This is a genomic window from Bradyrhizobium sp. CCGUVB23 (assembly GCF_024199885.1).
In the GTDB taxonomy this organism is placed as follows: Bacteria; Pseudomonadota; Alphaproteobacteria; order Rhizobiales; family Xanthobacteraceae; genus Bradyrhizobium.
Map to the genome: position 1 here is coordinate 9,690,668 of NZ_JANADQ010000001.1, position 226,504 is coordinate 9,917,171.

The window sequence follows — 226,504 nt, forward strand, 5'->3', positions numbered from 1 at the left end:
CGGTGCCCCACGACCGGCAACAGCATCGCCGAACAAGCGCACCGCCCGCAGATAGAGATCCTCGTGCGCAATCGAGAGCGGCTTCTCGCCGTCCTTGCTCCGCAGCAGAACCTCGCCTTTGGGCTGCTGGGTCATGCAGTCGGTCCCGATCAGCGATCCGTCTTCGCCATGGACCTCGAAGCCGGTCACCGCGTATCTGGTCGTGAAGGCGTCGTGGAACTGGGCAATCAGCCCGCTTTCGAAGCGGACAACCCCCATGACGCCGTCTTCGAGCCCTGCCTGGCCCATGCCGGCCCGCGACGTCATCGCGGTTACGGCGACAGGATCGTCGTCGAGCACGAAACGCATGGTGTCGGCGTCATGAACGGTGATGTCGAGCACCACGCCGCCACCCGCCTGAGGCCGCTCGATCCGCCAGCCCTGCAGGTGCGGCGGAAGATAGACCGCATGAAACACGCGGGCGAACAGGGGCTTGCCGATGTGGCCCGCCTTGATCGCAGCATGCATTGCGCGATGGGTGGCCGCGTTGCGCAAATGGTGGTTCGTCCCCATTTGCACCCCTGCCGCCTTGCAGGCCGCGACCATTCGCCTTGCATCCGCCAGGTTCAATGCGAGCGGCTTCTCGCACAGCACGTGCTTGCCGGCCGCAGCTGCGGCCAGCGTTTGCGAACAATGATGCTCGTTCGTTGTCGAGATGTAGACCGCATCGATACCGCTTCCGAGCAACGCGTCGAGGTCTGTTGTTGCAGTCGCGATCCCGTTCTCGCCGGCAAATCGCTGCGCGCGCTCCGGATCGCTGCTCATCACAGCCACCACCTCGCCGCCCGCTCCACGGATGGACCCGATCATCCACTCGCGCGCGATCGTACTTGCACCGATCAATCCCCAACGCAGGCCACTCAAGATGCGATCCTCCGTTTGAATGTCGCCCCACAACTCTCCCGAACGACCAACCGCGCTTCGCCCACGTAACTCTCGAGACGACGCTCGCCCTCGTTGATCTGCCTCAGCAGCATCTGCGCGGCGCGTTCTCCGAGACTGCCGGCGTCAACCGACACGGTGGTCAGAGCGGGAGAGACATGACGGGCCTCGGCGGTATCATCGAAACCGACGATGGCAACATCCCGCCCGACGGTCAGCCCCTGTCGTGCGATCGCCAGCATCGCGCCGATGGCCACGACGTCGTTGAAGCAAACCACTGCCGTTGGTCGCCTTTCCGACGACAGCAGGCGCTTCATGGCATCGAAGCCGCCATCCTTCGTCGGCATGCTCTCGATGATCCGTGCGGGCTCGACAGCAAGTCGCGCCTGCTCCATAGCGCGCGCAAACCCGGCGACACGGTCCTGGAAAACGACCATCCGGCCAACGCCGCCGACGAAGGCGATATCGCGATGGCCGAGCTCGATCAGATGCTCGGTCGCCCGCGCTGCACCGGCCAGATTGTCGGAAACCACCAGCGAGGCCCGGGTTCCGATGATCCGCCGGATCGCAAGCACGATGGGCAGACGCGCCTCGAGCCGCGAAATTTCCGCCACGTCGGTGTCGAGCGCCGGACAAAGGATCAGGCCGGCTGCGCCATGCTCCCGCATCGAGCGGACCACCTCGGCCTGCCGGACGACGCTCTCGGCGGTATTGGCGATGAATGGAACAAAGCCGGAGTTTTGCAGGGCGCGCTCGATGCCAATGGCAAGCTCCGCGAAAAACGGGTTCGACAGATCATTGATGACCATTCCGACGATGTCGGCCCTCGCGCGGCGCAAGCTCGCGGCACCGCGGTTGTAGACATAGCCGAGAGCGTCCATCGCCCCCGCCACGCGCTGGCGCGTCTCCTCTCTGACGAGAGGACTTCTCTTGAGCACGAGCGACACCGTCGACTTCGACACGCCCGCCGACTTGGCAATGTCGAGGATCGTCACTGCACGAGATTTACGCCCCGCACGCGCCATGCCCTCTGCGAACCTCCGCATCTTTTGGAACGTTCCAATACTCCTATTCCAACTAGGACACAAGACCTCAAAAATGCGGCAAATGCGGAAAATTGGCCTCGAACGCCAGAACCTTCATATTATAGAACGTTCCAAATTCAGGAGATGCCCGTTTGCTTGGGCTCGAGCGCATGGAGGGAAACCGATATGAACGATCAGCGACGACCTGGCGCCCTGGTGACGGGAGCGGGGCGCGGCATCGGCCGCGCAATCGCGCTCGCGCTATCGAGAGCCGGCTTCTCGATCATCGTGAATGATCTTCCCGGCTCGGAAGATGTTGACGAGACGGTAGCAGCCATCCGCGAAATAGGCGGGGATGCAAAGGCCATCAGCCTCGATATTTCGCAGGTCGAGCAGCACCATCAATTCGTGGACGAAGCCTGGAATGCCTTTGGCGGCATCGAATGCCTCGTCAACAATGCCGGTGTTTCCGTGAGCGTCCGCGATGATCTCTTGAAGATGACGCAGGAGAGCTATGACCGCGTCATGAGGATCAACCTGCGCGGTCCCCTCTTCCTGACCCAGGAGGTCGCACGGCGAATGATCGGCGCGCAATCACAGCACTTTCGCAGCATCATTACGATTTCGTCGATCAATGCCGAATTCGCCTCGACTGACCGCGGCGAGTACTGCGTCTCCAAGACGGGACTGTCCATGATGGCCCGGCTTTTCGCTATCCGGCTCGCCGATCATGGCATCGGGTCCTACGAGCTTCGGCCAGGGATCATCCGAACGCAAATGACTGCCGTCGCGAAGGACAAGTACGACCGGCTCATTGGCGAGGGCCTCACGCCCATCAAGCGCTGGGGAGAGCCGGAGGATATCGGAAAAGCCGTTGCCACCCTGGCGACAGGCCAACTCGGCTATTCGACGGGAGACGTCATCCACGTCGATGGCGGTCTGGCGCTGCGGAAGCTCTGACGGCGAAAGCAAGGCCCCTCGCCTACACAATTCCCGCCGACGTCCCGGCGATGGCGGGACGCTCCATTGCCTTTTGCGCCCGATAACCGGATGCGCGATAGGTCGCGATCGGCGCGATCGCGCCGCCGGCGCGCAGGCGGGCGATGGCGAGCAGCGGCGAGACGTCGGTCGTGAAAGCGCGCTTCAATTCGAGATGCGCGCCGAGCGCGTCATTCGCCTCTTGCGCCGCTTCGAGCGCCGCGCGATCGACGATGAGGGCCTGCGCATAGGCGCGCTGCAACTCGGTCGCCGATTGCATCAGGCTCTCGATAGGATCGGTCACGTTATGCGACTGGTCGATCATATACTCTGGCGCGAAGCCGTCCGCCTTGCGGCGCTCGGCGTCGATCAGCTCGTTGAAGACGAGAAACAGCCTGAACGGCTCGACCGAGCCGGTGTCGAGATCGTCGTCGCCATATTTTGAATCGTTGAAATGGAAGCCTGCGAGCTTCCCGAAGCGAACGAGCCGGGCGACGATCTGCTCGATATTCACGTTCGGCGCATGATGGCCGAGGTCGACGAGACAATGGGCCTTGGGGCCGAGCTCCTGCGCGACTGCAAAACTCGTGCCCCAATCCGAGATCACGGTCGAGTAGAACGCCGGCTCGTAAAGCTTGTGCTCGAGGAACACCCGCCAGTCGGCGGGCAGCGCCGCGACGACCTCGCGCATCGCATCAACATAGCGGTCGAGCGCCTTGGTCAGATTCGATTGGCCGGCAAAGTTCGAGCCATCAGCGATCCAGACGGTCAGCGCATTCGAGCCGAGCTTGCGGCCGATCTCGATGCATTCGATGTTGTGTGCGACCGCCTGAGCGCGCACGCGCGCATCGGTATGCGACAACGAACCGAACTTGTATGAAAGCTCCTGCCCCGGCTGATCCTGGAACGTGTTGGAATTGACCGCATCGAAGGCAAGGCCGCGCGTCGCAGCCTTCTCGCGCAAGGCGACATAGTCATCGACCTTGTCCCACGAAATGTGCGGCGAGATGGTCGGAGTGGCCCGCGTCAATCGCTGGATCACGGCGCAATCGTCGATCTTCTCGAAGACGTTGCGTGGCTCACCCGGCCCCGGAAAGCGAGCGAAACGCGTGCCACCTGTGCCGACGCCCCAGGTCGGAATGGCGACGCCGAAGGCCATGACCTTCTGCACCAGGGCCTCCGCGTCGATCCCCTGCCGCGCCAGTGCACGCTTCAGGGCGTCGTAGTCTTCAGTGGTGGCGTCTTCGAGCCGCGCGTTGTGGTCGGCGATGAAATCCGCGCTGATCGAGAACGGCGTGCTCATCGCGTGAAGGCCTGCGCGTTGCCGGCGTCGACATTGAGGATGTTGCCGGTTGATTTGGCCGAAAGGTCGGACGCGAAGAAGTAGACACCCTCGGCGATATCCTCGGGGAAAACCGACAGTTTGAGCATCGAGCGCTGGCGGTAGACTTCCTCGAGCTGATCTTCGGTGACCTTGTTGGACGCCGCACGCTGCTGACGCCACTCGCCTTCCCAGATCTTCGAGCCGCGCAGCACCGCGTCCGGATTGACCGTATTGACCCGGATGCCATGTGCCGCGCCTTCCAGCGCCAGGCAGCGGGCGAGATGGATCTCCGACGCCTTGGCTGCGCAATAGGCCGAAGCGCCTGCCGAAGCGGCAAGGCCGTTCTTCGATGCGACGAAGATGATGGCGCCGCCGATGTTCTGACGCTGCATCAGCCGGAACGCCTCACGCGAGACGAGGAAATAACCCGTGGCGAGAATGTCCATGTTCTTCTGCCAGAGCCCAAGACTCGTGTCCTCGACAGGCGAAGCCGAAGCGATCCCCGCGTTCGAGACGACGATGTCGACACCGCCAAAGGCGCGCGCGGTCTCTTCGAACGAGGCGACCACCGCCGCCTCGTCGGTTACATCGAGCTTGACACCGATCGCCGCGTCGCGACCATGGCGTTTCGTGATCGCCGCAACGCGCTCGTTCAGCGCCTTCTCGTCGATATCGGCAATGACAAGGCACGCGCCTTCGCCGAGCAGCCGCTGCGCGGTCGCCCCGCCAATGCCGCCGGCGCCGCCAGTCACATAGGCGATCCGCCCGGCGAGCGATTTCGGCTTTGGCATGCGCTGGAGCTTGGCCTCTTCCAGCAGCCAATATTCGATGTTGAAGGCCTCCTGTTCGGCAAGGCCGACATAGGCACTGACGCCCGAGGCGCCACGCATGACGTTTATCGCGTTGACATAGAACTCGGCCGCAACGCGCGCCGTTGCCTTGTCCTTGGCAAACGTGAACATACCGATGCCCGGAATGAGATACACAATCGCGTTGGGATCGCGCATGGCCGGCGAATCCGAACGTTTGCAGCGCCCGTAATAGGCGGCGTAGTCGTGCCGGTAAGCGGCGAGAACGTCGTCGAGGCCGGCGATCACCTCGTCGAGATTGTCGCGCACGGAATCGTAGGGCAGCAACAGCGGTCGGATCTTGGTGCGAAGAAAGTGATCCGGACAGGAGGTGCCGAGCGGCGCCAGCTTCGTCAGCGCGCTCGAGTTGACGAACTCCAGCACCTCCGGAGCATCGGTGAAATGGCCGATCTTGCGCTCGTCGGTGGAGATCTTGCCGCGGATCAGCGGCATCAGCCTGGCCGCGATCGCGCGGCGCTTCTCCGGCGAGGCCGTTTGGACCTTGGCGCCGCCGAAAGCCGGCTTCTGCTCATGCGCAGCAAGCCAATCGGCAGCCTGCTGAATCACGCGCAAGGTCATCTCGTAACAGGCTTTCGACGTCTCGGCCCAGGTGAACAGCCCGTGCCCGCCGAGGACCACGCCGACATAGTCGGGATGGCGCGCAGCCATCTCGCCGAGTTTCAGGCCGAGATCGAAGCCGGGCCGCTGCCACGGCAGGAACCCGAGTTTGCCGCCGAAAACCTCGCGGGTCAGACGCTCGGCGTCGACTGAGGCGGCAATGGCGATGACCGCGTCGGCATGGACATGATCGACATGCCGGTGCGGCACGAAGGCGTGCAAGGGCGTATCGATCGAGCTCGCACGCGGATTGAGATCGAAGGTGCAGTGATTGAACAAGGCGACCATCTCGTCCTCATGGGCGAGGCCGCGATAGATACCTTTCAGGCTCTCGAGCTTGTCGAGGTACAGCGTCGAAAAGCCGTCGCGCTTCATCGAGCCGATGTCGCCGCCTGAGCCTTTGACCCAGAGCACCCGTACGCTCTCGCGCGTCAGCGGATCTTTCATCTCGATCTTGGCTGAGGTGTTGCCGCCGCCGAAATTGGTGATGCGCAGATCGGCCCCGAGCAGGTTCGAGCGGTACAGCAACTGACCTGCCTCATCGAGCCCGGCGGCGAGCGCGTCGTCCCATAGGTTTGGCAGGGGCGTGGCCGCGACCTCGCTCATTAGGCGTTCTCCCTGTGCTTTACCTTGATGCAGCTTATGTCAGCCATTCAATCACGGTCAATCATCCACGCTCACCATCGCGACGCAATATGATTGATGCAGCGCGATATTGAGCGAACTTGACGGTTCGCAGTTGACCAATGGTCGAGAGCATGACCTATTTGCGGGCAAAAGGGAGGGCGACGTGCACGAGCGGGAACGCTGGCAGGTCATCAAGGCACTCTTGCGTGAGCGGTCGCTGGTGCGCATCGCCGACGCTTGTCGCGCGACCGGCGTCTCCGAAGCTTCCATACGGCGCGATTTCGCCCGACTCGCTGAGCAAGGTGTCGCGATCAGGGTGCACGGCGGACTAGAAGCCCTGCCGGAAACCGCCAGCGCACCGGGCGACGTCCTCTCCCTTGCCACCCGCTCCTTCGACGTCAGCCAGACGCTCAATATTGACGCCAAGCGCGCCATTGCGAAGGCGGCAGTCGCACTCTGCGCCGACGGCGAGACGATCATCATCAATGGCGGCACGACCACGTACCAGATGGGCGAGTATCTGCGCGAGCGCCGCCTGAAGGTGTTGACCAATTCCTATCTGCTCGCCGACGCGCTGATCCACACGTCGAAATGCCGCGTCGCCTTGCCGGGTGGCGAGGTCTATCGTGAGCAGGGCATGATCGTCTCGCCCTTTGAAGAGGATGCGATCCAGCACTATTCGGCGACGCGGATGTTCATGAGCGCGATTTCAATCGGCCCGCTCGGGGTGATCGAGGGTGATCCCCTGCTCGCCCGCGCCGAGTCGAAACTGCTGAAGCGTGCCGACAAGCTGATCGTGCTGGCCGATTCCTCGAAATTCGTCTCGCGCGGCAGCCTAGTCGTCTGCCCGCTCTCGCGCATCGATACGCTGATCACCGATTCCGGCGCGCCAGACGACGCACTCGACATGCTGCGCGGGCACGGTGTCCGCGTCGTTGCCGTCGATGCAGGCGCTCAAACCAATGCGGCGGCGTGACCATGACAACGGACGCGCATAGTGAAACTCCCGGAACGCCGCTTCTGTCGGTACGCTCGATCGAGAAATCCTTTCCAGGCGTGCGGGCGCTGTCCGGCGTCTCGTTCGACGCCGCCAGGGGAGAAGTCCACGCCTTGCTCGGTGAGAACGGCGCCGGCAAGTCGACGCTGATCAAGATCGTTTCCGGCGTGTTCCCGCCCGATCGCGGCGAGGTACTCGTGGACGGCAAGCCGGTCGACCTAGCGCGTCCGGACGATGCAAGGCGCGCCGGCATCGCCACGATCTATCAAGAGCTGCTGCTGTTTCCGGAGCTTACCGTCGCCGAGAATATCTTCATGGGGCATGCGCCGCGCGCCGGCCTCGGCCGGATCGACTGGCGGGCGATGCACGAGAAGACGAATGCGCTGCTCGCTTCGCTCGAGATTCATGACCTGCAGGCCGACCGAGTCGTCGGTTCCCTCAGCGTCGGCAATCGCCAGCGCGTCGAAATCCTGCGCGCGCTGTCGCAGGACGCGCGCATACTGATCATGGACGAGCCGACCGCGGCCCTGACCGAGTACGACGTGACGCGGCTGTTCGATATCGTGCGCAAGCTGAAAGCCCGCGGCGTCGCCGTGATCTATATCAGCCACCGGCTCGACGAGATCTTCGCCATCGCCGATCGTGTCACCGTGCTGCGCGATGGCGCACATGTCGCGACCAAGCGCGTCGCCGACACGGACGCGGCCGAGCTCGTGCAATTGATGGTCGGCCGCAGGATCGAAAGCCTGTTCCCGAAGATCACGGTTCCGATCGGCAAGCCGGTGCTGGAGGTGAAAGACCTCGAACGACGGCCGCTGACGAGGAGCGTATCGCTCACGGTGCGCGCCGGCGAGATCGTCGGCCTTGCCGGCCTCGTCGGCTCTGGTCGCAGCGAACTGGCGCAAACCATTTTCGGCGTCACGCCGGCCGATAGCGGCGAAATCCGGATCGCCGGACGGAAGGTCGATATCCGCTCGCCGGCACAGGCGCGGTCCCTGGGCCTCGCCTATGTCCCCGAGGATCGCGGCACACAGGGCCTGGTGCGGCCGATGAGTGTGCGCGAGAACTTCAGCCTCGCCGCGCTTGGCAAGGTCGCATTCGGCGGCTTCATCGATCGCGGCGCCGAGCGTAAGCTTGCCGACGACGGCGTCAAGCGCTTTGCGGTCAAGACGAGCTCGCTCGAGCAGATCGCGGGCAAGCTCTCCGGCGGCAATCAGCAGAAGATCGTGCTGGGCAAATGGCTCGCCAATGAGCCGAAGCTATTGATCCTCGATGAGCCGACGCGCGGCATCGATGTGGGCGCCAAGGCGGAAATCCATCGGCTGATGGGCGAGCTTGCGGCCCAGGGGCTCGCCATCCTGATGATTTCGAGCGAGCTGCCAGAAGTGCTCGGCATGAGCGACCGCGTGCTCGTGATGCGCGAAGGCCGTATCGTTGCCGAATTTTCGCGCGAAGAAGCAACCCAGGAAACGATCGGCGCAGCGATGATGGGCAGTCATGACAACGCGGAGAAAGCGGCATGACGACGTTGACCTTGGCCGGAACCGAGGCTGATCCGCGGCGGCGGCTGAAGGTGCTTGCCTCGCAGGAGGCTTTGCTCGCGATCGCGGTGATCGGCCTCGCCATCGCCGTTGGCCTTTACAATCCGCGCTTTCTGGCGGCGCGCAATCTTTCCGACGTGCTGCTCGGCAACGCCTATATCGCAGTCGCAGCAGTCGGCATGTCGATGGTGATCGTCTCCGGCAACATCGATATTTCCGTCGGCGCGCTGATCGGCGTCCTGGCGACGATCAGCGGCACTCTGGCGGTGAACGGCGCGCCGATCGTGGTCGCCTGGCTGGCGGCGCTCGTTGCCGGCGTCCTCGTAATGGCCTTGCAGGGGGCCATCATCGCCTACCTGCGCATTCCGGCGATCGTGGTTACGCTCGGCATGCTGTCGATCCTCAAAGGCGGCCTGATCAGCGTCACCGGGGGCAAATGGATCACCGACCTGCCCGACAGTTTCCATCTCGCCGATATCGAACTCTTCGGTGTGCTGCCGTTCCCGGTTTTTCTCATGATCCTGGTGACGATCCTGGCGGCCTTATGGATGCGCTATTCGGCCTCAGGCCGCGCCATCTACGCCGTGGGCGGCAACGCCGAAGCGGCGCGGCTCTGCGGCATTTCGCAGCCGCGCACGATCGTCATGGTCTTCGCGCTGCACGGATTCTTTGCCGGGGCGGCCGCCCTGCTCTATGCGACGCAGCTGCGCGTCATCCAGTCGACCGTGCCGCCCAATCTCGAGCTGACGATCATCACCGCGTCGGTCGTCGGAGGCGTCAGCATCCTCGGCGGCGTCGGCACGGTGATCGGCTCGACCCTTGCCGCCGTACTGATCGCCGAGATCGCGAGCGCGCTGGTCTTCATCGACGTCTCGCCCTACTGGATCCGCGCGGTCCAGGGCGTGCTCATCCTCGTGACCGTGATCGCCGACATTCTGCGGCGCCGGCGCATGGCCGGAGCATGAGCGCCATGAGCGAAATCCCCCTTCCCCAGACCGCCAAGCGCGTCGTCCCCTGGTGGCTGCTGCGCCACGAGACCATGCTCGCGGTGATCCTTCTCATTGCGTTGATCGTGCTCGGCGGCTTGAACAGCCGCTTCCTCACGCTCGACAATCTGCTCAATCAAGGCAGGCTGACGACCGAGGTCGGGTTGATTGCGCTGCCGATGACCTTCATCATCATCACCGGGGGCATCGATCTCTCGGTCGGCTCGATCGTCGGGCTCTGCGCCATCTTGCTCGGCTATTCCTGGAAGAATTTCGGCTTTCCCTTGCCGCTGGCGATCTGCTTGTCGTTGCTCGTCGGTGCCGCGGCAGGTCTTCTCAACGGGATCGTCATCACCAGGGTGAAAGTACCGCCACTGATCATGACGATCGCGACGCTCGCGCTCTATCGCGGCCTCGCCGAGGGGATCAGCCAGGCGCGTTCGGTGCGCGGCTACCCGGAATGGTTCTACTTCATCGGACAGGAAAACCTTTTCGGCGTGCCGGCGCAGCTCTGGCTCCTGCTGATCGCGATCGTGGTCTCGGCAATCGTTCTTGACCGCACCACTTTCGGCCGGACTCTCTATGCGATCGGCAACAACGAGACCGCCGCGCGCTTTTCCGGTTTGCCGGTCGATCGCGTCAAGCTGATCATCTACACGCTATCGGGCCTCATGGCCGGCCTTTCCGCTTGTGTTCTCGTCTCACGCGTGACCACGACCCGCTCGGACATGGGGATCGGCTATGAGCTCGACGTGATCGCGGCGGTGGTGCTCGGCGGCACCAGCATATTCGGAGGCGTCGGCACGATCTGGGGCACGGTCGTTGGCCTGGCGATGATCCAGCTCTTGAAGAACGGACTGGCCCTGACCGGCGTCAAGGGCGATGCGACGATCGTGGTCATCGGCGCAGTTCTCATCCTTTCAACTCTTGTGGCGAGTTCGCTCCAACGGCGCCGCGACGGCGTTTGATGGAGTGTCTGACCGCGAAAACAGCGGCTTAAACATGGGAGGACAACAAGATGAAGCTCGGATTAGCCTTTGCATTTCTCAGCGCGACGCTTCTGGCCGGAACGGCCTCGGCAGCGGACAAGAGATGGGACGGCGCGGACGACCTGCCGGTCAATCCGCTTGCCTGTGCGGCTGGCGAGGCCAACGCCGCGCCAGCGGCCAAGCCTTATGACGGCGGCCGGCCAACCAATGCGGCCGACAAGGCCGGCAAACCGATCACGCTGGTTGACGTGCCGAAGCTGATCGGCATCGGCTATTTCAACGCGACGTCGAAAGGCATGCAGGAGGCCGCCAAGGCGCTCGGCAATGTCACGGTGAAGACCGACGGCCCGACCGAAGCCAAGATCGACGAACAGATCAAGTTCATCGACAATTACATCACCAGCGGCGTCGACGGCATTCTCTTCGCTGCCAACGATCCGGTGGCGATCGCGCCGGTGCTTAAGAAGGCCCTGTCGAAAGGCATCCATGTCGTCGGTTACGACGCCAACTCGACGCCGGACGCGCGCGAATGGTTCGTCAACCAGGCCGAGTTCAACGGCATCGCCAAGTCGATGATCGACTCGATGGCCAACGAGGCCGGCGAAGACAAGAGCTTCGCGATCGTCACCTCGACGTTCACGACGCCGAACCAGGCACGCTGGATCGCCGAGATGTGGGCCTATGCGCAGAAGTGTCACCCCAAGCTGAAATGGCTGGAGACAGTCGAAGCGCAGGAGGACAACAACCTGTCCTTCAACCAGGCCACGACGCTGATCAACAAGCATGGCGACAAGCTTGCTGGCCTGTTCGGCATGACTTCGGTCGCGACGCCGGCTTCGGCGGAGGCCGTGACCAAGGCCAAGCTCTGCGGCAAGGTGGCGGTGGTCGGCCTTGCCACGCCGAATGCGATGAAGCCTTATGTCAACGCGGACTGCGTCAAGTCGGTCGTGCTGTGGAACCCGGTCGATCTCGGCTATGCCGCGACCTACGTGATGCGTGCCGTCGTCGACGGTACCCTGAAGCCCGGCGCGACCTCGGTGGACGCGGGCAAGCTCGGCAAGCTGAACGTGGTCAATGGCAGTGAGATCCTGCTTGGCTCGCCCTTCATCTTCACGAAGCAGAACATCAAGGACTTCGATTTCTGACTTAGGCTCGTCGCCTGGCCGCCGCAGAACGCGGCCGGGCGACGCACTTTCGGCCCTCGTTGTCATCGCCGTGACAAGCCGGCCATGACACGCGTGACGTTGCTTGTTGAGATGTAGCTTGACGATGAGCCAGACGGTCGCAGTCCTCGACATCGGCAAGACCAATGTAAAGCTTGCCTTGTTCGATGACGGCCGACTTCTCTGGGAAAAGTCGGCGCCCAACTGCATCCGGCCGGGCCCGCCCTATCCGCACGAAGATGTTGAGAACGCGTGGAACTTCTTTCTCGATGCGCTTCGTGAGGCCGCACGCTCGCATCAGATCAGTGCGATCGTTCCGACCGCGCATGGCGCTGCCGGCGCCTTGATCGGCGAGAGCGCGCTCGCCGCTCCGGTCATGGACTACGAATTCACGGGCGTAGAAGTGATCGAGCCCGACTATGCCAGCCTGCGGCCGCCCTTTTCGGAGAGCCTGTCGCCGAGACTGCCAGCCGGTCTCAATCTCGGCCGGCAGCTCGCCTATCAGAAGTGGCGCTGTCCGGACCTCTTTGCCGATGCGAGGTATTTCGTTGGCTACCCGCAATATTGGACCTGGCGCCTGAGCGGCATCGCTGTCTCTGAAATCACGACCCTCGGCGCCCATACCGACCTCTGGGCGCCGCGGCAGGGACAGATCTCGAGCCTCGTCAAAGCTCTCAGCGTCGACCACTTGCTGCCGCCGCTCCGCCGCGCCTTCGATCCGCTCGGTCCGATTCAGCCTGAAATCGCCGCCCTGACCGGGCTCGCGCCTGAAACGCGAGTCTTTTGCGGTATCCACGATTCCAACGCTTCACTTCTGCCCTACCTCGTCTCGCGCCAGGCGCCGTTCACCGTGTTGTCGACCGGGACCTGGGTGATCCTGATGAGCGTGGGCCTTTCACTCGATCAGCTCGATCCTCGCGACGACACGCTCGCCAACGTCGACGCGCTCGGCCGCCCCATCGCCTGCGGGCGCTTCATGGGCGGGCGTGAATACGCCGTCATCGCGGGCGGCGGCAATCCTGACCTTGACGCGATCGAACGCGTCGTCGCCTCGGGCGCGATGGCTCTGCCCTGCTTTTCCGGCCATGGCGGACCTTATGCGACGACCAAAGGCGTGATCCGCGGCGAAGTCGCAGCGCGCGATCGAACCGCGCTTGCGACGCTCTATTGCGCCCTGGTCAGCGATCTGATGCTGACGCGCATGGGAGCAACCAGCGGCGATCTCATCGTCGAAGGGACCTTCGCCGGCAATCTTCCCTTCTGTCAGACCGTCGGCGCGTTACGACCGACGCAGCGCGTCTTTGCAGCGGAAGACGCCGCAGGCACGGCGCGCGGTGCCGCAATGCTTGCGCAATGGCCGCCTTCCTACCCCATCGCGGCGCCGATGCCCGTCCCCGCAGCTCCGATCACCGGGCTTGACGCCTATCGTGGCGTTTGGACGGCGCAGATCGGCCTGATCGATCGCTAACCCCGATCGCTGCATTTGGCCTCTCGTGCCTTGATCTTCGCCTGGCGTAGCAGTTGGAATCGGTCGATGGGTCAATTGGCGGCCGCGCCGAAACCGGCCAAGCACTTGTCGCCGCCTCGAGAAGGCCGGCGTCGAGTTCATTCCGGAGAACGGGAGCGGTGCTGGCGTGCGATTGGCGAGGCGCAGCAGGCGATCGAAGTAAATTTCTTCTCCAGGTCGGGCAAATCAGTGATTTGTCAGGTGCTAGCCCGATCGTCGAAAGGGGAACCGGCCTCGCCCGCTTCCACCGCGCCCCGAAAATGTCGCGAAATACTGGATGTGTTGCATAGCATTCAGGCGGACCAATGGGACAGGCACCGGGTTACCGGCCGGAGATCGACGGGCTGCGCGCCGTTGCCGTATCGGCCGTTGTCTTCTTTCACGCCTATCCAGAGTACGTCCCCGGTGGGTTCATCGGAGTTGACGTCTTCTTTGTGATCTCTGGATATCTCATCTCCGGAATTATCTTCGATGAAGTCGCGCAAGGGTCATTCACGGTCACGCAGTTCTACACGCGGCGCATACGACGGCTTTTCCCCGCCCTTATCCTTGTTATGTCGACGGTTCTGTTGGCATCATGGTTTATATTGTTGCCGGATTCCTTTGTTCGCCTTGGAGCGCAAGTTGCCGCGAGCTCAGTATTCGCCGCGAACTTCTATTTTTGGTTTCAGTCAGGATATTTCAGCCCGGACACGCATACATTCCCGCTGCTCCACCTTTGGTCGCTTGGGGTAGAGGAGCAGTTCTACATCCTGTGGCCCCTCGCTGTATCGCTCCTTGCGGCCCCACGTCGATGGTGGACCGCGATATTGCTCGTCGGTGCGCTATCCTTCGGGGTTTCGGTCCTCCTCGATCACCATCGCGATCTGGATTTTTACTCTCCGATCACTAGAGCGTGGGAATTGATGGCCGGGGCAATCCTTGCGTGGCGCGAACGGCACGCGCCCCTCGCGCGCGTTGCCAATCCAGATGCTGTGGTTGCAATTGGGCTGGCCTTAGTGGTGGCGAGTTCTCTCTTGATCGATCAGAAGGCGGACTATCCGAGTTGGCGCGCAGCTTTGCCGGTCGCTGGGTCGATGCTGGTCATCGCGGGTGGCGCAAGAAGTCGTTTGGCTGCTCTCATGCTCTCTAATCGTGCCACGGTGCTTACCGGCAAGATAAGCTATCCGTTGTACCTGTGGCATTGGCCCGTCTTGGTGCTGTCTGCTGCCGTGAAGTTCCTGCCACTGACCTTGCTAGAGCGCGGCTTGGCCGTTGTTGCTTCCTATGCCCTCGCTTGGGCTACATTTGCCCTCATTGAGACGCCAATCCGTTTCGGAGCGTTGAGCAGCAAGAGAATTGGTCTGCTGGCCGGCGGCATGCTGGCGACAGCAATTGCCGGATTCGTGGTAGTCCAATCCGACGGTTTCTCCGGCCGCTTTCCACCTGAGTTGAGAGCGGCTGCAGCGGAGCGGCCAATCGCATGGCGATTCGGCCGATGTCTGCTGGACTTGGGATCTCAAACAGAGTTCGCCGATGAATGCTTCGAGCACGTTCGCCCGCTCTTATCCGTATGGGGTGATTCCACAGCTGGATCGCTGATGCCCGGGCTCCGAGTTCTCCAGTCGCGTCAGCCGTCCGGACTTGTTCAAGTTACCGCCAGCTCTTGTATGCCGCTCCTGAGCGGTCCGATTTCTGTCGCCTGCGCGGAAAACAATGGGCGTGTGAGACAAATCCTCAGCTCTATTCGACCCGACGTCGTCCTGCTGCACGCAAATGGCCCTCTCGACGTAAGCACGAGGACAGGCTGGAGCAACACGCTGGCTGCATTGAAACTGATCGGTCCAAGAATAATTGTATTAGGCCCGGTACCATCGTGGAAGCGCGGTTTACCGGAGCAGGCCCTAAGCTACTACATCACGCGCAGACAGTTACTGCCCGCACGATCTAGCAGTTTTGTGAACAACCTTTGGGATGACGAACAGGCCCGCATGTTCTTCACACAACAAGGTGCCGAATACATTTCGGCTTGGCAGGTATTTTGCAATGCCGATGGATGTCTCACACGTTTAAACGACCATTCTCCTGCGGCCATAGACAGCGTGCACCTCACTGAGGACGGCTCGATATTCCTCATCGATTCAATCGAGGGCAAGCTCCTCAAGGCCTTGCGACCAAGAGACAAGTGATGTCGCTCCTTCAAGGCTCAATGCGACGCTCCGCATGTCTCGCATCTCCTTATCCCCTCCCCAACTCCCCAAAATCCAGGCCGGATCGAACCGATGTAAGGACAATCGGGTGGGCGAAGCCAAGATCAAGAAGGCCCCACACTGCCCATTCTGGCTGATGATGCAGCAGCCGCGCTGAGCCCCTTTCGCCGCCTGCGCAGGGCCTCGAATACCCCCAGCAAAACACCCCTTTAGTCGAGGTCGAACAGTTGCGTCGCCTGATTTCCACCGGCTCCTCCTTCGAGAAGACCGCCGGCTACAGCGGCGCCGTGATCGACAGCGACTTCGCCGCCAGCACCACCGGTTACGACTACCCGACCATGACGAGATGCCAGTAACGACCGCAGACCAAGGCGGCCGGCTCGTCGCTTACGGCGAGCCAGGTCTGGCGCGGTTGTCCGGTATCGAGATCTACCGGCGCCCCTGGGCGCCTATGGCCGCGCATCAGACTCCGGCCGATTCTGCACACCAAGGGCAGCTTTGATCTGGCTCAATGGTCTGCTCCCGCTCAGGCGCCTGCTTCGAGATGGGCGGGAGCCGGAGGCGCAACATGACGCGCGACCGAACACGGATGATCCATTTGCTGTCCTGGATACTGGCCGCGGGCGGCTTGGTGGTCCTCATATCTGTTTTGTGGTGAGCCGGGGCAGCCCTTCGATGGTCTGATCATGGTTGGCCGAGGCACAAACGAACCTACAAGTCGGTCCTGCCAGATCTTCATGGGCCTGATACTCGCCCTGATATGGGCGCCCATACTCTGGTTCATGGTGAACCTGTTTCTAGCATTCCCTAAAGGATAGCCCGCCAGCGGCTGGCGGTTTCGCTTCCTGCGCGATCGGTGCGGGCTCGCAACGGTGCATTGTTTGCGCTCGGCCGCCGCGGCAGTGGCCTCGCGTGCTTGGACCAAAGGGCCCCGAAAGGACACGCTCCCAGGCTGGAATGCGAGGCTCCCCGCAAGGGACACAGCCGACAGATGCTCCCGGTGACCGGCCGGACACGGCGACGACCTGACCGCCACCCATGACACCTTCACGCAGTGGATTTTGTGTTTCTCGGATATGGACTGCCCCGGAACGAATGTTCACTTTTGGACTTAAGCCCTCAGTTGAAGGCGTTGAGCAATGGCCGAAAAGGACCAGAACCAGTTGCCTCTCAGCAGACACAGGATCAGAAGCGCAAGGATCGTCTCAGATTGCGATTCTTTGAGCTTAGAAGGAACGAGACCTTCGGAAGCAGATTGTAAATACGTTACCTGATCCCCGAGTGTCAGGGACCCGCGTGAATGGCCCCAGCTTTCCCCCCTGAGCTGGGGCCTGTTCTTTACTGTCCACCATGCCCGCAATTGAGAAGCGAAACTTCTGTAACGGTGAGGCTCTCAACAAATTCTGCTGCGTTATTACAATTCCCTCGTGCACCGGGGATCTAATTTTGATGCTCCCTCCGTGCAGTCACATAGCCGTTTTCGCGATGTTCGATCTCACGCACCTTGCGGGCATATGTCAGGTATTTGTTGATTAGATCATAGTCGTTGGGATTAAAACGGATTTGCTTTTCCATTGCGGCGAGATCTTCGCGCAGCGCGGCAGCGTCCAACATCGTAGTCCCTCCTTCGCAATGTACAAACGACGCCAATGGGAGCGGAGCTCTTGCTGCTAACTTGCCTAAGGAAGCGCTTCACCGCGAGTGACAAGCTCTGTCCTATGTCACCTGCACGTTTTAAGGAAGCCCGCCATTCGCGACGGGCTCAAGGCTAAGGGAGAAAGCGCCATGAAGGACGCCACAAGAGCCTACGACGAGTCGCGCGAATGCGGTGTGTCGCGATCGACACTGTGGACAACAAAGCACTGCTGTCATCTACCGACATACGGCGCAGACACACGCGGCCGTGCGCGTCCTTAACCTTCATCACTTACGGATTCGTGTTGTCGCGCAACTGCAGTTCCAGGAACGTCTCTCGTAGCCGAGCGGGATGGTCTGATGCTCGACCTGCGTACCCGCGCGGTTAGGGGCCGATAGAGGTTGGCGGCGGAAGCTCGTCACGCTACGCGATGCAGGCGAGTACATCGCCGCGCTGCCGAAGGCGGTGCATGATCGGCCAGAATGGCAGGCCGCCATGGAGGCGCTGATCCTGGTCGCAGAGCGAGGCAGCCCGACGATGTTCGCCCGCATCGGCATCATGCGCGCCTTGAACCGTGGGAGGTTGGCTCGATGTCGCGCCCGACATCGCAGCTACGAACCCTTGGACCGTCGTCGACGCGAAGCGATTTCCGTTTGGGAGCAGCGAACGCCCATAAGATGTTGAGCTAACTGTGTTGCGCAGCAACGTCGCCGTTCATGTCACAATTCCCGCATTGATTTATGTCAAAAGTGGTGCACGCATCACAAGTAAGAAGGGGCTAAAATACAACCCCCATTTGGGTGTCGCCGCGATCACCCTGCTCTGCTTTTGCGATCCGAAGCCAATTCCACGGATGCTGGCGCACTTATTGTCCGACAGGTAACGGCCTCTGTTTTTTTCAGGGGAGGATAGCAGTGGCGTGGAGTAGAGTATTTGATTTTACCGAACCGTCGGCGTGCTCCGCAGTCATTCGGTCTGCACAACTCGAACTGATCCCGACCGTGAGGGGACGTTTCCATGCCGAGATCACACAGATCGGCATGAACAGGCTCCTGGTTCATCGGTTCCATGTGTCCCTTCCTCAGGTCAACACTGTCGCGGTCAAGCCCGGGCGTAGATCGATCGGCTTTCTTTCCGAACCCGGTTCGTCACGATTCCTGCACTGTGGCGTCGAGATTTTGCCTGGCGACATCATAGTGAACCGGTCCGATGTCGTACATCAACGATCCGACGCCAACCTTCACTACGGAACAATGTCTCTTCCGATTGATGATCTGGATGCTGCTGCTGAGACAATAATCGGCCGTGAGTTTCCGAAAACGCGGCAAACGCAAATCGTTCGCCCACAGTCTGCACTGACGGTTCGACTGTTAAAGTTGCACAAGAGCGTCGGGCAGCTTGCCCATGATAATCCGCATATTCTTGAGTTGCCGCAAGTGCTTCGGTCGTTAGAGCATGAGCTCATTCATCTCATGGTGAGGTGCCTCGCCGAAGGCGCTGCCGTCGAGCCAAGCGCCGGGGGCCGTCGCCACGAGATCATCGTGGCACAGTTTGAAGAGTTCTTGGAAGCAAATCCCAGCCGGCCGCTTTATCTCGTCGAAATTTGCGCGGCGATCGGTGTTGCCGAGCGATCGCTTCGCGCCTCCTGCAAAGAGCATCTCGGCATGGGCCCAATCCGCTATCTCACCTTGCGCCGAATGCACCTCGTGCGGCGGGCGCTCCTGAGTTCAGATCCGTGGAAGGCGACTGTTACGCAGATCGTTACGGACCATGGCTTTTGGGAACTCGGGCGTTTCTCGGTTGCCTACAATCTGCTGTTCGGAGAGACACCCTCGTATACGCTGCGCCGTCCTGCGGAGCAGCCGGAAGTCCATCACGATCGTCCCTCATCGCTGGCAGTCACACACTTGCCGGTCGCTTGAGCCAGATACAGGGACCCCGGAAATGCCGTAGCCGGACCGGACTGCGATCGGCCTCAATCGTCCGCCTTCCCTTGCGGCGGAACAAGCGTCGGAGCGGCTAGAGCAGCCTCATCGAGCGCCTGGACGGGCACAGAAACGACGTTGGGCATTCCCCATGCCGTAGAGATTCGTATTTGGCGGGAAGCCCACACCAAAGTTTGCGTGAACACATTGCTGATGACCGCAGCGACGCGGCCGTCGCAATCGACCACCGGCGCTCCTGAAGCGCCGTGATCGATGACGAAGCGATTCTCGCCTTCATAGATTTCCAGGAGCGCCATGCTGTCGAGCTTCCCGCCATCTCCCAATCGAACGAACCGCCCTTCTACGAGGTGCGGGCGGCCGGCCGGATAGGCGAACGTCATGACCTGCTCCTCCGGCACGAGCGGCTTGCTCCGGATCGCAAAGCTCCGCGCGGTGGAAACGGGCTGTTGGAGTTCGATCACGGCCAGTTTTTCTGCGGCGTCTCCCGCCAGGCGCTGGATGCGCGCCCCGATCAACTGGGCGCCATCTTCGTCCCTGATCTCGAGCGGCCTCCACTCCTCTGTCGAGAGCTTCATCGCTCCGGCGACATGTTCGGCGGTGACGATCGTCGCCGGGGACAGGAACCAACCAGTGCCCCGGATGCCGACCACGTTGGGATGCGCGTCGCGCTCCGCGTCATCCCAATACCGCATGATGCTGACGGTCGAGTGTGCAAGCTGCGCGGGATCAATGCACGCTGCACTGACCCGAGTGCTTGCAAGAACAATGAAAAGAAAAAGCAACCGCCAAGCGGTATGTCGATGCATCGCAATGTCCCCTGTTCCCCAGACTGAGGGGAAGATGAACTCTGCGACGGGGCAATAGGAAAGATCGACTTATCCAGAAGGGCTCTCCGGAATCCGGGACGTTTCGCGCCGCACTGTCACGCATTTGTCACAGATGCTCCTGCTGGAATACAACCAGGAAGAATGGATTTTGGGGCCGCCTATGCGGAGAGCTTAGCCGGGCCAATGCCGCGGCAAACCGAACGTGACGCTGGCGGAGAGCGCGGTATCTCCATAAACCCGGCACATAGCTGCAACTCTAGCTTTAATCTCCGTTCAGTTTCGCGCTTTCTTTCTTGCTTGCTCCCTTCAAATTTGTCACGGGCGTTGTGCTTGCGCCTCATCTGAAGACAAACGGCGCGCAGCCTGACGAGATCACAGCTTGCCGGAATTGCATATTCGTCACATTCCACCCGCCGGACCGAACTTCCGAACCTGCATAGCCGAAGGCGGTCAGTTGCCTGATACTCCTGCGTGCGGTGAGACCCGTAATTCAACTGGTCGCAAGAACTGTCCGCCGGTCCAACGGGACGGGACACATGGCAGAGACTTGCATACTTACCTTTGGCGATCCCGATAGTTACTCAGCCGGATTCGCCGATGCATGTATCAATCTCACGATAACAGGTGCCGGCGATTTCAAGGCACGGCTGACACGGCTGAAATTGAAGGATCTGGAAGTCTCTCTGTGTTGCGAGAACCTTCCGCGCTTTGCCTGTGTCTCGCTACCCACGGAGCGAACGTTCCTGTCGTTTCCAGTGGATGCGGACTCTCTCATATCCGACGGATTTACTTTGCGTAGCGGCGACGTCGTTTTGCACGGTCGTGGCCGCCCCACGCATCAACAAACCAACGGCGCATGCCAATGGGGTTTGATCGCGCTATCTCCTGGGGTACTTGGGAGTTGCAGCAAGGCATTGACGGGTCGGACGATTACGCCGCCGCACACAAGCAAGATACTCCGCCCGGCGCCGGCGGAGGCATTGAGATTCCAGCGTCTTTTTGCGAAAGCCTGCCGCCTTGCGGAAAGGCAAAAACTGGCTCCCGAGGCGGCAAGAGCGCTGGAGCGGGAACTACTTCACGCGACGATCAATTGCCTGGCCGCCAACGAGACGGGCGACAATCCCAAGACTAGACTCCATCACGGCGCAGTGATCGCTCGTTTCGAAGAAGCGATAAGCAAACGCTTCGACCAAAAGCTAAGCATGTCCGCGCTTTGTGCAGAGATCGGCGTGCCAGAGCGAACACTGCGCATGTGCTGCACTGAATTTTTTGGCGTAAGCCCCACGCGATATCTCTTATTGCGACGATTGAACAAGGCTCGCGCCGCGTTGCGACGTGCCGATCCTTCGACAACGAGCGTGTCGGAAGTCGCCCGAAATCATCAGTTCCTCGAACTTGGGCGGTTCGCGGTGACGTATCGCATCACCTTCGGTGAATCGCCTTCGGTCACACTGCAGCAGGCTCCGCAAAGTTAGGAGCAAGCTGCCGAAATCGCATAGCGCACCCACGGCGCTTCGGCGAATTTTCCAGTCGCGAGAGCGTCGACCGAATGCGCGGGGCACGATCCCGCATGGATAAAGAGCAAAGGCGCGGTCGGCGGGTGGAGGTGGGCGAAGGCTGCGGCCCGCGCTTCAGCTTCAGCAGCCCGACATCAAGGGAAGCAACCATGAGCATGTTCAGAACAATCTGGGGCGCTCTTGTCGTGTTGTGTACCACCACGACAATGGCGAGCATTCCTGCCTCCGCCCAGCAGGGACAAAAGCCCAACATCCTCTTCATCATGGGCGACGACATCGGATGGATGCAGCCGAGCATCTATCATCGCGGGTTGATGGTTGGCGAGACGCCGAACATCGATCGCATCGGTAACGAAGGTGCGATGTTCGTGGACTACGTCGCCATGCAGAGCTGCACCTCCGGTCGCAACGCGTTCTTCACCGGCATGTATCCGCTGCGCACCGGCATGATCCCGCCGCAGCTCCCGGGGAGCCCGTCTTACCTGCGGCCCGGCACGCCTGCGCTCGCCCAGTTCCTGCTCGATCTCGGCTACAACACGGGCGAGTTCGGCAAGAACCATCTCGGCGACCACACCGAGGCCCTGCCGACCGCTCACGGCTTCCAGGAATACTGGGGCTATCTGTACCACCTCGATGCGATGCAGCAGGTCAGTTTCCCTGACATCAACAAGACTCCGCTCCAACAGACGGTTGCGCCGCCGTGCAAGAACACGCCGATTCCCGGCGTGCCGGAAGTGCCCGGCGCAGTCGATCCCAAGACCACGCTGTGTCTGACGCCCCCGCGCAACGTCCTCTGGTGCAAATCTCCGGACGGCACGGCCAAGAGCCAGATGTGCAGCGATGAGGGCCCGTTGACGCTCGACCGCTCGAGGACGGTGGACGAGGAGATCTCGGAGAAGGTCGTCGACTTCCTCGACCGCAACGATCCGAAGAAGACCAATAAGCCCTTCTTCGTCTGGTACAACCCGGCGCGCATGCACGTCGTCACCGTACTGCCGCCGAAGTACGAGGCCATGGTGGGCGAGCGCGGCGGTAAGGACTGGGGCGTCAACGAAGCCGGCATGAAGCAGATGGACGACAACATCGGTGTCGTGCTCAAGAAACTGGACGACATGGGCCAGGCCGACAATACCATCGTTGTGTTCACCACCGACAACGGCGCCGAGGCGATCTCCTTCCCGGACGGCGGCGTGACACCGTTCAAGGGCCAGAAGGGCGAAGCCTGGGAAGGCGGCTACCGCGCACCGATGGTGATCAAGTGGCCAGGCGTCATCAAGCCGGGCACGGTGAAGAACCAGCTCTTCGCGGCGCTCGACTGGGTGCCCACCTTGGTCAATATTGCCGGTGGACCCAAGGGCGACGAGTTGAAGCAGCAGATCGAGGCAGGGAAGTACCCCGGCATCGTCAAGACGACCCTCGACGGCTTCGACCAGCGCGACTACCTCGAAGGCAAGTCGGACAAGTCGGCTCGAGACCACTTCTTCTATTTCTCGGGCGCGACGCCGTCCGCGGTGCGCTACAAGAACTGGAAGATGTACTACACCATGTCGCAGCCGGGGCCGGCTGGCTGGATCATGCCGCTGATCCCGTTCCACTTCACGCTCGTCCAGAACATCAAGCGCGATCCGTTCGAGCAGGCGGTCGGCATCGACCAGAAGACGGCGATGAGCTTGGGCGGGGCGCTCGGCTCCCCGGCGACCGCCTTCCAGTACGATTGGAACATGCTGCCAATCGGTCAGCGGCTGTGGCTGGCGCACCTGACGAGTTACGAGAAGTTCCCGCCGCTGCAGGCGCCGGAGAGCTACAACCTCAGCCAGGTGCTGGACGAGGTCAAGAAGGCCAATGCCAGTGGAGCGAGCGACTAGCTGCGCAAAGCGCCATGATGTGATCGGGCGCGCCCCGACCGAGCCCGATCACGACCACTGAAGTGATGAAGCTTTCCAGCACGAGTGACGCGAGCTCTATTGGATCAAGAATCCAATAGAGCTCGCAGATCTGTTGAGCCGGCTCCGAGCCGGGTTTGGAGGATTGATCATGTGCAATCCGAAAAACACATTCCTCAGGTTGCTCGCGGTTCTTGTAGCTGCAACCGCAATCCTTGCACCGGCATCTGCACAGCAGCCGCAGAAACCTAATATCCTCGTCATCATGGCCGATGACATCGGGTACTGGAACATCAGCGCCTATAACCGGGGACAGATGGGCTATCGCACGCCCAACATCGATCGTATCGCCAACGAGGGCGCGATCTTCACCGACTATTATGGTCAGCAATCCTGCACTGCCGGGCGCGCCGCATTCATTACCGGACAAAGCCCGCTGCGCACGGGACTTTTAAAGGTTGGCCTGCCCGGGGCGAAAGAGGGATTATCCGACAAGGATCCGACGATTGCCGAATTGCTCAAGCCACAGGGCTATGCGACGGGACAATTTGGCAAGAACCATCTTGGCGATCGCAACGAATTCCTGCCGACCGTACATGGCTTCGATGAGTTTTTCGGCAACCTCTATCATCTCAATGCCGAGGATGAACCGGAGCACGCAGACTATCCGAAGAACCCGGCGTTCAGGGCGCAGTTCGGTCCGCGCGGCGTCCTAAAATGCATTGCAACGACCACCGACACGCCGGGTGACGATCCACGCTTTGGTCCCTGGGGCAAACAAAAATGCGAAGATACCGGGCCGCTCACCAAGAAGCGCATGGAAACAGTCGACGAGGAGTTCATCAAGGCCTCCACTGATTTCATCGAACGCGCCAACCGCGACGGAAAGCCGTTCTTCGTCTGGTTCAATCCGACCCGGATGCACATCTGGACCCGGCTAAAGCCGGAGTCACAAGGCAAGACCGGCTTGGGCCTCTATCCGGACGGCATGGTCGAGCATGACGGGCAGGTCGGACAGCTATTGAAGAAGCTCGACGACCTCGGCATCGCCAACAACACGATCGTGATCTACACCACCGATAACGGCGCCGAAACATTCTCCTGGCCCGACGGCGGCGCAACCCCCTTCCGGGGCGAGAAGAACACCAATTGGGAAGGCGGCTATCGTGTGCCTGCGATGGTGCGATGGCCTGGACTGGTCCCTCCCCGCAGCGAGATCAACGATATCTTCTCTGCCGAGGATTGGGCGACCACGCTGGTCGCCGCGGCCGGCGAACCCGATATCCAAAACAAGCTGTTGCAGGGCTATGACGCGGCGGGCAGAAATTTCAAGGTTCACCTCGATGGATACGACCAGCGCGATCTGCTCGCAGGCAAGGGCGCGGACAAGCGCCGCGAGTTCTTCTACTGGACCGACGACGGCAACTTGGCCGGCTTGCGCTACGATCAGTGGAAGGCGGTGTTTTTAGAGCAGCGTGCCCACGGTCTCGATGTCTGGGCGGAGCCTCTGCAGCAGCTGCGGTTACCCAGATTGCTTAACCTGCGATCCGATCCTTTCGAGCGGTCGCAGCACGAATCGGGCGACTACGTGCGATGGTTCATTGAACACGCCTTCCTGCTTGTGCCGGCGCAGGCGATCGTGGCGCAACATATCGCAAGCTTCCGCGAATTCCCCCCGCGCCAGCGGCCCGGCAGCTTCTCGGTCGAGCAGGCGATGGAAAAGCTGAGGCTCCCCCCATCGACGAATTAGGAGGTGACTTTGCTCTCTCTCCTGCACTATCGCACGAACCGTCGCCTTCTGGTTTCGATCTTGACGATGTTGCCCGCCTTATCCGGACCGCTCCCGACGGAGCCGGCATTGGCGCAGACAAACCCATCCGGGAGCCCATTGCCTGGAAATACAGTCAAGGACATGCTGGCAGCACAGATCCGGACTCAAGGCGTTGCGTGCGAACAACCCAAGCGCGCGATACGAGACGCGAAGCGATCAAGACCGGACTACGAGGTTTGGGTTTTGCAATGCAGCAACGCCACGTACAGGATCAGTCGCTACCCCGACATGGCAGCGAAGGTGGAGCAACTGAGATAGCGCTCCCCGCATGGCGCCGGGGCCGCGCTCGCAAACCGTATGCGGATTATGACCAATGTCTAGTTTGGGACGGCTACGGCTGGGTGAACGGCTGCTATCAAGGCTATGGCTACGGGTGGTGAGAAAAGGGATCGCTTGGCACGCGTCATATTCACCTTGGCACCGCGGAACATGGAGCCTTCTGACCGGAATGCTCTGAATTGCCGAATTTGCATAGCCCGCACCGAATCCTTTGATCAATCTACCCTTCTAAAGGGTCGGCGAGGTCTAGCGAGTAGGGCCAGTGGCGCGCAAGAAGGGACGAACCGGCAACCGCGACGAGCCGTCAGAGCGCGCCGCCCCATCGAGGCCAGCCGCGGACGCTCGGAACGAAGCTGTCAGCGCCCAACCCCATCGCTCTCGGACATCGAAGCTGCGGATTGCAGTGTTTGCGTCAATTGCAGCGATCGCGATAGGTAGCCTGGGCGTCTTCCTCCTCGGCGAGGAAAGAGCCGGCTTGCCCGAGACGCTACATCGCACGAGTGCGGCCACTGCTCCCGCCTTCGTCGGCAGCGAAGCCTGCGGCGAATGTCACAAGACTGAAGCAGCGTTGTGGGCCGGGTCCCAGCACCGGCACGCCATGCAGCACGCCAGTGCCGCCTCCGTGCTCGGTGACTTCAACGATGCGAGCTTTGATTACTACGGCGTCCATTCCCGCTTCTTCAAAACAGGGAACAAATTTTTCGTCGAGACCGACGGCGCCGACGGCAAGCTTGCGACCTTCGAGGCGAAATATACCTTCGGAATCGCCCCCCTCCAGCAATATCTGGTCGAATTTCCGGATGGCCGCATACAGGCACTTTCAATCGCCTGGGACAACCGGCCGAAGGACCAGGGCGGCCAACGCTGGTTTCATCTCTATCCAAATGAAGCGATCAAACACGACGACGTGTTGCATTGGACCAAGCTCAATCAAAACTGGAATTTCATGTGCGCCGAGTGCCATTCGACCGGCGTGCAAAAGAACTACGACACGGCCAACGACCGGTTCCACACCAACTGGGCGGAGATCAGCGTCGGCTGCGAGGCGTGCCACGGCAAGGGCTCACGACACGTCAACTGGGCATACAGTCAGCGGAGCTGGTGGCCATTCGGGCGGGATAAAGACCCTCTGAAGGGCCTTGCCGTGTTTCTCGACGAGCGGGACGGCGTGATTTGGAACCGCGATCCCAAGACCGGCAATCCGCAACGCAACGTCTCCCCTGCTGCGATACGCCGGGAAGTCGAGACCTGCGGCTTGTGTCATGCGCGACGGGCACAATTTTCCGAGGACTGGATACCAGGGCGGCCATTATCCGACACGCACCAGGTCTCCAATCTGGCCCGCGGCCTCTATCACGCCGACGGGCAGATGCTCGACGAAGTCTACAACTACGGCTCGTTCAAGCAGAGCAAGATGTTTGCAGCTGGCGTCACCTGCAGCGATTGCCACGAGCCGCACGCCGCCAAATTGCGCGCGTCCGACGATGGCGTGTGCTTGCAGTGCCACGCTTCAGACAGCTATGAGGTTGCATCCCATACCCACCACAGTGACGTGACACCAAAAGTCACCTGTGCGTCCTGCCATATGCCGGTCAGCACCTATATGGTGGTTGACAAGCGGCATGATCACAGCCTTCGAATTCCCAGGCCGGATCTTTCCGTGAAACTTGGCACGCCGAACGCCTGCAACAATTGTCACGTCGACAAATCCGCACAATGGGCGACCGATGCAGTCGAGCGCTGGCATGGGCCGGGTCGAAAAGGTTTCCAGAATTACGCTGAGGCCTTCCAGGCTTCTTGGACTGATCGTAGCGACGCGGCCGCTCTGCTGGCGTTCGTTGCAGCTAGCCCCACAATGCCGGCGATCGCGCGAGCAAGCGCTTTGAGCGAACTTCGATCCCGGGTCTCGCCCGCTAATATCGAGCTTGCCCGCAAGGGCTTGGCCGATCCTGATCCGATGGTTCGGATTGGTGCCCTCGAGATGCTCGACGGCCTTCCAGGCGACCGGCTCTGGCCCCTGGTCTCACCCCTGCTCTCCGATTCAAGCCGTGGCGTTCGTATCAGGGCAGTGTCGGTGCTGGCTGCGGTGCCCGCTGCCAACCAGCCCGTCTCCGATCGTGCGGCTTACGAGACGGCAACAGCCGAGTTCATCGCCGCGCAACGTTTCAACGCTGATCGACCTGAAGCTCGCTCAGCGCTCGGAAACTTCTTCGTCAGTCGCGGACTCACCACCGACGCAGAGAGCGAATACAAGAGCGCACTGCGCCTTAGCGCGCAATATGCGCCTGCCGCGATCAATCTCGCAGATTTGTACCGACGACTTGGCCGTGAGGGTGACGGAGCGAGCGTGCTGAGGACAGCCATCGTATCGTCCCCCCGGGACGCAGGACTGCACCATGCGCTCGGGCTCACCCTGACGCGACAGAAGTTGCCGGATGATGCACTCAGCGAGTTCCGCGAAGCGACCGAGCTGGAACCTGAGCGGGCGCGCTACGCCTATGTATACGCCGTGGCGCTGCATTCATCGGGCCGCATCAATGAGTCGATGACGGTTCTGAAGGAAAACCTGGCCCGGCATCCCGAAGATCGCGATACCCTGTTGGCCCTGGCGACCTTCAGCCGTGACTCCGGAGATCTAGGTACCGCACTCGACTATCTCGAGCGACTCTCCCGTCTCGCGCCAAACGACCGCAACCTGACTCGTCTAATCGACGACCTCCGCGCACGTTTGAAACAATAGCCATCGATACGTGACTATGGGCTGAATGCACTGCTGATGCCGTGCCAGTCTGGTCCTTTGGGGCTATCATCGTGGGAGGCGGCATCGTGAGTGGCGGTTCTGTACGCCTAGGCGGGCAGCAGAACTAGGCCAGCACCACCTAGGCGGTGGCGCGCCCACCAGAATGATCCACCATTTTCGCCCACTGATTTCGTCGGCAGTACGCTTGGCAGCTGCCTTGCTCAGCCCTCATTCAACAACACTTCGCACCATGGCCTCTCGACCTTTTCGACGGTCGAGCGACGCTGTGGGAAAATGGCAGGGTTGTGCGCGGCAACTGTGACACCCGAGACACAGTCTCGAACAAACAGCAGGAGGCCGGGAGGCTTGCCGATTTGGCATAGACGCAGACCCCCGGTACCGGACTATGTTGACGCCGTGGGCATATTCTTGGGGACTTGGGAGAATTAGGGCTTAGAAGAATTAGGGGACTGACACATGCGGGATCTTGGATCGAGGTCAGCACTGCGTCTTTTTTGCATTGGATTACTTGCCGCTCTATTCGCGCTTCCAGTTCGAAGCGCTCTTGCCGATGAAGGCGGCGTCAGTTTTTGGATACCGGGATTCTTTGGCAGCCTCGCGGCCGTTCCCGCCCAGGCGCCCGGATGGTCCGTGACTTCGATCTATTATCATGACTCGGTTTCCGCCGGCGGTAACGTCGCTCTGGCGAGGGAGTTCCAGATTCGCAACGTTCCCGCGAATCTGACGGCCAGCTTCACCGGCAACGTCAATGCAAGCGTGAATGTTGACTTGATGGTCCCGACCTACACCTTCGCGACACCGGTCTTGGGTGCTCAGGTCTCTGTTGCTCTCTTAGGGCTCTACGGGGCCAATTCGACCTCGCTCGCGGGAACGCTCGCAGGAACATTGGCGGGGCCGCTCGGCGGCACTGTTCCATTCTCGCGCTCCGATGCCATCAACAGCACGGTCGTGGGATTTGGCGACCTGATCCCATTCTATGAAATGAAATGGAATGCCGGCGTCAACAACTACATGGTTTACGCCACCGGCGACATCCCGGTCGGCAGGTACGACTCGATGCGTCTTGCGAACCTAGGGATCGGGCACTGGGCTGCCGACGTCGGCGGCGGCTACACCTATTTCGACCAAAAGACCGGGCGGGAAGCTTCGGCGGTGCTCGGATTCACGTACAACTTCAAAAACCCTTCCACCCAATATCAAAACGGGGTGGACATGCATCTCGACTGGGGTGTGTCGCAATTCCTGACCAAGCAGTGGCAGGTCGGCCTTGTCGGTTACCTCTATCAGGAGTTGGGCTGCGACAGCGGCTCCGGTGATCGCGTCGGCTGCTTCCGCTCGCGGGTCGCCGGCGTCGGCCCGCAGCTCGGCTACATTTTTCCGCTCGGAGACAAGCTGCAGGGCTATCTCAACCTGAAGGCCTACGGCGAATTCGCCAATGAAAATCGGCCGGCGGGCTGGAACCTCTGGCTGACGTTCAATCTTTCGCCTGCGGCAGCAACGCCGCCGACGACGCCCTCGAGGCCAATTTTCACGAAATAGAATGGTCGGCTAGGCCGTCTCGGAGGTGAGCCAAAAAGAGTGCCCGATTGTCCCTGAGGGCACGGCGACCGAAATTTAGCACACGGGAGATCATGTCGTGAGAACGATGTTTTTCGGAAGCGTCGCACTCATTGCGATCGGCGTCAGCCTTGCCGCCAACGCCGCGGACATGGCGGTGAAGGCTCCACCCATCCCCGAACTACCCTACAATTGGTCAGGAACCTACGTTGGCGCGAATGTCGGTGGCGCGTGGACCAGCGGCAACCTGAACATTCCCAGCAACAATTTTTACGGCGGCCTCACTGAGTTTATTGCTGGCATTCAAGCGGGCTACAATTTTCAGGCGGGACACTTCTTGTTCGGCGTCGAAGGTGATTTCGACGGCGCGACGTTTGGCCACCCAGCACTGCCGACCCCAACACTCGGCTCGGTGAGCCAGAATTGGATCGGGACAATAGCTGGCCGCGCAGGCATCGTGGAGGATCGTTGGCTTGTCTTTGCAAAGGCGGGCGGCGGCTGGGTGCACAGCAATGCAGTATTGAACTTTCCCGGTGTCAGTTGGACCGGATCAACCACAAGTTCGGGTTGGCTTGCAGGGGCGGGCGTGGAATACGGCTTCAAATCGCATTGGACGATCAAGCTCGAGTACGACTATCTTGCACTGTCAAACTGGACGTCGCCCACTTTGCCGCCTATCCGGTTGAACCGTGACCTTCAGATGGTCAAGTTCGGGGCGAACTACAAGTTCGACAGCGGCCTTCCCGATACGGTCGCGCCGACAAGAACCGGCCATTCTGGCGAACCTTCCGAAGACGAAAGCCTGGCCCAAAAATCACAAAACCCGATCGCCGACATGGTCAGCGTTCCGTTCCAAAGCAACACGAACTTTAACGCGGGGCCATTCAACCGCACCCAGGAAGTGCTTAACATCCAGCCCGTCGTGCCGCTGCGCGTCAACGCAGACTGGAACGTGATCTCGCGCACCATCATGCCGGTGATCAGTCAGCCCAACCCGATATTTGACAGCAACACGAATGGAATTGGCGACATTACTCAGGAGTTCTTTTTGACACCCACCCATCCGGGCGCTCTTATCTGGGGTGTCGGTCCAGTCTTCACCGTTCCGTCAGCGACTGATCCGATCCTCGGCACCGGACGCGTATTGGCTGGCCCTACGGCCGTCTTCCTGACGACCCCGGGCCATTGGGTGATCGGCGTGCTGCTCAACAATCAGTGGTCGGTCGGCGGCAATCCGTTGCGGCCGAATGTGAATGAATTTCTTGCGCAGCCGTTTATCAACTACAACATGGCCCACGGGTGGTACTTGACAAGTTCACCGGTTATCACCGCAGACTGGCTGGCGGCACCGGATCAGCGGTGGATCGTCCCGATCGGGGGCGGCTTCGGCCGGATATTCAAAATTGGCGACCAACCGGTGAGCGCAAACATAGCCGGTTACTACAACGTCGTTCGTCCGACCAATTCGCCAAGCTGGCAACTGCGCGCTCAGCTCTCGCTGCTATTTCCGGAAAGATAGCGAACGCGAGCTATTCGCATCGCGACCCGCGGCAGGCTACGCCACCGCCATCTTCGGCAAGTGGCACCTCGGTATCGATCCACAGCGATTGCGGAGCACAACAAACTCGCGAACAGCCGGTCGATTCGGAGTTTTCACGGCCGGTGGCCGACGAGTGATCCGAGGGATCGCAGGCAAGCGACAGGGATGAGACCGCCATACTCCCGCTCTTAATGGGGTGATGATCGACAGGGTGGAAACGCCGCAGCGCGCCTCGGAGGCAGCAACAAGAGCCTCGATCAATCTCAACCCGTTGATCTTGGCCCGCGACAGACTCGACAACGAACGAGCGCGCGGCACGTTTGAGGGAGACGATATGCGGCGAACACCGGCTTGGTTCGGCTTGTTGGTTTGCGCCGGATTGCTGGCCACCATCGCGGATGCAGCTGACCCAACCGGGCGTCTGGTCTTTCTGTCGACCCAACTGCGGCCGATAGGCGAGGCGCAGAAGATGCGCAACCTGGTCCTCAAGGAGTTCTCCCCTGAGGTCGACTACATCACCGATCTGCCGCAGCGACTTCTGACGCGCATAGAGACGGAACGACAGGTCGGTATGCATAACATAGATGTCGTGGGAGCGCTCCATGGAGAGTTGCAGCCGCTCGCGACCCTCGGCGCGTTGGTCCCGCTCGATGACCTCGCTGGCAAGCTGGCTGGCCGCGGCATCCCCAATCGACTGTTGGCACTTGGCAAATTTGGCTCCCCACACCAGCTCTATATACCCTGGATGCAGGCTGGCTACATCATGGTCGCCAACAAACAGGCGCTACCCTATTTGCCGAGTGGAGCGGACATCAATGCCCTCACCTACGATCAACTCGGGACGTGGGCCATAACGCTCCAGCAGAAGACGGGCAAGCGCCTGCTCGGTTTTCCAGCAGGCCCGCATGGGTTGATGCATCGCTTTTTCGAGGGCTTCCTTTACCCGTCGTATACTGGCGGGGTGGTGGTTCCGTTCCGCTCGGAGGCGGCGGAAGCGATGTGGACGCAGTTCGCGTCGTTATGGAGGAGTGTCAACCCGAACTCGACCGGCTACAATTTTATGGATCAGCCCTTGCTTTCCGGCGACGTCTGGATCGGCTTCGATCACATCGCCCGCGTGCTCGGGGCGCTGCGTCAGAAACCGAACGAATTTGTCGCCTTCCCCGCGCCCGCCGGACCCAAGGGGCGCGGCTACATGCCGCTTCTGGTCGGCCTGGCGGTGGTGAGGGGCGCGCCCGACATCGCTGAATCGATGGCGCTGATCGACTATCTGACCCAACCTGCAACGCAGATCACCTTGGCCCGTACCGTCGGCTTCTTCCCGGTGGTGAGTGCGAAGTTGCCGCCGGATCTTGATCTCGGCCTGAAGATGGGCGCCGGTGCAATTGCAGAGATGCAGTCGGCGAAGGATGCGCTGCCGGCGCTGCCGCCGGTCGGCTTCGGCGAGCGCGACGCCGAGTTCGACAGCGTGTTCATGGAGACGTTCCAGCTGATCGTCTTGCGGGGGCAGAAGACGCGCCCAGTTCTCGATCGCGAGGCAGAGACGCTGAAGCGCCTGATCAGCGAGACCGGTGCGTCGTGCTGGCAACCCGATCCTCCCAGTACTGGCGCGTGCCTGGTCCAATAACAGAGGGCTCGGTCCCTCGCTGCCGGCGGGACAGCGGCGGCCAACGGACGTCATTTACGCAACGGCTTCGATCAACTCATAGACGCGGGTTTCCGCCTTCATCCCCTTGGCGGTTACCGAACCGATGGCGTTGAATCGAAAGCGATGCTCGACGCGGTTGTGCACAGCCTCACTGACAAGGATCCTCGTCCCATACGCCTTGTTGAGTCCTTCGAGACGAGCAGCAAGATTCACGCTGTTACCCAGAACCGTATAGTTCATGCGTTCTGTCGAACCGACATTTCCCACCACGGCATCGCCGACATGGATGCCAATGCGAGCGACGAACGGTGGCAGCCCCTCGGCTTCAAACTGAGCATTCAGCACGTCGCTCGCCGCCTTTGCCGAAAGGGCGGCCCGACAGGCCCGCTCGACATGATCGGCCTGCAAATGGGGAGCGTTCCAAAACACCATCACCGAGTCTCCGATGAACTTGTCCACGGTTCCGCCCTCGGCAAGAAGCGCTTCCGTCAGCGCCGCGAAATGGCGCGAGGTCTGGCGCATCAGACTGTCAGGGTCGGCGGCTTCGGAAATGCCGGTAAAATTCGTCACGTCGGTAAACAGGATGGAGACCTCCCTCCTCGTTCCCCCAAGCTCGGTGGAGATCGAGCCATCGACGATTCCTCTCACGATGTCCTTCGGGACAAAGCGTGCGAACGACCAGATGCTGCGCTGGGCAACCGCCATCGTCCTGCCGAGTTCGTTGACCTCCGCGATATTCGATGTGACCGGAGCATCGCCCGGCGCCGCTAAAGCCTGGAGTCCCCTCGCTTGGGTAGTTATCCGTTTCAGCGAGGTCGACATCCGGCTGCCAAAGACCCAGGCCGCGGGCACAAAGCAGCTGCCGACGATCAGGGCAATGACTAGCCCCCTGAACTGCAATTTCCTGACGTTCTGTGAGAAATCATCTTCAGCCGCAAACAACATGGAATAGCCGCTGTATTGCTCTCCTTGAGAAAATTTTTGCACGCGAAAAAGGTAGTCTCGTCCATCTTCGCCGCGCACGCTCCCCTCAAAGCGATCGCGGCCGTCCCACCTTTGCATGACGGCGCCGACCAGCCCGGTCCGGATTTCCCAAATCTCGGGGAGCTGCGGACGCGAGGGATGAGCCCTGGCTTCATCCACGAGCCGCTTGAAGTCGGGGTGAGCGATGAGTACGCCGAACGAATCGAAGATGACGGCTGTTCCGTGCTCCCCCGGGCGTTGCGCGTTGACCAGCTCGCTGAACTTATCAAGCTTGAGGTCAGCGGCGATGACGCCGCGGACATGCCCGTGCAGAGGTGCACTCAGGGTGATCATCGGCGTGCCGATGCTGAATGAAGCATATGGCGGCGAAACGAGAGCCCTTCCTGCATGCAACGTATCGCGGTACCAGACTCGTTTTCTTGGGTCATAATTGTAGTCCGGCAGATCGACCTGGTCAGTCTTGTTGCCTTCGGCGTCTTCGAATATCCGCCGCATCGGCAATGCTCCGCCGGCAGTCGGGTGGACCAAATTGACGTTGTAAACGGCACCGGGTGGGGCACCCAGCTTTTGGCGCTCCGCCGGCTCGAGGACATCGAGGCGCCGGACCTGAAGCCAACAACCGTTTTCGTACCCGATATAGAAGCTATCCACCTGCTGCAGTTTCTGGAGCGCAGCTTTGAAGAGGACGATTGCGCTATCCTCCTCGTTCCTGTCGTCGGAGTCTGCGAGAGACGGATTCGATGACAGCACTTCAACGACGGAGCTCAGTCCGGAAACCTCAGCCTCGAGCCGACTAAGGGTGTTCGCACTGGCAGCATCCATGGCGGTAGAGGCCGCTGCTCTCGCGACCGCATGAAAAGTCTGGAGCTGGACAAGAATAAGACATGCCGTCAGGGTTGCAATGAAGGCGATCACAGCCGCCGTTATCGCGATCCTGAACGTAAGCATCTCGATTTGTCCCCTTGCTTCTTGACTGAGACCAGAGCTTCGAGGGGGACATTCCTTGATCTAGATCAAGATGAACCAACGCGATGCAGCTGTTTCTGCGTGCCCGAGGATCACTGCCTGTCTGCTGCGGAGCAATGAGTCCGGTATGGGCCCGTAGCTGACCTTTGCCAAGACCGCCGCAATGTGTACTTCCGGGAGATGAGCGGACCAAAGGTCGAGCAGCCGCCGACGTCCGCTTGTGCCCCCTTAACCGACTGCCGGTCCAACCACCAACCGAGAACACTTGCGTTGGCGTGTCAGCCTTTACCAGCCAATCGTGGCTCGGCTCACTGTGCCTGCTTCAAATAGGCTTCGACCTGACGTGTCGTGTTGCGCAAGGATGAGCGTGCTGACCAGCGGCCTCCGAGATCGCATCTGCAACAAAGTTTCGGCGCTCTATATCGACTGTCATCCCGCTCTCCGCGATTGAATGCCCCCCGGCCTCGAAATCTCGCCAGCACTTGCCTGCTCGATCGACATTTCAACTTCCTCGGGCGGTTTGATGTGACGGAACGACAGGAGCAGTGTGATATCGTAGGCGATCTTGAGAGCGCCGCAGATAACGAGCGGAAGCCCCGAAAATGCCGTACCGAGCATCGCGCCGGCCAAGCTCGGACTGACTGCGGAGGCGAGACTGCGCGGGACGGCAGTCACGCTGGCCGCCGCCGGGCGTTCCTCAGGCGTGACCACTGCCATCACGTAGGAGGTTCGTGTCGGCACATCCATCTGCGAGAGCGCTGCTCGGATCGAAAGCAGGACCAGTACGACCGTCAGATTCGGAAAGAGAGCGGCCGCGATCAGGCAGATGCTCGAGGGGATGTGTGTGAAGACCATTGTGTTGATCAGTCCGAACCGCTGCGACAGCCTTGCGGCGAGCGGATAAGAAAAGGCCGAAAGCGTGTTGGACCAGAAGAAGAAGAGGCTTGCGCTCGAAAGCGAAAGGTCGAAGCGCTCAAATAGCCACAAAGCAACAAGCGACTGGACGGCAAATCCGCCGGCAAATGCATCAACGCTGAAGAGTGCTGCAAGCCGATAGACAATTCGCCGCGAGGGACCAAGGACCGAAGCCTTCGGTCGTGCATCAATCGCGGGTGATGTTTGCGGCAGCAGTCGATAGAGGACTGCGCCAATGAGACCAAGGGCGGTATAGACGAAGAACATGGACTTCAGGGCGGTGAGCCTTGGCATGTCAAACGAGACAAGAAAGTCGGGCACAGTGGCTATCAAGGCGCCCGCCGCGGTCGACAGCCCTCCCATCAGACTATAGCGGGCAAAGACCTGCGTACGCTTCTGGTCGCTCGCATCGCTTGCCAGCAGCGCATGCTCGAGCGGCACGAAGATGCCAATATCTCCTGGCGAGGGATTGATGGTGCCGACAAAGGCCAGAACCAGAATGATCGGAAACGCCTCTGCGAACGGAAACGCCAGACCGGTCAGCATCATCGTGAGCGCGCTCAGCAGTAGGAGCGTCCGCAAGTCGCGATGACCTCCCAGCCAACCGACGCCCAGCGTGAGGACCGCGGTCCCCAGCAGGGCGCCGGTGGCAACCACGCCGATCTGGAAAGGGGAGTAACCAAGCTCGACGAGGTACGCCGGCAAAATGATCGTGGCAAAGCCGTCACCAAGCCCGCGCGCGGCGCGTGCTCCAAACAGGAGCGCGATTGCCGGCCGGGCCTTTAGCCGCGGTTCCGCGTTCTGGCTTGTGTCTGGCGGAACATTCATCCGCGCCACGCCTCCAACACGCCGGTTGTTGGCAGCCACGCAGTCGTACGCTCGCAGCGAGAGAGCGGGACAAACCCCTCCGGGGAAACGGCGGAACACAAAAAGGCTGTGGGAATGAGCTTAAGGGCAGGCATGCAGCGTCCTTCTCGGAAAACCGGACGCGATTCATGGGCATGTCGCCTCGTGGGGAGATCGCTTCCCCATGGGTGGAAGTAAGGCGCGCCCCACATGTTTGTCAAGGCGCCCTACGCTTCTCGCCGAAGCCTCGTTCAATTGCCGGCAGCTACGGTGTAGTCCGCGAAGTGCATGTGGCTGTCGGCCTTCGACCAAAGTCCGATCCGGCCGGAGAGCGGTTGCGACAGCGTGTGCTCCAAATAGAGCTTGCCATCGAGATAACCTTCTACCTTCGTGCCGTTCACGCGGACCTTGAGGTCGTGCCACTGCCGTGTCGCGGTCGGGGTGAAGAGCGCTTGCCGTTCTCGAACTTCCACAGCACGATGTTGTTCTCCAGACAGTTCGCCCGGACTGTCAGGTAGTCCCCGTTGGGCTTGAGGTTGCCGAGACGTTCAACGAAGCCCGCACGAGTTTCCAAGTAGCGTGGCAGGAGCTGGCCGCCTCGCGCACGGAGGCAGACTTTGAGACGTGGCGTCGCCAGCGTGACTGGACCGCCTGGAAGGACCGGATGCACCAGCTAACACTCCCGCTGCCGACACTGCGTCCGGAAGGGATTGCACGTTGCTTCTGGGGCGAGTTAATCACGAACCCGACGCTCGATGCCCATACCCACACCGCACACCGCCAGACCGCCGCATGAAACTCACCGCCGAACGTCCCTTCGCCAACCCAGACGCCGCAGCGCGCAAGCTGGTCGAGATCGCCACTAGCATCGAGCCCGTGCAAGACGGTCGCATCCATATCGAGAAGATCAACGCGCCGTTCCTCTATACGCTCAAGGCCAGCGGCCCGGAGTTCGGTGAGGGCATCAAGCATGCTGTCGAACGCGGCTGGCTCGAGCTACACGAGAGCGGGACTTTCGTGAGGATCTTAAAGACAGAGGCCGCCAACTGAGGCGGCTTCACTCTTCGCGGCAATCCATCCCGTCCGCAGCACGTTGCAGGCTTTATTCTTCCGCATGGCGCGGACGGGATCGTCCCGGTTCGCCGCAACAGGCCTAATTTTCGCGCGCCGATCGGCAACCTCACCAATGAACCGCAAGGCTCCTCCTCGCGACAGAACTAAGGGGCGAGTGGTCAAGTGAGCAGTATCATGCGTATGAAGACACTCGCGTCACATTTCCTTACCTGTATCGTGAGCTTCGCCGGTCTAATTGGGGCGCAGCAAGCATTTTCCCTTCAGGTGGATGTCAGCGCGAAGGCCGACATATTTGTTGATCAGTAGCCAATCGGGCGGTTAAGGGTGACAGGCTGTCCACTACGCGAGCACTGCCCAACGCTCAAAATGGATTGCTAGCGCCAAAATCGCGCTTTGACGCTCGTTGCAAGCCGCCGATTGATGTCGTGGGACGTTGTTTCGCCGACGCGGGATTGAGCCAGAGAATAGCCTGAGCCGAGCATTCCCCACCTGCTACGCTTTGGCCCCGCCGACTCGTATTGCGCGATCTGCCATTGCACCAGCGCAAAACGAATTTGGAACGGCTGCTGGCGCGCCGTCCGGATGGCATCACCGTCGCGCCCTTCGAGCGCGGCGAGATCGGCCTCGATCTATTCCGCGCCGCGTGCCGCATGGGTTTCGAAGGTCTCGTTTCCAGGCATCGTGACAGGCCTTACCGGGGCGGCCGACAGAAACACTGGACCAAGGTGAAGAACCGCAGCCATCCGGCGGTGGAGCGAGAACTGTGATCGTCTTCGTCTTCGTCTTCGTCAACACCGCCAAGCAGGTCGGCGACAAGGACCACAACGTGTTCGCCGATGTGGAAGCCGCCGAGAAATGGTTCGAAGAGAACGACCCCGAGGGCGTGGCGTTCGAGTATGAGGTTCTGGAGTGAGAGCTGCCGTTATCGCGGAGCTGGTTCGCGCTATTCGTTCCGCTCTCCAGCTGAGGAAAAACACCGGCTGTTAGGCCATGATAGCCTAATCATCTCGATGGGCACCAAGTCGCAAAGCCCGACACCTTCAGCGCGCCCTCACCTCGTGGCTCCGACCGCCTTCGTTGGCAACGATCCGTAGGATTCGCCCGCGCGGGCCACCGAGTCGCTGTGGGTTGTCCTGATCGCCGGATCGACCGGCGCGCTCGATGAAGCATCAGGCCGCTCTGTTGCTCGACCGTCTTGGTCGGCACGAACCGCATGTTGGGTCTCGTTACCGCCTCGCAAATCGCCTCCGTGTCGGTGGTGTCGTTCTTCTGCCGCTTGACGTAGGGCTTCACATAGGCGGGAGGCATCAACCGCACGGTATGCCCCAACGCCTGCAGTTCGCGGGACCAATAATGGGATGACGCGCAAGCCTCGATTCCTACCAGGCACGGCGACAACTTCTCAAAGAAGGACAGCACGAAACGGCGCTTGAGCTGGCGGCGGATCACCACCTGACCGGTTCCATCGACGCCATGCACTTGAAAGACCGACTTCGCGATATCCAGACCAATCGTCGAAATTGACTGCATAGGCTGCTCCTCCGAATCGTGGGAGCCTCAAACGGCGCCCACTCCTTGGCACTCTCGTGCCCGTGGAGGAGCCGTCCACAGCATCAAAAGTGGACCCAAAGGGCAATTTTCCGCGCTGCCAGCAGCGAAAATCCGTCGCCTGAAATCTATGTACCATCCTGAATTTGCTTGTATTTTACTGGCGCGCTCGGAGAGATTCGAACTCCCGACCCTCGGAATCGAAATCCGATGCTCTATCCAGCTGAGCTACGAGCGCATCCTGCCCGGGACCGGGCGGGTTCCGAGTTTCGTCGGGCTGGGGCGCCCGACCGTTCGGATGCATTGGGATTAGCAGAGAGGCTTGGCGAGCAAAAGCCCCACCTGCCCCATCCGGGCAGGTCGAAGGACATTCACCAGGTCGTGTTGAAGAGGCCGAAATGGGGCTGCTGCGCCACGCGCATCGGCCTGCCAAATGTCGGCTGGCCAAAACCATAATAAGTCGGCTGCCCATAGTAGTAGGGCTGCGGAGACCGCCTGGCGACCTTGCGCTTCGGCTGGACCGGCTTCTTGACCGACGCCGCATCGCCCTTCGGTTCCGTCGGGACGAATTGGGCGAAGGATTCGCGAACCCTTGCCTTGGCTGACATTTCGCCTGCCGGGGAGACGTTCGGCTGGGCGGGCGGCTGCGGAGCAACGCTCGCAGTATTCACCGGCGCGGTCGATGCAATCCTCGGCTGGCTGGTATCGAGCACCACACGTTCCGGCAGCTTACGATCCGAGCGTATCCGGATCAGCGGCGCCTCGTTGCTGGATGTCACGATGCTCTGGCCGACCGGCCCTTCGGGCAGCGCGAGATTCACGACCAATAGCAGCGCAAGCAATGCGCCGCCGACGAACACAAAATACCGAAGGATGGGCATCTGGCAGCGCTCCACCCGCACAACAGCACACGGGCCCTTCGCCTCAACCGGCGATCCTTTAATTGGTTCCTGTGCCGCCCGTCCGGTTCAACGACAACGCGAACTTTTTTCGTGATCGGCGGCGTGACGGTAACTTTTCCGCTACCGCGACAAACCGCCTTTAGACACGTCGCGCCGCGGCGAGCGAACACTTGGCCTGACTGGCGTTCACGTTAACGAAGCCGATTGGCACATGCGCAAAAGTCTTGCGGCTTTTCATGTTTACGGTTTCGGCAAGCACGCGCCTGCGATCGGTGAGATGGCTGCCGTCACGGCGGGTGAAGGCGCAGACGATCTCCAAATCCTTCACGGCGTAGTCGTTGTCATTTCGCAGCGTGAAGGTGACCAGCGCCCGCGATCCGAGCCCGCCACGGCGCCAGGATTGCGACGAAATCCGCAGGCGATCGAGCCCGGCCGGCACTGATGCCTCGGTCGTTGCTGCTGCCGGTGGCACAGACTGCGCAGGCTCCGGCTGGACGGTTGCCAACTCGATCCTGTCGCTCTCATTGCCTTCGGACGCGGACATCAGCCCCCAGGCGCCTCCGCCGACCAGCACCGCTGCCGCAAGCCACAACGGGCTTCTTCGCCTCACTGAGAACGCCGGTCTCAGCAACGCACCGAGTTTGACGAGACCGTTGAGATCGACGCGATAGAGCCTTGCGAGCATGGATGCGTCACCCGATATGCGACGACGCGCGTCTCGCGCCTGCCGTCTTCCTCCCTGGCGCGCCAATACGGTCGTCCCGCGGCGCTTGCCTAGACCAATCCTTCAACCCACAAGCCAGATTTGGGTTCCCGTGGGCAGCCGAATCTCGGGTAACAGGAATGCGCAAGTGGCGATCGACCGAGGGGACCGCTAACATGACCACGACGCCGCAAAGCCCGACGGGAGGAATGAAATGCCTGTAGTCACCTGGGATCATGTCCATCTGCGCAGCCCCGATCCGGAGGCGGCGGCGGCTTGGCTGCGGGACGTGCTGGGTGGCGAAATCGTGCGCGGCCCGGCGCGCATCGACGTCAAGCTCGGCGGCGCCAACATCTTCATTGCACCGCTCGAGCCCGGCAAGCCCATGAACCCGCCCCCGCCTCATCCCCATCAGGGCCTCGACCATTTCGGCGTCACGGTGAAGGACATCGATGCCGTCGCCGCCGAGATGAAGGCGAAGGGCGTTGAGTTCACGCGCGAACCGACGACGATCCGGCCCGGTGTTCGCGTCTGCTTCATCCGCGGCCCCGAAGGTATTTCAGTCGAGCTACTCGAGCGCGACAAGAAATACACCTGATCCTGCGGCGTGCAACATCACCCAATCCATCCACCGTAGCTCCTCCGAGCTACGCTGGATCGGACATCGTCAGGTCATGCTGCCCGGCATGAAGCAGCGGATCGTGACACCCATGTAGCCGTAGATCGGCCATACCATGGTGCGCCCGACCCGGTTCGGCTCCGAAATCACGGCTTCTTCCGGGACATCGACCCACACCAACTCCTGCTGCTGGCCGTAGATCATGAAGCCATAGCGCGGCACGCGGACACGGTAGTGCCCGTCCTTGCTTTCCCAGTCGGAATCCGAGATCGCCGACCCGTCGGCGTCGGAGCAACACGGCCCCTTGCCACTGCGCAAGCCGTCAAACCAGGCCTTCAATTCGGCATTGGTGTTGACGAATTGGCCGCGGTCGCGTGCGTGCCCGAAGGGGGCCGCAAGCGCCACCAGGAGTATGGCACAACCGAGTTTCGCCGCGCGTCTCCAGCGCGTTGAACGGCCGATCTGCCCATGACCTGGTTCACAACGGCTTGCTTCACAACTGACATTGTCTAGATGCGCACTGCATAGACGCGGCTCATCGCCGCCGGAATTGATCCAGTTGATCACGTTCGTCTTGCTCCAGCACCCCGCGGCCGGTGCAACTAGGGTTTATGCATTTCGCGGGCCAACTTGATTCGCTTCACATGGCCTCGCTGCTTTATGAGGCCGTCATACCCCTGTCATGCGCAAGCCGGGACAACTACGGCTTGGCGCCCGGGCCGCGGGCGAACTCCCGCGTTGCACGAAGGATGGCGCTTTGGCATAAACATCGGACCGGCGCGCCACGGGGCGAAGGCAGCCGGCCGCGGGACGTCATGAAGAATGGTCTTTATTCGATTCACGTGACGCTGCTCGATGGACGCGTCGGCAAGGGCAGCGGCGTAATCCTGTTTCGCGACGGTCAAATTCTCGGCGGCGATGCCTATCTCTATTACACCGGCAGCTACACGGTGAGGGACAACACCTTCAAGGGCGAGGTGCTGGTACAGCGGCACACCTCTCCGCGCGGCGACGACAATCCCCTGTTCGGCGGTCCAGCGCCGGTCGGCATCGGCGTCAGCGGCATCTTCACCGATTTGCGCGCGGAGATGACGGGAACCGCGCTCGTCGGCAAGGCGAGCCTGATCTTTGGCGCCACGCTGCGCAAGCTCGCAGACATCGATTAAGGACGCGCTATTCCGCGGCCTGCTCCAGCGGCGCGACGCGCGGCAGGATCATCTGGATGCGCGTACCACCGCCCGGCTCGGAGTCGAGATCAAGGCGCCCGCCAAGCCGGTTGGTGACGATACTGTAGACGATGTGCAGGCCGAGGCCGGTGCCGCCCTGGTCGCGTCGCGTCGTGAAGAACGGATCGAAGGCACGGCGGCGGACGTCGAGCGACATGCCGCAGCCATTGTCGGAGAAGATGATCTCGACATTGTCCTTGCCGGATTCGCGTACCTGGATGTCGATGAGGCCTGGCCGCCCGTCCGGAAAGGCGTGCGCGACGGAATTGAGGAACAGGTTGGTCAGCACCTGGCCGTACGGGCCGGGATAGCTGTTCATGATCAGGTTGGGCTGGCACTCGACATTGAGCGTCAGGTTGTGCTTACGCAGGCCCGGTCGCAGACTCAGCACCACCTGCTCTGTGAGATCGGCAAGATCAAAGCTGCGCTGATCCGAATAGTTCCGGTCGGCGGCCACCTGCTTGAACGACTGGATCAGCTCGGCGGCACGGTTGAGATTGGCGACGAGCTGCGAAGACGCATCGCGGCTGGTGTTGAGATAGTCGTTGAGTGTCGAGCGGCGCAGCTCGCCGCGCTCGACCTCGGCCGAGAACACCGCCGTCTTGCGCTCCAGCGCGGACGCCACCGTCAGGCTGATTCCGACGGGATTGTTGACCTCATGCGCGACGCCCGCGACCAGGCGCCCGAGTGCGGCAAGCTTCTCCGCCTCGATCAGCGAGGCCTGGGTCTCGCGCAGATTACGCAGCGCAGTTTCGGCGGCCTCCTTCGCTTTGCGCATCTCCTGCTCGCCGCGCTTGCGCTCGCCGATGTCGAGCGCCACGGTGACGATCCGCTCGATCTCGCCATCGGCATCGAGCAGCGGCAATTTGTTGACCAGCCACTGCCGCATGTTGCCGGAGGAATCCTCGTACTCCTCCTCGTAGAAGCCGAGACCCTTGCGGAACTTCAGCACCCGCTTGTCGTTCTCGTCGGTCTTGGCCGCGCCATAGCGCGACATCAGGTCGGCGGTGGTACGACCAAGCGCGTCACCGGGCTCGATGCCGAAGATGCCCGCCATATAGCGGTTCATCAGCACGTAGCAGAGATCGCGGTCCTTCACGTTGATGACAGCCGGCACGGTGTCGATGACCTGCTGCAGCAGCCGCCGGCCTTCGGCGATGGCGTCTTCCGCGCGCTTCTGGTCGGTGATGTCGCGCAGCGTACCCTCGTAGCGCACGATCCTGCCCTCCTCGTCGCGGACGCCGGTCGCGCTGTCGGATAGCCACAGAATGTTGCCGTTGCGCTGGCGCACCTGGTACTCGAACTCGCGCACCATGCCGTCGCGCTCCATCAGGCGCTGATATTCTTCGCGCGCCTCGGCATGGACGTAGATGGTGTGCGCGATGTCGTTGATGCTGTCGATGAGGTGCTGAGGGCTGTCATAGCCCATCATCCGCGCCAGCGCCGGATTGGCATTGAGGAGATCGCCGGCCGGCGTGGTAACGTAAATGCCGTCGACCGAGCCCTCGAACAGCTTGCGATAGCTTTCTTCCGCGAGGCGCTGCTCGGTGAGCGCGCGAACCGCCGCCTCGCGCGCGGTGTCTGCCTCTTCCAGCGCACGGCGGAACACCTCCGCGGCGCGCGCAATGTCGCCAATCTCGTTGTCGAGATCGGCGGACGGGATGGACGTGTTCTTCTCGCCCGCCGCAAGCGCGCGGATCGAGCGCGCGATCTGGGCCAGTGGACGCACCGTCCGGCGCACCACGAAACCGGCGGCAATGATGCCGATCAGCACGCCGATGGTGCCGAGCACGATGCTCTGCCACCTCGCCTCCGCGAGCGTCCGGGCGAAATCGCGCGACAGCACGTGCCCGCGTCGCGCGCTGACCTCGCGCAGCAACTCGGTGACGCGCCCGATCAGCCGTCCCTCGGTCCCCAGCACTTCGCTGTCGATATCGGCGATCTGACGTTCGCGGACCGCGACGGCGATGATGGCTTCGGAATAGTTGTTGACCGCCGATCTCAGCCTTGCATCGGCGATGGTCAAGGTCCGCATGCCTTGCGCCGCCTGCTCGGCGGCCGACGGATTGCGCGCCAGCAAGCCGAGCGCGATCCGGCTCTGAGCTTCCGACAACCGGGACGCGAGCTCCCGATCGCCGGTTTCGGCAACGGCCGTGTCGAACGCCTCGCGCAGCGGCGGCAGACCGGCGAGCAGCTGGGCACGGCGATCGATCAGGGTCGAGATCCGGTCCAGCCCGCTCCGATAGGTCGCAAGGCGCTCGGTGACCCCATCGATCATGTCCTGCTGCTCGGGAGCGAGCTCGATACGGGTCTTCTTCAGGATGTCGCTCAGGGTGGAGGCGGCTTCCCCGACCTGCTTGAACTGGATGCCGGCGCCGGGGTCCGTGACGAAATCACGTGCGGCCAGCCGCAATTCGTTCATGCGGCGGTCGATATCCTCGGCAAGGTCGCCGACGCTCTGCAGGCGCTGGAGCTCGGCGAAGGTCGAATCGATGTGGCGGATCGCGATCACGCTCGCGGTCGAGGTGACGATGATCACGGCCAGCACCAGAATGAAGCTGCCGAATGTCAGTTGGCCGATCGAGAGCGAAAACGCTCGCTTCGGGTGCGAATTCGGCATCAGTTCGGCAGGCATTTGGTCAGGACCGGACTCCATACGGCCCCAATATACGACGTATTCCACCCCCGGGGGAACATGCCTCGACCGGCCGGCGGGGCCGGTTTTTACGATACCTTAGCCATCCGCGCAGCGCTTCCCGGGATGGTCATGGCGGCGACGCCGATGACGACTGAGGCGAGCCCGATCCACGCCGTCCGGCTCAGGCTCTCGCCGAGGAACGCCACGCTGATGGCAACACCGATCGGCACGCGCAGATAGGCCTGCGCCGTGGTGCCGACCGAGCCGAGGGTCTGGATCAGGCGGAAATAGATTACGAAGGCCGCCGCGGTCGAAAACACGGCGAGCGCCAGCAGCGCGAGGACGGAACCTGCCGAGGGCGACAGCGTCCAGGGCTGCTCGATGGCGAGCGAGGCGGGCATCAGCACCGCGGCGCCCGCAAGCAGCGAGCCTGCGGCGGGCGCCATCGGATCGAGCCCCTTGAAGCCGCGGCCGAAGATGGCCGCGCAAGCGTAGCAGAGCGTTGCCGCAACGATCGCAGTCTCGGCGGCGAGGCCGCGGCCGATGTCATGGAATGCATCGACGCCGACGATCAGGCAGATGCCGGCCATCCCGGCGACGACGCCGAACAGTTTTCGCGCCGTGGTGGTTTCGTGCTGGGTCACAAGGGCCGTGAACAGGAAGGTGAAGATCGGCGCGGCCGAGTTGAGGATGGTGGCGAGCGCCGCATCGACATAGCGCTCGCCCCAGGCGATCAGGGTCCACGGAACGACGCTGTTGAGGCAGGCCTGGAAGGCGAAGCGGCGCCAGGTCGCAAGATCAGTCGGCATGGCGATGCCGCGCAGGCGCATGACCATCAGCAGCAGCGTGCCCGCGATCGCGGTGCGCGCCGCGATCAGCGTGATCGGCGCAATGGTGGCGACGCCGAGCTTGATGAAGGTGTAGGAGCCGCCCCAGAGCGTCGCAAGCAGGAGCAGCAATGCGAGCTCGAAGGTGATCGTCGATTGCCGCTGTGAGGCGTCCATGGCGCGCGTTCCGTCCGGATATGACCGGAGCGGACTCTACAGCGCCGCCAGCAAAAATAGTTCGTCGCCTATCGAAGTGTATCAGCCGAGGGCGCCGACCTCGAACACCTCCCCGTCATAGCCGGCCTCGCGGGGGATGCGGAGCTGGCGGCCCGTTTCAGTCTTCGTCATCACCGGCATCACCGTGACGATGGACATGCCGCGGGCATGCTCGAGAGCGGACGTCACCGTCGGCTGCTTGGCGAGCCGGATCAGATTGCGTGTCGTCGGGAACGGCAACTTGAACCGGCCGCTATCGCCGCCCGCCACGGCTTCGCGCGGGGAGACCCAGATCGAATCCGTCGACTCCCTTCCGTCATGGGCGCCGAGCTGATCGGGCGGCGCGGCGGCGAGGAAGAACCAGGTGTCGAAGCGCTTTGGCATGCCCTCCGGCGTGATCCAGTGCGCATAGGGCACCAGAGCATCGAGCACAAGCTGGAGGCCGTTGTCAGAGAGGATGCTGAGGAAGCTGATTTTGTGCTCGTTGAGCGCAACGCGATGAGCGTCCGAGATCGCGCCGGCACGCTTGGCGTCGACCGGCGCGGAGGAGCCCTTGTCCCGCGCCAGCAGGATGCCGCTCTCCTCGAACGTCTCGCGGATCGCGGCGATCCGGAAGCCGAGATCGTCTTCCGAAAGCCCCTCGCCGCCCGCGTAAAGCGCAGGCCGCGCGATGATCTCCTTGTCGCCGGCATCGACGCTGCCGCCGGGAAACACCAGCGCGCCCGAGTTGAACTCGATCTGATGGTGACGCACCATCATGAAGACTTCGACCTCCTTGGCTGCGCCGTCGCGCAGCAGGAGGATCGTGGACGCAGGGCGTGATGCAGCGGCTTCAAGCATGCAACTAACCTGCTGCGCTCGATTGCGGCTGGAGATTGGCGCGCTTGTCGATGCGGGCCACGCGCGACAGCAGATACTCGACCTCCGCTTTCGCCGCCGGCGTGATGGTCGCGCCGGGCTTGCGCTGCGCGCTGGAGGCGATGATGCCGCGCTTCTGGAGCACGTATTTGCGCACCGCAAGGCCGGCGCCCGGCTGCTGCTCGTAACGGATCAGCGGCAGATGGGCGTCGAACAGATCATGCGCGGCATCGCGCTTGCCTTCCTTGGAGAGGCGCACGACGTCGATCAGGAGCTCGGGGAAGGCATAGCCGGTCATTGCACCGTCGGCGCCGCGCTCCATCTCGAAGTCCAGGAACATGCCGCCATTGCCGCAGAGGATCGAGAGCGGCCGCAGCGAGCCGTCCTTTTGGAAGTTGCGCAAGGTCGAAATCTTCTCTAGCCCCGGCCAGTCCTCGTGCTTGAGCATCACGCAGTTCGGATTGTCCATGACGATCTTGCGGATCACTGCGGGGGTGAACACAACGGAGAGCGTCAGCGGATAATCCTGAAGCACCCACGGCACGTCGGGCCCGATCGCTTCGGCCGCCTGCTTGAAATAGCCGGTGATCTGATCGTCGGTGCGCAAGGACGGCGGCGGCGCAATCATCACGCCGGCGGCCCCCGCATCCATCGAGGCACGCGCCAGCGAGCGCATGGTGGCAAAGCCCGGCGCGGAGACGCCGACGATCACCTGCATCTTCTTCGCCCGCTTGACGAAGCGCACCGCCACCTGCTCGGCCTCGACGGCATCGAGCTTCGGCGCCTCACCGAGAATGCCGAGCACGGTGACGCCCTCGCAGCCGACCTGCTCGTAGAAATCGGTCAGGCGGTCGATCGAGCGCTCGTCGATCCGGCCGTCATCATGGAACGGCGTCGGCGCGATCGCGAAGGTGCCCTTGGCTTCGGCGGTCAGTTTCATAAGTCCTTATCCTCTGTTCGTCAGTCCGGGGCGACTCGCAGAGCCGAACCCGGAATCTCTAGGTTCCGGGTTCGATGCTTCGCATCGCCACGGAACGACCATGGCCTAAAACCGCCGCGCCGACTTCTTGATCTCCTCCTCGGAGAAGAAGATCTCCGTGGCGTGATCGACGACGTCCTGGGCCTTCCAGCCCGTGTGCGGCGGTTTCCAGCCTTCCATCTCCATCATCCGCATTTCGCGCACGCCGCGCGGCCCGGACACGCCCAGCACCTTGCCGGTCTGGTCGCCCGACAAATCGCTGACCATGTATAACACGGCCGGCGCGATGCCGTCCGGCCCGAGCGCCGCCGAGGGGTTCTCCTTATAGCGGGGCAGGTCTGCGGTCATGCGGGTCAGCGCGCCCGGCGCCAGCGTCCAGATCCGGATGTTGTATTTGCGGCCCTCGATCGCCAGCACGTTGGACAGGCCCCAGATGCCGCCCTTGGCCGCGCCGTAATTGGTCTGGCCGAAATTGCCGATCAGGCCGGAGGTCGAGGAGGTGTTGACGATGACGCCTCCGCCATTTTCCCGCATCCAGCGAAACACCGGCAGAGTGCAACAAAAGGTGCCCTTCAGATGCACCTTGATCACCGTATCCCAGTCGGCTTCCGCAGCCTTGGCAAACGTCTGGTCGCGCAAAATGCCGGCATTGTTGACGAGAATGTCGGCGCGGCCAAAGTGCTTGATGGCGTCGTCGAACACGGACTGACCGCCTTCCATGGTGGAGATGTCGGCGCCGTTGGCGACCGCACGTCCGCCTTCGGCCTTGATCGCGTCGACCACCTGCTGCGCCATCGACTTGTCGGCGCCGGAGCCGTCACGGGGACCACCGAGGTCGTTGACGACGACCGCCGCCCCTTCCCGCGCGAACAGCTTTGCGTAGGCCTCACCGAGCCCGCCGCCCGCGCCGGTGATCAGCGCAACCTTGCCGTCGAGTAGTCCCATGGTGGCTTCTCCCTGTTTTTTGTTGCCATTCCGGGGCAGCGCGCAGCGCTGAACCCGGAATCCAGAGGTGTGGCGCGAGATTCCGGGTTCGCGCTTCGCGCGCCCCGGAATGACGGAGATCAGCTAACCCAGCACCGTCTTGCCGTTCTTGATCACGGTGACGCCGCGCGACTTCACCTTGGCTTCGAACGAGATCACGTTGCCGTCCCTCCACATGTCCATGGTCACGGTCTCGCCGGGATAGACGGGTGACGAAAACCGCGCGATGTGCTGGCGGAAGGCACCCGGATCGTAGTCGGCATAGGTCTGGAGCACGCCGCGGCAGGTGATGCCGTAAGTGCACATGCCGTGCAGGATCGGCCGAGGGAAGCCGGCCTTCCTGGCGAACTCGGGATCGCTGTGCAACGGGTTGCGGTCGCCGCAGAGGCGATAGACCAGCGCCTGGTCGGGGCGCGTGGAGATGTCGACAGTTCTATCCGGCGCGCGCGACGGGATCTTGTGCGGATCGGGCTGGGTCAGGTTCGGCCCGCCAAAGCCGCCGTCGCCGCGGGCAAAGCGCGAAGCGACGAGGGTCGCGAGCTTCTCGCCCTTCTCGTTCTTCAGCACGGTCTGGTGACTGATCACCACGCCCTTGTCCTTGCCCTTGTCGTAGACCTCGAGCACCGAGGAGTCGGCGGTGATGTGAGCCGCAGGCGGCAGCGGCTGGTGGAAGGTAATGTCACGCTCACCATCGACCACCATGACGCGGTTTAGATTCATCTCGCCCGGCCCCGAGCCCCATGCCGCGACGGACGCAAACGTCGGCACCACCTTGAGCGGCCGCGGCGTCAGCGTGCCCTCGTTGACGAACGCGAGCTCATTCTCGTCCATGGGATCAGCACCGAGCCCGATGCCATAGGCGTACAGCATCACCTCGCGATCGCTGTAGGCGTATTTCTGGCCGAGGTTTTTGAGGTTCTTCAGCTCTTCATATCTGGCGGGCATGTTTTTCGATTTCCTCCGGCTCCGCGAACGGCGGCGCCCGTCGATGTACCCTCTCCCCTTGTGGGAGAGGGCTGCGAGAACAGTATCGCGAACTCTTTTGGGTGAGGGGTTTGCCTCCACACAGAAACTCTCCCCGCGGAGAGATACCCCTCATCCGGCGCTGCGCGCCACCTACTCCCACAAGGGGAGAAGGGAAGAAGCTAGACCGGCGTGAAGAACGGCAGCGGTGCGCCGTCGGTGGACTTCCACACCACCTTCACCTTCTGCCCGATCTTCAGCGTCGTCAGATCACAATCGACGAAGTTGGTCTGGAGCGACGGGCCCTCCTTCAGCGTGACATAGCCGATCGCATAGGGCCCGGTCGGCGACTTCCGCATCAGGCTGTAGGTGTAGATCGTACCCTCACCCGAACTCTCCTCCCAATCCGTCTTGTCGGAGAAGCAGAACGGGCAGATCGCGCGCGGGAAGTAGTGCGCTTCGCCGCAAGACGTGCAGCGCTTGATCATGAACTTGCCTTGGCGAGCCGCTTCCCAGAACGGCGCGGTCTCCGCGTTTGTCACCGGGGCTGGATACTTCTTCGCTTCGCTCATCACACGCGCTCCAGAATGGCCGTCGAGGCGGCATGGCGGACGCCCAACAATCCGCCGGTGCCGTGGGCGATGGCGAGATCGCAATTGGGCACCTGCACCTTCGGATGCGCCTCGCCGCGCAGCTGCCTGACGGCCTCGATGATCTTGGTCATGCCGCCGCGGTTGACGGGATGATTGCTGCAGAGGCCGCCGCCATCGGTGTTGAACGGCAGCTTGCCGACGCCCGAGATCAGATTGCCGTCGGCGACGAATTTTCCGCCCTCGCCCTTCTTGCAGAAGCCGAGGTCCTCGAGCTGCATGAGCACCGTGATGGTGAAGCTGTCGTAGATCGAGGCGTATTTGATGTCCTTCGGCGTGATGCCCGCTTCCTCGAAGGCTCGCGGGCCGGACCACACGCCGGCGGAGTAAGTGAGATCGAGATCCTTGCCGCCGCGTGGCCCCTTCATCGCTTCGCCATGGCCGATCAGGCGCACCTGCGGCTTCTTCAGGCTCTTGGCAATCTCCGGCGTCGTCACGATCAGCGCGCCGCCGCCGTCGGAGACGACGCAGCAATCCATCCGGTGCAGCGGATCGGAGATCATCGGCGAGTTCAGCACGTCCTCGACGGTGACGACGTCCTTCAGCATCGCATGCGGATTGTATTGCGCGTGATGGGAGGCTGCGACCTTGATCCAGGCGAGCTGCTCTGAGGTGGTGCCATAGTCGTGCATGTGGCGCATGGCACACATGCCATAGGCATTGTGGGTGGTCGCGCCATAAGCGGACTCGAAATCGAGCTCGGCGCCGGCCGCGCGCGGCGGCATCGGGCCGGTGCGCGGCTTGCCGGCGAGCGTGATCAGCGCGACCGAGCATTTTCCCGCAGCGATCGCCTCGGCCGCGTGACCGAGATGAATGATGTAGGAACAGCCGCCGGTTTCGGTGGAATCGACATGGCGCAGCTTCTTGGTGTTCAGGCCGAGATAATCGACCATCGGCCAGGCGCCGCCGGGCGCATCGCCGGCGCAGAAATAGCCGTCAACGTCGTCCTTGCTGAGCCCGGCATCCTCGATCGCGCCCTTGGCGACCTCGGCGTGGAGCTGCGCGGTGGATTTGTCCGGCGCATGCCGGGTCGGGTGCTCAAAAATCCCGGCAATGTAGGTCTTGCCCTTGATGGTCAAGTCGAGTCTCCGCTGGCGTTTCTTCTTGCAAGGTTTTTCTGACGCGCTGCGGCGGCCTTGGCAAGCGCGGAAATATTCCGTGTCGCGAGAGCGCAGCGGGTGGGCGCAAGTGCACCGAACTCCCGTGTCCCGGACGCGCTGCAACGCGCCAGCGTTGCTGCGCTGCGTCCGGGGCACGAGAGCTTCGTGCCAAGTCGTACAGGTGATTTGTCCGACGGCACAAGTGATTTCTTTTTTATCGAAATGAAGCCCGTTTTATCGAAATCAACCCCATGCAAAGTAGCGGTGGTGTGTGTTGCCGGCCTGGGCAGCACAACGAATAGTACCCCTCCCGGTGAACCGGCTCGCACGTGGCGACCACAAATGGCACCGGCCGACGCCGTCACCGCGCGAGGGAGGCTGCACTGACCAAGGCTTCGATCGGCATTTTCTGCATCGGCGTGATCCTGCTGTTGGCCTCACGCGGCCAGGCGATCGCCGAGGACGTTCGCGTGAAGGGCTGCTTCGATCGCAGGTCGAACGCCGAGCAGCGCGACTGCCTCCACGATCTCTATCGCGCAGCGCAGGCCGAGCTCGACCAACTTTATCGGCAAACGATCGAGGACAAGACCGTTCGGGAAGCCGAAGCGCGGGCGCAAAATCCGTTGCCGCCGGGCTCCAGCTGGGCCGAGCGGATTGCCGCGAGTCAGAAGGCTTGGGAAGGCTATCGCGAAGCCGAGTGTTGGGGCGTCGTGGGACAGCCCGGCGGCTCGGGAAGCCGAACCTGGGCGTATGGTTGCCTCGCGGAGAAGACGTTCGAGCGGATCAGCGAACTGAAGGTGCCGTTCGATCAGCGATAATATCCAAGCTTCAAAGTTACTGGCAGGGCTCTGGCTCAAGCTTCGTAGGGTGGGCAAAGCGAAGCGTGCCCACCTCTTATGCCGAGATCGCGGCGAGATGGTGGGCACGGCGCTTTGCGCCTTTGCCCACCCTACGAGACCACCCTACTCCGCCGCGATCTGCCTTGGGGCCGGCGGCGGGCTCGCGAGGTCGGCGGCGAGCTGGGCGTAGCGGGCTTTGGCGGCTTGCACCGCCTTTTCCTTCACCGGGCCGTAGCCGCGGATGCGGTCGGGCAGCGACAGCAGTTCGACTGCGGTGTCGTGGGTGATCGGCGACAACAGGCCGAGCACGGTGGCGACGTCCTTCTGGTAGCCGTTGATCAGGTCGCGCTCGAGCTTGCGGTCGGCCGAGTAGCCGAAAATGTCGAGCGGGGTACCGCGCAGGAAACGGAATTTTGCGAGCCACCGGAACGCGCCCAGCATCCACGGCCCGAAGGCGCGCTTCTTCGGGCGGCCCTGTGCATCGACGCCGGACGCCAGGATCGGCGGGGCGAGGTTGAAGCTGAACTTGAAATCGCCTTCGAACTGGTCGCGGAGCTGCTGCTCGAACTGGCCGTCGGTGAAGAGCCGCGCAACCTCATACTCGTCCTTGTAGGCGAGCAGCTTGGCGTAGTTGATCGCCACCGCGCGCGGCAGCGCATCGCCATAGCCGCCTTTGACCGCGGCGTCACGGACCTGGTCGACCAGCTTCCGATAGCGCTTGGCAAGGCGTCCGTTCTGGTAGGCGGTGAGATGCTTGGCGCGATGCTCGATGATCTCGTCGAGGCTCATTGCCTCAAGGCTCTTCGGCGCGATCACCTCGTCCGTTCCCTTCAGCATGTCGGCGAGCCGCTTGGGATCAGCCGCCGCAAGACGGCCGAGGCGGAAGGCTTCCTTGTTCATCTTGATCGAGACGCCGTTGACCTCGATCGCCTGCTCGATCGCCTCGGCGCCGACCGGCAAGAGCCCTTTCTGATAGGCGTAGCCCATCATCATCATGTTGGTGGCGATGGCATCGCCAAGGAGCTGCTCGGCAGGCTTGGTGAAGTCGAAGAAGGTGGAGTCCTTGTGCAGCGCGGTTTCCAGCACCGCATTCAGCTTGCGAGTCTGGAAGTTGAAATCGCGGTTGAGGATGAAATCGGCGGTGGGGATGAGGTGGCTGTTGATGATGCCGCGGGTGCGGCTGCTATCGCAGAGCGAGATCGTGTCCTTGGCAACCGCGACGACCTCGTCGGCGGCGAGCACGAGATCGGCCGTGCCCGTGACGATGCGCGAGCACGTCACCTCCGCCGGATGATCCGACAGGCGGACGTGGCTCAGCACCGCACCGCCCTTTTGTGCGAGGCCGGACATGTCGAGGATCATCGAGGCCTTGCCCTCGATATGGGCGGCCATGCCGAGCAGTGCGCCGATGGTCAGGACACCCGTGCCGCCGACGCCACCGACGGCGACATTGTAGGGCTTGTCCAGCGCCGGACGCGAAGCGGGCTCCGGCAGCTCGCCGATGTCAGCAAGCTCGGCCGGGGCGCGATGGCGCGGCGCACCGCCGTCGATCGTTACGAAGGACGGGCAAAAACCTTTCAGGCACGAATAGTCCTTGTTGCAGGAGGACTGGTTGATGGCGCGCTTGCGGCCGAACTCGGTCTCCAGCGGCTCGACCGAGATGCAGTTCGACTGCACCGAGCAGTCGCCGCAACCTTCGCAGACCGCTGGGTTGATCATCACGCGACGCGGCGGATCCTCCATCAGGCCGCGCTTGCGACGGCGGCGCTTCTCGGCGGCGCAGGTCTGCACGAAGACGATCGCGGACGTGCCCTTGTACTCCCGGCACATCTTCATGACGTTCTCGAGCTCGTCGCGATGATACTTCTTCACGCCGGGCGCGATGGAATCGGGCGGATATGCGTCGGGATTTTCCGAGACCAGGTAGATCTCGCTGATGCCCTCGGCGTGAAGCTGGGCCATGATCTTCTGCGGCGAGAGATCGCCGTCATGGCGCTGGCCGCCGGTCATGGCCACCGCGTCGTTGTAGAGGATCTTGTAGGTGATGTTGGCTTTGGAGGCGATCGCCTGGCGGATGGCGAGAATTCCCGAGTGGAAGTAAGTGCCGTCGCCAAGGTTCGCAAAAATGTGGTTCTCGTTGGTGAAGGGGGCGATGCCGACCCACGGCACGCCCTCACCGCCCATATGCGTAAACGTCTCGGTCGAGCGGTCCATCCACAGCGCCATGAAATGGCAGCCGATGCCGGCGAGCGCGCGGCTGCCTTCGGGGACCTTGGTCGAGGTGTTGTGGGGGCAGCCTGAGCAGAAGTATGGGGTTCGAGAGACTGGCGCGGTGGCCTGCATCTGGGTCGCCTGGCGGCCGTTGAACCAGTCGGCCTTGGCGCGGAGCATCTCGGCGATTTCAGGATTGAGATTAAGTCGAAGCAGCCGTTCGGTGATCGAGCTTGCAAGCGAGGCGACGCTGAGCTCGGCAGCGAAGGTGAGGAAGCGCTTGTCGTGATCGTCCATCTTGCCGACGATGCGCGGGCGGACGTCGTCGCGCCAGTTGAACAGCTCCTGCTTAACCTGGTTCTCGACGATCTCGCGGCGTTCCTCGACGATGAATATCTCCTCGAGGCCGATGGCAAACTGCCGCACGCCCTCCGGCTCCAGCGGCCAGGGCATGCCGATCTTGTAGAGGCGCAGGCCGATCTTCGCGGCGACTTCCTCGGTAACGCCGAGCTCGCGCAGCGCTTGGCGCACGTCCTCATAGCTCTTGCCCGACGCCATGATGCCGTAGCGGGCGTTCGGGCTATCCATCGTGACGCGGTTGACCTTGTTGGCGCGCGCAAAGGCGATCGCCGCATAGCCCTTGTAGTCCTGGAGGCGCCGGTCCTGCTCGAAGCGATCGTCGGGCCAGCGCAGATTGAGGCCGCCGGGCGGCAGCTCGAAATCTGAGGGGATAATGAAGGGCTTCATCTCGTCGGTGAGATCGATCTCGGCGGTGGTCTCCACCGTCTCCGTGATCACCTTCATGCCGACCCAGCAGCCCGAGTAGCGCGACATCGCGATACCCAGCAGGCCCATCTCGATCATCTCGTGGATGCTGGAGGGATAGAGATACGGCATCAGCGCCGAGATGAAGGCATGGTCGGACTGATGCGGAACGGTCGAGGACTTTGCGCCGTGGTCGTCGCCGGCAAGACACAGCACGCCGCCATTCTTGGCCGAGCCCGCGGCATTGCCGTGGCGGAAGACGTCGCCACAGCGGTCGACGCCGGGGCCCTTGCCGTACCAGATGCCGACCACGCCGTCGTACTTGGCACCGGGCGAGAGGTTGAGCTGCTGTGAGCCCCAGATCGCGGTCGCGGCGAGATCCTCGTTCACGCCGGGCTGGAACTTGATGTTGTACTGCTCGAGATGCTTTCGGGCGGCGAAGAGCTGCTGGTCATAGCCGCCGAGCGGCGAGCCGCGATAGCCGGAGATGAAGCCCGCGGTGTTCAGCCCTGCGGCGCGGTCGCGCCGGATCTGGGCCATGGGCAGGCGGACCAGCGCCTGGATTCCCGTGGTGAAGACATGTCCGGTGGATTGGGTGTATTTCTGATCGAGACTGATCGGACCCTGGTTGATGCCCATTTTTGTCCTCTTCGCCCTCTTAAGTCGTTGGCGTGCCCGTTGTTTTTAGCTAGGGCGCCCCTGATGCCCGCGCCACTCTATGTCGGAATTTTAAGCCTCCGCATCACAAATCTGGACCAAAGCGGGGCGCTGGCGAAAATCGCAATTTCGTGGCGGCAAGTCCGCCCGCCCTTTTCAATTTGTGTCAGCATACCCGGGGCGTCGCGAAACGACGTAACGCGTCTATAATGCGTCCCATGGCGATTGGTCGCAGGGGGAGGCCGGGAATGCGGACGATTCTGGCGTCTCTGGTATCGGGGTTGGTCTTGTGCAGTGCAGTCGAAGCGACCGCCAGCGAGCCCTCGCCGGAGGCGATCGCCCACGGCAAGGCGCTGGTGGAAGCCGGCGACTGCGCAAGTTGCCACACTGCCGATCCCGCAAAACCGTTCGCGGGCGGCAAGCGCATCGACACGCCCTTTGGCGGGATCTATGCGCCGAACCTGACGCCGGACCGCGACACCGGAATCGGCGCTTGGACGGATGCCGACTTCACCCGCGCGCTACGCTTCGGCATCGCGCCGGATGGCTCCTATTATTATCCGGCGTTCCCCTACCCCTACTTCACCAAGATGACCAAAGACGACACGCTGTCGATCCGCGCGTATCTTTCGACACAGGCGCCCGTCAGCAATCGCGTCAAGGCGCCGGAGCTACGCTGGCCGTTTGGCTATCGATCCCTGATGCGCGCCTGGAACTGGCTGTTCTTCAAGCCCGGCCTGTTCGAGCCCGACCAGTTCAAGACCACCGCGTGGAATCGCGGCGGCTATCTCGTCACAGGGCTCGGCCATTGCGGCGCCTGCCACACGCCGAAAAACTATTTTGGCGCCGACAAGCTCGAGCTGGCGTTTTCCGGCAACGAGGTGAATGGCTGGTTCGCACCGCGGCTCGATAGCGCCTCGCGAAGCGGACTGAAATCGTGGAGCGTCGACGACATCGCCGAATATCTGCAAAGCGGCCGCAATGCCAAGAGCCATGCCGACGGGCTGATGGCCGAGGTCATCGTCAACTCGACCTCGAAGATGAGCGATGCCGATGTGCGCGCGATGGCGATCTACCTGAAGGGGCTGCCGCCGGGTCCGAGCGAGCCCGCGGCAACGCCGCCATCAGAAAGCGAGATGAAAGCGGGCCAAACCGTCTATGCGAAGTTCTGCATCGCCTGCCATGAAGCCGACGGCTCCGGCGCGCCGCACATCTATCCGCCGCTGCCCGGCAACGCGCTGCTGCAATCCGAAAATCCCTCCTCGACGCTCCGCGTCATCCTCGACGGCGCCCACACCGTGACGACGCCGCGCGCACCCAACTCCGGCGAGATGCCGGGCTATGCGAAGCAATTGCCGGACGAGCAGATCGCAGCGGTGACGAACTACATCCGCAACTCCTGGGGCAATGCCGCACCGCCGGTGACGGCGGCGCAGGTCGGGAAGGCGCGGAAGGAGGATTAGTCCCAACACCGTCATTGCGAGGAGCGCAGCGACGAAGCAATCCAGACTGTCTCCGCGGACGCATCTCTGGATTGCTTCGCTCCGCTCGCAATGACGACATGGATAGAGCGAGGCAATGTAAGCCCTACTTCTCCTCTTCGCCCGTGAACACGAACTTCGGCATCTCCCATTTGTAACGGACAGCGAGCAAGCGGAAGCTGATGCCGAGCACGAAGGTAAGAATCGTCCAGAGCTCCGCGTTGAGCTGAAGGCCGAACGCCGTGGCGTAGAACAGGCCCGTGACCACCGAGACGCTGGCGTAGAGCTCGGAGCGAAACAGCAGCGGCACATCGTTGCAGAGAACATCGCGGAGCACGCCGCCGGCACAGCCCGTCACCATGCCGGAGACGATCACGATGGGGAGCGATGCATCCATCTGCCAGGCGACGTCGCAGCCCGCCATGGTGAAGACCACCAAGCCGATCGCGTCGAGCACGATGAAGGCCAGCTTGAGTCGATGCACGAGGCGCGCGAACAGAATCGTGATGAAGGCCGCCCCGCCGCTCAGCGCGAGATAGACGGGGTTTTGCACCCAGGCGAGCGGATAATGACCGAGGAAGAGATCGCGCAGCGTGCCGCCGCCGAGCGCAGTGATACAGCCGAGGAAGCAGACGCCAAGCCAATCCATGTTGCGCCGGCCCGCGGCAAGCGCCGCGGTCATCCCCTGCGCCGCGACCGCGACCAAAGAGAGGAATTGCAGCACGCTGTCGCTCGGTGGCAGACTCCACATCGCATGTCATCCCGTTTCGAGGTGGAACTTACGTCTCCAGTTCCGCAAAGAACAGGTTCCCGATTCCCGCGCACGCGGCAACATGCGACGAAAGCATGAGATCCACCGGAACTGAACTTCGCATCCCCGGGTTGTCTGGTCAGTCAATTCGAGGAGATCAAGCGATGGCCGATGACCGTTTTCCGAATGACCCCTATCGCCCCATCGGCGAGGATGAGTATCTTCGCGCCGCGCGGCGGGATGCCGACCTCCAGGCTGATCCCGAACTCGGCGAAGGCCCCGCCTCCAGCGGCAAGATCGCGCTGTTTGCGGTCGCGATCGCGCTGGTGCTTGGCGCAGTGTTTTACGGCTTGAACAATACCAGCGTGAACCAGGCCTCGACCGAGCCACCGGCGAAGACCGCGCAGACGGCACCTGCAAATCCGGCCGCGCCTCCGGGCATGCGCGACGTGACGCCGAACGGCAACGCTTCGCCGGGCGTGACCACCGGTGCGGCACCGAGCCAGCCGGCTTCGCCAGCCCCGTCTCCGAACGCGCCGTCTGACGCCGGCAAGGCGCAGTAACGCTGCCGAAACACGAAAGCGGCGGGACGCTAACGTCCCGCCGCTTTTTGTCATGCGTCAGCCGAACATCTTGTTCAGCTCGCCGCCAGGATAGCCGCTCCCGAGTTCGGTGAAGGTGCCCTTCTCCGACATCTCTTTTGCCGCACGCATGAAGCCACCCCATGCGGCGCGGGCTAGCGAGCCGCCGACGCTGATCCGGCGCACGCCGAGATCCGCGGCCTCTTGCAGCGACAGGCCAGAGGCGCCGATCAGGAGATTGAACGGCCTTGGATGCACCGCCTTCACGACGGCAGCGATGTCCTCGCGCGTCTTCAGGCCGGGCGCATAGAGGCAATCGGCACCGGCATCGGCATAAGCCGTGAGCCGGTCGATGACGAGATTGAGGTCGCTGACGCCCCACAGATAGGCCTCGCAGCGACCGACCAGCAGCGTGCCGCTGTCACCGATTGCCTTGCGCGCGGCCTTGATGCGCTCGACCGCGAGTACGCGATCATAGAGCGGCTTGTCCTTGTCGCCGGTGGAATCCTCGATCGAAAGCCCGGCAACGCCGGTCCGCACACCGCGTTCGACATTTTCCGCGACCTTGTCCGGCTCGACGGCGAAGCCACCCTCGAAATCCGCATTCACGGGGATGTCGACGGCCGAGCACAATGCTGCCAGATGCTGACAGACATCGTCTACGGTGACGCGGTTGTCGGCGCGCCCGATCGTCCAGGCAAAGCCGGCGCTCGATGAGGCGATCGCCTTGAAGCCGAGATGCTGCAAGGCCTTGGCACTACCGACGTCGAACGGATTGGGCAGGATGAAGCAGCCGCTCTCGTGCATCTTCCGAAATGTCGCGCGCTTGTCCGCGGTCGTGACGTGCATGTTTCTCTCCCTTGTTGGCCGCGCAGACATAGGCACGCGCCCGGGGCGGCGCCAGTAGCGCGCCCGGGCACGCGCTAGTTCGCGTCGTGCACGACGCGGCTGTCTTTCGGCGCCTCGTCGCGATTCTGCATGCCGTAGTCGCGGACGACGCTGGCAATGCGCAGGCGATAATCGGCAAAAAAGCTTCCGCGGCCTTTGGCCTGCGCGTGGCGATGCTCCATCGTCTTGCGCCAGGCCTCCACGGCCGCCTCGTCCCACCAGAACGAGACCGACAGCACCTTGCCCTTCTCGGTCAGGCTTTCGAAGCGTTCGACCGAGATGAAGCCGTCGATGGTCTGGAGGATCGGCTTCAGATCGGCCGCGAGATCGAAATAATGCTGCCGGTGCTCCGGCTTAGGCCAGACCTCGAAGATCACGGCGATCATGGGCGCCTCCCTGGTGGTTTGCGCCTACAATACCAGCTTGCGCAGGAACGTCCGCTCCTCGGCGAGAATAAACCTGTTCTCCTCGGCGAAGTGGAAGTTCGCCATCCCCTCGGCGTCCTGGCGCAGCCGCGCGCGATAGGCCTCGTAGGCAGCCAGGCTTTCGAACGAGATCAGCGCGAAGGCGATGTTGTTGGTTCCCTCGTGCGGCATGAAGTAGCCGATCGGATCGCCTCCGCATTTCGGGATGATGGTGAGCCAGCGCTTCGCGTACTCCTCGAACTGCGCGCGCTTGAAGGGATCGAGCTGGTAGCGGATGAAGACGGTGATGGACATGATGGTTTCTCCCACTCTCCGTCATTGCGAGGAGCCACCCGGTCCCGCCTCTCGGCGGGCCGGATGACAGGCTCCGCGACGAAGCAATCCAGACTGTCGTCGCGGAAGCAATCTGGATTGCTTCGCTGTGCTCGCAATGACGTGTTTGCGGCAAGAGCCTACACCCTTGCCTCACCACAATGCTTCGGTTATCATCGAAGCATGAAAGCAGGACCTGACATCGCCATGGTCGCTTCGCTCGTCGGCGACCCCGCCCGCGCCAATATGCTGACAGCGCTGATGAACGGCCGCGCGCTCACAGCAAGCGAGCTTGCCCAGGAGGCCGGGATCACGCCGCAGACCGCGAGCTCACATCTTTCAAAGCTCGAAGCCGGCGGGCTGATCGAGCCGGAGAAGCAGGGCCGGCACCGGTACTACCGCCTCACCGACCCCGATGTCGCCGGCGTGCTCGAAGACCTCGCGGGGCTTGCCGCCCGCGCGGGCCACATGCGCGTGCGCACCGGGCCGAAGGATCCGGCGCTGCGGCGGGCGCGGATCTGCTACGACCATCTCGCCGGCGATCTCGGCGTGCAGATGCTCGACTCCTTACGCGAGCGGCGCCTGGTGAGGCAGAAGAAGCAGGACATCGAGCTCACGGCCGAGGGCGAACGCTTCCTCGCAAGGCATTTGCAGATCTCGCCCGACATGCTCGCCCATCCGCGCCGGCCGGTCTGCAAGGCGTGCCTGGACTGGAGCGAGCGGCGGCATCATCTCGCCGGCACGCTTGGCGCGGCCATGATGAAGCGCTTCACCGAATTGAAATGGGCGGCGCGCGATGCGACCCCCGGCAGCCGCGTGGTGAATTTCACCCGCACCGGCGAGAAGCAGTTTGCCGCGCTGTTCGGCAACGGGCACGAGTAGTTGCACAATCGTGCGTGAACGAAGGCTCGCGTCATGGCCGGGCTTGACCCGGCCATCCACGCGTTTGTTGCGGCTCGCACGTGGATGCCCGGGACATCTGCACGAAGAGGTTGCTTCGTGCTTGCGGCCAGGCGCAACGGTCCTCGGCCGCTAGCCCTTATGTCGCTTCAAGCAGCATGAACGGGGGCGTTCATGCCGCATTCAGGTCATGATTGCCAATTTGGATCGCGCCGCTTCGGCATGTCGCCAGAATTTAACATGCCGAATCGTACCTTTTGATTCATTGTGCGCCGCAAGCGCGTGACCCAAGGACCAGAGAGGGAGCTCATATGAAATATCTTTTTGCCGCCGTCTTGCTCGCCGGCGCCGTTGCAGGTTTCAGCGAAGCAGCCAGCGCTGCCGGCGGTTGCGGACCGGGCTGGTATCGCGGCCCCTATGGCGGCTGCCGCCCGATGGGTGGTGCGGTCGTGGTGGCGCCGGCGCCAGTCGTGGTCGCTCCGGTCGTCGTCGCCCGCCCGCGCGTCTGTCCGTGGGGCTTCCGCTGGTGGGCCGGCCGCTGCCGCCCGGTCTGAGTTCCTGCATCGCAATGTGGCCGCGCGTCATTCGTGCGGCCATTTCTTTTTTGAACGCTTGCCGTATTCGTGGGCACAAAAAAGGGGATCGCCACCGCGATCCCCTTTTCTGTTTCGACTGGCAGCTTGCACTACGCCCTACCAGTGACGCCAGTGCCGGCGGTGCCAGCGATGCCGCCACCCCCAGTGACGGTGACGCCAACCCCAGTGCCGCCGGCGCCAGCCCCAATGGCGGTGATGGTGCCAGCCCCAGTGATGGCCGCCGCCGTGCCAACGCACCTGCTCCGGCTTGAGCTGCGCGGCCTCCTCGCTGCTGGTGACTGCGGGATGGACCTCCGGATTGCCTGGCAGGCTGGCCGGGCCTTCGATGGGCTGTGGCGCCAGCGGCGCGGCTTGCGCGGTCGCCGTCAATGCAGCGGCACCGGCCGCAACACCGAATGCGAGTTTCAAAAAGTCCCGGCGCTCCATGATGTCTTCCTCTTCAGTCAGCGTTGAATCATGCGAAGGAAGTTTCGCGCCGAGGAAATGAACTCAGGCTGAACCTTGCATTCAGGTAGATTGCGCGAAGCTGACACGCGGGGTGCGCATCCGGGATGGCACAACGGCCGTCATACTTTGTTCAAGGAAAGGGGCGAGCATTCCGGACAGAACGAGGGGTGCGTGGGGCCGTCCTGCATGGATCAATTGGACCAGAGGAGACAGCCATGGCAACACAGGTGAAGCCGGTTCCCGAAGGATACCACACCGTCACGCCCTATCTCGTCGTCGACGGCGCGGAGAAGGTCATCCACTTCATGAAAGACGCCTTCGGCGCCCAGCCCGTATTCGAGCCGATGATGCGGCCCGACGGCAAGGTCATGCATGCGGAGTACAAGATCGGAAGTTCCATCGTGATGATTGCCGACGCCTCGGAGCGTGCACGGGCAACGTCCACGATGCTGTATCTCTACGTGCCCAACGTCGATGCGGTCTATCAGAAGGCGATCAAGGCTGGCGGCACGGCATTGATGGAGCCAACGGACCAATTCTATGGCGACCGCAGCGGCGGCGTGAAGGATCCGGCCGGCAACCACTGGCACATCGGCACCCACATCGAGGACGTATCGCCGGCCGAGCTGAAGAAGCGCGCGGCGGAATTCATGAAGCGGCAGAGCAAGGCCGCCTAAGCAGCCGCGGGCTTCGTGGGGCGGATTGGCGAAGCACCGCCAGTGTGCTTGCAATAAAAGGGGCGGGTTAGGCTTCGCCAACCCGCCCTACGCACTCCAAGGGCCTTGAACAGGAGTGTCGCCGCTGAGCGCAGATACTTCGCTATGCGCAAGACCCCTCGCCCCGCCCTCCGAGGTTTGCCTGAGCTCAGTTGCCCTCGAACTTGAACGACACGTTGAGTTTGGCCCGATAGGCCTCTACCTTTCCCTTCGCGTCCAGCTGCATATCGAGTTTGACGACCTCGGCGACGCGAAGGTCCCTCAGAGATTTTGCGGCCTGCTCGACGGCGTTGCTGGCGGCCTTTTCCCAGGAGTCGGTGCTGGTACCGATCAGCTCTATGACCTTGTAGATGCTCTCAGGCATGTCGTTCTCCCGTTCGGTATGAAGCAGGAAGCAGGTGCTCCCTGCTGCTTTCGAACCTAGCACGGGATCGGCGCTCAGAGGACGCGCATGTCGCAGGGCTGGCAGGCCCAGGCCGCTTGGCGGTGTGGTGGTGCCCGCTATCGAGGGGAAGGCCGCAGCGGCCGACCGTGAGCCGCTAGCCGGTATTCCTGACGGCTTCAGCCAGCATGGCGTAGAGCTGGCGCTTGCTGAATTCCTTGGGCTGCTTGTCGGTCGTCCTCCGCGACACCTTTTTTGCTGCCGGCTGGGCGCAGGCAACCAGCAACACCGGCTCTTGCTTCCGGACCGGCCTTATCTTGGGTTTTGCCGTTGGCGGCTTGTGACCACGCTTCAGGCCCAAACGGGTCAGCATGCCGCAGACAGCGTTACGGCTACACCCGAGACGGCGCGCGATCTGCGCGGCACTCTGTCCTTGGACCCAGAGCTTCTTGAGCAGCGCTACGTCTTTCGCATCCCAACTCATGGGAGACATTGTACGCCAACTGCCATCCACTTTTCTAGTCTTCGTCCGGCTCGCGTACGACCGCCGGTTCGTCGTCATCGTCCTCCTCTCCCTCATCGTCCTCGTCGTCCTCTTCATCGTCATTGGGATCCCGGGGCGGCATCGTGCTGCCCTTGATCACAAGGCGACGCCAATCCATCCAGCTGGTGGAAATTTCTTCGGGGATGTTTTGCTTCATGTTGTTGCTCCTCGGGTCTGGAGCTCGATAGCGCCGGTGGTTAACGTGCCGGGCGTCTCGCGATCGTGGATCGACGGATTGTCGATGCAGGCCTCTTTAGCCTCTACGATTATAGCCGATCTTTCGCAGAAGGTCTTTCCGCCGCCGCGGAGAGACGGCGGGTTACACTTCGCTAATCCGCCCTGCGGCCTTCGCAAAAATCTCTCTCCCCATGTCGGAACGCCAGCCCTTCCTCCGTCCTATGCCTGGACAGCACGGAGACATCGCATGCCCGATCTCACCCTCACCACCTTCGACTGGGTTCCCGAAATGCCCCGCGGCTACGTCCGCGACCTCCGTGTCCGCTGGGCCCTGGAAGAGGCCGGCCTGCCTTATCGCATCGCGAGCGTGCCGTTCGGCGACCGGACCGCGGCACATTTCGCGCACCAGCCTTTCGGCCAGGTGCCGTGGCTGACCGACGGCGACGTCTCGATCTTCGAGAGCGGCGCGATCCTGCTGCATCTCGGCCAGCGCAGCGCGGCGCTGATGCCATCAGACCAGCGCGGCCGCGGCGCGGCGATGGAATGGGTGTTCGCCGCGCTCAATTCTGTGGAGATGGCAAGCCTGCCCTGGTCGATCCTGAAGTTCACCGGCAATGCCGGCGACACGCCGGCATGGAAGTTTCTGGACGACTTCCTCAAGCTCCGCCTCAAGCACATGGAGCCGGTGTTGGCCGACCGCGAATGGCTGGCCGGCTCCTTCTCCGTCGCCGACATCCTGATGTCGGACGTGCTGCGCGTCGTCGATCATTTCGACGGGCTCGCGAACAGCCCGGCCTGCCGCGCCTACGTCGCCCGCGCCACCGCCCGCCCCGCCTTCGCCAAGGCCCATGCCGACCAGTTGGCGCATTTCGCAGCAGCGGACCGGGTTCGTAGGGTGGGTGGAGCGTAGCGATACCCACCATCTAGTCGCGCGGATATCATTGATGGGTATCGCTTCGCTCCACCCATCCTACGCACCGTGCACGTGGCAGCGCCTCACATCAACTTCATCGGCGTATCCTGCACCACGCGGAGATCGATCCGGCTGATCAACTCCGCCCGTAGCGCCTCGGCAGCACCGATGGCGTCATCGGTCTGGCGCAATGTGCTGATATTCGATCCGAGCGACACGATCCCGCCCAAGACCAAGGCAATCGATCCGAGTGCAACCTGACTCGATCCGATCAGACCGAGGATCGTGACGAGCAACAATGCGGCGCCGCCTGCGATCGCTATCTTCGAAGCCAGAATGAATTTGCGGCATCGTTCGGCGATCTCGGCAAGCGCCTCGATCCGTGCTTCGATGTCTGAAATCTCGTCGGTTGGATCGTCTTCGGTCATCGGATTCAGGATCGAGTCCGTAGAGTGGGTTAGCGAAGCGTAACCCACCGACGCTTTGCCACGCGGTCGATTCAGCTGGTGGGTTACGCTTCGCTAACCCACCCTACGCTTCCCGCTCACAACGGCAAATTGTCGTGCTTCTTCGCGGGGATTTCGACCTTCTTGTCCTTCAGCATCGCCAGCGCCCGCGCGATCCGGCGACGGGTCGAGTGCGGCATGATGACGTCGTCGATGTAGCCACGCTCCGCCGCGATGAACGGCGAGAGGAAGCGGTCTTCATATTCCTTGGTGCGCGCGGCGATCTTGTCGGGGTCGCCAATGTCGCTGCGGAAGATGATCTCGACTGCGCCCTTGGCGCCCATGACGGCGATCTGGGCGGTCGGCCAGGCGTAGTTCATGTCGGCGCCGATCTCCTTGGACGCCATGACGTCGAAGGCGCCGCCATAGGCCTTGCGGGTGATGATCGTCACCAGCGGCACGGTGCACTGCGAATAGGCGAACAGCAGCTTTGCGCCGTGCTTGATCAGGCCGCCATATTCCTGCGCGGTGCCCGGCAAAAAGCCGGGGACGTCGACGAAGGTCACGATCGGGATGTTGAAGGCGTCGCAGAAGCGGACAAAGCGTGCCGCTTTGCGCGAGGCGTCCGAGTCGAGCACGCCGGCGAGCACCATCGGCTGGTTGGCGACGAAGCCAACGGTGCGGCCCGCGATGCGGCCAAAGCCGGTGATGATGTTCTTCGCAAAGGCCTCCGATATCTCGAAGAAGTCGCCCTCGTCCACGACCTTCAGCACCAGCTCCTTCATGTCGTAGGGCTTGTTCGGATTGTCGGGGATCAGCGTGTCCAGCGACATGTCGATGCGCTCGATGGAATCGAAGCTCGGCCATTCCGGCACGCCGTCGCTGTTGTTCGACGGCAGGAAGTCGATCAGGCGGCGCATCTGGAGAATCGCCTCGACGTCGTTCTCGAAGGCGCCGTCGGAGATCGAGGAGCGCGTGGTGTGCACGGAGGCGCCGCCGAGCTCTTCGGCGGTGACCACCTCGTTGGTCACGGTCTTCACGACGTCGGGGCCGGTGACGAACATGTAGCTGGTGTTCTTCACCATGAAGATGAAGTCGGTCATCGCCGGCGAATAGACGTCGCCGCCCGCGCAGGGGCCCATGATGACGGAGATCTGCGGGATCACGCCGGAGGCGATGACGTTGCGGCGGAAGACGTAGGAATAGCCCGCGAGCGCCGCGACGCCCTCCTGGATGCGCGCCCCGCCGGCGTCATAGAGGCCGATAATCGGCGCCCTCGCCTTCATCGCCATGTCCTGGAGCTTCGTGATCTTCAGCGCGTGCGTCTCCGACAGCGAGCCGCCGAACACGGTGAAATCCTTGGCGAACACGAAGGTCTTGCGGCCGTTGACGGTGCCCCAGCCGGTGACGACGCCATCGCCCGGCACCTTGCTCTTCTCCATGCCGAACTCGATGGAGCGGTGCTCGACGAACATGTCAAATTCCTCGAACGATCCCTTGTCGAGCAGGAGCTCGATGCGCTCGCGCGCCGTCAGCTTGCCGCGGGCGTGCTGCGCCTCGATGCGCTTCTCCCCGCCGCCGAGCTTGGCGCCGGCGCGACGTTCTTCAAGGGCGTCCAGGATATGTTTCATTTGCTCCCGCCAGTTCCTAAGGTGCGATTGGCTGCGGGTTCTAACACGGCATTTTGCGCGCCGGAAAGCCGCTTTGCGCATGCCCGCCGCGCCCGGACGGGCTAAAAAGCCCAAGGAATTACAGGGGCCTACCCCAGGAGATTCAGATGGACGATGCAGTCACAGCAACCGGCGAGGTGACCGGCGGCGTCAAGGTCCTGCTCCGGCTGGAGGGGCTGACGCTGTTTGCTGGCATGGTGCTGCTCTATGCGGTCTGGGGCGGGTCGTGGCTGGTGTTCGCCCTGCTCATCCTGGCGCCGGATCTGAGCTTCCTGGCATACCTCGCCGACAGCCGGTCGGGCGCAATCGTCTACAATGCCGCGCACAGCTACATGATCCCGGTGGCGCTGCTGACGGCGGGTTTTGCGCTGGAATGGCCGCTCCTGCTCTCCATCGCGATGATCTGGCTCGCCCATATCGGCATCGACCGGGCGCTGGGCTACGGACTGAAATATCAGGCAGGCTTCGGCTTCACCCATCTGGGGCGGATCGGACGGATGGGGAAAGGGTGAATGGCCGGCCCGGGCTGCGCGTTTCCCCGCGATTTGAGCCTCGGGGCGGATTGACCGATTCAGCCGATTCAGGCTTGTTTCTGACGACGATCAGCGCCGATGGGTTCGCGTGAGCTTTCAGTCGGTACGGCGGCGGTCAGTAGGCTCGATGTTTTCTTCGGCTGTTTTTTTGACCCCGCTCCCAGGCATCACGGATGTCCGCCACGGTCGTATCCCTGCCGCCCCAAACCGGTGACGAAACCGTCGATTTCCTGCGGCGGATGGCCAGCATGGTCTCGGGCCGCAACGGCGAGATGCTGATGCGCGCCGCGGCCACGATCGAAGAGCTGTCGCAGCGGGCAATGTCGGCCGAACAGCTCTATCGCCGCCAGCTCGACGCGAGCACGCGCAATGCCGAGCTGCGCGAGGTCGCCGAGGTCACCTCCGACGGCCTGTTGCGGGAGGTCGAGGCGTTGCGCGCGCAGCTTGCGGAGATCACTGCGACCAGCACGAGTGAGCGCGCGCAATTCGAGGCGGAGCGCGCGCGGATGCTGAAGCTGATGCAGAACGCCGAAGCCCATGTCGCCGATGTGACCGCCGAGCTCGACGCGCTCCGCAAGTCCGTCGACGCCTTCAACGAGACCGCGGTCACTGTCCCGATCGCGATGCTTCGGCTTGCCCGCTCGCAGTTCGACATCCTGTCCGACGGCTTTGCCAAGAACGGTGACGTGATCTCGCGTGCGATCAGCGAGATCGGCGGCTGCGCGATCGACCAGGCGCTGGCGGCGAAGAAGACGGCTGATATCTAGGGCACGCGCCGCCCGCGCATATCCTTGCCGTTCTGGTGCAGCGTCAGCATCGGCGCGGCGCCGTCCTCGGGCCTTGCGAAAGTGAGCTGGGCATCGACGACCCGGTAGAAGAAATCCGTCTCGCTCTCGGCGAACACCTCGTATTCGGCCTGCCCGGTCGCCTGCACGTAGAGATGAGCGCCGTCGGCACGCACCGTCAGCACGAAGGTCGGCACGATCTGGTAGCGGCCCACATAGGCCGCGAGCAGCGCGGGATCGACGGAGACCTCGCGCCTGATCTTCGGCGGCGGATAGGCCGTGTTGATCATGTTCAGCGCGAACGAGGTATTGGCGGCATAGTCGCTCGCATTGGAGAGCAGGATGGATGCCTTCCCGGTCCTGGTCGAATAGCCGATGAAGGTCGCGTAACCGCCGGTGCCGCCATCCTTCCAGATCACCTCGTCGTCGAAGCGCTGGCTGGTGAACCAGCCCATGGCGACGTCGCGCTGAGTTTCTCTTGGACGCCGCACCGACAGCGTCATCTTCATGGCGGCCGAGAGCGGCGTGTCGCGCGCGCCCTGGTAGGCTTCGAGGAACTTGAAGAGGTCGTTCAAGGTCGAGCGCAGCGCGCCGGCGCCTGCGAGCACATCGAGGTCCCAATTCGCCACGGGCGCCAACGCCGTATTGTGGCCCTGCGCCAAGCGCTCGCGCATTGCGGCCGAGAGCGTGATCCGCGTGTCGTCCATGCCGAGTGGCGCGCAGATGCGCGAAGTGACGAGCTCCTCGTAGCTCTTGCCGGCACGCAGGCTCAGCACGTGGCCGAGCAGGCCGAAGCCGAGATTGGCGTATTCGTAGTGCTTGCCGGGCGTGTAGGCGAGCTTGTGGCCCGACAGGAAATCGTAGAGCCGATCGGCGGTGTAGTCGGCGTAGGGATTGGTGGGGTCTTTCGGCGCAAAATTGTCGGGCATGCGCGGCAGGCCGGAGGTGTAGGTCGCAAGATCGAGAAGCGTGATCTGCACGCCCTGGTACTCCGGCATCCTGACCCGCTCGGGCAGAAACTTTGCTGGGGGATCATCCAGCGCCACCTCGCCCCGCCCCACCATCTCGGCCAGCAGCAAAGCGGTGAAGACCTTCGTGATCGAGCCGATCTCGAAGACGGTGTCGGCATCAAGCGGGCGATCGTTGGCGGCACCGGAGCGCCCATAGGCCGCAGCGATGCGGCGGCCGCCGTCGATGCGGCCGGCGACGAGTCCCATGGTCTCGTGGCCGGCCTCGATATGGTCCTTGAGCAAGGCCGCGAGCTCCTGCTCAGGCGACGACTGCGCATGCAGCCGCGCACCGCCAAGGAGAAGTGCGGAGCCTCCGAGCAGAAGCGAGCGGCGATGCAACATGCCCCGTCTCCGCTCTACGGCTCGCCGGGCTTGAACGGCTCTTCCCTGCCCGGCGGCACCGTCTCCTCGGCCATGGCAAGCAGCATCGCGACCATCACGTAGTTGCCGGCGACCGCTGTGAGATCGACGATCTGCTGATCGTTGAAGACCTTCTTGGCCCGCACGTAAGTCTCGTCCGCGACCGTCTTCGTCGTGGTGAGCTCTGTGACGAAATCGTAGACCACCGCCTCCTCCTCGCTCATCGTCGCCGGCCGCTTGTTGGTCTTGAGCTCGGCGATCAGCGCGGGCGAAAGCCCCGCCTTGGCCGCGATCGGCGCATGCGCGAACCATTCCACCTGCGAGCGCCACTGCCGCGCGATGACGAGGATGGCAAACTCGTTCAGCCTGGCCGGGACCGAGGTCTCCCAACGCAAATAGTAGAACAGGTCGAACAGGCGCTGGCCAAGCACGGGGCTGCGGATCATCGGATTGTAGGGACCGCCGATGCCCACGCTCGAGACCTTCATGATCTGCTCGCCCAGCGGCCTCTGCTTCTCATCGAGCTGATCCATGGTGAGCTGCGGGAAGCGCGGCTCCCTGCTGGTGGCAGGGCCTGCGAACATCGTGGCTGCGCACCAGCCGCCGGCCGCGGCGAGCGTCAGCGACGACAACCAGAGCGGCGTTGAATTCATGCTGTCCTCCCGGCCTGTTTTTCTTGTGTGGCCGAGAGGATGCTAGTCGAGCGGCGCGAGGTACGCCAGCGGCGCGACGTTAGATTGCGCCGATATCGGCAAGGCAGGCTTGCGTGAGCGTCATGCGGTCGGCGATGTGGCGCGGCTCGCGGCAATCCATGTTGAGCGCGAACACGGTGCGCGCGTCGTCCTTCTCGGCCCAGCCGACCATCCAGCCGAGCGAGCCCTGCTCCTTGCCCGTGAGGCCGGATTTGGCACGGATGATGGAGGCGCCGACTTTCGTCTCCGGCAGGATATCGCAGACGAGGTCCTGGCTACGTTTCGAGATCGGTAGTGCGCGGCGACGCAGCCGGTCGACGAAGTCGATCTGGTCCATGGGATCGATGCGCAGGTTTCCGGTCAGCCAGAACTGATCGATGCCGCCGCCGATGTCGCGATTGCCGTATTCGAAGAGGTCGACATATTGCTGCATCCGCTCCTGGCCGATGCGGCGCGCGATCTCCTGATAGACCGGCACGGCACTGACCGCGATGGCGCTGCGCAGCGTGTGATCCTTGTTCCAGGCCTCGATGTCGCGCTTCACGCCGTCCCAGGCAAAGACGTCCTTGTCCACGTCGTGCACCACGCCGGTTTCGAGTGCGATCAGCGAGTTCGGGATCTTGAAGGTCGAGGCCGGCAACCGTGGCTCGGCGGAGCGCTCCTTGTCGCTCAGGATGATCATGTAGTCGTCGGTCTTGTAGCCGACGAAGGTCCCGGCCGTGCCGGCATCCGTAAAACGCTTCGCAAGACTGTCGCGGACTTCGCTGAGCGGCGGCGCGACATTGGCGAGCGCCCGCGACGGCAGGATGGCGCTAGCTGCTAGAAGGCCGAGGGTGGAGCGACGGGTCAGCAAAGCGGTATCCGTTCAATGATCTGATGCGACAGTGCAGCCGATTTCGTGGTGAAACGATGACAGCGTTTCAGCGCACCCGGCCTGACAGCCGCAGCACGAACACCAGCACCTCGGCGACGGCCTTGTAGAGATCCGGCGGAATCTCGTCGCCGAGCTCGACCTTGGACAACGCGCCCGCCAGCACCTCGTTCTCCTCGATCGGGATGTCGTGGGCCTTTGCCAGTTCCACGATCTTGGCGCCGATCGTGCCCTTGCCCTTGGCGACGACCCGCGGCGCACCGCTGCCCTTCTCGTAATGCAGGGCGATGGCGAGCTTGCTCTCCTCGCTCATGTCGCACGATCCAGAAAGTGCCCGGCGCGGGCCGGTTGAGGCTGCGGCGGCGTGCCGTCGCGGATCACGATGTCGCCGGGCTTGAGATCGGCCTTGGCCAGCGCCTGGCTGAGCTCGCCGGCGCCGTCGCGCAATTGCTGCGCAGTGGCGGGGCGCTCCGCCCACATCCGCACAAAAGTCTTGTCGCCATTGAGCGTGATCAGCGCATGCACGGGGCCGGCCGGCTCGACGTTGAGCGAGAAGCGCGCGCGCCAGGCTTTCTTGGCGGGATCGGACTCGCTGCCGCCGCCGTCGCGCGAGATCTCGAACTGCGCCATTGCGGTGCCCTGCGGGGTCGCGAAGGGAATTTCGAAACTCCACTGCGGCACCGAGGGATCGACACGGTGGCCGCTGGCATCGACGCGATCCGGAAGCGACGCGACCTGCAACAGGGTCTGCCGGGCGATCGCGGCATCGGTATCGTCCAGCAGCCGGTGCACGGTCTGACTCAGTGGAGCATCCGATACGAGCGCGGCCGTTGCGATCGCCTGTGGCGACGGCAGCGCACCGCGGAATGGCGGCGGCGCGGTCACCGCACGCGGCGTGACGTCGAGGCTGTGAGCGTCCGGCAACGCGGCTTTGGGCGTCGCGAATGCGGTGCCCATCGCATGCGGCAACTCCTGCACGACTTCCTGGAGCAGGCTCAACGCGACACTGGGTGACACTGCACGCGGCAGCGCGCCTTCGGTCAGGGCCTCGGCGAGCGCGGCGGCTGCGATATTGGCGCCGCGCGGCGCTTGCGGCGCCTGGCCCGAACCGGCTTCGGGTGACAGCGGGGGCGCCTGCGAAATCTCGCCCGCGATGTGCTCGAGCGACGTCACGGCCCGCGCGACGGCCGCAGGCGCGGCGGGAAGCGCGGTTGCCGGTGCCGCCGCTTGCGGCACGGAGGTTTCAAGCGCGCCCGACGTTGCCGCCAGCGTCTGGCGCAGCACCAGCAGTGCCGCCTTCAGATCAGGAACGCTGCCGCTTGCTGGCGTCAGCCCTGATGCCAACGAGACCTCGAGGAAGAGCCCGGATTTCTGGAACGCGGACTCGATGTCGCCACCGTCGAGCTGCGGGCTGAGCGGTGTCTGCTGCGCCAGCACGTCCAGCACGGCCTGCTTCAGCCCGGCCGGCAGATCGCTGCCGGTGACGACCGAGGCGAGATTGGCAAATAGCGGCGCCTGACTGCCCTGCCTGGTCACGGCCTCAGTGGAGGCCACCGAGACGGCGATCTGCTCGAGCGGCGTAAGGAGATTGCGCGCAGCGTTCGCGGACGGCGCGAGCGTGGGCGCGTCGGTGAGCGTGACCGCACCTGGCGTCAGCGTGACCTGATCGGTCACCACCCCGCCTGCCCCCTTGACGATGGCAAGCCGCACGGTGCCGTCATTCTGCGACACCGCGAGCTGGAGGTTCTGGCCCGGCGACAGCGCCACCTCCGACATCACGTCGATCGAGAGGTTGGCGATCGCGATGCGCACGAGATTGTCGGCCATCACGCTGACGACCTTGGCATCGACGACGGAGCCCGCCTGGAGCACGAGCTCGGGCGTTGCCGCATCGGCCACGGAGGTGGCGGCACTGACTGATACGATCGAGCTTATCGGCGTCGGCATGTTTTCAGGGCCCGCGGAACGCGAGCAACCCTAGCCGTCCGTCGTAAACCTCTCGTTAAGGACCTTGCGTCGGGAGCCCGTTCACGGCCTCGAGGACCGTCACCGCCGCGGCAAAATCCTTCAGCCGGGCGGCCCGTCGGTCGGCCGCCTCCTCGTCCACCCCCCAATGGTCGGCGTTCCAGTCCTCGTCGACATGGGCGGCGGCCCAGACCTGGTCGGCGTCGCGCGCCCGGTGCGCCAGGGCGAGGGCCAGCAGCGCCGAGCCCGTCAGCGTCGTGATCACGTGCAGCGCCGCGACCGACCAGGGATCCCCGGGCAGGGCCGCCCGCGCGGCTGCGATCGCCTGCTCCGGCTGGCTCACATGCATGATGCCTTCGGACAGGATGAAATGCGCGCCAAGCGTCTCAGCCGCCCAGAACAGCACGGGGTCCCAATGCGCGGCCTCGCGCGCCACCAGGCCCTCGGGATGGCCGGCGCGATAGAACAACAGATCGGACTGGAAGTATCTTGCGAGGTCGTCGGTGACGAGATCGACGCGGTCGACCACGCCCTCGACCACGCTGTTGGCGAGCCGCGTCAGCGGCATGGTCATGGGGTCGATCGTCTCCGCCTGGCCCGCCCATTCCGCGGCAACCGCGTCGGCAAGCAGCTTTGCGGGGATGACGACCTGGCGGCCGGACGGCGTCTTGATCGGCCTGCCGTCGAGCGTGATGGCAAAGCCGCCCTCGGCTTCCGCGACGCCCGCCTCCGCATAGAAGCGCTTGCGCAAGGGTGCACGGGAGGCAGCCCGCACGGCTTCCTGCGGATCGACCGGAGACTGGCCCGCAACCTCGTCAAACAATTCACGCATTCGGTTTTCGCCCAAGTTCCCTGGATGGTAGGCTTCTAAAATAAGTCCGGCGGCCGATAAAGCGAGCGGCAGGCATGAAGGAAATCACGGGCATTCTGGCCCTGTTCGCCGGGTTCTGGCCGGCCATCGCCGAGGCTGGTTTCCGCTCGCCGGAATCGCTGGTGCGCAACGTCTATGCCCATTACGGCCGGGGTGCGCCGGAGCTCTCGAAGGGCCTGCCGCGGGATGCCCCGACAGCGCGCCAGTTCTTCGACCCCAGCCTGCGCAAGGCCTGGAGCAGCCCGCGGAGCGAGCCGTACGATTTCCTGGTGCAGAGCCCGACCTGGACGCTCGGCCCGGTCGCGATCTCGGTGCTCCGTAAGCAATATGACAAGACCTATGTCGCAGCGCTGTTCGACAATAATGGCCGCCGGGTGACGCTGAACTTCATCCTGGTCAACGGGCCGGAGGGCTGGCTGATCACCGACGTCGAGAGCCCGCATGACAGCCTGCGGATGTTTCTGGAGCAGTTTCGGAACTGATGGCATCGCGAGTGACGCAGTCTGCCTCGTAGTCGGTGTCGTCCTGGCGAAAGCCAGGACCCATACCGCGTGATCCATCGAGAGGACTTCGCGGCCAGTACCGACCACCTTACTAAGTCCTGGGGTAATGGGTCCTGGCCTTCGCCAGAACGACATTGAGGAAGCAACTATCTACTGGTTCGCGCACATGCGCGAATATGTGCCACGATCGGCGGGGGTTAGGCCTGCACCGGCGGCATCATCGAGGCATTTGCTGATGCGGTCGCCGAACGAGGGCCGCGGCGGCTGCCTGTAATCGTAGCTCGGCCGCGCATTGATCTGCGGGACTTTCGGTATCTCGATCTTCGGCGGTGGTGGCGGAGGGGGCGGCGGCGGCAGCAACCGCGGCGTGGCGCCCGGCATCAGCGTCTGCGCGAAGCTGCCCGGCCCCGCCGAGAGCGCGGCTAGAACCACCAGGACGGATAGCGTGGCCTTCATGGAGGACATGTCGTGCTCCTCCCGTAGTCCCGCAACCGGATTACTCTTCCGGCGCGTTCTCGATCGGATCAAATCTTGTTGCGTCGAGGCCAAGCAGGTTCCACGACTGCTGCATGTGCGGCGGCAGCGGGGCGCTCGCGTCGATCACCCCGCCGCGCGGGTGCGGAATGACGATCCGGCGCGCGAGCAGATGCAGCCGGTTTTGCAGGCCGCCCGGCAATTCCCAGTTCTCGATGTTGAAATATTTGGGATCGCCGATGATGGGATGGCCGATATGGGCCATGTGGGCGCGAAGCTGGTGAGTGCGCCCCGTCACCGGCTTCAACGACACCCAGGTCAGCTTGTTGCCGGCGGTCTCGACCACCGCATAGTAAGTCACCGCGTGGCTCGCGCCCTCGTCGCCATGTTGGGCGATGCGCATGATGGTGTCGTCCTCGCTCTCCTCTTTCGCGAGGAAGGTCGAGATGCGGCCCTGCTTCGGCTTCGGCAGACCCGGCACCAGCGCCCAATAGATCTTGCGCGCCGAACGCGAGCGGAAGGCGCCGGTGAGATGGGTCGCGGCAAAGCGTGTCTTCGCGATCAACAGGCAGCCCGACGTGTCCTTGTCGATGCGATGCACCAGGCGCGGCTTCTGCCCCTTGGCGTCGCGCATCACCTCCAGCATCTGGTCGATGTGCCGCGTGGTGCCGGAGCCGCCCTGCACCGCGAGCCCGGCCGGCTTGTTGAGCACGAGGACGTCGTCGTCCTCAAAGAGCGTCATCTCCTTGAGCGCGGCAAGCGTTTTTTGCGCGGCTTCGGAGAGCGCGCCGGGAGCTTTCGGCGTGTCCAGCTTCAACGGCGGAATGCGGATGCTTTGCCCCTCCTCCAGCCGGTCCTTGCTATCGACGCGCTTGCCGTCGACGCGCAGCTCGCCTTTGCGCACGACGCGCTGGATGTGAGAGAACGACAGCCCCGGGAAACGCGCTTCCAGAAAGCGGTCGACGCGCATGTTGTTCTCGTCGGCCGTCACGGTGACGGTCTGCACCTTGGTCGGCAGCAGCGTCTCGACGGGTTTTGCCGGCGCCGGTTCAGGCGCGCGCCGCTCCGCGCGCTCGGACGCGAACCGCGGCTTTGAGCCCGGCTTGCCGCCGGGCCGTGGTCCCGCCTTGTGCGCGCTGCGCGCCTTGAACGGACGCGCCTCCTTGCGCTCGTCGCGCGAACGGGGCTTCGGGTTGGTTCTCTTGATGCGGCGGCTCATGCTTGCCTGCGTAGCCTAAAAGCGGCTTCTCGTCACGACGAAATGGCCGTTATCAACGCGAGCCCCGCTCCTTCCGCAGCTTCGCCCAGTACTCGAGCCGCTTCCTGATCTCGCGCTCAAAGCCGCGCTCGGGCGGGTCGTAGAAGGTCTGGCGTCCCAGGGCTTCCGGAAAGTAGTCCTGGCCGGAGAAGGCGTCGGGCGCGTCGTGGTCGTACTCGTAAGTCGCGCCGTAGCCTTCTGACTTCATCAGGCCGGTCGGGGCGTTGAGAATGTGCTTCGGCGGCAGCAGCGAGCCGGCCTGCCTTGCGGTCTGCATCGCGGCGCCGAAGGCGGTGTAGACCGCGTTCGATTTCGGCGCGGTGGCGAGATAGACCACCGCCTGCGCGATCGCGAGTTCGCCTTCGGGATGGCCGAGAAAATCGAAGGCGTCCTTCGCGGCATTCGCAATGACGAGCGCCTGCGGATCGGCAAGCCCGATGTCCTCGACCGCCATGCGCACCACGCGCCGCGCCAGGAACAGCGGGTCCTCGCCGGCGTCCAGCATGCGCGCGAGATAATAGAGCGCTGCGTCCGGATCGGAGCCGCGCACGGATTTGTGCAAGGCCGAGATCAAATTGTAGTGGCCATCGGCGGACTTGTCGTAGATCGGCGCGCGGCGCTGCAAAATGTCCTGCAACTGCGCGGCGGTGAAGATCTCGCCGGCGCGCGCCGAGCGCCAGACTTCCTCGACCAGCGTCAGTGCGGCGCGGCCATCGCCATCAGCCATGCGCGCCAGCGCGGCACGCGCCTCCGCATCCAGCGGCAGCTTCTTGCCCTCGACCGCCTCGGCATGCGTGAACAGCTTTTCGATCGCGGCCGCGTCGAGTGAATGAAACACCAGCACGCGGGCGCGTGAGAGCAACGCCGCGTTGAGCTCGAAGGACGGATTTTCGGTGGTGGCGCCGACCATCACCACCGTGCCGTCTTCCATCACCGGCAGGAAGGAATCCTGCTGCGCGCGGTTGAAGCGATGCACCTCGTCGACGAACAGCAGCGTGCCCCTGCCCATCTCGCGGCGGGCGCGCGCGGCGTCAAAGGCCTTCTTCAGGTCAGCGACGCCGGAGAACACCGCGGAGATCTGCTCGAAATGCAGGTCGGTCGCGTCCGCGAGCAGCCGCGCCACGGTGGTCTTGCCGGTGCCGGGCGGTCCCCAGAACACCAGCGAGCCGAGCGTGCGCGTCTCCAGCATGCGCGTCAGCGCGCCGTCGGGGCCGAGAATGTGGTCCTGGCCGACCACCTCCGACAGCGCGCGCGGGCGCAGGCGGTCCGGCAGCGGATGCGGGGCATCTTGATCGAGCCCCGCCGCGGCAAAGAGCGTTGGCGTCTCCTGTGGTCGCTTCGCGCTCATCCGCCGAGCGTGACGTTGATCTGCTGGCCGCCGCGCACCAGCGTGATGCGCCAGAGCCGCGCGGACGCGCCCGCCAGCTTCTCCAGATCGCTGGTCTGGCCGATCTTCTGGTTGTTGACCGAGAGGATGATGTCGCCCTTCTGGAAGCCGACGCCGGCGGCCGTGGTGCTGTCGCCGATGTCGGTGATCACGACGCCTTCGGTGTCGCCATCAAGATGCAATTCGTCGGCGACCGCCGGCGTGATGGACGAGATCTTCGCGCCCTGGAACGGCGAGCGCGCGGTGATCACGAGCTCATTTCGGCCGGTGTCAGGAGCGGTCTCAAGCTGCACGGTGAGCTTGACCGGCTTGCCGGCGCGCTGCACGTCGAGCTGCGCAGTACCGCCGAGCGGACGGGTGGCGAGGCGGTAGTCGAACGCATTGAGATCGTCGATCGCCTGCCCATCGATCGCGACGATCAGGTCGGAGGATTTCAGGCCGGCCTTCGCCGCAGGCCCGTTCGGCACGACGCTTGCGACCAGCGCGCCGGTCGGCGAGCGCAGGCCCAGGCTCTCCGCGATGTCGGGCGTCACCGTCTGGAGTCGTGCGCCGAGCCACGGCCGCTTCACCGCCTTGCCGCCGCCCTTGGCGGTAGCAACGACGACGCGAACCATGTTGGCGGGGATCGCAAAGCCGATGCCCTGCGAGCCGCCGGAGCGCGAATAGATCGCGGTGTTGATGCCGGCGAGCTTGCCGCTCACGTCGACCAGCGCGCCGCCGGAATTGCCGGGATTGATCGCGGCATCGGTCTGGATGAAGAACTGGTAGTCGGTGATGCCGACCTGCGTGCGCGCGAGCGCCGAGATGATGCCGTGGGTCACGGTCTGGCCGACGCCGAAGGGGTTGCCGATGGCGAGCACGACGTCGCCGACCATCAATTCATCCGAATTGGTGAAGTCGAGCGTGGGAAATTTCTCCTTGGTATCCTTCAGCCGCAGCACCGCCAGATCGGTGCGGGAATCCTTCAGCAGGATCTCGGCCTCGAACTCCCGCTTGTCCGAGAGCGACACCTTCACCTGGTCGGCGCCCTCGATGACGTGGACGTTGGTGACGACGAGGCCCGAGGGATCGACGATGACGCCGGAGCCGAGCGAGCGCTGCATCTGCTCGGGCTGCTGGCCCGGCACGCCGAAAAAGCGGCGGAAAATCGGGTCATCCAGCAGCGGGTTGCGGTTCTGCACCATCTTGGCGGCATAGACGTTAACCACCGCCGGCTGCACCCGCTGCACGATCGGCGCATAGGACAGCTTGAGTTCCGCCGGAGACGAGGGGACGCGACGATCCTGCGCGACGGCGGGATTGAGACTGCCCAGAAGGGTCATGCAGCTTGCGGCAATAACAGTGGCACGGATCAATCGAAACATTCCTACCTCTCGGAAAAGACGCCGGAATATAGGCATGTTCGACCGTCAATAGAAGGGCGCGAGCCGCCAATATTCGCCCCCTTTTCTCTCCCGCCCGGGCATGCAAGCCCCGCGCGAAGGGCGGCCATTTTGCGGCTGCCGCGGGATTGGCATGACGCCCATCATCCCCCAAAGTGGATGGAGGCACGATTCGGTTGATGCGAATCTGCATCAGTGGGAACCGGCAACCGTGGCACGTTTCGTCGCGGAGTAGTCATCAAGCGCTCGTACGACTCTCCGTGATGGTGGGGACGTTGATCAATAAGGGAGTGGATGACGTGAGCAGAAGAAGATTTGCAAGCGTCGCGCTCGGCCTCGCCGGCGCGCTCGCGGTCTCGCAAAGCCATGCGCAATCGGCAAACAGCAGCGAACAGGAGATCGCGCTTCTGAAGCAGCAATTGAAGCTGCTCGAGCAGAAGCTCGACAAGCTGCAAAGTCAGACCGCGGCGAACACGGCGGCCACGGCGAGAGCCAAGGCCGAAGCGAAGGCCGAGGCCAAGGCCGAAGCGAGGTCGGAGGCGAAGGCCGTTGTCGCCAATGCCAATGCCGCCATTCCGGTCAAGGGCCCGGTGGCTCCGTCCGGTGTCGTCGTCACCATGCCGAACAACCGGCCGACGATATGCACTGCGGACGAACAGAACTGCGTTGCGATCACGAGCCGCGTGCACTGGGATGTCGGCGGATACAACTACCGCCCGAACACGGCGGCGACGGTGCCGCAGGTGCTCGATAGCGGCGAAAATCTCCGCCGCGCGCGCATCGGCGTCGTCGGCAAGTTCTTCGGTGATTGGAATTATGCGCTCGTCTACGACTTCGGCGGCACCTCCGACGGCTTCGGCGGCGCGGCTGCTGGATCACTTCCGGGGGGCGCCGTCTCCGGCGTCGAGAACGCCTATCTGAGCTACACGGGATTGAAGCCGTTCGGCGGCAAGATGGCGATCGAGGCGGGCATCATGGATCTGCCCTACACGCTCGATGAGGCCACCAGTTCCAATGACATCTTGTTCATGGAGCGCGCCTCGGCCGGGGTGATCGCGACCAATATTGCTGCCGGCGACTTCCGCTCCGCCATCGGCGCGCGTTGGTGGAACGACGTGCTCTGGGCGGGAGCTTACGTCACCGGTCCGGCAACGGGCGCCATCCATTCGGCGTCCAGCGTCTCGCCGAACGGCACGACCGAACAATATGGCGCGGTCGCGCGTGTCGCTGGTCAGGTCGTCAGCGGAAGGGATTACTCGCTGCATCTCGGTGCCGACGCCGAATGGCTGATCCAGCCGCCGCGCAATCTGGTGACGAGCGCGCAGACGCTCACGCTCAGCGATCGTCCGGAGCTGCGCATCGATCCGACGGTGCTGGCGACGACCGGCGCGATCGCCAACGCTTCCGGCGCACAGGTCTACAGCGTCGAAGCAGCGGCGACCTATGGACCACTGATCCTCCAGGGCGAGTACTTCTGGTTCAATGTCGATCGCAGCGCCAATACAGGCCTGCCGCCCTTCGGTGCACCCAGCGTGAAATTCCAGGGCGGCTATGCCCAGGCCGGCTACGTGTTGACCGGCGAGACCCACAACTACAATCCGGCCAGCGCCTCCTACGGCGGCATCAAGCCGGCGCATCCGTTCTCGCTCGACGGCGGCGGCTGGGGTGCGTGGGAGATCGCCGGCCGTTACTCGACGATCGACCTCAACGACCAGTTGGGCACGGCGACCGGCATCGCCGGCGGACGGCAGACCGTCTACACGCTTGCGCTCAACTGGTACGTCAATGGCAACGTCCGCTTCATGTTAGACTACCTGCATGGCAACGTGCCCAAGCAGGCCTCACCTGTGTCCACGGCGGATGTCGGCTCGAAGTTCGACGCGATCGCCATGCGCACGCAGGTCGCGTTCTGACGCAATACATTCCAGGAGCGGCACTGCCGCTCCCGGAAACGCTAAGCCGCGCGTTTCGGCTTCTTCACGACCACCGGCGGCGGCGCGCAGGACAGCCGCGCCTGGTGGCTTTCACCCCAGGCTTTCAGGATATCGATCACCGGCCGCAGGCTCTCGCCGAGCTCGGAGAGACAATATTCCACCCGCGGCGGCACTTCCGCGTAGACCTTGCGGATGACGAGCTTGTCTTCCTCCAGCGCGCGAAGCTGTTTCGTCAGCATGCGCTGGGTGATGCCGGGCATCAGGCGGCGCAATTCGCCGAAGCGCTGCGTGCCGCCCTGGAGGTGATAGAGGATCACGCCCTTCCATTTGCCGTCGATCAGGTCCAGCGTCGCCTCGACCGAGCAGCCGGGGCGCCGGGCGAAATTGCGTCGTTTCATGCGTGTTTTCCCCAATAGTATCCAAACAGGGACTATATCCCCGTTTTTACAGTACTTGCAAAATCGGAACATCCCGGACACTTAACCCGGCAGGCGATCTCACCATCTGATGGAGACCGGAGACATGAAGGCCGTCGGCTACAAAAAATCGCTTCCGATCGAGGATCAGGAGTCCCTGATCGATTTCGAAACCGCAAAGCCGGAGCCGACGGGGCGCGATATCCGCGTCGCGGTGCAGGCGATTTCGGCCAATCCGGTCGATTACAAGGTGCGCAAGCGCGCCGCCCCGCCCGAGGGCGAGGTCAAGATTTTGGGCTATGACGCGGCCGGCGTGGTCGATGCGGTCGGGCCTGATGTCACGCTGTTCAAGCCGGGCGATGAGGTGTTCTACGCTGGTTCGATCCTGCGCCAGGGAACGAACGCGGAATTCCATCTGGTCGACGAGCGCATCGTCGGCCGCAAGCCGAAATCGCTCTCATTCGCGCAGGCGGCGGCCCTTCCCCTCACCTCCATCACCGCGTGGGAATTGCTGTTCGATCGGCTCGGCGCCGTGCCCGGCAAGAGCGTCGATCCGCGCACGCTCCTGATCACGGGCGGCGCAGGTGGCGTCGGTTCGATCCTGATCCAGCTTGCGCGCCGCCTCACCGGCCTCACGGTGCTGGCGACCGCGACGCGGCCGGAATCGCAGAAATGGTGCCTCGATCTCGGCGCGCATGCGGTGATCGATCACGGCAAGCCGATGAAGGAGCAGATCGAGAAACTCAAGCTGCCGCCGGTCGCGCTGGTGGCGAGCCTCACCTTCACCGACCAGCACTACAAGGCGATCGCGGAATTCATGGCGCCGCAGGGCAGGTTCGGCCTGATCGACGATCCCCCCGAATTCACCATGGGCGTGTTCAAGGGCAAGGCGATCTCGGTGCACTGGGAATCGATGTTCACGCGCTCCTCGTTCCAGACCGCTGACATGATCGCGCAGCATCACCTGCTCAATGACGTCAGCGATCTCATCGACAAGGGCGTACTTCGCACCACGCTCGATCAGACCTTTGGCACGATCAACGCGGCCAACCTCAAGCGCGCGCATGCGCTGCTGGAGAGCGGCAAGTCACGCGGCAAGATCGTGCTCGAGGGGTGGTAATCGCTGTGTAGGGTGGGTTAGGCGAAGCCGTAACCCACCTCTTCTGGCACCGCGTCGACACAAGTGGCGGGTTACGCTACGCTAACTGTTGGTGACTTTCTAAATCCGCACAAAAATGACGACAAGAATGGGCGGTAGGATGGTGAGGGAACTAAAAAGGCGGCCCGCAAAGGCCGCCGCCGAGTGTCGCAGTGGTGTGTGTTTCAGAAGGAGTGTGGTTGCTCTTCGTCGTCGCGGTGATCGGCCGGCGCTTGTTGCTCCTGGATGAGTTCCTGGATCTTGAGGCAGTAGTGCGACCAGATGCTGTCGGATAGATCCTTGAGGAGCTCGTGGACAGCGAGCGCCTGCTCCGGGGTCCATTCGGGATTGATGAGGAAGCTGATCCCGAAGTTGAGGCCGGATGGTTGATGGTGGTTTCTGGTCATGCAACGTGCTCCTTCTCGTTGGTACTGGCGGGCCGGCTTCGATGCTGTGTGCTCTGGGCCTCGGCGCGTTCCAGAGCTTCCTTGAGGCGGTAGGATTCGCCGTCGATGGAGATCACCTCGGATCGGTGCACGAGGCGGTCGACGAGGCTGACGACGCATGCGGCATTTGGGAAGACCTCCGTCCATGCGGCGAAGGGCTTGTTGGTGGTCACGATTGTGGAGCGGGCCTGATAGCGCCGGCTGACGAGTTCGAACAGCAGGTCTGCGTGACGGTTCGAGTAGGATAGATATCCCACCTCGTCGATCGCCAGAACGTCGGCGGCGGCGTAGTGATGGAGCCTTCGGCGCAAAGCGGTATCGCTGTCGAGGGCGGCAAGCTCGCCGAGCATTTCGCTGGCCGATCGGAACAAGACCGAGTGACCGGCGATGAGCGCCTGGTAGGCGATATTCTGCGCGAGGGTCGATTTGCCGACGCCGTTTGGTCCGACGAAGACGATGTTGGTTGCGTCGTTCATGAAGGACAGCGACATCAATTGCTCCACTGCGGCGCGGTCGAGGCGCCTGGGCCAGAGCCAGTCGTAATCGGCCATCGGTTTGAAGTGACCGATCCTGGCGTCGCGCAGGCGTCGCTGCAGCGAGCGCCGGGCACGTTCCTCCTCCTCCCATTGCAGCATGGGGGCCAGCCATGGGGCGCCGGCGATTTCGTCCCAGTGTTCGACCAGGCCGTTGAGGCGCAGCGCCTTGGCGCGGTTCAGCAGGGCATCATCAGTGCTCATCGTCGTTATCTCCAGAAGGGGTCAGTTGGTCGTAGCTGTCGAGGCGGTGCGGCCGGACCGTTGTATCCTTGCGCCGCACATGTTCGGGCAGGCTGGTTTCGACGGGCGGCGGTTCACCACGCTCAAGGCGCCGACGTTCGAGTGCGGCGCGGACCGTCGCCGCATGGACGGAGCCCGCACGCAAAGCGTCCTCGACGGCGGCCTGCAATTCCGTTGCGCCGTAGCGATCGAGCAGCCGCAGCAGCGCGGTCGTGAGCGCACCGATGTTGGCGCCACGTTCGGCGGCCCTGATCATCAGGGTCTGACAGACCGGCACGGTTCGGGTGAGGCTGTTGAGGCCGCGATGCTGGCGCGCCTCACGCTTGATCTCGGCGAGATCCTTCAGGTGTCGTCGGTCTTCGATCTCTTGGCCACGATCATAGCTGCGACGGTGACTGGCGATCATTTGCGCGCCGTCGAAGATCCGGACCTGGCTGAGATCGGCCCGCACGCTCAGCATGCGCCGAACATGGGTATGGGGAACCGTGTAGTCGTTCAGGTCGAACCGCACATAGGGCGTTTTGCCGACCTTCACGGCGACCTGCTCCTCAACGGGATACGGGTTGGCGGGCAGCGGCAGAAGCAGTGGTTGCTCCTTTGCGAACGCCTGGCGTACTGTCATCTCGCGATCCTCCGGACATGGTCGGTCCGCCGCTTCGGATCGGCACCATTGTTCGGCCTGGGCATTCAGCTCGTCGAGATCGGTGAACTTGCGGGCGATGAAGAATGCCTCCCGGATATGCCGTATAGCGCGCTCGACACGGCCTTTTTCGTTGCCCCGGGCAACCGCGACAGGACGCGGCTCGAACCGATAATGGCCGGCGAAGGCAAGCAGCGTGGGATGGAATCGGATCGCATCGCCCTGGCGCTCGAGCACCGCGCTCTTAAGATTGTCGTAGAGCAGGACCCGGGGCAGCCCACACCATGTGTTGAACGCGCCGATGTGGCCGCGCAGGAAGTTTTCCATGCGCGCATCGAGGAAGAAGCGCAGGTAGATGTCGCGCGAGTACGACAGCACCATGACGAACGCCATCAGCGGACGGCGGGCGCGACCGATCTCGATGTGACCGAAGTGCCCCCAATCCACCTGCCCTTGTTCAGACGGCAACGTGCGCAGCCGCAGGAACGCCTCGGCTGGCTTGCGTGGACGGTGCAGAGCGATCAGGTGCCGGAAGTAGCTGGGCGACCCGCGGTAGCCGCGCTCACGCATCATCGCATACAGGCGGCTGGCCGTGAGTGCGGGGAACTGCTCCAGCGTCTTCAGGACGATCGGCAGATAGGGCTCGATCTTCGTGGGGCGCAATATCGGCCTATTCCTGGGCAGTCCGGCCTGGGTCAGGACGCGATGCACGGTCGTGTGATGAACGTGCAACTGCTTCGCAATGGTGCCGCAGCGCCATTTCTCGACGTGATACAGACGCAGGATCTGCGCTTCCAATTCAGGGGTAACGGTCATCGGTCGGGTCTCGGCCTCCATAGGGGTGAGCATGACGAGGCCCCCGGCGACGCACGAAGCCGGTACGAAGGAACAGCGACAACCGACAGCCGCAGAACCGACAGCTCGGCATGGGCATGATCGATGTCGTCGCTCGCTCGCCGACGTCAGTAGGTGCAACAACGACATCGTCCGCAGGCCGGCGCAGTAGTGAACCGACAGGCCATGCGGGTGGAGAGTGATGCGTCACGTTATTGTGCCGCGCCCGGTATCGTCGGGCGCGGGTCGCATGCGCCAGGCGTCCGCGGCGGCTGCGCTGATAACGCCGTCCCGCCTCGCGCAGGCTCTCGCGGCGGGCAGCACGGGCGCAGTCATGGCCGCAATAGCGTTGTCCCCGGTCGCAGTTGCGGCAGATCGTTACCTGCGAACGGCAGCGGCCGCACAGAAAGAAGCGGCCCGTGAGCATCCGCGGCGGTCCTTTCGGAGCGCCGCCGGAGGTTGGTGGAAAAGGTCGACGGAATGCGCTGACAGTGCGATAGTGCAGGCCGCGCACCGTCCGTGGGGCGTGACATCGAGCCCCACTTGCCAGTTGAGATCGGTGTTACGCCGGCTTTGTTTCTGCGGCGCTGATTACCCGCAGATCTACCATAAGGCAGGCGCAAAGCGGGGTACGTCGAAAGGAGCCTCAGGGCGCCCGGAGACGTGCCCCGCGTCTTTTATTCCTCAACTCAGACGCTGGTCGTCGCCGCAAAGGCGTCCGCCCGCTTCGGCGCGATTGGTGAGCGCGCGTGCGGACGCCTTCGCTCTACCGCCGTCGACCTCGTCGTCATTCTTGCGCGGTTTTCGACAGTCAACGACACTAACCCACCCTACGCCTCTACTTCGCTTGGGCGGCCGTCTGGAGCGCCTTCCAGTCGAATTTTTCGGCGAGCGCAAGCCCTTCCTCCTCGGTGAGGCCGTCAAAGGAAAGGTTGAACAGCGCGTCCTTGCCCAGCGCCACGATGAGCGTGCCTGATTTCTGCGGGTTGTTGTAGTTCTTGAGCACCTGCATGCCATGCATGGTTGCGGACATGACGTGGCCGTCGGGCGTCTGAATGTTCATTCCGCTCTGGATCGGCGCCATGGCTCCGGTGGCCGCCTGCCCGACCATGACCGCAGCTTGCAGACGCGCCGAGCCGCGCGTGTATTCGCGCGTTGCCGTGGTCATGCTCGTGTCGGACATCTGCATCGACATGCCGTCCGGCTTCTTGCCGTCCCATCCGGCAAGGTCGACCAGGAGCGGCAGCAGCCGCTGAAATGGCTGGTCGGCGCGTGACGGCGAAAGCGGCCACAGGATCACTAGAGCAACGAAGAAACAAAGAATCTTGAATCGTGACTGAAACATTCTCTTCTCCCGATTGGGCTACCGGGCGAGCATAGCAACCCTTCGTTGCGCCAGAAAGGCCTCACACAGGCAGCACGCCCTCGACAAATATCAGCCGCCGCTCCAGCGCGGTCCTCCGCAACTTCAGCGCTTCGGCATATTCGGCCGAGGCGTACCATTCGCGCGCACGCGCCATCGACGGAAATTCGACGATGATGATGGTCTCGGCCGGTGGACCGCCCTCCACCACGTCCGCGGCGCCGCCACGCGCGAGGTAGCGGCCGCCATACTGCGCGATCGTTTGTGCGGCGAGTGTGCGATAGGCTTCCATCGAGGCGGCATCGCGGACCTCGACCTCGGAGATGACATAGGCGGCCATGCAGAACCTCATCCGCTGGTCTTGATGACCGGAGATATCAGGCGCGATTAATGGCACCGCAATTGGCGCTCACTCACGCGTGAGAAGGGCATGCCCCACATAGCTTCGTAGGGTGGGCAAAGGCGCTCTTGCGCCGTGCCCACCACTTCTCTTGTGGCACGCGAAGCGGTGGGCACGCTTCGCTTTGCCCACCCTACAATTCAAAACAAAAGCGGCGCCCGAGGGCGCCGCTTTCTCAATCTCTAAAATGCCGGCCGGCTTACGCCGCTTCGGCTTCCTTCGCCTGGGACGGACCGGAGTCCTGGCCCTTGGCGTCGACGTCGCGATCGACGAATTCGATCACGGCCATCGCGGCGTTGTCGCCGTAACGGAAGCCGGCCTTGATGATGCGGGTGTAGCCGCCCTGACGGTCCTTGTAGCGGGTCGCGAGCGTGTCGAAGAGCTTCTTGACCATGTCGACGTCGCGCAGCTCCGCGATCGCCTGACGACGGAGCGAGAGGCCGCCCTTCTTGCCGAGGGTGACGAGCTTCTCGACGATCGGACGGAGCTCCTTGGCCTTGGGCAGCGTGGTGACGATCTGCTCGTGCTTGATGAGCGAAGCCGCCATGTTGGCGAACATCGCCTTGCGATGCTCGGCCGTGCGGTTGAGCTTCCGATGAACCTTGCCATGACGCATGTGTTTGTTCCTTACGTTTTGAACTGCCGCGACGGTTCGTCGGACATGTTGCTCAGGTGGGCTTCCTGCGTTCGCCCATTAAAAAATCGTGGCCGGAAGGCTCCGGCCACGACGGTGAAATGGATCAGTAGTGATCCTCGAAGCGCTTAGCGAGCTCGTCGATGTTCTCCGGCGGCCAGCCCGGCACTTCCATGCCGAGGTGCAGACCCATCTGGGCCAGCACTTCCTTGATCTCGTTCAGCGACTTGCGGCCGAAGTTCGGGGTGCGGAGCATTTCCGCTTCGCTCTTCTGCACGAGGTCGCCGATATAGACGATGTTGTCGTTCTTCAGGCAGTTGGCCGAACGCACCGACAGCTCGAGCTCGTCCACCTTCTTGAGGAAAGCCGGGTTGAAGGCGAGGTCCGGGATGATCTCCTGGGCGACTTCCTTGCGCGGCTCTTCGAAGTTGACGAACACGTTGAGCTGGTCCTGAAGGATGCGCGCAGCGTAGGCCACCGAGTCATCCGGCGTGATCGCGCCGTTGGTCTCGATCGTCATGGTCAGCTTGTCGTAGTCGAGGATCTGGCCCTCGCGGGTGTTCTCGACCTTGTAGGAGACCTTGCGGACCGGCGAGTAGAGGCTGTCGACCGGGATCAGGCCGATCGGCGCGTCCTCGGGACGGTTGCGCTCGGCGGGCACGTAGCCCTTGCCGGTCGAAACCGTGAACTCCATGCGGATCTCGGCGCCCTCGTCGAGGGTGCAGATCTGCAGGTCCGGGTTGAGCACGGTGACGTCGCCCACGGTCTGGATGTCGCCGGCGGTGACGACGCCCGGGCCCTGCTTCTTCACGACCATGCGCTTGGGGCCTTCGCCCTGCATCTTGATCGAGATGTCCTTGATGTTCAGCACGATGTCGGTGACGTCTTCACGGACGCCCGCGATCGAGGAGAACTCGTGCAGCACGCCGTCGATGTGCACCGACTGCACGGCAGCGCCCTGAAGCGAAGACAACAGGATGCGGCGCAGCGCGTTACCGAGCGTCTGGCCGAAGCCACGCTCGAGCGGCTCGGCGACGATGGTCGCAAAGCGGGCCGGATCGCTACCCGGGGTTACCTGGAGCTTGTTCGGCCGAATCAGTTCTTGCCAATTTTTCTGGATCGTCACTGTTTCACCCATACAGGCCAGTCAGTCTGCCATTGCGGACACTGGCGTTGGAGAAAGGCCGCAAGTCGCGCTTGCGGCTTCGCAAAACAAAGTCATCGCGGACGACGACGGCGCCCGCGACCTCGTATCAAACGCGCCGACGCTTGCGCGGGCGGCAACCATTGTGCGGGATCGTGGTCACGTCGCGGATCGAGGTGACGGTGAAGCCCGCAGCCTGCAACGCGCGGAGCGCCGACTCGCGGCCCGAACCGGGACCGGCGACCTCGACTTCCAGCGTGCGCATGCCGTGCTCCTGCGCCTTCTTGGAAACGTCCTCCGCAGCGACCTGCGCTGCATACGGGGTCGACTTGCGCGATCCCTTGAAACCCATGGTGCCCGCCGACGACCAGGCAATCGTGTTGCCCTGTGCATCGGTGATGGTGATCGTCGTGTTGTTGAACGACGAGTTCACGTGCGCGACGCCGGAGGCGATGTTCTTGCGCTCACGACGGCGAACGCGGGTGGCTTCCTTGCCCATTGAGTACCTTTCCTGGAGATCTCAAACGCCGCCGTAATGCCAGCGGCTACACCTGTGGAACGAAAAGCGCGTGGCGAACCGAGGATCCCTCTTCGCCACACGCCATATTTGAATTGCAGAACTTACTTCTTCTTGCCGGCGATCGCCTTGGCCGGACCCTTGCGCGTGCGCGCATTGGTGTGGGTACGCTGACCGCGCACCGGCAGACCACGACGATGACGCAGGCCGCGATAGCAGCCGAGGTCCATCAGACGCTTGATGTTGATGCCGACCTCGCGACGCAGATCGCCCTCGACGAGAAAGTCGCGGTCGATCACTTCGCGGATCTGGAGCACTTCCTGGTCGGTCAGCTGATTGACGCGACGATCCTCGGGGATCTTCACCTTCTCCATGATGTCACCGGCGATCTTGGGGCCGATGCCATGGATGTACTGCAGCGCGATCAGCACGCGCTTGTTGGTGGGAATGTTTACGCCGGCAATACGGGCCACGGCTTTCTCTCCTGTTGCCGATCCCTCGTCAGGAATCGGGCTTTAAGTGCTTGCGTTCTCGGGCAGGTGTTCACAAACGCGAACACGACGCCCACCCCCGGTCTTCCTGGGGCCCGGCATCGTCTGAAACTATCCGACTTGGATGCGGGGCTTATTAAGGGATTCCCGGGGGTTTCGTCAACCGCTGCTAGCGCTTAGCTCGCTTTTTCGTGACCTTTTTTGGGGCCTTCTTCGGACCTTTTTTGGCGGTCTTTTTAGCGGTCTTTTTAACGGTCCTCTTGGCGGTCTTTTTTGCGGCTTTCTTGGTGCCTTTGGGGGCCTTCTTGGCGGTCTTGCTGGCCTTTTTGGCCGCTTTCGCGGGTTTCTTGGCCTTTTTGGGTGCCTTTTCGCCAGCTCGCCTGGCTGGAGCCGCCTTGGCCGCGGGCTTAGCCGAGGTCTTGGCCTGGGCTGCCTTGGCGTGGGTTTTGGGCTCGATCGCCCCCAGCGCGAGGAGAAGGCGATGGATGGCGCGGGTGACCTCCTCGATGGTCATCATGCCATCGACGGTCGAGAGCTTGCGCCGCTCGGAATAGTAGTGAATCAGCGGTTCCGTCTGGCTGCGGTAGCTGGCGAGCCGCTTGGTCAGGACCTCCGGGGTGTCGTCGACCCGGACCTCTTCGCCGCGTTCGCGCATCTGGGCGACGCGGGTCTCCACGCGATCGAGCAGCGCGCTCTCATTGACCCTGAGCTCGATCACGCCATCGAGCTTGAGGTGCCTGTGCTTCAATAGCTCGTCCAGCGCCTCGGCCTGCGGGACCGTGCGCGGGAAGCCATCGAGGATGAAACCCTTCTTGGCATCGGGCTGCTCGATCCGGTCGGCGATGATTCCCACCACGACATCGTCGGGCACGAGGCCGCCGCTCGCCATGATCTCCTTCGCCCTCAGGCCGACCGGTGTTCCCGCTGCAACCGCAGCGCGAAGCATCTCACCGGTTGAGAGCTGCACGATGCCATAGCGCTCGATCAGCCGTTGCGCCTGGGTCCCCTTGCCTGACCCCGGCGGTCCCAGAAGGATAATTCTCATCGGCGTTCGCCCCCCGGATCGGTGAGCGATAGCTCGCGCACCTGTGTTTGAAGATCGAGAATAGTGCAAACCACAATCAGCGCCGCACCACCATTGATAATCATACTATAAGGCAGCCCGATCCCGTAAGGCTCGAAGATCTCCGGAATCAACTGCAACGCCGTCAGGTAGACGGCTCCGGCCACCGTCGTCAATGACACCACGCGATCAAGGTAATCCGCTGTGGGCTCGCCCGCCGCAACGCCGGGAATCGCGCCGCCCTGCTTCACAAGAGAATCGGCGACGTGCTCGGGATCGACGACGTAGGCTGTGTAGATGAAGGCGAGCACGAATACCGCGACGGATCCGAGGATCAGGTGACCCGGCGCACCAAGCTGAAGCTGCTTGTAGGCGGCGGCGATCCACGGCGCATCGGCACCAAAGACGTAAGTCAGGAAAGCCAGCGGCAGAAACAAGAACCAGGGCGCCACGGTGGTCGGCACTAGATAGCCGGCGCTGTTGACCTTGATCGGCAGAACCGCCGATCGAGCGGGCATCACGCGTTCCCCGATCTTGCGTTCGGCAAAGTCGACGCGGACATTGCGTCGCGCGCTTTCGACGAAGACGATCAGGGCGACGAGCACGATCCAGAAGACGGCATGGGTCAGCGCAAGATTGACGGATATTTGGCCGCTCTGGACGAGGTCGAGGATACCTGCAACGTCCCCCGGAACGTGGACGAGAATGCTGACGCTCAGCACCAGTGCAAGACCATTGCCGATTCCATGGCGGGTGATCTGCTCGCTCAGCCAGACAAGCAAGAACACGCCGCCGACCATTGACGCGGTCGCCGACACTACGAACCAGTCGCCGGGATCGGGCACGATGTTGGGGATCGTCGTCAGCGTCGAAGCGATGCCCCAGGCCTGGAAAGACGCGATCACCAGCGTCAGGGTCAGGGTGTAACGGGCGATCCTGCGCCGGCCACGCTCGCCCGACCTCTCGAGCGAGCTCAGCCGTCCCCATACCATCGCGACCAGTTGGACGATGATCGCTGCGCTCAGATAGGGAACGAGATGGAGGGCAACGATGGACAGGCGGGCTATCGCGTCAACCGCCAATGGACCGCCCGTCAGCCAATCGCCCGGGCGAAGCCCCGGGAGCAGAATGTGAGCGCCGAGCCTGAAAAGGAGCAGCGCGCCAATCGTGAAAGCGATCCGGCGCGCGAGCTCCTTGGTCATCTACGGCGGCCCCTCAGCTTCGACTTCCTGATCAGCCCTTCATACTGATGGGCGAGCAGATAACCCTGAACCTGCGCTACCGTGTCCATGGTGACACTGACCACGATCAACAGCGACGTGCCGCCAAAGTAGAAGGGCACCGAGGCGTAGGAAATCAGAATTTCCGGGATCAAACAGACAATCGCGAGGTAAATCGCGCCGATCACCGTGATGCGCGACAGCACGTAGTCGATGTATTCGGCGGTGCGCTCGCCGGGACGGATGCCCGGGATGAAGCCGCCGTGCTTCTTCAGGTTGTCCGCGGTCTCGGTCGGGTTGAACACGATCGCGGTGTAGAAGAACGCGAAGAACACGATCAGCGCGAGATACATGATCAGGAACAGCGGCCGGCCGTGTCCGAGCTGCGTCGTCAGCCACTGGAACCATTCCGGTCCCTTGCCCGCGTTGAAGTTCGCAACCGTCGTCGGCAGCAGGAGCAGCGAGGACGCGAAGATCGGCGGGATGACGCCCGAGGTGTTGAGCTTGAGCGGCAGATGCGAGGACTGGCCCTCGAACATCTTGTTGCCGACCTGGCGCTTCGGATACTGGATCAGAAGCCGGCGCTGCGCGCGTTCCATGAACACGATGAAGGCGATCACGGCGACCGCCATGATGATGACGATCAGGATCAGCCCGGTGGACATCGCGCCCTGGCGGCCGAGCTCTAGCATGTTGGCGAGCGCAGAGGGCAGCTCGGCGACGATGCCGGAGAGAATGATCAGCGAGATACCGTTGCCGATGCCGCGCGAGGTCACCTGCTCGCCCAGCCACATCAGGAACATGGTGCCGCCGGTGAGCGTGATGGCGGTGGAGAGACGGAAGAACAGGCCGGGATCGCTGACGACGTTGCCGGCGCCTTCCAGGCCTACCGCAATGCCGTAGGACTGGAACGCGGCCAAGATCACGGTGAGGTAGCGGGTGTACTGGTTCAGCGTCTTGCGGCCCGCCTCGCCTTCCTTCTTCAGCGCCTCGAGCTGCGGCGAGACGGTGGTGAGGAGCTGGATGATGATCGATGCCGAGATGTACGGCATGATGTTCAGCGCGAAGATCGCCATGCGGTGGATGCCGCCGCCGGCGAACATGTTGAACATGCCGAGGATGCCGCCCGCCTGCGAGCGGAACACCTGCTCCCAGATGTTGGGATCGATGCCGGGCAGCGGGATGTAGGTGCCGAGCCGATAAACGAGCAGCGCACCCAGGGTGAACCAGATGCGCTTTTTCAGTTCGTCGGCCTTGGCAAGCGCGCCGAAATTGAGATTGGCTGCCAGTTGTTCCGCTGCTGAGACCATGTTGGGCTTTCTCCCGCCGCCTACTGCGCCGTCATGCCCGCGGCCGGGCTACTGGGCGGACGCCGGACATTATCTGGTGCACGGCTTCGATAAGTCCATCGTCCAGCACGCGTAAAGGCCCGCGAGCCGCGGGCCAATGACGCAGATGTTACGCCGCCTCGCCTTCTTCGGGGGCAGGCGCGAGGATCTTCACCGAGCCGCCGGCCTTCTCGACCGCCGCAATGGCGGACTTCGAGGCGCCGTGCACTTCGATGTTGAGCTTGGCCTTGAGCTCGCCGCGGCCGAGCAGCCGGACGCCGGCCTTGGAACGACGCAGCACGCCGGCCTTCACCAGCGCTTCGGCGTTCACGACGCTGCCCGTGTCGAGCTTCTTGGCATCGACGGCGTCCTGGAGCCGGTCGAGATTAATCTCGGCGAACTCGACGCGGAAGATGTTGTTGAAGCCGCGCTTGGGCAGACGGCGATGCATCGGCATCTGGCCGCCTTCAAAACCCTTGATGCGCACGCCCGAACGCGCGGTCTGGCCCTTGCCGCCGCGGCCGGACTGCTTGCCCTTGCCCGAACCGATGCCGCGACCGACGCGCATGCGCTTCTTGCGCGAGCCGGGGTTGTCGGCGATATCGCTGAGCTTCATCGCCCTTCTCCTTGTTTCTTGCGCATGATCTAGCCCGAAAACCGGTATCCAGCTTCCGGGATCATGCGCCCTTGCTTACTTCCCGTCGACGATGCGGACGAGATGGTGAACCTTCTCGATCATGCCGCGAACCGCCGGGGTGTCCGGCAGTTCGGCGACGCGGCCGATCTTGTTGAGCTTGAGCCCGATCAGCGTCGAGCGCTGCGAGTGATGGCGGCGGATCGCGCTGCCGATCTGCTCGATCTTGATCGTCTTGGCGGCCTTGGCCATTTTTTAAAACTCCGAAAAGCTTCCGTTAGTCGGCAGCCGCCTCGGCATCGCCGCCGATACGACGGGACTGCAGGGTGGACACCTTGATGTTGCGGCGGGCCGCGACCGAGCGCGGCGAATCCTGGTGCTTCAGCGCGTCGAAGGTCGCGCGCACCATGTTGTAGGGGTTGGACGAGCCGATCGACTTGGCCACCACGTCCTGGACGCCGAGCGTCTCGAACACGGCGCGCATCGGACCGCCGGCGATGATGCCGGTACCGGCCGGGGCGGCACGCAGGTAGACACGGCCTGCACCGTGACGGCCGGCGATGTCGTGATGGAGCGTGCGGCCCTCGCGCAGCGACACGCGGGTCAGGTTGCGCTTGGCGGATTCGGTCGCCTTCCGGATCGCCTCAGGCACTTCGCGCGCCTTGCCGTGACCGAAGCCGGCACGGCCCTTCTGGTCGCCAATCACGACCAGCGCTGCGAAGCCGAAGCGCTTGCCGCCCTTGACCACCTTGGCGACGCGGTTGATGTGGACGAGCTTGTCGACGAACTCGCTGTCGCGCTCCTCGCGCTCCTTGCGTTCACGTCCGCCGCGGTGTTCGCGTTCACCTGCCATGGTTTTTCCAATCCTTCAGAGGCTTACGCCTCAATCCTCAAATTCTGTTAGAAGTTCAGCCCGCTCTCACGCGCAGCGTCGGCAAGAGCCTTGACGCGCCCGTGATAGAGATAGCTGCCGCGATCGAACACGACTTCCTTGACGCCCTTCTCTGCGGCGCGCTCGGCCAGCAGCTTGCCGACCGCCTTCGCCGCATCGATGTCGGCGCCGGTCTTGCCGCCGTCGCGCATCGACTTCTCGAGCGAGGAGGCAGACGCCAGCGTCTCGCCCTTCAGGTCGTCGATGACCTGGGCGTAGATGTGCTTGGACGAGCGGAACACCGACAGGCGCGGACGGCCGCCACCGGAGCGGCGCAGCTTGAGCCGCACACTCCGCTTGCGCCGGGCATTCGTAACCTTGGCTTTCGACATGACCGGCTCCGTTACTTCTTCTTGCCTTCCTTGCGGAAGATGAATTCGCCAACATACTTCACGCCCTTGCCCTTGTAGGGCTCCGGCGGGCGATAGGCGCGAATTTCGGCTGCGACCTGGCCGACGCGCTGGATGTCGCTGCCCGTCACCGTAATTTCGGTCGGCTTCGGCACGGCGATCGTGATCCCTTCCGGGATCGGATAGATCACGTCGTGGCTGTAGCCGAGCGCGAGCTGCAGGTTCTTGCCCTGCATCGCGGCGCGGTAACCGACGCCGGTGATCTCGAGCTTCTTCTCGAAGCCCTTGGTGACGCCTTCCACCAGATTCGCGACCTGGGCGCGAGCGGTGCCGTACAGCGCCCGCGCGCGGTTGGTCTCGGCCCGCGGCTTGACCTTGACCTGGCCGTTCTCGAGCTTCACCTCGACGTCGTCATGGACGATAAACTGAAGCTGGCCCTTCGGCCCCTTCATCTTGACGGTCTGCCCATCGACGGTCGCGGTAACGCCCGACGGCACCGTCACAGGCTTTTTGCCAACACGTGACATGGATCAAAAATCCTTCTCAGAACACCGTGAAGAGGACTTCACCGCCCACATTCGCGTCGCGCGCGCTGTGGTCGGCCATGATCCCCTTCGGCGTCGACAACACCGAAATACCGAGCCCATTGTTGACGCGCGGCAGAGCCTTCACCGAGGCGTAGACGCGACGTCCGGGCTTGGAGACCCGCTCGATCTCGCGGATGACGGGCTCGCCGTCGAAATACTTCAGCTCGATCTCGATCTCGCTGCGGCCCGAGGAGTGCTCGACCGTGGCGTAACCACGGATATAGCCCTCGCTCTTCAGCACCTCGAGCACGTTCTCGCGCATCTTCGAGCCAGGCGTGGAGACCTTGGTCTTGGAGCGCATCTGCGCGTTGCGGATGCGGGTGATCAGATCGCTGATTGGATCGTGCGTAGACATCTAAACGATCCTCCTTACCAGCTCGACTTCACGAGGCCCGGGACCATGCCCTTGGAGCCAAGTTCACGAAGCGCGATACGGGACAGCTTGTTCTTGCGATAGTTCGAGCGCGGGCGGCCCGACAGCTCGCAACGCAGACGGATGCGGGTCGCCGACGAGTTGCGCGGCATTTCCGCCAACTTCAACGTCGCAGCGAAGCGCTCCTCCATCGGCAGCTTCTTGTCGGCGATGATCGCCTTCAACCGCTCGCGCTTGGCGGCGGCGTTCTTCACCATCCGCTTGCGCCGGTTGTTCTTCTCGATTGAACTCTTCTTTGCCATGCTTGGCTCCTGGGTATCCGCGTTTGAGAGGCTTTACGTCAGCGTCTCACTGCCGGAACGGGAAATTGAAAGCGGTCAACAAGGCCCTCGCCTCTTCGTCGGTCTTGGCCGTGGTGCAGACGGTGATATCCATACCGCGGGCTTCCGTGACCTTGTCGAAGTCGATCTCGGGGAAAATGATGTGCTCCTTGATGCCGAGCGAGTAGTTGCCACGGCCGTCGAAGCTCTTCGGGTTCAGGCCGCGGAAGTCGCGGACGCGCGGCAGCGCGACCGTCACCAGGCGATCGATGAACTCGTACATGCGGGCCTTGCGCAGCGTGACCTTGCAGCCGATCGGCTGGTTCTCACGCAGCTTGAAGGTCGCGATCGCGATGCGCGAATAGGTCACGATCGCCTTCTGGCCGGCGATCTGCGTCAATTCGGCAGCGGCGTTCTCAGCCTTCTTGCGATCGTTCACGGAATCGCCAACGCCCATGTTCAGCACGACCTTGTCCAGCCGCGGAACCTGCATGACGTTCTCGTAACCGAACTTCTCGGTCATCGCGACGCGGATCTTCGCGTCGTATTCCGCGCGCAGGCGCGGCACGTAAGCTGTGTCAGCCATCGATCTCAGCTCCCGAGCTCTTGGCGATGCGGACCTTCTTGCCGTCCGCCTGAATCTTGAATCCGATGCGCGTCGGCTTTCCGTCCTTGCCGAGATACGCGATATTGGACAGTTGGATCGGCGCCTCTTTCGAGATGATGCCGCCCTCCTGGTTCTGGGTCTGCTTCTGGTGGCGCTTCACCATGTTGATGCCACGCACCAGAGCCGTGCCGGCGTCCGGGCGCACCTCGAACACCTCGCCGGTGCGGCCCTTGTCACGGCCGGTCAGCACGACGACCTTGTCGCCCTTGCGGATCTTCGCAGCCATCACAGCACCTCCGGCGCGAGCGAAATGATCTTCATGTGGTTCTTGGCGCGCAGCTCGCGCGGCACGGGCCCGAAGATACGGGTACCGACCGGCTCGGCCTGGTTGTTGATCAGGACGGCGGCGTTGCGGTCGAAGCGGATGACCGAACCGTCGGGGCGGCGGATGTCCTTGCGGACACGCACCACGACGGCCTTCATCACGTCGCCCTTCTTCACCTTGCCACGCGGAATCGCTTCCTTGATCGACACGACGATGATGTCGCCGATGGTGGCGTAGCGGCGCTTGGAGCCTCCGAGCACCTTGATACACATGACACGGCGTGCGCCAGAATTGTCGGCCACGTCGAGGTTGGTCTGCATCTGAATCATTGATGCACCTCGTCCTCTTTCTCTTTTGCGCCAGCCTGGCCAGCGCTCAACATTTCCCTGAAGTCAGTCGGCTAAGTGCCGACAACTCAGGCGCTTTTCTTGTGTTCGCCCCGGATCACGACCCAGCGCTTCAACTTCGAAATCGGCTTCGATTCCTCGATCCACACCACGTCGCCCGGCTTGAACTGGTTGTTCTCGTCGTGCGCGTGATAGTTCTTCGAACGGCGGATCGTCTTCTTGTAGATCGGGTGCGTGAAGCGGCGATCGACGCGCACCACGATGGTCTTGGCTTGCTTGTCGCTGACGACCACGCCCTGCAAAGTACGTTTCGGCATCTTCGTAAGCCTCTTACTTCTTCTTCACGCGCTGCTGCGCGGCGACGGTCTTGATCCGGGCGATGTCACGGCGGGCCTCGCGCAAGCGCGAGGTGTTCTCGAGCTGCCCGGTGGCACGCTGGAAGCGCAGATTGAAGCGCTCCTTCTTCAGGTTCAGGACGGCGTCGTCCTGCTGGTCGGGGCTCATCGCGCGGATGTCTTCGATCTTCATCTGGGCCATGGCCATTACTCCGCAATGCGCTCGACGAAGCGCGTCTTGATCGGCAGCTTGGCAGCAGCCAAGGTCAGCGCCTCGCGCGCAGTCTGGTTGTTGACGCCGTCGATCTCGAACAGCACCCGGCCCGGCTTGACGCGCACGACCCACAATTCCGGCGAGCCCTTGCCGGAGCCCATGCGGACTTCGGCCGGCTTCTTCGACACCGGAACGTCGGGGAATACGCGGATCCAGACGCGGCCGGCGCGCTTCATGTGGCGGGTCAGCGCGCGGCGGGCGGCCTCGATCTGGCGCGCGGTGACGCGCTCAGGCTCGGTCGCTTTCAGGCCGAACTGGCCGAACGCCAACGTCGCGCCCGAAGACGCAACGCCGTGGATGCGGCCCTTATGCGCCTTCCGGAACTTCGTTTTCTTAGGTTGCATCATGGCTTCAAGCCCTCAAATTCCTGTGCTGGCTCAGGCCGCAGCGTCGCGACGCTGCCGGCCGCCACCGCTGCCACCACCCTCGCCTTCGGCCATTCTCTTGTCCTGGGCCATCGGATCGTGCTCGAGGATCTCGCCCTTGAAGATCCAGACCTTGACACCGCAGGTGCCGAAGGTCGTGAACGCGGTCGCGACGCCGTAGTCAATGTCGGCGCGCAGCGTGTGCAGCGGCACGCGACCTTCGCGGTACCACTCCATGCGCGCGATTTCCGCACCGCCCAGACGACCCGAGCAGTTGATGCGGATGCCTTCCGCGCCGAGACGCATCGCCGACTGCACGGCGCGCTTCATGGCGCGGCGGAACGCAACGCGGCGCTCGAGCTGCTGCGCGATCGATTCGGCGACCAGCGTCGCATCGAGCTCCGGCTTGCGGATCTCGACGATGTTGATCACGACGTCCGACGAGGTGATGTCGGCCACCTTCTTGCGCAGCTTGTCGATGTCGGCGCCCTTCTTGCCGATCACCACGCCCGGACGGGCCGAGTGGATGGTGACGCGGCACTTCTTGTGCGGACGCTCGATCACGATGCGGGCGACGGCCGCCTGCTTGAGCTCCTTGTGCAGGATCTCGCGGATCTTGACGTCCTCATGCAGCAGCTTGCCGTATTCCTGCTTGCCGGCGAACCAGCGGGAATCCCAGGTCCGGTTGATGCCGAGACGCAGACCGATCGGATTGATCTTTTGACCCATCGTGTTCTCCTGCGCCCCTTAAGCGGCTGCTTCGGCTTCGACCTGACGAACGATGATCGTCAGCTGCGAAAATGGTTTGTAGACACGGCCCGAGCGACCACGGCCGCGGGCGGCAAAGCGCTTCATCACCAGCCCGTTGCCGACGAAGGCCTGCGCCACGACGAGATCGTCGACGTCGAGGTCGTGATTGTTCTCGGCGTTGGCGATAGCCGATTCCAGGCACTTCTTCACGTCCACCGCGATCCGCTTGCGCGAAAACTGCAAATCGGCGAGCGCAGCAGACGCCTTGCGGCCGCGAATGAGCTGGGCCACCAGGTTGAGCTTCTGCGGGCTCACCCGCAGCATCCGGGCGACCGCCTTGGCCTCGTTGTCGGCGAGGCTCCGTTCGCGCTTAGGTTTGCTCATGACTTAATCCTCAAGCCTTCTTGGCTTTCTTGTCGCCGGAGTGGCCATGGAAGGTCCGGGTCGGCGAGAACTCACCGAACTTGTGACCGACCATTTCCTCGTTGACCGCCACCGGCACGTGCTTCTGACCGTTGTAGACGCCGAAGGTCAGGCCGACGAACTGCGGCAGGATGGTCGAGCGACGGCTCCAGATCTTGATGACGTCGTGACGGCCGGACGCACGCGCCGCATCTGCCTTCTTGAGCAGCGACGCTTCGACGAACGGGCCTTTCCAGACTGAACGAACCATGTCCGGCGTTCCTTACTTCTTCCGCTTGTGGCGGCTTAGGAGAATGAATTTGTTGGTCGACTTGTTGGTGCGGGTCTTCTTGCCCTTGGTCGGCTTGCCCCACGGGGTGACCGGGTGGCGACCGCCCGAGGTACGACCTTCACCACCGCCGTGCGGATGGTCGATCGGGTTCATGGCAACACCGCGGTTGTGCGGGCGACGGCCCATCCAGCGCTTGCGACCGGCCTTGCCGATCGAGGTGTTCATGTGATCCGGGTTCGACACCGCGCCGATCGTGCCGCGGCAACGGCCGTGCACCAGGCGCTGCTCGCCCGAGTTCAGGCGGATGATCACGTAGTCCTGGTCGCGACCGACGAGCTGGGCGTAGGTGCCGGCCGAACGTGCGAGCTGGCCACCCTTGCCGATCTTGGTCTCGATGTTGTGGATGATCGTGCCGACCGGCATGTTGCCGAGCGGCATGACGTTGCCCGGCTTCACGTCGACATAGTTGCCGGCGATGATGGTGTCACCCACCGCCAGGCGCTGCGGCGCCAGGATGTAGGCCTGCTCGCCGTCCTGGTACTTAATCAGCGCGATGAAGCCGGTGCGGTTCGGGTCATACTCCAGCCGCTCGACGGTGGCGGGGACGTCGATCTTCTCTCGCTTGAAGTCGACGGTGCGCAGCGTCTGCTTGTGACCGCCGCCGCGGAAGCGCACGGTGATGCGACCGGTGTTGTTGCGACCGCCCGAGGACTTCTTGCCTTCGGTGAGCGCCTTGACCGGCTTGCCCTTGTAGAGGGCCGAACGATCGACCATGACCAGCTGGCGCTGGCCCGGCGTCGTGGGGTTGAATGTCTTCAGTGCCATCGTCGTAGGACCTTACAGACCGGTGGTCACGTCGATCCGATGACCCTCTTCGAGGGTCACGATCGCGCGCTTGGTGTTCGACTGCGAGCCGAGATTGCCGCGGAAGGCCTTGACCTTGCCCTTGCGGACCAGCGTGTTGACGCTCTTGACCTTGACGTCGAACAGCTTCTCGATCGCTTCCTTGATCTGCGGCTTGGTCGCCTTCGCGGCCACCTTGAACAGAACCTTGTTGTGCTCCGAGGCGATCGTCGCCTTTTCGGTCACGACCGGCGACAGGATCACGTCGTAGTGGCGAGCCTCGATGTTCTTCGTCATTTGAAGCGCGCCTCCAGCGCATCGATGGCGGCCTTGGTCAGAACGAGCTTCTGACGGCGCAGGATGTCGTAGACGTTGATGCCCTGGATCGGCAGCACGTCCATGTTCGGGATGTTGCGGGCCGCCGCGGCAAAGCCCTGGTTCAGCTCGGCGCCGTCGATGATCAGCGCGTTCGTCAGGCCCAGCCCCGAGAAGTGGCCGAGCAGCGCCTTGGTCTTGGCGGCCTCGAGCGCGGCCTTCTCGATCACGACGAGATCACCGTCCTTGGCCTTGGCCGACAGCGCATGCTTCAGCGCGAGCGCGCGGACCTTCTTCGGCAGGTCGGAGGCGTGCGAACGCACCACCGGGCCGAAGGCACGGCCGCCGCCACGGAACTGCGGCACGCGGGCCGAGCCGTGACGAGCACCGCCGGTGCCCTTCTGCTTGTACATCTTCTTGCCGGTGCGCCAGATCTCGGCGCGGCCCTTGGCCTTGTGGGTGCCAGCCTGACGCTTGTCGAGCTGCCACTTCACGCAGCGCGCGATGATGTCCTCGCGCGGCTCGAGGCCGAAAATGGCGTCGGAGAGCTGGACGGAGCCGGCTTCCTTGCCCTCAAGGGTCGTGACTTTCAGTTCCATCTCACGCACCCTCCTGCTGGGCCGCAGCCTCGGCTTCGCCGCCGGCAACCTTGAACTTGCCGGGCTTCGGAGCTTCCTTCGGCAGCGGCTTCTTGACGGCGTCGCGCACGCGGATCCAGCCGCCCTTGGAGCCGGGAACGGCGCCTTCGACGAGGATCAGGCCGCGCTCGACATCGGTCTGGACGACGCGAAGATTGAGCGTGGTGATGCGGTCGACACCCATGTGGCCGGGCATCTTCTTGTTCTTCCAGGTCTTGCCGGGATCCTGACGGCCGCCGGTCGAACCGATCGATCGGTGCGAGATCGACACACCGTGCGTGGCGCGCAGACCGCCGAAGTTCCAGCGCTTCATACCGCCGGCAAAGCCCTTACCGACCGAGGTGCCGGTGACGTCGACGAACTGGCCGACGACGAAGTGATCGGCCAGGATCTCGGCGCCGACCGGGATCATGGCATCCGCGGAGACGCGGAATTCCTCGACCTGCCGCTTCGGCTCGACCTTGGCGACCGCGAACTGGCCGCGCTCAGCCTTGGGCATGTACACGGTCTTACGGGTGCCGGCGCCAAGCTGGAGCGCGACATAACCGTTCTTCTCTTCGGTGCGGTGGCCTACGACCTGGCAATTGCCGAGCTTCAGCACGGTCACGGGGATATGTTCACCGGTCTCCGTGAAGACCCGCGTCATCCCGACCTTTTGTGCGATCACTCCGGAGCGCATCGGCTTGCTTCCTGTTCTTTCTGTCCGCTTTCGCGAACGGGATCCAAAAATCTTAGAGCTTGATCTCGACGTCGACACCGGCGGCCAGGTCGAGCTTCATCAAAGCATCGACGGTCTGCGGGGTCGGATCGACGATGTCGAGCAGACGCTTGTGGGTGCGCATCTCGAACTGTTCGCGGCTCTTCTTGTCGACGTGCGGCGAACGGTTGACGGTGAACTTCTCGATGCGGGTCGGCAGCGGAATGGGTCCGCGAACCTGCGCGCCGGTGCGCTTCGCCGTATTCACGATCTCACGCGTCGACGTATCGAGGATACGATGGTCGAACGCCTTGAGACGGATGCGAATATTTTGGCCGTTCATTGCCGTGGTCTTTCTTCAAACAGAGTGGCGAATAGCGAATAGCGAATGCTGCCATCCGCTACTCGCCAATCTCTAGTCTCGTAATTACTCGATGATCGAGGCGACGACGCCGGCGCCGACGGTACGGCCGCCTTCGCGGATCGCGAAGCGGAGCTTCTCTTCCATCGCGATCGGCACGATCAGGTGCACTTCCATCGCGATGTTGTCGCCCGGCATCACCATCTCGGTGCCTTCCGGCAGGTGCACCACACCGGTCACGTCGGTGGTGCGGAAGTAGAACTGCGGACGGTAGTTGGTGAAGAACGGGGTGTGACGGCCGCCCTCGTCCTTGGTGAGGATGTAGGCCTCTGCCTTGAACTTGGTGTGCGGCTTGACCGAACCGGGCTTGCAGAGCACCTGGCCGCGCTCGACTTCCTCGCGCTTGGTGCCGCGGAGCAGCGCGCCGATGTTGTCGCCGGCCTGGCCCTGGTCGAGCAGCTTGCGGAACATTTCGACGCCGGTGACGGTGGTCTTGGTCGTCGCACGCAGGCCGACGATCTCGATTTCGTCGCCGACCTTGACGATGCCGCGCTCGACACGGCCGGTCACCACGGTGCCGCGGCCCGAGATCGAGAACACGTCTTCGACCGGCATCAGGAACGGCTGGTCGATCGGACGCTCCGGCTGCGGGATGTACTCGTCGACGTTGCGCATCAGCTCGAGGATGGCGTCGTGGCCGAGCTTCTTGTCGGAGTCTTCGAGAGCGGCCAGCGCCGAGCCCTTGATGATCGGGATCTTGTCGCCGGGGAATTCATACTTCGAGAGCAGCTCGCGGACTTCGAGCTCGACGAGCTCGAGCAGCTCCGGATCGTCGACCATGTCGCACTTGTTGAGGAACACGACGAGTGCGGGCACGCCGACCTGGCGGGCGAGCAGGATGTGCTCGCGGGTCTGCGGCATCGGGCCGTCAGCGGCCGACACGACCAGGATCGCGCCGTCCATCTGGGCAGCGCCGGTGATCATGTTCTTCACGTAGTCGGCGTGGCCGGGGCAGTCGACGTGCGCGTAGTGGCGGTTCTTGGTCTCGTACTCGACGTGCGCGGTCGAGATGGTGATGCCGCGCGCCTTCTCTTCCGGCGCCTTGTCGATCTGGTCGTACGCCGTGAACGTCGCGCCACCGGTTTCAGCGAGGATCTTGGTGATCGCCGCGGTCAGCGACGTCTTGCCATGGTCGACGTGACCGATGGTGCCGATGTTGCAGTGGGGCTTGTTACGTTCAAACTTTGCTTTGGCCATTTGACTCTCCGTTCAATCGTCAGCTCGAGACCGACGACAATCAGGCAAACTTCTTCTGGACTTCTGCCGACACGTTAGCCGGCGCTTCTGCGTAGTGGTCGAACTGCATGGTGAAGGTTGCGCGCCCCTGGCTCATCGAGCGCAGGTTATTCACGTAACCGAACATGTTCATGAGCGGCACCATCGCGTTGATGACGTTGGCGTTGCCGCGCATGTCTTGACCCTGGATCTGACCGCGCCGGGAGTTCAGGTCGCCGATGACCGAGCCGGTGTAGTCTTCCGGGGTCACCACTTCGACCTTCATGATCGGCTCGAGCAGGACGGACTTGCCCTTCTGCAAGGCCTCGCGGAATGCAGCACGCGACGCGATTTCGAAGGCGAGCGCCGACGAGTCGACGTCGTGATACTTTCCGTCGACGAGCTGCACCTTGACGTCGACCACGGGGAAGCCCGCGACCACGCCGGAGCTCATGACGCTGTTGAGGCCCTTTTCGACGCCGGGGATGTATTCCTTCGGCACCGCGCCGCCGACGATCTTGGACTCGAACTCGTAGCCCTTGCCGGGCTCATTCGGCTCGACCACGATCGATACTTCGGCGAACTGACCGGTACCACCGGTCTGCTTCTTGTGGGTGTACTTGACTTCGGCCTTCTTGGTCACGCGCTCGCGGAACGCCACTTGCGGCGCGCCGATGTTGGCGTCGACCTTGTAGGTCCGCTTGAGAATATCGACCTTGATGTCGAGATGGAGTTCGCCCATGCCCTTGAGGATGGTCTGGCCGGACTCCTGGTCGGTCGACACGCGGAAGGACGGATCCTCCGCGGCGAGCTTCGCCAGCGCCACGCCCAGCTTTTCCTGGTCGGCCTTCGACTTCGGCTCGATCGCGATCTCGATGACCGGCTCGGGGAATTCCATCTTTTCGAGGATCACCTGCTTCTCGGAATCGCACAGCGTGTCACCGGTGCGCGCTTCCTTCAGGCCGGCCAGCGCGACGATGTCGCCGGCATAGGCTTCCTTGATGTCCTCGCGGTTGTTCGCATGCATCAGCAGCATGCGCCCGATGCGCTCCTTCTTCTCGCGCGTCGAGTTCACGACGCCGGTGCCGCTCTGCAGGATGCCCGAGTAGATGCGGCAGAAGGTGATGGTGCCGACGAACGGGTCGTCCATGATCTTGAACGCGAGCAGCGCGAGCGGCTCCTTGTCGTCAGCCTTGCGCACGACCTCGTTGCCACGGTCGTCCGTGCCCTTGATCGCAGGCACGTCGATCGGCGACGGCAGATAGTCGACGACGGCGTCGAGCAGCGGCTGCACGCCCTTGTTCTTGAAGGCCGAGCCGCACAGCACGGGATAGAACGCGCCGGTCAGCACCGCCTTGCGGATCAGCCGCTTCAGCGTCGCCTCGTCCGGCTCGTTGCCGTCGAGGAAGGCGGCCAATGCATCGTCGTCGAGCTCGACGGCGGCTTCCACCATCTTCTCGCGGTATTCCTTGGCCTGGTCGACGAGATCTTCCGGGATGTCGACATAGTCGAACTTCGCGCCGAGCGATTCATCGTTCCAGACGATGCCCTTCATCTTCACGAGGTCGACGAGACCCTTGAAGTTGTTCTCGGCGCCGATCGGAAGCTGGATCGCAATCGGCTTGGCACCGAGGCGATCGACGATGTCGGACAGACACTTGAAGAAGTCCGCACCGGTCTTGTCCATCTTGTTGGCGAAGACGATGCGCGGAACCTTGTACTTGTCGCCCTGGCGCCAAACGGTCTCGGTCTGGGGCTCGACGCCCTGGTTCGAGTCGAGCACGCAGACGGCGCCGTCGAGCACGCGCAACGAACGCTCGACTTCGATGGTGAAGTCGACGTGGCCGGGGGTGTCGATGATGTTCAGACGCTTGCCGGCCCAGAACGCAGTGGTCGCAGCCGAGGTGATCGTGATGCCACGCTCCTGCTCCTGCTCCATCCAGTCCATCGTCGCGGCACCTTCGTGCACTTCGCCGATCTTGTGGCTCTTGCCGGTGTAATAGAGGATGCGCTCGGTCGTCGTAGTCTTGCCGGCGTCGATATGCGCCATGATACCGAAGTTACGGTAGTCCTCGATGGCATGTTGGCGGGGCATGGGTCGTTCCTTGCGAGTCCGTTAGGTGTCGCCGTTACCAGCGATAATGCGAGAAGGCGCGGTTGGCTTCGGCCATCCGGTGCACGTCTTCACGCTTCTTGACGGCGTTCCCCCGGTTATTCGATGCGTCCAAGAGCTCCGCCGAGAGCCGCTCGGTCATCGTCTTCTCGTTGCGCTCGCGGGCAGCGGCGATCAGCCAGCGAATGCCCAGTGCCTGCCGGCGGGTCGAGCGGACCTCGACCGGGACCTGATAGGTCGCGCCGCCGACGCGGCGGGAGCGCACCTCGATCGTCGGCATCACGTTCTCGAGCGCCTGCTCGAACACGCCGAGCGGGTTCTGCTTGGTCTTGGTTTCGATGATGCCGAACGCACCGTAGACGATGCCTTCCGCGACCGACTTCTTGCCGGCGTACATCACCGAGTTCATGAACTTGGTGACGATGATGTTCCCGAACTTCGGATCGGGAAGGACTTCGCGCTTTTCAGCAGAGTGGCGACGAGACATGGACGAGGTTCCCGCTTACTTCGGACGCTTGGCGCCGTACTTCGAACGACGCTGCTTACGGTTCTTGACGCCCTGGGTATCCAGCACGCCGCGGAGGATGTGGTAGCGCACGCCAGGCAAGTCCTTGACGCGGCCGCCGCGGATCATGACCACCGAGTGCTCCTGGAGGTTATGGCCCTCGCCGGGGATGTAGCCGATCACCTCGAAGCCATTGGTCAGGCGCACCTTGGCAACCTTACGAAGCGCCGAGTTCGGCTTCTTCGGGGTCGTCGTGTAGACGCGGGTGCAAACCCCACGCTTCTGCGGCGACTGCTGCAGCGCCGGCACCTTCTTGCGCGACTTCTGCACTTCACGCGGTTGAGCGATCAGCTGGTTGATCGTCGGCATCCTGGCCTTACCCTTTGTTCTGCCGCGGTCCCTTTCGGGCCCGCAAATTCTTCTTCCGGACTACCCGCCCGATGGGGCCGCCTGGCGCGGAAGAACCCGCGCAAAGCGAAATTGCGCCAACCGCTCCATTACCGAGCGGAAAGCGCTTCGACGCCACAGAGGACCGCAGTCTTAGGACCGATCAGCGTTGAGCCGAAGGCCGTGTACCGAGGTCATGCATCCGAGTTTGATCTCAAGAGAACGAGCTCTAGAGAACTAAAATCGCACTGGCATTGCCTAGCTATGATCGACAGCGTTTGAGCGGCATTCGTCGAGGTTGGTGCCCGCTTTATGATCCCAAAAGGATCAGGCGGGTGGCCCGTTCCGACGTTGGCGATGCTCACCGCCTGTCGTTAAGTGACGCGCTTTCTATAAGTGGGAATCACCTGAGTCAAGGCGAAACCACAGCAAGCGAAGGGCTTCTCGCGCTTAAAGAATTAGCTCGTTCGGCGCCCTCGCCGCTTCGCTGGTTTAGGTTCCCGCACCTCGTTCCGCCAGCCCCAAAGCTAATTTATACCCGGGCAAAATATACTTTTATGGCGCCCGCTAAGGTTTTCTTTCCTGTTCGTGCGGCAGAGTGCCGCGCCGGAGCGGAGAAATACCGATGCGGTATATCGATATTGCGATCATCGGCGGGGGGATGGCCGGCTCCGCCGCCGCCGCAATGCTGGGTCGCGCCGGCGTCCAGGCCGTCCTCATCGACCCCCACACCGAGTATCCGCCCGACTTCCGGGTCGAGAAAATCAGCGGTGACGCCCAGCTCGAGCGATTCTGGCGGACCGGAATCGCAGAATCAGTGCTGCGCCGTGCCACGTTTTGCGGTGAGAACTGGATCGCGCGATTCGGCCACCTGCTCGACAAGGCGCCGAGCCGGCAGTTCGGCTTCCGCTACGAGTCCTTCGTCAACGCGATCCGCGCGGAAATCCCCGAAACGATCGAGCAGGTCTGCGCCAAGGCGCTGTCGATCGCGACGAGCCCCGACCGGCAGAGGATCACGCTCTCCAATGACGAGGTCGTCTCCGCCCGCCTCGTCGTCCTCGCCAATGGCTTGAACGTCGGCCTGCGCCACCAGCTCGGCATCGAACGCGAGATCGTCAGCGCCTGCCATTCGATCTCGGTCGGATTCGACATCGTGCCGGTCGGGCGCACCTCGTTCGATTTTCCGGCAATGACGTATTTCTCCGAGCGGCCGAGCGACCGCATCCCCTACGTCTCACTGTTTCCGATCGGCACGCGGATGCGGGCAAACCTGTTCGTGTACCGCGCCTTCGACGATCCCTGGCTGCGCGATCTGCGGCAGGCACCGATCGCCACCCTGAACGCCGCCCTGCCGCGCCTGTCGCGCATCACCGGCGCTTTCGACATCGCAAGCGAGATCAGGATTCGTCCGGTTGATCTTTATGTGCACCGGGCCTGCCGCCAGGCCGGCATCGTGCTGGTTGGCGATGCCTTCGCGACCTCCTGCCCCGTCGCTGGCACCGGCGCCGACAAGGTGTTCACCGACGTCGAACGGCTCTGCGGGGTGCACATCCCGGCCTGGCTTGCGACCGAGGGCATGGATGAGGACAAGATAGCCGCCTTCTACGACGACCCGATCAAGCGGGCCTGCGATGCCTGGTCGGCGGCCAAGGCATTCGACTTCCGTGAAGTGTCGCTCGCAACGAGCCCCTACTGGACGGCGCAGCGCTGGGCGCGCTTCGTGGCCTGGTTTGCCCAAGGTGCGGTCCGGCGGGCAACGCGACTGATTGACCTCGAGCCGAACTTCCTCGGTCACTCCTCGTCGCCATCCTCCTCGTCGTCCTCGTCATCATCATCGTCGTCGCTGTCGTCGTCATCGACCTGAGCCGCGCCGCCATGCGGCTGGTGGATCTGGTCGTCCCACAGCTTGCGATAGGTGCCGTTCCTGGCGAGCAACTCGGCGTGCGAGCCGCGCTCGATGGCGCGGCCGCCAGAAATCACGATGATCTCGTCCATCTCGACGACCGAGGTCAGACGGTGAGTCGACCAGATCATGGTGCGGCCCTTGGCGACCTTCAGCAGCGTGCGGTTGATCGCAGCCTCGGTCGTCTGGTCGAGCGCCGAGGTCGCTTCGTCCAAGAGCAGCACGGATGGATTGCGGATGATCGCGCGCGCGATCGCGAGGCGCTGGCGCTGGCCGCCCGACAGCGTATCGCCGCGCTCGCCGACCGGCGTGTCGTATTTCTGCGGCAGGCTCATGATGTAGCGGTGGATCTCGGCCTTCTTCGCAGCCTCGGCCACCTCCTCGTCGGTCGCGCCCTCCTTGCCGAGCCGGATGTTCTCGCGGATCGACATGTTGAACAGCATGTTCTCCTGGAACACCACCGCCATGCTCCGGCGCAGCGAATCCAGCGTCACTTTCCGCACATCGACGCCGTCGATGGTGACGCGGCCTTCGTCGGGCACGTAGAGGCGCAGGATCAGATTGAGCAGCGTGCTCTTGCCCGAGCCGCTGGGCCCGACGATCGCGATGCTCTTGCCGACCTTGAGCTTGAGGCTGAGATTGTCCAGCACCGGCGTCTGGCTGCCTTCGTACTGGAAGGTGACATGATCGAAGGTGATGTCGTTGGTGATGCGCGGCAGATCCGGCGCGCCGGGACGATCGGCGCCCCGCGTCGGCTCATCCAGCAGTTCCTGGATATGGCGCACGGCGGCGGCCGAGGAGATCGACACCGGAATGAAGTGCATCACATGGGCGATGTTGTAGGAGACCTCCCAGAACGCGCTCTCGAAGGTGACGAAGGTGCCGATGGTGATCTGCCCCTTGGTCGCAAGATAGGCGCCGATTGCGAGCACCACGAGGTGCAGCAGCAGGACCGAGATCGTGACCGTTCGTTCCACCATAGTCGAGAGGAATGCGGCCGAGGCGATCCGGTTGCGGGTCTCGTCGTTGCGGAAGGCGAAGAAGCCGAACATCTTGCGCTGGAGGCTGAACGCCTTGATCACGGCCTGCGCCGCCACGTTCTCCTGCACCATGCCGAGCAGCCCGCTTTCGTTGAGCTTCTGCTCGTAATTCGCCTGCACCGCCTTCGGGGTGAGGATGCGCGGCCCGATCAGCGTGATCGGAAACACCAGGAGCGCAACCACGGCGAGCTGCCAGTTCAGGAACAGCAACAGGATGATGCCGGCGATCAGCTCCATGAACGGCAGTGCGGCGCTGTTGACGAATGTCTTGACCGAGCCTTCGAAGGCAGAGAGGTCGACGGAGAAGCGCGACAGGATCTCGCCGCGCTTGGTGCGGCCGAAATAGGCGGCCGGCAGGTCCTGCACATGCTCGAACAGCCGCTTGCGCACGTCGGAGATGATGCAGGCCGCGAGCCGCGCGTCCCAGCGCTCGTACCAGACCGCGACGATCGAGGTGAAGATGCCGGCGACCGCGAGCACGCCGAGGATTTTGTAGAGCGCCTGAAAATCCTCCTCGCCGAGCGCATCGTCGATCAGGAATTTCAGGCTGAGCGGCATGATGACGTTGAACAGCGTCTCGATCAGGACGCCGAACGACACGAAGGCCAGGATCCGCTTGTAGTTGGAGAGGTAGGGCTTGACGAAGCCCAAGATGGTCGCGAGCGCGCCGGCGGCTTCGCGCGCGGTAAAGACAACGAGATCCTCGTCCTCATCGTCATCGTCGAGGTCGAGCAGTTCGTCCTCGCCCTCCTCGTCGTCTTCATCGACAGCCGCGTCCGACTTGCCGGCAGGCGCGAGCTTGTCCTTCAGCTCACCCACGTCACCGGCGGTCGCGAGCTTGGGTTTGTCCGACGAGAGAGGCCTTTGCGCCATGAAACCAACCGATGCTGACGGCCGGCATGACCGCAGAAAAATCGAGGGGAATAGCGGGGACCCGCTATGCCGTCGATTCTATGCGATCAGAATGAATTCGGCAAAACAATTGGCAAATTCGTCTGTCCTGGTTCTTCCGCGTCACAAGCACTCCCTCCCTCATCCGGAGGAGCCCGCGCAGCGGGCGTCTCGAAGGATGGTTACGGGCGAGATACGGGCCTTCATGGTTCGCCCGGCGATGCGCAGCATCGTCCGGAGATGCGCGTTCCGCGCTCCTCACCATGAGGGGCCTGTAACACAACAAGACTAGTCGTCGTCCTCGACCTTGTCGAAGAAGGAATAGCGCAAGCTGTCGGCGTCAGCGTACCACTGCCCCGGCCCCTTGTTGGCGGCGAGCGTCGTCGCCCACAGCGCATCGGTGCAGTCGTTGCGATGCATCGACAGGTCGAACCCGTTGCCGAAGAACAATTCCGACCATTCCCACCAGGTACCGAGCTTCTTGACCCCGCGCAGGAGGTCGTAGCGGTCGATCAGGCCAGGCGCCATGTCGGAGGTGATCGAGCCGAACACGAGGCCCGTCTTGACCACGCGGTTCAATTCCCTGATCGCGCGGACGACCTGCTTCTCGGAGACGTGGCAGAGGCTGGTCTCGAACACGAAATCGAACGCGCCGTCCTTGAACGGCAGGTCCGCGATCGATCCGAGCTTGTTGTACTTCTTGAGCGCCTTCGGCGTCCTGGCGTGGATGGTGCGGTTGTTCTCGATGCCGAAGGCGTCGATCCCGCGCTCGCGCAGCGCGCCGACGAGTTCGCCGCTGGCAGAGCCGGCCACCAGCAGCTTGGCGCCCTTCGCCTTGCCCCAGACGATGCCGATGAGCTTCGTCAGATAGTCTGGGTCGGTGAACTGGCGCCACGCTTCGCCATAGGGGCCCCGACCGCGATAATTGTCGAAATAGTCGCGGTCGATCTTGTCGGACAGCGGTGTCTCGCTCTGGCTGCGCGCGCGGCGCAGGCGCATCATCTCGGTCAGGATGATGTCGGTCGCAGCGTCCGAGGAGTCGAACAGACCGTTCAGCGTCGAATCGAACAGATAGTCGCCGACCACGACGATGCCGGGATGCTCCTTCGGTTCCGGCCGGTGATTGGTCATGACGTCGCGCACGGGCAAACCGCCCGGCAACGCGTTCACCGAAGACAGCCAGCGGTGGATCTTGCCCTCCATGAAATGCGCACGCGCATCGCCGAGCGCAGCCGGCAGCGATTTCAGCGCGGCGTCGATCAACTCCTGATCGGAGAGATTGGCAAAGGCCAGCGCATCGGAGCCCGGAATGAGCCAGTTCAACACGCCGTGCTTGCCGACGTCGTGGCGGGCGCCCTCATTGTAGACGCAGCAGCCGCCGAAGGCTTCGGACATGAACCAGGCGCCGGGGATCTTGTCGCCCCAGAACGGGGTATCGAACAGGATCGAGACGCGCAGGTAATGCGCGGGACGGTCGAAATAGGAGACGTGCTTGACCATCGACTTGCGGAGCTGCTCGCCTTCCCAGCCGAGCGTGGCGAGCCAGGAATGCGGCAGGCAGACCAGCACGAGGTCGAAGTCGCGCGTCTCCGGCCCCTTGCCGTTCATCATCTTGAGTTGGTAGCGCCCGGTCGGCGCCTTGCCGACGGCGAGCACGCGATGATTGAGCTGGATGTCGGCGTTGACCTCCGACTGGAGACACTCGACGAGCTGCTCGTTGCCGTTCTGGATGGAATAGAGGCCGATATAGCCGTCGATATCCATCAGGTAATTCTTGAGTGCGTTGAGGCCGTTGGTGTTGTGGCTCTCGGTCGCGATGTCGGAGCGCGCCATCACCTTGAAGAAGCGTTTTGCCGTTTCGTCCTCGACCTCCTCGTCGAGTACCTGTTCGGCGGTCTTGTAGGCCCAGGGGTTCTCGTTGTCGTGCGCGCCGACGCCTTCGTAATACTCGATCGGCGACATCGCCTCTGCGCAGCGCTCGCGGAACGCCTCGATCGCGGCCGCGGTCTTGGCGCCGTACTTGCGGCGCATGCCGGTCACGTCGTTCAGGAGTTCGCCGCCGAACTGGACCTGCTCGGCGTCCATCGGAATGGTCTGAAGCCCGAAATGCTGGATCAGTTCCCGCAATGGATCCGGGCCGGTCATCGAGTAATCGTAGATCTCGGCAACGCCCGCCTCGTACATCGCAGGCGCCGAATCGAATTTGCGCGTGACGATCTTGCCGCCGAGCCGATCGGAGGCCTCATAGATGGTGACGCGGCAGAGATCGCCGAGTTTGCGCTTCAGATACCAGGCGCTCATCAGCCCGCCGGGGCCGCCGCCTACGATTGCGAGGTCAAGCATGTCAGTTCCGTGGTCTCCGGCCGCCCCCCGTGTCGGGACCACCGGTCTAAGCTCTCTTAACAGAAGCGCTTTTTTGGCTGAAGGAAAGATGAACAAACGTCGTCCCTGCACCGCAGCAAGGAAACAAAGCAGCAAAAAGGCCGGCAAAAGCCGGCCTTTTCATTGTCACCAGTAATCGTACGGATGAACCATCATTCCGCAGGGGGCAGCGCCACCGGCTCCGCTTCCGGCGCCGGCGAGACGACCGAGGTCTGCTTCTCGCGCTCGTCGAGGATCAGCTTGTCGCGCTTCATGGCGACTTCGCGGATCTTGGCCATGGAGGCGCCGGTGCCCGCCGGGATCAGCCGGCCGACGATGACGTTCTCCTTGAGACCCTCGAGCGGGTCGACCTTGCCGTTGACCGCCGCCTCCGTGAGGACGCGGGTGGTCTCCTGGAACGAGGCCGCCGAGAAGAACGAGCGGGTCTGGAGGCTCGCCTTGGTGATGCCGAGCAGAACCGGCGTTCCCGTGGCGGGCTTCTTGCCCTCTTCCTTGGCCTTCTCGTTGAGCGCGTCGAACTCGATCTTGTCGACCTGCTCGCCGGAGATCATGTCGGTCTCGCCCTGATCGGTGACTTCCACCTTCTGGAGCATCTGACGGACAATCACCTCGATGTGCTTGTCGTTGATGAGCACGCCCTGGAGCCGGTAGACCTCCTGGATCTCGTTGACCAGATAGGCCGCGAGCTCCTCGATGCCCTTGACCGCCAGGATGTCGTGCGGCGCCGGGTTGCCTTCCACGATGAAGTCGCCCTTTTCGACGACGTCACCGTCCTGAAGGTGGATGTGCTTGCCCTTCGGGATCAGGTACTCGCGCGGCTCGTCGGTCTTGTCCATCGGCTCGATCGAGATGCGACGCTTGTTTTTGTAGTCGCGACCGAACCGAATGGTGCCCGCGATTTCGGCGATGATCGCCGCATCCTTCGGACGCCGTGCCTCGAACAGTTCCGCCACCCGCGGCAGACCGCCGGTGATGTCACGCGTCTTGGCACTTTCGGTCGAGACACGGGCGAGGATGTCGCCCGGCGCAACCTTGGCTCCGATATCGACCGAGAGAATGGCGTCGACCGACAGCATGTAGCGGGCATCGCCGCCACGGGCGAGCTTGAGCACCTTGCCGTCCTTGCCCTTGATCACGATGGCCGGACGCAGGTCCGAACCGCCGCGCGTCGAGCGCCAGTCGATGACCACACGCTTGGCGATACCGGTGGCCTCGTCCAGCGTTTCCGAGATCGACTGACCCTCGACCAGATCCTCGAAACCGATGGTGCCTTCCACCTCGGTGAGGAGCGGACGGGTGTAGGGATCCCACTCGACGATGCGCTGGCCGCGCTTGACGTTATCGCCCTCGTCGACGTGCAGACGCGAGCCGTACTGAATACGGTGCGTCGCACGCTCGGTGCCGTCGGCATCGACGATCGCCACCACCATGTTGCGGACCATTGCGATCAGGTGACCTTCGCTGTTGCGGGCGATGGCCTTGTTCCTGATCACGATCTTGCCGTCGAAGTTGGATTCGACGAACGACTGCTCGTTGAGCTGCGCCGCACCACCGATGTGGAAGGTGCGCATGGTGAGCTGGGTGCCCGGTTCACCGATCGACTGCGCCGCGATGACGCCGACCGCTTCGCCGTGGTTGACCGGCGTGCCGCGGGCGAGGTCGCGGCCGTAGCACTTGCCGCAGATGCCGTTGACGAGTTCGCAGGTCAGTGCCGAGCGGATCTTCACCTCCTGCACACCACCCTGCTGGATGGCATCCAGATGGCTCTCTTCCATCAGCGTACCGCGCTTGATGATCACCTTGCCCGAGCCGTCACGCACGTCTTCGCAGGCCACGCGGCCCAGGATGCGCGAGCCGAGCGAAGCCACCACCGTGCCGGCGTCGACGATGGCGCGCATCTTGATGCCGAGCTTGGTGCCGCAGTCGTCCTGCGTGATGATGCAGTCCTGCGCGACGTCGACCAGACGGCGGGTCAGGTAGCCGGAGTTCGCGGTCTTCAACGCGGTGTCCGCGAGGCCCTTGCGGGCGCCGTGGGTCGAGTTGAAGTACTCGAGCACCGAGAGGCCTTCCTTGAAGTTCGAGATGATCGGCGTCTCGATGATCTCGCCCGACGGCTTGGCCATCAGGCCGCGCATGCCGGCGAGCTGGCGCATCTGGGCCGGCGAACCACGCGCACCGGAGTGGGCCATCATGTAGATCGAGTTGATGTCAGCATCCGCTCCGCTGGCCGTCTTCTTGGTCGCGGAGATCTCCTTCATCATCGCCTTGGCGATTTCTTCGGTCGCCTTCGACCAGGCGTCGACGACCTTGTTGTACTTCTCGCCATGGGTGATCAGACCGTCATTGTACTGCTGCTCGAAATCCTTCGCCAGCGTACGGGTAGTGTCGACGATCTTCCACTTGCCGTGCGGCACGACCATGTCGTCCTTGCCGAACGAGATGCCGGCCTTGAACGCGTTGTAGAAGCCGAGCGCCATGATGCGGTCGCAGAAGATCACCGTCTCCTTCTGGCCGCAGTGGCGATAGACCTGGTCGATGACGCCGGAGATCTCGCGCTTGGTCATCAGCTTGTTGATGATGTCGTACGAGATCTTCGAGCTCTTCGGCAGCACGTTGCCGAGCATGATGCGGCCGGGCGTGGTCTCGATCCAGCGGCGGGCCGGCTTGCCGTCCTCGCCGATGCCTTCCCACCGGTACTTGATCTTGGTGTGGAGGTGGATGACCTTCGAATGCAGCGCGTGCTCGAGCTCGGCCATCTCGCCGAACACCTTGCCCTCGCCGGGCATGCCTTCGCGCAGGATCGAGAGGTAATAGAGACCGAGCACGATATCCTGCGACGGCACGATGATCGGCTGGCCGTTCGCCGGATGCAGGATGTTGTTGGTCGACATCATCAGGACGCGCGCTTCGAGCTGCGCTTCCAGCGACAGCGGAACGTGCACGGCCATCTGGTCGCCGTCGAAGTCGGCGTTGAACGCGGCGCAGACCAGCGGGTGGAGCTGGATCGCCTTACCCTCGATCAGCACGGGCTCGAACGCCTGAATGCCGAGGCGGTGCAGCGTCGGCGCGCGGTTGAGCAGCACCGGATGCTCGCGGATCACCTCGTCCAGGATGTCCCAGACCTCGGGCCGCTCCTTCTCGACCAGCTTCTTCGCCTGCTTGACGGTGGTGGACAGGCCCTTGGCGTCAAGCCGCGAATAGATGAACGGCTTGAACAGCTCGAGCGCCATCTTCTTCGGCAGACCGCACTGATGCAGGCGCAGCTCGGGACCGACCACGATCACCGAACGGCCCGAATAGTCGACGCGCTTGCCGAGCAGGTTCTGGCGGAAGCGGCCCTGCTTGCCCTTGAGCATGTCGGCGAGCGACTTCAGCGGACGCTTGTTGGCGCCGGTGATGACGCGGCCGCGGCGGCCGTTGTCGAACAGCGCGTCGACGGCCTCCTGAAGCATGCGCTTTTCGTTGCGGATGATGATGTCAGGCGCGCGCAGCTCCATCAGCCGCTTCAGGCGGTTGTTGCGGTTGATGACGCGGCGGTAGAGGTCGTTGAGGTCCGAGGTCGCGAAGCGGCCGCCGTCGAGCGGCACCAGCGGGCGCAGGTCCGGTGGGATCACCGGAACGACCGTGAGGATCATCCATTCCGGCTTGTTGCCGGAGTGACGGAACGCTTCGACGATCTTCAGGCGCTTGGCGAGCTTCTTGTGCTTGATGTCGGAGTCGGTCTCGGCCATCTCGGCACGCAAGCTGACCTCGAGCTTCTCGAGCTCCATCCCCTTGAGCAGCTCGCGGATCGCCTCGGCGCCGATCATGGCGGTGAAGGAGTCCTGGCCGTACTCGTCCTGCGCCTTCAGATACTCGTCTTCCGACAGCAGCTGACGGTCCTTCAGGGCGGTGAGGCCGGGTTCCAGCACGACGTAATATTCGAAGTAGAGGATCCGCTCGAGATCCTTCAGCGTCATGTCGAGCAGGAGGCCGATGCGCGAGGGCAGCGACTTCAGGAACCAGATGTGGGCGACGGGCGCGGCGAGCTCGATGTGGCCCATGCGCTCGCGCCGGACGCGCGACAGCGTGACCTCGACCGAGCACTTCTCGCAGATGATGCCCTTGTACTTCATGCGCTTGTACTTGCCGCACAAGCACTCGTAATCCTTGATCGGCCCGAAGATGCGCGCGCAGAACAGGCCGTCGCGCTCGGGCTTGAAGGTCCGGTAGTTGATGGTCTCCGGCTTCTTGATCTCGCCGTAGGACCAGGACAGAATCTTCTCTGGAGACGCGATCGAGATCCGGATCTGGTCGAAGACCTGAGCCGGCGTCGTCGGGTTAAAAAGATTCATAATCTCTTGGTTCATCGTCTTCTCCTCGCGTGCCGGTCGAGGCCGGCAGCAAATTCGAAAATCTCAATTCGCGGAGCGCCCTGCCCTCACCGCGCGGGACAAGACGCCGATGCCCGGCCTTTTCGGCCGGGCATGAAGAGTCGCGTTACTCGGCCGCCTCGGAGGTCGGCGCCGGTCCCATCTTGGAATTGTGCAGGTCGACGTTGAGGCCGAGCGAGCGCATTTCTTTGACCAGGACGTTGAAGGACTCCGGAATACCGGCCTCGAACGTGTCGTCGCCGCGCACGATCGCCTCGTACACCTTGGTACGGCCGGCGACGTCGTCCGACTTCACGGTCAGCATTTCCTGGAGCGTGTAGGCCGCGCCGTAAGCTTCGAGCGCCCACACCTCCATTTCGCCGAAACGCTGGCCGCCGAACTGCGCCTTGCCGCCCAGCGGCTGCTGGGTGACGAGCGAGTACGGACCGATCGAACGCGCGTGGATCTTGTCGTCGACGAGGTGGTGCAGCTTGAGCATGTAAATGTAGCCCACCGTCACCTTGCGATCGAAGGGATCGCCGGTACGGCCGTCATAGACGGTCGACTGGCCCGAAGCGTCCAGACCGGCGAGCTTCAGCATCTCCTCGATGTCGGCTTCCTTGGCACCGTCGAACACCGGCGTCGCGATCGGCACGCCGTGGCTCAGGTTGCGGCCGAGTTCGATCAGCTCATTGTCGTTGAGCGTCTTGATCGTCTCGTCCTCGCCGTAGATCTTCTTCAGCGTCTCCTTCAGCGGCTTCATGTCCTGCTTCGACAGATAGGCATCGACCGTCTGGCCAATGCGCTTGCCGAGGCCGGCGCAAGCCCAGCCGAGATGCGTCTCGAGGATCTGCCCGACGTTCATGCGCGAGGGCACGCCGAGCGGATTGAGCACGATGTCGGCATGGGTGCCGTCCTCGAGGAACGGCATGTCCTCGATCGGCACGATCTTCGACACCACGCCCTTGTTGCCGTGGCGGCCGGCCATCTTGTCGCCGGGCTGGATCTTGCGCTTCACCGCGACGAAGACCTTGACCATCTTCATCACGCCGGGCGGCAGCTCGTCGCCGCGCTGCAGCTTCTCGACCTTGTCGAGGAAGCGCTGTTCAAGCCCCCTCTTCGACTCGTCGTACTGCTTCCGCATGGCCTCGATCTCGGCCATCAGCTTGTCGTTGGGCGAGGCGAACAGCCACCACTGCGACTTCGGATACTCCTCGAGCACCGCACGGGTGATCTTGGTGTCCTTCTTGAAGCCCTTGGGGCCCGCGATGCCCTGCCGTCCTTCGAGAAGGTCGGCGAGACGGCTGTAGACGTTGCGGTCGAGGATCGCCTGCTCGTCGTCACGGTCCTTGGCGAGACGCTCGATCTCTTCCCGCTCGATCGCCAGCGCACGCTCGTCCTTGTCGACGCCGTGGCGGTTGAACACGCGCACTTCCACGATCGTGCCCTGCACGCCCGGGGGCACGCGGAGCGAGGTATCGCGGACGTCGGAGGCCTTCTCGCCGAAGATGGCGCGCAGAAGCTTTTCCTCCGGCGTCATCGGGCTCTCGCCCTTCGGAGTGATCTTGCCGACCAGGATGTCGCCGGCGCGCACTTCCGCGCCGATGTAGACGATACCGGCTTCGTCGAGGTTCTTCAGCGCTTCTTCCGAGACGTTCGGAATGTCGCGGGTGATTTCCTCAGGTCCGAGCTTGGTGTCGCGGGCCATCACCTCGAACTCCTCGATGTGGATCGAGGTGAAGACGTCGTCCTTCACGATCCGCTCGGAGAGCAGGATCGAGTCTTCGAAGTTGTAGCCGTTCCACGGCATGAACGCGACCAGCACGTTGCGGCCCAGCGCGAGCTCGCCGAGATCGGTCGACGGACCGTCGGCGATGATGTCGCCCTTCTTGACGATGTCGCCGACCTTCACCAGCGGACGCTGGTTGATGCAGGTCGACTGGTTGGAGCGCTGGTACTTCATCAGACGGTAGATATCGACGCCCGACTTGGTCGGATCGAGATCTTCCGTCGCGCGGATGACGACGCGGGTCGCGTCGATCTGGTCAATCACGCCCGAGCGGCGCGCCGCGATCGCAGCACCCGAGTCACGCGCAACCACGCCTTCCATGCCGGTGCCGACGAACGGCGCCTCGGCACGAACCAGCGGCACCGCCTGGCGCTGCATGTTCGAGCCCATCAGCGCGCGGTTGGCGTCGTCGTTCTCGAGGAACGGGATCAGGGCAGCTGCGACCGAAACGAGCTGCTTCGGCGACACGTCCATGTAGTCGACCTTGTCCGGCGTCACCGGCAGAACTTCGCCGGCGTGACGGCAGACCACGAGGTCCTCGGTGAAGCGGCCCTTGGCGTCGAGCGGCACGTTGGCCTGCGCGACGGTGTAGCGACCCTCCTCCATCGCCGAGAGGTATACCACCTCGTCGGTGACACGGCCGTCCTTCACCTTGCGATAAGGCGTCTCGACGAAGCCGTACTTGTTCACGCGCGCGAAGGTCGCGAGCGAGTTGATCAGGCCGATGTTCGGACCTTCCGGCGTCTCGATCGGGCAGATGCGGCCGTAATGCGTCGGATGCACGTCGCGCACCTCGAAGCCGGCGCGCTCGCGGGTCAGACCGCCCGGTCCAAGCGCCGAGAGACGGCGCTTGTGGGTGATCTCCGACAGCGGGTTGGTCTGGTCCATGAACTGCGAGAGCTGCGAGGAGCCGAAGAACTCGCGCACGGCGGCGGCCGCCGGCTTGGCGTTAATCAGGTCCTGCGGCATGACCGTGTCGATGTCGACCGAGGACATGCGCTCCTTGATCGCGCGCTCCATGCGGAGCAGACCGATGCGGTACTGGTTCTCCATGAGCTCGCCGACCGAGCGCACACGGCGGTTGCCGAGGTGGTCGATGTCGTCGATCTCGCCCTTGCCGTCGCGCAGGTCCACCAGCGTCTTGATGACGGAGAGGATGTCTTCCTTGCGCAGCGTGCGCTGGGTGTCGGGCGCATCGAGGTCGAGGCGCATGTTCATCTTGACGCGGCCGACCGCCGAGAGGTCGTAACGCTCGGCGTCGAAGAACAGCGACTGGAACATGGCCTGCGCCGATTCCAGCGTCGGCGGCTCGCCCGGACGCATCACGCGGTAGATGTCGAACAGCGCGTCCTCGCGCGTCATGTTCTTGTCGGCCGAGAGCGTGTTGCGGATGTAGGCACCGACATTGACGTGGTCGATGTCGAGCAGCGGCAGCTCCTTGTAGCCGTGCTCGTTGAGGGCCTTCATCAGCTTGTCGGTGATTTCCTCACCGGCCTCCGCATGGATCTCGCCGGTCTTCGGATTGACGAGGTCCTCGGCGACGTAGTTGCCGACCAGCTCCTCATCGGCCATGCGCAGCGCCTTCAGCCCCTTCTCCTGGAGCTGGCGGGCGGCGCGCACGGTGAGCTTCTTGCCCGCCTCGAGCACGACCTTGCCGGTGTCGGCGTCGATCAGGTCCGAGGTCGTGGAATAGCCGCGGAAACGGTTGGCGTCGAACGGAACGCGCCAGCCTTCCTTGGTCCGCTTGTAGAGGATGCGCTTGTAGAAGGTGTTGAGGATCTCCTCGCCGTCGAGTCCGAGCGCGAACATCAGCGACGTCACCGGAATCTTGCGGCGACGGTCGATACGCGCATAGACGATGTCCTTGGCGTCGAACTCGATGTCGAGCCAGGAGCCGCGATACGGGATCACGCGGGCGGCGAACAGCAGCTTGCCCGAGGAGTGGGTCTTGCCCTTGTCGTGATCGAAGAACACGCCGGGCGAACGATGCATCTGGGAGACGATGACGCGCTCGGTGCCGTTGACAATGAAGGTGCCGTTCATCGTCATGAGCGGGATGTCGCCCATGTAGACGTCCTGCTCCTTGATGTCCTTGACCGACTTCGCGCCGGTTTCCTCGTCGATATCGAACACGATGAGTCGCAGCGTCACCTTGAGGGGCGCAGCGAAGGTCATGCCGCGCTGGCGGCACTCGTCGACGTCGTATTTCGGCGGCTCGAACTCGTAGCGAACGAATTCGAGCATCGAGGTGCCGGAGAAGTCCGAGATCGGGAACACCGAGCGGAACACCGCCTGCAAGCCCTCATCCGGCCGCCCGCCCGTGGGTTCGTCGACCATCAGGAACTGGTCATAGGACGCCTTCTGAACCTCGATGAGGTTCGGCATCTCGGCGACTTCCTTGATGTGTCCGAAAAACTTGCGAACGCGTTTGCGACCGGTGAATGTCTGCTGCGCCATCGTGGCCTCTCATTTCGGCGCCCGCTCTGGGCGCGCCTTCCGGGACACGGCTGCCACCGCTCCCCGGGTTGAATTTTTCGAACCCGTTTTGAGGATCGGAAACCCAATCTCGGACCGTCAAAGTCCTGAACCGTTCTTCAGATCTTCAAAACGCAAAACGACGCGCGGGGCGCAAAGGCGCACCCGCCCGTCACAACGATTGTCTTCACGGACTGCAAAAGCCCGAAATAGCCTGCTCTCCCAACGGCTTGCGGGAAACTCCGCCTTCCACGCCCACCGTGCTTTCGTGCTGTCGACCCGATATGGGGCGACAATAGTGGAGATTCGAGGGGTAAGCCCTCAAATCCCCACACTTTTTCGTGTTCAGCCCGCGTCGGGATGTCCCGTCGCACGCCTTTTGCATTCGACCCGCCTGCCGTGACCGGAACCGGCCATCGGCCTCGCGGGCCAAGATCCCGGGCTCGCCCGGGATCCCGCTCCAGCAAGCTGCGCTTACTTGAGCTCGACCTTCGCGCCCGCCTTTTCGAGCTGGGCCTTGATCTTGTCGGCTTCTTCCTTGTTCACGCCTTCCTTGACCGGCTTCGGCGCGCCCTCGACGAGGTCCTTCGCCTCCTTCAGGCCCAGGCCGGTGATGGCGCGGACTTCCTTGATGACCTCGATCTTCTTGTCGCCGGAAGCAGCGAGAACGACCGTGAACTCGGTCTTCTCTTCGGCCGGAGCGGCGGCAGCGCCACCGGCAGCCGGGCCGGCCACCGCGACGGCGGCAGCGGCGGACACGCCCCACTTCTCTTCGAGGAGCTTGGCGAGCTCAGCGGCTTCGAGCACGGTGAGGCTCGAGAGGTCGTCAACGATCTTCTGCAAGTCAGCCATTGTTCTGTTTCCTTAAGTGTAAGTCTGGTTCGGGTTTGAGTTTTGCGAAGGGCGTCAGGCCGCTTCGCCCTTTGAGGCATGAGCCTGAATGACGCGTGCGAGCTTGCCCGCCGGCGCATTCGCGAGCTGGGCGAGCTTGGTCGCCGGAGCCACGATGAGGCCGACGATCTTGCCGCGCAGTTCGTCAAGCGACGGCAGCGAGGCAAGTGCCTTCACGCCGTCGACATTCAGGACGGTCTTGCCCATCGAGCCGCCGATGATGACGAACTTTTCGTTCGCCTTGGCGAAGTCGATGGCGACCTTCGGCGCCGCTACCGGATCGTTCGAAGTCGCGATCACGGTCGGCCCCTTCAGCATGGGGCCGATGGCAACGACGTCAGTGCCTTCAAGAGCAATTTTGGCGAGACGGTTCTTCGAGACCTTCACCGAGGCGCCAGCCTGCTTCATCTGCATGCGCAGCTTCTGCATCTGGGCGACAGTGAGGCCGGAATATTGAGCAACGACCGCGACGCTCGTGGTCTTGAAGACCTCATTGAGCTGTTCGACCGCTTCCTTTTTTGCCGCTCGTTCCACAGCAAGCTCTCTCCGGTTGGCGGTCGTCGCGCGAAAGGCGGGACCGCCGGGTTGCACCCATCGTCCCACCCAAACCTGAACCTCTGGGCCAAAACCCTTCGGACACGCCGGGCAAGACGACAATTCAAAGCCTGCCCTCCCGGAACCCTTGTGAGGCCCACGGGGTGTCGAGGTCCGAACCAAACCCATTCCGAGCCGCCCGAGGGTGGCTGCGAAGTGAAATCCGGTCTTCACCCGTCTATGCAGGCCATGCGATTAAGCCGTTGGGAAATCGGGATTTCCCGCGGGCGCCTGCAGTCTTGGACAGGACAAGGCCAGCCGGCATGCCGGTTGACCTCTGCCCGCATTCCACCAACGTGATGAGGTCTCTTTCCTTTTCGGGCAAATCCTTGCGGACGTCCTGAGAAGGAATGATCTCCTATCGTGCCGGGTTTTCGGAATGCGTGCACGGACGCGCCAGCTACGGCCAGCACGTCCGGAGGCGGTTCTTTAACCGCTCTTGACGGCCTTGCCAAGAGCAAAATTCACACCAGTTCCAATTGATTGCCCGGGAGCCTTGACGCGGCGGCGAAAGGGCTGACTCAGGCCGTTTTGACAGCGTAAGGCAGCGGCCGCCCTTCAAAGAACGCGGTCAGGTTCGCCAGCGCGCAGTCCTGCATCGCGACGTGCGATTCCAGGGTGTGGCCACCGATATGCGGGGCGAGCACCACGTTGGGCAGCGCGGTCAGCGCACCCGGCGCGTGCGGCTCCTTCGCATAGACGTCGAGGCCGGCGCCGGCGATCAGCTTGTCGGTCAGCGCTGCAACGAGGGCCTTCTCGTCGATCACCGAGCCGCGCGAGATATTGACGACATATCCATCCTCGCCCAACCGCTTGAGGATGTCGGCGTTGACGGCGTGATGGGTCTCGGCGCCGGCGCGGACCGCAACCATGAGCACGCTGCACCAGTCGGCGAGCGCCTCCAGCGTGGGGAAATATTGATAGGGCACGTCGTGGCGCGAGCGGCTGAAATAACCGACCTCGCTCTCGAACGCCGCACAGCGCGCGGCTATCTTGCGGCCGATCTCGCCCATGCCGAAGACGCCGATGCGGCGGCCGGGCATGCCCGCCTGCGGCCGCATCATCGGCGAAGGTTTTGACGCGGCCCAATCGCCGCTGCGGACGTATTGATCCGCAACCAGGATCCGGCGGGTGGCGGCGAGCATCAAGGTCATCGCGATATCGGCGACCGAGGCCGCATTGGCTCCCGGGCTATGGCCGACCGCGATGTTGCGCGCAGCGGCAGTCTTCAGGTCGACGCCGTCATAGCCGGTGCCGTAGCAGACGATTGCCCCGAGCTTCGGGAAGAGATCCATTGCGCCTGCGCCGAGCGGTGTGCCGCCGCCCGTGAGCAGCGCGCGGACGTCACCTAACTTGTCGCTTGAAAACACCTCCTGCGCCGGCTTGCCGGCGGTGTCGAGCAATTCAAACCGCTCGGCGAAGCGCGCCATCATCGTCTTCGGGAAGCGCGAGTAGATCAGGACCTTGTCCGCCATTGTTATTGTTTCCCGTGAACGACCTCACAAACGGAAGGGGCGGAATCGGTTGCCCAATTCCGCCCCTGTCCGCATCTGTTGATCTATTGCCTTAGCCGAGGATCGTGCCCGGCTCGACCTTCACGCCCGGGCCCATGGTCGAGGACACCGCGACGCGCTGGATGTAGGTGCCCTTGGAGCCTGCCGGCTTCGCCTTGGAGACCGCATCCGCGAGCGCCTTGACGTTCTCGACCAGTTTCTCCTCGGAGAACGAGGCCTTGCCGACGCCGGCCTGCACGATGCCGGCCTTCTCAACGCGGAACTCGACCGAACCGCCCTTGGCGCCCTTGACGGCGCTGGTGACGTCCATGGTCACGGTGCCGATCTTCGGGTTCGGCATCAGGCCGCGCGGGCCGAGCACCTTACCGAGACGGCCGACCAGCGGCATCATGTCGGGGGTCGCGATACAACGGTCGAAGTCGATGGTGCCGTTCTGCACCTTCTCGACCAGGTCCTCGGCGCCGACGACGTCGGCACCCGCGGCCTTGGCTTCGTCCGCCTTGGCGCCGCGCGCGAACACGCCGACGCGCAGGGTGCGGCCGGTGCCGTTCGGCAGGTTCACGACGCCACGGACCATCTGGTCGGCGTGACGGGGATCGACGCCGAGATTGATCGCGATCTCGATCGTCTCGTCGAACTTCGACTTGGCGCGCTCCTTGACCATCTTGATGGCGTCCGCGAGCGGATAGAGCTTCTCGCGATCAACGCCCTCGCGGGCCTTCTTCAAACGCTTTCCGATTGCCATGGCCCGTTACCCCGCAACTTCCAGACCCATCGAACGGGCGGAGCCCTCGACCATCTTCATGGCCGATTCAATGGTATCGCAATTCAGGTCCTTCATCTTCTTCTCGGCGATCTCGCGCACCTGCGCCTTGGTCACCTTGCCGGCCTTGTCACGGCCCGGCGCCTTCGAGCCGGACTGGATCTTGGCAGCCTGCTTGAGGAAGTAGGACATCGGCGGCGTCTTCATCTCGAAGGTGAAGGAACGGTCCGCATAGATGGTGATGATCACCGGGATCGGGGTGTTCTTCTCTTCCTTCTGGGTCTGGGCGTTGAACGCCTTGCAGAACTCCATGATGTTGAGACCGCGCTGACCAAGCGCGGGACCGATCGGGGGCGAGGGATTCGCCGCACCGGCCGGGACCTGAAGCTTCAGGTATCCGGTCACTTTCTTTGCCATGTATCACTCCTGTTGTGCCGGCCCGAAGGCTGGCGGTTTCAGGTTCGTGGTCGGGATCGTTAGCGGCTGGCGACCGCCACTCTCCTCCCACGGCCTCTCAAATGCGCGAGGCCAAGGCCTCACGCGTACCCGGTCAGACCTTCTCGACCTGACCGAATTCCAGTTCCACCGGCGTTGCGCGGCCGAAGATCGACACCGCGACCTTCACGCGCGAGCGCGCCTCGTCGATTTCCTCGACGACACCGGAGAACGATGCGAACGGGCCATCGGCCACGCGCACGTTCTCGCCGATCTCAAACGACACCGACGCCTTCGGCCGCTCCACGCCCTCCTGCACCTGGTGCAGGATGCGCATCGCCTCGGCTTCCGAGATCGGCATCGGCTTGTTTTCCGCGCCCAGGAAGCCCGTGACCTTCGGGGTGTTCTTGATCAGATGAAACGCCTCGTCGGTCAGCTTCATCTTCACCAGCACGTAGCCCGGGAAGAACTTGCGCTCGGCGTCGATCTTGCGGCCGCGGCGCACTTCAGTGACCTTCTCGGTCGGCACCAGCACCTGCTCGAAGAGTTCCTCGAGGTTGCGCTGCTTGGCCTGCTCGCGGATCGATTCGGCGACTTTCTTCTCGAAGTTCGAGTACGCGTGGACGATGTACCAGCGCTTGTCGGACGACTGAGTTGCTGCGGCTGTTGCCATCAGTGAATGCCCAAAAGAAGGGTGACGAGGTAACGGATGATCTGGTCGGCGGCGAAGAAGAAGATCGACGCCAGGGCAACCATGACGAACACCATGATCGTGGTGATCGTCGTCTCGCGACGGGTCGGCCAGGTGACCTTCGCGGTCTCCGAGCGCACTTCCTGCAAGAACTTGAACGGGCTGACTGCCATCGTTGATGTCCAACGTCCGTCGTGAGACGAGAAAAAGATTTAAAGGGATCCGAACAGCCGCCGTCTGCCCAACCCTCTTCGCTTGAAGGATGAGCCGGAAACCGGGCTCGATTGTTCGGGGATTTCAAGGCCGCGCCGGAAATCCGCGTCTAACGGGCCGGCTGCAGGTGGCGGGTATCTACTGCGGATGGGGCCAAAGGTCAAGGTGCGGGCAGCCCGTCCCGTCAGGCCCTATTCCCGGGCAGCCGTACGAGAGCCGATCAGGATCAAGGGCTTATCGGGCCGGGATGAAGCTCCGCCGGAGCTTCGAACCCGCCCTCGCAAGGGCGACACCAAGGGGTGGGCATGAACCCTTTAGGAGGCGACCATGCTGAAGCCCATTGCCGCGTTGACGACCCTGATTGCCACCACCGCGCTGACAATTGCCGCTGCGATTACCGCCGTGACCGCCCTTCTCGCGCTGGCCGCGCCCGCTGTCCATGCCGCCGGCCTGTCGCCGAATCTCAGCATCCACACCACCGGTGTGAACACCACGACACTGGCGCCGGGCCGCACATACAATGGCTACCCGTCGTCCTACGCCGCCCCGCCCGCCTATGGCGCGCCGCGTCCCTCCCGGGGCTCGGTCACCTTCAGCGCGAACGGCCAGTTCGACGATTCCACCGGCAACCTCAATCCTGGCAGCGGCGGCGGTTCGGGCACGCCGACGGTCACGAAGCCCAATTTGCAATGATTGGACTTGCCCCGCTTCACATCTGATTCTGTTGGATTTGGCTGGCAGACTTAGCTGGCAGGAGTGGCAGGGCTCGAACCTGCGACCCCCGGTTTTGGAGACCGGTGCTCTACCAATTGAGCTACACTCCTACAGACCCGCGTCGCCGCAGGTCAGGGCCGCTTTCAAGCACAGGGGGCAGCCGGTTTGCAAGGGAGAAGCGCAGGCGAGGCGCTTGTTCACACCGCGACTTCCGGGCCACAGTTCATCCTGAACCAGAACAACAACCCGGGAGTGACAATGAGCGCTCAAACCGCCTCGAAGCCGAAAATCGCGGCACCGACCCCGCCTTTGCCCGAGGCCAGACCCGAAACGCTGGGCCTGTCGCGCCCCCGCCTCCAGGCGATGTCGGATGCCTTCAAGCGCGAAATCGACGAGGGAACCGTTCCCGGCGTGACCGTGCTGGTGGCCCGCCGCGGCCAGGTCGGCTGGTTCGAGGCGCTCGGACGGCAGAGCCCGGCGGCTCCGGCGCCGATGGCGCATGATTCGATCTTCCGCATCTTCTCGATGACGAAGCCGATCGTGTCGGTCGGCATCATGACGCTGGTCGAGGACGGCCATGTCCTGCTCAGCGATCCCATGGCCAAGTACATCCCCGAATTCGCCAAGCCACAGGTCGGCGTCGTCAGCGGTGGCAAGCTCGAACTGGTTCCGGCCCACCGTCCGATCACGGTCCAGGACCTGCTCCGCCACACCTCCGGCATCACCTACGAGCACCAGGGCGACGGCCCCGTGCACAAGCTCTACCAGGAGTCCCGTGTCCGCAGCCGCAAGATCACCAACGCCGAGCACGCCGCCCTGGTCGCGAGCTTCCCGCTGGTCTGCCAGCCCGGCGCGGAATTCAATTACAGCCGCTCGACCGACCTTCTTGGACGCATCATCGAGGTCGTCAGCGGCAAGTCACTCGGCGCCTTCCTGAGCGAGCGTGTCCTCGCCCCCCTTCAGATGACCGAGACCGGTTTCTCGACCAGCGAGGCCAATGCCTCCCGCCTCGCCGAGCCCTTCCCCACCGATCCCTGGACCGGCGACAAGATCGCCCTCTTCAACATGCTGGAAGCTCCGGCGATGGAGTCCGGCGGCGGCGGTCTGGTCTCCACCACCATGGACTACGCCCGCTTCGCGCTGATGCTGCGCAATGGCGGCACGCTCGATGGTGCCCGCATCATCGGCCGCAAGACGCTGGAGCTGATGGCCTCCGATCACCTGGGCCCGAACGTGAAGATCAACGGCACGCTGCTCGCGCCTGGCCACGGCTTCGGCCTCGGCTTCGCCGTCCGCAGAGAGCCCGGCATCGCGCCCTTCCCCGGCAGCGTCGGCCAGTTCTTCTGGAGCGGCATCGCCGGCACCTTCTTCTGGATCGACCCGAAGGAGGACTTGGTCGCAGTGTTCATGAGCCAGGGCCCGGGACAGCGCGACTATACGCGGACGCTGGTGCGGAATCTCGTGTACGCGGCGGTGGAGTGACGCGGGAGCTGTATCCGGCCGCTCCGCTGTCATGCCCCGCGAAGGCGGGGGCATCCAGTACTCCGCGGCTGGAGTTGGTTTACCCAACCACCGCCGCGGAGTACTGGATCGTCCGCTTTCGCGGACGATGACGCCTGAGTAGGGGCGGTATGCTTGCCCTTTCCCGCGCGAACGCGTCAACTGATCGTCGCGCCGCCGTCGATGACCATGGTCTGGCCGGTCATGAAGTCGCCGGCCTTGGAGCCGAGGAACACCGCCGCGCCTGCGATCTCGTCGGGGATGCCGATGCGCAAAAGCGGCGAGCGCGAGGTCGAGGCCTTCAGGTTCTCCGGATTGTCCCACAGCGCCTTCGCGAAATCGGTCTTGATCAGGCCTGGCGCGATGCAGTTCACGCGGATGTTGTGCTTGCCGTATTCGCAGGCGAGGTTCCGCGCGAGCTGCATGTCGGCGGCCTTGGAGATCGCGTAGGCGCCGAGGATGGTCGAGCCTTTGAGGCCGCCGATCGAGGAGACGATGATGACCGAGCCGTCCTTGCGCTCGATCATCTGCGGTACCACCATCGAGATCAGCCAGTTGTTGGCGACGATGTTGTTGTCGAGGATTTTTCGGAACTGATCATCGGAGATGCCGGCAAGCGGACCGTAATACGGATTCGAAGCGGCGTTGCAGACCAGCACGTCGATCTTGCCGAAGGCGCGGTTGCTCTCGTCGACGAGGTTTTGCAGATTTTCCTTCGAGGAGATGTTGGCGGCAATCGCGACCGCGGTGCCCTTGCTGAACCTGTCGTTGATTCCCTTCGCCACCTCCTCGCAGACGTCAGCCTTGCGCGAGGAGATCACGACCTTGGCCCCGTGCTCGGCCATGCGCTCGGCGATCGCAAGCCCGATGCCACGCGTCGATCCCGTGATGACGGCGACTTTTCCCTTCATGTCGAACAAGGTCATGTTTCTCTCCCACAATTGACGACGTTGATTTGTTCGCAAGCTCGAGCCGCGGCCGCGCTCAGCGGCGACGGCTCACGCGAGCTTCTTGACTTCCGGCCCTGCGGGCTGATGCATCGCGTTGTGCCTGTCGTCCGCGATCCATGGCTGCTGGTTCACCATCGGCAGGCGCCAGACGACGCGCTCTGCTGTCGCGAAATGATCGAGCCGCGTCACCGAGACATTATCGATGTCGAAGGAGAGTCCCTTCTCAGGCTCGCCGCCGAGCGCGAGCCCCAGCGCCGCCTTGATCGTGCCGCCATGCGTAACCGCGATCACGTCCTGCCCCGCCTGCTCGCGATTGATCCGTTCGATCGTGCGGCAGGTGCGGTTGTAAAGATCCATGAAACTTTCGCCGCCTGGCGCGGGCTCGTTGATGTCGGCGAACCAGCTACTGCCCGCAGGGCGGCTCGCGACGAAGGCAGCACGATTCATGCCCTGCCACTCGCCGAGATTCTGCTCGGCGAAATCCGCTTCCCACGTCATGCTGGCTGGCTTCGGAAAGCCGGCCGCCCAGATCGCCTCAGCCGTCTGATGCGTGCGCATCAGATTGCTCGAGTACCAGACCGCATCTCGCGGCAGGATTTTTGCGACCGCCTCGAACACCTCCAGGTCGCTGGTGTCGCAGGCGAGATCCTTCTGACCGTAGATGTTGCCGCCGTCATTGCGCACCGGCGCGTGACGGACCCACCACCACCGCGTGGTGACGACTTTTGGCTTGTCCTGGTTCGACATCATCGAAACCCTTCCATCCCGTTTGATGTCGCTGTACGTGAGTAGCGAACGTGTCTCAAGACACTTTGCCGTTTGAAATTCTGTTTGAAATTCCGTCGCGCGGCAAGCGTCGCGCGAGAGCCACCAGGGAGAAACGCATGGGCCGCCTGCAAGGCAAATCCGTCATCATCACCGGCGCGGGCAGCGGCATCGGCCGCGCCGCATCGCTTCTGTTCACGAAAGAAGGCGCAAGACTGATCGCGGTCGATCGCACCGAGGGTGTGAAGGAGACAATCGAGGAGATCAAGCGCGCCGGCGGCACCGCCGAGGCCATGATCGCTGACGCGGGTTCCGAGAAGGACGTCATGGCCGTCATCGACAAGGCGGTGAAGACGCACGGCCGGCTCGACGTGATCTGGGCCAATGCCGGCGTCTCCGGCGGGCTCGTGCCGCTCGCCGAGCAGACGGTGGAGCATTGGCAGGAGGTGTTGCGCGTCAACCTGATCGGCCCCTTCCTCGCGGTGAAGTACGCGATGCCGCACATGGTGCAGCAGCAATCCGGCGCGATCGTGCTGACGGCGTCGGTCGCGGGCCTCAAGGCTGGTGCCAGCGGCCATCCCTACGCCGCGAGCAAGGCTGGCGTGATCAGCCTGGTGCAGACGACAGCCTATTCGCTCTCCGGCACCGGCGTGCGCATCAACGCGGTGTGCCCCGGGCTGATTGAAACCGGCATGACGAAGCCGATCTTCGATCGCGCCAAGGAGCGCGGCACCGCCGACAAGATCGGCCAGCTCAATCCGCTCAAGCGCCCCGGCCAGCCGCACGAGCTCGCGGCAATGGGATTGTTCCTGGCGAGCGACGAGGCGTCGTACGTCAACGGCCAGGCCTTTCCGGTCGACGGCGGCCTCACCGCGTCGATGCCGTACACGGGCAAGCCGGTTTGACGCTCGCGTGCCCCGGATGCAGCGCAGCGCGCCAGCGATGCGCTGCTGAGCCGCGGCCCATGCTTCCCGACGACGCGACCGGAGTAGGTCCCGGCTCCGCGGCGCAGCCTTACACGCTGCACCGCGTCCGGGACACGATACTTTACGTGTGGCACTTCACCGTTCCCAGCATCATCAGGACAAAATCCCAAAGCTGATCTGCCCAACGGCACCAGCGATTCTTTTTTCCTCGAAAACAACCCCATGCAAAGTAGGATCGCGCCGTGTGCTACGGGCAGGTGATTTGCCCGACGGGCACCGCCGTTGGTATGGTTCGTGCACGCGGCTGAGCCGCCCACCTCTCCTTTTCCCAAGAACCAGACAATGCCAGGCCAAAGACCCGACCGTATTTGCAAACTGCTCGCCGACCTCGTCGCCTTCGACACCGTGAGCGACCGCTCGAACCTGCCTCTGATCGCCTATATCGAGAGCTATCTTGCCTCCTTCGGCGTCAGCGGACAGCGGATCGTGGATGTGACCGGGCAGAAGGCCTCGCTCTGGGTCACCATTGGCCCTGAGGACCGCGCCGGCCTCGTGCTGTCGGGTCATACCGACGTCGTGCCCGTCGTAGGCCAGACATGGACCCACGATCCGTTCAAGCTGATCGAGCGCGACGGCCGCCTCTACGGACGTGGCACCACCGACATGAAAGGCTTCGTCGCCGTGTGCCTTGCCATGGTGCCCGAGATGGTTGAGGCGAAGCTGACCACGCCGATCCATCTTGCGATCTCCTATGACGAGGAGATCGGCTGCATCGGCGTGCGGCCGATGCTGCGCGAGGTTGCCAAGAAACCGCTGCGGCCACTCGGCTGCTTCGTCGGCGAGCCCACCGAGATGAAAATCATCATCGGTCACAAGGGCAAGCACGGCGTACGCGCGACCTTCAAGGGTCTCGCCCGCCACTCCTCGATTGCCCCCGATGGCGTCAACGCCATCGAATATGCGGCCGAGCTGATCACCGAGATTCGCCGCCGCGCCGTTCAGCTTGCCGCACAGGCGGAGCAGAACAGCCTCTACGACGTCCCGCACGCGACGCTGCTGACGAGCATCGTGCATGGCGGTGCCGCGCTCAACATCGTGCCGGATACCTGCACCGTCGAGTTCGAATGCCGCGGGCTCGGCATCACCGAGTCACGAGAGGTGACGGATGCGATCATCGCCTGGGCCAAGGCCGAGATCGAGCCGGCGATGAAGAAACGCCACCCGGAATGCGGCATCGATTTCGAGGAGATCCTCGACTATCCCGCCCTCGACATGCAGGCGGACGATGCCATCGTCACGCTCGCCAAGAAGCTCGCCGGCCGCAACGACCACGCCAAGGTCGCCTTCGGCACCGAGGCGAGCCTGTTCGTCAGCATCGCCGACATCCCATCGGTGGTGGTCGGCCCAGGCTCGATCGCCCAGGCGCACACGCCGGACGAGTTCGTCGAGATGGCGGAGCTGGAGAAGTGCGCGGGGTTCGTCGAGCGGCTGATCGCGCATTGCGCGACGAGTTAGACGACAAATTGCGCCCGCAGAGAAGGTTCGAGCCCAACTGAGATCGCTATACAATCCGGAGGCGGATCCGCTCGATCAATTCATGCCGGATGGACCGTTCGGGATTTTGGTCATGGCTATGATTGGACCTGCGGATGGCATGGGCGAAGAGTCCTTCGAGTCCATGCTCTGCACCCCCGATTGGTTCGCCTCAAAGATGAAGGGCGATATCCAGAAGGATTGGCGGCGCCGTCCGAATATGCAATCTTAGGTCGCATGTCTTGAGCATCGGCTGCATGGAAATGCCCTTCTTCGTTTACATCCTCGCAAGCAAGCGAAACGGCACCCTCTATGTCGGAGTTACGAACGATCTCGTTCGCCGAATGACCGAGCACAAAGCCAAGCTCGTACCTGGCTTCACACGGCAGCATGACGTGACTTTGCTGGTTTACTTCGAGTCCTTTGCTTCAGTGCTCGAAGCGCGGTCGCGCGAACATTCGCTGAAGCGTTGGCGGCGCGCCTGGAAGCTCAAATTAGTCGAGCAACTCAATCCGGATTGGCGCGATCTCACGGATGAGCTGAATTTCCTGGTGACGTGACTGGGTCCCGGCTCTGCGGAGCAGCACTTCGTGCTGCACCGCGTCCGGGACACGCGAGTTCGCACCAAGAAGAAAGGCACGGCTTCTTCGTCCGCGCCTTCCCATTCCCTACACCGCACCCGCCTTCTGCGCGTATTCCCATGATGCCTTCGACAGCGGCACGGTGCGCTTGGCGGATTCGAGCGCTTTTGCATTCGCGGCAGTGCCGTCACGGATCCGGCCTGCGATTCCTTGCGTGATGCCGGCGAGACGGAAGAGATTGTAGGAGAAGTACCAGTTGAGATCGGGCACGCTCATCCCGGTCGCATTGCAATAGATCTGCGCCGCCTCTTCGAGGCTCGGAATGTTGAGCGCCTTGATGTCGGCGCCTTCCAGGCCCGGCATGATCCACTGCATCAACAGATAAGTGAAGTCGGCCATGGGATCGCCGAGCGTCGACAGCTCCCAATCCAGCACGGCCTGCACGCGCGGTTCCGTCGCGTGGAAAATCATGTTGTCGAGCCGGTAGTCCCCGTGAACAATCGAGACGCGCGCCTGCTCCGGCACGGTGCGCGGCAGCCATTCGGCGACCTTCTCGAACTCCGGAATGTGCTGGGTCTCGGATGCCCGATACTGCTTGGTCCAGCGATCGATCTGCCGCGCGAAATAATTGCCGGGCTTGCCGAAATCGCCAAGGCCGATCGCAGCGGGATCGTACATGTGCAGCTTCGCCAGCGTCTCGATCTTGCTGGTGAAGATTTGTCGGCGCGCCTCGCCCGTCTGGCTCGGCAGCGTCGGATCCCAGAACACCCGGCCCTCCTCCATCGACATGATGTAGAAGGCAGCGCCGATGATGCCGTCGTCCTGGCAGAGCGCATAGGCTTTCGCGACCGGAAAGCCCTGCTTTCCGAGCGCTGCGATCACGCGATATTCGCGATCGACCGCATGCGCCGACGGCAGCAATTTGCCGAACGGTTTTCGGCGCATCACGTAGGAACGGCCGGGCGTATCCAGCCGATAGGTCGGGTTGGACTGGCCGCCCTTGAATTGCAGGACGACCAGCGGGCCCTGATAGCCTTCGACGTTCTCGCGCATCCAGTTCTCGAGCCGCAGCTCGTCGAAACGATGCCGCTCCTCGACGGGCTTGGTGCCCGAGAACTCCTCGTCTTTCCTGACGCCGTCAGCCACGATGACGCTCCCTCACAGTCTTCTCGATCTTATTCGGGAGCGCCGCCGGGCTCTCCCTTTTAGTGCTTGGGAGAGTTTGCATACTTCCGGATTTCAAGTCTGGCAATGGCGCGATTGTGCACCTCGTCCGGACCGTCGGCGAGACGGAGCGTTCGGATGCCCGCGTAGTCCTTGGCAAGACCGGCTTCATCCGAGACACCGGCGCCGCCAAAGGCCTGGATCGCCTGGTCGATGATCTTCAGCGCCATGTTGGGAGCTGCGACCTTGATCATGGCGATCTCGAGCTGCGCGGTCTTGTTGCCGACCTTGTCCATCATGTCGGCGGCCTTCAGGCACAGCAGGCGGTTCATCTCGATATCGGTGCGGGCTTCGCCGATACGCTGCTCCCACACCGAGTGCTCGATGATCTTCTTGCCGAACGCGGTTCGCGACATCAGCCGCTTCACCATCTTCTCCAGCGCCTCCTCGGCCTTGCCGATTGTGCGCATGCAGTGATGGATGCGGCCGGGACCGAGGCGTCCCTGCGCGATCTCGAAGCCACGGCCTTCGCCGAGCAGGAGATTCGATGCGGGAACGCGGACATTCTCCAAGAGCACCTGGGCGTGGCCGTGCGGCGCATCGTCGAAGCCGAACACCGGCAGCATCTTCTCGATCTTGATGCCGGGCGTGTCGAGCGGCACCAGGATCTGCGACTGCTGCTGATGCTTGGCCGCGTTGATATCGGTCTTGCCCATCAGGATCGCGATCTTGCAGCGGGGGTCGCCGACACCGGACGACCACCATTTGCGGCCGTTGATGACGTAATGATCGCCGTCGCGCTCGATGCGGGTCTCGATGTTGGTAGCATCGGACGAGGCAACCGCCGGCTCCGTCATCAGGAAGGCGGAGCGGATCTCGCCGTCCATCAGTGGACGCAGCCATTTGCGCTTCTGTTCCTTGGTCCCGTAGCGGAACAAGACTTCCATGTTGCCGGTGTCGGGCGCGGAGCAGTTGAATACTTCCGAGGCCCAGGAGATGTGGCCCATCTGCTCCGAGAGCAGCGCGTATTCGAGATTGGTCAATCCCGCGCCGTGGAATTCGTCGTCGTCGTGCTCCTTGGACGGCGGCAGGAACATGTTCCAGAGGCCCTCGGCCTTGGCCTTCTTCTTCAGCTCTTCGAGAACCGGGATGACCTTCCAGCGCTCGCCCGTGTGGTCCTGCTGATTGTAGACGGGAACAGCGGGGCGCACGTGCTTGGTCATGAAGGACTGCACGCGTTCGAGCCATTCCTTCTGCTTGGGGGACATGTCGAAGTCCATGGGACGCTCCTCGTCTCTCTCTTTGAACGATCTTTTGTGCCGGACTGTCCTCCCGCCTCGCGCGGCCTGCAAGCCGCGACAACGAGCTTGCGGGCCGCTTTTCGGAACCCGGCGTCGCTGTTGCGAACGGGTCCCGATTGCGGATTGACTTTTCCCGGCCTTCAAACGATAGTTTCATACAACTGTTTGAATTGCAACTCCCTCCCCTGAGGGCACCCATGGCCAGCGATCAGACCAGATCTGCCATTCTCGCCGCCGCCGAGCGGCTCTACGCCGATCGCGGCTTTGGCGACGTGACGCTGCGCGACATCGTCGCCGAGGCCAACGTGAACCTTGCGGCCGTGAACTACCATTTCGGCTCGAAGGACGAGTTGATCGCCGAATTGTTCGTGACGCGGAGCATCGCCCTCAATCGCGAGCGCCTGGCGGAGCTCAAGACGGCGGAAGAACAAGGCGACGGTCGCGCCTCCGTCGACGTAATCCTGCGCGCCCTCGTCGGCCCTACCCTGCACGGCTGCCTGGGGCCGGCGAACCAGCGTTCCACCGCGGCACGCTTCATGATCCGCGCCTCGATTGAATCCGTGCCGCCGATCCGCCGCATCAAGAACCGCGAGATCGACCATCTGCGCAAGTTTGCCGCCGCGATGCGCCGCGCACTGCCCGACCGCAGCGACGAGGAGATCTATTGGGGCCTGCACTTCGCGCTCGCCATGGCGCACCACACCATCCGCGAGAGCGAACGGCTGACCAAGCTGTCGGACGGCCGATGCGATCTCGACGACGTCGACGGCATCATCGAGCGCGTGGTCGGGATGGCGGTGATGGGGCTGACGGCCGGCAAGGCGGAAAGCAAGGCCCCGGCGAAGGTCGCCGCGCGCTAGAGCCGCCTCACATCATTGCGATGCAATCGATCTCGACATCGAACGGGCCAAACCATTCGGGCGTGCAGACGAAGATCCGCGCCGGCGGATCGCTGGGGAAGTAGCGCGCATAGACCGCGTTAAAAGCGGCGAAGTGCTTGGTCGAGGTGCAATAGACGTTGCACTTCATGACGTTGTCGAGGCTGGCGCCGGCAGTCTCCAGGCAGAGCTTCATCTGCTCCATGATGATCTCGCTCTGCCGTTCGATCGGCGCGGATGCGATCTCGCCGGTGTCGGGATCGAACGGCGGCAGGCCAGCGACGAAGATCATGTTGCCGGCGCGCGTCACCGGCGAGGTCGGCGCCTTCCAGCGATCGAGAAAAGTCGAGATGGGTTCGACGCGCAGCGCTTCGCGTTTCATGGGCGGACACCCTCGTCTGTAAATATAACGAAGGCAGCCTAGACGATCCGAAGGTTTCGACGTTTCGCTTAGGATCGAAGTATGCCCGCGAGGGTTCCGCCGGCTACATCCGCTGCGGCATCTCCTCGGCCTCTTCCTTCGCCAGCAGCAGCAGCATCTCGATGCCCATCTCGCCTTCCTGCGGCGAGCGGATGAACTTGATTTCCTCGGCCGACTTTTGCAGCGCCACGACGATCGCCACGGCCTGGTTGGCCGTCGCCGCCTCGGTCGCCAGAACTGCCTTCTGGTTCTTCACCTGATAACCGATCGTGTAGGACATTCGCTTCCTCCCTGCCGAACACCAGTTCGTCAGATAAAGGGATCGAATACGAGTCCGGATTGCGACGAAAGCCGGGGCAACTACGGATCATCTGTGGACAAAGGAACGCTGGCCCTCACCGACCCGCTGTCGCTCACCAGTTCACTCGGAATGTTCCCGTGCCGGCATAGCTCTGGCTGCCGCTCGCGACCTCGCCGGTGAAGCGCGCCGAGAGTTCCGACCCCGCATTTCAGCACCTTAAGGTGACATCGAATCGGGTAAAGCCGATATCTGAGGCGGCCAAATCCGTGAAGGCTTCGAACTTCCGGCCGGCATCCCGCGTCAAAGTTACGGTACCGATGTTTCCAGCGGGGGCACATGCAGGACACAGAGCCGTTTCGACGCGCACGCGTCTCCACGGATGATTTTCCGCAAGCCAAGCGGCTGCAGATGTGGCGCGAGGTCTATGGACGCGGCATCGCCAATATCGACATCGAGCCGATCGGGGACGAGCCGTTCCACGCCGACGTGACATTCAACCTTTTGCCCAATGTCAGCATCGCCGCCGGCTCGCGCTCGCCGGCGCATTACCGGGTCTCGAAGGAGCTCGCGACAAAGGGCAAGGACCTGGTCGCCATCAGCGTGCTGCGCTCGGGCCGCGCCAGCGCCACCCAGTTCGGCAAGGAGCTGATCTCCGGCGTCGGCAGCGCCAGCGTGATCGCGCCGCTCGATCCCTCGACCAGCACCATGCTGACCGAGGGCAGCTTCATCACCCTTTTGTTCTCGTTGCCGGCCATTGCACGGCTCGCGCCGCATTTCTCGCGGGCATTCGGCCAATCGATCCCCAGCAACAACGAGGCGCTGCGTCTCCTCACCCGCTATGTCGACGTCCTCGACGACGGCGATCCATCAACCGATCCGGCCGTCGCGCGCAGTGTGTCGGCACACCTGATCGACCTCGCCGCGCTCGCGTTCGGTGCCCAGGGCGACTACGCCGAACTCGCCTGGGAGCGCGGCGGCACCGCGGCACGACTGGCCGCGATCAAGTCGGACATTCTGGCCGCGCTTGGCGACAGCGAACTGGCGACCGAAACGATCGCCGCACGTCACGGCATCTCGCCGCGCTATGTACAAAAACTGTTCGAGCAGGACGGCTCGTCGTTCTCGGCCTTCGTGCTGACCGAGCGTCTGGCAAAAGCCCAGCGCATGCTGGTCGACCGCAGGTACCGCCATCTCAACATCGCGCAGATCGCCCATGAAAGCGGTTTTGGCGACGTCTCCTATTTCAACCGCGTCTTCCGCCGCCAGTTCGGCAGCCGCCCCTCGGATGTCCGCGAGTCGGCAAAATGCCTGTGGCGGGAGCAGCGGGGCTGACGGCGGGAGTCAGGCGAGGCCGAGCATGGCGCGCGCGTCGTCGGCCGTGGCAATGCTCGCGCCAAGGCTTTTCAGGATGCCCGCGGCATGCGCGCACAGCTCGGCATTGGTCTTCGCCAGCACGCCCTTGGACAAATAGAGATTGTCCTCCATGCCGACCCGGACATGGCCGCCGAGCAAGTACGCCTGCGCGACCATCGGGAATTCGGCGCGGCCGATGCCGAAGCCGGACCAGATCGCACCCGGCGGCAGAAGACTGCGTGCATAGAACATCGTCTCCGATGTCGCGGAGAAGCCGTACTTCACGCCGAGCACGAGGGAGAACAGGCCGGGCCCCTTCAGTGTGCCGTCGGCCAGAAGGTCGCGCGCGAGATGGCAGTCGCCGGAATCGAACAGCTCGATCTCCGGCAGCACGCCCACTGCTCTCATCCGCTCGGCCATGATGCGGACGTTGCGAGGCGTGTTGATCACGACCTCGCCGCCTGAGTTCATGGTATTGAGATCGAGCGTGCAGATGTCGGGCTTGAGCAACTCGATATGCTCGACGCGCTTCTCCGGCTGGAGCAGTGTGGTGCCGGGACCGGCGACACGAGGGTCGTCGTGCGATGGAACAAAGCGCCCGCCCGGCCCGGTGGTGAGATTGATGACCAGGCTCCTGTTGCGGGCGCGGATGCGCTCGACGACCTCGCGATAGAGATCGATCGACATCGACGGTCGCCCCGTTGCGGGATCACGCACGTGGATATGAGCGATCGCTGCGCCGGCTTCGGCCGCTTCGAGCGCGGAGGTCGCGATCTGCTCGGGCGTAATCGGCAGATAAGGCGACTGCTCGGGCTTCGTGAGGTTGCCGGTGATCGCGCAGGTAATGATGGTCTTGCCGGTAGTCATCCGATGTCGCCCTAGATCACGCCCTGCTTCTTCAGCGCCTCGATCCGCTCCGCATCATAGCCGAGTTGTCCGCCGAGCACTTCCTGCGTGTGCTCCCCTAAAAGCGGCGGCGCCCGATAGTCCGTCACCGGCGTCTCGGAGAACGTCAGCGCGTTGCGGATCAGCGACAATTCGGGCTCGAACTTGTGGTTGACCTTCACCCGCATGCCGCGCGACTGGACGTGCGGATCGCTGAACACCTGCTCGAAATTGTTGATCGGACCTGACGGCACGCCGGCCTCCTCCAGCTTTTCCAGCCAGTAGGCCACCGGCTTCTTCAGGAACAGACCAGCGAAGATCGCCATGATTTCCTTGCCGTGCACGACGCGGTCGTTGTTCCTGATGAAGCGCTTGTCGTTGGCGAGTTCGGGCTCGCCAAGCACGGCGCAGGTACGCTGGAACTGACCGTCATTGCCGACTACCAGCATCAGTTCGCCGTCGGTACAGCGGAACACGCCGGCCGGCATGCCACCATTGCCCCAGGTGCCGCGGCGCGGCGGTGTCTTGCCGTTGACGAGGTAGATCTGCAGCCAGTGCGACAACGATGCGATGACGGTATCGAACAGGCAGACGTCGATGTGCTGTCCTTCCCCGCCATTGGTGTCGCGATGGTAGAGCGCCGAGAGAATCCCGATCGAGGTGTTCATGCCGGTCATGTAGTCGACGATCGACGGGCCGACCTTCATCGGGCCCTCGCCAGGCTCGCCGTCGATATGGCCGGTGACGCTCATCAGGCCGCCCATCGCCTGCAGGATCGCATCATAGCCAGCGCGCGGCGCGTAGGGGCCGGTCTGGCCGAAACCGGTCACCGAACAGTAGACGATGCCGGGGTTGATCGCCTTGATCGTCTCGTAATCGAGTCCGTAGCGCTTGAGATCGCCGACCTTGTAGTTCTCCATGAAGACGTCGACGTTCTTGGCGAGCTCGCGGATGATCGCCTGTCCTTCGGGCTTGGCGATGTTGACGGTGACCGACTTCTTGTTGCGGTTGGCGCAGAGGTAGAACGAGTTGTTGTTGTTCGCCTTGCCTTCGGGGTCGGTGAGATAAGGCGGGCCGAAGGCGCGCGCGTCGTCGCCGGTGCCGGGCCGCTCGATCTTGATCACCTCAGCGCCGAGATCGCCGAGCATCTGGGCCGACAAGGGCCCGGCGAGTACGCGCGTGAGGTCAAGGATCTTGATGCCTGAGAGCGGCAAGGCCGACATAAGCTTTCCTCCGGGAACTGATGTTGGCGCGGCGGCCAGGGCCGGGCCGCGCTCCCTGCGGATACACCATTTTGGACCCGGGAGTCCTGCACTGGCGGCATGCCACCATCCGCCGGCCGCTCGTAGTTTCGTCTTACGACGTCACGCCGCAGCAGCCGTCGCAGCCCGTGGCCGGCGGCGGCCAAGGGCCACCAGGATCAACACCGTTGCACATGAGCAGAGCATGGTCAGGCCGAGCAGGCCGCGGCTGCCGAAATGGACCAGCAGGGCTGCGAGAACCGGCGGGGAGACGGCTGCGGCAAGATTGACCGGCAGGGCGATCATCGACATCGCCTTGGCGAATTCGGTCTGGTCGTAGAAGACGAGCGGGATCGTCGCCCGCGCCACCGCCATCGCGCCGCTGCCGAGGCCATAGAGCAGGATGAAGAGCGCAACGACCCAATATGCGCCATTGCCGGCCATCAGGAGCAGCATGGCAAGCGGCAGCGCCGTGCCCGCAACCAGACCGGTCGTGATCCCGTCCCAGCGTCCGCCGCCGAGGAAATCGATGCCGCGCGCGCTGACCTGGATTACGCCCAGCATGGAGCCGAAGCCGACGGCCTCCGCCGGCGACAGCCCCTCGGCCTTCAGGAGCTCGATGAAGACGGCACTCAAGCCGAAGTTCACGAAGGCGTTCAGCGCAACCGCGGACGTGACGAGATGGAAGGTGCTCCTGGGAACTGGAGAAGCCGGCACGTCCCGCGCCTTCGCGGCAACTTCCTCACTCGCCTTGCGCCGGCGCGGTGCACCGAAGGCCAGGAGCGGCAGGCAGACGACGATCATCATGGCCGCATAAACCAGACACGTCCCGCGCCAGCCGGCGAGGCTGCTCAGAAACGACGTCGTCGGCCAGAAGATGCTGCCGGAAAGGCCCGTCACCAACATCAATGCGCCGATCGCGTTCTTGGCGCGCGGGCCGGCCACTTCGTTCAGCATGATGTAGGCACCGGTCGAGAGCGTGGCGCTGCCGGCCACACCGAGGACGATCCAGGCCACGAAATAAAGGATCGGCTCGTGCGCGAAGGACAGGAGCACAAAGCCCGGCGCGGTCACGACCGTGCCCACCATCATCACACGGCGCGCGCCATGCCGCGTGAAGGATTTTGCGAGCCAGGGCGCACACAGCCCCATCGCGACGTACAGAACCGAGGTCCCCGCGAATACCGCCGGAAGGCTCATATTGAGATCGGCCGCGAGATCGCGCCCGACGATGGCGGGAAGCCCGATCGTCCCCCATCCGACGAGTTGGGTGACGGCGAGCACCGCCATGACGCCAATCAGCTTCGTATCGAATTTCAAGCGACGTATTCCGCCCCAGGGCCGGATCCGACCGATCCGGTCATTCCCGGATACACCATCTCCAACCCGCGCTGCACTGCGAACGCGGTATGACCCTATCCGCCACAATGGCATTGACATGATGACAACGGCCATCAGCGCGCGATTTGACAGTCCCGCGCGTCGCGGGCAACTCTTGCTCGTTTCGAGAATCACTGATGTCTCACGCCGAGTATGCTCCCAAACAGCTCCCAGTCCTCACGAGACTGGCGATAGCGCTGCGCCGGATCCCGGCGGTTGAATTTGCATTCGCGAAGTTCAAGTCGCTGCTGCGCGGCCGAAAGAACGACGAACCGGTTGTCAGCGAGTTTCAGGCTCCGGCTGCGGACGTCACGAAGGACGATGGCGCGCCCGGCTCGGTCGAGGCGGAAGCGGTTGAACCCGACGCCGTGCAGGCGGCTTCCGATGGAACCGCGACCGCTGCGGCCGAGCCCGCCGAGACTGACGCTGTCGAAGCTCGGGAGATCGAGGCTCCCGCGACTGATGTCGCTGAGAGCGCAACCGCGGAGGCTGGCGCTTCCGAGATCAATGCAGATGAGCCGGCCACGACAAGCGTATGCGATGTCGTCTCCCCTGCAATGGCGTCCGACGATCTCTCCCAGAGTGAGATCGAGACCGTTGAAAGCGACGATCTCCCCGTTGAGGCCGAGATAGTTGAAATCGAGTCTCCTCAGACGCCCCTTGCCGCAAGCGCCGAGGCTGGGAAGATGGAGGCTCCTGCGACTGACGTCGCTGAGACCGCAACCGCGGAGACTGCCGTCGCAGCGATCGACGCAGATGAGTCGGTCACGACTAGCGTATGCGATCTTGCCCCCCCTGCAATGGCGTCCGACGATCTCTCCCAGAGTGAGATCGAGGCCGTTGAAAGCGATGATCTCCCCGTTGAGGCCGCGACAGCTGAAATCGAGTCTGCTCAGACGCCTCTTGTCGCAATCGCCGAGGCCGGCGCGGCTGAGGCCGAGAAAGTCGAAACCGTCGCGCGTGACGCCGACGACGTTGCGGCTCATGTCGCGCCATCAAGGGATTCATCCGAGGCCGTTGTTGCCGAGACCGATGTTCTCCCGCTCGCTTGCGCCGAGACGGATATGATCGAGGTCGACGCAATTGAGACGGCGCCTTTTGAAATCAAGACCGAGAGCGAGGCCGCTCAGCCCGATGCGATTGACCCCGAGGCGGTCGAGACTGCTCCCCCTCTCATCGAAACCTTCGAGACCGGTGCGGTTGATCCCGATGCCGCGGAGACTTTCGCAGCCATCGCTGTCGAGGCCGACGTAGTCGAGGTCGAGCTCGTCGAGGCCGACACCATCGAAACGGCCCCAGTCGAGGCGGTCACCGCCAAAGCCGATATCGCCCCAGCCGCCGTCACGAAATCCGACGATCTCTGTGATCGCGAGACGCTTATTCGCCGGCGCTGGAAGGAGACCGGAAGCAGGATGTGGCATGGCGCCGGGCAGTCCGTGCTGTGCATTCAAGGTCGCATCGCCCTGCTGCCGCCGAAGCCCGGCGAGACGATGCCGGGCTACGACAGGCTAGAGTTCAGGCTGATCGACGGCCTCATCGTCTGCGAAGGGTTTGTCGTCGATCCGCCGGAACCGGCGAGACCTAGCCAGTTCGTGTAAGGTCGCTCACTCCGGCGGATTGAACGTGCGGACGAAATACACCGGCTCCCTGCCCTTCTTCAGGCGATAGAGCTGCGCCGGCCGGTTCGGGCCGCGCCGCATCTTGGCGATCGGCTCGATCATGTCGGCTGAGAGAATCCGCGTGCGGAAGGCGCTCTTTTCCAAGGGACGGTCGAGCACGATCTCGTAGACCCGCTGGAGATCGGGCAGCGTGAATTCCGCCGGCATCAGGTAGGCCGGCAGCGAAGTGTATTCGACCTTGTTGCGCAGGCGCTCGACTGCAGCAGTGAGGATCTCGCCGTGGTCGAAGGCGAGCTTCGGCTTGATCTTGCCCGCGACGACTGGAAACCATTGCGCGTCAGGTGCGAGCGCGGCCCGGCCCGCCTCCTCCGGCATCAGCGCGAAATAGGCGTGCGTCGCCGACCAGCCGCGCGGGTCGCGTCCAGCACTGCCCCAGCTTCCGAGCTGCTCGAGATAGGGGCTGGTCACGCCGGTCTTCTCCTTCAGCTTGCGCACCGCGCAGGCCTCGAGATCGCGGTCTTTGGCGACATCGACGAAGCCGCCCGGCAGCGCGAAGGCGAGCGGGAACGGCTCGCCTTCGCCGGCCGGCCGCTGCACCAGGAGGACGTGCAGGCCCTCGTTCCGGATCGCAAAGATCACCACGTCGACCGTGGCCAGCGGCCGCGGGAAATCCAATTGTCCCGAACTCTCAGTGCCTTGGGCTTGATCTTTCTGCGCCATTGCGACCTCCCCTCTTTTGTCGCTTGACAGTAACCGACTTAGTTGTACAGTGCAACTTACTTAGTTGCTCAGACCAACTTATTAGGAGAGGACCATGTTCGGCGTCAGGTTCATCAAGGCCCAGCCCACCACCTATCTCATGAAGTACCGTGCCGGCGCCGTGGTCGCCGAAGGGGCGGGACTATCCGCGTTCTACTACGCGCCGGCCACCTCGCTCGTCGCCGTCCCCATCGGCAGCCGCGACGCCTCCTTCATCTTCCAGCAGATCGCGCGCGACTTTCAGACCCTGACCGTCCAGGGCCACGTCACCTATCGCGTCAGCGAGCCGAAGAAGGCGGCTTCGATGCTCGACTTCACGCTGAAGAGCGACGGCAAGACCTATGAGACGGACGATCCGGAAAAGCTGCCGCAGCGCATCCTCGGCACCGTCGAGGTGCTGGCCCAGCAGGCGGTGAAGGAGCTGACGCTGAGAGAGGCGCTTCAGGCCTCCGACCGCATCGCCGACATCATCGCAGGTGGCTTGCGGGCCCGCGCCGACATCGCCTCCCTCGGCCTCGAAATCCTCGGCGTCTCCATCCGCGGCATCAAGCCGACGCCGGACACCGCCAAGGCACTGGAGGCCGAAGCGCGCGAAGCGATCCTGAAGAACGCCGACGAAGCGATCTTCGCCCGCCGCAATTTTGCGGTCGAGCAGGAGCGCGCCATCCGCGAGAGCGAGCTCGACACCGAGATCGCGGTCGAGCAGAAGAAGCGCTCGATCCGCGAGACGCAGATGGACGCGGAAGCCAGCGTCGCCGCCAAGAAGAACGAGCTGCGCCAGTCCGGCATGGTCGCGGACATCGCTCTCGAAGGCAAGCGCAAGGACTTCGTCGGGCTTAACGCCGAAAACACCCGCACGCTGGCCGATGCCGAAGCCTATCGCGTCGGTGCGCTGATGAAGATTTTCGAGGGCGTCGACACCCGCGTGATCCAGGCGCTCGCCTCTGCTGGCATGCAGCCGGGCCAGCTCATCGCGCAGGCCTTCACCGGCATTGCCGAGAAGGCGGAGAAGATCGGCCAGCTCAACGTCTCGCCGGACCTGCTTAGCCAGTTGATGGAAAAGCCCAGGATGGCGGAGGCCGCCAATGCCCGCCGGCAATGACCGCAAGATCGTGCTGGTGACGCGCAAGACCAGGCTGGAGGACCTGGTCGCGCGTTACCTGACCGCAGCGCAGGCGCGCTTCTATGTCGAGCATCTCGGCGCCGACTTCTCCGACTATGAGCGCGAGCACGAGGCCTATCGCGCGCAGCAGCACCTCGCTTTGCAGGTGCTGGAGCAATGGGGCCGCTACCAGGTGATCGAGCGCAGCTTTTTGCCGAACTTCATCTTTACGCCCTCCGACATCGTGGTCGCGCTCGGCCAGGACGGCGTCGTCGCCAACACCATGAAATATCTCGATGGTCATCCGCTGATCGGGCTCAACCCGGACCCGGCGCGCTACGACGGCATCCTCCTGCCCTTTGCGCCGCGCGACCTCGCAAAGCTCCTGCCCGAGGTCGCTGCCGACAAGCGCGACAGCCAGGCGGTGACGATGGCAGAGGCGCGGCTCTCCGATGGCCAGGTGCTCCATGCCGTGAACGACCTCTTCATCGGTGCCCGCACGCACACCTCCGCGATCTACGAGATTGCGACCGGCGAGACGAAGGAGCGGCAATCCTCGAGCGGGCTGATCGTCTCGACGGGGCTCGGCTCGACCGCCTGGTTCAAGAGCGTTGTCACCGGCTCGCTCGCGATCGCAGGGCAGTTCAGCCAGCCTTCAGAACCCGTGGCTTACGACGCCGTGCCCTGGGACGCGCCGGAGCTGCGCTTTGCCGTACGCGAGCCCTTCCCCAGCCGCAACTCGCAAGTGGGTCTCGTCTGCGGCCGCCTCGCCTCCTCCGAACAATTGCGCATCCGCTCGCTGATGCCGGAAAACGGCGTTATCTTCAGCGACGGCATCGAAGCCGATCGGCTGGAGTTCAACGCCGGCGCAGAGGTCGCGATCGGGATTGCGGCGCGACGGGGACGGTTGATCGTGTGACTTACCTCGCGATCCGCAGCGCCGATCTTGCCTCCGCCGGTGTAGCGACGCGTCGGCCGTGGCGAACAACCGCCTCACAAGCGAAAGTCACGAGCTCCGCGTTGCTCTTCGCCAGACGGTTCTTGTCGATCCTGATGTTGTCCTCGAGCCCGGTGCGAACCGCGTCGGCGCCCCGCGACAGCGCCCAGCCCATGACCTCGGCTTGATGACGGCCGATCCCTGCCGCGGTCCACGTCGATTTCGGCATCAGCCGCTTGAGTTCCGCCAGAAGGATGTCGAGCACGTGCTCGTCCGCCGGCATCGCGTTCTTGACACCCATGACGAACTGCACGTGGGGATGCTCGTCGATCAGTCCCGCCTCGATCAGGCGGCGCGCGCCATGGAGGTGCGAGAGATCGAAGATCTCGATTTCGGGGCGGATCCCGCCTGCCTTCATACCGGTGGCGAGATGCTCGACCAGAGCGGCGCTGTTCTCGTAGACGATGGTCGGAAAGTTCACCGATCCGGTCGAGAGAGACGCCATGTCCGGCTTCAGATAGAGCGCCGACCCGCGCGCCGACGGATCGCGGCCGCGCCCTCCGGTCGAGAACTGAACGATCATCCCCGGACAATGCTTCCTGATGCCCTCCTGCACCTCTGCAAAGCGCTGCGGATCGGAGGACGGCGTTTCGTCGTCGTTGCGAACGTGAATATGCGCCAGCGTCGCGCCGGCCTCGAAGGCCGCATGCGTCGACTCGATCTGCTCGGACGGCACGATCGGCACTGCCGGGTTGTCCTTCTTGCGCGGAACGGAACCGGTGATTGCGACAGCAACAACAACGGGATTCATCTCTCAACTCCTTGGCAGGCGATATGCCGTCCGGCGCACGCCGGTGAAATTCGACATCGTGCGTCACGGGACTTCCGTGAAGCCTGCCGCTGCTGGCCTGTCTGGCCGCAGCGGCAGTCGTTTCTCTCATATGCGGGAGGACGGCGATATGCGAGATGTTTGCATCATCATCGCGTGACCTCTCTTCCCTGGCCGTCAGGTCGGAACGGCCGCGGCCCCGTTCGCGGTCTCCGCGCGCCTGCGCTCATAGTCCGCCCTTGGCATCGGAACGGCATCCGGCTTGCCGAGATCGTCAAGGCCGATCCGGTATGTCTCCCTGGCAGTCACCGCTGCGAGGGCGGCAATCACCGTGATGCCAAAGGCGATCGCGCCCACCGTGACCGGGATGTTGGCCGAGCCGGGAGGCGCCACGGTCGCAAACAAAGCGGGAAGCAGCGCGGTGATGGTCGTGCCTATGTTTTGCGAGATCGCCATCGCCGAAACCCGGGTGCGCGTCGGAAACAGCTCGGGATAGAAGCTCGGGAAGATCGCGTTGTAGCCCTGATAGACCACACCCCACATCAACAGCGACAACAGGATCGCCAATGGCACGTTCCTGATGCTGATTGCGTAGAGGTAGCCGAATGCGAGCAGGCCGGAGCAGAGCGCGCCGACGATGATCGGAGGCTTGCGGCCGATCTTGTCGGACAGATTGCCGACGAAGGGAATGACGAACACCGCCAGCATGTTTCCAAGGACCGGAATCCAGAGGTAGACGTCCTTCGCAAAACCGATTCCGTAGGCTGACTGGACCGCATAGGCCGCGCCGAAAATCGTCGTGACGACCGGAATGACATTCATCAGCGCCATGCAGATGACCCTGAGCATGTCCTTCCAATTCAGCTTGATGGCCTGAATGATCGGAGCCCGCGGGGTTTCACCACGCTCATCCTCCCTGGCAAAGGCAGGTGTCTCGTCGACCTCGCGGCGAATGATGTAGCCGGCGACGATGACGAAGAAGCTGAGCAGGAAGGGTATCCGCCAACCCCAGCTGTTGAAGGCCTCGGTGGGCATGTAGGCCGCGAGCGGCAGAAAGACCGCCGCCGCAAGGATCTGTCCGGCCTGCACGCCCTGGAGCGTGAAGCTCGCATAGAATCCGCGCCGCCCGAATGGCGCATGCTCAAGGATCATCGAGCTTGCGCCGGAGATCTCGCCGGCAACGGCAAAACCCTGCACGAGACGTAAGGTGACGAGCAGGATCGGCGCCCAGATGCCGACCTGCTGGTATGTCGGCAGGATGCCGACGGCCATCGTCGAGATGCCCATCAGGAACATGCAGACGATGAGAACCGTTTTGCGGCCATGGGTATCGCCCCAGTGCCCGAGAACGAAGGCACCGATCGGGCGGGCCACATATCCGACACCGTACGTTGCGAGGGATGCGACGATGGCAACGGTCGGATTGTCCGACGGAAAAAAGATCTGCGGGAAGATCAGCGACGCTGCCGTCGCGTAGATAAAGAAGTCATAATATTCAAGCGCCGATCCAATCCAGCCGCTCGCAGCAGCCTTCTTGGACTGACCCATGTCGTGGATCGCTCGAGCCGTGGTCATGTGCAAGTTTCCTCCGACCTGTTTGCTGGCGTCCCGTGAGCGGGCTTCATGGATATGTTGGGCAGCACTGTCCGATCGCGCGGCGGGCTTTCCGCTTGCGTTTATCGACTGCCGGGACGTGTCTGGTTCGCTGCAACAATAGGCTTTCGGCGGGCTAACACAATTACCCAGTTATGCGATAAACCTAACATCATGTTATTCGCAGCCGACGCGCGGTCCGGGCGGCGAATGCGCGTCAGACGTTCCTTCAGGCGTTCAATTTGAACGCCTGCTTCCGATGCTCAATGGAATCCGGATGGGGCGTATTCAGGCCCGGCTCATTTCATGGAGATCGTGATCGCGCTGAGGTTGGCGGCGACTTCCATCCCTGCCTTCGGACCTTGCAGCACGATCGTCACGCCCTTCTCGTTGCGCAAATGGACGCCGTTGACGCCGCCGACCAGTGCGAAGCCGCCGCCGACCGAGCTGTAGGTGCCGGTGAAATCCTTGACCTCACGGATGCCGGAGGCCCAGCCATCCAGGCGGCTGATCGTGGCTCCGGCCGTGATTCCAAGGCTGAGACCGGACACGCTGAACGGATAGTTGCGGCCCCGCCAGGTCAGCACGCCGCGGCCGGTGCCGCCGCCGATCAAGAGGCCCGCTTTCACGATCTTGACGCGGACGTGGCCGGCTGCCTGTGCAAAGGACGGCGTCGCCGGCATGACGAAGGCGAGCAATATCGTTGCCGCCAGACAACACAGGAAGGAGCGCCGCGTTATCCTCTCATTGTTTTGCGGCATCCACTTTCTTCCAGGTCTGGTCCGGATTGAACAAGATCATGCGGCTGGCAATGCTTTCGGTGCGCGGACCGAGATCCTTCTGGTAGACGGTCCCGCCGTGATTGACCACGAAGGTCATGACGCCGGAATTGCCGTACTCGGCGGGATAGGCGACGAGCGCATAGCCGCCGATCATCTTGCCTTTGACGACATAGTCGAGGCTGCCGCCGGCGGCGTTGGGACCCTGCCCCTTGAGGATCCTGAAATAGTAGCCGTGATAGGGCGCGCCCTGCCCGTCCACCTTGTAGCCCTCGCGCGAGGCTTCCGCCACAAATTCGCCGAGCGGGCTTGGGTCACTATCGTCGCGCCAGAACAGCCCATCCTTCTTGCCGGGCGTCGAGACGATGCGTTGCGCATAGACGCCGACGCCTTCGCCGCGGTCTTTCTCGGCGTAGTCGTTCTGGGCATCGACATAGGCGAGCGCGGCCTGGATCGCATCGAGCTCGTTGCGGCCGATGCGGCGATAGAGCACCTCGATCCGCCCCTGATCCACGTCGAATTCCCAGCCCGTCTTGGAGTTGACCAAAGGAATCGGGAACGGAAAATCGTCCGGGCCGAGCATCAGCGTGGCCTTCTTGTTGCCCTCCGCCTTGATCGCATGCTTGGCGTCGTACATCGACGTGAAGCGTTGACGAATGTCGGCGTCGGCAACCTCGTCACCGGAGGAGACGATGTCGTCGGCGTTCCTGCCGAGCACTTTCAGGATATCACTCGGTCCGCTCTTCACAGCCGCGGCGAGCGCTGCGGCTGCATCCTCCGGAGTCGGATACGCTTGCTGCGCTTGCGATGGCAAGCTGAACAATGCGAGCGTCATGACGGCCGGCAAGGCCGCGCGTTGAAGCGCATTCAGACCGATCATGGCGTCACCTCCGCAGGGATTTTTGCGCCGCCGGCGAGCCAATCGCTGTACGTGCGGAATTTCAGACCGAGCTTTTCGTAGTAGACGCGCAAGTACCCGTCGTTGCCGCGGGTCACCGCGTCCGGCATCACGCTCTCGACCTCCTGCGCCATGACGCCGACATAGGCCTTATGGCTGCCGAGATAGCTGAAGCGGTAGTAGCCGAGGCCATTGGCGAGATGACCGAGCAGCACGATGTCGTGCTTCAGCGCGATGTCCGAACGTCGGCCGCCGCCGCCACCGCGCCCGCCTCCACCAAATCCGCCTCCTCCACCGCCGCGCATCGCCATTCCGCCACCACCGCCGCGCCCGGCGAAGCCACCGCCGCCGCCACGGGGCATGCTCGCCATGCTCGAGCGCCCGCGTGCCGATGCTGCGGCAGCCGCGCGCCCGGACGAGACGTTCATGGCGCCACCGCGATTGCCGCCACCGCCGCGGTTGACATTTGCGGCGCGATTGCCCGCGCTGGCGCCGCCGCGGTTGGCGGCCTTGGCGCGGTCGCCACCGCCCTTCGCGCCAGCGCGATCGCCGCCACCTTTGGCACGGTCCGCGCCGCCCTTGGCGCGATCGCCGGCGCCCGCGCGATCTCCACCACGATCACCTGCGCGATCGCCGCTGCGATCTCCCGCTCGATCGCCTGCGCGGTCCCCTGCACGATCGCCCGCACGATCGCCCGCACGATCTCCTGCACGATCTCCGGCGCCTGGCCGATCCTGTCCGGGCTTCAGTACCTGCTGGCCATCGCGGCCGCGGAAATCCATCCGGTCGGCCGCGCCGGCCTTGATGTTGGTGTTGCTGAAGCGCTGCTGCACGTTCACGTTATTGTAGCGCACGCCCTGGCGATGCGCCGGATTGTGCTGCCAACCGTTTGCGATGTTGGTGGTCCGGTGATTGACGTAGACGTTGCGGTTGCCCCAGTTGCAGCCGCCGCCCCAGTAGTTGCCCCAGCGTCCGATCGCCCAGGCGGTACCGAAAGCGAGACCCGCCGCCACCACGCCTGCGCCGATATACGAAGGATATCCAAAGTAGTACGGCGGATATTCGGCGTAAGGCCACGCGCCGTAGACGGTCGCCGGCTCGTAATAGGGCACGTACATCGTACCGGCCTCGGCCGGCTCGATGACGATCACCTGCTTGTTTTCCTGGGTCTGGACGCTGACCTTTTGCTGCTTGGTCGTGACCAACATCTTGTTGTCATAGGCCTTGTTGCGCAGGCGCTGGATCGCATCCATCACGTCAGGCTGCTGCGCGAGAAAGGCGTCGCCGAGGTTCTTGGTCCATTCGAGCTTGTCGCTCATCATGGTCAGGACATCGGCCGTGCTGGCGAGCGCCTTGACGCTGTCGTCCCAGGATTGCTTCTCGACCTCTGCCTTCAGCGCGTCGCCCTTGACGTTCTTGCGCTCCTTCAGCCAGCGATCGGCCTGCACGACCTCCAGCGGATATGTCGATGCCGCCAGCACGTTGGCGAGCAGCTCGTCCGGATAGAGCGCGATCGGCGCGACCAGCGCCTCGAGCTGCTCTGGCTTCAACAGCTCCGCGGCCGGCTGTGCCTGACTTGCTGGCGGCGCCTGACTTGCTGGCGGCGCCGACGTGCTCGGGGCGGCCGGGGTCTGCGCCGATGCGGCGACGGGCATCGCCATCATCAGCGCAAGCGCGATCAGGGTCTTGCCGCAGCGAAACATTGCACGCCCTCCCTTGGCATTTCGGCAGGGAGCATCGGGCCGGGACGAATGCGTTCTTTGACGAAGATCAAAGAAAGCGGATGCCCGATTGTTGCGGCGCGAAGGTTCTGCGACCGATCTAGCGCGTGAGCGGCAGTTTAATCGTAAGCAGCGCACCACCCGACAGCCTGTTCTCCGCGATGATCTGTCCGCGATGGGCCTCGATGATGGTCTTGGCGATGGCGAGACCCATGCCCATGCCTTGCGGCTTGGTGGTGAAGAAGGGATCGAAGACGTTCTTGAGATCGCCGGCGGCTATGCCGGGTCCGCTGTCGCCGATCCTGATTTCTGCGAAGGAGCCGGACAGCGCCGTCGTGACGGTCACCTCCCGCATCTTCGCCTCCGCCTCGGAGATCGCGTCGATCGCATTGATGATCAGGTTGAGAATGACCTGCTGAAGCTGGACCGGATCGCCCCTGACGCGCAGCGCGCTAGCGACGGGCGTGAACTTCAGGGCGATCTTGTGCCGGTCGGTCACGGCGGTCAGAAATCCGATCGCCTCGCCGACGGTTTCGTTCAGATCGATATCGGCGATCTCGAACGGTGTCTTCTTCAACACGCTGCGCAGCCTGCGGATCACTTCGCTGGCCCGCTGATCGTCGCGCCTGATGTCGGCAAGGATCTCCCTGATCTCGTCGAGATTGGGGGAAGCCCCTTTCAGCATAAGCTCGGCCGTCTCGGCGTTGGTGAGGATAGAGCCAAGCGGCTGGTTCAATTCATGCGCGATCGACGTCGTCAGCTCGCCGGCCGCCGCGTAGCGGTTGACGTGCGCGAGCTCCGCCAGGCGCTGACGCGACTCGACCTCAGCGACGCGGCGACGCCAGCGCTCATGAAGCAGGCCGCTGATCAGGCCGGCCTGCACCAGGATCACCGCTGCGATCAGCGCCATCTGCCAGCGATAGATCTCCCAAACGCTCGGCTCGCGAAACAGGACCTCACTGCCAGGAGGTAGACTGCTTTCGCTGATGCCCCAGCGCTGCATCTCACGCCAGTCATATCGAGGTGGCGCAAATTGGAGCGTTTCGATCTTGATGTTGCCCGGCTTCTCGCCACCGAGGATACGGATAGCAACGTCGACCGTCTTCCGGCTGGTTGCGGCCGTTGAATGCATGGGGCCACCGACGGTCTGGCCATCGAAGAAGGCATCCTGATAGGAAAAGATGGGCGCATTGGCGACAGCTCGCAATTGGCGCAAGGCGATGTCGCCTTCATGCGTGACGCCTGCCCCGTCGACCGACATCAGGCCCCAGAACAAGACCGTGTGCGGCGCAAGCGATGAGGCGCGCTTGAGGATGTCCCGGAACGAAAGCCCCGAATACCAATCAAACGACACTCTGTTTTCGAACGGCTTCGCATCCTTCTTGATCTCCTCAAGCCAGAACTTCTCAACGGGAGAGGCCCCCAGCACGACGGCGATCGTCTGCGTGGCGGGCAGGACATGAAGGATGCCGGCAAAAATTGCCTGAAAGTCATTGTGGATCGAGATAACCGTGTCGTTGTCGGTCAGTCCCGTGCGATCGACCAGGCGCTGTTCGACCGCAGTCAGGACCATCGGTGTGGCGGGGAAAAGCTGCTTGCGGTACTTCTGGGCGAATCTTGCCGCAGGCGCCCCGACGCTGACGACGATATCCGGCGGACAACTCTCGTAGAGCGAGCGCAGATAATCGACGAAGGGCTCTTCAGGACCTGGATTGTTGAACCGCGCCGTCAGAAGCGTGTGCTCCTGAATGTCCAGCGGCCACGGCGCCTGCCGCTCGAGATCGGCCTTGATGGCCCGCGCGAACTCGCTCCACGGACGAAATTCCCGTCCGAAGGAATGCAGCAGCAGCACGCGCTTGGGCTGGCCCTGATCGGCAGCCCTCGCCGGTCCGAGCCCGGCAAGGGCCAAGACCAGCACGCACAGACAGAGCCGTGCGGCCGCCGCCCGCCAGCCCCGCCTGACCGCAGCAACGATCGGGATGCGCCCGCTCATCCTCTTCCTCAGCAGCTTCGCCCGGCTGCACCTTGATCTCATTCTAGCGCAAAACGGGCGACGGCCAACGGCTTTGCCGAGCCCTCCTCGGTGTCAGTGGCCGCTCAGCACGAGCGTCTTGATCGGCAGCAGCAGCGCCTGGATCCGCAGCAGCAGCGCGTGCACGAGGCCGACGCCGTCGACGACGTGCAGCGCGATGGCCCGGCCGGTGCTGGTGTCCTTTGCGGAAATCTCCTCGTGATTGCTGGTATAGGCGTTAACGAGGCAGCTACTCCCCGGTGTCACGCCTTCGAGGCCCCCTTTGTAGAGCGGCTCCAGGAACACGAGGATCGTGCCGGGCTTCACGGCGTTTTGCGCTTCGAGCAGCTGCTCCCCGGCGCGGAACTGTCCGGCTGCGATGTAGTCCTGCACCGTCGTGACCACCATCGGAATGATGACCCATGGCCTGGATATGCAGGTCGCTTCCGCCACCATGCCTTCCTTCATGACGCCCGCCTCGATCTGACCGAAGCCGGCCTGAAGCACCTTTCTGCCGGCGCCTTCCGGAATCAGCACACCCGCCGGCCGCATCAACTGATTGACGACATCACCAACGCGAAGCAGGAATTGCTCGACCCGGCCATCGACCCCGGCGCGGACGATCGTCTTGTCGAGATCGACCTGGGCCTGCTCGAGAACGGCTTGAGCGCTCGCTTTCTGGGCCGGCAGGAGTGTCGACACCTGCAAGGCGGCCGACTCCTTCACGGCGGTCGCCGCATCGATGCCGGCCTGCCGTTGATCGACCAGCACCTGGAGCTTTTCGATGTCCCGTTGCGGCACGATGCCGGGGTTGCGGCGCTGCAATTCGGATTTGGTGTCGAGCTCGTCCTTGGCTTGCTGATAGTTGGCCTTGGCTTCCTGGATCTGGGCTTCGGCCTTGATGACATCGGACTGCGCCGTCGTCATTGCGGCATCGACCTCCGCGACCTTCCGCCGGGCGGTCTCGTAGGCGGCCTGTTGCTTGGAGCTGTCCAGCGTGAACAGCACGTCACCCTTCTTCACGTCCTGGCTGAAGCCGACCTTGACCTCCGCAACCCGCCCCGATCCTTCGGGCAGGATGGGCACGGTGCGGAAATAAAGCGTCGCCGAGTCGGTCGCCGGGTGGAAATAGAAGATCATGGTGATCAGCGACACCGTGAGCATCAGGCAACCCGTGATGCCCCATCGCAACTCGTACCAGACCGAGAAGAACGTGATCTCCTTGCCGAAGCGCTTGCCCTGGACATAGCGGCGGTAGAGATAGTCCGGCACGATGGTGAGGAGCGAGCAGAACATGAGCTCAAACATGGCTGTGCTCCCTCTCCTTCGCGACGCTGGACTTGTCTGCCGGCGGCGGGCTGACCGCCGCATCGCCGGTTTGTGAGGTCGATGTGGTCTCGCCGGCCTCTCCCGGCGTCGCATCGGCGATCTTTTCGACGGAGTCGGCGATGCTGCGCAGCGGCGTGCCGAAATCGGGGATGTCGATCAGCGCAAGCAACAGGCCCGCCACCCAGAAGATATGCATATGCGTGAACAGCGAGATCAGGCCGAGCACCGCGACGAATTCGAATTGCAGCTTCTGCGATTTGTGCGCCATCCGCTCGGGCATGCTATGCAGCTTCCAATACAGCGTGCCGACCCAGAGCACGGTGCCAATCAGGAATATCCCCATCACCACCATCAGCGGGTCGACCCCGCTTCCAGGCGCGAGAAAGAACGGCAGATGGTGCGGAGCCATCGGATGAAGCTGGTCGTTCAATGGTCTCTCCCAATCTGGAGCGGAGTTGCGCATCGCGTTGCGGCCACTCTGACTACCCCAGTGTGGATTTTGCTTGATTTGAATCAAGGGAAGGCTTGCCGCCGCGCCTAGCTTTCCGCGAACGCCGAACTGCCAACACCCAATCAGGAGCCGTCAGCCATGCCCGGCCTCGATGATCTCATTCCCAGTGCCACGCAGATCCGCAAAGAAGCAGCCCTCAAGGAGGCCCAGAAGGCCGAGGAATATGCCCGCCTCGCCGCGGCCGCCGAGGCCGAAAAGCACGCCCTGATCGAGCGGCTGACCAAGCCGTCCGGCAAGACCGAGGAGGAGAAGGTCAAGCTCGCCTCGACCATCATCCAGCGTGCAGTGCGAAACGGCCTGACCGAGGTCCAGGTCTATCGCTTCCCCAACACGCTGTGCACCGACAAGGGCCGCGCCATCAACCAACGGGAAAAGGGTTGGGAGAACACGCTGACCGGCATCCCCAAGGAAATCTTCCAGCTCTGGACCGACCACCTGAAGCCGCGCGGCTATCGCATCGCCTACCAGATCATCGATTTTCCCGGCGGCGTCCCCGGCGATATCGGTGTCACCATCTCCTGGGGAGACGATTGACGGCCCCAGCCGCATTCCAGCTGAAGCAGCGAAAGGACAGGCATGGCCAAGGATGATGAGTCCGACAAACGAATGAAGCGCAAGGAATACGAGAAGGAGCTCGAAAAGCTCCAGGTCGATCTTTGCCATCTCCAGGACTATGTGAGGGAGAAGAAGCTCCGGGTGATCGTCCTGTTCGAGGGCCGGGATGCCGCCGGGAAAGGCGGCACCATCAAGGCGATCACCGAGAAGGTCAGTCCGCGCGTGTTTCGCGTCGTTGCCCTTCCGGCGCCGTCGGATCGCGAAAAGACCCAGATGTTCTTCCAGCGCTACATGGAGCAGTTTCCCGCCGGCGGCGAGATCGTGATCTTCGACCGCAGCTGGTACAACCGCGCCGGCGTCGAATATGTGATGGGCTTCTGTTCGCCCGCCGAGCACGATCGCTTTCTCGCCCTCTGCCCCCAAATGGAAAAATACGTCATCGAAGGCGGCATCATCCTCGTCAAGATCTGGCTCGAGGTCGGGATGGACGAGCAGGAGCGCCGATTCAGGGCCCGCATCGAGGATCCGGTGCGGCAGTGGAAACTGAGCCCGATGGATCTGGAATCCTACCGGCGCTGGTACGACTACTCGCGGGCTCGCGACCTGATGCTCAGGAAGACCAGCACGAAGCACGCGCCCTGGCACATCATCCGCTCCGACGACAAGCGTCGGGCGCGGCTGAACTGCATCGCGCACCTGCTCAAGGCGATCCCCTACAAGCGCGTCAAGAAAGACAAGATCAGGCTGCCACCGCGCTCGGACAAGGGCCGTTACAACGATCAGGCCAGCCTGCGCGGGCTGAAATTCGTCCAGGAGCGCTATTGAGCGGACCAGGCCGCGCGGTGGCGGCCTGATCAGTCCTTTGTCTCAATAGTTATACGGATATTGCTGCGGGCAGACCCAACTGCCGTAGGAGTCTTGATAGCAGCCGTTGTTGTTGTAGTTGTTGTAATAGCCGTAGGCACCATACGCACCGGCCGCTGCGGCTCCGACAGCAGCGGCGCCATAAGCGGGTCCGCGCCAGCCATAGCCATAGCCCGGACGACCGGGATAGCCGGCGATCGGACGCCCCGGATAACCCGGCCGGCCTGCGATCGGACGACCGGCTATCGGATGGCTCGGACGCACGCCTCCGGCGACGCGATAGCCGCCACCGCTAATACGTCCGGCATGAACGGCGCCGCCCCGGTACCCACCAGCTGCGAAGCCGCCTGCGCGCATACCACCACCGTGGAAACCACCGCCGCCGCCGCCGCGGAAGCCGCCACCACCGCCGCCCCGGCGCGCGAAGGCATCGTCTGGAACGAGGCAGGTCGTGAGAAGAACGAGCGCCGCAATAGCAGCGAGAAGATAACGAAGCATGGCGTCTCCTCCATTGATTGGGGTGCCGTCGTTCGCTCTTCGATGATGCCGCGCGACGAGCGACCAGCACCCGACGCTACCGTCGAGTGCTGGTCGTGCTAGAACTTGACCTAGATCAACGGAACCGAAGCATTTGGACAAAACGCAGTGTTCCGTCAGGCTGCGATCGCCGAACTACTTCAGCCGGATGGTAACTCCACCGACCGCAGCCGACACTTCGGCACCGACCTTCGGCCCGGTGAGCTGCAGGATGACGCCGTTGGCGTTTTGCAGCTGAACGGCACCGGCGCCCGCGGCAACCGCGCCGCCCGCTCCACCCGCCGCATATGAGCCCTCGATGGACGCTGGCCCCTTGAGATTGAGTGCTCGTCCGACAAATTTTGTCGTCGAGGCGCCAATCGTGAAGCCTACGCTCATGCCCGATACCGTGAATGGATAACTCTTTCCGCGCAAGGTCAGCACACCCTCGCCACCGCCGACCCCGACGATCAGCCCGCCTTTGGTGAAGACGACTGCGACCTGGCCGGTCTCGGCCCGTGATGGCGTGCTGAAACCGGCAACGCCTGCGAGCAAGGCGACCAGGGCGGCGCGGATGGCAAGTTTTTTCATGACTTTGGTTTCCCCTTTGGTTTTGACGTCGGACTGTTAAGCCAGGATCATCGCGAAATAGCCGAACACGGTGAGCAAAATGCCCGAGACGGCACGTCCCCTGTTCATCTCAAGAGGCGGCCTTCAGCTTCGGCTGAGCGCCGGGCTTGGGCCGACCGATCTTCGCCAAGGCCTCGGTGCGCACGAGCTTGAGCCCTTCCTTCGCGTCGTAGCCGTGGATCTCCTTCACATCGAGCTTGCGCATGAAGTCGATGGTCTCCTGTGTGATGACCTGCCCCGGCACCATGATCGGGAAGCCCGGCGGATACGGGATCACGAAATTGGCCGAGACGAGCTCGGGCCCCGCCTTCAGTCGCCGGTCGATCTCTGGATCGTTGAGGCGAATGTGTTCACAACCCGCCGCGTCATAGGCCGAATAGAATCCACTGCGGATGTCGCCTTCGTTGGTCTTGCTACCGGCATCACCGCGGAACGCGGGATGGAAATGCGAGAAGTTCGGCAGGTCGGGCACATCCTTCATCAGGCTGTTGACCCGGGCCTCGAACGTCTTCCTCGCGTTAGCACCGCCCTGCGCCAGGCCGCGATCGACCTCGCCAGCGATCTCGGCGAGGACGCGGATGAGATGCGCGACGTCGCTGCGGGTGTTGTTGATGTTGGACTGGACAAGGACCGAGTTGCGCGAAGTCTTGTTGACCTGGATGTTGTACTCGTTGGCGAGGATGCCCTTGAACTGGGTGCCGTCGTAACCCGCCATGCCGCACACCAGCGTCATGCGGGTTGGATCGAGGCAGAACTCGTCCTCGTCGAGGCTCTTGAGCGTATTCACCCAGTTCACGCCGGCTGAAAGATAGTCGGTGAAGCCGCTCTGGCGGTATTGCGCCGGCACCATGACGTCAGCGCCGAGGATCCGGAAGTATTTTGAGATCAACGGATTGTTGTTGACGGCCTGGCGGATCGCGAATGCGATCTCCATCGCGTTGGCGACGAGACCATAGCCCTCCAGCTCCATCTGGCGCCGCGATATGTCGAGGCTGGCAATGAGCTGCTGGTTGGGGCTGGTCGACGCATGCGTGAACACGGCCTCCTTGAACTGCTGCTCGACCGTGTGGAATTCGACGTCCTTGACCGAGAGCATGGAGCCTTGACGGATCGCGGACATCGACTTGTGGGTCGAATTCGTCTGGTAGACGCGCAGTCGGATCTGGCGCGGATCGGGGATGAGCCGGGTCTTGAGCAGAACCTCGTCCGACGGGTTCTTGCCGAGCTCCGCCTGCTGCTTCTCATAGGCCGCGACCGACTTCGGGTCGTGCATCCACGCCTCGATCTCGTTGGCGGCGCCCATCGCGGTGCGCCGCCGCAGGAACGGCGAGAACCGCGCAAAACCGAACCAGGCTTCGTCCCACAGGAAGATCAGGTCCGGCTTGATGGCGAGGCATTCCTCCATCACGCGGCGGGTGTTGTAGATGTGGCCGTCGAAGGTGCAGTTGGTCAGATCAAGCATCTTGACGCGATCAAGCCGCCCGTCGGCCTTGGCGCCCAGTAGCGCTTGCTTGATCGTCTTCAGCGGCACCGCGCCATACATCGAATATTCCGTCATCGGGAAGGCTTCGACATAGAGCGGCTGGGCGCCGGCAAGCACCATTCCATAGTGGTGCGACTTGTGGCAGTTGCGGTCGACGATGGCGATATCGCCGGGCGCGAGCAGCGCCTGCACCGCCATCTTGTTGGAGGTCGAGGTGCCGTTGGTGACGAAGAAGACGCGGTCAGCTCCGAGCGCCCTCGCCGCCTTCTCCTGCGCCTTCTTGATGTTGCCCGTCGGCTCCAGCATGCTGTCCAGGCCGCCGGTGGTCGCGCTGCTCTCGGCCAGGAACAGGTTCGGGCCGTAGAACTCGCCCATGTCGCGGATCCAGTCGGACTTGAAGATGGACTTGCCGCGGGCGATCGGCAGCGCGTGGAACGTGCCGATCGGGCGCTGTGCGTATTTCTTGAGATTGTCGAAGAACGGCGTGTCGTAGCGATCCTGGATGCCTTCGAGGATCGACAGATGCAGCTCGAGGAGCTCCTCGATGGAGTAGAAGATCCGGCGGACCACGTTGGCTTCGGGGTTGCCGGCCATTTCCTCAACATCGCGGTTGGACATCAGATAGATGTCGAGCTCGGGCCGCACCCGCTTGATGATATGGGCGAGCCGCAGTGCATCCGCGTCGGATTCATCGTTGAGACCGGCCGCGGCCGTGATGGAGCGGAGGATCGGCGCATTGTGGCGCGAGCGCAGGCCGAAGCCCTCGTTGATGACGACGGCCGCGATGTTGGGATTGAGCATGCTAGCGCAGAACGCGTCTTCGAGACTGCCGACGATGACCGGCTCATAGACGAACGAATCGACCGGGCGACGCAGCTTGCGCCATTCGGCGGCGAGCGCCGGCCATTGGCTGGACGAGAGGCCCGTGACGATCAAAGTCTCGAAATACGGCCGCCGCGCCGCGTGCGATCCGAAGGTGGGCGGCACCAGATCCGGCGCATCCCCGTTGCCCTCGTCCTTGAGATTCCAGTCGCCGGCGTGCTGACGGAACGACCTTGTCGTCAGCGCCTGTGTGATCCGTGTTGCATGGGCCAGTGACGTTGCCGCATCGCCCGCTGAAGCGGCCTCCCGCAATGCTGCCATCAGCTGAAGGCCGGGGTAGCCGTGAAACTCCTCAGTCACCGACAGATCGGCGAGCGCTGCATCATATTTCGCGCGATCGCCGCCACGGGTCCATGCCTTCGCAGCCTCCACCAGATCGCGCCAGTCGTCCGCCCGCGCTCCGGGTCCGGAAAAGAACTGATCAATGCGCTTTTGCGCAAGCTTCGTGTCCTTGGACATGTGTCTCTCCCGATCCCAGCGGCAAAGGTGACGCGGGATCGTGGGTGCCGCGCGGAGTGCTCCATTGATCCAAGTCAACGGTCATCTGCGATGTAATGAAGCCGTTGACTGCGCAGGGTCGTCCCTTCGCAATGCAACACAGTTTCGGCGAACGATAAGGAAGCAGTCGGGAGATCAGAGCGCTCTTTGGGCAACATCGGGCTGCCCCTCGCCGAGAACGCTGTCGAGCGAGCGCAGCCACTGGCCGCTGTCGGTCTTCTCCGCCAGCCCTTCGGCCCGCAACAGGTCGCGCAACTGCGCATGTGCCCCGACGATGCAGAAAGCGACCCGCCGTGTCGCGAGCTCGTCATAGAGATCGCGCAACATGCGCGCGCCGGCGAGGTCAATATAGGGGGATGCCGAGAGATCGCATGCGACCAGCCGGATGTCAGGCGACCTCTTGAGCGCGATCAGGACCGTATCGAGGATCGTCTCGGCATTGATGTAGAGCAGCGAAGCTTCGGGCCGGAACGCGATGACACCGACGAGGGGCTCGACACCTTGATGCCTCGCACTGTCGGAGTAACGGCCGCTGCCGGGCAGCCGGCCGAGGAACGCCACGTTCGGCTGCGAGGCACGCGCCAGCAGCAGGAAGATCGAGGCAATCGATGCCAGCAGGACGCCTTGCAGGATGCCGAGCAGCAGCACTGATACAAGGGCAATCGCCGCAGCGTAGAAGTCGATCCGGCTGACCTGCCACATCCGCAGCAGCGCGCGGACGTCCACCAGCTTGTAGACGGCGGCAAAGACGATGGCCGCGAGCACGGCCTTGGGTAGATTGGTCAACAGCCCCGTGAAGAACAGGAGACACAGGCCAAGCGTCACCGAGCAGATGATCAACGCCAGCGGCGTCCGCGCGCCCGCGTTGTCATTGACGGCGGATTGCGACAGGCCGCCGGCGACGGGATAACCGTGACCGAAAGCTGCGGCGAGGTTTGCGGCACCCAGCCCCAAGAACTCCTGCCGCACGTCGAGGGGATAACCGTGCTTGGCAGCAAAGCTGCGCGCCGCTGAAACGCCTTCGATGTAGGCCAGCAACACGCATCCTGCCGCGAGCGGAAAGAGGTCGTCGAATTCCAGAAGACCAAATGTCGGCACCCCAATTGCAGGTAGCCCCTCGGGAATCTTGCCGGTCACGGGGACGCCATGGGACGCAAAGCCGAGGAGTGTCGCAACCGCGATCGACAGCGCCACGATGGTGATACCGACCGGCCGTCCCGGCAGAAAGCGCTCGCCAAGCAGGAGGAGCAAAAGCGCAACCGCGCCGATCGCCAGAATGAGCAGATTGATCTCGCCAAGCTGGCCGGCAAGCTTGATGACGCGGTCGAAAAAGTTGTGGCCGCCGCCGGGAACGCCGAGCAGGCTCGGCAACTGGCTCATGATGATGGTGAGCCCGGCTCCGGCCTTGAAGCCGACGAGGATGCTGTCGCTGACCAGGCGGACGAGAACGCTGAGCTTGAACAGCCACGCGATGAAGCACAAGACCGCCACCGCGAACGCCGACAGACTCGCGATCTGCGCATATCGCACCGCGTCCCCACCGGCGAGCACACCGACGGTGCCGGCAATCATCAGCGAGATCGCCGAAGTCGGGCCGACCGCGAGCTGCCGCGACGAGCCGAGCAGCGCATAGCCAAGGCCGCCGAGCAGATAGCCGTAGACGCCAACCTGCGGCGGCAGACCGGCCAACGCGGCATAGGCGAGCGAGACCGGAATGGCGTAAGCGGCGAGCGTGACGCCGGCGATTGCGTCCGAGGCCAGCCACTCGCCGCGATAGGCGGCAAGCCAGCCGGACGGCGGAAAGAACCGTATCCAGCCCGAGCGCGGCTCGGATGGTCCATTCATACGCGCATCTCCGATTGTCCGGCTTCGCAGCACAGCAGTACGACCAAAAGCGCGATCACGGGAATGCCGAGCGCGAGATTGGGAATTGTCTTGATCCAGGTATAGGCATCAATGTAGCCGCCCGCGAACGCGAGCAGCGGCACGATCTCGACGGTTTCATCGCGGCGTATCGACGAACCGGCGGCGATATTCAGAGCGCCCATGTCCGGGATATCGGCTGTCGCAAGTCGCACATGATGTCATAGGCAACGCCTTACCCTCAGCGAGGCTTGATCTGGATCAAGCATTCAGCCGCTTTTCGGGACTGACTTTCCGCAAACGCACCCGGGGGAAATGCGATCATGGAGACCATCAGGTGGATCATCTCCACCGCTCCGGAAATCTTTCTGCTGTCGGCGGTCGCGCTCGTGACGATTCTCGGCCGCATCAAGATCCGCGAATTTGCGATCGGCACCACGGCCTACCGCGTCACGATCGCCGCAGGTCTGACCGTCGGGTCGATCGAAGAGAAGATCGGAAGCCGAACCGTCCTCGAACGGATCGTCCGCAAGGGAAGCGACGTCAAACCGCAGCTCCAGACCGTGCTTGAGGCCGGCGACGATATCGTCCTCGCAGGCCGGTCCGCCACCATACTCGCCGCGGATCCGATCATCGTCGCCTCCACTTTCGCGGGCTGAAGGAATGGAGAGCTGAGCCATGCGTCAGCAAACCCTACGAAGCCTGACAGCCCTGCTGCTGTTTGTGTGTGTCGGCCTGATTGCGCCGTCGCACGTCGTTGCGGCCGACGATCGTCCCATTCAGGAGGAGGTCTGGGCACTACCTCTGCAGCTTCCGATGTTCGCCTATGTCGTGCGTCCGGTAGGAGACGGCCCCTTCCCGCTCGTGATCATGAACCACGGCGTCTCACTCAACCCGACCGACCGCAGCTTCTTCCCGCTGGTGGAATTCCGCGATGCCGCCAAATGGTTTGCCAGGCGCGGCAACTTCGTGGTGGCCCCTGTCGGCACGGGATATGGCGCCTCCGCCATCGATATCCCTGAACGCGGGATCTACGGTCCGTTCTTCTCCAAGGTCGGCAAATGCACCCACCCGAACTTCCGTGATCCCGGGCTCGCGGTGGCGCAAGTCGACCTCTGGATCATCGACTATCTGGCCGCCGAAAAGCGCATCGTGCCGAAGGACGTCGTCGTCGTTGGGCAATCGGCCGGCGGTTGGGCATCGATCGCGCTCTCAAGCTTCAATCCCCCGCAGGTGAAAGCCAGTATCGTCTTTGCGGGTGGCCGCGGCGGCCGTGTTGGCGGCTTGCCGAATCACAATTGTGCGCCGGACAAGCTCGTCGCACAGACCGGCGAGTTTGGCCGCACCTCGCGCGTGCCGATGCTGTGGATCTATATCCAGAACGACACTTATTTCGGGCCGGTTCTGACGAAACGCATGCACGAAGCCTTCGTCGCTGCCGGAGGCAACGCCGAATACCACTTGATGCCGCTGTTCGGAAACGAAGGACACTTCTTCATCGGCTCGCCCGATGCGGTGCCGATCTGGTCTCCGCTGGTGACGAAGTTTCTCGACGCGCAGAAATAAACCGGACGCCCGAGGCTTGGAGGCGAACCATGTTCAACGCTCGTTATCGTGTCGCGGGGCTTTTGCTCGTCACCATGGCTGTCGCCACCACGACACTCGACACCGCGGCACCAAAGAGCGCACCAGCCAAAAAAACACCCGAAGCGGCAGCGCGCGGCCAGCGCGAGGCCAAGGACATCACCTACGGCGATTGGCAAAAACTCTGCTTCAAGGCAGGCGGCGCGCCGACGCTGTGCCGGACATCGATCACCGGAAAGTTTCCGACCGGGCAAATGGCGGTGCGGGTGGACCTGATCGAGCGCGACGGCGACCGCACGGCACGGCTGCAATTGTTCGTGCCGGTCGGCATGTACCTGCAACATCCGGCCAAGCTGACCGTCGACCAGGGCAGCCCTTATCAGGTGCCCTATAGCTGGTGCCTGACCAATGCCTGCATCGCCGCGGATGTCGCTGATCCCAAGATCATCAAGGAGATGGAAGGGGGAAAGACGCTAGTCCTCGAGATCGTCGATTCCAATCTTCTGGCGCTCACGACCTCGATGCCGCTGGCCCAATTCGCTTCGGTTCACAAGGGCGCACCGGCGAAGACGCTGGAGCAAGACATCGAGGAATGAACAGGCGCGAAAGCGACTTTAGATCCTGCTTTCGCCGGCGCGTTCGATCAGATCGACGAGTGATTGCGCCGCAAAGGGCTTGCTCAGGTAAGCCACGCATCCCGATGCGACCGCGGCCGAGCGCTTCCTCTCGCAGTCGTTTCCGGTGATATAGATCACGGGCGCCGAGACGCCCTTGTCTGCGATCCGCCGACGCAGGTCGATGCCGGATTGATCGGACAGATCAATGTCGATGATGATGCACATGGCGCTCTCGAACTCGGCATGATCGAGCAGCGCGGCCGCGGAGTCGAACAACAGCGTCGTAAACCCGTGCTCGCGCAGAAGCCGTTTGATGCTGATGCGCACTGACGCATCGTCGTCGACAATGAACACGGATCTGCGGGTCGGCACGAGCGTCGGGCCTTCTGGTGAATGAGGAGCCAACAAGCCAGGCAGAGCTTGTACGCTCCCATAGAGCACGTCGTCGTTCACATTTCATATTGTCCCTGGGTATAGGGTATCCGGCACAGCCTCGACGAACGGACCCCGACTAGTCGCTCCGATCGCCCTTGGGATCAAGCATCCCTAGGCGCTCCGCAATCGACACCAGTTCCGCAAGTGAATGGACCTGCATCTTTTCCATCACCTGATGCCGATGCGCCTTCACGGTGCGCTCGGTGGTTCCGAGCTCGTGAGCAACCTGTTTGTTGATCTTGCCGCGCACGATCAGATCGAACACCTGCCGCTCGCGGGGGGTCAGCGCGGCCACCAGCGCCTTGAGCGAGTCGAGCCTGCTACGCTGGTTACGTGCGGCTTCATGCCGGGCCATGGCGCGCTCGATGGCGTCGATCAACTGCTCGGACGAGACGGGCTTGGTCAGAAAATCTTCGGCGCCAGCCTTGATGGCCCGCACGGTCGTTGCCGTGTCGGCGTGGCCGGTGAGGAAGACGATCGGCAGCACCGAGCCAAGCTCGATCAGGCGGCGTTGCAGCTCCGGACCGCTCAGCCCTGGTATCTGCACGTCGAGCAGGACGCATCCCAGCCTGTCAGGGTCAGGTAATCGATCGAGCAGCTCCTGCGCCGATGCGTATGTTGCGACATCATAGCCGGCAAGCTTCAGCCGGCGTTCGATCGCCGTCCGAAACGGAGCGTCGTCGTCGACCACGTGCACCAGCCCTGGCAAGTTAACCTCTTGACGCAGCGAGCGACATTCTCCGCCGCACTGAGACGCAAAGTCAGTCGGCGATCAAGTAACCCATATGGATGATACCGGGCACAGTGGACAATCCCTCGATAGAACCGAGAGTATCAAAATGCACTCCCGCATCGCGCATATTCTCAATCCGTGCAAGATATTGCAGCGCCTGTCCTTTGGTACAATGGCCCTTGAGACAATGGCTGGAAATGTCGCCTTCGTCGTAAGTCAACCCAAGCGGGAGTGGGATAGCGCGGCACATTCCTCGCCATGAATCGCACGAGACCAATTCAGCAATGGATTGAGGAGTTGGCCCATGTTCGTACGCATCACGACCGATCCGCTGCCTCGCCCCAATTCGCTGCACGATCTCGGAATGAGCAGTGATTCGAATCCGATCGTCAGTCTAAGCGAGTTTACCTACAAGAAGGGCAATGAGATCTACGGCGAGAAGGAGCCCGCCGAGTACATCTACCAGGTCAAGACGGGCGCGGTACGAAGCTACAAGCTGCTGTCTGACGGGCGCCGCCAAATCGGCGCGTTTCACCTCGCCGGCGATATCTTCGGGCTCGAGAACGGCCACACGCATCGCTTCACCGCAGAAGCCGTCGTCGATACCACCGTGCGCCTGATCAAACGGCAGAGCCTGGAGACCGTGGCCGAGATTGACGCCGTGGTGGCCAAGAACCTGCTCCGCATGACCACGACCAATTTACAGCACGCGGAAGATCACATGCTGCTGCTCGGCCGCAAGACGTCGCTGGAGCGGGTCGCCGCGTTCCTGATCGAGATGGATACGCGGCTAACCGCCGCAGGGGTCCTGGCGCTGCCGATGTCGCGGCGCGACATCGCCGACTATCTCGGCCTCACCCTTGAGACGGTCTCGCGGGCGATATCGCACCTGCACGGGCTCGGCATCCTCGGCTTCGTCGGCAACACCCAGCGCCAGATCGTGCTGCTGGACCGCCGGCAGCTTGCTAACCTCGATCTCCAGAACTGAAATCTTTGGCATTGATCGCCCCGAGGTGCTCCAGCGTCCTGCGCAGCACCTCGAACAGCACGGCGGTCGACCAGCCGAACAGCAGGATGCCGTTCATCGCGGTCGTCGGGCCGACCAGGCGCCAGTCCGGGACCGGCGTGATATCGCCGTACCCGAGCGTGGTGTAGTTGACGAAGGCGAAATAGAGCAGATCGCTTCCGACCGGCGCTGCACCGACCACCCGATATGCGAGCGCCCAGACGAGAATTTCGAGCGTGTGGGCTACCATCAGGGCAGCCGCCGTCGCGACCATCACGGCCATCAGGTGCGCTCGCGGCCAGATCGTACGGCGCAGGCCGGCCGAGCGCGCGATACCGATCGCGCCGACGGTCACCGATGCGTGGATCATGATATTGGCGAGGCTGACGATGGTGCCGACCAGGAATTGAAGCGCCATCGTCCTCTCTCGAATCGGGGATTGCGTCTCTATCGGTTGCCTAGCTCTTCGGCGTGAACATGCCGCTCGCCGCCTTCATCGCGGATTCACCCATGTTGCGCGCCTGGTCGGTCAGCGAGCGCATCTGGTCCTGGAAGAATTCGGACTGGATCTTGAGTGCTTCCTGCATGTCTTTGGCCTGGACGAGCTTGTCACCCAGATCGAAGGTCGCGGAGACGTTGCGCTGCATATGGCTGCAGAACTCCTTGGCTTGATTCGCGATCGGCAGCGGCGAGGAGCTCAGACCTCTTTCCAGCAAGTCAAAATACTCCGTATTGGCCTTGCGCAGACGGCCAAGCGCTTCGCTCATCATCGCACGCATGTTCTCGGTCGATGGGATGTCCGCCATGATGTTGCTCCTTAGGGGTTACGCTGCAAGCCCGCCGAACCACGCCCCAAAATAGCCGGCGTACAAGGCCGGCAGTTCGAGATTCATTGAATGCCCGATGCGGGGCACGACGACAAGCCGGCAGTCCGGCATCGCCTCGGCCATCGCACGAAGATCGGCAGGCGGGATCCAGCCGTCCCACTCGCCCCACAGCACCAGATGCGGATGCCGGATCTCCGCCATGCGACGCTCCAGCTCCCGGCTCTCTTTTTCACGGGTGAGGTTGACGGGCGTCCCGATCCAGATGCCTTCAGAGACACTAAAGGTCTGCTCGATGATGCGGTCGAACAGCGCCGGGATATCTCCGAGCCCGTCACGGAATCGAGGAACCTCGCCTGGCGCCATGCTCTCCGGCACGAAGAGCGAGGAGGCCGCGGTCGCCATTACCGTCCGTGTCAGCTCCTTGCTCGCCATCATCGCACGGAAAAGCCCGATCTGATCGGCATTGAAGGCCATGCCGAGCGGCGTCACCGGATCGAGCGCGAACACGCGTCCGAATCGCTGCGGCTGCATCAGGAGCATCCGCGCGGCGATGATGCCGCCGGTCGAATGCGTGGCGAGATGGCAATAGCTCACGCCCAGCGCATCGAGCGCCGCCAGCATGTCCTGCGCGTGCTGCTGCATCGAGTAGTTCGAATAATCGGCCGCGGGCTTCGGCCGGTCGCTGTCACCACAGCCACGCCAGTCGATGCCGATCACGCGGAGGCCCGAGGGAAACATCGGCGCGGCGAGCTCGATCCAGTCCTTGCTGGCGAGATTGCCGTGGATGAAGACGACGGTGACGTCGCCCTCTCCCCATTCTCGCCAGCTCAACTGAACCTCGCCCGCCTGCACCCTTGGCATGAGCGGGCCTATTTGTTCAGGCCGGCCGTGGGCGCAGCACCTGCCGGCGTCGGCGCCACCGGCAAGGCCGATACCACGGCTCCCTTGATCATGCGGTCGATGCCCTGCGGCGACGAGGTGTCGACGCTGCCCTTGGTCACGAAGTCCACGACGTCCACCGAGAACTCGACCGGATTGTCCGTATGGATGAAATGCCCTGTTTCCGGATAGATCTTCAGGATCGGCCGGTTGCCAGCATTGGTCATGCGCGTCATGAACGGCGAGATGACGTCGCGCCCAAGATCGGTCAGCCCGTTGAACGCGGGCGTCGGGATGAAGGGCTCCTTGTCGCCGAACGCGAGGAAAATCGGCGCCTTGATCTGGGTGAGCCGCTCGTAGAGGTTCTTCGGGTCATCCTGCTGGAGCTCGGAGCCGATCGTGTAGATGTCATAGATGAAGACGTTGCACCATTGCTCGAGCTCCTTCGGATTGCCCTTGGTCAGCCCGACGCGCTGCTCGGTATGGAAGCGGGCATATTCGCTGTCGCTGAAGAAATAGCCGCTCTTGGCCGCAGACACCGCGCCAGTGTTCGGATCACGCTTCTTGAAGTAGAAGAAGTCGCGGATGCTCTGCTCATCGCGCGCCTTCTCCGCGGCCAGAATGCCGGTCTGGTCCCAGGTCGCCTTCCACTTGTCGAAGTCGTGATCGAAGGCTTCGTCGAACAGGCGAGCCTTCTTGTCCTTGGCGATGGTGATGTCGCGCGGATACTCCTCGAGGCCCGATGGCGCCTCCAGCGCAAGGCCCTGCACCGCATCCGGCCAGGTCAGGGCATAGCCCATCACGAACTGCCCGCCGAGCGAATGGCCGTGATAGTAGGCCTTCTTGACGCCGAGCTGGTTGACGACGAGGTCGTAGATCACCTCGCGCATGTCCTGCATGGTGCGTGCCGGGCTCTTGTCGAGATTGCCGGGCCCGGACATGCCGTAATGCGGCAGGTCGGGCACGATCACGCGCAGGCCGCTGCGCAAGGCATACTGCATGACGTTGCCGTAGTGCCCGCCGAACGCGCCCTTGCCATGGATGATGACGAGCACCTTCGGATCCTTGGCGGTGCCGGCATATTCATCCATGTAACCGATCTGCCAGGAGTTGCCGCTCTTGTCCTTGGCATTGGCGAATTTGACCGGATAGGGATAGGTCACGAAATCCTTCCAGAAGGATTTTTTGGGATCGATGTTCTCGGCGACGCCCGGCACGCTATAGTTCTTGTCGACGAACTGTTGCGCGCGGTCGAGGCTCGCGACGTCGTCCATGAAGGCGACGAACTTCGGATCGTTCTTGCGGTTGTTGATGAGCGGGAAGACGCCATAGTGGGCAACCGGGCTTTCCTCGGCGATGAGGTCTGCGCCTGGCACACGATCGACGGCCTGCTGGGCGAGCTTGAAGTTCAGCCAGAGGTCATTGGTGATGTGCATCACCAGCGTGCGGGCCTGGATGCGACCGAGATAGGCATTGATGTTGTGCGTTTCCCCGACCCGGTTGCGCCAGACCAGATCGACGGCGTCATAGAGTTTGGCACGGTTGGTGACGTTCAACCCCGCCTTCTCATTTGGCGGATCCCAATAAAAGATCTCGGGCTGGACAGCGGTGAAATTCTGGGTCGTGCGATAACCAAAGTCGTAGCCGGTCATTCCAAGGATGGACCAGCCGAACGCAACACCCGGCACGGGATGCTTTTCCTTGGGCAGCTTGTAGTAATCGCCGTTCGTGGCCTGCCACACGGGGTCGGACTCGATCGCGGCAGTCATCATCTGGAACGTCCAGTTGCCGACGGGATCGCCCGCGTCAGACTGCGTGGTGCCGCCGATCGGCATCAGCGCGTTGATGAACTCCGGATGCATCACGCCCCAGACATAGGTCTGCGTGCCGCCCATGGAGACGCCGGTCACCAGAGCCACGCGCGCGACCTTCAGATGATCGCGCAGCAGGCGGTAGTTCGCCTGCACCATGTCGAAGTAGCTGTATTGCGGAAACTTCACGCCCAACCCGTCGGACGGCTTGCTGTCGCCCCAGGTGCCGAGCGGATCGACCATGATGACGAAGTAGCGATCGGTATCGATCGGCCGGCCCGGCCCGATGATGGGCACGCCGCCTGACAAGGCAGCGCCCTTGACCCACTGCTCGAACATGTCGGTGGAGTCGCCGGAGTAGTAGGAGTTGATGACCACGGCGTTTGTGATCTCGTCATTGGCATTGCGCCGCGCCTTGCCGACAGCGATGTACGAGGCGCGCAGCTTGCCGGCGCCGAGCGATTCCAGCGTCACGCCGCCCTCGCCGCCATTCTCCCATTTCGACGGATCGGACAGATCGTACTTGCCGCCGAGGCGGAAGTTGGCGATCTCGTAGGTCTTCTTCAGCCCATCATGCTGCATCTGCGATGAGCGGCGGGTGAAGGGTTGCGCGACAGCGAGCGCCGTGCCGACCAGCAACACGATCAGGCTGACCAAGCAACGTTTGAGCATGTCTCTCCCGGTCATGGCGGATTCCTCCTGGCGGTGTTTTGCGAAAACGCTAGGGACGTCACCCGGGAGAGGTTTGATTTAGCTCAATGGAATTCCCGACCAGAGATTGAAGATCGCTGCGATCAGACACGGCAGCCGGTCGTCGCAATGCCCTTCCTCAATCACGGCTCATATCGGATACGCTATGAGCTCGAGGGGCCGCCGGATGCCCCGGCCTATGTTCTGGTTAACGGCCTCACGCAATATGCCGAGCTCTGGGCCGCCTATCGCGAAGCCCTGGTCGCCCAGGACTTCCGTGTGGCGACCTTCGATCTGCTTGGCCAGGGCGGCTCAGACAAGCCAGCCCTGTACATTAACCAGGACGACCAGGTTACCGCGCTTCATCGCCTGATCGGCGAGCTCGGCGATGGACCGATCTTCCTCACGGGCATCAGCTTCGGCGGTCTCATTGCACTCCGCTACGCGATCGAGCACGGCGAGCGGCTGTCCGGCCTTGTGCCGATGAGCTGCTTTGCGGAGCTCTCCCCGCAACTGCTCCTGATCGGCAACGCCTTGCGCACCGGCCTGATCCTGGGCGGCACCGGCTATCTCCAGGACCTGCTGCTGCCGATGAACCTGTCCGACCAATGGTTGAAGCCGCTCCTCGACAAGCTCGACAGCGTCAAGCGGCAGGGCTGGCTCGTCAACGACGTCTATGCGCTCCAGAACCTGATGGAGTCCTTTCTCGACTTTCAGCCGTTGACGCCGAAGCTCTCGTCGATCACGCTCCCGACCATGATCCTGAACGGCGAGTTCGACTTCCTGACGCCGCGTGCGCTGCACGAAACCCTGCGGGTCGAAATTCCCAACAGCTCGCTGGTGATCATCCCGAAGGCCTATCACGCCTTCACGCTCGAGAAGGGGGCGCTGACGGCCGACCTGCTCGCGCGCTTCGCCAAGGACGTACTCGCCGGACGCTGGCAAGGCAACAAGGCAGTCTGGGTCGCGCCGGAAGAGCCCGGCGACGAGCTCATGCCGTTCCCCGAGGGCTACGATCATCTGCGTGCGATCCCTGTACGGAGGGCGTCCACATGAGCGGATTTTTTGGACCGCTCGACACCGAGGGCCGCGTGCCGCCGCACCAGCAGACGCGTGTCGCCGCATTCCTCATCTCCGCCCACGGCGCGCTGGCGCGACAATCCGCATTCACCTTGCCCACAAAGCTCGAGTCCGCTTGGCAGACCGAGCTGAACACGCAGCTCTTCCGCGAGACCGAGATCGTCTCGCTTCTGATGCGCGCGACGAGTTGGGCACCTGACCCTGGCCTGGGCTATATGACCGTGGCATGGGAAAGCGCCTGGTTTCCGGCGCCGGTCTACGAGATTTCAGACTGGCCCCTGGCTGTGGCAGCCGGTCTTGCGACGCTCGCCCACGCCGTTCACGCGGCTATCCGGCCGGCAGCATTGTTGCCGGTCGAAGCAAATTCCGAGGATCCGTTCGCAATGGCGCTGCGCCGCATCGAGTTCGAAAGCGGCCGCCTGCTCCAGGCACAAATCCTGTCGCTGAAGGGTCCCGACCTCGTTCCATTTCGCGACGCCGTCAACTCCGCCCTTGAGCGGCGTCACACCGAGGTGCGCAAGCTGTGGCGCGAGATGCTGCAAAGCGTCGGCATCGCCGTCGGCAATTCAAATGATGGGGAGCATTGATGCAAATCAAAGGCTCGCAGTGACAGCCGGCAAACATCCGGTTGCTGCTGCCCTCACGTCGCATCGGAGTTACCGCCATGAAGGCCGTTTCCGTCGAAGAAGCTGTTGCGATGATCCCGGCAGGCGCGAGCGTCATGGTTGGCGGGTTCATGGCTGTCGGGACACCGGAGCGCCTGCTCGATGAAATCGTCCGGCAGCAGAAAAACGGCCTGACGCTGATCTCAAATGACGCAGCCACGCCCGGCAAGGGCGTCGGCAAGCTGTTCGATGCGGCGCTGGTCTCGCGGCTGATCGCGACCCATATCGGCCTCAATCCAAAGGCGCAGCAGCAGATGCTGGCGAATCAGATCGCCGTCGATCTCATTCCGCAAGGCACCTTCGTCGAACGCATTCGAGCGGGCGGATGTGGCCTCGGCGGCGTTCTGACCCCGACCGGCGTCGGCACACTGGTCGCCGAAGGCAAGCGACAGATCGAAGTCGACGGCAAGCCCTTCCTGCTCGAGACTGCGCTGCGGGCGCAGTTCGCGCTGGTGCATGCCTTTCTCGCCGACTATCTCGGCAACCTCGCCTACGCCCTGACGTCCCGCAACTTCAATCCCGTGATGGCGATGGCCGCCGACACCGTCATCGTCACGGCCGATAACATCGTGCCGGTCGGCGTCATCGCGCCGGATCACGTCGTGACGCCGGCGCCGCTCGTCGATTTCCTCATTACCAACGGGTGAGATCATGGATGCACAGACCATCATCGCCCGACGCGTCGCCAAGGAACTGAAGAGCGGCAACCTCGTCAATCTCGGCATCGGCATTCCGACGCTGGTCGCGAACTTCGTTCCGTCCGATCTGAAGGTGTTCTTTCAATCGGAGAACGGCCTCATCGGCACCGGCCCGATCCCGGAACAAGGCATGGCCCATCCGACACTGACGGATGCCGGCGGGCGCCCGATCAGCGCCCTGCCCGGCGCCAGCACCTTCGACAGCGCGATGTCGTTCGGGCTGATCCGCGGCGGCCATGTCGACGTCACCGTGCTCGGCGGCCTCCAGGTCGACGCACACGGCCACCTCGCCAACTGGATGATCCCCGGCAAGATGGTGCCGGGCATGGGCGGGGCGATGGATCTCGTCAGCGGCGCCAAGCGCGTCATCGTCGCCATGCAGCACGCGGCCAAGGGCAAGTCGAAGATCGTCGCAAAGTGCACACTGCCGCTGACGTCGGCGCGGCCGGTGAGCCTGGTGGTCACCGACATGGCCGTGATCGGCTTTCCCGACGGCAAAGCGACGCTCCTGGAAACCGCGCCGGGTGTCAGTGTCGGCGAAGTGATGGCCGTAACGGATGCCGACCTCGCCGTTCCCGACAGCGTGCCGGAAATGAAGATCTGACGGGGCCAGGCCATGCGGATATTCAGCGACTTCAAGGAGATCAAATCCGCTGTCGGCACCGAGATCGGCGCCAGCGACTGGATCGAGATCACCCAGCAGCGCATCAACCAGTTCGCCGAGGCGACCTGCGACGAACAGTGGATCCATGTCGACCAGGAGCGCGCGAGCAAGGAAATGCCAGGCGGCAAGACCATCGCGCACGGGCTGTTGTCGCTGGCGCTCGCCCCGCTCTTCATCCGCTCCGTGATTGGCCTGAAGGGCCTGCGCAACACCCTCAACTACGGCGCAGACCGGATACGCTACCTGGCTCCAGTCCCGGCCGGCTCAAAGCTGCGCGGCCGCGTCACGGTCGCCGAAGCCGAGGACGTGCCGCCGGATGGCCTGCGCGTGAACTATCATCTCGTGATCGAGATCGAAGGCGGCAAGAAGCCCGCCTGCGTCGCCGAGCTGATCGCCCTGCACTACCGCTGAAAACAAAAACTGAAAAACAACCCCATGCAAAGTAGCCCGGGGTCGGCACGACATCATGCGGAATATCCGAAGCGACTTGACACGTCGGGCAAATCACCGGCACGATGCCATGATCAGCCGCAACTGTCCTGACCGGGTGTCCTTGGCCGTGTGCCCCATAAATGGGTTGGTCCAGCGGCACGTCTGACGTCCGCTTGTCGGCTCCTGGCATTCTCGTTCTTCCTGCTGGCGCCGCCGTTCTACTTTGCGCGCGACACAACCTGCAGGGAGCTGACCGACTTCGTGGGCGAGAAAGGACATCGTCACGCCGGCTCGTGAGTGATAAACTCCGGCATATGAACCCATCATCCAAGTTCGGCGCTGGTGGGGACGGCGGCCTCCGGGTGTTGTGGCAGGACAGCGAACGCGTCGTCTGCCGGGAATGGACGCTGGGCGCCGATGGCCAGCGCAAGGCCGTGCTGGCCGTGCGGCCCGCCGCCGAGCACCCAACGCCCGCCAGCCTCGATCGCCTTGGCCACGAATTCGGATTGAAGGACGAGCTGGACGGTGCCTGGGCGGTGCGGCCGCTGGACCTCAGGCGCGATGGCCGGCGGACCATGCTGGTGCTCGAGGACCCCGGCGGCGAGCCGCTCGCCGCGCTGCTCGGCGCCCCCATGGAGGTGGGACGGTTCCTGCGCCTCGCCATCGGCATCTCTTCGGCCCTGGGTCAGCTCCACCAGCGTGGTCTTGCCCACAAGGACCTCAAGCCGGCCCACATCATGGTGAACGGCGCGGACGGCGAGGTGCGGCTCACCGGCTTCGGCCTCGCCTCGCGCCTGCCGCGCGAGCGACAGGCGCCCGATCCGCCCGAGTCGATTGCGGGGACGCTCGCCTACATGGCGCCCGAGCAGACCGGACGCATGAACCGCTCGATCGATTCCCGCAGCGACCTCTACGCGCTCGGTGTCACGTTGTACCAGATGCTCACGGGCTCACTGCCGTTCACCGCGTCCGATCCCATGGAATGGGTGCACTGCCATGTCGCCAGAAGGCCGGTTGCACCGAGCGAGCGGTTGGAGAATGTCCCGGCCACGCTCTCCCAGATCATTATGAAGCTGCTCGCCAAGGCCGCTGAGGAGCGTTACCAGACCGCCGCCGGCGTCGAGAGTGATCTTCGGCACTGTCTGGCCGAATGGAAGCGTCAGGGGCGCATCGACCCGTTTGCGCTCGGCGACCACGACGCGCCGGACCGGCTGTTGATCCCCGAGAAGCTGTACGGGAGAGGACGCGAGGTCGAGACGTTGCTCGCCGCCTTCGATCGCATCGTCAAGAGCGGCTCGCCGGAGCTGGTCCTGGTCTCGGGATATTCCGGCATCGGCAAGTCCTCGGTCGTCCATGAGCTGCACAAGGTGCTCGTGCCGCGACACGGCCTGTTTGCGTCCGGCAAATTCGACCAGTACAGGCGTGACATCCCATATATGACGCTCGCTCAGGCTTTTCAGAGCCTCGTCCGGCCTCTTCTCGGCAAAAGCGACGCCGAGCTAAACGGTTGGCGCGACGCCCTGCAGGAGGCGCTGGGCCCGAACGGACGGCTCATGATCGACGTCGTCCCCGAGTTGAAGCTCATCATCGGAGAACAGCCACCCGTCCCTGAGCTTGCGGCACAGGACGCGCAACGGCGCTTCCAGCTGGTGTTTCGGCGACTTATCGGTGTCTTCGCACGGCCGGAACATCCCCTGGCACTCTTTCTCGACGACTTGCAATGGCTCGACGCGGCGACGCTCGATCTGCTCGAGGATCTGTTGACCCGGTCGGATCTGCAGCACCTCATGCTGATCGGTGCCTATCGCAACAACGAAGTCACTGCCGCCCATCCATTGATGCGGAAGCTCGACGCCATCAAGACGACTGGCGGAAAGGTGGCGGAGATCACGCTTGCACCGCTCGCTCGTGAGCACCTTGGGCAGCTCTTGGCGGACGCTCTGCGCTGCGAGCCGGAGAGCGCCGCGCCGCTCGCGCAACTGGTGCACGAGAAGACCGGTGGTAATCCGTTTTTTGCCGTTCAGTTCATTTCTTCGCTGGCCGAAGAGGGAATGCTCGCCTTCGATCATGATGCTGCGAGCTGGTCCTGGGATCTCGACCGCATTCAATCCAAACGATATACCGACAACGTCGTGGACCTTGTGGTCGGCAAGTTTGCCCGCCTGCCGATCGAAACGCAGAACGCATTGCGGCGCCTGGCCTGCCTCGGAAACATCGCCGAGATCAAGATCCTTTCCCTCGTCCACGGGACGTCGGAGGAGCACATCCACGCGGCCCTGCTGCCGGCCGTCCGCCAGGAATTTGTCGAGCGCCTGGCCGGCAGCTACCTGTTCGTCCACGATCGCGTTCAGGAAGCCGCATATTCGCTGATCCCGGAGGCGCTGCGCGGCGAAGCGCACCTTCGAATCGGGAGACTGCTCGCGGCGCACATCCCTCCCGAGAAACGCGAGGAAGCGATCTTCGACATTGTCAATCACCTCAACCGCGGCGCCACGCTGATCACGGCACCGGAGGAGCGCGAGCGGCTGGCCGAGCTCAACCTGATCGCGGGCAAGCGCTCCAAGGCCTCTACCGCCTATGCCTCGGCGCTCACCTATCTCGCCGCCGGCGCGGCACTGCTGCCGGAAGACCGGTGGGAGCGCCGGCATGAACTGACTTTCGAGCTGGAGCTGCACCGGGCCGAATGCGAGTTCGTGACGGGTGCTCTGACGGAAGCGGACGAGCGCCTGGCTGCGCTTGCTCCGCGCACCGCAACGACGGTCCAGCGAGCAACCGTGGCGTGTTTGCGCGTGGATCTGTATATGACCATCGATCAGAGCGACCGCGCCATAGCAGTCGGGCTGGACTACCTCCAGCACCTGGGCATCGACTGGTCCTCGCATCCGACAGAAGAGGAGGCACACCGCGAATACGAGCGCATCTGGTCGCAGCTCGGGAACCGCACGATCGAGGGCCTTGTCGAGTTGCCCTTGATGAGCGATCCGGAATCGCTCGCGACCGTCGACGTCCTGATAAGGATCGCACTGCCCGCCTTCTTTGCGTCATCCCATTTGGGAACCCTGGCAACCTGTAGAGCCGTCAACCTCAGTCTCGAGCACGGCCACAGCGACGCCTCGTGTCCCGCCTATGAGCTGCTTGCCATGTTGGCCGGGCCGTATTTCGGCAACTACGATGCCGGATTTCGATTTGGCCGCCTCGGCTGTGAGCTCGTCGAAAAACCGGAGCTGAAGCGCTTCCAGGGCAGGACGCTCGAGATTTTCGGGTTCGTCGTGCCCTGGACGAGACATGTCCGGACCGGCCGTGATTTCCTCCGTCGCGCGTTTGAAATCGCAAACCGTGTCGGCGATCTCACATATGCGGGATACAGCTGTGCCCAGCTGAACACCAATCTTCTCATGGCAGGCGATCCGCTCGTGGAAGCGCAAAGCGAAGCAGAAAGGGGGCTCGAATTTGCACAGAAATTCGGGTTTGGTCTTGTCGTTGGTTGGATTACCGGGCAGCTCGCCCTGATCCGGACGTTGCGTGGCCTGACGGCGAAATTCGGTGCCTTTGACGATGGGCAGTTCGATGAATGCGCGTTCGAGCGCCATCTGTCGAACCACCCGGCATTGAGGCTTCCCGAATGCGGGTACTGGATACGAAAGCTGCAGGCACGCTTTCTTTCCGGCGACTATACGGCTGCTGTCGATGCTTCGTCGAGGGCGCAACCGCTGCCTTGGCCATCGCTGACACACCCGGAAACGGCGGAGTATCACTTTTATGGCGCACTGTCGCGCGCCTCATCGTGGGACATCGCAGCGGCCGGCGAGCGGCAGCAGCATTTGGAGCCCCTGGCCGCGCACCACCGACAGCTCGAGATCTGGGCAGCGAATTGCCCGGAAAACTTCGAGAACCGCGCCGCGCTCGTAGGGGCCGAGATCGCGCGGATCGAAGGCCTGGAGCTCGAGGCCACGCGTCTATACGAGAAAGCGATCCACTCGGCGCGCGCAAACGGCTTTGTTCACAACGAGGCGCTTGCATACGAGCTTGCCGCGCGCTTCTACGCGGCGCGCGGGTTCGAAGAGTTCGCGCGCGTGTATCTAACAAGCGCGCGCGATGGCTATCTCCGTTGGGGTGCCCTTGGCAAGGTGCAACAGCTCGATGAGATGTATCCGCACCTTCGTAAGGAAGTAACGGCGCCCGCTGCGACGGGTACGATCGGCACCCCAGTCGAACATCTCGACCTCGCGACCGTGATCAAGGTGTCTCAGTCCGTCTCGGGCGAGATCGTACTGGATAAGCTGATCGACACACTCATACGCACCGCGATCACTCAGGCGGGCGCCGAGCGCGGCCTGTTGATTCTTTCGCAAGGGCTTGAGCAACGGACCGCGGCAGAAGCCACGACCAGCGGCGACGCGGTCATCGTGCAACTGCGCGAGGAGACCGTAACTGCAGCCATGTTGCCGGAGTCGGTTCTGCATTGCGCCTTGCGCACGCAAGAGAGTGTGATCCTCGATGATGCCGCGACCCAGAATCCATTCTCCGCGGATCCGTACATCCATCAGCACCGTGCTCGTTCGATCCTCTGCCTACCTTTACTCAACCGGGCCAAGCTCATCGGGGTGCTCTATCTGGAGAACAACCTGACTCCTCGCGCCTTCGCGCCGGCCCGCATCTCGGTGCTGAAGTTGCTGGCCTCGCAGGCGGCGATCGCGCTGGAGAATAACCGTTTGTACCGTGATCTCGCTGAGCGCGAAGCGAAGATCCGGCGCCTGGTCGATGCCAATATCATCGGGATCTTCATCTGGGATTTCGACGGTCGGATCATCGAAGCCAATGACGCATTTCTCCGCATGGTAGACTACGACCGAGAGGATCTCCTCTCGGGCCGCGTACGCTGGACGGAGCTGACGCCGCCGGAATGGCTCGACCGCGACGAACAACGCTGGGTACCCGAGTTGAAGAGGACCGGAAGCTTGCAGCCGTTCGAGAAGGAGTATTTTCGGAAAGACCGCGGCCGCGTTCCTGTACTGATCGGCGTGGCGACCTTAGAAAGCGGGAACCAAGGCGTCGCTTTCGTGCTCAATTTGACCGAGCGCAAGCGCGCAGAGGAACGCCTTCGCGTGCAGCACATGGTCGCGCAGATCTTGGCGGAAGCGGTCACGATCGAAGAGGCCACTCCGAGAATATTGCGGGCCATGGGCGACTGTCTGGGATGGGACGTGGGCGCGCTCTGGTGCGTGGACCGAGAGGCCGGGGTGCTGCGCTGTGTCGAGCTTTGGCATCAAGCGTCGATAGAAGTCTCGGAATTTGAAAGAGTCGCTTGGGAGTTCACCTTCGTTCCAGGGTTGGGACTACCGGGCCGGATATGGTCCAGCCTCAAGCCCGAATACGTTCCCGATGTCGTTCCTGATCAAAACTTTCCGCGCGGACTGATCGCCCAACGCGAAGGACTGCACGCGGCCGTTGGCTTTCCTGTCCTGCTCGGGGGGGAACTCTTTGGCGTGATCGAGTTCTTCAGCCGCGAGATCAGGCAGCCCGATCAGGAGCTGCTCAATATGCTGGCGACCGTCGGCAGCCAGATCGGTCAGTTCATCGAGCGCAAGCGCGCCGAGACGGAATTGCGCGATTCGGAGCAGAATTACCGCACGTTGTTCGACTCGATCGACGAGGGTTTTTGCACGATTGAGGTCTTGTTCGACCAGAACGAAAAGCCGGTCGATTATCGGTTTTTGCAAACCAGCCCGTCGTTTGAACGGCACACGGGAATCAAGAATGCAGCCGGCAGACGGATGCGCGAAATCGCGCCACAGCACGAAGAACATTGGTTCGAGATTTACGGCAGGATCGCCCTGACGGGCGAGCCGGTGCGCTTTGAAAATGAAGCCAAACAACTCGGACGCTGGTATGACGTTTACGCCTTCCGGGTCGAAGACCCCAGGCGCAGACGCGTTGGAATCCTTTTCAAGGATATTACCGAACGCAAGCAGGCGGAAGCCGAAGCACGAGACAGCGAGCGCCGCTATCGCGAGGTGCAGGCGGAGCTGGCCCACGCTAGCCGCGTCGCGACGATGGGGCAGCTTATGGCCTCGATTGCCCATGAAATCAGACAACCGATTGCTGCGACTGTCACCAACGCACAGGCCGGGATGAACTGGCTCGCTGCTCAACCGCCGAATCTGGAGGAGGTCCGAAAGACGCTTGGTTGGATCGTCAGCGACGGCATGCGAGCCGACGACGTCATCAGCCGGATCCGGGCCCTTATGAAGAAGACGCCGCCGCGAAAGGAGGTCCTGGACATCAACGAGGCGGTGCTTGAGGTCATAGCCCTGACTCGTGCCGAAGTCGTGAAGAACGGTGTCTCGGTGCGGACGGAACTCGCGAAGGGATTGCCGCTCATTCAAGCAGATCGGGTCCAATTGCAACAAGTGGTCATCAACTTGATCGTCAACGCCGTCGAAGCAATGAGCGGCGTCGGCGAAGGGGCGCGGGAGTTGCTGATCAGCACCGGCAGAGATGGGTTGAATGGCGTGCTCGTCAGCCTGCGGGATTCGGGTCCGGGACTGGATCCGGCGAACATTGAGCACATCTTCAACGCATTCTACACGACCAAGTCCGGTGGCATGGGCATGGGATTATCAATTTGCCGTTCAATCGTCGAAGCGCATGGGGGACGGATATGGGTGGGCGCGAATGAGCCTTGTGGCGCAGTCTTTCAATTCACCCTGCTCTAATTAGCTGGACGAGACCGTTTCCGCTGAATGCGGCGGCCAATGCTGGCGGCATGAGAGAGCCGATGCGGGGCGGTTGCCTCCTGCGGTCTGGTACCGCCGCCTCTCCTCAATCGATGATGTGATAGCCGCCGTCGATGTAGAGAACGCTGCCGGTCATCAGCTTGGCGCCGTCGAGCGCCAGGAACGCCGTGGCATGGCCGACGTCGTCGATGCTGACGAGGCTCCGTGCCGGCGCTTTCGACTGCGCCTTGTCCATGAGCTCGTCAAACTCCGGAATGCCTGATGCCGCGCGCGTCGCCAGCGGTCCCGGCGAGATCGCGTGGACGCGGATGCCCTTCGGCCCGAGCTCCGCTGCGGCATAGCGAACGGCCGATTCCAGCGCCGCTTTCGCTACGCCCATGATGTTGTAGTTCTCCACGACCATCTGACTGCCGTAATACGTCATGGTGAACATGGTACCGCCATTCTTCATCAGCGGCTCCGCCAGATGAGCCATGCGCAGGAAGGACCAGCAGGAAACCTCCATGGTCTTGAGAAAGCCCTCGCGGCCGACGTCGACGACGCGTCCGTGCAGCGCTTCCTTCGGCGAGAAGGCGATGGAATGCAGCAGGAAATCGAGCTGGCCCCATTCCTTCTGAATGCGCTCGAACACCTGCTCGATCTGGCCTTCGACCATCACGTCCATCGGCATGAAGATAGGCGCCTCGAGCGCCTGCGCCAACGGCTCGACATGCTTCTTGGCGCGATCGTTCAGATAGGTCACGGCGAGCTCGGCGCCGAGCGCGCGAAACGCCCGTGCGCAGCCCCAGGCGATCGACTGATCGTTGGCGATGCCGACGACGAGACCCTTCTTCCCCTTCAGCGCAACCTTCGTCTCCGGATACACGGGAATCATGACACCCTCATAGATCTGGCGTTTTGCGATTTTCCGTTCATCAACAGCGCCAACGTGTGCTGCGCGATCATCAACTCCTCGTCCGTCGGCACGACGTAGACGGGAATGAGGCTGTTCGGTCGCGAAACCAGCCGCGAGTGACGCGCGTTCTCGGCAGCATCGAGCGCGACGCCCAGCCAGCCGAGTTGCTCCGCAACGCGAGCTCGAATGCTGGCGGAGTTCTCACCGATGCCGGCGGTGAAGACGAAGGCGTCGAGGCCCTGCAAGGCCGCCGCGAGCATCCCGGTGGCGAGGCCGATCCGATAGACGAAGTAGTCGATCGCGAGCTTTGCGCGCGGGTCCGCGCTCGCTTCCAGCTCGCGCATATCGTTGCTGACGCCGGACAGGCCCTTCAATCCGCAATCGCGGTAGAGGAAGTCCTGCACTTTCGCGGGTGACATGCCCTTCTCGGAGATCAGATAGAGCACCACGCCGGGATCGAGCTGACCGGGACGCGTGCCCATCGGCAGACCGTCCAGCGCCGTAAAACCCATGGTGCTCTCGACGCTCTGCCCGCCCTTCATCGCGCACATCGAAGCGCCGCTGCCGAGATGCGCAACGATCACCCGCCGCCTGGCGATGTCGGGCGCGATCTGCGGCAAGGTCTTCGAGATGTATTCGTAGGACAGGCCATGAAAGCCATAGCGCCGCACGCCTTCGGCATGCAGTTGATGCGGGATCGCGTAATGATCGGCAAGCGGCCCATGGCTGCGGTGAAACGCGGTGTCGAAGCAGGCGACCTGCGGAAGCGAAGGAACGTTGGCAAGGATCGAGCGGATTGGCGCGAGATTATGCGGCTGATGCAGCGGCGCCAGCGGGATAAAGCGTTCCAGATGCGCCACCACTCCGTGGTCGATGAGGACGGGTCGCTCGTATTCCGGCCCGCCATGGACGACGCGATGTCCAACAGCCAACGGTTGAATGCGAGCCTCGTTTCTTAGCCACTCGCCCGCGACCTCCATCGCGGCCGGAACGTCCGGGATCGCCTCGATCGGATAGGCGCGATCGGCCAGGGGATCGCCACCCGCTCCGCTCGCCCGCAGGCGCGGCCGGCTCCCGATACCGTCCATCTGCCCCTTGATCTGCCGGCGAAGCGTGCCCTCGCCCTCGACCGAGAAGACCTGGAACTTGACGCTCGAGGAGCCCGCATTGATGACGAGGATCGTATCCATGGCAGTCACGCGGCAACTGTCGGCGCCTTCTGGCGCCGTGCATGGGCGTACAGCGCGGCCACGGCGCATGACGCCATCCGCGCCCGCGGGCTGTCCGCCCGCGACGTCAGGACAACAGGCACCCGGGCGCCGAGCACGATGCCGGCGCTATCCGCCTTGGCGAAGTAGGCGAGATTCTTCGCCAGCATGTTGCCGGCCTCGAGATCAGGCACGACCAGAATCTGTGCCCGGCCCGCCACCTCTGACTTGATGCCCTTGATCCTCGCGGCGTCGACATCGATGGCGTTGTCGAAGGCCAGCGGACCGTCGAGCAGGCCGCCGGTAATCTGGCCGCGATCGGCCATCTTGCAGAGCGCGGCAGCCTCGATCGTGGACGGAATCTTCGACGTGACAGTCTCGACTGCCGACAGGATCGCCACCCGCGGCGTCTTGCCGAAGCCGGCAAGGTTGTAGAGGTCAATCGCGTTCTGGATGATGTCGCGCTTGGCATCGAGATCGGGAAAGATGTTGATGGCCGCGTCGGTGACGAAAATGGTCTCGGCATAGGCCGGCACGTCCATGACGAAGACGTGGCTGATGCGCCGGTCGGTGCGCAGGCCGCCGACCTTCGCGGTCACCGCGCGCATCAGTTCGTCGGTGTGCAGGCTGCCCTTCATCAGCAACTCGCCGCGGGCCTCGTGAATCAACTCGACGCCCTTGGCTGCTGCCGCGTCGCTGTGCGGCGCGTCCACGATCTCATACCCGGCGATGTCGAGACCAAACCTGCTCGCTGTCTCCCTGATCTTCCGCTCCGGACCGACGAGCACGGGCCGGATGATCCCGGCGCTCGCGCTGTCGACGGCGCCACGCAGCGATGTCTCGTCGCAGGGGTGGACCACGATGGTTGGCGTGGATGGCACGGCCTTGGCGGCCGCGATCAGACGGTCGTATTTGTTGCCCGCTCGCGTTTGCGTCGTGTCGGCCGACATGGTGCTGCTCCCAATTCTGCCAATCTGCGCTACGACGCTTTTGCTCTGGGATCGAAAGGGGCGACGTTCGAGTCGCCTTCCTCACCGACACCGAAGAGCCCGGCAACCTGCTTCAGGCGCTTTGCCCGCTCGCCGGTGATGTCCTCGCTCGCGGACAGCACTTCGCGCATGGCCGCGAAGGCTCCGCGCCGCTGATTGACGTCGTCGGGCAACATCTTCGGGATCGCACCCAGGGCTCCGTCCCGATCGAGCAGCAACATGAAGAATTGCTCGCGAACCAGCATCTTGAACTCAGCCAGCGTCAACCGGGTTCCGGTATGTTCGCGCCGCACCTGGCGCAACGCCTCGATGCTTCGCTCGTCAACCATGCCGCGCGCCGATCCGACGTAGAGCAGCGCACGAATGGCCGCCTCGCGAAGACCGCCTTCGCCGATCTTCGACTTCAGCTCGGCGATCCGCTTCTCCAGCATCGCGCGGTGTTCGACCGTCATCTCCCGCCGGCCGGATGGCTCGGCGTTCGGGTCGACTCCGACCGCTGCCTGCAAGGCCGGCGAACCATAGACATTGAGGAAGATGGCTTCGCTCAGCGCCTCCTGCGAATCCCGCCAGCTATCCAGCGCGTGAACGATCTGCTTGGACATCTGTTCCTGGAACGCCAGGAACGGATTGTCCTTCGAGGCCGGCTTGCGCTTGTCCTCCACCGCGTCGGCCGCCGATTTCACCACCGACATCCAGGGATTCTGGCTGCTGAAGGCCTCATATTGCAGCCGCAGCGGATGCATGTTGCGCGCCAACTCCGCCATCTGCGGGGTCACCATGCCCTTGATCCAGGGCTGTACGTATTTCTGATAGGCCGCGAGGTTGAGCTCCGAGACGCGCTTGGCGGCGGCAAACCGCCGCTCGTCCTCGGGCGAATTGCCGCCCATGGCGCGGATATCGTCGAGCGTCCGCGCCTCACAGCGCATGATCCACTGGCCGGTCGCGAGATCGGCATTGACGGTATCGGAGCCCCTCGCCTCGAACGTGGCCTCATAGAGCCCCGGCGGCAGCACGTCGATCAGATCGATATTGCTCGAGAATTCCGCGTGCTCCTTCTTGGCGACACCGCCGGACACGAAGATGCCGAGATGGCCGACACTTTCATGCACGGTATAGACGATCGTCTGCCCATAGGCCCTGATCTCATCGACGTCGGCATAGCATTCGAGGATCCAGTGCAATGCCTGCTGTGGCGGCGTGATGTTGTCGCCCTTGGAGCAGAACACTACGATCGGCGAGCGGATATTGCGCAGATCCACCTTCTTGCCGTTGGACATCTCGATCTTGCCGGCCGCGAGATTGTTGCCGACGAACAGCTCGTCGACGATGAACTGGATCTCCTCGGCATTGAGGTTGACGTGCCCGCCCCACCAGCGCTCGAATTCGAGGTAGCGATCGGCCTCGGTGTCGACCTTGGAATAGACGTTATATTGCTTGGTCCAGAGCGTGTTCGACGGATTCTGGTTCTCGAAGTTTTGAACCAGCCAGGCGCCATCGAATTTGCCACCGCCGAGATCGCTCGCGAGCGCCGTGAGCCAGCTTCCGCCGAGCAGACCGCCGGAATAGCGCATGGGATATTTGCCATGCACGCCTGCCCAATAGGCGAGCGGCGCACCGGCGATGACGAGCGGCCCGAACAGTTCCGGCCGCAGCGAGGCCAGGATCATGACCGCCCATCCGGCCTGGCAATTGCCGATCACGCACGGCTTGCCGTCCGCCTCGGGATGGCGACTGATCACCTTCTCGATGAACAGCGCTTCGGCGCGCGCGATGCGTTCGATTGTCTGTCCCGGCATCGGTTCCGGAAGGAAGCCGATGAAATAGCAGGGATGTCCCGCCTTCATGGCAACGCCGATCTCGCTGTCGGCCTTGAAACCGCCAATGCCCGGCCCATGGCCCGCGCGGGGATCGACCACGATGAATGGCCGCCGCTTCATATCGATGTCGACGCCCTTGGGCGGAATGATGCGAACGAGCGCATAGTTGACCGGCTCGTCCAGCTTGCGCCCGTCCATGATCAATTCGGCGGCATATTGCAGGACATGCGGCGCGGTCTGCGCGACATGTTCCCGGTACTGGTCACCGCGCTGTCGCATGATGTCCAGGAACAGGACGCTGCGCTGGCCCGCATCCACTAGATATTCGACCGCCGACGCAACCAGCCCAGACATGGGGCCGCCGGGGAGTTGTGGTTTGTCCAGTTGTGGTGTGTCCAGCTGCTGTGCTTTGTCCATGGACATGTTCCGACCTCGCTGTCGCGCTGCGTCATTCAAGTTGCGTGCTCCTGACGAGCGTTGATCTAGGTCAACGTCGGAAGGCCTTAAAGCGATGTCGAAATATGGCGCTCGGCAGCGATCACGGCCGCGGCGGTATTGGGACCCCAAAATGGCAGAGGCAGCGAACTATTCAGCCGAGGAGTTTCTGAAGGACGGGAGCCCAGTCGAGATCAGGGCGCTGCGGCCCGCGGACGAGGCGGAGATGCTGGCCGCGATCGAGCGGACGAGCCCGCAATCTCTGCAACGTCGCTTCTTTGCCATGAAGCGCCACTTCTCGGACAAGGAACGGGTCTTCTTCATGCAGGTCGATTTCAAGAATCACGTCGCGCTTGCAGCACTCGTCCGAGAGGGCGACGAACAGATGATTGTAGGAGGCGGCCGATTCATCGTGTTCGAGCCAGGGGTCGCAGAAATGGCCTTCGTCGTGATCGATGCTTTCCAGGGACGCGGACTCGGCTCGCTCCTGATGCGGCACCTGATCCAGATTGCGCGCGACAGCGGATTGCAGCAGTTGACGGCGGAAGTCCTTCCCGAGAACACGGGCATGCTGAAAGTGTTCGAAAGGTCCGGCTTCAAGCATGCCGCTCGCCGTGACCCGCAGACGGTCCATCTGGTCCTCGAGTTCGGCTAAACCTCAGCCGCTCGTCGCTTTTTCCACTGGCGTGCCGCTGTCGATGCGTATCCACGCCGCGGCGAGTTCCCAGGCCACCGACAGGATGATCGGCCCGATGAAAAGGCCGATGATCCCGTGCGCGAGCGTTCCTCCGATCACGCCGATGAGGATGACGAGCGTCGGCGTGGTCAGGCCCCGCCCCATCACGAGCGGCTTCAGGATGTTGTCGAGGAAGCCGACAAGGACGAGGAACACCGTCAAAAGCAACGCCGTCGTCACGTCCTTGTCCATCCAGATCCAGATGACCACGGGCAGCAGGACGATGAGGGGGCCGATCTGCACGATCGACAGCAGCAGGACGACGAAAGCCAGCAGGCCTGCACTTGGAATATCGGCCAGCTTGAAACCGATACCGGCCAGCAAGGCCTGAATGATCGCGACGCCGATCACGCCCTGCGCCACCGCACGGATGGTCGCACCCGCGAGCTCCAGAAAATGCTCGCTCTGCTCCGGCACGATCCGGAACAGGAAACCTCGGGTCACCGCCACGAGTTGCGGCCCGAAAGGAAGGAGAATGCCGGAGACGAGGACGGAGACCAGGAACTGGAGCGTGCCGAGACCGGCGTCGCCTGCAAAGGACAGCAGCGGTCCCGCGAGCGACTTCAGATAGGGCGCGACCTCGCGCAACACCGCCCGCACGTTGGTGTAGGCCAGATCCCAGAATTGATAGAGCTGCGGGCCGATTAATGGCCACGTCTTGACCCGCTCCGGCGCCGGCTGAAGCGCGAGTTCACCGCTGCCGAGCTGGCTTGCCAGATCCTTCACGCCCTCCACCGCGCTCACGCCGAGCCAGGCCGCCGGGCCGACAACGATGCCGAGCGCGATGAGCGTCAGAATCGCTGCCGCAGTCCGGGGACGTCCGCCGAGCAGTTTCGCAAGCCAGCTGAAGGCGGGATAGAACGCGACTGCAAGCACCGCGCTCCATGTTAAAATCGACACGAAGGGACGGATGATGACGAACGTCCACATGATCAGCAAAGCCAGCAGGCCAAGCCGGATCAAGAGCTGGATGATATCTTCTGCGGACAAGAGCTGACGGAGCGTCTTCACGGCGGACTCTCATCTCAAGGCAGCCTTCGCAAAAATATCGATCGGCCTTGCACAGTCCTGTTGACCCAGATCAATGATCGCCGCCTCCGCGGTTCCCGGCCCTTGCGCAAGACTCTCAGGCCACCTCGACGGCATCGACGGGCCCGACGCGGGCGAACGCGACGCGATAGGTAACGATGGAGACGATCCAGGCGAGCACGAACAGGGCGATCACCGCGAAGCCGAAATTGGCGAGCGAGCCGTTGAGGCTTTCAATCAGCGTCCACAACGCGCCGTCGAGGCCAAAGCGCTGGCCGATCAGGCCGAGCGCCTCGACGCCGCCGATGAACAGTGCGACCACCACGGAGGCGCCGGTGATGGTGAGGTTGTACCAGAGCTTGCGGATGGGATCGACGAAGGCCCAGCGATAGGCGCTCACCATCAGCGTCGAATCGGCGGTGTCGACCAGCGCCATGCCGGCGGCGAACAGCGCGGGAAACACCAGCACATCCGACAGCGACGCGCCGCGTGCGGCTTCCGTCGCCGAAATGCTCAAGAGCCCGATCTCGGTCGCGGTATCGAATCCGAGGCCGAACAGGAAGCCGAGCGGATACATGTGGTGGGATTTCGAGACCATGCGGAACATCGGCGCGAGCAGCCGCGCCAAGAGGCCGCGGCCGGCCAGCAGCGCCTCGATGCCTTCTGCATCATGGGTGCCATGGACGCGCACCGCGCGTAGTGTCCGCCACAGGCCGACGAAGATCGCAAGATTAAGCACGGCGATCAGCAGCAGGAAGAGCGCAGACACCGATGTGCCGATCACGCCGCCGACGGTCTTGAGCAGGCTATCGCCGCCAAGGCTCACGACGCCAAGGCAGAGCAACAGCGTGGCGACGACCACGACCGTGGAATGGCCGAGCGCGAAATAGAGCCCGGCGCTTTTCGGCGCCTCGCCCGCATGCATCAGCTTGCGCACGACATTGTCGATGGCAGCGATGTGATCAGCATCCACAGCGTGGCGCAAGCCGAACACCCAGGCGAGCAGCGCGGTCGCCATCACCGCGGGCCGGTCGGCAAACAGCGCGAAAGCCCAGATCCATGCGGCGACGTTGGCGAGGATAAGTCCTGCGAACAGCAACAGGGTGCCGGATTTGCCCCCCTGCCAAGACCCCTTCGTCACGCGACCCGCTCCATCCAACCGCACTTCCTAGTATGATCTTTCTATCGAACTATCATACCAGGGAGCAAGCCTAGATGTAGCCCTCAAACCCGACCCGCTGGGCCGGCGTCAGATGCAGGCCGTGCTTGGTGCGGCGATCCAGGAAGTCGGCCGGGGTTTTGGCCCATTCTTTCTCGCGCAAATATGCTGCTTCGCGTTCATAGAAGTCGCCGCCGAAATGACGTCCGAGATCGGCGGAGATGCGGGCCGAGCCCAGAAGCTCACGGGCACGTGTGCCATAAAGGCGCGCATAGTGATGGATCAGCTTGCGCGGAAGATCGGGATAGTCGCGCGCAAGATTGACGACGAAACTATCGAAGGAGCCGCCGATGTCGCCGCCGGGCAGCGGCGCGCCCGCCGTCCATGCCGGCTGCATTTTTGGAAACCAGCTCTCCAGACGACCGAGTGCATGCTCGGCGAGCCGGCGATAGGTCGTGATCTTGCCGCCGAAGATCGACAGCAGCGGCGGCGTGTCGGGCGTGCCGTGAACCTCGAAGACATAGTCCCGTGTCACGGCGGACGGATTGTCTGCGTTATCGTCATAGAGCGGCCGTACGCCGGAGAAGGCATGGACCACTTCGCTTGCGCGCGGCGGCGCGCGGAAGTAGCGGCTCAGGACCTTGAGCAGATAGTCGATCTCGCCCTGGTCGATCGCGACGTCCTCGGCGCGGCCGTCGTAGGGAATGTCCGTGGTGCCGATCAGCGCGAGATCGTCCTCATAAGGGTTGACGAAGATGACCCGGCGATCCTCATTCTGGAGCAGATAGGCCTGCGGCCCGCTCCAGAACTTTGGCACGACCACATGGCTTCCCTTGACCAGCCGGACATTGTGCGAAGAGTTGAGGCCCGCGACGCCTTGCACGACATCTTGCACCCAGGGCCCCGCAGCGTTGACGAGCGCGCGCGCGCGGACGATCTGCGTACTGCCGTCCTCGCTCTGCATCTCCAGACGCCAGACGTCCCCTTCCCGGCGCGCGCTCACCGCGCGCGTGCGCGGCAGGATTTTTGCGCCGCTTCGCGCAGCATCGATCAAATTGAGGATGACGAGCCGGGCATCGTCGACCCAGCAATCCGAATATTCAAAGCCGCGGCGGAATTCGGCACGCAGCGGCGCACCCTCCGGTTCATGCGCGAGGTCGAGCCCGCGGCTTGCGGGCAAGCGCTTGCGGCCGCCGAGATGGTCGTAGAGGAACAGCCCGGTGCGGACCAGCCAGGCCGGCCGCTGCTCCGGCGAGTGCGGCAGCACGAAACGCATCGGCCAGATGATGTGCGGCGCCGATGCGAGCAGCACCTCGCGCTCGATCAGGGCCTCGCGGACCAGGCGAAACTCGTAATATTCGAGATAGCGCAGCCCGCCATGGACGAGCTTGCCGGAGCGCGACGAGGTGCCTTCGGCGAAATCGTCCTTCTCGCACAGCAGGACTTTCAGCCCGCGCCCCGCCGCATCGCGGGCGATACCGGCGCCATTGATGCCACCGCCGATGATGGCGATGTCGACAAGCCCGTGATCCCTGCCCGCGTCAGGCGCAGCGCCCGTCATCGCTTTCCGCTGTGCTTTTTCTCAACCCGTTGCCGTGCCGCCGCCTTCGCAGCGCGCGCCTTGGCCGGCTTTGGACCCGACTTGGCCTTGGATTCGGGCTTGGGCTTGGGCGTCTGCAATCCGTAAGTCGAGAATCCTTTCGCCGTTTCGGCGATCTCCGCCTCGCTGAGAATGTGCGGCGCGCCGAGTGCGAGCGAGAGATAATATTGGCGCGCGATGGTCTCGAGCTCGACGGCAAGCCACATCGCCTTGTCGAGATTGGCGCCGACGGCGATCATGCCGTGATTGGCGAGCAGGCAGCCATTGCGGCCCTCGAGCGCTTGCAGGGCGAGTTCGGACAGCTCCGCCGTGCCATAGCGCGCATAACCGGCGCAGCGGATGTCGTTGCCGCCGAACGCCGCCATCATGTAGTGGCAGGCTGGAATCGGCTTGCGGGCGATGGCGAGCACGGTCGCGTAAGTCGAGTGCGTGTGGACGACGCCGCCGACATCCGGCCGCCCGCGCATGATGTCGAGATGAAAGCGCCATTCGGTGGACGGCTGCAGCGGTCCTTCCCAGGAGCCGTGTTCACCCTCGAGCGGCATCGAAGCAATCATCTCCGGCTTCATCGCGTCATAGGGCGTCGCCGACGGCGTGATCAGCATCCGGTCCTTGTAGCGGGCGGAGATATTGCCTGACGTCCCCTGGTTCAGACCCGAGGCGTTCATCCACCGGCATTTGGCGATGATCGCTTCGCGTAACTGTCGCTCCTCGCGGGTCATGTCGAAACACCTTTCGTCTTCAGCACGGGTTGAGCGGCGGCTCACCGGCTAGATAGCGGCGAACCTCTTCCGCGGCCTGATCGGCAGCAATGGTGACGGTGCGCAAGGAAGCGCCGGCGATGTGCGGCGTCAGCGTCACGTTCGGCAATTGCAGCAGCGGCCAGTCGGGCGGCACCGGCTCGACGGCAAACGTATCGAGCATGGCGCCGCCAAGGCGTCCCGAGGACAACACCTCGAACAGCGCCTGATAGTCGACCAGCGGGCCGCGCGCCGTGTTGATCAGCAATGCGCCCGGTTTGACCCGCGCGAGCGCCGCGCGATCGATGAAGCCCGTCGTCTCGCTGGTGACCCGCGCATGCAGGCTGATGACGTCAGCGCGCGCCAGCAGATCCGCGAGGCCGACGTGCTCGACGTCGTCCTTGCGGTCCTGCGCGCTGAGCTGGACGTAGGGGTCGGCGACCAGGATCTTGCAGCCGAAGGCCTTGAGCAGCTTCACCACGCGGGTGCCGATCGCGCCATAACCAACGACGCCCACCGTCATCTCGCCGAGCTCGCGACCGGTGCGATCGGCGCGATAGAGATCGCCGCGCCATTCGCCACCGCGCAACGACTCGTGCCCGCTGCGGATCAGGCGCGTCTCCGCAAGAATGGCGCCGATGGTGAACTCGGCCACCGCGCTTGCATTGCGGCCGGGGGTGTTGACGACGATCACGCCGTGATCGCGCGTGGCCTGCATGTCGATATTGACGGGGCCGCCGCGCGAGACCGCAATGAACTTCAGGTTCGGCAAGCGCTCCAGCATCGACCGCGAGATCGGTGCGAGATGCGTCACCAGCAGCGCTGCGTCGCCGATGAACTCTGCGACCTCGTCCGGATCGCCCATGAACTCCTTCAGGCCATCGAGCTTCGAGCCGGCATAGCCGTGCTCCATCGGCTCGTCCGGCCAGGGCTGCTCCAGAAGGCGGATGTCGACGCCGTCGCCGCAGGCAGCCGTGATCTTCTCGGCGAACACCGACGGCAACATGAAGCGGTCACCGACGATGGCGATGGAGCTAGACATGACCGGCTCCTGCACGCAGCGCCGCAAGCTGCTTCCAGACCGGCCGCGACGCGAGTCTCGCCTCCAGATAGGCCGGAAACATCTTCGCGTAACGCACGGCCAAGGCCGGATCCGGCGTCTGTGGTTCGTTCAGATACGGTCTCACCCAATCCTCCGCGCAGGCCGTCATATCCGGATAAAGTCCGGTTGCGACGGCTGCGATCATCGCAGCACCTCCTGCCCCGGCTTCGCCGCGACTACAGACGCGCACATTGCATTCGAGCACAGCCCCAAGGATAGTCCCGAGAGCGCGGCTGCGCGCTGCGCCGCCCGTGATCCGCACCTCGCCCGGCAACGCCCCCATCGCGGCATAGCAATCGCGCGCGGCGAAGGCGAGCCCCTCCATCACGGCACGCATCAGGTCCCAATAGCCGTGGCGCGACCGCAGGCCGATGAGTTGGGCGCAAGCCTCATGGGCAACGAAGGGCCCGCGCTCGCCAGCGTCGGAGATGAAGGGATGAAACAACAGGTCGCCGGCCTTCGCCGCCAGCACCTTCTCGTCCAGGCGGCGGATCAGGTCGGCACGCGAACGCACCACGCCCTCGGCGGCGAGCAGATCCCGCGCGAGATCGAGCAGCCAGTCGATGTTGAGCGTCGCCGCCATGTTGGACTGCATCTGGGTGTAATGGCCGGCGACCGGGAACGGCATGGTGTAGCCAGTCGCCTCCGCGTTCAACGTGACCGCGTCGGCACTGGTGGCGAGCCGCATATGCATGCCGGTCGACCCGATGATGGTGCAGCCGACATCGGGTGATGGATCGTAGAGGCCCGCGCCGAGCGCATTGCAGACCACGTCGACATAGCCGAGCGAGACCGGCACGCCCTCAGGCAGTCCGGTCTCGATGGCGGCGGCCGCACTCAGCGGATGCGTCGTCGTGACTCCGTCGACCACCTCGGGAAACAGGGCCGCGCAATCGGCGATGCCGATCAGCCGCGCTGTCTCCGCATCAAAGCGGCGCTTGCGGAAATCACCACAGGTGAAGGTCGACTCCGACGGATCGGTCGCACGCTGGCCGGTGAGCAGAAAGTAGAGCCAATCCTTGCAGTGAAAGGCCGTGCTGGCCCGGGACAGTGTCACGGGCGCATGCGCTTGCAGCCAGGCGAGTTGCGGCCCCTGCTGGCAGGCGTTGAGCCCCGAGCCGGTGCGCCGATAGAGCGCGGCATTGCGCTCGCTGGCGCGGATTCCTTCGACGAGGCTGGCGGCACGGGAATCCAGCCATAGCAGCGCCGGCGCGACCGGGCGGCCGTCATCGTCGATGAGCCAGGTGCCGTCGCCCTGCCCTGTGACCGCGACGGCCGCGAGGCGCCGGGAGATATCCGGCACGGCCGCCACCAGTCCGCGCAATGCGGCAACCGTGTCGGTCCAGGTTCGGGACATGTCCTGCTCGACGTGGCCGCCAGGCGTGGTCGTGTATGTATTGGGCAGAGAGAAATCGCCGAGCTGCCGCCCGTCGCGCGTGAACGCCACGGTCTTGATCAGAGACGTGCCGGCATCGATGCCGATGATCACGTCGCGCTGCGGCGAGGTCAGCATGGTCAGCCTCCCTCCGCATGACGAATGCAGGTGCCGTCGGCGCCAAAGATGTGGAGGTGGCGCGGCTCCAGCGCGAATGGAATGACGTCGCCCGCCCGCGCCGCGATCCGGTTCGGCGTCACCGCGATGAGAAGATGGCCAGCGCATTCCCCTGCGACATGCGACTGGTCGCCGAGCCACTGATTGGACACGACGCGCACGCGGACATCGCCCGTCCCGACCGCGACCTTCTGCGGGCGGATGCCGACCCGGACGCGGTTGCCCTGTTCAAGGGACCGACGCGCGGCCTGATCGAGCGTATCGCCCGGAATCTGGAACGCGATATCAGAACCGACCGACAGGCGGAAGCCGCTGTCGGCGGGTGCAACCCCCGTCTCCAGCAGATTCATCGGCGGTTCGCCGATGAAGCTTGCGACGAAGAGATTGGCCGGACGGTTCTTCAATTCCCTTTCGCTGGCGAATTGCTGAAGGACGCCATCCTCCATCACGGCGATGCGATCGGCGAGCGCGCTCGCCTCGGTCTGGTCATGGGTAACGAAGATCGCCGTCATGCCGCGCTCGGCCAGCAAGCCCTTGATCCGCCCGCGCAGCACTGCGCGCAGTTGCGGCTCGAGCTGGCCCATGGGCTCATCGAGCAGATAGAGGTCGGCGTCCCGCACCAAGGCACGCGCCAGCGACACACGCTGCTGCTGCCCGCCCGAGATGGCGCGCGGAAAGCTGTCCAGGATGTCCTCGATCTCGACCAGGCGCGCGATCGCTTCGACCCGGCGCGATATTTCGCCGCGCGAGAGCTGCTGTGCCTTGAGCGCGAAGGCAATGTTCTCGCGCACCGTCAGCGGTGGGTAGAGCGAATAGCCTTCGAAGGCCATCGCCACTTTGCGCTTCGCCGGCGGCAGCTCGTCGATCCGCCGCTGCGACAGCGCGATCGCGCCCGAGGTCACGCTCTCGAAGCCCGCGATCATCCGCAACGTCGAGGTCTTGCCGCAGCCCGAGGAGCCCAGGAGAGCAACGATCTCGCCTTTCGTCACCGCCATGTCGAGCGCGCGCACGGCATGCACCGGCGGTTTGCCGCGGCTGCTATAGACCTTGTCGACATTCTTGATTTCGAGCATGGCCATGGGTCCGCTCTCCTCACGCCGCCTGACGCCGGTGCGGCAGACCAACCCGGAGCCCCGTCGCACGATCGAACAACAGCGCTGCCTCCGGCGCAAAGCGGACGAAGACGCCGTCGTCGGCACTCGCCATCGGTGAATCCGGCGGCAGCGCCGCGAGCCATTCGGAGCCGTCGGCAAAACGCAGCAGCAGCACGGCCCGCTCATGCATCGGCGTGATCGCGACGATGCGCGCTGGAATCGCGTCTTCGCTCGCTGTCCGGGTGACGACGAGATCGTCAGGGCGAACGCCGAGCCAGCATGGACCATGATCCGCAGCTTGCTGGTCCACTGGATCGAGCCGGACCTTCGTCCCGGCAATTTCGGCCGTCAGGTCCGCCTCTTCGGTGTGGGGCGTGACCTCGGCAAGATTGATGCTGGGGTCGCCGAACAGGCGCGCAACGGCAACGGATGCTGGCCGGGCATAGATCTCCTCGGGCCTTGCGACCTGGACGAGACGGCCCTCGATCAGCACCGCGATACGGTCGGCGATCGCCATCGCTTCGCGATAGTCCTGGGTGACGTAGAGCACCGCAGCGGAGCTGCGGCGCAGCAGGCTCGGCAGCTCGAGCCGCATTTCATAGCGAAGTTTCGCATCGACGTTGCGCAAGGGATCGTCGAGCAGCAGCACCTCCGGATTGCCGATCAGCGCACGCGCGAGCGCCGTGCGCTGCTTCTGCCCGTTGGACAATTCGCGCGGCATGTGGCCGAGCACATGCTCGATCTTCAGCAACCGGCTGATCGAGGTGACCCGCGAGGTCAACTCTCCGCCCTTGGCTTTCGCCCGTAGCCCGCTCGCAATATTGTCCTGCGCGCTCATATGCGGGAACAGCGCAAAATTCTGGAAGGCCATACCGATGCCGCGCCGCTCCGGCGGCGCGCCGACGATGGAGCGGCCGCCGACCAGGATGTCCCCATCGTCGGGCTCGAACATGCCCGCGATCATGCGGAGCAGCACGGTCTTGCCGCTGCCCGAAGGCCCGAACACTGCAACGATCTCGCCGGGCTCGACCACCAGCGACAGGTCGTCGGCGCAACGCACCGCGCCGAAAGCCTTGCCGACGGAATTGAGTTCGAGACGCGCCATGTGTCAGCCTTTCACCGCGCCGAGCGAGAGACCCTCGACCAGGTAGCGCTGCGCATAGAGCGCGAGCAGCAGCGTCGGCGTCACCGAGAGGACGATGGCGGCTGCGATCTGGCCGTACTGGATACCGGAGGCCGTGACGAAAGCGAGCGCACCCACGGTCACTGGCTGCTTGTCGGCGGAGGCCAGGATCAGCGCGAAGACGAAATTGTTCCAGCAGAAGATGAAGGACAGCAGTCCGGCCGCCGCGATGCCGGGACCGGCGAGCGGAACCGCAATGCGGGTAAAGGCCTCGCGCCAGGAATGGCCGGCGAGCCGATAGGCGTGCTCGATGTCCGGGCTGATATCCTCGAAATAGCCGCGCACGATCCACAGGATCAGGGGAAGCGCGATGAGCTGATAGACCCAGACGATGCCGAAATACGTGTCGCTGAGCCCGAGCTGCTGATAGTAGAGCGACAGCGGCAGCAGCACGAGCAGAGGCGGCGCAAAGCGGAACGACAGCAGCGTGAACGCGATGCTTTCGCCGAGCCGGAACTTGAACCGCGCGAACGCGTAAGCCGCTGGCACGCCGAGCAGCAGAGCCAGGAGCACCGCCGCGCTCGACAGCACGAAGCTGTTCATGAGGTTGCGCATGAAGGGGATCTCGAGATTGCCGGCCGTGGTGCGGAGCTGGCCCGAGATCAAGGCCTGATAGTTGGAAAGCGTCGGCTCGAACAGGATGTGCGGCGGGATCCGCAGGATCTGTTCATTCGTCTGGAACGACATCATGAGGATCCAGACGATCGGGAACATGAAGAAGACGAGCACCAGCGCCAGCGCCACGCCCCGGAAGATGCGACCTGCGAGACTGGAATGATCCATCTTCGCCTCCTTCGCTCTTACCCGTGACCGTGGGCGCGTGCGCGCAGCCGCAGCCAGTTCTTGATGAAGATGTTCGACAGGATGTTGGTGATCAGCCAGAGGATCATCAGCAGCGCCGCCGAGCGGCCGACATTGGTGTACTGGAAGAATTCGAGATAGGCCTGGACCTGGAACACCATCAGCCGGTCGCCGGGCCCGCCCTGCGTCATCGCATAGATGATGTCGAACTGCTGGATGGAATCGAGCAGGCGGAACAGCGAGGCCGTGATGATGTAGGGCGCGAGCATCGGCAACGTGATGCGGAAGAATACGAAGCTTGCCGGAACGCCGTCGAGTGCCGCGGCCTCGAACGGCTGGCGCGGCAGCGAGCGCAGGCCGGCCAACAAGAGGATCATGATGAAGGGCGTGTAGACCCAGACGTCGACCAGCACGACCGTAAACAGCGCACTCGACGGGTCCGACGCCCATTTGAAGTCGTGCACGCCGAGCAGGCTGACCAGATAGGACAGGATGCCGAAGCTCGGGTTTGTCATCAGCTTCCACATCAGGGCGGCAATCGCTGGCGCCGTCATCAGCGGCAGCAGCAGCACGATCGAAACCGCATTGTGGAAGCGCGTCGGCCGCCGCAGGAGCAGCGCGATACCAAGGCCGAGCAGAAGCTCGAGCACCACCGTCAAGGTGGTATAGACGAGCGAGATGCGCAGCGTATTCCAGAACGCGGGATCGGAGAGGAAGTCGATGTAGTTGTCGACACCGATGAAGCCGCGCAAGTACGGCAGGTTCAGACGGTAGCGCTGGAGCGAATAGACCGCGGCCGTCACGAACGGCACGAGGATGGCGATGCAGACGAGCAGAGCCGGCAGGCTCAGCAGGTAAGGCAGCATGCGCCCGCGCAGCCTCGTGGTGCGGCGCGGAAGCGCAGAGGTCTGAAGGAGTTGAACCATGCTCATGATGATACGGGATCACATACTCACTGCAACACCGCCGGCCCGGATCGTAGGCGTTCCGAACCGGCGGGTTGTCGTGGCGCGGAGGAATTGAGGCACCACGAAAGGCGTCAATCGAGGCAGTTCAACCAAGTCCTGCCTGCTTGAGCTGACGGTTGATGCTGTCAGCGAGCTTGTCGAGGCCTTCGTCGACGCTGATCTCCTTGGCGACCATCTTCTGGAGCGAGGCTGCCCATTCGGTGGTCAGGTCGAAGAACAGCGGCTGCGCCGTGAAGTAGATCTTGGCGCCCGGGGCCGAGACGTCATGCTGCTCCAGATAGCCGGGATAGGATTTCGCGATGCGGTCGCGGAACTCCGAGTCCTTCCAGACCGAGGCGCGCACCGGGTTGACGAAGTCCATCTTGCGGGCGCCGAACAGATCGTGCTCGACGGAAGCCGCCCATTGCATGAACACCCAGGCCGCATCCTTCTGCTTGGAGAAGCTCGACATTGCGAGCGACCAGATCCAGACGTTGGGCGTCGGCGCCTTGGCCGCCGGGTTCGCGGCGAAGGGCGCGTAGCCGAGATTGCCCTTCTCCTTGTTGTCGCCGCCGTTCATGAAGTAGCCGAGAATGTCGGCGTCGAAGATCATGCCGGAGGCGCCAGCGCCGAGGTCGGTGCCGACCTGGTACCAGGTATAGGTCGACCAGTTCTTCGGGCCCGAGGTCTGGATCATCTTGACCCATTTCTCGTGGAAATCCTTCGAAGCCTTGGTGTTCATCGCGGCCTTCAGCTTGCCGCCCTCCATCACAAAATCCCTCTGGCCGAAGTTCGAATAGGCCGAGAGGAAGCCCGGATGGATGGTCGCCCAGGAGCGCGACCCGCGAACGCCGACGCCGTAAGGCCCGCCGGCGTCCTTGGTGATCTTCGCGGCCACCTCGAGCATCTCGTCGAGGTTCGTCGGCGGCTTGACGCCGACCTTGCTGAAGATGTTGCGGTTGTATGTGATGTTGTTGAGCTCGTAGCCCCAGGGGATGCACCACTGCTTGGCCTTGCCCGAGCCGAGTTCGGAGCCGGCGACGCCGTCCCATGCGGTCGAGGAGCGCAGGCCCGGCAGCACGTCGTCCCAGGCGAAGGCCGGGTTGGTCTTGGCGGGATCCTTGATGTAGCTGTTGAGGTCCTCGATCCAGCCGGCCGGACCGTAGGTCCAGGTCATGTAGGCGCCGGTCATGAAGGCGTCGTACTGATCCGATTTCGAGGACAGCGCCGCCGTCACCTTGTCGAAATAGACGTCCTCCGGGAAGATGTCGTAGGTGACATTCATGCCCGTCAGCGCCTTGAATGCTTCGAGGTCGCCGATCATGGCATCGACGTAGGGATGCTTATTCAGCAGCAGCTTGACGGACTTGCCGCTATAGGCCTTCCAGTTGAAGTCCGCGGCCATCGCCCGCGACATTGCGGAGGCGAAGGTTGCGTTGGCCGCCGCGCCGGCGATACCGAGCTTGCCGGCTCCGTCCAGTAGATCACGCCGGCTGATCCGTTTGGCGGCGTAGGAATCGAACAGATTCTTCTCGCGGTCGTGCATTGTAACCTCCCATGGTGCGCGTTTACTTACCCTTCCGACTCTTGTTCTTGGTTTTGCCGGATGTTGCCTCCGGCCTGTCGGTAGCGAGTGCCTGCGCTGTCACCTCATCGATGATGAGGCCGTGCAGGAGGCCGCTGCGCAAAACCGCGCGCAGCGCCGTGACTTTTGCCAGTCCGCCGCCGATGGCGACGATGCGGTGTTTCCGCAAATCCGCCGCCTCCATCGAGGTGGCGCGCGCCGACAGATCGATGTCGAGCATCTCGCCATCGGCATTGAAGAAATGGCCGAGCAGGTCGGCGCAGGCGCTTTCCCGCTTCAGTTCCACGACCTCGTCCGGCCTGATCATGCCGCTCGAGACCAGGAAGCCCTCGGCGTGGATCTGGCCGATGCCGACGAACAGCAGCGAGGCCTTGCGGGCGAGCGCGAATACGTCGGCGATGCCGTATTGCTGCATCAGCACCGCGCGGTCGGCGACGGAATTGGCGAACACGGGAACAGGCAGAAGATAGGCTTCCGCGCCGGTGCGCTCGGCGAGGCGATGGATGACGTCGAACGGATTGGCGGCGAATTTCCGTGTCAGTCCGCCAAGCAGCGATACGAATTGCACGCCGCGTGCAGGTGTCTGCGGCAGTTGTTCCACCATCGCGGCGAGCGTGCGGCCATGGCCGACGCCGATGATCTTGTGCTCGCCGCGCTCGAGGATCTGCCGCAGGAAGCTGGCCCCCTCCAGCGCCAGCGCCTTCAGCGGCAGGTCGCCCTCGCCGAGATCGGGTGCGACGCGGCAGAAGGAGAGCCCGTAGCGCTCGACCAGCGTGTTCTCCAGCGCAACGCATTCGGCGACCGGCCCTTCCACGAAGACGCGGATCATGCCCTCGCGGCTGGCGCGCGCGATCAGCCGGTGCGCCTTGGTGCTCTGGATGTTGAGGCGGTCGGCGACCTCCGACTGGGTCAGTCCGGCGGCGAAATAGAGCCAGGCCGCGCGGGTCGCGAGCGACGCTTCGCCGTCAATCGTCGCCATCCTGTCGGGTTGCATCACCACGGCGAAAAAGCCTGCTTGCAAATTTCTTCACGCCTTGCAAAAAATTGCAGAGGCCGGCCGGGACGTCAATCCCCCAAACGTGCTGCAGTGCAATCGCGGGGGCGATTGTGAACTGCGCCGCAATCGACAGAGTGCCAAAGGGAGGTGAGATCCAATGACGGGCTTGTTCCTCGGCATCGACGTCGGAACCAGCGGCGTTCGCGCCTGCGCCGTCGATGCGCGCGGCGACATCCAGGGCATGGAGTCCGCCACCCTGCCCCCACCGCGACAGGACGGTAACGCGATCGATCAGGACCCCGAATTCTGGTGGCACGCGAGCGTCGTTGCGATCAGCAAGCTCGGACGCGGCATCGATCTCCAGGCCGTCGAGCAGGTTTGCGTTGACGGCACGTCTGGCACGCTGCTCCTGATCGACGCGGCCGGCCGTCCCTGCACGCCGGGGCTGATGTACAACGACACCCGCGCGGCAAAGGAAGCCCAGCGCATTGGGTCGGTTGCGCCGAAGGAAAGCGGCGCTCACGGCGCCAGCAGCGCATTGGCGAAACTGCTTCATTTGCTGGGCCAAAGCGACGCAAGAAGCGCGCGCTTTGCCGTGCATCAGGCCGATTGGATCGCCGGCCGGCTGGCGGGAACCCACGGCGTCAGCGACGAGAACAACGTCCTCAAGCTCGGCTACGATCCCGTCACGCGCAGCTGGCCGGCCTGGCTCGATCAGCTCGGCGTGCCGCACACGCTTTTGCCGCGCGTGCTGGTGCCGGGGACGCCGTTTGCCGAGATCGATCCAGGGGTTGCCTCAGAGCTCGGCCTGTCGAAAACGGCCCGCATCACGGCCGGCACCACCGACGGCGTCGCCGCGTTCATCGCGACGCGCGCCGATAGCCCCGGCGATGCCGTGACCTCGCTCGGGACGACGCTGGTCGTCAAACTGCTCGCGACGCAGCCGATCTTCGCCGCCGATCAGGGCGTCTATTCGCATCGGCTTGGCGAACGCTGGCTCGCCGGCGGCGCCTCCAATTCCGGCGGCGGCGCGCTGCTCGCGCATTTCTCGGCGGCAGAGATGGAACGGCTGACGCCGCAACTGCGACCGGAGGAGCCGACCGGGCTCGACTACTATCCCTTGCCAAAGCCAGGCGAGCGCTTTCCGATCGCCGATCCGTCCTTGGCCGCACGGATCACGCCGCGCCCGGCGGAAGACCATCGCTTCTTCCAGGCGCTGCTCGAAGGCATCGCATCGGTCGAAGCCCTCGCCTATCAGCGCCTCGCTGCGCTCGGAGCACCGCGACTGCGCCGCGTCGTCAGCATCGGCGGCGGTGCGAAGAACCCGGCATGGACCGAGATCAGACGCCGCGCGCTCGGTGTTGCCGTCACGACGGCCGAGCAAACCGAAGCGAGCTACGGTGCAGCGCTGCTGGCCTTGCAGGGCAGCCCGTCATGAGAGTCGGCACAATCGAAATCAATACTTTGAGCGCGATCGCCGACCGGTTCGATCACGTGCTGCTCGACCAATGGGGCACGCTGCATGAAGGCGGCACCGTGTTTCCGGCCGCGCGGGACTGCGTGGTGAAGCTCAAGACCGCGGGCAAGCGCGTGCTGGTGCTGTCGAACTCCGGCAAGCGTGCACGCAGCAACGAAGAGCGGCTTGCAAGGCTCGGCCTGCCGCCGACGGCCTATGACGGCATCCTGACCTCCGGCGAAGTGACCTGGGCGGGATTGCTTCAACGCGCACGCGCCCCTTTCGCCAATCTCGGCCGATCATGTTTTCTCATCACGCGCGGCGGCGATCATTCCGTTATCGACGGTCTCGGCCTCTCGATCGTGACCGAGATCGAGAAGGCCGATTTCATCCTGCTGGCCGGGCTCGATGATGACGTCGCTGAGCCCGAGCACTGGCGCGCACGCTTCGCCGCGGCGGCAGCGCGGCGGTTGCCGATGCTGTGCGCCAACCCTGATTTGACCATGTTCAGCGCGAACGGATTGGTCCCGGCGCCGGGCGCACTGGCGCGGTTCTACGAGAGGTTTGGCGGTGCCGTGGCATTCGTCGGCAAGCCGCACGCGCCGATCTTCGAGGCGGCACTGGAGCAACTCGGCCATCCCGATCCGAAGCGGGTCCTGATGATCGGCGATTCCCTCGATCACGACGTCGCCGGCGCACGGGCCAAGGGAATGCTGACCCTGTTCCTCGGCGCGGGCGTGCACAGGGACGCACTCGCAGGCGCGCCCGATCTGCCGGCGGCGATCCGCATGCTGGCGGGATCGCAGGAGATGATACCGGACTGGCTGATGAACCACTTGACCTGGTGAGGCCTGCAATGCGCGAGCCTGCACAACTCGATGATCTCCGCCATATGTCGGCGCGCGTCGGCCGCAACATCCTGCTGGTGCAGGGTGCCGGCGGCAACTCCTCGATCAAGGATGGCGATGTGCTCTGGGTGAAGGCGTCCGGCACCTGGCTTGCGGATGCGGAAGCCAAGGACATCTTCGTGCCGGTGTCGCTTGGCGCAGCGCGCGCTGCGCTTATGCAAGGCGACGAAAAGGTGCCTCTTGCTCCCGGCACCAACTCGACATTGCGCGCCTCGATCGAGACCTCGCTCCACGCGCTCATGCCACATCCCGTCGTGTTGCACGTTCATTCGGTCAATACGATCGCCTGGGCGGTGCGGTCCGACGCGCGCGAGGAGCTTGCCAGGCGCCTCGACGGCTTGTCCTGGCGCTGGCTCGACTATCATCATCCGGGACTGCCGCTGGCCAAGGCCGTGAGCGATATCCTGGCGGAGGATGCCGTGGATATCCTGATCCTCGGCAACCATGGGCTGGTGGTCGGCGCTGACAGCTGCGCGGCGGCCGAGACGCTGGTGGACGAGGTCGAGAGGCGGCTCGCACTCACCCAGCGCAGTGCCATACCAGCCGATGACGAGGCGCTCCGCTCAATCTGCGCCGGCACCGATTATCGTTCGCCAAAAGATCCGCTCTGCCACAGCATCGCGATCGACCGCTACAGCCGTGCCATTGCGACCAGCGGCTCGCTGTATCCGGACCACGTCGTCTTTCTCGGTCCCGGCCTGCCCGTGCTGGACCATGGCGAGGATCTGCGCGTCCTGACGTCGCGAGCCCATACGGACAGGCGGCCGCCTCCGGTCGCCCTCCTCGTTCCCGGCCTCGGCTGTGTCATTCGCAAGGATGCAAGCAATGGTGCCGAAGCCATGCTGACCTGTCTCGGACTGGTGACCTGCCGTGTGCCCCTTATCGCCGAGGTCCACTATCTCTCGGCCGAGAACGAGCACGCGTTGCTGAGCTGGGACGCCGAACGGTATCGCCAGCAATTGACCGCCGATCGCTGACCTTATGACGCCGCCCCGCCAATCCCGGAATCCCATCCGCCGACGAGGAGTGACGCGGCCGCGAGATCCTCGGACGCCGCCCCGACTGACTTGAACAGCGTGATCTCACTCTCCTCCAGACGACCGGGCCGCGCACCGCTGGCCAGCTCATGCAGATCACCACAGATCCTGGCGGCGTCCCAGCGCCCGGCGGCGATCGGCTGGAGCAGATCGCCGGCTTCCGCGAGCGCACCACCATAGGTGTCGACAAAAACGCGGCTGCGGCAGACGGCCTCGTCGTCGCTCTCGCGCATCTTGGGCGTGAACGCACCGACGAGATCGAGATGTGTGCCCGTTCCTAAGTGTCGACCAAGAACGATGGGCTCGACCGATGTCGTCGCGCAACTGACGATATCTGCCTCGGCCAATGCCGCGGGCAGATCGACAACCGCCTCGGCGCCGAACCCTTGCCGGGAGATCTCGCCTGCAAAAGCCTCCGCGCGCTGCGGATTGCGGCCCCAAACGAGCACGCGCTCGATTGGACGCGTGGCGCGATGCGCGGCCGGCAGACAGGCCGCGATGCGACCCGTGCCAATGACGAGCAACGTCTTGCTGTCCGGGCGCGACAGATAGCGCGAGGCAAGCGCGGAAGCAGCCGCCGTCCGCCGGTTGGTCAGCGCTTCGCCGTCGATCATCGCACGCGGCTGGCCGGTGGTGCCGTCGAACAGCGTGTAGAGCGATGACACGGCGCCGAGGCCGCGGGACGCGTTCGCAGGGAATACCGTCACGAGCTTCACCCCGAGCGCCTTGCCTCGTTCCCAGGCCGGCATGGTCAGGAGATGGCCGGGCGTGTCGGGAGCTCCGACGTCGTAACTCTGCCGAACCGGCATTGCCTCGCCGCCACGCCGGAAGGACTCGGCCAGCGCGTCGATCAGTCTGAGATAGTCAAGGCCGGCCTCGACCTCAGCAGCGGTGTAGTAGCGCAGCAAGGCATCCTCTTTCATGGTTCGACGGCTTAAAGCATGACCCGGAAAAGTGTGAAGCCGTTTTCCCTCGCGACAAACGCGGAACGCGTTTGCGCGGAGATCATGCTCAAACAACAACCTAAAGCGCGATGACGATTCATCCAATCTCATCGCGCTTTAGAGCCGCGCTTCGGTCAGATGAACGAGTTGGGATCCGGCGCGGTAGAGAGCCTCCTGTGCGAGGCGGAAGCGCGGCTCCTCGCAGGCTGCGACCGGCAGCGGAAGGTCTTTTTCAGCGACATGGCCGAGCACGTAGGACGCCAGCACACCGCCAAACACCGTGCCCGGCGCGATACCCCGGCCGTTGTAGCCGCTGAAGGCGATGACGTTGCGGTCGAGCTTGTGAAAACGCGGCAGATTGTCCGAGGTCATACCGATCATCCCGAACCAGCCAGCCTCGAACCTGATGTCGGCAAGCTGCGGAAACAATTTTCGCAGCGAACGAATGGCCCACGCCCTGTGGATCGCGGCACCGCTTCCCTCGAGCGCACCGACGCTGCCAAACACCAGTCGGCCTGCGCGGTCGAAGCGGAACGAGGAGAGCACCTGCTTGGTGTCCCAGGCTCCCTGCCGTTCCGGCAGGATCGACGCCCTCAGATTGTCCGACAGGGGCTCGGTCGCAAAATTGAAGTAAGGCAGATGAATCTGCTCCTGCCGAACCTGCGACCACGGGCCTTGCGCATAGGCATCGGTGGCAACGATCACCCAATCCGCGCGGACCGATCCCGATTTCGTGTCGATCTTCCAGCGCGAGCCGTCCATGTGCGCGGCGAGAACGGGACTTTGGGTAAAGATCTTCGCGCCCGCCGCCAGCGCGACGCGCGCCAGGCCGCGGACATAGGCGAGCGGCTGAATGGTGCCGGCGCGCTTGTCCAGCAGCGCACCGGCGTAGTCGCCGCCGCCGATCTTGGCGCGCGTCTCTTCGGCGTTGAGCACCTCGACCCGTGCACCGCGCCGCTGCCATTGCTCGGCACGGGCCTCGATCTCGGCCAGGCCCTTATGCCCGACGGCGCAATGCAGCGTGCCCGCGCGCTCCGGCTCACAATCGATGCCGTGCTTTTCGATGAGATCGAACACCTTCGCCGGTCCGTGACCGAGAAGATCGATCAGGCGCTCGCCAAAGACCTGACCCAGCGTCGAGGTGAGAGCATCGGGCATGACCCACATGCCCGCATTGACGAGACCGACATTGCGCCCCGATCCGCCGAACCCGATCTCGGAAGCTTCAAGCACGGCGACGCGCGCGCCTCCCTCGGCGAGATGAAGCGCGGAGGACACGCCGGTATATCCGCCGCCGATGACGACGACATCGACATCCAGCTCGCCCACGAGCGTCATGGTCTCAGGCGCAGCCGGCGCCGTCAGCGCCCAAAGACCATGCGATCGCGGATCATCCTGCATCAGGCCTCACACCACGTCGAACTTGACGCCCTGGGCCAGCGGGAGCGTTCGGCCATAGTTGATGGTGTTCGTGGCCCGGCGCATATAGGCCTTCCACGCATCGGACCCGGACTCGCGTCCGCCGCCGGTCTCCTTCTCGCCGCCGAACGCGCCGCCGATCTCCGCGCCGGACGGACCGATATTGACGTTGGCGATCCCGCAATCGGAGCCGCGCGCCGACAGGAACGTCTCGGCTTCGCGCAAATCATTGGTGAAGATCGACGAGGAGAGCCCTTGCGGAACGGCATTGTGCAGTTCGAGGACGGTATCGAAATCGCTGTATTTGATCACGTAGAGGATCGGCGCGAAGGTCTCCTGCTCGACAGGCCCCGTCTGCGCAGCAATCTCGACCAGCGCGGGACGAACGTAGTACGCGTCCGTGGCGTCCTCGACGGCAATCGGCTCGCCGCCGTGAATGGCGGCCCCCGCCGCCTTCGCGGCCTCGAGCGCACCCTGCATCGCACGATAGGCCGCGCCGTCGATCAACGGACCAACCAGCGTGCCGGCTTCCAGGGGACTGCCGACGGACACGGATGCGTAGGCCCGCTTCAGCCGCGGAACGAAGCTGTCATACACGCTCTCATGGACGAAGAGGCGCCGAAGCGTCGTGCAACGCTGGCCGGCGGTTCCCATCGCGGCAAAGGCAACGCCGCGCAGCGTCAGATCGAGGTCGGCCGTCGGCGCGACGATGGCTGCATTGTTGCCGCCGAGCTCGAGAATTGCGCGCGCGAAACGCTTGGCGAGCCGCGGCCCCACGGCGCGGCCCATCGCGGTCGAGCCCGTGGCCGACACCAGCGGGACCTTCGCATGGTCGACAAGCAGCTCGCCGAGGTCGCGGCCGCCAATCAGCAGCGCCGCAAGCCCTGCGGGCGCGCTTCCGCCCTCCTTCGTAAAGCGCATCAGCGCGCGGTCGAACAGCGCCTGCGTCGCCAGCGCCGTCAGCGGGGTCTTCTCGGACGGCTTCCACACGATGCTGTTGCCGCAAACGAGTGCCAGCGCCGCGTTCCACGCCCAGACGGCGACCGGGAAATTGAAGGCGGAGATGATGCCGGTCACGCCGAGCGGATGCCAGCTCTCCATCATCCGATGCTCGCCGCGCTCGGTGGCGATGGTCAGGCCATAGAGCTGGCGGGACAGCCCGACGGCGAAGTCGCAGATGTCGATCATCTCCTGAACCTCGCCGAGGCCCTCGGACACGATCTTGCCGACCTCGATCGACACCAGCCGGCCCAAAGCCTGCTTGTTGGCGCGAAGCTCTTCGCCGAACAGCCGGACCAGCTCACCGCGCTTCGGTGCCGGTACCAGCCGCCAGACCTGGAAGGCCGCATGTGCCTTCGCAATCAGCGCGGCGGCGTCGGCCGCGCCGACTTCCCTGACCTTCCCGACGATCTTGCCGGTGATCGGCGTCTGCACGGCGAGCGTGCCCTCCGTGTAGCTCGCACGGCTCACGCCGACGTCGGCGAGGAGCCTGTCGACCTCAGCGGCAAGATCGGCGGTGTGAGCTTGGGTCTGAGGGGCGGGTTTGATGGACATGACAGGCTTTCCGAAGTCGGCGTTGATTTGGATGGCGCGGCCGTTGCGTCTGGTTGAGCGCGCCGGCCCTTGATCGAACTGAAGTGGCACGCTGGTCAATGGCTAATTCTCGTGAGGCCGCCGCTCGGAACTGGGCCTGACCACCACGAGAGTCATGCAAAATTAGCATGAAGCGCCCGAACTATTCTTGCCTTTTCAAGACCACCAAACGATGATTGCTCAATAGATCATTCCAAGATGGAATAATATGCAGCCGTCCCGTCGCTTCCTGCCGTCAACCGCTCTGCTTGCCGCCTTTGAAGCTGCGGCCCGCACCGGCAGCGTGACGCTGGCAGCCAAGGAGCTCAGCCTGACCCAGGGGGCTGTCAGCCGGCAGATCAAGTCGCTGGAAGAGCAGCTCGGTGTCGAACTGTTCGTCCGCGAGCGCCAGACCATTCGGCTGACGCCCGCCGGCGAAGCCTATGCGCGCGAGATTCGCGACGCGCTGCGGAAGATCAGCACCGCCTCGTTCAACCTGCGCGCCAATCCGAGAGGCGGCACGCTCAATCTGGCGATCCTGCCGACGTTCGGCACGCGCTGGCTGGCGCCACGCCTTCCGAGATTCCTGGCGCAGAATCCGGGCGTCACCGTCAATCTTGCAACCCGCCTGTCCTACTTCGATTTTCGTTCCGAGCCGCTGGATGCAGCGATCCATTTCGGATCACCGGACTGGCCGGGCGCCGAGATGGTCCTCCTGCGCTCGGAGGAAGTCGTTCCCGCCTGCAGTCCCGAGCTCAGGAAGCAATTCCACTTTCGCTCGGCAGGAGACATCAGGAAGGCATTGCTGCTCAGCATCTCGACGCGACCGAACGCATGGGACCAATGGTTCCTTGCGCAGGGCGTTCCAGGGGCGTCCGCCCAGACGATGTATTTCGATCAGTTTGCAACGGTTGCCCAGGCGGCGATGGTCGGCGTGGGCGTTGCGCTTCTTCCCACGTTCCTGATCCAGGACGAGCTGGCCAGCGGTCGCCTCGTGCGCGCCCTCAACCTGCCGATGGAGAGCCCCGAACGATACTATCTGGTGTGGCCGTCGGAACGAGCGCCCCACCCGCCCCTCGTCGTCTTTCGGGATTGGCTGCTCGCTGAGACGGTAGCCGATCGGTGAGCGAATTGGCGAGCCGCCAGCCCGCCAATGCCCCTTCACGGCGCCACCAGTCGCTTGCGAATGGCATAGCGCACCAGCTCGGCCGTCGACGACATCCCGAGCTTGCGCATTGCGGACGCGCGATGCGTCTCGACCGTCTTCACGCTCAGCTTCAGGATCGTGCTGATGGACCTGTTGGTATGTCCTTCGGCAATGAGCTGAACCACGCTCTGCTCGCGCGACGTGAGCAGCATGGCCGACTTGTTCTGCTTGTTGAGCTGGTAGTCGTGGAGCAACTTCTCCAGCAGCAGGCTGGTGAAGTAAGGCCGGCCGTCGAGCAGCGCCTCGATGGCGGAAATCAGGTGGTTCCTGGCATCCGACTTGAACAGGAACCCGCGAACTCCTGCCAGGATGGCCTCGGTCAGCAGCTCCTCATTCTCGTGCATCGTCAGGATCAGCACTTCCGTGCGCACATGCAGCGCCTTCAGACGACGGCTGACCTCCAGCCCGTTCATGAGCGGCATCGAATAGTCGACGATCACGATATCGGGCCGCGTCTCCAACGCCAATGCGACCGCCTGCTCGCCATTGGTCGCCTCTCCGCTGACGATCCAGTTGGAGCGGGTTTCGACGATCGCCCGCAGCCCGGAGCGCACGACTTCATGATCATCCGCAATCACGATGCGCTTCACGACGTCGTTCCCGTATGCCGGCCCGCGGGCCCATCGGGCGATCGATGGAGGCGACCGGCAGGAAGATCGAGCGATCATACCGGTCGCGGTCCAGCGGGTTATCCCACAAAACCCTGAAATCCCTCGGCGATTGTACCCAAAGGCCTCATACCTCGATCAGCCCGGCCCGCACCGCGTAGCGGACCAGTCCGGCCGTCGAATTCACGTCGAGCTTGCGCATCGCGGCCGCCCGGTGCGCCTCCGTCGTCTTGACGCTGAGGTCCAGGATGGAGCTGATGCCTTTGTTGCTATAGCCCTCCGCGACCAGCTTGACGACGAGCTGCTCCCGCGGGGTGAGCGCCTGCCTACTGTCCATGCTGGAGCTCAGCCCGCGATCCAGTTCGTTCTGACAGCTCCTGGTACAGAACGGCTTGTGCGCCAGGAGCGCCTCGACCGCCGCCAGCAGAAGTTTGTTGGCGTCGGACTTCAGCAGGAAGGCGCGCGCACCTGCCTGGAACGCCTCCTGCGCAAGCAGGCTGGAATTGTGCACCGTGAAGATCAGCACCTCGGTCTGAAGCGGGTATTCCCTGATCCGCCGTGCGACTTCGACCCCCGTCATGCGCGGCATGGAAAAATCGACGATGGCGACGTGGGGCTGGTTGGCGATTGCAGCGGCAACAGCCTTGCTGCCGTCATTGGCCTCAGCGACCACCTCCCAATCCGCCCGCTGCTCGAGCACGGCTCGCAAGCCCGACCGTACGGCCTCGTGATCATCTGCGATAAGAAACCGCTTCATGGCAGCGCACTCCAGGTTTTTTGACACGGTGGCAGCCCCAGACGCCAGGCGCGATAGACGATTTCGGCCACCACCGGTGATCAGTTTTCTTCTTTCACGATGTGCCTGCGTGGACCCTCGCGACTGTTGCGGTCTTCCTGTTGCGTTTGCTTTCGACGAAATCGCGCGGCAACACCGCCAGCAATGTGGTGCCGGAATGTCGCGCTGCCGAGCCGGACTGGATATGAAGCGTACCTCCGATTTGCTGCAATCTGGCCCTCATGGCCGGAATGCCGACGCCCATTACAGCCTTCGTACTGGATTTGGCATGGGCAGCCGGAAAGCCTCGCCCGTTGTCGCTGACCGTCAGTTGAACATGGCTGCCGGTCGAGGCGATGACGATTCTCACTTCCGTCGCCTTCGCATGACGAAAGACGTTCGTCAGGGCCTCCTGGACGACCCGGAGCAACGAATGCTGCTTGTCACGCGACAAGCGATCGATATCCGACGAAATCCTGGTCGTCACGTGCAGGGATGTCCGCGTGGCAAATCCCCGCGAATAGCGTTCGATCGTCGCTTTCAGACCGTCGACCGTCAGATTCTGCGGGTGCAGCAGATAGGCGAACGCTCGGATCTCCCGCAGCGCTTCGTCGATCGAGGCATCGATCTCGTCACATAGCCGCGCAGCTCCGGCCGGGTCGTTCAGGCAGGTGCGCAGGCGCATCAGGCCGAGGCTCGCTGCGATCAGATACTGGCAGGTTGAATCGTGAAGATCGGATGCGATCCGCTGCTGGATGCACTCCTGAAGGGACACCAGGCTGGCGTTCGGATGCACGTCGCCGAGCCGCTCTTCCGGACCGATTGGCAGCCATTCCCTGACGCCGGTTCGACTCGACTCGCAGGTGGGGGAGCCATGTAGCTTCACGGTACGCACTCACTCTTTGAGCGACCTTGGCATCGAAGCTCAATGCCGAGTCTTCAATGTTCCCGAGCGCGAGGGTCGCTCCCTGCCCCGTCGACGCCACGCCAGGTGATGATCTCTGGATCAGAACCCGCGCCCTCGGGCTTGCGGGATTATACACCGCTGGGTCAGGTACACTACCAAGTAGTACCCTACGCCGATTGAAATCCCGAATATGTGAAAGATGAAGTCCGAGCGTGTGATTGTGCAGTTCGTGCCAAATCGCCGCGAACCGACATTCAACATCAATGCAACAGAGACTAAAACGCCTTCCAACGGGCTCCGTGATGGCGATCCGCCACCACGCCCAAGCGCTCGAGTCCGTCCGCCCCTAGTAATCCACCGCGTCCCGAGTGATCGGACAGGTCATGCAATGACCGCCACCCCGGCCGCGGCCGAGTTCTGCGCCGACGATGGTGATCACCTCGATCCCCTCCTTGCGCAGCAAGGTGTTGGCATAGGTGTTGCGGTCATAGGCGAATACGACCCCGGGCGACGCGCAGACCAGATTGGCGCCGCTGTCCCACTGCGTACGCTCGCGCATATAGGCGGTGCCACCAGTCTCGACGACGCGCAGCTTCTTCAGGCCCAGCGCCTCCGCGACGACCTGCACGAACGGCTTCTCGTCCTTGCGCAGCTCGATACCGGTGGCGTTGTTTGCGGGCCGGTACGAGAACGCCCTGATGGTGTCGACGATGTCGGGATAGATCAGCACGCAATCGCGATCGGCGAAGGTGAAGACGGTGTCGAGATGCATCGCCGCGCGGAGCTTGGGCATCGCGGCCACGATCACGCGCTCGGCCGCCTTCCTCTTGAACAAGGCAGCTGCAAGCTGGCTGATCGCCTGCCGCGAGGTGCGCTCGCTGAGGCCGATCAGGACGTTGCCTTTGCCGATCGGCATCACGTCGCCGCCTTCCAGGGTGGCAAGGCCATGATCCTGGGTCGGGTCACCCCACCAGACGTTGACCTTCCCCGCAAAGTCCGGATGGAACTTGTAGATGGCCGTGGCGAGGATCGGCTCTTCATGCCGTGCCGGCCAATAGAGCGAATTGAGGGTGACGCCGCCATAGATCCAGCAGGTCGTATCCCGCGTGTACAGCGTATTGGGCAGCGGCGGCAGCAGATACTCGGTCATGCCGGCTGCCTCGCGAATGAGCCGCAGCGTTTCGCCGCCATGGGCGTCCGGAAAATCGTAGGTGGAAACACCGCCGATCAAGGTTTCGGCCAGGTCACGCGGCTTGAGGCTTTCCAGATAGGCGCGCAGGTCATCGACGATATCTGGCCCGACCTGGTTGGGAACGACCTGGTTGTCGAGGATCCATTTCCTGGCCTCAGGGATCGCGACGGTCTCGGTGAGCAGATTATGCATCTCGACCACTTCGATGCCGCGGTCGCGCATCTTCTGCACGAAATCGAAATGATCGCGCTTGGCGTTGTCGACCCAGAGCACGTCGTCGAACAGCAACGTGTCGCAATTGGAGGGCGTGAGGCGTTGATGGGCACGGCCCGGCGAGCAGACCATCACCTTGCGCAACTGTCCGACCTCAGAATGCACGCCGAAAGCAGTGGAGGAGTCCGAAGCTTGCTTTGCCATGGGAGCTGCCTTGCCTAGATGGTCTCGCCTAGATGGTGATGTAGCCGGTGGCCAATCCGTGAACTCCGATCACGGCGCCGATCACGGCCACGATGAAGATGACCCATTCGACCGGCTTGAAGACCTTTGCCTTCTGCTCAAGGCGGGCCCAGAAATACAAAACCGTACCGGGCGCGTAGAGAATGGCGGCCAGCAGCAGGTATTTCATCCCCGCCGCATAGATCAGAAACAGCGTGTAGACGACGGCGATGCCGGTGAAGATCAGGTCGCGCCTGCGCTGGTCCGGGCGCTTCTCATAGGTCTCGCCCCGCCTGACCAGCAAGAGCCCGTAGGCGGCGACCAGGAAAAATGGAATGAGGTTCATGACGCTCGTCAAATTGAGCATGAATGCGAAGGCGTCTCGCGACCAATAGGTGCTGATCACGAAGAGCTGGACGACCAAGTTCGTCAACCACAGCGCGGCGGCAGGCACCTTGTTCGCGTTCTCCGTGCCGAACACCGCCGGCATGTCTCTGGTCCGGCCGGCGGCGGAGAGCACTTCGGCGCAGATCAGCGACCAGGCGAGATAGGCGCCCAACACCGAAACCAAAAGTCCAATGCTGACGAAGACGGCGCCCCAGTGCCCGACGACCGCCTCCAGCACAGTCGCCATTGACGGCTGCCGCATGTCCGCGATCTCGGCGCGCGGGAGCACGGCATAGGGCAGCATGGTGACGAACACCATCAGGCTCGTCACGATCACGAAGCCGAGGATCGTTGCGGCGCCGACATGGGCACGCTCCCTGGCATAGCGCGAATAAACGCTGGCGCCCTCGATGCCGAGAAAGACGAACACCGTGACCAGCATGGTCGCGCGAATCTGCTCGAACAGACTCTTGTCCGGCATGCCCTCGCCGCCCCAGAAATTGGCGCGGAACATATCCGCCTTGAAGGCGAAGATCAGGATCGCGATGAAGACCAGGATCGGCACGATCTTGGCGATGGTGACGATGGTGTTGATCGCAGTCGCCTGCTGCACGCCGCGCAAGATCATGAAGTGGAACAGCCAGATGCCGATCGAGGCGACGATGATCGCGGTGACGGTATTGCCATCGCCGAACACGGGAAAGAACGCGCCGAGCGTCGACTTGATGAGCACCCAGTAGGATACGTTGCCGATGCAGCTCCCGGACCAGTAACCGAGCGCCGAGAGGAACCCGGGATAGTCGCCAAATCCTGCCTTCGCATAGGCATAGACGCCGGCATCGAGATCGGGCTTGCGTTCGGCCAGCGACTGGAAGACGCGAGCCAGTGTGTACATGCCGCCGCCGGCGATGCACCAGGCAAAGATGGCTCCGAACGGGCCCGTTGCGATGCCGAAGGTCCGCGGCAACGAGAAGATGCCCGAGCCGACCATCGACCCGACCACCATCGCGGTCAGCGCGAACAGTGAAAGCTTCTGGATCGATGACGTCGCGGTCATGGAGGCCTCGCGCAGCCAATCGGCTTTTGGCAGTGCTTGCGACGATGCGCCTTCGGACCCGCAGGGAATATCGGGTGATTACCTAGTCGTGGATCAGGATTTCCCTCCTCGCCGGGGATCTCCGCCGATCGCGCGCACGTACCCCTTGGCTCATCAGAACATTCATCCTTTGAGCCCAGGGTTTTCTCCGATGCCGCGCGTAGCGCCCGCGGACTAGCGTCACGCCGGAGCACACCATCAGCATCCTACCCAGCCGACAAAGCTCAAGGAGGTTTCGATGTCCGATCTCGTCGCGATCGTGTACCCGACCGAGGCAAAAGCCGAGGAAGTGCGTCAGCGCCTCCTCAAATTGCAGAAGGAATACCTCATCACCATCAGCGACGCCGTGATCGCCGTCAAAACCGATACCGGCGGCATCAAGCTCAACCAACTCGTCAACACGACCGCCGTAGGAGCGATGACGGGAAGCTTCTGGGGGCTGTTGATCGGCGTCTTGTTCCTGAACCCGATCCTCGGCGTCGCGGTCGGAGCGGCCTCCGGCGCGCTCGGCGGCGCGTTGTCCGATTTCGGCATCGACGATGCCTTCATGAAGGAGCTGTCCGGCAACCTCCATACCGGCAACGCGGCGCTGTTCGTCCTGATCAAGCACATGACGGCGGACAAGGTGCTCAAGGAGATCAAGGACGCCGGCGGCGTCGTGCTGAAGACCTCGCTCGACGAGAGCAAGGAAAAGATGCTGCGCGACGCGCTCGCCAGCGCAGCAGAGCGGCCGGCGGCTTGATGCCGCCTTCCGCCGCTCAGCGGCGGCTTCCGGCGAGGCGCAGCAGCATCATGAACAGGTTGATGAAGTTGAGGTAGAGCGACAGCGCCGATATCACGGACTTGCGGCCTGCCGACGTCTCATCGTCCGCGCTGTCGTACATCGCCTTGATGCGTTGGGTGTCGTAGGCGGTGAGGCCTGCAAAGACGCCGACGCCCACGATCGAGATCAGCCAGTCGAGCCCGGTCGACCTCAGGAAGAGGTTGACCAGGCTTGCGATGATGATGCCGATCAGGCCCATGAACAGGAAGGTGCCGACCCCGGACAGGTCGCGCCTCGTCGTATATCCGAACAGGCTGAGTGCGCCGAAGGTCGCAGCGGTGATGAAGAACACGCGGGTGATCGAAGCGCTCGTGTAGATGTGGAGCAGGATCGAGAGCGATATGCCGACGAGGGCGGCATAGACAAAAAACAGCGTCCTCGCCGTCGAGACCGACAGCGTATTGATGCGCGATCCCAGGAAGAATACCAGCGCGAGCGGCGCCAGGATGAAGACCCACATCACCGGGCTTTGCAGCCAGGAGGGATCGACCAGCTGATAGGTCAGCCAGGCCGCAACCGCGGTCACGCCGACGCCCGCGGCCATGTGATTGTAGATCCGCAACATGTAGTCGCGCAGTCCGGCGTCAATCGCGATCGCGCTGCCGCCGGCCTGGCCTGAGCCCGCCAGGTTCTGATCATAGTTCGACATCGCTTTCCTCCTCTCGCGCGTCGGGGCGATGAGATCACGCTATTCCGGTGCGCAGGTCCCGGACATCGGCTGATCACCCGAGGAACCGAGGCAAGATTCCCCTAGTCCGGGGCGCCCGCCTCCACCTTACGAAAGCGCAATCCGCCGGCCCGCTCGGCATCCCGTTGGCGGATGTGCCTTACGGGTTTGTCACTGGCAGCCGTCCACGCCCCAGCTTAATGCAGCAGCATGCGCTATTTCTTTCATATCGTCGACAGATATGGCCTCTTCCCCGACTGGATTGGATGCGAGTACGCCGACCAGGATGCGGCGCTGGAGCACGCCAGGCGGCTTGCAGCCGAACTCGCCAAGACAGGCGAGTTCTTTCGGTCGAGCTTCGTATTCGTGGCGCGGGCCTCGGCACCCGGTTCGCTGTCGCGTTCCGACCAGCCCGCGGCCACGCAGGTCGCCGGAGCCTGAAGGCGGCACTCCCCAGGAGGCCGGCGATGCCAATTTACGGCCATCGCCCTCTACAGAGAATCCCTGATGTGCGGGCGGGAATGCCGCCTCTAAGGTCGCAGATCTGAGGCCGGCCGACATCCTGCGATCCACGCGGGCCGTCGTGTCAGGCTCATTTCCGATCGGGAGGCCATTCCCTGTCATGGCTCCTTCGTCGAACGAGGCCGCTCAGACGCTGTCACGCAGCGCGCTCACCGCGCTCGTGATCGGGTCGATGGTGGGTTCGGGCATCTTCGCATTGCCCGCATCCTTCGGCCGCGCCACCGGGGTGCTTGGGGCGATCATCGCCTGGATCATTGCGGGCACCGGTATGCTGATGCTGGCGCTGGTGTTCCAGGCGCTCGCACGTCGCAAGCCGGAGCTGGACGCCGGAATCTACGCCTATGCCAAGGCCGGATTCGGAGATTACATCGGCTTCGCCTCTGCAGCCGGCTACTGGATCGGCTGCTGTCTCGCCGACGTCACCTGTCTCATCCTGATCAAGGCCACGCTCGGACAGTTCTTTCCCGTGTTCGGCGACGGCACGACGCCGACGGCGATCGCGGCGGCATCCGTGCTGCTGTGGGGCGTGCATGTCCTGGTGTTGCGCGGCATCAAGGGAGCGACCACCCTCAATACGATCGCAACCTACGCCAAGATCGTCCCGATCCTGGCATTCATCATCGTGGCGATCTTCACCGTGAACGCTGAACGCTTGTCACAAAACTTCTGGGGAACGGACGAGCCATCCCTTCCGGACGTCTTCGCGCAGGTCCGCGGCACGATGCTGCTCACCGTCTTCGTCTTTGTCGGGATAGAGGGGGCAAGCGTGTACTCCCGCTACGCCAGGGACCGCTCCGATATCGGAGTTGCGACCGTCATGGGCTTCCTGATCGTCTTGAGCCTTCTCGTCCTCGTCACGCTCCTGTCCTACGGCGTGCTGCCGCGCGAGGCGCTGGCGGCGCTTCCGACGCCGTCGATGGCCGGCGTGATGGAAGCGATGGTCGGCCGCTGGGGCAGCATCTTCATCAGCGTCGGGCTCCTGATCTCGATCCTCGGAAATTACCTGTCATGGTCGCTGCTGGCGGCCGAGATCCTGCATTCGGCCGCGATGAACCGCACCATGCCCTCCTTCCTCGGCAGCGTGAACGCGCATCAGGTGCCGGCGGGCGCGCTCTGGCTCACCAACTGTGTCATCCAGGCATTTCTTCTCGTTACCTGGTTTGCGGAATATGCCTTCACGCTCGCACTGAAGATGACAAGCGCGATGACCCTGATCCCATATTTCTTCGTCGCCGCGTATGGGCTGAAGCTCGCCTCTCTCGGCGAGACCTACGATGCCGGCGAGCGCGCCCGCAGAGTCGACTGGGTCCGCTCGGCCGTCGCGACGCTCTATGCCGCCGGCATGATCTATGCGGGCGGGCCAAAATTTCTGCTGCTGTCGTCCATCCTGTACGCACCCGGAACGGTGCTGTTCTTCCTCGCCAAGCGCGAGCGCAAGGAGACGACGTTCCGGCCGTTCGAAGCCGTCACATTCGCAGCGCTGGCGGCCGCTGCATGCGCCGGCATCTATGCGCTGACCGTCGGAGCGATCTCGATCTGAATCATTCGTTTGGTTGTCAATTGGAGGCGAGCATGAACATCCGGGCCCTCTGCGCCGGTCTGATCCTTGGACTGATGGCGGTGACTGCACCCTCGACCCCGTCCCTGTCGCAGTCCGACACCAAGGGCGTGGCCGCGCCGAAAGAACCAGGCGCAGCCGCGCCCAGCACCACCGCCACACCCAATACCAATATGAACCCGACGAAGCATCGCTACTGGCGCCATCGCGGCGGCACGCATCCGCACTATGGCAGCCGTCGGGTTCGCACCTAGAGCAACGAAGGGACCGCCGAGATCCCGCGAACTGGTCGATCGATGAGCGACACCCGGATCGGACAAGACAGGCTGCGCGAGGTGGCGCGGCGCGACGAAGCCGACCCCGCCGGAGGCGACGGCCGGCGCAGCCTGCTCACGACGGGACTCACTCTGCTCGCTGCGTGCGTCGCACTGTTTCTGGCATGGCAATCCGTTTCGAGCCTGCTCGTCGTCTTCGCGGGCGTGTTGTTTGCGGCCTTGCTGGACGCCGCCGCGCGGGCGCTCGCGCCAGCCCTCCCGCTCAAGCGCGTCTGGCGATTGACGCTCGTGCTTCTGTTCCTCACCGCCCTGTCGGGACTTGGTCTCGTTTGGGGTGCGCGCAAGCTGCCGGAGCAGACACGAATATTGCTCAAGGTGATGGATGCCCAGCTCGACATCCTTCAGGAGCATCTGTTGTCGTACGGCGTCGATCTGCTCGGTCCGGAATGGGGCCGGGATTTCGCGCAATGGCTGTTCTCCGATCAAGGCCGGCTCCTGAGCCACGCCCAGTTCGTGCTGGGAGGCGCCTCGAGCGTGCTGACCGCTACGCTCGTGATCCTGTTCCTTGGAATCCTCTTTGCGTTCGATCCCACCAGCCATCGTGAAAGCCTGGTCATGCTGGTGAAGCCGTCATATCGGGCACGGACGCGCGAGGTGATGGACGAGATGGGCAACGTCATGCGGCTCTGGTTCGTCGGACAACTGATCCGCATCATCCTGATGACGCTGTGCGTCTGGGTCGCGCTTTACCTGATCGGGCTGCCCGGTCCATTCGTGCTTGGACTCCAGGCAGGCTTGTCGAACTTCATCCCGTATCTCGGGCCCATCGTTGCCGCCATTCCGATCGCGCTCGTCGCGATGCCGCTCGGCGGCTCGCTGCTGATCTGGGCCGTCGTCGTCTACACCATCATCCAGTCGATCGAAGGCTATGTGATCGGCCCACTGATCCAGCGTCAGGCCGTGGAAATTCCACCGGCCTGGACCCTGGTCGCGATCGTCCTGTTGGGCGCGCTGTTCGGCGTCATGGGCATTGCGCTGGCGATGCCGCTGGTCGCCATCGGCCGGGTCGCGATCATCAGATTCTATGTCGAGGATTATCTCGGCGATGGTCCCAGACTGGCGCTGAACAACGGCAAATCACGCGTGGGTGACCCATGAATGACACTGAGCGCGAGATGGATACACAACAGGCGGAGAGCGGCGAAGCTCATTCCGGCATGGCCCATTTCCTGTGGCAGCAGCTTCCTTATGTCGTGGCGCTGGTGCTGGCCGTCGCGGGCGTCGCCTACACCAATGTCTCGCGCCAGCCCCTGGTCGGCTATTGGGAGTTCCTGGCACTCGCCATCGGCGTGGTCTGTGTCATCACCAAATGGCCGGAGGTCGACGGCAAGGAAGCCAAGTTGCGGTTGATCTGGACACAGGCGCTGCACTGGGTCGCCGTCCTGGTCACGATGAACATCATCCTGGTGTCGGGCGTGCAGCAGCTGCTTCCGACACCGGCAACCGGCCTCGTCTTGCTGACGTTGCTCGCGCTCGGAACGTTCCTGGCGGGCGTCAGTCTTCTGTCGCTGCAAATTGCTTTCCTCGGCCTTGCGATGGGCTTGGCCGTTCCAGCGATATCCTGGCTGAAGCAGTCTTTCTTCTTCTTCCTGCTGGGCGCCGTGCTCCTCATCGGCCTCGGCCTTACCTTCTGGCTTCGCCAGGACCGGCGGCCGAGGACCGCGCCCGCCGACACCAAGACGCACATGGAGGCCTGACATGCGAATGACGAGGATCGTTGCAGTGATCGGCGTATCGGTCCTGCTATGCACGTTCACCCTGCCCGCGCGCGCGGAGACCTTCAGGGTCGGCCGGCTCCTGTGTTTCAGCAATCCGCGCGTCGGGCTGGTGCTCGGATCAGCGCAGACGCTGCGTTGCGTGTTCTACACGGGAAATCCGCCGCGGCAGTACATCTATGAAGGACGGATCCGGCGCATTGGCCTTGATATCGGCGTGACCAGCGCAGGCACCCTGTCCTGGGCGGTGCTCTCCAAGAACTCGCGCATCGGTCCCGCCACCTTGCGCGGAAACTATGTGGGCGCGAGTGGTAATTTCGCACTAGGGCCAGGCCTCGGCGCCAATGTCCTGATCGGCGGCTCGCGGCGCAGCGTGATGCTGCAGCCGCTCTCCATCGAGCGATCGATCGGGCTCAATCTCGCTGCGGGCGTCACCAATCTGACACTGGGGCCGAGGGGACGGCGATAGCAATTCACCGGCGTTTCTCGCGCGATCGCAGCGCCGCCATTCATGCAAATTGGAATATTCCCGCTCCACTGCTCAGGGTTTCGTCGGATGTCGGCGCTGCGGGTTCCAAGCTAGCATTCAGGCGTGTCGATCGAGCCATTGCCGATGAGGAGCATGGCATGACAGCCTATGACAGCCGAACCGAGATCGAGGCTCTCGTTCCGCCCCCATTCTGGGTCTGCGCGCTCCTGGGCATCGTGCTGATCGCTGCCGGTCTCTTTGCTCTCGGCGACGTCGTGTTCGCAACGCTCATCAGCGTCAAGCTGATCGGCGTGATTGCGATCGCGGCCGGCGCGTTCGAGATCATGCACGCCTTCTGGACCAGAGGATGGGGCGGGTTCCTGTGGCAGGTTCTGCTTGGCGTGCTCTATCTGGGGCTCGGTTTCCTGCTGCTCAGCCAGCCGGTGTCAGGCGCTCTCATCCTGACCTACTTCCTCGGCGCGATACTGTTCGCCTCGGGCGCCATTCGCTGCGTGCTGAGTTTCGCGCGTTGGCGGCAGAACGGATGGATGATGCTCATCTCTGGCGCCTTTGCAACACTCGCAGGTCTCGTGATCCTGCTCGGATTCCCCGAGATCAGCGTCTGGGCCCTTGGATTCCTTTTGGGCGTCGACCTGATCTCGCATGGCCTGGCGTGGCTGCTCTATGCGCTGCAGTCCGTGCGGCGGACTGTGTGACAGGAAGAGGAGAAGATGATGAACGCTCCCACCCGCCGTGCTTTCCTCGGCTTTGCCCAGAATGCCGTTGCCGCCGCAGCGATCGGCGCCATCGGCGTTCGCTTGATCGAGGCCGCGGAAGCAATGCCGATCGCTCCCGATCTCGGGCAGGCGGGGATGCCATCCGATCTCGTGACGCAAGCGCAATGGGGACCGGGACCCGGCTGGGGACCTGGAACTGGCCCCGGTTGGGGACAAGGCCCCGGCTGGGGGCGACCGCCACCACCGCCGCCGCGGCGCAGGCGCCGCTGGGTCTGCTGGTGGCATCGCGGCCGTCGTCAATGCGGATGGCGGTGGCGCTAGGAGCTGTCGCAAACCGACGCGGTCCATCGGCAGCAGGTTTGTCGTGAAGACAATTCAGGCTCTCAACCAGACGATGGAGGACACCATGCACACGAAGAACCAATGGCTCCTTGCGGCCGTGCTGGCTGTCCTTCTCGTCGTGGCCACCTGGTATTGCGTGGCGGTGTGGCAGGCAACGCCCATGCCGCTCTACGGCAACATCATCCTGGCAGTCGCCGCGATCTTCATACTGGTCTCGGGCTGCGGCCTTATCGCGCTGATGTTCTACAGCCGTCGCAAGGGCTACGACGAGCCTGCTCGCAGCAACCGCACGCCGCGGGAATGAGTGAGGCCTGCGCCACTGATTTCAGGGCCGGGGCAAGGAGCGGACGATGGACCTTGCACAAGCCTCGGTCAGACTGCTGATGGCAAGCCTCGTGACGATCATCACCGGCGGGACAGCCTTGACACAGCCTGCTCCCGCCGGTCCTCCCGCGGTCGGTGTCGTGGAAGCGGCCAAGCGGCCGATCACCGAGACCAGCGAATTCATCGGGCGGATCGAAGCGATCAATCGCGTCAACGTCGTCGCACGCGTCACCGCGTTTCTGGAAAAGCGGTTGTTCGTGGAAGGCGCGGAAATCAAGTCCGGAGATCAGCTCTATCATCTCGAACGCGGCCCCTTCGAAGCCGACCTCGAGTCAAAGCAGGCACAGGTGGCGCAGCTCCAGGCGACGCTGGAAAACGCCAAATTGACCACCGAACGCGCACGCACGCTGCTCGGCGGACCGGCCGGACAACAATCGACCTACGATGCCGCTATTGCGAACCAGCGCAGCCTGGAAGCACAGGTACAGGCTGCTCAGTCACAGGTCGATGCATCACGGATCAATCTCGACTACACCGTGATCAGCGCAGCGATCGACGGCAAGATCGGACGCACGTCAGTCACCGAGGGCAACGTCGTCAGTCCGAGTTCGGGCGTTCTGACCACCATCGTCAGCCAGGACCCGATGTACGTCACCTTCCCCGTGCCGCTTCGCCAGGGGCTGGAATTGCGCGAACGGTATGGTCCGAAAGGCGGCCTGGAAGCCGTGGTGATCAGGTTGCGGCTCCCCGACGGCCGCATGTATGGCCAGGCTGGCAAGCTGAACTTCGTCGACAACACCATCGCGCAAAACACCGACACGGTCACCGTGCGCGGCGAA

Annotated in this window: 216 protein-coding genes, 2 tRNA genes and 3 pseudogenes (2 of these 221 cut by a window edge); 74 read left to right on the forward strand and 147 right to left on the reverse strand. The window is 63.3% G+C overall.

Features of this window, described 5'->3' with window-relative positions:
- Positions 1 to 894, reverse strand: the 5' portion of a protein-coding gene (locus tag NLN62_RS45600) for a Gfo/Idh/MocA family protein (RefSeq protein WP_035663925.1). It extends 102 nt beyond the left edge of the window; only the first 894 of its 996 coding nucleotides appear in the window; its start codon is at positions 892 to 894; its stop codon lies beyond the left edge, outside the window.
- Between the two features lie 5 nt (positions 895 to 899).
- Positions 900 to 1,967 carry a LacI family DNA-binding transcriptional regulator gene (locus tag NLN62_RS45605; protein ID WP_254113073.1) on the reverse strand — a complete coding sequence of 356 codons (1,068 nt, stop codon included), beginning with the start codon at positions 1,965 to 1,967 and terminating at the stop codon, positions 900 to 902.
- A 165-nt stretch (positions 1,968 to 2,132) separates the two neighbouring features.
- Between NLN62_RS45605 and NLN62_RS45610 the strand changes: the two genes are divergently transcribed.
- A complete protein-coding gene (locus NLN62_RS45610; RefSeq protein ID WP_254113074.1) occupies positions 2,133 to 2,906 on the forward strand; it encodes a 3-ketoacyl-ACP reductase in 774 nt (257 codons plus the stop codon).
- A 22-nt stretch (positions 2,907 to 2,928) separates the two neighbouring features.
- Here the strand turns inward: NLN62_RS45610 and rhaI are convergent, their stop codons facing one another.
- The gene (gene rhaI, locus NLN62_RS45615) at positions 2,929 to 4,227 is read right to left on the reverse strand and encodes an L-rhamnose catabolism isomerase (protein WP_254113075.1); all 1,299 of its coding nucleotides are present in this window, start codon (positions 4,225 to 4,227) and stop codon (positions 2,929 to 2,931) included.
- Positions 4,224 to 6,320: a bifunctional rhamnulose-1-phosphate aldolase/short-chain dehydrogenase gene (locus NLN62_RS45620; RefSeq protein WP_254113076.1), complete on the reverse strand. Its 2,097-nt coding sequence runs from the start codon at positions 6,318 to 6,320 to the stop codon at positions 4,224 to 4,226. The genes rhaI and NLN62_RS45620 overlap by 4 nt, the downstream gene beginning before the upstream one ends.
- A 184-nt stretch (positions 6,321 to 6,504) precedes the next feature.
- Here NLN62_RS45620 and NLN62_RS45625 point away from each other — a divergent pair, with 184 nt between their 5' ends.
- From NLN62_RS45625 to NLN62_RS45660, 8 genes and pseudogenes are all read left to right on the forward strand, one after another.
- A complete protein-coding gene (locus NLN62_RS45625; protein ID WP_035663928.1) occupies positions 6,505 to 7,317 on the forward strand; it encodes a DeoR/GlpR family DNA-binding transcription regulator in 813 nt (270 codons plus the stop codon).
- Positions 7,318 to 7,319: 2 nt separating this feature from the next.
- Positions 7,320 to 8,861: a sugar ABC transporter ATP-binding protein gene (locus tag NLN62_RS45630; protein WP_035663895.1), complete on the forward strand. Its 1,542-nt coding sequence runs from the start codon at positions 7,320 to 7,322 to the stop codon at positions 8,859 to 8,861.
- On the forward strand, positions 8,858 to 9,844 hold the full coding sequence (locus NLN62_RS45635) for an ABC transporter permease (protein ID WP_027525962.1): 987 nt from the start codon (positions 8,858 to 8,860) through the stop codon (positions 9,842 to 9,844). The genes NLN62_RS45630 and NLN62_RS45635 overlap by 4 nt, the downstream gene beginning before the upstream one ends.
- Complete coding sequence (locus NLN62_RS45640; RefSeq protein ID WP_254113077.1) at positions 9,841 to 10,833, forward strand: ABC transporter permease; 993 nt, start codon at positions 9,841 to 9,843, stop codon at positions 10,831 to 10,833. The genes NLN62_RS45635 and NLN62_RS45640 overlap by 4 nt, the downstream gene beginning before the upstream one ends.
- Positions 10,834 to 10,883: 50 nt before the next feature.
- A complete protein-coding gene (locus tag NLN62_RS45645; protein WP_027525964.1) occupies positions 10,884 to 11,999 on the forward strand; it encodes a substrate-binding domain-containing protein in 1,116 nt (371 codons plus the stop codon).
- Between the two features lie 124 nt (positions 12,000 to 12,123).
- Positions 12,124 to 13,485: an FGGY-family carbohydrate kinase gene (locus NLN62_RS45650; protein WP_254113078.1), complete on the forward strand. Its 1,362-nt coding sequence runs from the start codon at positions 12,124 to 12,126 to the stop codon at positions 13,483 to 13,485.
- Between the two features lie 344 nt (positions 13,486 to 13,829).
- On the forward strand, positions 13,830 to 15,692 hold the full coding sequence (locus tag NLN62_RS45655; RefSeq protein WP_254113079.1) for an acyltransferase family protein: 1,863 nt from the start codon (positions 13,830 to 13,832) through the stop codon (positions 15,690 to 15,692).
- A gap of 248 nt (positions 15,693 to 15,940) precedes the next feature.
- A pseudogene (locus NLN62_RS45660) lies at positions 15,941 to 16,057 on the forward strand (RidA family protein); the annotation flags it as partial.
- A 1,096-nt stretch (positions 16,058 to 17,153) separates the two neighbouring features.
- Here the strand turns inward: NLN62_RS45660 and NLN62_RS45670 are convergent.
- The gene (locus NLN62_RS45670; RefSeq protein WP_156944603.1) at positions 17,154 to 17,327 is read right to left on the reverse strand and encodes a hypothetical protein; all 174 of its coding nucleotides are present in this window, start codon (positions 17,325 to 17,327) and stop codon (positions 17,154 to 17,156) included.
- Positions 17,328 to 18,263: 936 nt separating this feature from the next.
- On the opposite strand from NLN62_RS45670, the gene NLN62_RS45680 reads away from it, so the two are divergent.
- Positions 18,264 to 19,271 carry a helix-turn-helix domain-containing protein gene (locus NLN62_RS45680; protein ID WP_254113080.1) on the forward strand — a complete coding sequence of 336 codons (1,008 nt, stop codon included), beginning with the start codon at positions 18,264 to 18,266 and terminating at the stop codon, positions 19,269 to 19,271.
- A 53-nt stretch (positions 19,272 to 19,324) separates the two neighbouring features.
- Here the strand turns inward: NLN62_RS45680 and NLN62_RS45685 are convergent, their stop codons facing one another.
- Positions 19,325 to 20,101 (reverse strand): serine protease, encoded by a 777-nt coding sequence (locus NLN62_RS45685; protein ID WP_027525969.1) that lies wholly within the window; start codon positions 20,099 to 20,101, stop codon positions 19,325 to 19,327.
- Positions 20,102 to 20,658: 557 nt separating this feature from the next.
- Here NLN62_RS45685 and NLN62_RS45690 point away from each other — a divergent pair.
- The 7 genes from NLN62_RS45690 (at position 20,659) to NLN62_RS45720 (ending at position 33,117) form a co-directional block, all read left to right on the forward strand.
- Positions 20,659 to 21,597, forward strand: coding sequence for a helix-turn-helix transcriptional regulator (locus NLN62_RS45690; protein WP_254113081.1), 939 nt, complete (start codon positions 20,659 to 20,661; stop codon positions 21,595 to 21,597).
- Positions 21,598 to 21,845: 248 nt separating this feature from the next.
- A complete protein-coding gene (locus NLN62_RS45695) occupies positions 21,846 to 23,504 on the forward strand; it encodes an arylsulfatase (RefSeq protein ID WP_035663905.1) in 1,659 nt (552 codons plus the stop codon).
- Between the two features lie 169 nt (positions 23,505 to 23,673).
- Positions 23,674 to 25,272, forward strand: a complete 1,599-nt coding sequence (locus NLN62_RS45700) for an arylsulfatase (RefSeq protein ID WP_254113082.1) — start codon at positions 23,674 to 23,676, stop codon at positions 25,270 to 25,272.
- A 958-nt stretch (positions 25,273 to 26,230) separates the two neighbouring features.
- On the forward strand, positions 26,231 to 28,372 hold the full coding sequence (locus NLN62_RS45705) for a multiheme c-type cytochrome (RefSeq protein ID WP_254113869.1): 2,142 nt from the start codon (positions 26,231 to 26,233) through the stop codon (positions 28,370 to 28,372).
- A gap of 477 nt (positions 28,373 to 28,849) precedes the next feature.
- Positions 28,850 to 29,932: a transporter gene (locus NLN62_RS45710; protein WP_254113083.1), complete on the forward strand. Its 1,083-nt coding sequence runs from the start codon at positions 28,850 to 28,852 to the stop codon at positions 29,930 to 29,932.
- Between the two features lie 106 nt (positions 29,933 to 30,038).
- Positions 30,039 to 31,469: an outer membrane protein gene (locus tag NLN62_RS45715; RefSeq protein WP_254113870.1), complete on the forward strand. Its 1,431-nt coding sequence runs from the start codon at positions 30,039 to 30,041 to the stop codon at positions 31,467 to 31,469.
- A 355-nt stretch (positions 31,470 to 31,824) separates the two neighbouring features.
- A complete protein-coding gene (locus NLN62_RS45720; RefSeq protein WP_371933148.1) occupies positions 31,825 to 33,117 on the forward strand; it encodes an ABC transporter substrate-binding protein in 1,293 nt (430 codons plus the stop codon).
- A 54-nt stretch (positions 33,118 to 33,171) separates the two neighbouring features.
- On the opposite strand, the gene NLN62_RS45725 is transcribed toward NLN62_RS45720, so the two are convergent.
- The 3 genes from NLN62_RS45725 to NLN62_RS45735 form a co-directional block, all read right to left on the reverse strand.
- The gene (locus NLN62_RS45725; RefSeq protein WP_254113085.1) at positions 33,172 to 35,070 is read right to left on the reverse strand and encodes an adenylate/guanylate cyclase domain-containing protein; all 1,899 of its coding nucleotides are present in this window, start codon (positions 35,068 to 35,070) and stop codon (positions 33,172 to 33,174) included.
- A gap of 447 nt (positions 35,071 to 35,517) precedes the next feature.
- Positions 35,518 to 36,831 (reverse strand): MFS transporter, encoded by a 1,314-nt coding sequence (locus tag NLN62_RS45730; RefSeq protein WP_254113086.1) that lies wholly within the window; start codon positions 36,829 to 36,831, stop codon positions 35,518 to 35,520.
- A 269-nt stretch (positions 36,832 to 37,100) separates the two neighbouring features.
- Entirely contained in the window at positions 37,101 to 37,322 is a 222-nt protein-coding gene (locus NLN62_RS45735) for a hypothetical protein (protein WP_027525975.1), read from the reverse strand.
- 319 nt (positions 37,323 to 37,641) lie between these two features.
- Between NLN62_RS45735 and NLN62_RS45740 the strand changes: the two genes are divergently transcribed.
- From NLN62_RS45740 to NLN62_RS45750, 3 genes are all read left to right on the forward strand, one after another.
- Positions 37,642 to 37,899: a hypothetical protein gene (locus NLN62_RS45740; protein ID WP_027525976.1), complete on the forward strand. Its 258-nt coding sequence runs from the start codon at positions 37,642 to 37,644 to the stop codon at positions 37,897 to 37,899.
- Positions 37,900 to 38,477: 578 nt separating this feature from the next.
- Complete coding sequence (locus NLN62_RS45745) at positions 38,478 to 38,690, forward strand: hypothetical protein (protein WP_371933088.1); 213 nt, start codon at positions 38,478 to 38,480, stop codon at positions 38,688 to 38,690.
- A complete protein-coding gene (locus NLN62_RS45750; protein ID WP_254113087.1) occupies positions 38,687 to 38,836 on the forward strand; it encodes a hypothetical protein in 150 nt (49 codons plus the stop codon). The genes NLN62_RS45745 and NLN62_RS45750 overlap by 4 nt, the downstream gene beginning before the upstream one ends.
- A gap of 239 nt (positions 38,837 to 39,075) precedes the next feature.
- On the opposite strand, the pseudogene NLN62_RS45755 reads toward NLN62_RS45750, so the two are convergent.
- The 4 genes and pseudogenes from NLN62_RS45755 to NLN62_RS45770 all read right to left on the reverse strand — a co-directional run.
- Positions 39,076 to 39,453 (reverse strand): annotated as a pseudogene (locus NLN62_RS45755) (transposase); the annotation flags it as partial.
- 179 nt (positions 39,454 to 39,632) lie between these two features.
- Positions 39,633 to 39,709 (reverse strand) — tRNA-Arg (locus tag NLN62_RS45760).
- Positions 39,710 to 39,842: 133 nt separating this feature from the next.
- Positions 39,843 to 40,352 carry a hypothetical protein gene (locus NLN62_RS45765; protein ID WP_254113088.1) on the reverse strand — a complete coding sequence of 170 codons (510 nt, stop codon included), beginning with the start codon at positions 40,350 to 40,352 and terminating at the stop codon, positions 39,843 to 39,845.
- Between the two features lie 160 nt (positions 40,353 to 40,512).
- Positions 40,513 to 41,058, reverse strand: a complete 546-nt coding sequence (locus tag NLN62_RS45770) for a hypothetical protein (RefSeq protein WP_035663915.1) — start codon at positions 41,056 to 41,058, stop codon at positions 40,513 to 40,515.
- Positions 41,059 to 41,290: 232 nt separating this feature from the next.
- On the opposite strand from NLN62_RS45770, the gene NLN62_RS45775 reads away from it, so the two are divergent.
- Positions 41,291 to 41,674, forward strand: coding sequence for a VOC family protein (locus NLN62_RS45775; protein WP_027525979.1), 384 nt, complete (start codon positions 41,291 to 41,293; stop codon positions 41,672 to 41,674).
- 69 nt (positions 41,675 to 41,743) lie between these two features.
- On the opposite strand, the gene NLN62_RS45780 is transcribed toward NLN62_RS45775, so the two are convergent.
- Positions 41,744 to 42,262 carry a hypothetical protein gene (locus NLN62_RS45780; RefSeq protein ID WP_027525980.1) on the reverse strand — a complete coding sequence of 173 codons (519 nt, stop codon included), beginning with the start codon at positions 42,260 to 42,262 and terminating at the stop codon, positions 41,744 to 41,746.
- A 248-nt stretch (positions 42,263 to 42,510) separates the two neighbouring features.
- Between NLN62_RS45780 and NLN62_RS45785 the strand changes: the two genes are divergently transcribed.
- Complete coding sequence (locus tag NLN62_RS45785; RefSeq protein WP_027525981.1) at positions 42,511 to 42,861, forward strand: GrlR family regulatory protein; 351 nt, start codon at positions 42,511 to 42,513, stop codon at positions 42,859 to 42,861.
- A gap of 7 nt (positions 42,862 to 42,868) precedes the next feature.
- Here NLN62_RS45785 and NLN62_RS45790 read toward each other — a convergent pair whose 3' ends face one another.
- From NLN62_RS45790 to NLN62_RS45825, 8 genes are all read right to left on the reverse strand, one after another.
- Positions 42,869 to 45,556, reverse strand: coding sequence for a PAS domain S-box protein (locus NLN62_RS45790; protein ID WP_254113089.1), 2,688 nt, complete (start codon positions 45,554 to 45,556; stop codon positions 42,869 to 42,871).
- Between the two features lie 89 nt (positions 45,557 to 45,645).
- On the reverse strand, positions 45,646 to 46,563 hold the full coding sequence (locus NLN62_RS45795; protein WP_027525983.1) for a DMT family transporter: 918 nt from the start codon (positions 46,561 to 46,563) through the stop codon (positions 45,646 to 45,648).
- Between the two features lie 81 nt (positions 46,564 to 46,644).
- Positions 46,645 to 47,442 carry an NUDIX hydrolase gene (locus NLN62_RS45800; protein ID WP_254113090.1) on the reverse strand — a complete coding sequence of 266 codons (798 nt, stop codon included), beginning with the start codon at positions 47,440 to 47,442 and terminating at the stop codon, positions 46,645 to 46,647.
- Between the two features lie 4 nt (positions 47,443 to 47,446).
- Positions 47,447 to 48,400, reverse strand: coding sequence for a dihydrodipicolinate synthase family protein (locus NLN62_RS45805; protein ID WP_027525985.1), 954 nt, complete (start codon positions 48,398 to 48,400; stop codon positions 47,447 to 47,449).
- Positions 48,401 to 48,505: 105 nt separating this feature from the next.
- Complete coding sequence (locus NLN62_RS45810) at positions 48,506 to 49,384, reverse strand: SDR family oxidoreductase (protein WP_027525986.1); 879 nt, start codon at positions 49,382 to 49,384, stop codon at positions 48,506 to 48,508.
- Between the two features lie 123 nt (positions 49,385 to 49,507).
- The gene (locus NLN62_RS45815; RefSeq protein WP_254113091.1) at positions 49,508 to 50,368 is read right to left on the reverse strand and encodes a MaoC family dehydratase; all 861 of its coding nucleotides are present in this window, start codon (positions 50,366 to 50,368) and stop codon (positions 49,508 to 49,510) included.
- Positions 50,369 to 50,568: 200 nt separating this feature from the next.
- Positions 50,569 to 50,958, reverse strand: coding sequence for a Zn-ribbon domain-containing OB-fold protein (locus NLN62_RS45820; RefSeq protein ID WP_027525987.1), 390 nt, complete (start codon positions 50,956 to 50,958; stop codon positions 50,569 to 50,571).
- Positions 50,958 to 52,115: a thiolase domain-containing protein gene (locus tag NLN62_RS45825; RefSeq protein ID WP_254113092.1), complete on the reverse strand. Its 1,158-nt coding sequence runs from the start codon at positions 52,113 to 52,115 to the stop codon at positions 50,958 to 50,960. Before NLN62_RS45825 ends, NLN62_RS45820 begins: the two co-directional genes overlap by 1 nt.
- A gap of 350 nt (positions 52,116 to 52,465) precedes the next feature.
- On the opposite strand from NLN62_RS45825, the gene NLN62_RS45830 reads away from it, so the two are divergent.
- Complete coding sequence (locus tag NLN62_RS45830; protein WP_254113093.1) at positions 52,466 to 52,954, forward strand: lysozyme inhibitor LprI family protein; 489 nt, start codon at positions 52,466 to 52,468, stop codon at positions 52,952 to 52,954.
- 144 nt (positions 52,955 to 53,098) lie between these two features.
- Here the strand turns inward: NLN62_RS45830 and NLN62_RS45835 are convergent, their stop codons facing one another.
- Positions 53,099 to 56,590: an indolepyruvate ferredoxin oxidoreductase family protein gene (locus tag NLN62_RS45835; RefSeq protein ID WP_254113094.1), complete on the reverse strand. Its 3,492-nt coding sequence runs from the start codon at positions 56,588 to 56,590 to the stop codon at positions 53,099 to 53,101.
- Positions 56,591 to 56,856: 266 nt separating this feature from the next.
- On the opposite strand from NLN62_RS45835, the gene NLN62_RS45840 reads away from it, so the two are divergent.
- A complete protein-coding gene (locus NLN62_RS45840; protein WP_254113095.1) occupies positions 56,857 to 58,071 on the forward strand; it encodes a cytochrome c in 1,215 nt (404 codons plus the stop codon).
- Positions 58,072 to 58,195: 124 nt separating this feature from the next.
- On the opposite strand, the gene NLN62_RS45845 is transcribed toward NLN62_RS45840, so the two are convergent.
- Positions 58,196 to 58,840 carry a trimeric intracellular cation channel family protein gene (locus tag NLN62_RS45845; RefSeq protein ID WP_254113096.1) on the reverse strand — a complete coding sequence of 215 codons (645 nt, stop codon included), beginning with the start codon at positions 58,838 to 58,840 and terminating at the stop codon, positions 58,196 to 58,198.
- A 164-nt stretch (positions 58,841 to 59,004) separates the two neighbouring features.
- Between NLN62_RS45845 and NLN62_RS45850 the strand changes: the two genes are divergently transcribed.
- Positions 59,005 to 59,403, forward strand: a complete 399-nt coding sequence (locus NLN62_RS45850) for a hypothetical protein (protein ID WP_254113097.1) — start codon at positions 59,005 to 59,007, stop codon at positions 59,401 to 59,403.
- Positions 59,404 to 59,460: 57 nt separating this feature from the next.
- Here NLN62_RS45850 and NLN62_RS45855 read toward each other — a convergent pair whose 3' ends face one another.
- The 3 genes from NLN62_RS45855 to NLN62_RS45865 form a co-directional block, all read right to left on the reverse strand.
- A complete protein-coding gene (locus tag NLN62_RS45855; RefSeq protein WP_254113098.1) occupies positions 59,461 to 60,270 on the reverse strand; it encodes an oxaloacetate decarboxylase in 810 nt (269 codons plus the stop codon).
- 74 nt (positions 60,271 to 60,344) lie between these two features.
- The gene (locus NLN62_RS45860; protein WP_254113099.1) at positions 60,345 to 60,695 is read right to left on the reverse strand and encodes an antibiotic biosynthesis monooxygenase; all 351 of its coding nucleotides are present in this window, start codon (positions 60,693 to 60,695) and stop codon (positions 60,345 to 60,347) included.
- A 24-nt stretch (positions 60,696 to 60,719) separates the two neighbouring features.
- Positions 60,720 to 61,028: an NIPSNAP family protein gene (locus NLN62_RS45865; RefSeq protein WP_027525997.1), complete on the reverse strand. Its 309-nt coding sequence runs from the start codon at positions 61,026 to 61,028 to the stop codon at positions 60,720 to 60,722.
- 201 nt (positions 61,029 to 61,229) lie between these two features.
- On the opposite strand from NLN62_RS45865, the gene NLN62_RS45870 reads away from it, so the two are divergent.
- Both NLN62_RS45870 and NLN62_RS45875 read left to right on the forward strand, forming a co-directional pair.
- Complete coding sequence (locus NLN62_RS45870) at positions 61,230 to 61,928, forward strand: winged helix-turn-helix domain-containing protein (protein WP_254113100.1); 699 nt, start codon at positions 61,230 to 61,232, stop codon at positions 61,926 to 61,928.
- Positions 61,929 to 62,257: 329 nt separating this feature from the next.
- Positions 62,258 to 62,500, forward strand: coding sequence for a GCG_CRPN prefix-to-repeats domain-containing protein (locus NLN62_RS45875; RefSeq protein WP_027525999.1), 243 nt, complete (start codon positions 62,258 to 62,260; stop codon positions 62,498 to 62,500).
- 138 nt (positions 62,501 to 62,638) lie between these two features.
- On the opposite strand, the gene NLN62_RS45880 is transcribed toward NLN62_RS45875, so the two are convergent.
- Positions 62,639 to 62,968, reverse strand: coding sequence for a twin-arginine translocation signal domain-containing protein (locus NLN62_RS45880; RefSeq protein WP_084801642.1), 330 nt, complete (start codon positions 62,966 to 62,968; stop codon positions 62,639 to 62,641).
- A gap of 236 nt (positions 62,969 to 63,204) precedes the next feature.
- Here NLN62_RS45880 and NLN62_RS45885 point away from each other — a divergent pair, with 236 nt between their 5' ends.
- Entirely contained in the window at positions 63,205 to 63,666 is a 462-nt protein-coding gene (locus NLN62_RS45885) for a glyoxalase/bleomycin resistance/extradiol dioxygenase family protein (protein ID WP_254113101.1), read from the forward strand.
- A 187-nt stretch (positions 63,667 to 63,853) separates the two neighbouring features.
- On the opposite strand, the gene NLN62_RS45890 is transcribed toward NLN62_RS45885, so the two are convergent.
- The 3 genes from NLN62_RS45890 to NLN62_RS45900 all read right to left on the reverse strand — a co-directional run bounded on the left by NLN62_RS45890 (position 63,854) and on the right by NLN62_RS45900 (position 64,788).
- Positions 63,854 to 64,069 (reverse strand): dodecin family protein, encoded by a 216-nt coding sequence (locus NLN62_RS45890; RefSeq protein WP_027526002.1) that lies wholly within the window; start codon positions 64,067 to 64,069, stop codon positions 63,854 to 63,856.
- A 175-nt stretch (positions 64,070 to 64,244) separates the two neighbouring features.
- The gene (locus tag NLN62_RS45895) at positions 64,245 to 64,571 is read right to left on the reverse strand and encodes a GcrA family cell cycle regulator (RefSeq protein WP_254113102.1); all 327 of its coding nucleotides are present in this window, start codon (positions 64,569 to 64,571) and stop codon (positions 64,245 to 64,247) included.
- A gap of 34 nt (positions 64,572 to 64,605) precedes the next feature.
- The gene (locus NLN62_RS45900; protein WP_027526004.1) at positions 64,606 to 64,788 is read right to left on the reverse strand and encodes a hypothetical protein; all 183 of its coding nucleotides are present in this window, start codon (positions 64,786 to 64,788) and stop codon (positions 64,606 to 64,608) included.
- Between the two features lie 267 nt (positions 64,789 to 65,055).
- Between NLN62_RS45900 and NLN62_RS45905 the strand changes: the two genes are divergently transcribed.
- A complete protein-coding gene (locus NLN62_RS45905; RefSeq protein ID WP_254113103.1) occupies positions 65,056 to 65,718 on the forward strand; it encodes a glutathione S-transferase family protein in 663 nt (220 codons plus the stop codon).
- Positions 65,719 to 65,804: 86 nt separating this feature from the next.
- Here the strand turns inward: NLN62_RS45905 and NLN62_RS45910 are convergent, their stop codons facing one another.
- A complete protein-coding gene (locus NLN62_RS45910; protein ID WP_254113104.1) occupies positions 65,805 to 66,149 on the reverse strand; it encodes a hypothetical protein in 345 nt (114 codons plus the stop codon).
- A gap of 116 nt (positions 66,150 to 66,265) precedes the next feature.
- Entirely contained in the window at positions 66,266 to 67,798 is a 1,533-nt protein-coding gene (locus NLN62_RS45915; RefSeq protein ID WP_254113105.1) for an acyl-CoA carboxylase subunit beta, read from the reverse strand.
- A 146-nt stretch (positions 67,799 to 67,944) separates the two neighbouring features.
- Between NLN62_RS45915 and NLN62_RS45920 the strand changes: the two genes are divergently transcribed.
- Positions 67,945 to 68,349 (forward strand): DUF4260 domain-containing protein, encoded by a 405-nt coding sequence (locus tag NLN62_RS45920; RefSeq protein ID WP_027520923.1) that lies wholly within the window; start codon positions 67,945 to 67,947, stop codon positions 68,347 to 68,349.
- A 194-nt stretch (positions 68,350 to 68,543) separates the two neighbouring features.
- Positions 68,544 to 69,137 (forward strand): hypothetical protein, encoded by a 594-nt coding sequence (locus NLN62_RS45925; protein WP_254113106.1) that lies wholly within the window; start codon positions 68,544 to 68,546, stop codon positions 69,135 to 69,137.
- Here NLN62_RS45925 and NLN62_RS45930 read toward each other — a convergent pair.
- The 6 genes from NLN62_RS45930 to NLN62_RS45955 form a co-directional block, all read right to left on the reverse strand.
- The gene (locus NLN62_RS45930; RefSeq protein WP_254113107.1) at positions 69,134 to 70,507 is read right to left on the reverse strand and encodes a serine hydrolase; all 1,374 of its coding nucleotides are present in this window, start codon (positions 70,505 to 70,507) and stop codon (positions 69,134 to 69,136) included. The two genes, NLN62_RS45925 and NLN62_RS45930, sit on opposite strands and share 4 nt — an antisense overlap.
- A 14-nt stretch (positions 70,508 to 70,521) precedes the next feature.
- Positions 70,522 to 71,178 carry a carboxymuconolactone decarboxylase family protein gene (locus NLN62_RS45935; protein ID WP_254113108.1) on the reverse strand — a complete coding sequence of 219 codons (657 nt, stop codon included), beginning with the start codon at positions 71,176 to 71,178 and terminating at the stop codon, positions 70,522 to 70,524.
- A gap of 79 nt (positions 71,179 to 71,257) precedes the next feature.
- Entirely contained in the window at positions 71,258 to 72,070 is an 813-nt protein-coding gene (blaOXA, locus tag NLN62_RS45940) for a class D beta-lactamase (protein ID WP_254113109.1), read from the reverse strand.
- Between the two features lie 67 nt (positions 72,071 to 72,137).
- Positions 72,138 to 72,401: an EscU/YscU/HrcU family type III secretion system export apparatus switch protein gene (locus tag NLN62_RS45945; RefSeq protein WP_254113110.1), complete on the reverse strand. Its 264-nt coding sequence runs from the start codon at positions 72,399 to 72,401 to the stop codon at positions 72,138 to 72,140.
- On the reverse strand, positions 72,398 to 74,035 hold the full coding sequence (locus tag NLN62_RS45950) for a flagellar hook-length control protein FliK (RefSeq protein WP_254113111.1): 1,638 nt from the start codon (positions 74,033 to 74,035) through the stop codon (positions 72,398 to 72,400). Before NLN62_RS45950 ends, NLN62_RS45945 begins: the two co-directional genes overlap by 4 nt.
- A gap of 55 nt (positions 74,036 to 74,090) precedes the next feature.
- Positions 74,091 to 74,885: an ATP12 family chaperone protein gene (locus tag NLN62_RS45955; RefSeq protein WP_254113112.1), complete on the reverse strand. Its 795-nt coding sequence runs from the start codon at positions 74,883 to 74,885 to the stop codon at positions 74,091 to 74,093.
- A gap of 74 nt (positions 74,886 to 74,959) precedes the next feature.
- On the opposite strand from NLN62_RS45955, the gene NLN62_RS45960 reads away from it, so the two are divergent.
- Positions 74,960 to 75,406 (forward strand): hypothetical protein, encoded by a 447-nt coding sequence (locus NLN62_RS45960; protein ID WP_027520930.1) that lies wholly within the window; start codon positions 74,960 to 74,962, stop codon positions 75,404 to 75,406.
- A 171-nt stretch (positions 75,407 to 75,577) separates the two neighbouring features.
- Here NLN62_RS45960 and NLN62_RS45965 read toward each other — a convergent pair whose 3' ends face one another.
- The 4 genes from NLN62_RS45965 to NLN62_RS45980 are packed head-to-tail and all read right to left on the reverse strand — an operon-like array spanning position 75,578 to position 79,910.
- Positions 75,578 to 75,892: a hypothetical protein gene (locus tag NLN62_RS45965; RefSeq protein ID WP_027520931.1), complete on the reverse strand. Its 315-nt coding sequence runs from the start codon at positions 75,890 to 75,892 to the stop codon at positions 75,578 to 75,580.
- A 31-nt stretch (positions 75,893 to 75,923) separates the two neighbouring features.
- Positions 75,924 to 77,120 carry an RluA family pseudouridine synthase gene (locus NLN62_RS45970; protein ID WP_254113113.1) on the reverse strand — a complete coding sequence of 399 codons (1,197 nt, stop codon included), beginning with the start codon at positions 77,118 to 77,120 and terminating at the stop codon, positions 75,924 to 75,926.
- A gap of 52 nt (positions 77,121 to 77,172) precedes the next feature.
- Positions 77,173 to 78,507 carry a replication-associated recombination protein A gene (locus NLN62_RS45975; protein WP_254113114.1) on the reverse strand — a complete coding sequence of 445 codons (1,335 nt, stop codon included), beginning with the start codon at positions 78,505 to 78,507 and terminating at the stop codon, positions 77,173 to 77,175.
- Positions 78,504 to 79,910: a DegQ family serine endoprotease gene (locus NLN62_RS45980; protein ID WP_027520934.1), complete on the reverse strand. Its 1,407-nt coding sequence runs from the start codon at positions 79,908 to 79,910 to the stop codon at positions 78,504 to 78,506. Before NLN62_RS45980 ends, NLN62_RS45975 begins: the two co-directional genes overlap by 4 nt.
- A 317-nt stretch (positions 79,911 to 80,227) precedes the next feature.
- Between NLN62_RS45980 and NLN62_RS45985 the strand changes: the two genes are divergently transcribed.
- Positions 80,228 to 81,841 (forward strand): OprO/OprP family phosphate-selective porin, encoded by a 1,614-nt coding sequence (locus NLN62_RS45985; protein ID WP_027520935.1) that lies wholly within the window; start codon positions 80,228 to 80,230, stop codon positions 81,839 to 81,841.
- 41 nt (positions 81,842 to 81,882) lie between these two features.
- Here NLN62_RS45985 and NLN62_RS45990 read toward each other — a convergent pair whose 3' ends face one another.
- Complete coding sequence (locus NLN62_RS45990; protein ID WP_027520936.1) at positions 81,883 to 82,260, reverse strand: helix-turn-helix domain-containing protein; 378 nt, start codon at positions 82,258 to 82,260, stop codon at positions 81,883 to 81,885.
- Between the two features lie 124 nt (positions 82,261 to 82,384).
- On the opposite strand from NLN62_RS45990, the gene NLN62_RS45995 reads away from it, so the two are divergent.
- Positions 82,385 to 83,398 (forward strand): zinc-binding alcohol dehydrogenase family protein, encoded by a 1,014-nt coding sequence (locus NLN62_RS45995; protein ID WP_254113115.1) that lies wholly within the window; start codon positions 82,385 to 82,387, stop codon positions 83,396 to 83,398.
- 203 nt (positions 83,399 to 83,601) lie between these two features.
- On the opposite strand, the gene NLN62_RS46000 is transcribed toward NLN62_RS45995, so the two are convergent.
- The 37 genes from NLN62_RS46000 to rpsL all read right to left on the reverse strand — a co-directional run bounded on the left by NLN62_RS46000 (position 83,602) and on the right by rpsL (position 108,280).
- Positions 83,602 to 83,823 (reverse strand): hypothetical protein, encoded by a 222-nt coding sequence (locus tag NLN62_RS46000; RefSeq protein WP_254108354.1) that lies wholly within the window; start codon positions 83,821 to 83,823, stop codon positions 83,602 to 83,604.
- The gene (gene istB / locus NLN62_RS46005; RefSeq protein WP_254108353.1) at positions 83,820 to 84,599 is read right to left on the reverse strand and encodes an IS21-like element helper ATPase IstB; all 780 of its coding nucleotides are present in this window, start codon (positions 84,597 to 84,599) and stop codon (positions 83,820 to 83,822) included. Before istB ends, NLN62_RS46000 begins: the two co-directional genes overlap by 4 nt.
- Positions 84,589 to 86,127 (reverse strand): IS21 family transposase, encoded by a 1,539-nt coding sequence (istA, locus tag NLN62_RS46010; protein ID WP_254108352.1) that lies wholly within the window; start codon positions 86,125 to 86,127, stop codon positions 84,589 to 84,591. Before istA ends, istB begins: the two co-directional genes overlap by 11 nt.
- 823 nt (positions 86,128 to 86,950) lie before the next feature.
- Positions 86,951 to 87,457 carry a hypothetical protein gene (locus tag NLN62_RS46015; protein ID WP_254113116.1) on the reverse strand — a complete coding sequence of 169 codons (507 nt, stop codon included), beginning with the start codon at positions 87,455 to 87,457 and terminating at the stop codon, positions 86,951 to 86,953.
- Between the two features lie 61 nt (positions 87,458 to 87,518).
- Complete coding sequence (locus NLN62_RS46020) at positions 87,519 to 87,815, reverse strand: DUF1330 domain-containing protein (RefSeq protein WP_027520939.1); 297 nt, start codon at positions 87,813 to 87,815, stop codon at positions 87,519 to 87,521.
- Positions 87,816 to 88,074: 259 nt separating this feature from the next.
- Entirely contained in the window at positions 88,075 to 88,491 is a 417-nt protein-coding gene (gene rplQ, locus NLN62_RS46025; protein WP_027520940.1) for a 50S ribosomal protein L17, read from the reverse strand.
- A gap of 124 nt (positions 88,492 to 88,615) precedes the next feature.
- Complete coding sequence (locus tag NLN62_RS46030) at positions 88,616 to 89,647, reverse strand: DNA-directed RNA polymerase subunit alpha (RefSeq protein WP_035661033.1); 1,032 nt, start codon at positions 89,645 to 89,647, stop codon at positions 88,616 to 88,618.
- Between the two features lie 115 nt (positions 89,648 to 89,762).
- Complete coding sequence (gene rpsK / locus NLN62_RS46035; protein ID WP_007603045.1) at positions 89,763 to 90,152, reverse strand: 30S ribosomal protein S11; 390 nt, start codon at positions 90,150 to 90,152, stop codon at positions 89,763 to 89,765.
- 122 nt (positions 90,153 to 90,274) lie between these two features.
- A complete protein-coding gene (rpsM, locus tag NLN62_RS46040) occupies positions 90,275 to 90,643 on the reverse strand; it encodes a 30S ribosomal protein S13 (protein WP_027520942.1) in 369 nt (122 codons plus the stop codon).
- Between the two features lie 187 nt (positions 90,644 to 90,830).
- On the reverse strand, positions 90,831 to 91,706 hold the full coding sequence (locus NLN62_RS46045) for an adenylate kinase (RefSeq protein ID WP_254113117.1): 876 nt from the start codon (positions 91,704 to 91,706) through the stop codon (positions 90,831 to 90,833).
- On the reverse strand, positions 91,703 to 92,926 hold the full coding sequence (locus NLN62_RS46050; RefSeq protein WP_027520944.1) for a preprotein translocase subunit SecY: 1,224 nt from the start codon (positions 92,924 to 92,926) through the stop codon (positions 91,703 to 91,705). Before NLN62_RS46050 ends, NLN62_RS46045 begins: the two co-directional genes overlap by 4 nt.
- On the reverse strand, positions 92,923 to 94,254 hold the full coding sequence (gene secY / locus NLN62_RS46055; protein WP_027520945.1) for a preprotein translocase subunit SecY: 1,332 nt from the start codon (positions 94,252 to 94,254) through the stop codon (positions 92,923 to 92,925). The genes NLN62_RS46050 and secY overlap by 4 nt, the downstream gene beginning before the upstream one ends.
- A 148-nt stretch (positions 94,255 to 94,402) precedes the next feature.
- Entirely contained in the window at positions 94,403 to 94,888 is a 486-nt protein-coding gene (rplO, locus tag NLN62_RS46060; protein ID WP_254113118.1) for a 50S ribosomal protein L15, read from the reverse strand.
- Positions 94,889 to 94,963: 75 nt separating this feature from the next.
- A complete protein-coding gene (gene rpmD / locus NLN62_RS46065; RefSeq protein WP_027520947.1) occupies positions 94,964 to 95,158 on the reverse strand; it encodes a 50S ribosomal protein L30 in 195 nt (64 codons plus the stop codon).
- Between the two features lie 25 nt (positions 95,159 to 95,183).
- Positions 95,184 to 95,759 (reverse strand): 30S ribosomal protein S5, encoded by a 576-nt coding sequence (gene rpsE, locus NLN62_RS46070; RefSeq protein WP_027520948.1) that lies wholly within the window; start codon positions 95,757 to 95,759, stop codon positions 95,184 to 95,186.
- A 47-nt stretch (positions 95,760 to 95,806) separates the two neighbouring features.
- Positions 95,807 to 96,169, reverse strand: coding sequence for a 50S ribosomal protein L18 (rplR, locus tag NLN62_RS46075; RefSeq protein WP_027520949.1), 363 nt, complete (start codon positions 96,167 to 96,169; stop codon positions 95,807 to 95,809).
- A gap of 11 nt (positions 96,170 to 96,180) precedes the next feature.
- The gene (gene rplF, locus NLN62_RS46080; protein ID WP_027520950.1) at positions 96,181 to 96,714 is read right to left on the reverse strand and encodes a 50S ribosomal protein L6; all 534 of its coding nucleotides are present in this window, start codon (positions 96,712 to 96,714) and stop codon (positions 96,181 to 96,183) included.
- Between the two features lie 16 nt (positions 96,715 to 96,730).
- Positions 96,731 to 97,129 carry a 30S ribosomal protein S8 gene (gene rpsH, locus NLN62_RS46085; RefSeq protein ID WP_027520951.1) on the reverse strand — a complete coding sequence of 133 codons (399 nt, stop codon included), beginning with the start codon at positions 97,127 to 97,129 and terminating at the stop codon, positions 96,731 to 96,733.
- Positions 97,130 to 97,143: 14 nt separating this feature from the next.
- On the reverse strand, positions 97,144 to 97,449 hold the full coding sequence (rpsN, locus tag NLN62_RS46090; RefSeq protein WP_027520952.1) for a 30S ribosomal protein S14: 306 nt from the start codon (positions 97,447 to 97,449) through the stop codon (positions 97,144 to 97,146).
- Between the two features lie 46 nt (positions 97,450 to 97,495).
- Entirely contained in the window at positions 97,496 to 98,053 is a 558-nt protein-coding gene (gene rplE / locus NLN62_RS46095) for a 50S ribosomal protein L5 (protein WP_035661041.1), read from the reverse strand.
- The gene (rplX, locus tag NLN62_RS46100; RefSeq protein ID WP_027520954.1) at positions 98,046 to 98,360 is read right to left on the reverse strand and encodes a 50S ribosomal protein L24; all 315 of its coding nucleotides are present in this window, start codon (positions 98,358 to 98,360) and stop codon (positions 98,046 to 98,048) included. The genes rplE and rplX overlap by 8 nt, the downstream gene beginning before the upstream one ends.
- Positions 98,360 to 98,728: a 50S ribosomal protein L14 gene (gene rplN, locus NLN62_RS46105; RefSeq protein ID WP_027520955.1), complete on the reverse strand. Its 369-nt coding sequence runs from the start codon at positions 98,726 to 98,728 to the stop codon at positions 98,360 to 98,362. Before rplN ends, rplX begins: the two co-directional genes overlap by 1 nt.
- An 86-nt stretch (positions 98,729 to 98,814) precedes the next feature.
- A complete protein-coding gene (gene rpsQ / locus NLN62_RS46110; protein ID WP_027520956.1) occupies positions 98,815 to 99,063 on the reverse strand; it encodes a 30S ribosomal protein S17 in 249 nt (82 codons plus the stop codon).
- Positions 99,064 to 99,076: 13 nt separating this feature from the next.
- Complete coding sequence (rpmC, locus tag NLN62_RS46115) at positions 99,077 to 99,283, reverse strand: 50S ribosomal protein L29 (RefSeq protein WP_254113119.1); 207 nt, start codon at positions 99,281 to 99,283, stop codon at positions 99,077 to 99,079.
- Between the two features lie 5 nt (positions 99,284 to 99,288).
- Positions 99,289 to 99,702 (reverse strand): 50S ribosomal protein L16, encoded by a 414-nt coding sequence (gene rplP / locus NLN62_RS46120; RefSeq protein ID WP_027520958.1) that lies wholly within the window; start codon positions 99,700 to 99,702, stop codon positions 99,289 to 99,291.
- A gap of 30 nt (positions 99,703 to 99,732) precedes the next feature.
- Entirely contained in the window at positions 99,733 to 100,449 is a 717-nt protein-coding gene (gene rpsC / locus NLN62_RS46125) for a 30S ribosomal protein S3 (RefSeq protein ID WP_027520959.1), read from the reverse strand.
- A gap of 18 nt (positions 100,450 to 100,467) precedes the next feature.
- Positions 100,468 to 100,854, reverse strand: coding sequence for a 50S ribosomal protein L22 (gene rplV, locus NLN62_RS46130; RefSeq protein WP_008549264.1), 387 nt, complete (start codon positions 100,852 to 100,854; stop codon positions 100,468 to 100,470).
- 10 nt (positions 100,855 to 100,864) lie between these two features.
- On the reverse strand, positions 100,865 to 101,143 hold the full coding sequence (gene rpsS / locus NLN62_RS46135) for a 30S ribosomal protein S19 (RefSeq protein ID WP_008963465.1): 279 nt from the start codon (positions 101,141 to 101,143) through the stop codon (positions 100,865 to 100,867).
- Between the two features lie 12 nt (positions 101,144 to 101,155).
- A complete protein-coding gene (rplB, locus tag NLN62_RS46140) occupies positions 101,156 to 101,989 on the reverse strand; it encodes a 50S ribosomal protein L2 (RefSeq protein WP_027520961.1) in 834 nt (277 codons plus the stop codon).
- A 12-nt stretch (positions 101,990 to 102,001) separates the two neighbouring features.
- Positions 102,002 to 102,304, reverse strand: coding sequence for a 50S ribosomal protein L23 (locus tag NLN62_RS46145; RefSeq protein ID WP_027520962.1), 303 nt, complete (start codon positions 102,302 to 102,304; stop codon positions 102,002 to 102,004).
- The gene (rplD, locus tag NLN62_RS46150; protein WP_027520963.1) at positions 102,301 to 102,921 is read right to left on the reverse strand and encodes a 50S ribosomal protein L4; all 621 of its coding nucleotides are present in this window, start codon (positions 102,919 to 102,921) and stop codon (positions 102,301 to 102,303) included. Before rplD ends, NLN62_RS46145 begins: the two co-directional genes overlap by 4 nt.
- Position 102,922: 1 nt before the next feature.
- A complete protein-coding gene (gene rplC / locus NLN62_RS46155) occupies positions 102,923 to 103,639 on the reverse strand; it encodes a 50S ribosomal protein L3 (protein ID WP_027520964.1) in 717 nt (238 codons plus the stop codon).
- 52 nt (positions 103,640 to 103,691) lie between these two features.
- Positions 103,692 to 104,000, reverse strand: coding sequence for a 30S ribosomal protein S10 (gene rpsJ / locus NLN62_RS46160; protein ID WP_002712302.1), 309 nt, complete (start codon positions 103,998 to 104,000; stop codon positions 103,692 to 103,694).
- An 84-nt stretch (positions 104,001 to 104,084) separates the two neighbouring features.
- Entirely contained in the window at positions 104,085 to 105,275 is a 1,191-nt protein-coding gene (gene tuf / locus NLN62_RS46165; protein ID WP_027520965.1) for an elongation factor Tu, read from the reverse strand.
- Positions 105,276 to 105,315: 40 nt separating this feature from the next.
- Positions 105,316 to 107,388, reverse strand: a complete 2,073-nt coding sequence (gene fusA, locus NLN62_RS46170) for an elongation factor G (RefSeq protein WP_254113120.1) — start codon at positions 107,386 to 107,388, stop codon at positions 105,316 to 105,318.
- A 34-nt stretch (positions 107,389 to 107,422) separates the two neighbouring features.
- Entirely contained in the window at positions 107,423 to 107,893 is a 471-nt protein-coding gene (rpsG, locus tag NLN62_RS46175; RefSeq protein ID WP_035709569.1) for a 30S ribosomal protein S7, read from the reverse strand.
- Positions 107,894 to 107,908: 15 nt separating this feature from the next.
- Positions 107,909 to 108,280, reverse strand: coding sequence for a 30S ribosomal protein S12 (gene rpsL, locus NLN62_RS46180; protein WP_007603006.1), 372 nt, complete (start codon positions 108,278 to 108,280; stop codon positions 107,909 to 107,911).
- A gap of 643 nt (positions 108,281 to 108,923) precedes the next feature.
- On the opposite strand from rpsL, the gene NLN62_RS46185 reads away from it, so the two are divergent.
- Positions 108,924 to 110,162 carry an FAD-dependent monooxygenase gene (locus tag NLN62_RS46185; protein WP_254113121.1) on the forward strand — a complete coding sequence of 413 codons (1,239 nt, stop codon included), beginning with the start codon at positions 108,924 to 108,926 and terminating at the stop codon, positions 110,160 to 110,162.
- Here the strand turns inward: NLN62_RS46185 and NLN62_RS46190 are convergent.
- The 11 genes from NLN62_RS46190 to secE all read right to left on the reverse strand — a co-directional run bounded on the left by NLN62_RS46190 (position 110,090) and on the right by secE (position 128,191).
- A complete protein-coding gene (locus NLN62_RS46190) occupies positions 110,090 to 112,114 on the reverse strand; it encodes an ABC transporter ATP-binding protein (protein ID WP_254113122.1) in 2,025 nt (674 codons plus the stop codon). The genes NLN62_RS46185 and NLN62_RS46190 overlap by 73 nt on opposite strands.
- Positions 112,115 to 112,420: 306 nt before the next feature.
- On the reverse strand, positions 112,421 to 114,475 hold the full coding sequence (locus tag NLN62_RS46195) for an FAD-dependent oxidoreductase (protein WP_254113123.1): 2,055 nt from the start codon (positions 114,473 to 114,475) through the stop codon (positions 112,421 to 112,423).
- Positions 114,476 to 114,666: 191 nt separating this feature from the next.
- Positions 114,667 to 118,863, reverse strand: coding sequence for a DNA-directed RNA polymerase subunit beta' (gene rpoC, locus NLN62_RS46200; protein WP_027520971.1), 4,197 nt, complete (start codon positions 118,861 to 118,863; stop codon positions 114,667 to 114,669).
- 130 nt (positions 118,864 to 118,993) lie between these two features.
- Positions 118,994 to 123,112: a DNA-directed RNA polymerase subunit beta gene (rpoB, locus tag NLN62_RS46205; protein WP_254113124.1), complete on the reverse strand. Its 4,119-nt coding sequence runs from the start codon at positions 123,110 to 123,112 to the stop codon at positions 118,994 to 118,996.
- Between the two features lie 492 nt (positions 123,113 to 123,604).
- Entirely contained in the window at positions 123,605 to 123,982 is a 378-nt protein-coding gene (rplL, locus tag NLN62_RS46210; RefSeq protein ID WP_027520973.1) for a 50S ribosomal protein L7/L12, read from the reverse strand.
- A 54-nt stretch (positions 123,983 to 124,036) separates the two neighbouring features.
- Positions 124,037 to 124,555, reverse strand: a complete 519-nt coding sequence (gene rplJ, locus NLN62_RS46215; protein WP_027520974.1) for a 50S ribosomal protein L10 — start codon at positions 124,553 to 124,555, stop codon at positions 124,037 to 124,039.
- Positions 124,556 to 125,136: 581 nt separating this feature from the next.
- Complete coding sequence (locus NLN62_RS46220) at positions 125,137 to 126,090, reverse strand: 2-hydroxyacid dehydrogenase (protein WP_254113125.1); 954 nt, start codon at positions 126,088 to 126,090, stop codon at positions 125,137 to 125,139.
- Positions 126,091 to 126,181: 91 nt separating this feature from the next.
- Positions 126,182 to 126,874 (reverse strand): 50S ribosomal protein L1, encoded by a 693-nt coding sequence (gene rplA, locus NLN62_RS46225; protein WP_254113126.1) that lies wholly within the window; start codon positions 126,872 to 126,874, stop codon positions 126,182 to 126,184.
- 6 nt (positions 126,875 to 126,880) lie between these two features.
- The gene (gene rplK, locus NLN62_RS46230; RefSeq protein ID WP_011088164.1) at positions 126,881 to 127,309 is read right to left on the reverse strand and encodes a 50S ribosomal protein L11; all 429 of its coding nucleotides are present in this window, start codon (positions 127,307 to 127,309) and stop codon (positions 126,881 to 126,883) included.
- Between the two features lie 133 nt (positions 127,310 to 127,442).
- The gene (gene nusG, locus NLN62_RS46235) at positions 127,443 to 128,000 is read right to left on the reverse strand and encodes a transcription termination/antitermination protein NusG (protein WP_027520977.1); all 558 of its coding nucleotides are present in this window, start codon (positions 127,998 to 128,000) and stop codon (positions 127,443 to 127,445) included.
- Positions 128,000 to 128,191 carry a preprotein translocase subunit SecE gene (gene secE / locus NLN62_RS46240; RefSeq protein ID WP_027520978.1) on the reverse strand — a complete coding sequence of 64 codons (192 nt, stop codon included), beginning with the start codon at positions 128,189 to 128,191 and terminating at the stop codon, positions 128,000 to 128,002. Before secE ends, nusG begins: the two co-directional genes overlap by 1 nt.
- Positions 128,192 to 128,558: 367 nt before the next feature.
- Here secE and NLN62_RS46245 point away from each other — a divergent pair, with 367 nt between their 5' ends.
- Positions 128,559 to 128,924 (forward strand): hypothetical protein, encoded by a 366-nt coding sequence (locus tag NLN62_RS46245; protein ID WP_254113127.1) that lies wholly within the window; start codon positions 128,559 to 128,561, stop codon positions 128,922 to 128,924.
- Between the two features lie 55 nt (positions 128,925 to 128,979).
- Here the strand turns inward: NLN62_RS46245 and NLN62_RS46250 are convergent.
- Positions 128,980 to 129,055: transfer RNA gene (locus NLN62_RS46250), tRNA-Trp, on the reverse strand.
- 148 nt (positions 129,056 to 129,203) lie between these two features.
- On the opposite strand from NLN62_RS46250, the gene NLN62_RS46255 reads away from it, so the two are divergent.
- Entirely contained in the window at positions 129,204 to 130,427 is a 1,224-nt protein-coding gene (locus NLN62_RS46255) for a serine hydrolase (protein ID WP_254113128.1), read from the forward strand.
- 176 nt (positions 130,428 to 130,603) lie between these two features.
- Here the strand turns inward: NLN62_RS46255 and NLN62_RS46260 are convergent, their stop codons facing one another.
- Together NLN62_RS46260 and NLN62_RS46265 are read right to left on the reverse strand one after the other, a co-directional pair.
- Positions 130,604 to 131,371, reverse strand: coding sequence for an SDR family NAD(P)-dependent oxidoreductase (locus NLN62_RS46260; protein WP_027520981.1), 768 nt, complete (start codon positions 131,369 to 131,371; stop codon positions 130,604 to 130,606).
- A gap of 72 nt (positions 131,372 to 131,443) precedes the next feature.
- Positions 131,444 to 132,142 carry a histidine phosphatase family protein gene (locus tag NLN62_RS46265; protein ID WP_027520982.1) on the reverse strand — a complete coding sequence of 233 codons (699 nt, stop codon included), beginning with the start codon at positions 132,140 to 132,142 and terminating at the stop codon, positions 131,444 to 131,446.
- Between the two features lie 137 nt (positions 132,143 to 132,279).
- On the opposite strand from NLN62_RS46265, the gene NLN62_RS46270 reads away from it, so the two are divergent.
- From NLN62_RS46270 to NLN62_RS46280, 4 genes are all read left to right on the forward strand, one after another.
- Positions 132,280 to 133,065, forward strand: a complete 786-nt coding sequence (locus NLN62_RS46270; protein WP_027520983.1) for an SDR family NAD(P)-dependent oxidoreductase — start codon at positions 132,280 to 132,282, stop codon at positions 133,063 to 133,065.
- 363 nt (positions 133,066 to 133,428) lie between these two features.
- The gene (gene argE / locus NLN62_RS46275) at positions 133,429 to 134,601 is read left to right on the forward strand and encodes an acetylornithine deacetylase (protein ID WP_254113129.1); all 1,173 of its coding nucleotides are present in this window, start codon (positions 133,429 to 133,431) and stop codon (positions 134,599 to 134,601) included.
- A gap of 37 nt (positions 134,602 to 134,638) precedes the next feature.
- Complete coding sequence (locus tag NLN62_RS53770; protein ID WP_371933149.1) at positions 134,639 to 134,851, forward strand: Imm8 family immunity protein; 213 nt, start codon at positions 134,639 to 134,641, stop codon at positions 134,849 to 134,851.
- A gap of 25 nt (positions 134,852 to 134,876) precedes the next feature.
- Entirely contained in the window at positions 134,877 to 135,179 is a 303-nt protein-coding gene (locus NLN62_RS46280) for a GIY-YIG nuclease family protein (RefSeq protein ID WP_254113130.1), read from the forward strand.
- Positions 135,180 to 135,287: 108 nt separating this feature from the next.
- On the opposite strand, the gene NLN62_RS46285 is transcribed toward NLN62_RS46280, so the two are convergent.
- Positions 135,288 to 136,346 (reverse strand): phosphotransferase family protein, encoded by a 1,059-nt coding sequence (locus tag NLN62_RS46285; protein ID WP_254113131.1) that lies wholly within the window; start codon positions 136,344 to 136,346, stop codon positions 135,288 to 135,290.
- A gap of 59 nt (positions 136,347 to 136,405) precedes the next feature.
- Positions 136,406 to 137,644 carry an acyl-CoA dehydrogenase family protein gene (locus NLN62_RS46290; protein WP_027520987.1) on the reverse strand — a complete coding sequence of 413 codons (1,239 nt, stop codon included), beginning with the start codon at positions 137,642 to 137,644 and terminating at the stop codon, positions 136,406 to 136,408.
- A 218-nt stretch (positions 137,645 to 137,862) separates the two neighbouring features.
- Here NLN62_RS46290 and NLN62_RS46295 point away from each other — a divergent pair, with 218 nt between their 5' ends.
- The gene (locus NLN62_RS46295; RefSeq protein WP_254113132.1) at positions 137,863 to 138,525 is read left to right on the forward strand and encodes a TetR/AcrR family transcriptional regulator; all 663 of its coding nucleotides are present in this window, start codon (positions 137,863 to 137,865) and stop codon (positions 138,523 to 138,525) included.
- A 7-nt stretch (positions 138,526 to 138,532) separates the two neighbouring features.
- Here NLN62_RS46295 and NLN62_RS46300 read toward each other — a convergent pair whose 3' ends face one another.
- Together NLN62_RS46300 and NLN62_RS46305 are read right to left on the reverse strand one after the other, a co-directional pair.
- Positions 138,533 to 138,925, reverse strand: coding sequence for a RidA family protein (locus tag NLN62_RS46300; RefSeq protein WP_027520989.1), 393 nt, complete (start codon positions 138,923 to 138,925; stop codon positions 138,533 to 138,535).
- Between the two features lie 103 nt (positions 138,926 to 139,028).
- The gene (locus NLN62_RS46305) at positions 139,029 to 139,244 is read right to left on the reverse strand and encodes a hypothetical protein (protein ID WP_027520990.1); all 216 of its coding nucleotides are present in this window, start codon (positions 139,242 to 139,244) and stop codon (positions 139,029 to 139,031) included.
- Positions 139,245 to 139,601: 357 nt separating this feature from the next.
- On the opposite strand from NLN62_RS46305, the gene NLN62_RS46310 reads away from it, so the two are divergent.
- Positions 139,602 to 140,597, forward strand: coding sequence for an AraC family transcriptional regulator (locus NLN62_RS46310; protein ID WP_254113133.1), 996 nt, complete (start codon positions 139,602 to 139,604; stop codon positions 140,595 to 140,597).
- A gap of 9 nt (positions 140,598 to 140,606) precedes the next feature.
- On the opposite strand, the gene NLN62_RS46315 is transcribed toward NLN62_RS46310, so the two are convergent.
- From NLN62_RS46315 to NLN62_RS46325, 3 genes are all read right to left on the reverse strand, one after another.
- Positions 140,607 to 141,485: a 3-keto-5-aminohexanoate cleavage protein gene (locus NLN62_RS46315; protein WP_027520991.1), complete on the reverse strand. Its 879-nt coding sequence runs from the start codon at positions 141,483 to 141,485 to the stop codon at positions 140,607 to 140,609.
- An 11-nt stretch (positions 141,486 to 141,496) separates the two neighbouring features.
- Positions 141,497 to 142,726, reverse strand: coding sequence for a CaiB/BaiF CoA-transferase family protein (locus NLN62_RS46320; RefSeq protein ID WP_254113134.1), 1,230 nt, complete (start codon positions 142,724 to 142,726; stop codon positions 141,497 to 141,499).
- A gap of 141 nt (positions 142,727 to 142,867) precedes the next feature.
- A complete protein-coding gene (locus NLN62_RS46325) occupies positions 142,868 to 144,073 on the reverse strand; it encodes an MFS transporter (RefSeq protein ID WP_254113871.1) in 1,206 nt (401 codons plus the stop codon).
- Between the two features lie 419 nt (positions 144,074 to 144,492).
- Here NLN62_RS46325 and NLN62_RS46330 point away from each other — a divergent pair, with 419 nt between their 5' ends.
- Complete coding sequence (locus NLN62_RS46330; protein ID WP_254113135.1) at positions 144,493 to 145,722, forward strand: hypothetical protein; 1,230 nt, start codon at positions 144,493 to 144,495, stop codon at positions 145,720 to 145,722.
- A gap of 6 nt (positions 145,723 to 145,728) precedes the next feature.
- On the opposite strand, the gene NLN62_RS46335 is transcribed toward NLN62_RS46330, so the two are convergent.
- Complete coding sequence (locus NLN62_RS46335; RefSeq protein WP_254113136.1) at positions 145,729 to 146,463, reverse strand: NUDIX domain-containing protein; 735 nt, start codon at positions 146,461 to 146,463, stop codon at positions 145,729 to 145,731.
- Between the two features lie 94 nt (positions 146,464 to 146,557).
- Between NLN62_RS46335 and NLN62_RS46340 the strand changes: the two genes are divergently transcribed.
- Entirely contained in the window at positions 146,558 to 147,604 is a 1,047-nt protein-coding gene (locus NLN62_RS46340) for an SPFH domain-containing protein (protein WP_027520996.1), read from the forward strand.
- Entirely contained in the window at positions 147,588 to 148,523 is a 936-nt protein-coding gene (locus tag NLN62_RS46345; RefSeq protein WP_254113137.1) for a sugar kinase, read from the forward strand. The genes NLN62_RS46340 and NLN62_RS46345 overlap by 17 nt, the downstream gene beginning before the upstream one ends.
- Before the next feature lies 1 nt (position 148,524).
- On the opposite strand, the gene NLN62_RS46350 is transcribed toward NLN62_RS46345, so the two are convergent.
- The 8 genes from NLN62_RS46350 to NLN62_RS46385 all read right to left on the reverse strand — a co-directional run bounded on the left by NLN62_RS46350 (position 148,525) and on the right by NLN62_RS46385 (position 158,110).
- Positions 148,525 to 149,352 (reverse strand): 3-keto-5-aminohexanoate cleavage protein, encoded by an 828-nt coding sequence (locus tag NLN62_RS46350; RefSeq protein ID WP_027520998.1) that lies wholly within the window; start codon positions 149,350 to 149,352, stop codon positions 148,525 to 148,527.
- A 195-nt stretch (positions 149,353 to 149,547) separates the two neighbouring features.
- Complete coding sequence (locus tag NLN62_RS46355; RefSeq protein WP_027520999.1) at positions 149,548 to 150,945, reverse strand: MFS transporter; 1,398 nt, start codon at positions 150,943 to 150,945, stop codon at positions 149,548 to 149,550.
- 317 nt (positions 150,946 to 151,262) lie between these two features.
- Positions 151,263 to 151,724, reverse strand: coding sequence for a hypothetical protein (locus NLN62_RS46360; RefSeq protein WP_027521000.1), 462 nt, complete (start codon positions 151,722 to 151,724; stop codon positions 151,263 to 151,265).
- Positions 151,708 to 152,622, reverse strand: a complete 915-nt coding sequence (locus NLN62_RS46365; protein WP_027521001.1) for a DUF2950 domain-containing protein — start codon at positions 152,620 to 152,622, stop codon at positions 151,708 to 151,710. Before NLN62_RS46365 ends, NLN62_RS46360 begins: the two co-directional genes overlap by 17 nt.
- On the reverse strand, positions 152,619 to 154,343 hold the full coding sequence (locus NLN62_RS46370; protein WP_254113138.1) for a DUF3300 domain-containing protein: 1,725 nt from the start codon (positions 154,341 to 154,343) through the stop codon (positions 152,619 to 152,621). The genes NLN62_RS46365 and NLN62_RS46370 overlap by 4 nt, the downstream gene beginning before the upstream one ends.
- 118 nt (positions 154,344 to 154,461) lie before the next feature.
- A complete protein-coding gene (locus tag NLN62_RS46375) occupies positions 154,462 to 156,354 on the reverse strand; it encodes a sensor histidine kinase (protein WP_254113139.1) in 1,893 nt (630 codons plus the stop codon).
- 93 nt (positions 156,355 to 156,447) lie between these two features.
- The gene (locus NLN62_RS46380) at positions 156,448 to 157,680 is read right to left on the reverse strand and encodes an HlyD family secretion protein (protein ID WP_027521004.1); all 1,233 of its coding nucleotides are present in this window, start codon (positions 157,678 to 157,680) and stop codon (positions 156,448 to 156,450) included.
- Entirely contained in the window at positions 157,673 to 158,110 is a 438-nt protein-coding gene (locus tag NLN62_RS46385) for a hypothetical protein (protein ID WP_035661167.1), read from the reverse strand. Before NLN62_RS46385 ends, NLN62_RS46380 begins: the two co-directional genes overlap by 8 nt.
- A 180-nt stretch (positions 158,111 to 158,290) precedes the next feature.
- On the opposite strand from NLN62_RS46385, the gene NLN62_RS46390 reads away from it, so the two are divergent.
- The gene (locus NLN62_RS46390) at positions 158,291 to 158,746 is read left to right on the forward strand and encodes a hypothetical protein (RefSeq protein WP_027521006.1); all 456 of its coding nucleotides are present in this window, start codon (positions 158,291 to 158,293) and stop codon (positions 158,744 to 158,746) included.
- A gap of 42 nt (positions 158,747 to 158,788) precedes the next feature.
- Complete coding sequence (gene ppk2 / locus NLN62_RS46395; protein WP_027521007.1) at positions 158,789 to 159,592, forward strand: polyphosphate kinase 2; 804 nt, start codon at positions 158,789 to 158,791, stop codon at positions 159,590 to 159,592.
- A 42-nt stretch (positions 159,593 to 159,634) separates the two neighbouring features.
- On the opposite strand, the gene NLN62_RS46400 is transcribed toward ppk2, so the two are convergent.
- The 5 genes and pseudogenes from NLN62_RS46400 to NLN62_RS46420 form a co-directional block, all read right to left on the reverse strand.
- Entirely contained in the window at positions 159,635 to 160,129 is a 495-nt protein-coding gene (locus NLN62_RS46400) for a hypothetical protein (protein ID WP_254113140.1), read from the reverse strand.
- Positions 160,130 to 160,303: 174 nt separating this feature from the next.
- The gene (locus NLN62_RS46405) at positions 160,304 to 160,738 is read right to left on the reverse strand and encodes a hypothetical protein (RefSeq protein WP_254113141.1); all 435 of its coding nucleotides are present in this window, start codon (positions 160,736 to 160,738) and stop codon (positions 160,304 to 160,306) included.
- 109 nt (positions 160,739 to 160,847) lie between these two features.
- The gene (locus tag NLN62_RS46410; RefSeq protein ID WP_254113142.1) at positions 160,848 to 163,601 is read right to left on the reverse strand and encodes a decarboxylase; all 2,754 of its coding nucleotides are present in this window, start codon (positions 163,599 to 163,601) and stop codon (positions 160,848 to 160,850) included.
- Between the two features lie 174 nt (positions 163,602 to 163,775).
- Positions 163,776 to 165,485: a SulP family inorganic anion transporter gene (locus NLN62_RS46415; RefSeq protein ID WP_254113143.1), complete on the reverse strand. Its 1,710-nt coding sequence runs from the start codon at positions 165,483 to 165,485 to the stop codon at positions 163,776 to 163,778.
- Between the two features lie 92 nt (positions 165,486 to 165,577).
- A pseudogene (locus NLN62_RS46420) lies at positions 165,578 to 165,688 on the reverse strand (DUF1275 domain-containing protein); the annotation flags it as partial.
- Positions 165,689 to 165,826: 138 nt separating this feature from the next.
- Between NLN62_RS46420 and NLN62_RS46425 the strand changes: the two are divergent.
- From NLN62_RS46425 to NLN62_RS46435, 3 genes are read left to right on the forward strand one after another with little or no spacing between them, the layout of a single operon-like run.
- Entirely contained in the window at positions 165,827 to 166,162 is a 336-nt protein-coding gene (locus NLN62_RS46425; RefSeq protein WP_254113144.1) for a hypothetical protein, read from the forward strand.
- A gap of 19 nt (positions 166,163 to 166,181) precedes the next feature.
- On the forward strand, positions 166,182 to 167,069 hold the full coding sequence (locus NLN62_RS46430; protein ID WP_027521014.1) for a S9 family peptidase: 888 nt from the start codon (positions 166,182 to 166,184) through the stop codon (positions 167,067 to 167,069).
- A gap of 29 nt (positions 167,070 to 167,098) precedes the next feature.
- Positions 167,099 to 167,683 (forward strand): invasion associated locus B family protein, encoded by a 585-nt coding sequence (locus NLN62_RS46435; protein WP_027521015.1) that lies wholly within the window; start codon positions 167,099 to 167,101, stop codon positions 167,681 to 167,683.
- Between the two features lie 18 nt (positions 167,684 to 167,701).
- Here NLN62_RS46435 and NLN62_RS46440 read toward each other — a convergent pair whose 3' ends face one another.
- Together NLN62_RS46440 and NLN62_RS46445 are read right to left on the reverse strand one after the other, a co-directional pair.
- Entirely contained in the window at positions 167,702 to 168,076 is a 375-nt protein-coding gene (locus NLN62_RS46440; RefSeq protein ID WP_027521016.1) for a response regulator transcription factor, read from the reverse strand.
- 139 nt (positions 168,077 to 168,215) lie between these two features.
- The gene (locus NLN62_RS46445) at positions 168,216 to 168,848 is read right to left on the reverse strand and encodes a response regulator transcription factor (RefSeq protein WP_035661060.1); all 633 of its coding nucleotides are present in this window, start codon (positions 168,846 to 168,848) and stop codon (positions 168,216 to 168,218) included.
- 328 nt (positions 168,849 to 169,176) lie between these two features.
- Here NLN62_RS46445 and NLN62_RS46450 point away from each other — a divergent pair, with 328 nt between their 5' ends.
- Positions 169,177 to 169,860, forward strand: coding sequence for a helix-turn-helix domain-containing protein (locus NLN62_RS46450; RefSeq protein WP_027521019.1), 684 nt, complete (start codon positions 169,177 to 169,179; stop codon positions 169,858 to 169,860).
- Here the strand turns inward: NLN62_RS46450 and NLN62_RS46455 are convergent.
- The 4 genes from NLN62_RS46455 to NLN62_RS46470 are packed head-to-tail and all read right to left on the reverse strand — an operon-like array spanning position 169,838 to position 174,082.
- Entirely contained in the window at positions 169,838 to 170,296 is a 459-nt protein-coding gene (locus NLN62_RS46455) for a potassium channel family protein (protein ID WP_254113145.1), read from the reverse strand. The two genes, NLN62_RS46450 and NLN62_RS46455, sit on opposite strands and share 23 nt — an antisense overlap.
- Before the next feature lie 40 nt (positions 170,297 to 170,336).
- Entirely contained in the window at positions 170,337 to 170,684 is a 348-nt protein-coding gene (locus tag NLN62_RS46460) for a phasin (protein ID WP_027521020.1), read from the reverse strand.
- Positions 170,685 to 170,702: 18 nt separating this feature from the next.
- Positions 170,703 to 171,566 carry an alpha/beta fold hydrolase gene (locus NLN62_RS46465; RefSeq protein ID WP_027521021.1) on the reverse strand — a complete coding sequence of 288 codons (864 nt, stop codon included), beginning with the start codon at positions 171,564 to 171,566 and terminating at the stop codon, positions 170,703 to 170,705.
- Between the two features lie 8 nt (positions 171,567 to 171,574).
- A complete protein-coding gene (locus NLN62_RS46470; RefSeq protein WP_027521022.1) occupies positions 171,575 to 174,082 on the reverse strand; it encodes an alpha/beta hydrolase in 2,508 nt (835 codons plus the stop codon).
- A gap of 132 nt (positions 174,083 to 174,214) precedes the next feature.
- Between NLN62_RS46470 and NLN62_RS46475 the strand changes: the two genes are divergently transcribed.
- The 6 genes from NLN62_RS46475 to NLN62_RS46500 all read left to right on the forward strand — a co-directional run bounded on the left by NLN62_RS46475 (position 174,215) and on the right by NLN62_RS46500 (position 184,340).
- Positions 174,215 to 175,141 carry an alpha/beta fold hydrolase gene (locus NLN62_RS46475; RefSeq protein WP_254113146.1) on the forward strand — a complete coding sequence of 309 codons (927 nt, stop codon included), beginning with the start codon at positions 174,215 to 174,217 and terminating at the stop codon, positions 175,139 to 175,141.
- Positions 175,138 to 175,752, forward strand: coding sequence for a hypothetical protein (locus NLN62_RS46480; RefSeq protein ID WP_027521024.1), 615 nt, complete (start codon positions 175,138 to 175,140; stop codon positions 175,750 to 175,752). Before NLN62_RS46475 ends, NLN62_RS46480 begins: the two co-directional genes overlap by 4 nt.
- Before the next feature lie 77 nt (positions 175,753 to 175,829).
- Positions 175,830 to 176,477, forward strand: a complete 648-nt coding sequence (locus tag NLN62_RS46485; RefSeq protein ID WP_027521025.1) for a CoA transferase subunit A — start codon at positions 175,830 to 175,832, stop codon at positions 176,475 to 176,477.
- Positions 176,478 to 176,481: 4 nt separating this feature from the next.
- Complete coding sequence (locus tag NLN62_RS46490) at positions 176,482 to 177,132, forward strand: 3-oxoacid CoA-transferase subunit B (RefSeq protein WP_254113147.1); 651 nt, start codon at positions 176,482 to 176,484, stop codon at positions 177,130 to 177,132.
- A gap of 12 nt (positions 177,133 to 177,144) precedes the next feature.
- Positions 177,145 to 177,603 carry a MaoC family dehydratase gene (locus NLN62_RS46495; protein WP_027521027.1) on the forward strand — a complete coding sequence of 153 codons (459 nt, stop codon included), beginning with the start codon at positions 177,145 to 177,147 and terminating at the stop codon, positions 177,601 to 177,603.
- A 335-nt stretch (positions 177,604 to 177,938) separates the two neighbouring features.
- Complete coding sequence (locus NLN62_RS46500) at positions 177,939 to 184,340, forward strand: AAA family ATPase (RefSeq protein WP_254113148.1); 6,402 nt, start codon at positions 177,939 to 177,941, stop codon at positions 184,338 to 184,340.
- Positions 184,341 to 184,446: 106 nt separating this feature from the next.
- Here the strand turns inward: NLN62_RS46500 and fabI are convergent, their stop codons facing one another.
- The 4 genes from fabI to NLN62_RS46520 are packed head-to-tail and all read right to left on the reverse strand — an operon-like array spanning position 184,447 to position 189,693.
- Positions 184,447 to 185,235, reverse strand: a complete 789-nt coding sequence (fabI, locus tag NLN62_RS46505; protein ID WP_027521028.1) for an enoyl-ACP reductase FabI — start codon at positions 185,233 to 185,235, stop codon at positions 184,447 to 184,449.
- Positions 185,232 to 186,446, reverse strand: a complete 1,215-nt coding sequence (locus NLN62_RS46510) for an acetate/propionate family kinase (protein ID WP_027521029.1) — start codon at positions 186,444 to 186,446, stop codon at positions 185,232 to 185,234. The genes fabI and NLN62_RS46510 overlap by 4 nt, the downstream gene beginning before the upstream one ends.
- 5 nt (positions 186,447 to 186,451) lie before the next feature.
- Entirely contained in the window at positions 186,452 to 187,414 is a 963-nt protein-coding gene (locus tag NLN62_RS46515) for a phosphate acetyltransferase (protein ID WP_027521030.1), read from the reverse strand.
- 29 nt (positions 187,415 to 187,443) lie between these two features.
- Positions 187,444 to 189,693 (reverse strand): DUF3141 domain-containing protein, encoded by a 2,250-nt coding sequence (locus NLN62_RS46520; protein ID WP_371933089.1) that lies wholly within the window; start codon positions 189,691 to 189,693, stop codon positions 187,444 to 187,446.
- Between the two features lie 145 nt (positions 189,694 to 189,838).
- Between NLN62_RS46520 and NLN62_RS46525 the strand changes: the two genes are divergently transcribed.
- The gene (locus NLN62_RS46525; protein WP_254113149.1) at positions 189,839 to 190,360 is read left to right on the forward strand and encodes a GNAT family N-acetyltransferase; all 522 of its coding nucleotides are present in this window, start codon (positions 189,839 to 189,841) and stop codon (positions 190,358 to 190,360) included.
- Positions 190,361 to 190,363: 3 nt separating this feature from the next.
- Here the strand turns inward: NLN62_RS46525 and NLN62_RS46530 are convergent, their stop codons facing one another.
- The 12 genes from NLN62_RS46530 to NLN62_RS46585 form a co-directional block, all read right to left on the reverse strand.
- On the reverse strand, positions 190,364 to 191,452 hold the full coding sequence (locus tag NLN62_RS46530; RefSeq protein WP_035661070.1) for an AI-2E family transporter: 1,089 nt from the start codon (positions 191,450 to 191,452) through the stop codon (positions 190,364 to 190,366).
- Between the two features lie 115 nt (positions 191,453 to 191,567).
- Positions 191,568 to 192,611 carry a HoxN/HupN/NixA family nickel/cobalt transporter gene (locus NLN62_RS46535; RefSeq protein WP_254113150.1) on the reverse strand — a complete coding sequence of 348 codons (1,044 nt, stop codon included), beginning with the start codon at positions 192,609 to 192,611 and terminating at the stop codon, positions 191,568 to 191,570.
- 70 nt (positions 192,612 to 192,681) lie between these two features.
- Positions 192,682 to 194,190 carry a glycerol-3-phosphate dehydrogenase gene (locus tag NLN62_RS46540; protein WP_027521034.1) on the reverse strand — a complete coding sequence of 503 codons (1,509 nt, stop codon included), beginning with the start codon at positions 194,188 to 194,190 and terminating at the stop codon, positions 192,682 to 192,684.
- A complete protein-coding gene (locus NLN62_RS46545) occupies positions 194,187 to 194,951 on the reverse strand; it encodes a class II aldolase/adducin family protein (RefSeq protein WP_254113151.1) in 765 nt (254 codons plus the stop codon). Before NLN62_RS46545 ends, NLN62_RS46540 begins: the two co-directional genes overlap by 4 nt.
- Before the next feature lie 19 nt (positions 194,952 to 194,970).
- A complete protein-coding gene (locus tag NLN62_RS46550; protein ID WP_254113152.1) occupies positions 194,971 to 196,011 on the reverse strand; it encodes a 2-hydroxyacid dehydrogenase in 1,041 nt (346 codons plus the stop codon).
- A complete protein-coding gene (locus NLN62_RS46555; protein ID WP_027521037.1) occupies positions 196,004 to 197,584 on the reverse strand; it encodes an FGGY-family carbohydrate kinase in 1,581 nt (526 codons plus the stop codon). Before NLN62_RS46555 ends, NLN62_RS46550 begins: the two co-directional genes overlap by 8 nt.
- A 2-nt stretch (positions 197,585 to 197,586) precedes the next feature.
- On the reverse strand, positions 197,587 to 198,696 hold the full coding sequence (locus tag NLN62_RS46560; protein ID WP_254113873.1) for an ABC transporter ATP-binding protein: 1,110 nt from the start codon (positions 198,694 to 198,696) through the stop codon (positions 197,587 to 197,589).
- A gap of 19 nt (positions 198,697 to 198,715) precedes the next feature.
- Positions 198,716 to 199,822 (reverse strand): ABC transporter ATP-binding protein, encoded by a 1,107-nt coding sequence (locus NLN62_RS46565; RefSeq protein WP_254113153.1) that lies wholly within the window; start codon positions 199,820 to 199,822, stop codon positions 198,716 to 198,718.
- Positions 199,823 to 199,825: 3 nt separating this feature from the next.
- The gene (locus NLN62_RS46570) at positions 199,826 to 200,683 is read right to left on the reverse strand and encodes a carbohydrate ABC transporter permease (protein WP_027521040.1); all 858 of its coding nucleotides are present in this window, start codon (positions 200,681 to 200,683) and stop codon (positions 199,826 to 199,828) included.
- Positions 200,684 to 200,700: 17 nt separating this feature from the next.
- A complete protein-coding gene (locus NLN62_RS46575; RefSeq protein ID WP_254113874.1) occupies positions 200,701 to 201,627 on the reverse strand; it encodes a carbohydrate ABC transporter permease in 927 nt (308 codons plus the stop codon).
- Positions 201,628 to 201,754: 127 nt separating this feature from the next.
- Entirely contained in the window at positions 201,755 to 203,194 is a 1,440-nt protein-coding gene (locus NLN62_RS46580; protein WP_254113154.1) for an extracellular solute-binding protein, read from the reverse strand.
- A 22-nt stretch (positions 203,195 to 203,216) separates the two neighbouring features.
- Positions 203,217 to 204,212 (reverse strand): sugar-binding transcriptional regulator, encoded by a 996-nt coding sequence (locus NLN62_RS46585; protein WP_254113155.1) that lies wholly within the window; start codon positions 204,210 to 204,212, stop codon positions 203,217 to 203,219.
- 175 nt (positions 204,213 to 204,387) lie between these two features.
- On the opposite strand from NLN62_RS46585, the gene NLN62_RS46590 reads away from it, so the two are divergent.
- The 3 genes from NLN62_RS46590 to NLN62_RS46600 are packed head-to-tail and all read left to right on the forward strand — an operon-like array spanning position 204,388 to position 207,571.
- The gene (locus tag NLN62_RS46590) at positions 204,388 to 205,668 is read left to right on the forward strand and encodes an FGGY-family carbohydrate kinase (protein ID WP_254113156.1); all 1,281 of its coding nucleotides are present in this window, start codon (positions 204,388 to 204,390) and stop codon (positions 205,666 to 205,668) included.
- The gene (locus NLN62_RS46595) at positions 205,665 to 206,534 is read left to right on the forward strand and encodes a TIGR01459 family HAD-type hydrolase (protein WP_027521045.1); all 870 of its coding nucleotides are present in this window, start codon (positions 205,665 to 205,667) and stop codon (positions 206,532 to 206,534) included. Before NLN62_RS46590 ends, NLN62_RS46595 begins: the two co-directional genes overlap by 4 nt.
- Before the next feature lie 8 nt (positions 206,535 to 206,542).
- Positions 206,543 to 207,571: a class II aldolase/adducin family protein gene (locus NLN62_RS46600; protein WP_027521046.1), complete on the forward strand. Its 1,029-nt coding sequence runs from the start codon at positions 206,543 to 206,545 to the stop codon at positions 207,569 to 207,571.
- Positions 207,572 to 207,573: 2 nt separating this feature from the next.
- Here NLN62_RS46600 and NLN62_RS46605 read toward each other — a convergent pair whose 3' ends face one another.
- The 3 genes from NLN62_RS46605 to NLN62_RS46615 form a co-directional block, all read right to left on the reverse strand.
- Positions 207,574 to 208,554, reverse strand: a complete 981-nt coding sequence (locus NLN62_RS46605; RefSeq protein WP_051389601.1) for an ornithine cyclodeaminase family protein — start codon at positions 208,552 to 208,554, stop codon at positions 207,574 to 207,576.
- A 138-nt stretch (positions 208,555 to 208,692) separates the two neighbouring features.
- Positions 208,693 to 209,976, reverse strand: coding sequence for an FAD-binding oxidoreductase (locus NLN62_RS46610; RefSeq protein ID WP_027521048.1), 1,284 nt, complete (start codon positions 209,974 to 209,976; stop codon positions 208,693 to 208,695).
- 6 nt (positions 209,977 to 209,982) lie between these two features.
- Positions 209,983 to 211,548 (reverse strand): aldehyde dehydrogenase family protein, encoded by a 1,566-nt coding sequence (locus tag NLN62_RS46615; RefSeq protein WP_254113157.1) that lies wholly within the window; start codon positions 211,546 to 211,548, stop codon positions 209,983 to 209,985.
- A 247-nt stretch (positions 211,549 to 211,795) separates the two neighbouring features.
- Here NLN62_RS46615 and NLN62_RS46620 point away from each other — a divergent pair, with 247 nt between their 5' ends.
- Positions 211,796 to 212,692: a LysR substrate-binding domain-containing protein gene (locus NLN62_RS46620; RefSeq protein WP_027521050.1), complete on the forward strand. Its 897-nt coding sequence runs from the start codon at positions 211,796 to 211,798 to the stop codon at positions 212,690 to 212,692.
- Between the two features lie 35 nt (positions 212,693 to 212,727).
- Here NLN62_RS46620 and NLN62_RS46625 read toward each other — a convergent pair whose 3' ends face one another.
- The 5 genes from NLN62_RS46625 to NLN62_RS46645 all read right to left on the reverse strand — a co-directional run bounded on the left by NLN62_RS46625 (position 212,728) and on the right by NLN62_RS46645 (position 218,134).
- Positions 212,728 to 213,363, reverse strand: coding sequence for a response regulator transcription factor (locus tag NLN62_RS46625; RefSeq protein WP_027521051.1), 636 nt, complete (start codon positions 213,361 to 213,363; stop codon positions 212,728 to 212,730).
- A 145-nt stretch (positions 213,364 to 213,508) separates the two neighbouring features.
- Positions 213,509 to 214,138 (reverse strand): response regulator transcription factor, encoded by a 630-nt coding sequence (locus tag NLN62_RS46630; RefSeq protein WP_254113158.1) that lies wholly within the window; start codon positions 214,136 to 214,138, stop codon positions 213,509 to 213,511.
- 94 nt (positions 214,139 to 214,232) lie between these two features.
- On the reverse strand, positions 214,233 to 215,042 hold the full coding sequence (locus tag NLN62_RS46635; RefSeq protein ID WP_254113159.1) for a sensor histidine kinase: 810 nt from the start codon (positions 215,040 to 215,042) through the stop codon (positions 214,233 to 214,235).
- A gap of 367 nt (positions 215,043 to 215,409) precedes the next feature.
- Positions 215,410 to 216,672: an arginine deiminase gene (gene arcA / locus NLN62_RS46640; protein ID WP_027521053.1), complete on the reverse strand. Its 1,263-nt coding sequence runs from the start codon at positions 216,670 to 216,672 to the stop codon at positions 215,410 to 215,412.
- A gap of 28 nt (positions 216,673 to 216,700) precedes the next feature.
- Complete coding sequence (locus NLN62_RS46645) at positions 216,701 to 218,134, reverse strand: basic amino acid/polyamine antiporter (RefSeq protein WP_254113160.1); 1,434 nt, start codon at positions 218,132 to 218,134, stop codon at positions 216,701 to 216,703.
- 277 nt (positions 218,135 to 218,411) lie between these two features.
- Between NLN62_RS46645 and NLN62_RS46650 the strand changes: the two genes are divergently transcribed.
- Positions 218,412 to 218,915: a DUF1269 domain-containing protein gene (locus NLN62_RS46650; protein WP_254113161.1), complete on the forward strand. Its 504-nt coding sequence runs from the start codon at positions 218,412 to 218,414 to the stop codon at positions 218,913 to 218,915.
- A gap of 16 nt (positions 218,916 to 218,931) precedes the next feature.
- Here the strand turns inward: NLN62_RS46650 and NLN62_RS46655 are convergent, their stop codons facing one another.
- The gene (locus NLN62_RS46655) at positions 218,932 to 219,645 is read right to left on the reverse strand and encodes a Bax inhibitor-1/YccA family protein (RefSeq protein ID WP_027521056.1); all 714 of its coding nucleotides are present in this window, start codon (positions 219,643 to 219,645) and stop codon (positions 218,932 to 218,934) included.
- 228 nt (positions 219,646 to 219,873) lie between these two features.
- Here NLN62_RS46655 and NLN62_RS46660 point away from each other — a divergent pair, with 228 nt between their 5' ends.
- From NLN62_RS46660 to NLN62_RS46705, 10 genes are all read left to right on the forward strand, one after another.
- Positions 219,874 to 220,104 (forward strand): hypothetical protein, encoded by a 231-nt coding sequence (locus NLN62_RS46660; protein WP_254113162.1) that lies wholly within the window; start codon positions 219,874 to 219,876, stop codon positions 220,102 to 220,104.
- Between the two features lie 181 nt (positions 220,105 to 220,285).
- Positions 220,286 to 221,725: a basic amino acid/polyamine antiporter gene (locus NLN62_RS46665; RefSeq protein ID WP_027521058.1), complete on the forward strand. Its 1,440-nt coding sequence runs from the start codon at positions 220,286 to 220,288 to the stop codon at positions 221,723 to 221,725.
- A 32-nt stretch (positions 221,726 to 221,757) separates the two neighbouring features.
- Positions 221,758 to 221,997: a hypothetical protein gene (locus NLN62_RS46670; protein ID WP_254113163.1), complete on the forward strand. Its 240-nt coding sequence runs from the start codon at positions 221,758 to 221,760 to the stop codon at positions 221,995 to 221,997.
- A gap of 42 nt (positions 221,998 to 222,039) precedes the next feature.
- A complete protein-coding gene (locus NLN62_RS46675) occupies positions 222,040 to 223,176 on the forward strand; it encodes an AI-2E family transporter (RefSeq protein ID WP_027521060.1) in 1,137 nt (378 codons plus the stop codon).
- Positions 223,173 to 223,775: a hypothetical protein gene (locus NLN62_RS46680; protein ID WP_027521061.1), complete on the forward strand. Its 603-nt coding sequence runs from the start codon at positions 223,173 to 223,175 to the stop codon at positions 223,773 to 223,775. Before NLN62_RS46675 ends, NLN62_RS46680 begins: the two co-directional genes overlap by 4 nt.
- 1 nt (position 223,776) lies before the next feature.
- Positions 223,777 to 224,262: a DUF992 domain-containing protein gene (locus NLN62_RS46685; RefSeq protein ID WP_254113164.1), complete on the forward strand. Its 486-nt coding sequence runs from the start codon at positions 223,777 to 223,779 to the stop codon at positions 224,260 to 224,262.
- Positions 224,263 to 224,420: 158 nt separating this feature from the next.
- Complete coding sequence (locus NLN62_RS46690; protein WP_027521063.1) at positions 224,421 to 224,978, forward strand: HdeD family acid-resistance protein; 558 nt, start codon at positions 224,421 to 224,423, stop codon at positions 224,976 to 224,978.
- Between the two features lie 18 nt (positions 224,979 to 224,996).
- A complete protein-coding gene (locus NLN62_RS46695) occupies positions 224,997 to 225,320 on the forward strand; it encodes a twin-arginine translocation signal domain-containing protein (protein ID WP_198031688.1) in 324 nt (107 codons plus the stop codon).
- 43 nt (positions 225,321 to 225,363) lie between these two features.
- Positions 225,364 to 225,645: a hypothetical protein gene (locus NLN62_RS46700; RefSeq protein WP_245287936.1), complete on the forward strand. Its 282-nt coding sequence runs from the start codon at positions 225,364 to 225,366 to the stop codon at positions 225,643 to 225,645.
- A 46-nt stretch (positions 225,646 to 225,691) separates the two neighbouring features.
- Positions 225,692 to 226,504 carry the 5' portion of an efflux RND transporter periplasmic adaptor subunit gene (locus NLN62_RS46705; protein ID WP_035661079.1) on the forward strand. It continues 408 nt past the right edge of the window, so only the first 813 of its 1,221 coding nucleotides appear in the window; the start codon lies at positions 225,692 to 225,694; the stop codon falls past the right edge of the window.

Coding starts and splice junctions, on each gene's coding strand:
- NLN62_RS45605 (WP_254113073.1), bottom strand. CDS start 1,967: ATGCGGAGGTTCGCAGAGGGCATGGCGCGTGCGGGGCGTAAATCTCGT.
- NLN62_RS45610 (WP_254113074.1), top strand. CDS start 2,133: ATGAACGATCAGCGACGACCTGGCGCCCTGGTGACGGGAGCGGGGCGC.
- rhaI (WP_254113075.1), bottom strand. CDS start 4,227: ATGAGCACGCCGTTCTCGATCAGCGCGGATTTCATCGCCGACCACAAC.
- NLN62_RS45620 (WP_254113076.1), bottom strand. CDS start 6,320: ATGAGCGAGGTCGCGGCCACGCCCCTGCCAAACCTATGGGACGACGCG.
- NLN62_RS45630 (WP_035663895.1), top strand. CDS start 7,320: ATGACAACGGACGCGCATAGTGAAACTCCCGGAACGCCGCTTCTGTCG.
- NLN62_RS45635 (WP_027525962.1), top strand. CDS start 8,858: ATGACGACGTTGACCTTGGCCGGAACCGAGGCTGATCCGCGGCGGCGG.
- NLN62_RS45640 (WP_254113077.1), top strand. CDS start 9,841: ATGAGCGCCATGAGCGAAATCCCCCTTCCCCAGACCGCCAAGCGCGTC.
- NLN62_RS45645 (WP_027525964.1), top strand. CDS start 10,884: ATGAAGCTCGGATTAGCCTTTGCATTTCTCAGCGCGACGCTTCTGGCC.
- NLN62_RS45650 (WP_254113078.1), top strand. CDS start 12,124: ATGAGCCAGACGGTCGCAGTCCTCGACATCGGCAAGACCAATGTAAAG.
- NLN62_RS45655 (WP_254113079.1), top strand. CDS start 13,830: ATGGGACAGGCACCGGGTTACCGGCCGGAGATCGACGGGCTGCGCGCC.
- NLN62_RS45670 (WP_156944603.1), bottom strand. CDS start 17,327: ATGTTGGACGCTGCCGCGCTGCGCGAAGATCTCGCCGCAATGGAAAAG.
- NLN62_RS45685 (WP_027525969.1), bottom strand. CDS start 20,101: ATGCATCGACATACCGCTTGGCGGTTGCTTTTTCTTTTCATTGTTCTT.
- NLN62_RS45690 (WP_254113081.1), top strand. CDS start 20,659: ATGGCAGAGACTTGCATACTTACCTTTGGCGATCCCGATAGTTACTCA.
- NLN62_RS45695 (WP_035663905.1), top strand. CDS start 21,846: ATGGCGAGCATTCCTGCCTCCGCCCAGCAGGGACAAAAGCCCAACATC.
- NLN62_RS45700 (WP_254113082.1), top strand. CDS start 23,674: ATGTGCAATCCGAAAAACACATTCCTCAGGTTGCTCGCGGTTCTTGTA.
- NLN62_RS45705 (WP_254113869.1), top strand. CDS start 26,231: ATGCAGCACGCCAGTGCCGCCTCCGTGCTCGGTGACTTCAACGATGCG.
- NLN62_RS45710 (WP_254113083.1), top strand. CDS start 28,850: ATGCGGGATCTTGGATCGAGGTCAGCACTGCGTCTTTTTTGCATTGGA.
- NLN62_RS45715 (WP_254113870.1), top strand. CDS start 30,039: ATGTTTTTCGGAAGCGTCGCACTCATTGCGATCGGCGTCAGCCTTGCC.
- NLN62_RS45720 (WP_371933148.1), top strand. CDS start 31,825: ATGCGGCGAACACCGGCTTGGTTCGGCTTGTTGGTTTGCGCCGGATTG.
- NLN62_RS45725 (WP_254113085.1), bottom strand. CDS start 35,070: ATGCTTACGTTCAGGATCGCGATAACGGCGGCTGTGATCGCCTTCATT.
- NLN62_RS45730 (WP_254113086.1), bottom strand. CDS start 36,831: ATGAATGTTCCGCCAGACACAAGCCAGAACGCGGAACCGCGGCTAAAG.
- NLN62_RS45740 (WP_027525976.1), top strand. CDS start 37,642: ATGAAACTCACCGCCGAACGTCCCTTCGCCAACCCAGACGCCGCAGCG.
- NLN62_RS45765 (WP_254113088.1), bottom strand. CDS start 40,352: ATGCCCATCCTTCGGTATTTTGTGTTCGTCGGCGGCGCATTGCTTGCG.
- NLN62_RS45770 (WP_035663915.1), bottom strand. CDS start 41,058: ATGCTCGCAAGGCTCTATCGCGTCGATCTCAACGGTCTCGTCAAACTC.
- NLN62_RS45775 (WP_027525979.1), top strand. CDS start 41,291: ATGCCTGTAGTCACCTGGGATCATGTCCATCTGCGCAGCCCCGATCCG.
- NLN62_RS45785 (WP_027525981.1), top strand. CDS start 42,511: ATGAAGAATGGTCTTTATTCGATTCACGTGACGCTGCTCGATGGACGC.
- NLN62_RS45790 (WP_254113089.1), bottom strand. CDS start 45,556: ATGCCTGCCGAACTGATGCCGAATTCGCACCCGAAGCGAGCGTTTTCG.
- NLN62_RS45795 (WP_027525983.1), bottom strand. CDS start 46,563: ATGGACGCCTCACAGCGGCAATCGACGATCACCTTCGAGCTCGCATTG.
- NLN62_RS45800 (WP_254113090.1), bottom strand. CDS start 47,442: ATGCTTGAAGCCGCTGCATCACGCCCTGCGTCCACGATCCTCCTGCTG.
- NLN62_RS45805 (WP_027525985.1), bottom strand. CDS start 48,400: ATGAAACTGACCGCCGAAGCCAAGGGCACCTTCGCGATCGCGCCGACG.
- NLN62_RS45810 (WP_027525986.1), bottom strand. CDS start 49,384: ATGGGACTACTCGACGGCAAGGTTGCGCTGATCACCGGCGCGGGCGGC.
- NLN62_RS45815 (WP_254113091.1), bottom strand. CDS start 50,368: ATGCCCGCCAGATATGAAGAGCTGAAGAACCTCAAAAACCTCGGCCAG.
- NLN62_RS45820 (WP_027525987.1), bottom strand. CDS start 50,958: ATGAGCGAAGCGAAGAAGTATCCAGCCCCGGTGACAAACGCGGAGACC.
- NLN62_RS45835 (WP_254113094.1), bottom strand. CDS start 56,590: ATGGGCATCAACCAGGGTCCGATCAGTCTCGATCAGAAATACACCCAA.
- NLN62_RS45840 (WP_254113095.1), top strand. CDS start 56,857: ATGCGGACGATTCTGGCGTCTCTGGTATCGGGGTTGGTCTTGTGCAGT.
- NLN62_RS45845 (WP_254113096.1), bottom strand. CDS start 58,840: ATGTGGAGTCTGCCACCGAGCGACAGCGTGCTGCAATTCCTCTCTTTG.
- NLN62_RS45850 (WP_254113097.1), top strand. CDS start 59,005: ATGGCCGATGACCGTTTTCCGAATGACCCCTATCGCCCCATCGGCGAG.
- NLN62_RS45855 (WP_254113098.1), bottom strand. CDS start 60,270: ATGCACGTCACGACCGCGGACAAGCGCGCGACATTTCGGAAGATGCAC.
- NLN62_RS45860 (WP_254113099.1), bottom strand. CDS start 60,695: ATGATCGCCGTGATCTTCGAGGTCTGGCCTAAGCCGGAGCACCGGCAG.
- NLN62_RS45865 (WP_027525997.1), bottom strand. CDS start 61,028: ATGTCCATCACCGTCTTCATCCGCTACCAGCTCGATCCCTTCAAGCGC.
- NLN62_RS45870 (WP_254113100.1), top strand. CDS start 61,230: ATGAAAGCAGGACCTGACATCGCCATGGTCGCTTCGCTCGTCGGCGAC.
- NLN62_RS45875 (WP_027525999.1), top strand. CDS start 62,258: ATGAAATATCTTTTTGCCGCCGTCTTGCTCGCCGGCGCCGTTGCAGGT.
- NLN62_RS45880 (WP_084801642.1), bottom strand. CDS start 62,968: ATGGAGCGCCGGGACTTTTTGAAACTCGCATTCGGTGTTGCGGCCGGT.
- NLN62_RS45885 (WP_254113101.1), top strand. CDS start 63,205: ATGGCAACACAGGTGAAGCCGGTTCCCGAAGGATACCACACCGTCACG.
- NLN62_RS45890 (WP_027526002.1), bottom strand. CDS start 64,069: ATGCCTGAGAGCATCTACAAGGTCATAGAGCTGATCGGTACCAGCACC.
- NLN62_RS45895 (WP_254113102.1), bottom strand. CDS start 64,571: ATGAGTTGGGATGCGAAAGACGTAGCGCTGCTCAAGAAGCTCTGGGTC.
- NLN62_RS45900 (WP_027526004.1), bottom strand. CDS start 64,788: ATGAAGCAAAACATCCCCGAAGAAATTTCCACCAGCTGGATGGATTGG.
- NLN62_RS45905 (WP_254113103.1), top strand. CDS start 65,056: ATGCCCGATCTCACCCTCACCACCTTCGACTGGGTTCCCGAAATGCCC.
- NLN62_RS45910 (WP_254113104.1), bottom strand. CDS start 66,149: ATGACCGAAGACGATCCAACCGACGAGATTTCAGACATCGAAGCACGG.
- NLN62_RS45915 (WP_254113105.1), bottom strand. CDS start 67,798: ATGAAACATATCCTGGACGCCCTTGAAGAACGTCGCGCCGGCGCCAAG.
- NLN62_RS45920 (WP_027520923.1), top strand. CDS start 67,945: ATGGACGATGCAGTCACAGCAACCGGCGAGGTGACCGGCGGCGTCAAG.
- NLN62_RS45925 (WP_254113106.1), top strand. CDS start 68,544: ATGTCCGCCACGGTCGTATCCCTGCCGCCCCAAACCGGTGACGAAACC.
- NLN62_RS45930 (WP_254113107.1), bottom strand. CDS start 70,507: ATGTTGCATCGCCGCTCGCTTCTGCTCGGAGGCTCCGCACTTCTCCTT.
- NLN62_RS45935 (WP_254113108.1), bottom strand. CDS start 71,178: ATGAATTCAACGCCGCTCTGGTTGTCGTCGCTGACGCTCGCCGCGGCC.
- NLN62_RS45945 (WP_254113110.1), bottom strand. CDS start 72,401: ATGAGCGAGGAGAGCAAGCTCGCCATCGCCCTGCATTACGAGAAGGGC.
- NLN62_RS45950 (WP_254113111.1), bottom strand. CDS start 74,035: ATGCCGACGCCGATAAGCTCGATCGTATCAGTCAGTGCCGCCACCTCC.
- NLN62_RS45955 (WP_254113112.1), bottom strand. CDS start 74,885: ATGCGTGAATTGTTTGACGAGGTTGCGGGCCAGTCTCCGGTCGATCCG.
- NLN62_RS45960 (WP_027520930.1), top strand. CDS start 74,960: ATGAAGGAAATCACGGGCATTCTGGCCCTGTTCGCCGGGTTCTGGCCG.
- NLN62_RS45965 (WP_027520931.1), bottom strand. CDS start 75,892: ATGTCCTCCATGAAGGCCACGCTATCCGTCCTGGTGGTTCTAGCCGCG.
- NLN62_RS45970 (WP_254113113.1), bottom strand. CDS start 77,120: ATGAGCCGCCGCATCAAGAGAACCAACCCGAAGCCCCGTTCGCGCGAC.
- NLN62_RS45975 (WP_254113114.1), bottom strand. CDS start 78,507: ATGAGCGCGAAGCGACCACAGGAGACGCCAACGCTCTTTGCCGCGGCG.
- NLN62_RS45980 (WP_027520934.1), bottom strand. CDS start 79,910: ATGTTTCGATTGATCCGTGCCACTGTTATTGCCGCAAGCTGCATGACC.
- NLN62_RS45990 (WP_027520936.1), bottom strand. CDS start 82,260: ATGAAACGACGCAATTTCGCCCGGCGCCCCGGCTGCTCGGTCGAGGCG.
- NLN62_RS45995 (WP_254113115.1), top strand. CDS start 82,385: ATGAAGGCCGTCGGCTACAAAAAATCGCTTCCGATCGAGGATCAGGAG.
- NLN62_RS46000 (WP_254108354.1), bottom strand. CDS start 83,823: ATGACCAGAAACCACCATCAACCATCCGGCCTCAACTTCGGGATCAGC.
- istB (WP_254108353.1), bottom strand. CDS start 84,599: ATGAGCACTGATGATGCCCTGCTGAACCGCGCCAAGGCGCTGCGCCTC.
- istA (WP_254108352.1), bottom strand. CDS start 86,127: ATGCTCACCCCTATGGAGGCCGAGACCCGACCGATGACCGTTACCCCT.
- NLN62_RS46015 (WP_254113116.1), bottom strand. CDS start 87,457: ATGTTTCAGTCACGATTCAAGATTCTTTGTTTCTTCGTTGCTCTAGTG.
- NLN62_RS46020 (WP_027520939.1), bottom strand. CDS start 87,815: ATGGCCGCCTATGTCATCTCCGAGGTCGAGGTCCGCGATGCCGCCTCG.
- rplQ (WP_027520940.1), bottom strand. CDS start 88,491: ATGCGTCATGGCAAGGTTCATCGGAAGCTCAACCGCACGGCCGAGCAT.
- NLN62_RS46030 (WP_035661033.1), bottom strand. CDS start 89,647: ATGGGTGAAACAGTGACGATCCAGAAAAATTGGCAAGAACTGATTCGG.
- rpsK (WP_007603045.1), bottom strand. CDS start 90,152: ATGGGCAAGGAAGCCACCCGCGTTCGCCGTCGTGAGCGCAAGAACATC.
- NLN62_RS46045 (WP_254113117.1), bottom strand. CDS start 91,706: ATGAGAATTATCCTTCTGGGACCGCCGGGGTCAGGCAAGGGGACCCAG.
- NLN62_RS46050 (WP_027520944.1), bottom strand. CDS start 92,926: ATGACCAAGGAGCTCGCGCGCCGGATCGCTTTCACGATTGGCGCGCTG.
- secY (WP_027520945.1), bottom strand. CDS start 94,254: ATGGTCTCAGCAGCGGAACAACTGGCAGCCAATCTCAATTTCGGCGCG.
- rplO (WP_254113118.1), bottom strand. CDS start 94,888: ATGAAGCTCAGCGATATCGCCGACAACCCCGGCTCGCGCAAGAAGCGC.
- rpmD (WP_027520947.1), bottom strand. CDS start 95,158: ATGGCCAAGGCCGCCAAGACGATCAAGATCGAGCAGATCGGCAGCGCG.
- rpsE (WP_027520948.1), bottom strand. CDS start 95,759: ATGGCAGGTGAACGCGAACACCGCGGCGGACGTGAACGCAAGGAGCGC.
- rplR (WP_027520949.1), bottom strand. CDS start 96,169: ATGTCGAAAGCCAAGGTTACGAATGCCCGGCGCAAGCGGAGTGTGCGG.
- rplF (WP_027520950.1), bottom strand. CDS start 96,714: ATGTCACGTGTTGGCAAAAAGCCTGTGACGGTGCCGTCGGGCGTTACC.
- rpsH (WP_027520951.1), bottom strand. CDS start 97,129: ATGTCTACGCACGATCCAATCAGCGATCTGATCACCCGCATCCGCAAC.
- rpsN (WP_027520952.1), bottom strand. CDS start 97,449: ATGGCAAAGAAGAGTTCAATCGAGAAGAACAACCGGCGCAAGCGGATG.
- rplE (WP_035661041.1), bottom strand. CDS start 98,053: ATGGCTGACACAGCTTACGTGCCGCGCCTGCGCGCGGAATACGACGCG.
- rplX (WP_027520954.1), bottom strand. CDS start 98,360: ATGGCTGCGAAGATCCGCAAGGGCGACAAGGTCGTCGTGCTGACCGGC.
- rplN (WP_027520955.1), bottom strand. CDS start 98,728: ATGATTCAGATGCAGACCAACCTCGACGTGGCCGACAATTCTGGCGCA.
- rpsQ (WP_027520956.1), bottom strand. CDS start 99,063: ATGCCGAAACGTACTTTGCAGGGCGTGGTCGTCAGCGACAAGCAAGCC.
- rpmC (WP_254113119.1), bottom strand. CDS start 99,283: ATGGCCCAGATGAAGATCGAAGACATCCGCGCGATGAGCCCCGACCAG.
- rplP (WP_027520958.1), bottom strand. CDS start 99,702: ATGATGCAACCTAAGAAAACGAAGTTCCGGAAGGCGCATAAGGGCCGC.
- rpsC (WP_027520959.1), bottom strand. CDS start 100,449: ATGGGTCAAAAGATCAATCCGATCGGTCTGCGTCTCGGCATCAACCGG.
- rplV (WP_008549264.1), bottom strand. CDS start 100,854: ATGAGCAAACCTAAGCGCGAACGGAGCCTCGCCGACAACGAGGCCAAG.
- rpsS (WP_008963465.1), bottom strand. CDS start 101,143: ATGGTTCGTTCAGTCTGGAAAGGCCCGTTCGTCGAAGCGTCGCTGCTC.
- rplB (WP_027520961.1), bottom strand. CDS start 101,989: ATGGCACTGAAGACATTCAACCCCACGACGCCGGGCCAGCGCCAGCTG.
- NLN62_RS46145 (WP_027520962.1), bottom strand. CDS start 102,304: ATGACGAAGAACATCGAGGCTCGCCACTACGACGTGATCCTGTCGCCG.
- rplD (WP_027520963.1), bottom strand. CDS start 102,921: ATGGAACTGAAAGTCACGACCCTTGAGGGCAAGGAAGCCGGCTCCGTC.
- rplC (WP_027520964.1), bottom strand. CDS start 103,639: ATGCGCTCCGGAGTGATCGCACAAAAGGTCGGGATGACGCGGGTCTTC.
- rpsJ (WP_002712302.1), bottom strand. CDS start 104,000: ATGAACGGCCAAAATATTCGCATCCGTCTCAAGGCGTTCGACCATCGT.
- tuf (WP_027520965.1), bottom strand. CDS start 105,275: ATGGCCAAAGCAAAGTTTGAACGTAACAAGCCCCACTGCAACATCGGC.
- fusA (WP_254113120.1), bottom strand. CDS start 107,388: ATGCCCCGCCAACATGCCATCGAGGACTACCGTAACTTCGGTATCATG.
- rpsG (WP_035709569.1), bottom strand. CDS start 107,893: ATGTCTCGTCGCCACTCTGCTGAAAAGCGCGAAGTCCTTCCCGATCCG.
- rpsL (WP_007603006.1), bottom strand. CDS start 108,280: ATGCCGACGATCAACCAGCTGATCGCTCAACCGCGTGAAGTGCAGAAG.
- NLN62_RS46185 (WP_254113121.1), top strand. CDS start 108,924: ATGCGGTATATCGATATTGCGATCATCGGCGGGGGGATGGCCGGCTCC.
- NLN62_RS46190 (WP_254113122.1), bottom strand. CDS start 112,114: ATGGCGCAAAGGCCTCTCTCGTCGGACAAACCCAAGCTCGCGACCGCC.
- NLN62_RS46195 (WP_254113123.1), bottom strand. CDS start 114,475: ATGCTTGACCTCGCAATCGTAGGCGGCGGCCCCGGCGGGCTGATGAGC.
- rpoC (WP_027520971.1), bottom strand. CDS start 118,863: ATGAACCAAGAGATTATGAATCTTTTTAACCCGACGACGCCGGCTCAG.
- rpoB (WP_254113124.1), bottom strand. CDS start 123,112: ATGGCGCAGCAGACATTCACCGGTCGCAAACGCGTTCGCAAGTTTTTC.
- rplL (WP_027520973.1), bottom strand. CDS start 123,982: ATGGCTGACTTGCAGAAGATCGTTGACGACCTCTCGAGCCTCACCGTG.
- NLN62_RS46220 (WP_254113125.1), bottom strand. CDS start 126,090: ATGGCGGACAAGGTCCTGATCTACTCGCGCTTCCCGAAGACGATGATG.
- rplA (WP_254113126.1), bottom strand. CDS start 126,874: ATGGCAATCGGAAAGCGTTTGAAGAAGGCCCGCGAGGGCGTTGATCGC.
- rplK (WP_011088164.1), bottom strand. CDS start 127,309: ATGGCAAAGAAAGTGACCGGATACCTGAAGCTTCAGGTCCCGGCCGGT.
- nusG (WP_027520977.1), bottom strand. CDS start 128,000: ATGGCAACAGCCGCAGCAACTCAGTCGTCCGACAAGCGCTGGTACATC.
- secE (WP_027520978.1), bottom strand. CDS start 128,191: ATGGCAGTCAGCCCGTTCAAGTTCTTGCAGGAAGTGCGCTCGGAGACC.
- NLN62_RS46245 (WP_254113127.1), top strand. CDS start 128,559: ATGCTGAAGCCCATTGCCGCGTTGACGACCCTGATTGCCACCACCGCG.
- NLN62_RS46255 (WP_254113128.1), top strand. CDS start 129,204: ATGAGCGCTCAAACCGCCTCGAAGCCGAAAATCGCGGCACCGACCCCG.
- NLN62_RS46260 (WP_027520981.1), bottom strand. CDS start 131,371: ATGACCTTGTTCGACATGAAGGGAAAAGTCGCCGTCATCACGGGATCG.
- NLN62_RS46265 (WP_027520982.1), bottom strand. CDS start 132,142: ATGTCGAACCAGGACAAGCCAAAAGTCGTCACCACGCGGTGGTGGTGG.
- NLN62_RS46270 (WP_027520983.1), top strand. CDS start 132,280: ATGGGCCGCCTGCAAGGCAAATCCGTCATCATCACCGGCGCGGGCAGC.
- argE (WP_254113129.1), top strand. CDS start 133,429: ATGCCAGGCCAAAGACCCGACCGTATTTGCAAACTGCTCGCCGACCTC.
- NLN62_RS46280 (WP_254113130.1), top strand. CDS start 134,877: ATGGAAATGCCCTTCTTCGTTTACATCCTCGCAAGCAAGCGAAACGGC.
- NLN62_RS46290 (WP_027520987.1), bottom strand. CDS start 137,644: ATGGACTTCGACATGTCCCCCAAGCAGAAGGAATGGCTCGAACGCGTG.
- NLN62_RS46295 (WP_254113132.1), top strand. CDS start 137,863: ATGGCCAGCGATCAGACCAGATCTGCCATTCTCGCCGCCGCCGAGCGG.
- NLN62_RS46300 (WP_027520989.1), bottom strand. CDS start 138,925: ATGAAACGCGAAGCGCTGCGCGTCGAACCCATCTCGACTTTTCTCGAT.
- NLN62_RS46305 (WP_027520990.1), bottom strand. CDS start 139,244: ATGTCCTACACGATCGGTTATCAGGTGAAGAACCAGAAGGCAGTTCTG.
- NLN62_RS46310 (WP_254113133.1), top strand. CDS start 139,602: ATGCAGGACACAGAGCCGTTTCGACGCGCACGCGTCTCCACGGATGAT.
- NLN62_RS46315 (WP_027520991.1), bottom strand. CDS start 141,485: ATGACTACCGGCAAGACCATCATTACCTGCGCGATCACCGGCAACCTC.
- NLN62_RS46320 (WP_254113134.1), bottom strand. CDS start 142,726: ATGTCGGCCTTGCCGCTCTCAGGCATCAAGATCCTTGACCTCACGCGC.
- NLN62_RS46335 (WP_254113136.1), bottom strand. CDS start 146,463: ATGGCGCAGAAAGATCAAGCCCAAGGCACTGAGAGTTCGGGACAATTG.
- NLN62_RS46340 (WP_027520996.1), top strand. CDS start 146,558: ATGTTCGGCGTCAGGTTCATCAAGGCCCAGCCCACCACCTATCTCATG.
- NLN62_RS46345 (WP_254113137.1), top strand. CDS start 147,588: ATGCCCGCCGGCAATGACCGCAAGATCGTGCTGGTGACGCGCAAGACC.
- NLN62_RS46350 (WP_027520998.1), bottom strand. CDS start 149,352: ATGAATCCCGTTGTTGTTGCTGTCGCAATCACCGGTTCCGTTCCGCGC.
- NLN62_RS46355 (WP_027520999.1), bottom strand. CDS start 150,945: ATGACCACGGCTCGAGCGATCCACGACATGGGTCAGTCCAAGAAGGCT.
- NLN62_RS46360 (WP_027521000.1), bottom strand. CDS start 151,724: ATGCCGCAAAACAATGAGAGGATAACGCGGCGCTCCTTCCTGTGTTGT.
- NLN62_RS46365 (WP_027521001.1), bottom strand. CDS start 152,622: ATGATCGGTCTGAATGCGCTTCAACGCGCGGCCTTGCCGGCCGTCATG.
- NLN62_RS46370 (WP_254113138.1), bottom strand. CDS start 154,343: ATGTTTCGCTGCGGCAAGACCCTGATCGCGCTTGCGCTGATGATGGCG.
- NLN62_RS46375 (WP_254113139.1), bottom strand. CDS start 156,354: ATGAGCGGGCGCATCCCGATCGTTGCTGCGGTCAGGCGGGGCTGGCGG.
- NLN62_RS46380 (WP_027521004.1), bottom strand. CDS start 157,680: ATGTTTGAGCTCATGTTCTGCTCGCTCCTCACCATCGTGCCGGACTAT.
- NLN62_RS46385 (WP_035661167.1), bottom strand. CDS start 158,110: ATGGCTCCGCACCATCTGCCGTTCTTTCTCGCGCCTGGAAGCGGGGTC.
- NLN62_RS46390 (WP_027521006.1), top strand. CDS start 158,291: ATGCCCGGCCTCGATGATCTCATTCCCAGTGCCACGCAGATCCGCAAA.
- ppk2 (WP_027521007.1), top strand. CDS start 158,789: ATGGCCAAGGATGATGAGTCCGACAAACGAATGAAGCGCAAGGAATAC.
- NLN62_RS46400 (WP_254113140.1), bottom strand. CDS start 160,129: ATGCTTCGTTATCTTCTCGCTGCTATTGCGGCGCTCGTTCTTCTCACG.
- NLN62_RS46405 (WP_254113141.1), bottom strand. CDS start 160,738: ATGAAAAAACTTGCCATCCGCGCCGCCCTGGTCGCCTTGCTCGCAGGC.
- NLN62_RS46410 (WP_254113142.1), bottom strand. CDS start 163,601: ATGTCCAAGGACACGAAGCTTGCGCAAAAGCGCATTGATCAGTTCTTT.
- NLN62_RS46415 (WP_254113143.1), bottom strand. CDS start 165,485: ATGAATGGACCATCCGAGCCGCGCTCGGGCTGGATACGGTTCTTTCCG.
- NLN62_RS46425 (WP_254113144.1), top strand. CDS start 165,827: ATGGAGACCATCAGGTGGATCATCTCCACCGCTCCGGAAATCTTTCTG.
- NLN62_RS46430 (WP_027521014.1), top strand. CDS start 166,182: ATGCGTCAGCAAACCCTACGAAGCCTGACAGCCCTGCTGCTGTTTGTG.
- NLN62_RS46435 (WP_027521015.1), top strand. CDS start 167,099: ATGTTCAACGCTCGTTATCGTGTCGCGGGGCTTTTGCTCGTCACCATG.
- NLN62_RS46450 (WP_027521019.1), top strand. CDS start 169,177: ATGTTCGTACGCATCACGACCGATCCGCTGCCTCGCCCCAATTCGCTG.
- NLN62_RS46455 (WP_254113145.1), bottom strand. CDS start 170,296: ATGGCGCTTCAATTCCTGGTCGGCACCATCGTCAGCCTCGCCAATATC.
- NLN62_RS46460 (WP_027521020.1), bottom strand. CDS start 170,684: ATGGCGGACATCCCATCGACCGAGAACATGCGTGCGATGATGAGCGAA.
- NLN62_RS46465 (WP_027521021.1), bottom strand. CDS start 171,566: ATGCCAAGGGTGCAGGCGGGCGAGGTTCAGTTGAGCTGGCGAGAATGG.
- NLN62_RS46470 (WP_027521022.1), bottom strand. CDS start 174,082: ATGACCGGGAGAGACATGCTCAAACGTTGCTTGGTCAGCCTGATCGTG.
- NLN62_RS46475 (WP_254113146.1), top strand. CDS start 174,215: ATGCCCTTCCTCAATCACGGCTCATATCGGATACGCTATGAGCTCGAG.
- NLN62_RS46480 (WP_027521024.1), top strand. CDS start 175,138: ATGAGCGGATTTTTTGGACCGCTCGACACCGAGGGCCGCGTGCCGCCG.
- NLN62_RS46485 (WP_027521025.1), top strand. CDS start 175,830: ATGAAGGCCGTTTCCGTCGAAGAAGCTGTTGCGATGATCCCGGCAGGC.
- NLN62_RS46490 (WP_254113147.1), top strand. CDS start 176,482: ATGGATGCACAGACCATCATCGCCCGACGCGTCGCCAAGGAACTGAAG.
- NLN62_RS46495 (WP_027521027.1), top strand. CDS start 177,145: ATGCGGATATTCAGCGACTTCAAGGAGATCAAATCCGCTGTCGGCACC.
- NLN62_RS46500 (WP_254113148.1), top strand. CDS start 177,939: ATGAACCCATCATCCAAGTTCGGCGCTGGTGGGGACGGCGGCCTCCGG.
- fabI (WP_027521028.1), bottom strand. CDS start 185,235: ATGATTCCCGTGTATCCGGAGACGAAGGTTGCGCTGAAGGGGAAGAAG.
- NLN62_RS46510 (WP_027521029.1), bottom strand. CDS start 186,446: ATGGATACGATCCTCGTCATCAATGCGGGCTCCTCGAGCGTCAAGTTC.
- NLN62_RS46515 (WP_027521030.1), bottom strand. CDS start 187,414: ATGTCGGCCGACACGACGCAAACGCGAGCGGGCAACAAATACGACCGT.
- NLN62_RS46520 (WP_371933089.1), bottom strand. CDS start 189,693: ATGTCCATGGACAAAGCACAGCAGCTGGACACACCACAACTGGACAAA.
- NLN62_RS46525 (WP_254113149.1), top strand. CDS start 189,839: ATGGCAGAGGCAGCGAACTATTCAGCCGAGGAGTTTCTGAAGGACGGG.
- NLN62_RS46540 (WP_027521034.1), bottom strand. CDS start 194,190: ATGACGGGCGCTGCGCCTGACGCGGGCAGGGATCACGGGCTTGTCGAC.
- NLN62_RS46545 (WP_254113151.1), bottom strand. CDS start 194,951: ATGACCCGCGAGGAGCGACAGTTACGCGAAGCGATCATCGCCAAATGC.
- NLN62_RS46550 (WP_254113152.1), bottom strand. CDS start 196,011: ATGTCTAGCTCCATCGCCATCGTCGGTGACCGCTTCATGTTGCCGTCG.
- NLN62_RS46555 (WP_027521037.1), bottom strand. CDS start 197,584: ATGCTGACCTCGCCGCAGCGCGACGTGATCATCGGCATCGATGCCGGC.
- NLN62_RS46560 (WP_254113873.1), bottom strand. CDS start 198,696: ATGCTCGAAATCAAGAATGTCGACAAGGTCTATAGCAGCCGCGGCAAA.
- NLN62_RS46565 (WP_254113153.1), bottom strand. CDS start 199,822: ATGGCGCGTCTCGAACTCAATTCCGTCGGCAAGGCTTTCGGCGCGGTG.
- NLN62_RS46570 (WP_027521040.1), bottom strand. CDS start 200,683: ATGGATCATTCCAGTCTCGCAGGTCGCATCTTCCGGGGCGTGGCGCTG.
- NLN62_RS46575 (WP_254113874.1), bottom strand. CDS start 201,627: ATGGTTCAACTCCTTCAGACCTCTGCGCTTCCGCGCCGCACCACGAGG.
- NLN62_RS46580 (WP_254113154.1), bottom strand. CDS start 203,194: ATGCACGACCGCGAGAAGAATCTGTTCGATTCCTACGCCGCCAAACGG.
- NLN62_RS46585 (WP_254113155.1), bottom strand. CDS start 204,212: ATGGCGACGATTGACGGCGAAGCGTCGCTCGCGACCCGCGCGGCCTGG.
- NLN62_RS46590 (WP_254113156.1), top strand. CDS start 204,388: ATGACGGGCTTGTTCCTCGGCATCGACGTCGGAACCAGCGGCGTTCGC.
- NLN62_RS46595 (WP_027521045.1), top strand. CDS start 205,665: ATGAGAGTCGGCACAATCGAAATCAATACTTTGAGCGCGATCGCCGAC.
- NLN62_RS46600 (WP_027521046.1), top strand. CDS start 206,543: ATGCGCGAGCCTGCACAACTCGATGATCTCCGCCATATGTCGGCGCGC.
- NLN62_RS46605 (WP_051389601.1), bottom strand. CDS start 208,554: ATGAAAGAGGATGCCTTGCTGCGCTACTACACCGCTGCTGAGGTCGAG.
- NLN62_RS46610 (WP_027521048.1), bottom strand. CDS start 209,976: ATGCAGGATGATCCGCGATCGCATGGTCTTTGGGCGCTGACGGCGCCG.
- NLN62_RS46615 (WP_254113157.1), bottom strand. CDS start 211,548: ATGTCCATCAAACCCGCCCCTCAGACCCAAGCTCACACCGCCGATCTT.
- NLN62_RS46620 (WP_027521050.1), top strand. CDS start 211,796: ATGCAGCCGTCCCGTCGCTTCCTGCCGTCAACCGCTCTGCTTGCCGCC.
- NLN62_RS46630 (WP_254113158.1), bottom strand. CDS start 214,138: ATGAAGCGGTTTCTTATCGCAGATGATCACGAGGCCGTACGGTCGGGC.
- arcA (WP_027521053.1), bottom strand. CDS start 216,672: ATGGCAAAGCAAGCTTCGGACTCCTCCACTGCTTTCGGCGTGCATTCT.
- NLN62_RS46645 (WP_254113160.1), bottom strand. CDS start 218,134: ATGACCGCGACGTCATCGATCCAGAAGCTTTCACTGTTCGCGCTGACC.
- NLN62_RS46650 (WP_254113161.1), top strand. CDS start 218,412: ATGTCCGATCTCGTCGCGATCGTGTACCCGACCGAGGCAAAAGCCGAG.
- NLN62_RS46655 (WP_027521056.1), bottom strand. CDS start 219,645: ATGTCGAACTATGATCAGAACCTGGCGGGCTCAGGCCAGGCCGGCGGC.
- NLN62_RS46660 (WP_254113162.1), top strand. CDS start 219,874: ATGCGCTATTTCTTTCATATCGTCGACAGATATGGCCTCTTCCCCGAC.
- NLN62_RS46665 (WP_027521058.1), top strand. CDS start 220,286: ATGGCTCCTTCGTCGAACGAGGCCGCTCAGACGCTGTCACGCAGCGCG.
- NLN62_RS46670 (WP_254113163.1), top strand. CDS start 221,758: ATGAACATCCGGGCCCTCTGCGCCGGTCTGATCCTTGGACTGATGGCG.
- NLN62_RS46675 (WP_027521060.1), top strand. CDS start 222,040: ATGAGCGACACCCGGATCGGACAAGACAGGCTGCGCGAGGTGGCGCGG.
- NLN62_RS46680 (WP_027521061.1), top strand. CDS start 223,173: ATGAATGACACTGAGCGCGAGATGGATACACAACAGGCGGAGAGCGGC.
- NLN62_RS46685 (WP_254113164.1), top strand. CDS start 223,777: ATGCGAATGACGAGGATCGTTGCAGTGATCGGCGTATCGGTCCTGCTA.
- NLN62_RS46690 (WP_027521063.1), top strand. CDS start 224,421: ATGACAGCCTATGACAGCCGAACCGAGATCGAGGCTCTCGTTCCGCCC.
- NLN62_RS46695 (WP_198031688.1), top strand. CDS start 224,997: ATGAACGCTCCCACCCGCCGTGCTTTCCTCGGCTTTGCCCAGAATGCC.